This is a genomic window from Pseudomonas sp. C9-3, from assembly GCF_032392015.1.
Taxonomy (GTDB): domain Bacteria; phylum Pseudomonadota; class Gammaproteobacteria; order Pseudomonadales; family Pseudomonadaceae; genus Pseudomonas; species Pseudomonas nitroreducens.
In genome coordinates this window covers 4,205,863-4,429,219 of the sequence record NZ_CP135919.1, presented here as the reverse complement: position 1 = coordinate 4,429,219, position 223,357 = coordinate 4,205,863, and the positions used below count along the sequence as shown (strand labels likewise).

Below are 223,357 nucleotides of genomic sequence, written 5' to 3'. Positions count from 1 at the left end.
CGGCTACAGCGCCGCGGCCAAGACCCGCATCCTGCCGGCGATGTTCGAGCAGAAGCTCGCCAGTACGAAGTACATCGCCAAGTCTGACAATCCGCTGGTCACCCTGGCCGAGTCCAGCGGCTTCAAGGAAACCTCCGACTATCACCAGACCCGCGCCTGGCTGCAGAAGCTGGCGGATGCATCCGGCGGCGCCATCACCCTGAGCGACCTGCCGGAGAACAGCGCCACCGGCGAGCCGATGCTGTTGGTCACGGCCAGCCGCGAGGCGGACAAGTCGGCGGCGGGGCTGAACAAGTCCGGCAAACCGACCATCTTCGTCGAGGCGGAAATCCACCCCGGTGAGGCCAACGGCAAGGACGCGATGTTCATGCTGCTGCGCGACATGACCACCGGCGACAAGCCACTGGCGGGGCTGCTGGACAAGGTCAACATCCTCTTCATACCCACCGTGAACATCGACGGCGACCTGCGCCGCAGCCCCTACGGGCGGATCAACCAGAACGGCCCGGAAGTGACCGGCTGGCGGGTCAACGGCCTGAACTACAACCTTAACCGCGACTTCACCAAGCTCGACAGCGCGGAAATCCGCAACGTCGCCTCGGTGTTCAACCAGTACGACCTGAGCTTCTTCGCCGACACCCACTCCACCGACGGCGCCATGTACCCCTACGACAGCTCCTATTGCCACAACGGCAATGGTTGGTCGCCGGCCTCCAGCGAGTGGATGGACAAGGTCATGCGGCCGCCGGTCTACAAGGAGCTGGAAGGCGACGGCCACGTGGTCCACGAGTGCATCAGCTTCAACGACAACCAGGACCCGACCAAGGGTTACTACCCCTATCGCACCGACCTGGCGCGGTTCTCCAACCAGTACGGCGACATCCGCAACGTGCCGTCGATCCTCATCGAACAGCACGCGCTGCATCCCTACGAAACCCAGGTACTGGGCAACTACGTGATGCTCAAGGCGATGTTCCAGGTGATCGGTGATAACGCCGACTCGCTCAAGCAGGCCATCACCAAGGACCGCGAGCGCCTGGCCGAGCAGAAGGACGTGATCCTCACCTGGAAGCCCGGCAAAGAGCAGCACACGCCGTTCACCGTGGGTGACTACCGCTACGAGGAATCGCCGATCACCGGCAAGAAGACCATCGTCTGGAGCAACAAGCCCAAGCAACTCAGTGTGCCGATCAGCGACAACTCGGTGCCGGACCTGGTGGTGAAACGACCGAAGCAGTTCGTGGTGCCGGTGCAGTGGAGCGAAGTGATTGCGCGCCTGAAGTCCCACGGCATCCAGATGAAGACCCTGGACAAGGCCACGCCCATCGAGGTGACCCTGAACCGTATGGACGATATCAAGCTGGCCGGCGGCTTCGAGCCGGACCGCGCTGCCACCAACGAGATTCCCGGCTACGAGGGGCACCTGCTGGTCAGTGGCGTGGGCAAGCCGTTCCAGCGCCTGCAGACCTATCCGGCAGGCTCGGTGGTGATCGACACCGACCAGCCGTTGGGCGTGCTGGCGATCAACCTGCTGACGGCGGAAAGCCCGGACTCGTTCTGGTCCTGGGGCTTCTTCAACTCGACGCTGGTGGTTGCCGAGGAGCCGGAGGAGTACGTGATGGAACCGATGGCGCGCAAGATGCTCGCCGAGGACCCGAAGCTCAAGGCCGAGTTCGAGAAGAAACTCAAGGACGACAAGGCCTTCGCCAAGGACGCCCAGGCGCGCCTGCAGTGGTTTTACCAGCGCACGCCGTTCTATGACGTGAATGCCTACGTGTATCCGGTGGGGACGGTGTACTGAAGCCAGACCCGCAGAAATGACAACGGCGCCCGCGGGCGCCGTTGTTTTTACCTTTCCAGAACTTACAGGCTGGCGATCTTCTCGCGCTGCTGGATCAGGTTGGTCACCGCCTGTTCCGCTTCAGCCAGTTTGGCGCGTTCCTTCTCGATCACATCCGCCGGGGCCTTGGCGACGAAGCCTTCGTTGGCGAGCTTGCCGCCGACGCGTTTGACTTCGCCTTCCAGACGCTGGATTTCCTTGTCCAGGCGGGCCATTTCGGCGGCCTTGTCGATCAGGCCGGCCATCGGCACCAGCACCTGCAGGTCGCCGACCAGCGCGGTGGCGGACATCGGCGGCTCTTCGCCTTCGTCCAGCACGCGGATGGTCTCGAGCTTGGCCAGCTTCATCAGCAGCGGCTCGTTGTCGGCCAGGCGGCGGTGGTCTTCGGGCGATGCGTTGTTCAGCACCAGGTCGATGCGCTTGGCCATGGAGATGTTCATCTCACCGCGGATCTGGCGGATGCCCAGCATCAGCGCCTTGACCCACTCGATGTCGCCTTCGGCGGCGTCGTCGATCTTTGCCTCGTCGGCAATCGGCCAGGGTTGCAGCATCAGGGTGTCACCGGATTTGCCAGCGGCGGTCTTGATGCGCTGCCAGATTTCCTCGGTGATGAACGGCATGAACGGGTGCGCCAGGCGCAGTGCGGTTTCCAGCACGCGCGCCAGGGTGCGACGGGTACCGCGCTGGCGTTCGATCGGCGCGTTCTCGTCCCACAGCACCGGCTTGACCAGTTCCAGGTACCAGGCACAGTACTCGTCCCAGATGAACTCGTAGAGGGCCTGGGTGGCCAGGTCGAAGCGGAAGGCATCGAGCTGACGGGCGACTTCGATCTCGGTGCGCTGCAGGGCGGAGATGATCCAGCGGTCCACCGAGGACAGCTCGACCGGCTCGCCATTCACGCCAGTGTCCTTGCCATCGGTGTTCTCGATGACGAAGTTGGCGGCGTTCCACAGCTTGTTGCAGAAGTTGCGGTAGCCCTCGACGCGGCCCATGTCGAACTTGATGTCACGACCGGTGGACGCCAGCGAGCAGAAGGTGAAGCGCAGGGCGTCGGTGCCGTAGCTGGCGATACCTTCGGGGAACTCGGCCTTGGTCTGCTTGGCGATCTTCTCGGCAAGCTTGGGCTGCATCATGCCGCTGGTGCGTTTCTCCAGCAGCTCGTCGAGGGTGATGCCGTCGACGATGTCCAGCGGGTCGAGGACGTTGCCCTTGGACTTGGACATCTTCTGGCCCTGGCCATCGCGCACCAGACCGTGGACATAGACAGTCTTGAACGGAATCTGCGCGGTGCTATCGCCATTCTTGATCAGGTGCATGGTCAGCATGATCATGCGCGCCACCCAGAAGAAGATGATGTCGAAGCCGGTCACCAGCACGTCGGTGGGGTGGAAGGTCTTCAGGTATTCGGTCTGTTCCGGCCAGCCGAGGGTGGAGAAGGTCCACAGGCCCGAGCTGAACCAGGTGTCCAGTACGTCTTCGTCCTGGCGCAGGTTGGCGTCGCCCAGGTTGTGCTTGGCGCGGACTTCGGCCTCGTTGCGGCCGACGTAGACGTTGCCAGCATCGTCGTACCAGGCCGGGATGCGGTGGCCCCACCACAGCTGACGGCTGATGCACCAGTCCTGGATGTCGCGCATCCAGCTGAAGTACATGTTTTCGTACTGCTTGGGCACGAACTGGATGCGGCCGTCTTCCACGGCGGCGATGGCGGGTTCGGCCAGCGGCTTGGTGGAGACGTACCACTGGTCGGTCAGCCACGGCTCGATGACGGTGCCGGAGCGGTCGCCCTTGGGCACTTTCAGCGCGTGGTCGTCGATCTTCTCGAGCAGGCCGGCGGCTTCGAAGTCGGCGACGATCTGCTTGCGTGCGACGAAGCGGTCGAGGCCGGCATAGGCGGCGGGCAGGCTGGCATCGAACTCGGCGTTGACGCTGCCGTCGAGCTGGAACACCTGGGCGGTGCCGAGCACGGCGGCGTTCTTGTCGAAGATGTTGATCAGCGGCAGGTTGTGGCGCTTGCCGACTTCATAGTCGTTGAAGTCGTGGGCCGGGGTGATCTTCACGCAGCCGGTGCCGAACTCGCGGTCGACGTAGTCGTCGGCGATGATCGGGATGCGGCGGCCCACCAGCGGCAGGTCGATGAAGGTGCCGATCAGGGCGGCGTAACGCTCGTCTTCCGGGTGCACGGCGACCGCGCTGTCACCCAGCATGGTTTCCGGACGGGTGGTGGCGACGATCAGGTGGTCCTTGCCGTCGGCGGTCTTGTTGCCGTCGGCCAGCGGGTAGCGCAGGTGCCAGAGGTGGCCCTTCTCGTCGTGGTTCTCCACTTCCAGGTCGGAAATGGCGGTGTGGAACTTGGTGTCCCAGTTGACCAGACGCTTGCCGCGGTAGATCAGGCCGTCGTCGTGCAGGCGCACGAAGGCTTCCTTGACTGCTTCGGAGAGGCCGTCGTCCATGGTGAAGCGCTCGCGCGACCAGTCCACGGAGGAGCCCAGGCGACGAATCTGGCGGGTAATGGTGCCGCCGGACTGGTCCTTCCATTCCCAGACCTTCTCCAGGAACTTCTCGCGGCCCAGGTCATGGCGGGCGATGCCCTGCGCGGCAAGCTGGCGCTCCACCACCATCTGGGTGGCGATGCCGGCGTGGTCGGTACCCGGCTGCCATAGGGTGTTGCGGCCCTGCATGCGGCGGTAGCGGATCAGCGCGTCCATGATGGCGTTGTTGAAGCCGTGACCCATGTGCAGGCTGCCGGTGACGTTCGGCGGCGGGATCATGATGGTGTACGGCTCGCCGGAACCTTGCGGGGCGAAGTAGTTCTCTTTCTCCCACAGGGGGTACCAGTGGGATTCGATGGCGTGGGGCTGGTAGGTCTTGTCCATGAGCGCGGCGGGACCCTGATAAGGCTAGACGGAAAACCGCTGAGTATAACGGGAGGCGGGGCGCTCAGGCCACCGGCGCGGATGGCCGTGTGCCCGCAAAGAGGCATGTAGGAGCGAGCTGGCTCGCGAACCGCCCGCACTGCGAGCTTGCAGAAGAGCGTTCGCGAGCAAGGGCCAGGCGCCCCCTCGTTCCTACAGCAAAGGTATAGGGTGCAGCGGTCAAGGCTTGCGCTGGGCCAGCAGGCGCTGCATCCGCGCTTCCAGGCGGCGCTGCAGTTCGGCTTCGATCTGCGGGGCGAAGTCGTCGATGACATCCTGCAGGATCAGTTGAGCGGCGGCGCGCAGCTCCAGGTCCAGGCGATTCAGCTCGCTGGACGGGGGCACGGCGTTCGGCTCGACCGGTTGGATGGCAGGCGGCGCCGGAGCCTGGGGCGCGGGCGTGACGACGTCGGAGAGCAACGGGATGTTGTCCGGCTCGAAGGATTCGGTGAGCAGGGGCGGCTCGGCCCCCGATTCGTCCAGCAGGTCCTGGATCTTCTTCAGGTCTTCCAGCAGGTGGTCGGGGTCGTGCGGGGGCTTGCGGTTGTCCATGGTCTTGGCGGTGACGCTCTCAAGGGCGCGGCAGGCGATGGTCCTGCAAAGGATAGCCCTGCTCGCGGTAGCGACGGAAATTCTCCCGCGCGGCCTGACGAATCGCCGGTTCCTCGATCACCAGTTCGGCGACCCGGTTGAAGCGGTCGACGAAGGCGGGAATGGCCAGGGTCAGGTTGATCAGCAGGTCCCGGTGGCTCTCCGGCGGCTCGCCCAGGGCCAGCACGATGGGCGAGTCGGCGTCTTCTTCCACCGCGTTGTGTGGGATGAAGGTTTCCCCACGGAAGTTCCACAGCCGGGCATCCAGCGCGTCGCGCTGGGCCTCGTCGCTGCACAGCACGAAGATGCGCATGCCTTGCCGCCAGGCCTTTTCGGCCAGGCGGCAGGCGATGGTCAGGCGTGCGTCGGGATCGGCGCTGGGGATGACGTAGAAATCCACACGTGTCATGCGCTCGATCCCATCGGCAGATTGCACTGTGCCATTACTTGGCGCGGTCCAGCAGGTACTGGGTCAGCAGTGGAACCGGGCGGCCAGTGGCGCCCTTGTCCTTGCCGCCGCTGATCCAGGCGGTGCCGGCGATGTCCAGGTGCGCCCAGTGGAACTTCTTGGCGAAGCGCGACAGGAAGCAGCCGGCAGTGATGGTGCCGGCCTTCGGCCCGCCGATGTTGGCGATGTCGGCGAAGGGGCTGTCCAGCTGCTCCTGGTACTCGTCGAACAGCGGCAGTTGCCAGGCGCGGTCGTCGGCGACTTCGCCGGCCTTCAGCAGTTGCTTGATCAGCGCGTCGTTGTTGCCCATCAGGCCCGAAGTGTTGGAGCCCAGGGCGACGATGCAGGCGCCGGTCAGGGTGGCGATGTCCACCACCGATTGCGGCTTGAAGCGCTCGACGTAGGTCAGCGCGTCGCACAGCACCAGGCGGCCTTCGGCGTCGGTGTTGAGGATCTCGACGGTCTGGCCGCTCATGGTGGTGACGATGTCGCCCGGACGGGTGGCGCCGCCGCTGGGCATGTTCTCGGCGCAGGCCATCACGCCGACCAGGTTGATCGGCAGCTGCAGCTCCAGCACGGCGCGGAAGGTGCCGAACACGGAGGCGGCGCCGCACATGTCGAACTTCATCTCGTCCATGCCCAGGCCGGGCTTGAGGCTGATACCGCCGGTGTCGAAGGTGATGCCCTTGCCGACCAGGACGTGCGGGGCTTCGTCCTTCTTCTTCGCGCCGTTGTACTGCAGCACGATCAGGCGCGGCGGCTGGTCGCTGCCCTGGGCGACGGCGAGGAACGAGCCCATGCCCAGCTCGCGGAGTTTCTTCTCGTCGAGGACCTCGACTTTGAGACCCTTGTATTCCTTGCCCAGCGCCTTGGCCTGTTCGCCGAGGAAGGTCGGGTGGCAGAGGTTCGGCGGCAGGTTGCCCAGGTCGCGGGTCAGCGCCATGCCGTTGGCGATGGCCTGGGCTTCCTTGGCGCCCTGTTCGACAGCGGCGGCGTCGGCCTTGTCGGCGAGCAGGGTGATCTTCTTCAGCTTCGGCGCTTCGGCCTTCTGGCTCTTGAAGCGGTCGAAGACGTAGGTGCCGTCGGCCAGGGTTTCCACCTGCAGGCGGGCCTTGCCGTGGGCATTGCGGCCTTTCACGGCCAGGTCGCCCAGGGCCAGCACGGCGTCGGCGCCGCCCAGGTTCTTCAGATTACCGAGGACGGCGGAAACCAGTTTGCGGTAGGCGCGGTCGGAGAGTTCGCGCTCTTTGCCGGCGCCGACTAGCAGCACGCGCTCGGCCTTAAGGTTGGGTAAATCTTGCAACAGTAGAGTCTGGCCCACCTTGCCTGCCAGGTCGCCGCGCTTGAGCAGGTTGGCGATGGCACCGCCGGTGGCTTCGTCGACGGCCTTGGCGCTGGCGCCGAGCTTGCGGCCTTCGCCCACGGCGATGACCAGGGTGGCGGTCTTCAGGGTTTCCGGACGTACGCTTTTTACAAGGAATTCCATGGCTGAGTGTCCCCGGGACAAAGAGCAGAAGGGTCTGCGAATGAAGATGGACTGCGCAGTGACAGGCCTGGCGAATCGCAGGATAATGCCGGCTATTTGCGCTGGGTCGCGTCCGCGCGCACCCGGCAATGCTTCACGGCGGCTAGTTTGAGCGTAGCCGCCTGAGCGTGACAACCCTGGAGTGTCCGGTTTGATTGTCTTCCGTTACCTGTCCCGTGAAGTGCTGATCACCATGAGCGCGGTGAGCGCCGTGCTGCTGGTCATCATCATGAGCGGCCGTTTCATCAAGTACCTGGCGCAGGCGGCCCAAGGCCTGCTCGATCCGGGTTCGCTGTTCATGATCATGGGCGTGCGCCTGCCGGGCTTCCTGCAGCTGATCCTGCCGCTGGGCCTGTTCCTCGGTATCTTGCTGGCCTATGGCCGCCTGTACCTGGACAGCGAGATGACCGTGCTCACCGCCACCGGCATGAGTCAGCAGCGCCTGCTCGCCATCACCCTGGCGCCGGCACTGTTCATCGCCCTGCTGGTGGCCTGGCTGAGCCTGTGGCTGGCGCCCCAGGGCATCACCCAGATGCAGCTGCTGCTGAACAAGCAGGATGCGATGACCGAATTCGACACCCTGGCACCGGGGCGCTTCCAGTCGATGCGCGACGGTACGCGGGTGACCTATACCGAGACCCTGGCCAACGAACGCACCGAGCTGGGCGGGGTGTTCATCTCGGACAAGAACCGCCCGCGCAACGGCAAGGACGGCGGCACTTCGGTGCTGGTCGGCGCCACTGGCGTGCAGGAAATCCATGCCGACGGCAGCCGCTACCTGATCCTCAAGGACGGCTACCGCTACGACGGCACGCCTGGCCAGGCCGATTACCGCGAGATCAAGTACGACACCTACGCCGCTTTGCTACCCAAGCCGGAAGTGAGCAGCGAGATCGACGACCGCGATGCCATTCCCACGTCCGACCTGCTGGGCAGCGATGATCCGCGCATGAAGTCCGAGCTGCAGTGGCGCCTGTCCATCCCGCTGCTGGTGTTCGTGGTGACTGTGCTGGCGGTGCCGCTGTCGCGCGTGAACCCGCGCCAGGGCCGCTTCCTCAAGCTGCTGCCGGCGGTGCTGCTGTACATGGCCTACCTGGCGCTGCTGATTGCCGGGCGCGGCATGCTCGACAAGGGCAAGATCCCCATGGCCCTCGGCCTGTGGTGGATCCACGGGATATTCCTGGCCATCGGCCTGCTGTTGTTGTACTGGGAGCCGCTGCGTCTGAAGCTGGCCGCCAAGCGAGCGAAGTCGGGCGGGGAGCTGAAGCATGCGTAAGCTGGATCGTTACATCGGCACGACTGTCTTCGTTTCCATTCTCGCGGTACTCGGGGTGATCCTCGGCCTGGCCGAACTGTTCGCCTTCGTCGACCAGTTGGGACAGATCGATGACAGCTATACGCTGACCGAGGCCCTCAAGTTCGTATTGCTCACGGGGCCGAGCCGGGCCTACGACATGCTCCCCATGGCGGCGCTGATCGGCTGCCTGGTGGGGCTGGGTACCCTGGCCAGCAACAGCGAACTGACCATCATGCGCGCCGCCGGCGTATCGCTGCAGCGCATCGTCTGGGCGGTCATGAAGCCGATGCTGGTGCTGATGTTCGCCGGCATCCTGGTGGGCGAGTATGTGATTCCTTACACCGAAACCGCCGCCCAGAGCGGACGCGCCCTGGCGCAGAGCGGCAACGGCTCGCAGAGTTCCAAGTCTGGCTTGTGGCACCGCCAGGGGCATGAGTTCATCCACATCAACGTGGTGCGCCCGGATGGCGTGCTGCTGGGGGTGACGCGTTACGACTTCGACGAGAACCGTCGCCTGCAGACCGCGAGTTTCGCCCGCCAGGCGGTCTTCGAGAACAACCAGTGGCAGTTGCAGGACGTGACCACCACGGTGCTGCATGCTGCGGAAAAACGCAGTGAGGTCGTGAGCAAGCCCAGCGAGGCCTGGAATATCCAGCTCAGCCCGCAACTGCTCAATACGGTGGTGATGGAGCCCGAAGCGCTGTCGATCACCGGCCTGTGGAGCTATATCCACTACCTCCAGGACCAGGGCCTGAGCTCCAACCGCTACTGGCTGGCGTTCTGGACCAAGATCCTGCAGCCGCTGGTGACGGCGGCGCTGGTGCTGATGGCGATCTCGTTCATCTTCGGCCCGCTGCGTAGCGTGACCCTCGGCCAGCGCGTGTTCACCGGCGTGCTGGTGGGCTTCACCTTCCGTATTGCCCAGGACCTGCTCGGCCCGTCCAGCCAGGTCTTCAACTTCCCGCCGCTGCTGGCGGTGCTGGTACCGGCGGCGATCTGTGCTTTCCTCGGCACCTTGCTGTTGAAGCGGGCCGGATAAGCCTTGCAGGAGCGAGCTTGCTCGCGAACCTCTCGGCTCCGAGTGGATTTTGTTCGCGAGCAAGCTCGCTCCTAGGCAAAACAAAAAGCCGGCAATCGCCGGCTTTTTTGTGTGTCGAGGTCAGCCTCGGCCTTGTGTTGCCTTGCGCACCGCCTTGGGGATCTGGATCACCACGCTTTCCGAGTAGCGGTCCTGCCAGGTGCGCTTGTCCTTGTCCCAGAGCATCCAGAGGAAGCCCAGGCCGACGCAGCCCCAGGAAGCAATGGCAATGACGAAGCGCAGCAGTGCCTGCATCAGGCTGATGCGCGTCCCGTCCGCGTTCTGCACGCGCACGCCCCAGACCTGCATGCCCAGGGTCTGGCCACTATGGGTCCAGAACTTCGCAAAGAAGGCGAACACGCTGATGAACAGCAGGCTGGACAGCAACGGGTCGCCGGTCAGCGCGCCCTGGTCGGCCAGCATGCGGAGTTTCTCGCTGCCATAGATCAGGCGCAGGAAGCCTTGCTGGTAGATGAGCGTCACCACCATCAGCAAGGCCACGCAGAGCAGGAAGTCGTAGAACATCGCGGCAAAGCGACGGACGAGCGTGGCGGGCGGAAAATCTCCCACGGGCTGGAGCTGCTGCTTGGGCATGAGCGTCTTCTATGGAGGCTGGGATCGATGGGGCCGGGATTATACGGATTCCTTCGCACGGCGCCCTGCGGCGGAGGCTGTTCTAAGCTCAAACCACGTCGCTGCCCATGGGGGAGTGGCAATGCGCCGCAGGTCGCGGTGCCGTCGAGCAAGGATCAAGGATGCCGCTACGCAGCTACACCCGGCGCAGGCTGCTGCCTCGCCTGGTCTTTTCACTTTCCATGGCGCTGCTGCCGCTGCTGTTGGGCAGCGCCATCATCTACTGGCAGGCCTTGCGCAGCCTGACCGTCGAGGCCAGTACTGCTGCGAACGAAGCCGTGCGCCTGTTCGATGTGATGCTCGGCAATGCCAATGGCGCGGCCCGCGTGGCGCTACTGCATGCCGATGAGTCCTGCGACGAGGCGACCCTGGTGCTCAGGGAGCAGGTCGCCGTGGTGCCGTTCGTCCGCTCGGTCAACCTGGCCCGCGACGACGACATCTACTGCACGTCGCTGTTTGGCGAGTTCGACGAGCTGCTGGACCCTTCTCTCTATGCACAGGGGCAGTTGCGGATGATGGCTGGGAACCGGGTCACGCCGGACTCTGCCCTGTTGATCCTGCGTCGACCCCAGGGCAGCTACGCAGCGCTAGCCACCGTGGATGGCCGCTACCTGAGCAATACCCTGCAACTGGTCGATCAGCGCAGTGACCTGCAACTGCAGGTCGGACGGCAGTGGATGGACGAGGAGGGCGCGGTACGCGACGGCGAGCCGTTACCGTTGCCCCTGGGGCACGTCGAGCGGCGCTCGGAGCAGTTTCCGTATGCGGTGATCGGTGGCTTCCCTGCCGGAGCGCAGTGGCGGCATATCCGCGAAGACTCGCTGCCGCTGGTGGCGCTGATGCTCATGCTGGGCGGTGTCTCCGGCCTTGCCTGTTTCTGGCTCTGGGGGCGTTCCGCTACCCCGAGCCTGGAGCTGGAGAGAGCCTTGCTGGCGGGGGAGTTCGTCCCTTACCTGCAGCCGCTGGTGGACGCACAGGACGGCCGTTGGATCGGTGCAGAGGTACTGATGCGCTGGATTCACCCGCGCGAAGGGATGGTCGGGCCGGATCTGTTCATTCCCATGGCCGAACGCTCCGGGCTCATCGTGCCGATGACCCGCGACCTGATGCACCAGGTTGCCGATGGCCTGGCGCCACACGGCGAGTTGCTGGGTGATGGCTTCCACCTGGGCTTCAACATCAGCGCTCGGCACCTTGCCGAACCGGGGTTGTTCGAGGAGTGCCAGGAGTTCCAGGCGCGATTCCTGCCGCATCGTCCTGAGTTGACTCTGGAGCTGACCGAACGTGAGCTGATCGTCTCCAGCGCGGCCATCGATGAGCTGTTCGACAATCTCCATGCCCAGGGGGTCTGCCTGGCGATCGACGACTTCGGCACCGGTAACTCCAGCCTGGCCTATCTGCACCGCTTCAAGGTGGATGCGCTGAAGATCGACCGCAGTTTCGTCGCAATGATCGGAGTGGATGCACTGTCCTCGCACATCCTCGACAGCATCGTCGAACTGTGCGGCAAGCTGAATCTGCGGATCGTTGCCGAAGGCGTGGAGACCGAGGAGCAGTGGCGCTACCTGGCGCAATGCGAGGTGGACGTGCTGCAGGGCTATCTGTTCGGCAAGCCGATGGCGCTGGCGGCCTTCATCGAAGTGCTGAAGGCCAGAAACGAAAAAGCCCGCTGAATGAGCGGGCTTTCAAGTGTTCCCTCCACTGAGGAGAGGGAGGATGGTGCCCCGGGAGAGACTCGAACTCTCACTCTGTCGCCAGAAACGGATTTTGAATCCGCCGCGTCTACCATTCCGCCACCGAGGCAATGGGCGCGCAGTATAGGGAGCCGCTCTGCGCCGGTCAATCGGCTCGAATGGTCAGAATTTGGCATTTCCAGTAAGATACGCGCCCCTTCGAGATAGCTCTTCCCATGCGCGTCGCTGACTTTCATTTCGACCTGCCCGAGGCGTTGATCGCCCGCCATCCGCTTCCCGAGCGCCGCTCCAGCCGTCTGCTGGTGCTGGACGGTCCGAGCGGCGAGCTCAGCCATCGGCAATTCGCTGACGTCCTCGGCTTCCTCCAGCCGGGTGACCTGATGGTGTTCAACAACACCCGGGTGATTCCTGCCCGCCTGTTTGGCCAGAAAGCTTCTGGCGGCAAGCTGGAAATTCTCGTGGAGCGCGTGCTGGACAGCCATCGCGTGCTGGCCCACGTGCGTTCCAGCAAATCCCCCAAGCCGGGCTCGAAGATCCTCATCGACGGCGGTGGCGAGGCTGAAATGCTGCAACGCCATGATGCGCTGTTCGAGCTGGGCTTCAGCGAAGATGTGCTGCCGCTGCTGGAGCGCGTCGGTCACATGCCGTTGCCGCCCTATATCGACCGCCCCGACGAGGACGCCGACCGCGAGCGTTACCAGACCGTCTACGCCGAGCGCGCGGGCGCTGTTGCTGCGCCGACTGCCGGCCTGCACTTCGATGAGGCGCTGCTGGAGTCCATCCGCGCCAAGGGCGTGGAAACTGCGTTCGTGACCCTGCACGTCGGCGCCGGTACCTTCCAGCCGGTGCGCGTGGAGCGCATCGAAGATCACCACATGCACAACGAATGGCTGGAAGTCAGCCAGGACGTGGTCGACGCCGTGGCCGCCTGCAAGGCGCGTGGCGGCCGGGTGGTCGCCGTCGGCACCACCAGCGTGCGCTCGCTGGAAAGCGCCGCCCGTGACGGCGTGCTCAAGCCGTTCAGCGGCGACACCGACATCTTCATCTTCCCGGGCCGGCCGTTCCACGTGGTCGACGCCCTGGTGACCAATTTCCACTTGCCCGAATCCACCCTGCTGATGCTGGTCTCCGCCTTCGCCGGCTATCCCGAGACCATGGCTGCCTATGCGGCGGCAGTGGAGCAGGGCTATCGCTTCTTCAGCTACGGCGATGCCATGTTCATTACCCGCAACCCGGCACCGCGCGGCCCCGAGGACTGATCCATGAGTTTCATGAAATTCGAACTGCTGGCCACTGAGGGCAAGGCCCGTCGCGGTCGCCTGACCTTCCCCCGTGGCGTGGTGGAAACCCCGGCCTTCATGCCGGTGGGCACCTACGGCACCGTGAAGGGCATGCTCCCGCACGACATCGAGGGTATCGGCGCGCAGATCATCCTCGGCAATACCTTCCACCTGTGGCTGCGCCCGGGCACCGAGGTGATCCAGAAGCACGGCGACCTGCATGACTTCATGCAGTGGAAAGGCCCGATTCTCACCGATTCCGGCGGCTTCCAGGTGTTCAGCCTGGGCGCGCTGCGCAAGATCAAGGAAGAGGGCGTGTACTTCGCCTCGCCGGTAGACGGCGCCAAGGTCTTCATGGGCCCGGAAGAGTCCATGGCCGTGCAGCGCGCACTGGGCTCGGACATCGTGATGATCTTCGACGAGTGCACCCCGTACCCGGCCGAGTTCGACGTGGCCAAGCGCTCCATGGAGCTGTCGCTGCGCTGGGCCAAGCGCTCGAAAGCTGCTCACGGCGACAGCCCGTCGGCGCTGTTCGGTATCGTCCAGGGCGGCATGCACGAGGAACTGCGCATGCGCTCGCTCGAGGGCCTGCAGGAAATCGGCTTCGACGGCCTGGCCATCGGCGGCCTGTCGGTGGGCGAGCCCAAGGAAGAGATGATCCGCGTGCTGGACTTCCTGCCCCAGCACATGCCGGCTGACAAACCTCGTTACCTGATGGGTGTGGGCAAACCCGAGGACCTCGTGGAAGGTGTGCGCCGGGGCGTCGACATGTTCGACTGCGTCATGCCCACCCGCAATGCGCGCAATGGCCACCTTTTCGTTGACACCGGGGTGATCAAGATCCGCAACGCGGTGCACAAGCACGACGAATCTCCGCTGGACCCGACCTGCGATTGCTACACCTGCAAGCACTTCTCCCGCGCCTACCTCTACCACCTGGACAAGTGCGGCGAAATGCTCGGCAGCATGCTCAATACCATCCACAACTTGCGGCATTATCAGCGGCTTATGGCTGGTTTGCGCGAGGCAATCCAACAGGGTACATTGGCGAACTTTGTCGACGCCTTCTACGCCAAGCGCGGCCTACCCGTGCCGCCGCTGGCGGACTGACCTTATTCATCGAAAAAGCTTTGAGACAGGAGTTTCCAATGAGTTTTCTGATCCCCGCTGCCTACGCTGACGCCGCAGCCCCGGCCGCTGCAGCTGGCCCGGCCGGTACCGGCTTCGAGTGGATTTTCCTGGTCGGTTTCCTGGTCATCTTCTACCTGATGATCTGGCGTCCCCAGGCCAAGCGCTCCAAGGAGCACAAGAACCTGCTGTCCGGCCTGCAGAAGGGCGATGAAGTCGTCACTTCCGCCGGTATCGCCGGCAAGGTGACCAAAGTGGCCGATGACTTCGTCGTCGTCGAGGTTTCCGACAACGTCGAGCTGAAGTTCCAGAAGGCCGCGATCGCCGCGACCCTGCCGAAAGGCACCCTGAAGGCGATCTGATCCACCTCTTAGAAACCCAACCGACGGGGCGCAAGATGCGCCCCGCGTCATAACGGGCGGTGTCATGCTCAACAAGTATCCCCTGTGGAAGTATCTGCTGATCCTGGCGGTCCTGGCCGTCGGTTTCATCTATTCCGCACCCAACCTCTATCCTGACGATCCGGCCGTCCAGATCAGCGGCGCGAGCACTGCGCTGCAGGTCACCCAGGCCGACGTGGACAAGGCCAGCAAGGCGCTCGCCGACGCCGGTATCGCCGTGAAGGCGGGCTCGCTGGGCAAGAACAGCGGCCTGATCCGCCTGGTCAAGCAGGAAGACCAGTTGCCGGCCAAGGACATCGTCCGCCGTGCGCTGGGTGACGACTACGTAGTCGCCCTGAACCTGGCCCAGACCACGCCGAACTGGCTGCGCAACATCGCCGCCCACCCGATGAAGCTGGGTCTGGACCTGTCCGGTGGTGTGCATTTCCTGCTGGAAGTGGACATGGACAAGGCCGTCGACGCTCGTATGAAGGTCTACGAGAACGAGGTCAAGAGCGCCCTGCGTAAAGAGCGCGTGCGCTACCGGAGCCTGCCGGTACAGGACGGCGGCATCCAGCTGGGCTTCACTGAAGAAGCCGACCTGGACAAGGCCAAGTCGATCATCGCCAAGGATTTCCGCGATTTCGAAACCGCCCAGAGCGAGCGCAATGGCATGCAGGTCCTGCGCCTGGCCATGACCGCCACCAAGCTGGCCGAAATCCGCGAATACTCGATCAAGCAGAACCTCACCACCGTCCGCAACCGTGTGAACGAGCTGGGCGTGTCCGAGCCGCTGGTACAGCGCCAGGGCGCCAACCGCATCGTCGTCGAGCTGCCGGGCGTGCAGGACACTGCCGAAGCCAAGCGTATCCTCGGCAAGACCGCGAACCTTGAGTTCCGCCTGGCCGCCGAGCTGGACGCGATCAAGTCCTCCACTGAAACCTTCGATTTCCGCGAGCCGCGTCGCCCGCCGGCGACCCTGGAGCGTGGCGTGATCATCACCGGTGACCAGGTCACCGACGCCAGCGCCAGCTTCGACGAGAACGGCCGTCCGCAGGTGAACATCCGTCTGGATGGCCACGGCGGCGAGCTGATGAACCGCGCGACCCGCAACAACGTCGGCCGCAGCATGGCGGTGGTATTCATCGAGCAGAAGCCGATCACCCGCTATACCAAGCAGGTCGTCGACGGCGTCGAGCAGGAAGTCGCCGTACAGGCGTTCAAGGAAGAGAAGCAGATCATCAGCCTGGCGACCATCCAGTCGCCGCTGGGTAACCAGTTCCGCATCACTGGCCTGGACGCTCCGGGCGAGTCCTCGGAACTGGCCCTGCTGCTGCGCGCCGGTGGCCTGGCTGCGCCGATGTACTTCGCTGAAGAACGCACCATCGGCCCGAGCCTGGGTGCCGACAACATCGCCAAGGGTATCGACGCCTCCCTGTGGGGCATGGTCTTCGTTTCCCTGTTCATCATCGTCATCTACCGCTTCTTCGGCGTGATCGCCACCGTCGCCCTGGCCTTCAACATGGTCATGCTGGTGGCGCTGATGTCGATCCTCGGTGCGACCCTGACCCTGCCGGGTATCGCGGGTATCGTGCTGACCATGGGCATGGCGGTGGACGCCAACGTGCTGATCTTCTCGCGGATACGCGAGGAGCTGGCGGCGGGCATGTCGACGCAGCGGGCGATCCACGAGGGCTTCAACCGTGCCTTCACCGCGATCATCGACGCCAACCTGACCTCGCTGCTGGTCGGCGGCATCCTCTACGCCATGGGCACCGGCCCGGTGAAGGGCTTCGCCGTCACCATGTCCCTGGGTATTCTCACCTCGATGTTCACTGCCATTCTGGTCACCCGCGCAATGGTGAACCTGATCTACGGCGGCCGCGACGTTAAGAAGCTGTGGATCTAAGGGGCCAGAGATGAATATCAAGATCGGTACTATCAACTTCATGGGCGTGCGCAACATTGCGTTCGCCGCGACCCTGATCCTGACCCTGATCGCCCTCGGCAGCTGGGTCTTCAAAGGCATCAACTTCGGCCTGGACTTCACCGGCGGTACGTCGATCAAGCTGAACTACGAGCAGCCTGCCGACCTGTCCAAGGTGCGTGAGCAACTGGTCGCCGCTGGTTACAGCGAAGCCGTGGTGCAGAGCTTCGGTGACACCCGCGACGTTCTGGTGCGCATGCCCAGCGAAGACCCGGAACTGGGCAAGAAGGTCGCCACTGCGCTGCAGAAGGCCGACGCTTCCAACCCGGCCAAGGTCAACGGCGTCGAGTACGTCGGTCCGCAGGTGGGTGAAGAGCTGCGCGACCAGGGCGGCCTTGGCATGCTCCTGGCGCTGGGCGGCATCCTCCTGTACGTGGGCTTCCGCTTCCAATGGAAGTTCGCCCTGGGGGCGATCCTCTCGCTGATCCACGACGCCATCATCGTGATGGGCGTGCTGTCGTTCTTCCAGATCACCTTCGACCTGACCGTGCTGGCTGCGGTGCTGGCGGTGGTGGGCTACTCGCTGAACGACACCATCGTGATCTTCGACCGGGTGCGCGAGAACTTCCGCGTGCTGCGCAAGGCCAGCCTGATCGAGAACATCAATATCTCGACCAGCCAGACCCTGCTGCGGACCATCGCCACCTCGGTATCGACCCTGCTGGCTATCTCCGCCCTGCTGTTCTTCGGCGGCGACAACCTGTTCGGTTTCTCCATCGCCCTGTTCGTCGGCGTAATGGCGGGTACCTACTCGTCGATCTATATCGCCAACGTGGTACTGATCTGGCTGAACCTGTCCAGCGAGGACCTGATTCCTCCGCCGAGCAAGGAAGTCGACGAGCGCCCGTAATAGAGCGTTCCGCGCCTTCGACAGAACTCCCGCTTCGGCGGGAGTTTTTGTTTGTGGGCAGTGGCTCACGGATTTGTTGGAACTTTCTTACAAAACCGCCGCTCCAAGGCAGGGTAAAGGGCAAGGCCCGAATGAGAAGAAAGACCAGGAGAATCCTATGAACAAGTCGTTGCTAATCGGTACCGTGCTGGGCGCTGTAGGCGTGACTGCCGGTGGCGCCGTGGCTACCTACAGTCTGGTGGACCGTGCGCCGCAATACGCCGAGGTGCTCGCCGTTCAGCCGGTCAAGGAAACCATCAAGAATCCGCGCCAGGTCTGCAAGGACGTGGCAGTGACCCATCAGCGCCCGGTCAAGGACCAGCATCAGATCGCCGGTACCGCCATCGGTGCCATTGCTGGCGGCCTGCTCGGCAACCAGATCGGCGGCGGCAACGGCAAGAAGATCGCTACCGTGGCGGGTGCCATCGGCGGCGGCTACGCGGGTAACAAGGTGCAGGAAGGCATGCAGGAGCGTGATACCTACACCACCACCGAAACCCGCTGCAGCACGGTCAACGACACCAGCGAGAAGGTCGTCGGCTACGACGTGAAGTACCTGCTCGATGGCAAGGCTGGTCAGGTCCGCATGGACCGTGATCCGGGCTCGCAGATTCCGGTCGACAAGAGCGGTCGGCTGGTCCTGGGGCAGCAGTAAATCGTCGCCAGGTTTCAGTGAGAGAGGCGCCCATCGGGCGCCTTTTCTTTTGGCGCTCTTTCTAGGCGCGAGCTTGCTCGCGAACAGCCCGGCATCACGGCGCCAGAATGAAAAGGGCGAAAGCTTCGCGAGCACGCTCGCTCCTGCAATGAAGTGCGTTCTCGCAGGCACAAAAAAGCCCGGCATTGCCGGGCTTTTTCTCGCGTCACCCAGGCTCAGCGCTTGAGCGAGGCCGGCAGGTGCGGCTGGATGCTGGTCAGCAGCGCCTTGAAGCACTTGGTGTTGCCGGCGACGATCTGGCCCTTCTCGAGGAACTCGTGACCGCCGGTGAAATCGCTCACCAGGCCGCCTGCTTCCTGGATCAGCAGGGCGCCGGCTGCCATGTCCCACTCGGACAGGCCGAATTCCCAGAAGGCGTCGTAGCGGCCGGCGGCGACGTAGGCCAGATCCAGGCTGGCGGCGCCGGCGCGGCGGATGCCGGCGGTCTGGCCGACCAGGCTGCGGAACATGCCCAGGTAGGCATCCAGGTTGTCCATCTGGCTGTCGCGGAACGGGAAGCCGGTGCCGAGGAGGGCGCCTTCCAGGCTCTTGCGGTTGCTGACGCGCAGGCGACGGCCGTTCAGCGCGGCGCCACGGCCACGGCTGGCGGTGAACTCTTCCTGGCGGACCGGGTCGAGGACCACGGCGTGCTCAAGGCGACCGCGGTATTTGCAGGCGATGCTGACGGCGTAGTGCGGAACGCCGTGAATGAAGTTGGTGGTGCCGTCCAGTGGGTCGATGATCCACAGATAGTCGGCGCCTTCGCCACTGCCTTCGAGCATGCCGCCTTCTTCGCCCATGATCCCGTGGTTCGGGTAGGCCTTGCGCAGGGCGGTGACGATGGAGAGTTCGGCTGCGCGATCGACTTCGGTCACGTAGTCCTTGGCTTCTTTCTCGTTGACCGACAGGGTATCCAGGCGTTCGATGGAGCGGAAGATCAGTTCACCGGCGCTGCGAGCGGCGCGCAGGGCGATATTCAGCATAGGCTGCATGGAGAGGTCACCTGGGTCGTTAAAGAAAGCCGAACATTCTAGCAGAAAGCGCTGACGTTCATAGAGCGACCTGTCGCCTGCGTGGCGCAAGACCCACTGCTGCGGTAGGATTCCCTCCCTTTTCGCTTTATGTGTGGAGTCGCGCGTTGCTCGACAAAATTCGCGTGGTGCTGGTCAACACCAGCCATCCCGGCAATATCGGCGGTACGGCCCGTGCGATGAAGAACATGGGCCTGTCGCGCCTCGTGCTGGTGGATCCGATGGATTTCCCCAGCGGTGAAGCCCGTGCCCGCGCATCCGGCGCCGATGACATTCTCGACGCGGCCGTGGTCGTTCCTACCCTGGAAGATGCCCTGGCGGGTTGCAGCCTGGTGCTGGGCACCAGCGCGCGCGATCGCCGCATTCCCTGGCCGCTGCTGGATCCCCGTGAGTGCGCCACCACCAGCCTGGAGCACGTCCAGCAGGGTGGTGAGGTCGCGCTGGTGTTCGGTCGCGAATATGCCGGCCTGACCAATGAAGAGCTGCAGCGATGTCAGTTCCATGTGCATATCCCGGCCAATCCCGAGTTCAGCTCGCTGAACCTGGCGACGGCGGTGCAGGTGCTGGTCTACGAGGTGCGTATGGCGTGGCTGGCTGCTGAAGGTCAGCCGACCAAGCACGAGAAGGTCGAGTCCACGGCGATGCTCAACAGCGTCCCGGTGACGTCGGATGAGCTGGAACGCTTCTATGCGCACCTGGAGTCGACCCTGGTGGATATCCAGTTCCTCGACCCGCAGAAGCCGCGCCACCTGATGTCTCGCCTGCGTCGCCTGTACGGCCGCAGCGGCGTCAGCAAGCTGGAGATGAATATCCTGCGGGGTATTCTCACCGAGACACAGAAGGCTGCCCGCGGGGAGCTTTCCAAGCGGAGTGATGAAGATGTTTGAGCGTGTACGCGAGGATATCCAGAGCGTATTTCATCGTGACCCGGCGGCACGCAACGCCTTCGAGGTGCTGACCTGCTATCCGGGGCTGCATGCCGTCTGGCTGCATCGCCTGGCCCATGGCTTGTGGACTTCCGGCTGGAAGTGGCTGGCGCGCATGGTGTCGAACTTCGGTCGCTGGATGACCGGCATCGAGATCCATCCGGGTGCGAAGATCGGTCGCCGGTTCTTCATTGACCACGGCCTGGGCATTGTCATCGGCGAAACCGCCGAAATTGGCGATGACGTGACCATTTATCAGGGGGTGACCCTGGGTGGCACCAGCTGGAACAAGGGCAAGCGCCATCCGACCCTGGCCGATGGCGTTGTGGTGGGAGCGGGTGCCAAGGTGCTCGGTCCTTTCACGGTGGGTGCTGGCGCCAAGGTCGGTTCCAATGCCGTGGTGACCAAGGAGGTACCGCCTGGGGCGACCGTCGTGGGTATTCCGGGTCGCATCATCGTCAAGGATGACGCGGATCAGGCGGCCAAGCGCCAGGCCATGGCAGAAAAGCTCGGGTTTGATGCCTATGGCGTCAGCCAGGACATGCCCGACCCGGTAGCGCGCGCCATCGGTCAGCTGCTTGATCACCTGCAGGCGGTCGATGGGCGCCTGGAGGGCATGTGCAAGGCCCTGACGGCCTTGGGCAGTGACTACTGTGCCAAGGATCTTCCGGTCCTGCGGGAAGAGGACTTTGCCGGGGTCAAGGACCAGGAGAGCAGCCAGTCGGCGCAGTGATGCGCCGACGCCGGTATTGCTGTTAGAATACGGCGCCGTTCGCTGGCTAAATCCGACTAAAGTAATAGGTCTTATAGTTGACTTAAATAGTCGGAAAAGAGCATACTCCCGCCATACCAGCGATTCTTCCGGATTTCCCCATGCGATTGACCACCAAAGGCCGCTATGCCGTCACCGCCATGCTCGACCTGGCGTTGCACGCCCAGCGTGGCCCGGTTTCTCTCGCCGATATCTCCGAACGCCAGGGTATCTCCCTGTCCTACCTGGAACAGCTGTTCGCCAAGTTGCGCCGTGGCAACCTGGTGGTCAGCGTGCGCGGTCCGGGCGGCGGCTACCAGTTGTCCCGCGACATGACCGGCATCCACGTCGCCCAGGTGATCGATGCGGTCAATGAGTCGGTCGACGCCACTCGCTGTCAGGGTCAGGGCGACTGCCACTCCGGCGACACCTGCCTGACCCACCACCTGTGGTGCGACCTCAGTCAGCAGATTCACGAGTTTCTCAGCGGCATCAGCCTGGCCGACCTGGTCGAGCGCCGCGAAGTTCAAGAGGTCGCCCAGCGCCAGGATGAGCGTCGCTGCTCCGGCAGCAAGTCGCTGCGCCTCGACAAGATTGAAGCGTCCGCCATCGATTGAGCGAACGCCCGCCTGTAGGAGTTACCTGATGAAATTGCCGATTTACCTCGACTACTCCGCCACCACCCCGGTGGATCCGCGTGTCGCTCAGAAAATGGCCGACTGCCTGCTGGTTGACGGCAATTTCGGCAACCCGGCCTCGCGCTCCCACGTCTTCGGCTGGAAGGCCGAGGAAGCGGCTGAGAATGCCCGTCGCCAGGTCGCTGAACTGGTCAATGCCGACCCCCGCGAGATCGTCTGGACGTCCGGTGCCACCGAGTCCGACAACCTCGCCATCAAGGGTGTCGCGCACTTCTACGCGACCAAGGGCAAGCACATCATCACCTCGAAGATCGAGCACAAGGCGGTCCTGGATACCTGCCGCCAGCTGGAGCGCGAAGGTTTCGAAGTGACCTACCTGGAGCCGACTCCCGAGGGCATCATCACCCCGGCGATGGTCGAGGCCGCCCTGCGTGACGACACCATCCTGGTTTCGGTCATGCACGTGAACAACGAAGTCGGCAGCATCAACGACATCGCCGCCATCGGCGAGCTGACCCGCGCGCGTGGCATTCTGCTGCACGTCGATGCCGCCCAGTCCGCCGGTAAAGTCGACATCGACCTGGAGAAACTCAAGGTCGACCTGATGTCCTTCTCCGCCCACAAGGTCTACGGTCCCAAAGGCATGGGCGCTCTGTACGTGCGCCGCAAGCCGCGTGTACGTCTGGAAGCCCAGATGCACGGTGGCGGCCACGAGCGTGGCATGCGTTCGGGCACCCTGGCGACCCACCAGATCGTCGGCATGGGCGAAGCCTTCCGCATCGCCAAGGAAGAAATGCACCAGGAAATGGCCCGCATCGAAGGTCTGCGCAAGCGCTTCTTCGATCAGGTGCAGGACCTGGAAGAGCTGTACCTCAATGGCAGCCCGGTTTCCTACGCGCCGAACATCCTCAATGTCAGCTTCAACTACGTCGAAGGCGAGTCGCTGATGATGTCGCTCAAGGACCTGGCCGTTTCGTCCGGTTCCGCCTGCACCTCGGCCTCGCTGGAGCCGTCCTACGTGCTCCGCGCCCTGGGTCGCAACGACGAGCTGGCGCACAGCTCCATCCGTTTCAGCTTCGGCCGCTTCACCACTGAAGAAGAGGTCGATTACGCCGCCAAGAAGGTGGTGGAAGCCGTTTCCAAGCTGCGTGAACTCTCGCCGCTGTGGGATATGTTCAAAGAGGGTGTCGACCTGTCCAAGGTCGAATGGCAGGCCCACTGACCCGCCCCATAGAAGTGAGGATTAGCCATGGCTTACAGTGACAAGGTCATCGACCACTACGAAAACCCGCGCAACGTCGGCAAGCTCAACGCCGAAGATCCGGATGTTGGCACCGGCATGGTCGGTGCTCCCGCTTGCGGCGACGTGATGCGCCTGCAGATCAAGGTCAACGAGCAGGGCGTCATCGAAGACGCCAAGTTCAAGACCTACGGCTGCGGTTCGGCCATTGCCTCCAGCTCCCTCGCCACCGAGTGGATGAAGGGCAAGACCCTGGACGAGGCCGAATCGATCAAGAACACCACCATCGCCGAAGAACTGGCCCTGCCGCCGGTGAAGATCCACTGCTCGGTACTCGCCGAGGACGCCATCAAGGCGGCCGTGCGCGACTACAAGCAGAAGAAAGGTCTGCTCTGAAGCGATTCGTTGAGTAAGGAGTTCCCATGGCCATCAGCATGACCGAAGCCGCCGCCAACCACGTTCGCCGCTCCCTCGAAGGGCGCGGCAAGGGCGAGGGCATTCGTCTTGGCGTGCGTACCACCGGCTGTTCGGGCCTTGCCTACGTGCTGGAGTTCGTCGACGAACTGGCAGCCGAGGACGAGGTGTTCGAGAGCCACGGCGTGAAGGTCATCATCGACCCGAAAAGCCTGGTCTATCTCGACGGCACGGAGTTGGACTTCACCAAGGAAGGCCTCAACGAGGGCTTCAAGTTCAACAACCCGAACGTGCGCGGTGAGTGTGGCTGCGGCGAAAGCTTCAACGTCTGAGGCTGGGTGTGGGTAGTCCCTGTCACTTCGCGCTGTTCGACCTGCAGCCGGGCTTCCGGATCGATCTGGAAGCCCTCGGCAATCGCTATCGGGAGCTGGTGCGAACCGTCCATCCGGACCGTTTCGCCGATGCTTCCGAGCGCGAGCAACGACTGGCGCAGTCCAAGGCCGCCGAGCTCAACGATGCCTACCAGACGCTGAAGAGCGTCCCGCGTCGCGCGCTGTACCTGCTGGCCCTGCGTGGCGATGCGATGCCGCTGGAAGCCACGGTGCAGGATCCGGAGTTTCTGCTGCAGCAGATGCAGCTGCGCGAGGATCTGGAAGATCTGCAGGACAGCGCCGATCTCGATGGCGTGGCGCAGTTCAAGCGTCAGCTGAAATCCGCCCAGCAGCGTCTGGAAGAGGATTTCGCCGATTGCTGGGATGATGCCGCCCGTCGTGAGTTGGCCGAGCGTCTGGTTCGCCGCATGCAGTTCCTCGACAAGCTGGCGCAGGAAGTGCGGCAGCTCGAAGAGCGACTCGACGATTAATCCGCGCGGCCCGCGCCGCGCCCGATAGCCTGATTAGAAACCGCATGGCCCTACTGCAGATCGCCGAGCCCGGACAAAGTCCCCAGCCACACCAGCGTCGCCTGGCGGTAGGGATTGACCTGGGCACCACGAATTCCCTGGTCGCTGCTGTGCGCAGCGGCGTCGCAGCACCCTTGCCCGATGATCGCGGCGAAGTGATCCTGCCGTCTGCGGTGCGCTATCTCGCCGATCGCATCGAGGTGGGTGAGAGCGTTCGCGCCAACGCCTCGCAGGACCCATTGAACTCCATCATCTCGGTCAAGCGCTTCATGGGGCGCGGCCTGGAGGATGTGAAGCAACTGGGCGGTCAACTGCCGTACCGCTTCACCCAGGGCGAATCGCACATGCCCTTCATCGAGACTGTCCAGGGTGCCAAGAGCCCGGTGGAAGTCTCGGCTGAGATCCTCCGCGTCCTGCGTCAACGCGCCGAGTCCACCCTGGGTGGCGAACTGGTCGGCGCGGTGATCACCGTTCCCGCCTATTTCGACGACGCCCAGCGTCAGGCCACCAAGGATGCTGCGCGTCTGGCTGGCCTGCACGTTCTGCGTCTGCTCAATGAGCCGACCGCGGCGGCCGTGGCCTATGGCCTGGACAAGAACGCCGAGGGCGTGGTCGCCATCTATGACCTGGGTGGCGGTACCTTCGATATTTCCATCCTGCGCCTGACCCGTGGCGTCTTCGAGGTCCTGGCCACTGGCGGCGATACCGCCCTGGGCGGCGATGACTTCGACCATGCCATTGCCGGTTGGATCATCGAGCAGGCCGGTCTCTCGGCCGACCTCGATCCGGGTGCCCAGCGCCGCCTGCTGCAGACTGCCTGCGCCGCCAAGGAAGCGCTGACCGACAGCGCCAGCGTGGCCGTTGCTTATGACGGCTGGTCTGGTGAACTGACCCGCGCCCAGCTTGAGGCCCTGATCGATCCGCTGATCCAGCGCAGCCTCAAGTCCTGCCGTCGCGCAGTCCGTGATTCCGGTGTCGAGCTGGAAGAAGTCAGTGCCGTCGTCATGGTGGGCGGCTCGACCCGCGTACCTCGTGTACGCGAACTGGTGGGCGACCTGTTCGCTCGCGACCCGCTGACCGACATCGATCCGGACCAGGTCGTCGCCATCGGCGCAGCCATCCAGGCTGACGCTCTGGCCGGCAACAAGCGCGGCGAAGAGCTGCTGCTGCTTGACGTGATTCCCCTGTCGCTCGGCCTGGAAACCATGGGCGGGCTGATGGAGAAGGTGATTCCGCGCAATACCACCATACCGGTGGCCCGCGCCCAGGAATTCACCACCTACAAGGATGGCCAGACGGCCATGATGATCCACGTGCTGCAAGGCGAGCGCGAGCTGGTCAAGGACTGTCGGTCCCTGGCGCGCTTCGAGCTGCGCGGCATTCCGCCGATGGTGGCTGGCGCGGCGAAGATTCGCGTCAGCTTCCAGGTCGACGCCGACGGGTTGCTGGGCGTTTCCGCCCGCGAATTATCCTCGGGCGTCGAGGCGAGCATTCAGGTCAAGCCTTCCTACGGCCTGACCGATGGCGAAATCGCCCGCATGCTGCAGGACTCCTTCCAGTATGCCGGCGATGACCTTGCTGCCCGCGCCCTGCGTGAACAGCAGGTCGAGGCCCAGCGTCTGCTGGAGGCCGTGCAGTCGGCTCTGGACGCTGACGGCGAGCGCCTGCTGGACGCCGACGAGCGCCTGGTCATCGATGCCGGCATGGACTCGCTGCGCGAGCTGGCCACCGGCAGCGATACCGTCGCCATCGAACAACAGATCAAGCGTCTGTCCCAGCTGACCGACGCCTTTGCCGCGCGCCGTATGGACGCCACCGTCAAAGCCGCACTGGCCGGTCGCCGGCTCAACGAAATCGAGGAATAAGCGAAGATGCCGCAGATTGTCTTTCTGCCCCACGCCGAACACTGCCCTGAAGGCGCGGTGATCGAAGCCCAGCCGGGCGAAACCATCATGAAGGCAGCGCTGCGCAATGGCATCGAGATCGAGCATGCCTGCGAGATGTCCTGCGCCTGCACCACCTGCCACGTGATCGTGCGCGAGGGCTTCAGTTCGATGGAAGCCTCCGACGAACTGGAAGACGACATGCTGGACAAGGCCTGGGGTCTGGAAGCAGATTCGCGCCTGTCCTGCCAGGCGGTGGTCGGCGAGACGGACCTGGTGGTGGAGATTCCGAAGTACACCATCAACCAGGTGTCCGAAGGTCACTGAGGCGGAGCGTTCACATGAGTCTGAAATGGGTTGATGTGCTCGAAATCGCTATCCAGCTGGCCGAGTCCAAGCCGGATGTCGATCCGCGCTACGTGAATTTCGTCGATCTGCACCGCTGGGTGCTGGCATTGCCGGAGTTCAGCGACGATCCGTCCCGCGGCGGGGAAAAAGTCCTGGAGGCCATTCAGGCCGCCTGGATCGACGAAGCCGACTGAGGGGGCGGCTCACCAGAGCCGCGTACCCATTTGTCATGAACCCGCGTATAATTCGCGGGTTTTATCTTTAGGTGAGCTGTTGAAAATTTCCCCAGGGGAATTTTCCAGTCGCCGGCCCTGTCGCAGTCGGGCCGGTTTCGCGGCTGCCGCCCAACGGGCGTGGCGCGCGGCAAACCCTAGAATCGCAGGAGCTCCTGGCCACGCCAGGGGCTTCTTGGCATTACCAACCTTGCTTTTCGGAGTTATTTCCATGGCCCTGCAACGTACCTTCTCCATCATCAAGCCCGACGCCGTTTCCAAGAACGTCATCGGCGAAATCCTGACCCGCTTCGAGAAAGCCGGTCTGCGCGTTGTCGCTTCGAAGATGGTTCAGCTGTCCGAGCGCGAAGCTGGCGGTTTCTACGCCGAGCACAAAGAGCGTCCCTTCTTCAAGGACCTGGTTTCCTTCATGACCTCCGGCCCGGTCGTCGTTCAGGTTCTGGAAGGCGAAGACGCCATCCTGCGCAACCGTGAGCTGATGGGCGCCACCGATCCGAAGAAAGCCGACGCCGGCACCATCCGCGCCGACTTCGCTGTTTCCATCGACGAGAACGCCGTACACGGTTCCGACTCGGAAGCTTCGGCTGCCCGCGAAATCGCTTACTTCTTCTCCAGCACCGAGGTGTGCGAGCGCATTCGCTGATCCGTCAGTGAATGAGCGAGGGTGAATCCATGACTGATACCGCTGTAAAGGCCAACCTGCTGGGCATGACCAAGCCCCAGCTCGAGGAATTCTTCGAGTCCATCGGTGAAAAGCGCTTCCGCGCCGGCCAGGTGATGCAATGGATTCACCACTTTGGCGCCGTCGATTTCGACGCCATGACGAACGTCGGCAAGGCCTTGCGCGAAAAGCTCAAGGCCGTTGCCGAAATTCGTCCGCCGGAAATCGTCAGCCAGGACATTTCCTCTGACGGTACCCGCAAGTGGGTCGTGCGCGTGGCCTCGGGCAGTTGCGTCGAGACCGTGTACATCCCGCAGGGCGGCCGCGGCACTTTGTGCGTGTCGTCCCAGGCCGGTTGCGCGCTGGACTGCAGCTTCTGCTCCACCGGCAAGCAAGGCTTCAACAGCGACCTGACCTCCGCCGAGATCATCGGCCAGGTGTGGATCGCCAACCAATCGTTCGGGACCATCCCGGGCAAGATCGACCGTGCCATCACCAACGTGGTGATGATGGGCATGGGCGAGCCGCTGCTGAACTTCGATAACGTCGTGACTGCCATGAGCATCATGATGGAGGACCTCGGCTACGGCATTTCCAAGCGCAAGGTGACCCTGTCCACCTCCGGCGTGGTACCGATGATCGACAAGCTCGCCGAGGTGACCGACGTGTCCCTGGCCCTGTCGCTGCACGCGCCCAACGACGAACTGCGCAACAAGCTGGTGCCGATCAACAAGAAGTACCCGCTCGAGATGCTGCTCGACTCCTGCTACCGCTACATCACGCGCCTGGGCAAGGAGCGCGTGCTGACAATCGAGTACACCCTGCTGGCCGGCGTCAACGACCAGCCCGAGCATGCCGAGCAGTTGATCGCATTGCTCAAGGATTTCCCTTGCAAGATCAACCTGATTCCGTTTAATCCGTTCCCGCATTCCGGCTACGAGCGGCCGAGCAACAATGCCATCCGCCGTTTTCAGGACATGCTGCACAAAAGCGGCTTCAACGTTACGGTTCGCACCACTCGCGGAGACGACATCGATGCCGCCTGTGGTCAGCTGGTAGGCCAGGTGATGGACCGCACCCGCCGCAGCGAACGCTATATCGCCGTACGACAGTTGGCCGCGGAAGCCGAACAGGCTCCGACCAACGCCAATCGAAACTGAACTAGGGAGGATTCCGATGACCCTGCGCGCCGCGCTGTTCTTACTGTTGGCAACCGTGCTGACGGGTTGCGTGACGACTGGTAAACAGGATCCTCTGAAAACCGACAAGGGCCGGAACGAGGCGCGTGACGCCTACATCCAGCTCGGCATCGGTTACCTGCAGATGGGCAATACCGAGCAGGCCAAGGTGCCGCTGCGCCAGGCCCTCGACCTCGATTCCTCCAGCGCCGACGCCCACGCCGCGTTGGCGGTGGTGTACCAGGTCGAGAAAGAGCCCAAGCTCGCCGAGAGTGAATTCCGCAAGGCGCTGTCCTCGCGCTCGGGTGACGCGCGCATCCTGAACAACTACGCCGGTTTCCTGTTCGACGAGAAGCGCTACCAGGAATCCTACGACACCTACATGAAGGCCACCGAAGACGGCCTTTATTCCGAGCGCTCACGTATCTTCGAGAACCTCGGGCTGGTCAGCCTGAAGCTGAATGAGCGCGCCAAGGCCAAGGAATTCTTCGAGAAAGCCATTCGCCTGAATCGCAACTCGACAGGGGCGCTGCTGGAGCTGGCTGACCTGAATTACCAGGATCGCGAGTACGTGCCGGCTCGCGCCTACTATGAGGAATACCTCAAGCGGGGCCCGCAGACCGCGCGCAGCCTGCTGCTGGGGATTCGACTGGCAAAGATCTACGACGACCGGGATACCGCTGCCAGCTACGGGCTGCAACTCAAGCGCCTGTATCCCGCTTCTCCTGAATACCAGGCATACCAGGCGGATAAATGATGAATACGTCGCAGTCCGATGTCATCGGCACGACCCGCGCCAATCCTGGCGAGACCCTGCGCCAGGCGCGTGAGAACAAGGGCTGGAGTACCGCTCAGGTCGCCGGTCAGCTGAATCTCACCGAGAATGCGCTGCGCCAGCTGGAACAGGGCTCCTTTGACCAGTTGCCGGGCCACACCTTCGCCCGTGGCTATATCCGCGCCTACGCCAAGCTGCTGGGCATGGACCAGGCCCAGATGGTCACTGCCTTCGATCAGTACACCGGCACCGATGCCAGCGGCAGCAACGTCCAGGCGCTCGGCCGCGTGGTCGAGCCGGTGCGCCTGTCGCGCAACTTGTTGCGTCTGTTCAGCCTGGCTCTGTTGGCCGTGCTGATCGGCTTCGGTTACTTCTGGTGGCAGGAACGCTCCGCGCGTCCGGCCGAGACCGGCAGCCTGAATATGGAGCACGTCGAGGTAGAGAGCGCCGACGGCACCACTGAAATTCACACCCTCGACGAGCCGGAAGACCAGGCCGTCGCCGAGGACCAGGCCAATACTCCGCCGGTTCCGTCCGAACCCGCTGGCGACAGCGGCAATGCCGAGGCTCCGGCCGAAGGTATCCCGCCGGCCGCTGCCGCTCCGGGCGTACCCACCGCTCCTGAAGCTGTACCGGCTCCCGCACCGGCAGCTCCAGCCCTGGCACAACCGCCGGCTGCGCAGCAGCCCGCCGTACCGGCGAACCCCGCTGCACCGGCCGAGGCGCCGGCTGCTCCTGTGGTCGCGGCCGCCGGGCAGGGCGTGGTCAAGGTTCAATTCATCGCCGATTGCTGGACCCAGGTGACCGATGCCGACGGCAAGGTCATCCTCGAGGGCCTCAAGCGCAAGGGTGATTCGCTCGAAATCGCCGCCAAGGCGCCGGTCCAACTGCGCCTTGGCTTTGCCCAGGGGGCACAGGTCAGCTACAACGGCCAGCCAGTCGAAGTCACGCCAGCGCGCGGTGGTACCGCTCGCCTGAAGTTGGGTGGACAGTAAGATGCATTGCGAGTCTCCGATCAAACGTCGCCTGTCCCGGAAAATCTGGGTAGGTAACGTGCCGGTAGGTGGGGATGCCCCCATTGCCGTGCAGAGCATGACCAACACCGACACCCTGGATGTGGCGGCCACCGTGGCCCAGATCCGCCGTCTGGAGGACGCCGGCGCAGACATCGTCCGCGTCTCCGTGCCGGACATGGACGCCGCCGAGGCGTTCGGCAAGATCAAGCAGCAGGTGAACGTCCCGCTGGTGGCCGATATCCACTTCGACTACAAGATCGCCCTGCGCGTGGCCGAACTGGGTGTTGACTGCCTGCGCATCAACCCCGGCAACATCGGTCGCGAAGATCGGGTCAAGGCCGTGGTCGATGCCGCCCGCGAGCGCAATATCCCGATCCGCATCGGCGTCAACGCTGGCTCGCTGGAAAAGGATCTGCAGAAGAAATACGGCGAACCGACTCCCGAAGCACTGCTGGAATCGGCCCTGCGCCATGTCGATCACCTCGATCGCCTGGACTTCCAGAACTTCAAGGTCAGCGTGAAGGCCTCCGACGTGTTCATGGCCGTCGCCGCCTACCGCCTGCTGGCGAAAGAGATCGAGCAACCCCTGCACCTGGGCATCACCGAAGCCGGTGGCCTGCGTTCGGGTACCGTGAAGTCGGCCGTGGGCCTGGGCATGCTGCTCGCCGAAGGCATTGGCGACACCATCCGCATTTCCCTCGCTGCCGACCCGGTGGAAGAGATCAAGGTCGGCTTCGACATCCTCAAGTCGCTGCGCCTGCGCTCCCGTGGCATCAACTTCATCGCCTGCCCGAGCTGCTCGCGGCAGAACTTCGATGTGGTGAAGACCATGAATGAGCTGGAAGGCCGCCTGGAGGACCTGCTGGTTCCGCTGGACGTCGCCGTGATCGGCTGCGTGGTCAACGGCCCGGGCGAAGCCAAGGAGGCCCATATCGGCCTTACCGGTGGTACGCCGAACCTGATCTACATCGACGGCAAGCCGGCGCAGAAGCTGCAGAACGATAACCTGGTGGATGAGCTGGAACGGCTGATCCGCGAAAAAGCGGCCGAGAAGGCCGAGGCCGACGCCGCACTCATCGTGCGCGGCTGACCGCAACAAGGATCCTAAGTGAGCAAGTCCCTGCAAGCCATCCGTGGCATGAACGACATCCTGCCGGACCAGACCCCGGCCTGGCGCTATCTGGAGCGCACCTTTGCCGATCTGCTGGACGCCTATGGCTACAGCGAGATCCGCATGCCGATCCTGGAATTCACCGAACTCTTCGCCCGCGGCATCGGCGAAGGCACCGACGTGGTCGACAAGGAGATGTACACCTTCCTCGACCGCAACGGCGAATCCCTGACCATGCGTCCGGAAGGTACTGCCGGTTGCGTGCGCGCCGTGCTGGAGCACGGTCTGTCCGGTGGCGGCCAGGTACAGAAACTCTGGTACACCGGCCCGATGTTCCGCTACGAGAAGCCGCAGAAGGGCCGCTACCGCCAGTTCCACCAGATTGGCGTGGAAGTCTTCAACCTGCCCGGCCCGGACATCGACGCCGAGCTGATCATCCTCACCTGGCGCCTGTGGCAGAAGCTGGGCATGGCCGACGCCGTGACCCTGCAATTGAACACCCTGGGCTCCAGCGAAGCTCGGGCGCGTTTTCGCGAGGACCTGGTGGCCTACCTGCAGGAGCGCTTCGACCAGCTCGACGAAGACAGCCAGCGCCGTATGACCACCAACCCGCTGCGTATCCTCGACAGCAAGGTGGAGGCCACCCAGGCCCTGCTGGTCGGTGCACCGAGCCTGCACGATTACCTGGACGAAGAGTCCATCGCCCACTTCGAGGGCCTGAAGGCCCGCCTGGACGCGGTCGGCCTGCGCTACGAAATCAACCAGAAACTCGTGCGTGGCCTCGACTACTACTGCCGCACCGCTTTCGAGTGGGTTACCGACAAGCTCGGCGCCCAGGGCACCGTTTGCGGCGGGGGCCGCTACGACGGCCTGGTCAGCCAGTTCGGCGGCAAGCCGACGCCGGGTGTGGGCTTCGCCATGGGCGTGGAGCGCCTGGTGCTGCTGCTGGAAACCCTGGGCGTGGTCCCGTCCGAACTCAACCGCCCGGCCGACCTCTACGTCTGCGCCTTCGGCGAGCCGGCAGAGCTGGCTGCGCTGACCCTGGCCGAAAAGCTGCGTGAGGCCATTCCGGGCCTGCGCCTGCTGGTCAACGCCGGTGCCGGCAGTTTCAAGAGCCAGTTCAAGAAGGCCGACAAGAGCGGCGCACAGTTCGCAATGATTCTGGGTGACGACGAACTGGCCAACCGCGTGGTAGGTTTCAAGCCCCTGCGTGGCGAGGGCGAACAACAGAATATCGCCTGGGATGCTCTGCCCGAGCACCTGGCTGCCTGCCTCCAGCAGGCCTGAATCGAGCGGATAGGAGTATTGGGGTGAGTAACCGTACCGAAGAAGAACAGATCGCTGACATCAAGGACTGGTGGCAGCGTAACGGCATGCCCCTGCTGACCGGCGCCGCTCTGGCGTTGATCGTGGTGTTCGGCTGGCAAGCCTGGAAAAAGTACCAGACCAATCAGTCCCAGGGCGCTTCCATCATTTACCAGGCCCTGCTGGAAACCGCGCTGAACCCGGCCGGCAAGCCCGACACCGCCAAGGTCGCCGAGCTGGCCGGTAAGCTGACCACCGAGTACCCCGGCACTCCGTATGCCCAGTACGGCCGCCTGTTCGTCGCCAAGGTCGCGGTGGACAACGGCAAGCTGGACGACGCCGCTCTCGAACTCAAGGCTGTGGTCGACAAGCCGGTCGACGCTACACTCGGCGAGCTGGCGCGTCAGCGCCTGGCTCGTGTCCTGGCTGCCCAGGGCAAGGCCGAAGACGGTCTCAAGCTGCTCGACGGCAACGTCGACAAGGCCTATGTAGCCACTCGCGAAGAACTGCGCGGCGACCTGCTGCTGCAACTCAAGCGCAATGATGACGCCCGTGTCGCCTACGAGAAGGCCAAGGCTGCCCTGCCGGAAGATGCCGCCGTTGGCGCCCTGCAGATGAAACTCGACGACCTGGCCAAGGGAGACGCCTGAGATGTTGCGTTGGAAACACGTTGCACTGCTGGCACTGACCCTGATGGCTGTGGGTTGCAGCAGCAATAGCAAGAAAGAACTGCCGCCGGCCGAACTGACCGATTTCAAGGAAGAGGTTCGCCTGGAGAAGCAGTGGAGCCGTTCGGTCGGTGACGGCCAGGGCGACCTGTACAACCTGCTCGAACCCGCCGTGGATGGCCAGACCATCTATGCCGCGTCTGCCGAAGGTCGTGTCATGGCCATGCAGCGCGAGAGCGGCGAAGTACTGTGGAAGAAAGACCTCGACCTGCCGATTTCCGGCGCCGTTGGCGTGGGTAACGGCATGGTCCTGCTGGGCACCCTGCGCGGTGACGTGATCGCCCTGGATTCCGGTTCGGGCGAGCAGAAGTGGCGCGCCAAGGTCAGCAGCGAAGTACTGGCTGCCCCGGCCACCAACGGTGACGTGGTGGTCGTGCAGACCCAGGACGACAAACTGATCGGCTTCGATGCCGCTACCGGCAACCAGCGCTGGATCTACGAAGGTACCGTGCCGGTGCTGACCCTGCGTGGTACCGGCGCTCCGCTGATCGCTGGTCGCCTGGCCCTGGCCGGCCTGGCCAGCGGCAAGGTCGTCGCTGTGGACGTCGAGCGCGGCCTGCCGGTCTGGGAACAGCGCGTTGCCATTCCGCAAGGTCGTTCCGAGCTGGATCGTGTCGTCGACATCGACGGCGGCCTGCTGCTGGTCGACAACGTTCTCTACGTCGCCAGCTACCAGGGCCGCGCCGCGGCACTGGACGTCGGCACCGGCCGCGTACTCTGGCAGCGTGAAGCTTCCAGCTACGTCGGCGTCGCCGAAGGGACTGGCAGCGTGTTCATCAGCCAGGCCAGCGGCACCGTGGAAAGCCTCGATTCCCGTGGTTCGTCCTCGCTGTGGAGCAACGACGCCCTGGCTCGCCGCCAGCTGTCCGCTCCGGCCGTGCTGTCGAGCAACGTGGTTGTCGGTGACCTGGAAGGTTATGTGCACCTGCTGAGCCAGGTGGACGGTCGTTTCGTTGGCCGCGAGAAGGTCGACGGTGACGGCGTGCGGGTTCGCCCGCTGGTAGTCGGCAGCTGGATGTACGTGTTCGGCAACAGCGGTAAGCTGGCCGCCTACACGATTCGCTAAGCTGAGTGTTACTGCCGGCCGCTGCCGTGAAAAACGGCAGCGGCCGTCGTGTTTTCTGAAAATCAAATTTCCTGGAGAGCCGCATGGTTCCCGTTATAGCCCTGGTGGGCCGCCCGAACGTCGGCAAGTCCACCCTGTTCAACCGCCTGACCCGCACCCGTGACGCCATCGTCGCCGAGTACGCAGGTCTGACCCGAGACCGCCAGTACGGCGAGGCCAAGTGGCAGGGCAAGAAATTCATCGTCATCGATACCGGTGGTATCTCCGGTGACGAAGAGGGTATCGACGCCAAGATGGCCGAGCAGTCGCTGCAGGCCATCGAAGAGGCCGATGCCGTCCTGTTCATGGTCGACTCCCGCGCCGGCCTTACCGCTGCCGACGAGATGATCGGCGAGCACCTGCGCAAGAAGAACAAGCGCACCTATCTGGTGGCCAACAAGGTCGATACCGTCGATCCGGACATCGCCCGCGCCGAGTTCAGCCCGCTGGCTCTGGGGCATGCGATCCCGATCGCCGCCGCCCACGGCCGTGGCATCACCCAGATGCTCCAGGAAGCCCTGGGCGAGATGTTCGCTCCGGAGCCCGAGGCGCCTGAAGACAACGACCTGCCCAGCGAGCTGGAAGAGGTCGCCGAGGGCGAGGAAGCCAAGCGCATCCCCGGCCCGAGCGAGAAGGATGGCATCAAGATCGCCATCATCGGTCGCCCCAACGTCGGCAAGTCCACCCTGGTCAACCGCATGCTCGGTGAAGAGCGGGTGATCGTGTACGACCAGGCCGGCACCACCCGCGACAGCATCTACATCCCCTTCGAGCGCAACGAAGAGAAGTACACCCTGATCGACACCGCTGGCGTGCGTCGCCGCGGCAAGATCTTCGAGGCGGTGGAAAAATTCTCGGTGGTGAAGACCCTGCAGGCGATCCAGGACGCCAACGTGGTCATCTTCGTCATGGACGCCCGCGAAGGTGTGGTCGAGCACGACCTCAACCTGCTCGGCTTCGTGCTGGAGACCGGCCGCGCGCTGGTCATTGCGCTGAACAAGTGGGATGGCATGGAGTCGGCCGAGCGCGACTACGTGAAGACCGAGCTTGAGCGCCGGCTGATGTTCGCCGACTTCGCAGACATCCACTTCATCTCCGCGCTGCACGGCACTGGCGTTGGGCACTTGTACAAGTCGGTACAGGATTCCTTCCGCTCCGCCGTGACCCGCTGGCCCACCAGCAAGCTGACGCAGATCCTCGAGGACGCCATCCAGGTTCACCAGCCGCCGATGGTCAACGGCCGCCGCATCAAGCTGCGCTATGCGCACCTGGGTGGCGCCAACCCGCCGTTGATCGTGATCCACGGCAACCAGGTGGATGCGGTGCCCAAGGCCTACACGCGCTATCTGGAGAAGACCTTCCGCCGCGTGCTGAAGCTGGTCGGTACGCCGATCCGCATCGAGTACAAGGGCGGCGACAACCCGTTCGAGGGCAAGAAGACCCAGCTCACCGATCGCCAGGTCAACAAGAAGCGCCGCCTCATGTCGCACCACAAGAAGGCCGAGAAGAAGAAAAAGGACAAACGTAAATAACGTCTGTCAGGCTTTAGACCGCAAGCCGCAGGCGATAGAGTAGGGGCCTCCCTCTCATCGCCTGCAGCCTGTAGTCACGCCATGCTTACCAGCAAACTGCCGAATGTCGGCACCACCATCTTCACCCGCATGTCCCAGCTCGCCGCCGAAAGCGGGGCGCTGAACCTCTCCCAGGGTTTCCCGGACTTCCCCGGCCCTGCGCCGCTGCTCGAAGCGGTCGCCCGCCATGTCTTGGCCGGAAACAACCAGTACAGCCCGATGACCGGCCTGCCGGCACTGCGCGAACAGGTAGCGATCAAGGTCGCCAGCCTGTATGGGCGTAGCGTCAGCGCCGACACCGAGGTGACCATTGTTCCCGGAGCGACAGAAGGGATCTTCTGCGCGGTGCAGGCGCTGATCCGCGCCGGCGATGAAGCCATCGTCCTGGACCCCTGCTATGACAGCTACGAGCCTTCGGTCGAACTGGCCGGTGGCCGCTGCGTGCACGTCGCGCTGAGCCAGCCGGGCTTCCGCATCGACTGGCAGCGCCTGGCCGAGGCCATCACCCCGCGCACGCGCCTGATCTTCCTCAACAGCCCGCACAATCCCAGCGGCGCGCTGATCGACCGCACCGACCTTGATCGCCTGGCTGATCTGATTCGCGACCGCGAGATCTACATCATCAGCGACGAGGTCTACGAGCACCTGATCTACGACGGCGTGCAGCATGCCAGCGTGCTGGCCCATGACGAACTGTATCCGCGCGCCTTTGTCATCAGCTCCTTCGGCAAGACTTACCACGTCACCGGCTGGAAGACCGGCTATGTCGTAGCGCCGCCGGCGCTGTCGGCGGAGATGCGCAAGATCCACCAGTACGTGAACTTCTGCGGCGTGACCCCGCTGCAATGGGCGCTGGCCGATTTCATGGCCGCGCATCCGGATCACCTGCGCGAGCTGCCGGGTTTCTACCAGGCCAAGCGCGACCTGTTCTGCGACCTGCTGGAGGGCTCGCGCTTCACGTTCCAGCGGGCTGCCGGCACTTACTTCCAGGTGGTGGACTACTCGGCGATCCGCCCGGACCTCGATGACGTCGCCATGTCCGAATGGCTGACGCGCGAGCACGGCGTGGCCGCCATTCCGGTCTCGGTGTTCTACCAGCAGGCCCCGGCGGACATGCGCCTGGTGCGCTTCTGCTTCGCCAAGAAAGAGGAGACGCTGCGTCAGGCAGCGGAACGACTATGCGCGATCTGAGCCAATTGCCCGACCTAAAGCTTGCCCTCGTGCAGACCACCCTGGTCTGGCACGACGCCAAGGCCAATCGCGAGCGTTTCGACGCGCTGCTGGAGGGCGCTCGCGGTGCGGATCTGGTGATCCTTCCGGAAATGTTCACCACGGGCTTCTCCATGGACTCCGAAGCGTTGGCCGAGGCGGAGGAGGGCGAAACCTACGCTTGGCTGCGCGAACAGGCGGCGAAGCTTGAAGCGGTGGTCTGCGGCAGCGTGATCATCCGTGCCGCCGACGGCAGCCATCGCAACCGCCTGCTCTGGGCGCGCCCGGATGGCGAGATGCAGCACTACGACAAGCGCCACCTGTTCCGCATGGCCGGCGAGCACAAGCACTACACGCCGGGCGAGCAGCAGGTGCTGCTGGAATGGAAGGGCTGGCGGATTCGCCCGCTGGTTTGCTACGACCTGCGCTTCCCGGTGTGGAGCCGCGATGCCCAGGACACCGACCTGCTGCTCTATACCGCCAACTGGCCGGCCGCACGCCGCCAGCACTGGAACCGCCTGCTGCCCGCACGGGCCATCGAAAACCTCTGCTATGTCGCCGCGGTCAACCGTGTCGGCGAAGACGGCAAGGGCCACGCCTATTCCGGCGACAGCCAGGTGCTGGATTTCCAGGGTGACAACCTGCTGGCGGCGGGCAGTGCCGACGGGGTGTTCCAGATCGCCCTGAATGCGGCGGAACTGGCGGCCTACCGGGAACGCTTTCCGGCCAATCTCGACGCGGATGAGTTCGACATCCGTCTCTGACGTTGTGGCTCGCTGCAATCGATCGCGGACGAAGTCCGCTCCTACGAAACATGACCCCGCGTAGGAGCGGACTTCGTCCGCGATGTTTCCGCCCTGCTCAATACGCGCTGGCGGTGTTCAAGCGCTGGATCACTTCGTCACTGAGCTTCAGGTCCACCGCCGCGATCAGGTCCGGCAACTGCTCCAGCCTCGACGCACTGGCGATGGGAGCCGTGATGCTCGGGCGGGCCATCAGCCAGGCCAGGGCGACTTGTGCCGGGGTGGCGTTGAGTTCGCTGGCCACGTCTTCAAGTGCATCGAGAATGGCGAAGCCGCGCTCGTTCATGAAGTTCTTCACTTTGTAGCCGCGCACGCTGCTCTTGCCCAGGTCCGCGTCGCTGCGGTACTTGCCGGTGAGGAAGCCCGCCGCCAGCGAATAGAAGCTGATGACGCCAATGCCCAACTGCTGAACCGTGGGCTCCAGGGTGGTCTCGTAGTTGGCGCGATCATAAAGGTTGTAGTTGGGCTGCAGGCTCTGGTAGTTCGGCAGCTTCAGCCGGTCGCAGACTTCGCGGGCTTCGCGCAGGCGCTTGGCGTCCAGGTTGGAGGCTCCGATCACGCGGACCTTGCCTTGTTCCACCGCTTCGGCGAAGGCGCCCATGGTTTCCTCCATGGAGGTATGCGGGTCGTCGCAGTGGGACTGGTAGAGGTCGATGTAGTCGGTCTGCAGGCGCTTCAGCGAGCGCCCCAGCGCCTGCTCGATGTACACGGCCGACAGGCCCTTGTGGCCGTTGCCCATGTCCATGCCGACCTTCGTGGCGATCTGCACCTGGTTGCGCTTGCCGGTCTTCTTCAGCCATTTGCCGATCAGTGCTTCCGACTCGCCACCTTCGTGGCCGGGAGCCCAGCGCGAGTAGACATCTGCGGTGTCGATGCAGTTGAGCCCGGCGTCGAGCAGGGCGTCGAGCAGGCGGAAGGAGGTCGCTTCATCGGCGGACCAGCCGAACACATTGCCGCCGAAGACCAGCGCGGGAATCTTCAGGCCCGATTGTCCGAGTTCGCGTGTACGCATCTGCTTTGCCTCCTCAGGGGTGTGCGAGAACCCTCAGTGTAGACGCCGCCTCTGCCCGCGCCGGGCGGAATAACCGGCAGCCGGCACCCAGCTGGTCTATCATGGCGGCCAGCCCAATTGCCGAGTGCCAAAGATGACCACGACTCCCTACCTGCTGGACCAGCTGGAAACCGCCGATATGCTCTTGATCGACGGCCTGCATGCCTGGCAGTTCGAGCTCAACGAGGCACTGCTGGACCAGGCGGACGCCGCCGCCAACGCCGGGCAACCCTTCGCCAGCGAAGACGTGGTGCTGCAGATCGAATCCATCGACGGTCGTGACCGTCGCGAATGGCGCTTCAGCTACAATCAGGTGATGGAGGCCAGCTACCAGGCCGAGGACGAGAGCTGGTTGCTGCAGGGTGGTGAACAGCAGCATCGTCTGTGTTGCCTGGGCGCTGTGACGGCCAGTGGCGACGACGAATGAATGAAGAAGGCCCCGAAAGGGGCCTTCTGCATTTCTGGGCCTTCAGAATGCCAGCGGATAGCTGGTGATGAAGCGCACCTCGTCGTAGTCGCTGGAATAACTGCTGCGCACGGTGGAGGTGCGCATCAGGAATGACAGCGTCTTCAACGGTCCGCCCTGGATCGTGTAGCCGATATCCGTATCGCGCTCGTACTCATGGCCGTCTTCCTGCCCCGGTCGCGAGATATCGGTGCCCTTGGTGTAGCGCGTCATCAGTGTCAGGCCCGGCAGCCCGAGGCTGGCGAAGTCGTAGTCGTAGCGCAACTGATAGGAGCGCTCCTGTGCCCAGAAGAACCCGCCATTGGTAACCCAGTTGACCAGGTAGGGCTGCGGCGTGTTGCCCAGCAGCATGGGGAACATGTCTTCGCCCAACATGCGCTGGTAGGTGGCCGATAACATGTGTCCGCCGTGCTTCACGCCCAGCCGGGCCCCGTAGGCGCGGTTGTCGATACGACCGGACAACGCCTGTCCGGACTCCTCATTGTGGAAGTAACTCAGGGTGCCGAGCAGCGCGGTGTTCTCGCCAACCGGTTGCTTGAAGTTGGCGCCGACATAGTGCTGGTCGTAGATGTCCTGAAGCTGGGCGAAGTAGTAGCTGGTGGACAGGCCGGGCGCCCACTGCGCATCGACACCGCCCAGGTTCAGCTTGTTGCTGTCCTGACTGGCGGGACGGGTGGCGAGGTAGAACGACTCGCGGTCGCTGGAGGCGCGGGTGCTGGTGTTCCACAACTGGGCCGCGGTGAACTTGAAGCGCTCCGACTCCTTTGACTCCAGCATCACGCCCTGGAACGTCTGCGGCAGTACGCGCACATCGTCCTGGAATATCACCGGCAGGCGCGGTTCCAGCAGGCCGACCTTCAGCGTGGTCTTCGAATAGCGCAGCTTGAGCGTGGCGCCGCCACGGCTGAAGTCATCCACCGGCTCGCCGGTCGAGCGGTCATAGGGCAGGTTGCTGTCGTTGCTGGTGCCAGCGCCGCCGTCGAGCTTCAGGGCGTAGAAACCAGTGAAATCCACACCGACACCGATGGTGCCTTCGGTAAAGCCCGAGCTGAAGCGTGCCAGCACGGCTTGGGACCAGCTACCCGCCTGGGACTGCGGAGCGTTGTCCTGGCGGTAGTCGCGCAACATGTAGAAGTTGCGCAGGGTGGTGTCCAGGCGACTGTCGTCGATCAGGTCAGCCTGGGCGCAGAGGGGCAACAGCGCGCTGGAAAGCAGCGCACTGGCAAAGCGATTACGCAACATCGTCATCTCCTGGGCACGGTTCGCCGGGGCGCGGGGCGACCCACCGGCGAACGGTCCTTTGTCTTGGCGGGCGCGGTCAGTTCGCAGCGGCGGTGGTGCTGTTCAGCGGCGCGGCGGCTCCGGGCCGGGCCCGTTGCTCTTCGCCCAGGCTGCGGCGGAAGTGCTTGCGCCCGCTGCCCAGCAGCCACAGGCAGAGCAGCCCGGCGAGGGTGACAATGATGCCGATGGAGGAGCCGACGGCCTTCGGATCCTTGAAGTAGTGGTCGGTGATCAGTGCAACGAGGGTGGTGCCGACGCCCAGGCCGATCAGGTTGGAGACCAGCAGGAACAGCGCCGACACCTGCGCGCGCAGGCGGTTGGGCGTGAGCACCTGCATGGCGGCCGCCGAGGTGGAGATGCAGAAGGCGCAGAAGAACATCGCCGGGCCCATCAGCAGCACCGACAGCTGCAGGCTGCCGGCTGTCACGGAGCCGATAACGAAGGGAATGGTGCAGGCGGCGCCGAGCATGCCGCTGATCAGCGCGGCGTCGCTGCGCCCACGCTTCTGCAGCACGTCCACCAACCAGCCGGCGCAGAACACCCCCGCGGTGTTGAGCACCAGCAGGATGCCGCCAAGGATGTAGCCCACCTCCAGCGGCGACAGGCCGTACTGGCGGATGTACATGGCCGGTGCCCAGCCCATCAGCGCGTACTGGCACATGGCGAAGAAGGAGAAGCCCAGGTAGTGGCAGGCGAAGGTGGCGCGATGGCGGCGCAGGAAACGCAGCCCGTCACGAACCGTTGCCTTTTGTTCCCGATCGCCCAGCTTGCGCGCCGGATCGCGGATGGTCAGCGCGATCAGCAGCGCCACCAGCACGCCGGGCAGGCCAACGATGAAGAAGGCGATCTGCCAGGAACGCACCTGGCCCAGCCAGCCCAGGTCGATGGCCGGTACGTCGCGCAGCGCCTCGATCACATAGCCACCGACCAGGAAGGCCAGGCCGCCACCGAGGAAGGCACCCATGGAGTACAGCCCCAGCGCGCGGCCGAGTTTTTCCTTGGGGAACAGGTCGCTGAGCATCGAATAGGTCGCCGGAGTCAGCGCGGCCTCGCCGACGCCCACGCTCATGCGCGCCAGGAACATCTGCAGGAAGTTCTTCGACAGCCCGCACGCGGCGGTAGCGATGCTCCAGAAGGCCACGCCAATGGCGATGATCCTGACCCGCGAGGAGCGGTCGGCGAGGTAGGCAATGGGCAGGCCCATGAAGGCATAGAACAGCGAGAAGGCCAGCCCGCTGAGCAGGCTGAACTGGGTGTCGCTGATCTGCAGGTCGGCTTTGATCGGCTCGATCATCAGCGAGAGGATCTGCCGGTCAACGAAGGAGAAGATATAGGCCACCATGCACAGCACGACGACATACCAGGAATAACGGGAAGCACGGACGGATTGCGGGTGGGGAGATTGCGGGTTCACGGTTACTGGCTCCTGAAGCGGGTGAAGGCAGATGGCCAAGCACGTCGAGCTCGTTGTTGTTGTAGGTAACCAGGCGCCTCTGAACGCAAGGCAGGGGCGGCCGAAAGTGTCTGATTGCGTGACACGGTTTTTTGTTTGCCTGCCGCTTTTGCGGCAGTGCACGCAAGACTAGGGAAGGGGGGAGCGGGGAGTAATCGGGGCGAGCCCCAGCATTGCGGAGACTTCCCCCTAGGGGGCTAGGGGGAATCTTTAGGTGATGTGCAGAGGGTGATTCAGATCAGCCCGAACAGAGCCAGGACAAAGGCACCGCCGAAGACTACGGCCATGACGGCGAGCAGGAACAGCAGGCTGACGCCGAAAGCGCGCCAGTTGGAGGCGAACTGGCCACCCTGGGCCGCATGCTGCTCGACAGCGGCACCGGTGTGCTGCTTGGCGTAGTGATACATGCCGAAGACGGCGGCAATGTTGATGGGAGTGGCGGGGACGCTATCCGGTAGGAACATGCCCAGCAGGAAGATCGCGAGGAGGGCTCCAATGCCGGTGATCCAGGCGTTGCGCACTTGGACGTGGCGGCCCAGACGTTTGAGGTTCTGCGCGATGACCCAGGCTCCGGCGACCGGGGTGCCGAAGAAGGTGGCGATGCCCACGGCGCCGAGACGGTAGAGCGCTTCGCCCGTGGCGACGGCGGGGCCGTCCTGAAGTGCGGCGGCGGGCGTCTGGAAGGGGTTGTCCTGCGGTGTATCGGTCATGTTTTCACTCCGTTGAAAACAGCCCCGGACGCACGAGGCGTCCGGGGCAAAGGGGGACTACGGTTGAGCCAGACTTACGCGGCTTTCGCGTGGCCCAGCGTCACCGCACGGTTCAGGGCGCTGAACAGCGCGCGGAAACTGGCGGTGGTGATGTTTTCATCGATGCCGATGCCGTGCAGCGAACGACCACCCTCGACGCGCAGTTCGATGTAGGCGGCCGCGCGGGCGTTGGTGCCGGCGCCGATGGCGTGTTCGTTGTAGTCCATGATCTCGACATCCACCGGCAGCGAGGCGACCAGGGCTTCCAGGGTGCCCTTGCCCTTGCCGTGCCAGCGATGCTGCTCGCCCTTGTGGGTCACGTCGATGTCGATGGCGCAGATACCGTTCTCTTCCTGCAGGCGGTAGTTCTTCAGGCCGAACGGAGAAACGGCCTGCAGGTACTCGGTCTGCAGCAGGGTGTAGATCTGCTCGGCGGTCATTTCCAGGCCGAGGCGGTCGGTCTCGTTCTGCACGACCTGGCTGAACTCGATCTGCATGCGGCGCGGCAGGCTGATGCCGTATTCCTGTTCGAGCAGGAAGGTGATGCCGCCCTTGCCGGACTGGCTGTTCACACGAATCACTGCCTCGTAGCTGCGGCCGATGTCCGCCGGGTCGATCGGCAGGTACGGCACTTCCCACACGGCGTCTTCCTTCTGCTGGGCGAAGCCCTTGCGGATGGCATCCTGGTGGGAGCCGGAGAAGGCGGTGTGGACCAGGTCGCCGACGTACGGGTGACGCGGGTGCACCGGAATCTGGTTGCACTCTTCCACCACCTTGCGCACGGCGTCGATGTCGGAGAAGTCCAGCTCGGGGTCGATGCCCTGGGTGTACATGTTCAGCGCCATGGTCACCAGGCACAGGTTGCCGGTACGCTCGCCGTTGCCGAACAGGCAGCCTTCGACGCGGTCGGCACCGGCCATCAGGGCCAGTTCCGAAGCGGCCACGCCAGTGCCACGGTCGTTGTGGGTGTGCAGGCTGAGCAGCACGCTGTCGCGCTTGTTGATCTGGCGGCCGAACCACTCGATCTGGTCGGCGTAGTTGTTCGGCGTGGCGCACTCGACGGTGGCCGGCAGGTTGAGGATCAGGCGGTTCGCCGGGGTCGGCTGGAACACGTCGATCACCGCGTTGCACACCTCGACGGCGAAATCGGTCTCGGTGGAGCTGAACACTTCCGGCGAGTACTCGAAGCCCCATTGGGTTTCCGGCGCGGCTTCGGCCAGGCGCTTGATAGTCTGGCCAGCGGCCACGGCGATGGCTTTCACACCGGCCTTGTCCTGGTTGAAGACGATCTTGCGGAAGCTCGGTGCGCAGGCGTTGTAGTAGTGGACGATGGCTTTCTTCGCGCCCTTCAGGGACTCGAAGGTGCGCTCGATGAGGTCGTCGCGGGCCTGGGTCAGCACCTGGATGGTGACGTCATCGGGAATGTGGTCGTTCTCGATCAGCTCACGGACGAAGTCGAAGTCGGTCTGCGAGGCGGACGGGAAGCCCACTTCGATTTCCTTCAGGCCGACCTGCACCAGGCACTTGAAGAAACGCATCTTCTTCTCGGCGTCCATCGGCTCGATCAGCGACTGGTTGCCGTCGCGCAGGTCGGTGGACAACCAGATCGGCGCCTTGTCGATGATCTTGTCCGGCCAGGTACGGTCGGGCAGGGTGATCTGGGTGAAGGCGCGGTATTTCTTCGACGGGTCTTTCAACATGCTCATGAGCGGAATCCTTGTTCTCTGCGGCCTGCGGGGCCTGCGCATAAAAATCTGAATGAGGCGAAACCGGGGGAGGGGGGGCTCAGCCACGCAGTCGCGGGCTGACCAGGCGCAGGCAGGCGTGTTGGCGAAGCAGGATGAGGGTGTGTGCGGTTTTCATGAGTGCCAAGCTAAAGGCCTGGAAGACCAATGGCAAGCATTTGAGGAAATTTGGTAGAAATAGTCTCTGGAGAATGTCTTGTGAGATTAAATTGTTTGAATAATTGATTTCTAGCAATTTTTCATAACGCTTAACGCTGTGCTTAACTGATTCTGCGTCTACTTGCCGCAGCGGAGCTTTGTAACTCCGTGCGATCATTGCGCACCCCCGCCGCAGGTGGGGCATACCCTGCTCAAGGACATTTCGTGACCCGTCGTACTCGACAAGGCGTAGGCACCTGGCTGGCGTTGTTCGCCATGCTGATGATCTATGTCGGCCCGCTGGTTTCCCAGTCGATGCCGATGGATCACGCCATGCCCATGGATCACGTCATGCCGATGGAGCATGGCAAGGCCATGGACCATGGTGCGGCGATCGCCGCCATGGACGAAATGGCCTGTTCGGATGGGCACCGGGCTGCTGCACAACACGCGGCACCGACTTCCCACGGCGAGCAACCGCTCACTGCCGACGCCTTCATGGAGAAGTGCGGCTACTGCAGCCTGCTGATCCACAGCCCGCCGCTGACACCACCGCCGGTCCTGCTCGATCACAGCCTGCCTGCCGTCGGCGCGCCGGGCGCCCAGTTCGTCTCCTCCCGTATTCCCGCCTCGCCGGTCTTCCCCGGCGCACGCTCGCGCGCACCTCCTGCCCTGATCGGCTGACCCGCAATCCCGACTCCCCGACCCCGGCGCGGATGCCTGCATTCGCTTGCGCGCCGTGCGAGTACGCGTGGAGCGGGCGTCATCACCGATCATGGAATTAATGGAATGTCCCGCATGCAAATGCGCCGTCGGCAACGTGCCGTCGGCTTGCGCGCCCTGTGCGCGCTGACCGCCCTTGGCGGTTTCACTGCCGCCCCGGCGATGGCCGAAGAGGAAGATCACTCTTCGCATGTCACCGAACTGTCGCCCAGCGTCATCACTGCTGTGGCGCAGAGTTCACCGCTGACCATCGTCACCGACCCCAAGCAGCCGCGCCAACCGATCCCTGCCAGCGACGGTGCCGATTACCTCAAGACCATCCCCGGCTTCTCCGCCATCCGCAACGGCGGCACCAACGGTGACCCGGTGCTGCGCGGCATGTTCGGCTCGCGCCTGAACATCCTCACCAACGGCACCACCATGCTCGGCGCCTGCCCGGCGCGGATGGACGCGCCGACTTCCTATATCTCGCCGGAAACCTACGACAAGCTCACCGTGGTGAAAGGCCCGGAAACCGTAATCTGGGGCCCAGGCGCCTCGGCCGGCACCATCCGCTTCGACCGTGAGCCGGAGCGCTTCGGCGAACTGGGTACGCGGGTCAACGGCAGCATCGTCGCCGGCTCCAATGGCCGCTTCGACCGCGTGCTGGACGCCGCCGCCGGCGGACCGCTGGGTTACGTGCGGGTCACCGGCAACAAGTCGCAGTCCGATGACTACGAGGACGGCAGCGGCAACACCGTGCCCTCGCGCTGGAACAAGTGGAATGGCGACGTGGCCGTGGGCTGGACGCCGGACGCCGACACCCTGGTCGAACTCACCGCCGGCAAGGGCGATGGTGAAGCGCGTTACGCCGGACGCGGCATGGACGGCTCGCAGTTCAAGCGCGAGAGCCTCGGCCTGCGCTTCGAGAAGTCCAACATCGGCGAAGTGCTCGACAAGCTGGAGGCGCAGGTCTACTACAACTACGCCGACCACGTGATGGACAACTACAGCCTGCGCACGCCCTCGGGCATGGGCATGATGGCCGGCCCCATGGCTTCCAACGTCGACCGCCGGACCCTCGGCGGGCGCCTGGCCGCCACCTGGCGCTGGGACGATTTCAAGCTGATCACCGGCGTCGATGCCCAGACCAACGAGCACCGCGAGCGTAGCGGCATGGGCATCGGCACCTACGACGAAGTGCCGTGGGACAAGGACGCGGTCTTCCACAACTATGGCGCCTTCGGTGAGCTGACCTGGTACGCCGCCGACCGTGACCGCGTGATCACCGGTGCGCGCCTGGACCGCGCCTCGGTCAAGGATTATCGGCAGAGTACCGGCTCGGGGATGATGGCGATGCCCAACCCCACCGCCGACGACACCCGCGCCGACACGCTGCCCAGCGGCTTCGCGCGCTACGAGCACGACCTGGCCGACACGCCGACCACGCTCTATGTCGGCCTTGGCCACGTGCAGCGCTTCCCCGACTACTGGGAGCTGTTCTCCCCGGACAAGGGACCGACCGGTTCGGTCAACGCCTTCGACAGCATCAAGCCGGAGAAAACCACCCAGCTGGACTTCGGCGCGCAGTACGAGGACGAGAAGCTCAAGGCCTGGGCGTCCGGCTACGTCGGCGTGATCCGCGACTACATCCTGTTCGACTACATGCCCGGCGGCATGATGGGCCGCACCTCCCAGGCGCGGAACGTCGATGCACGGATCATGGGTGGCGAACTGGGCGCGGCCTACGCGTTGACCAGCAACTGGACCGCCGACGGCACCCTGGCCTACGCCTGGGGCAAGAACACCACCGACGATACTGCGCTGCCGCAGATGCCACCGCTGGAGGCGCGTTTCGGCCTGAGCTACGAGGAAGGCGACTGGAGCGCCGGCGGTCTCTGGCGCGTGGTCGCGCACCAGGGACGCATCGCCGAGAACCAGGGCAACGTGGTCGGCTACGACTTCGACGAAAGCCCCGGCTTCGCGGTGTTCTCGCTCAACGGCGCGTACAAGCTGAGCAAGAACCTCAAGGTCAGCACCGGCGTCGACAACCTGTTCGACAAGGACTACGCCGAGCACCTGAACCTGGCGGGCAACGCCGGCTTCGGCTACCCGGCCAACGACCCCGAATCGATCCACGAGCCGGGACGTACGTTCTGGACCAAAGTGGACTTCTCGTTCTAATGCCCGACCGGCCCCCGCTGGTCGGGGGCCTCCTTGCGTGAGGAGATCAACGAATGCAGAAGAAGACATTCGATTTCTACAACCTGGCCTGGCGCTGGCACTTCTATGCCGGGCTGTTCGTCGCGCCGTTCATGATCCTGCTGTCGCTGACCGGGATCATCTACCTGTTCAAGCCGCAGCTCGACCCGCTGATGTACAGCGACCTGCTGCAGGTGACGCCGGGTGAGGTGCGGCTGTCCGCCGACGAGCAACTGATGCACCTGCATCACCAGAACCCGCAACTGCTGGTCAGCCAGTATTTGCCGGCACCGGCCGCTGACCGTAGCGCACAGTTCGTCGCCCAGCTCGATGGGCGCGAGGTAAATGCCTTCGTCGATCCTTACAGCGGCAAGCTGCTCGGCGTGCAGGACGCGAAGTCCAATCTGCAGGCCATGGCCCGTGCGCTGCACGGCGAGCTGATGATTGGCACTGTTGGCGACCGACTGATCGAGCTGGCCGCCGGCTGGGGCATCGTATTGGTGGTGTCTGGCCTGTACCTGTGGTGGCCGCGCAAGCGCTCTCTGCGCGTGCTGCTCTGGCCGGACCTGTCGCGCCGCGGCCGTGCGCTGTGGCGCGATGTGCACATGGTGGTTGGTTTCTGGGGCTCGCTGCTGATGCTGTTCATGCTGCTCACCGGCATGACCTGGACCGGATTCTGGGGCAAATCCTTCGCCGATGTCTGGAACCGCTTCCCGGTGGCCATGTGGAACGACGTGCCCAAATCGGACCTGGAGGCGCGCACGCTCAACGAGGCGCACCGCCAGACCATCCCCTGGGCGATGGAAAACACCCCGATGCCGATGTCCGGCGGCGCCCACGCCGAACACATGGCCCATGGTTCCGGCGGTATGGCGATGCCGCAGATCAGCCTGCAGCAGGTGGTCGATACTGCCGACAAGGCCGGCGTGGTGCCGGGCTATGCCATTGCGCTACCCAAGGGCGAGCAGGGCGTGTTCACCGTCTCGGTGTTCGCCGACGACTCGCGTAACGACGCCACCCTGCACATCGATCAGTACACCGGCAAGGTGCTCGCCGACGTGCGCTGGAAGGACTACGGGCTGGTGGCCAAGGGTGTCGAATCCGGCGTGATGCTGCACGAAGGCAAGATGTTCGGCCTGTTCAACCAACTGCTGATGCTCGGCGTCTGCCTGATGATCCTGCTCAGCGCCGTCAGCGGCCTGTGGATCTGGTGGAAGCGCCGTCCGCAGGGCCGCCTCGGCGTGCCGCCGATGCCGCACGCGCTGCCGGTATGGAAGGGCGGGGTGGCACTCATGATCATCCTCGGTGTCGCCTTCCCGCTGGTGGGCGCGTCGCTGCTGCTGGTGTGGGCGCTGGACTGGGCGGTGCTGTCGCGCCTCAAGTCGCGCAGCCCTGCGCTGGGTTGATGCGTGCGCTGTTCAACCCTGACGCCTGCCGCGAGGCAGGCTATGCTGCGGCGCGATCGTTTCGTCCGCAGCCCGATGTTTTGCCGCCGATCTGGCGGAACCGATCACAAGCCAACTGGAGTCTCGAACATGCGTAAAACCCTGCTCGCTTTCGCTGTCCTGCTGGGCTTCTCCGGGGCCGCCATGGCCCACGAATACGAGGCTGGCAACCTGCACATCGACCATCCCTGGTCGCTGTTGCTGCCGGCCAACTCGGTGAACGGCGCGGCCTACTTCATCGTGCAGAACCACGGCAAGGACGCGGATCGCCTGCTCGGCGCCGACACCGACCGCGCCGCCAGCGCCGAAATCCACCAGCACGTGGAGAGGGACGGCATGATGAAGATGCAGAAGGTCGAGGGCGTGGATATTCCCGCCGGCGGCAAGGTCATCTTCGCGCCGGGCCAGTACCACCTGATGCTGTTCGGCCTGAAGAAGCCGCTCACCGATGGCGAGCGCTTCCCGCTGACCCTGCACTTCCAGAAGGCCGGTGACGTGAAGGTCGAGATCGCCGTGCAGAAGGACGCGCCGAAAGGCACCGACATGGGCCACGACATGCACGGCATGAAGATGAACTGATGAGCGACCGGCTCCTGCGCCCGCTGGTGTGGGCGCAAGACGGCGAGTGGCTGCTGGGTTTCGACGGCAGCTACTCGAGCGACTCGATCCTGCGTGTCGAGAGCGCCGCCGATGGTTTCATCCTGCGCGAGGAGCGACTGGCCGAGACGCAGACCAAGCGCTATCCCTTCGCTGATCTGAAAGATGACGTCACGGCGGCCGACTGGACCGCCGTGGTCGTCGACGAAGAAGGCGAACGCCTGGGCTTCGCTATCGCCCGCTACGAAATCTGGAATCGCCGCGCGGTACTGGACGACCTGTTCGTCCTCCCCGAGGCCCGCGGGTTGGGCGTAGGCAAGCAACTGCTGGATGGCTGCCTGGACTGGGCGCGCGGCACCGAGGCGCGCCACCTGTGGCTGGAAACCCAGAACCTCAACCTGCCGGCGGTAGGCTTCTACCGCTCCCGCGGCTTCTCCCTCAGCGGGCTTTCCACCGACCTCTACGACCCGGCGCAGGTGCTGCCCGGGGAGATGGCGCTGTTCTTCAGTTACCCGCTGGCCTGAGAGCCAATCGGGTCTGCCGCGCCGCGAGAATCAGCGCGAAGCCGATGCAGTAGGCCAGCACGTCCAGCCAGTCCGGCGTGGCGCCCAGCACGATGCGCAGTGCGCGGTTGCCGATCTGCCAGTGGAAGGTCGCGGCGAGGAACTGGCCGAATTCGATCAGCAGCCCGCAGGCCAGCGCCGTGCCGGCGAGCCAGTGCGCCGGTGCATCCAGCGCGGCGCGGAGCAGGCAGTACAGCCAGATCACCGCCAGCACGTCGCCGCCGAAGCCGCGCAGCCAGCCGAGGTGCGCGCCGGCCGTGGCCAGCCAGACCAGCACGGCGAACCAGAGCAGCGCGAACAGCGCACTGCGTCCATCGAAACGAAGTTGCATCAGGGCTTGAACGCGCCGATGAAGATCGCCGGGTCGACGCGGGCGTCGTTCAGGCTGACGTTCCAGTGCATGTGCGGCCCGGTGGCGCGTCCGGTGGCGCCGACACGGCCGACCACGCCACCGCGCGAGAGCTGATCGCCGAGTTTCACGTCGATCTTCGACATATGGCAGAACATGCTGATGAAGCCCTGGCCGTGGTCGACAAACACGGTGTTGCCGTTGAAGAAGTAGTTGCCGATCAGGATTACCTTGCCGGCGGCCGGTGTCTTGATCGGCGTGCCGGCGGGCACGGCGAAGTCGAGGCCCGAATGCGGGTTGCGCTCCTCGCCATTGAAGAAGCGGCGCAGGCCGAAGGGGCTGGAGAGCGGGCCGTTGACCGGCTTGTCGAGTACCAGGTTGCTCGGTGTGCCGGGGCTGAAGCTGCGGTACGCGGCGGTCTGCTCGGCCAACTCGCGGTTGATGCGCTTGAGGTCTTCGGGCAGCGGGTTCACCTGGCGGGTGTTCTTCAGGGTGATGCGCTGCTCTTTATAGTGCTTGGCGCCAACGGTGAAACCGAGGTTGCGGCTCGCGCCTGCCTGCTTCACGGCGATCTGCTGGTTGCCGGTCTTGGCGGTCAGCGGGATGCCGACGATGGCGATCCAGTCGCGGCCCTCCTCACGCACCACCAGCACCGGCTTGCCCTGGAAGGTGGCGGTGGGCACGGCGGCATCCTGGCCCAGTTGCACCACGGCGACACCGCCGGGCACCGGCTTGTTCAGGGTACGGCTGATGAAGCCTTCGGCGTGGGCGGGCAGGGCGAGGAGGGTGGCGGCGAGCAGGCAGAAGAGTCGGAACATGGCGCAATCCGTGGACGTGTCGGCGGATGAAGCGGGCAGTCTACACGGCGCTCTTCGGCGAGCGGGACGATTTCGTCGAAAGCGGAACGTCGTGGCAGGGCGCTTTATGTAGGAGCGAGCTTGCTCGCGAACCACCCTCGCAGCGAAGCCGTTCGCGAGCAAACTCGCTCCTTCAGGTCCGGGCTCCCCGGCAGAGGAGAAAGCTAGCGGTGCAGGCCCTCGAGCTGCTGGCGCCACAGCTGTTCCAGCGGCAGCACCTGCGCCGGGCCATAGATGGCGTGGGGCTTGCCCAGGTGCGCGGCCCACAGCTGGTCGCCGTAGTCGTAGTGCCACCATTCGCTGGACAGGTTGCTGAACCCCGCAGCGCTCATGGCGTTGAACAGGATCCGGCGGTTGTCGCGGATGCGCCGCTGCTGCTCGTCCGGCGCGGCGATCTCTTCGTAATGGCGGGTATAGGAGCGCGGCGTGGCTTCGTCGAACAGGCTGCCCATGTCCAGCCAGCGGCCTTCGCTGTCGCACAGGGTCAGGTCGATGGCGCCGCCGGTCAGGTGCGGGCTGGGCGATTCGGCGCGGATGCTGGGCGGCGCGACGAATTCGCGGGTGCGCCGGGTCAGCTCGGCTGGGTCGGCGTCTGGCTGGTGCTGGCGGAGGATGTCGTAAAGCGTGTCGTACAGGTGTTGCTGCACGGCGAACGGCCGCCAGGCGTCGAGGATGACCAGACGCAGGCCGTCGGGCAGCAGGCTGGCAGCGTGCAACAGGCGCTCGAATACTCCCGTTCGGGCATAGCACTCCGGTTGCGCGTTGGGCACGCCGAGGCGGTGATAGGCCGGCCATACCGCGAAGCCCGTGGCTATACCCATGGCCTGCAGCGGCTGGTCGCACTCGACGATAGGCACGCGGAAGGCCTCGGCCCAGTCAGGATCGGGTTGCGGCAGGATCGGCGCGAGCAGGTCGGTCATCAGTTCTCAGTCCAGCAGCGACAGGGTGACGGGCGCCTGGTGATTGTCTTCCACGCGCACTTCCAGCTCGCCGTCGCCCAGCTTGGCCTTGAGGCGCTGGCCGTTCTTCGTCTGCGCGGCGCTGCGGATGGCTTGGCCCTTGTCGTCCAGCAGGATGCTGTAGCCGCGCCCCAGAGTGGCCAGCGGGCTGACGATGTGCAGCGTCTGCATCAGGCCGTCCAGGCGCTGGCGCTGTTCGCGCAGGATCGCGTTGGTGGCGCGGGGCAGGCGGGCGCTGAGGTTGTCCAGGCGCTGGCGCAACAGGGCCAGGTTGCGACCAGTGTGTTGGGCGGCGAGGCGAGTATCCAGGCGTGCCACACGCTCCTGGCGGATCTGCAACTGGCGCTCGAAGGCGCGGCGCAGGCGCATGTCCAGATCGTCCAGGCGCTGGGACTGCTGGCGCAGGCGCTCGCCGGGGTGGCGCAGGCGCCGCGCGGTGCCTTCCAGGCGCAGGCGTTCGCGGGTCAGACGGTCCTGAATGCGCAGGATCAGCCGGCGGCGCAGGCTGTCCAGGCGCTGTTGCAGGTCGCCGCTGTGGGGAGCCAGCAGCTCGGCGGCGGCCGAGGGCGTCGGTGCGCGCACGTCGGCGACGAAATCGCTGATGGATACGTCGGTTTCGTGGCCCACGGCGCTGACGATGGGCGTCACGCAAGCGGCGATGGCGCGGGCCACCGGTTCCTCGTTGAAGCACCAGAGGTCTTCCAGCGAGCCGCCGCCACGGGCCAGGATCAGCGCGTCGAAGCTCTGCGCGTCGGCCAGCTTGAGCGCGCGGACGATCTGCCCGATGGCTTCGCGACCCTGTACGGCGGTGGGGACCAGGGTCAGCTCGACCTGCGGCGCGCGGCGGCGGAACACGCTGATGATGTCGCGGATCACCGCGCCGGTGGGCGAGCTGACGATACCGATGCGCCGGGGATGAGCCGGAAGTTCGCGCTTGCGCTCGGCGGCGAACAGGCCTTCGGCGGCAAGTTTCTCTTTCAGCGCCTCGAAGGCCAGTCGTAACGCGCCATCGCCGGCGGGTTCGACGGTGTCGGCGATCAATTGGTAGTCGCCGCGTCCTTCGAACAGCGAAATCTTGCCGCGCACCCGCACGGCCAGGCCGTCGCGCAGGGCCTGGCGCACCCGCAGGGCGTTCTGCCGGAACAGCGCACAACGCACCTGGGCGTTGCTGTCCTTGAGGGTGAAGTACATGTGACCGGACGCGGGCCGCGCGAGGTTGGAGATCTCGCCCTCGACCCAGACCTGCGGGAATACGTCCTCCAGCAGGTGGCGGGCGCGCTGGTTGAGCTGGCTGACGGTCAGAACCTCGCGGTCGAGGCCCAGCCGTTGGAAGGGATCTTTCTGCATGGCGAAGGATGATAAGCGGGCCTGTGGAACGGGGCCAGCGCGCAAGCCGGATAAAGACTGCATCCAGATCGTCTGGTTACGTTGAGCCGCACCCCCCAGCTGGGATATAATGCCGCGCTTCCATTTTTCCCGATCGGGAGCCCCCGCCATGCTGCGCATCAGCCAAGAAGCCCTCACTTTCGACGACGTCCTCCTGATCCCAGGTTATTCGGAAGTCCTGCCCAAGGACGTGAGTCTGAAGACTCGCCTGACCCGTGGCATCGAACTGAACATCCCGCTGGTGTCCGCCGCGATGGATACCGTGACCGAAGCCCGCCTGGCCATCGCCATGGCGCAGGAAGGCGGCATCGGCATCATCCACAAGAACATGAGCATCGAGCAGCAGGCCGCCGAGGTCCGCAAGGTCAAGAAGCACGAGACCGCGATTGTTCGCGACCCGGTCACCGTGACCCCGTCGACCAAGATCATCGAGCTGCTGCAGATCGCCCGCGAGTACGGCTTCTCCGGCTTCCCGGTGGTGGAAGAGGGTGAGCTGGTCGGTATCGTCACCGGCCGCGACCTGCGCGTGAAGCCGAACATCGGCGACAGCGTGGCCGCGATCATGACCCCGAAGGACAAGCTGGTCACTGCCCGCGAGAACACCCCGCTGGAAGAGATCAAGGCCGCGCTCTACGAGAACCGCATCGAGAAGATGCTGATCGTCGACGAGAACTTCTACCTCACTGGCCTGGTGACCTTCCGCGACATCGAGAAGGCCAAGACCTACCCGCTGGCGTCCAAGGATGACCTGGGCCGCCTGCGCGTCGGCGCTGCCGTCGGCACTGGTGCCGATACCGGCGAGCGTGTTTCCGCCCTGGTCGCCGCCGGCGTTGACGTAGTTGTTGTCGACACCGCCCACGGCCACTCCAAAGGCGTGATCGATCGCGTCCGCTGGGTCAAGGAAACCTTCCCGCAAGTCCAGGTCATCGGCGGCAACATCGCCACCGGCGAGGCTGCCAAGGCACTGGCTGACGCTGGCGCCGACGCCGTCAAGGTCGGCATCGGCCCGGGCTCCATCTGCACCACCCGTATCGTCGCTGGCGTCGGCGTGCCGCAGATCTCCGCCATCGCCAACGTCGCCGCTGCCCTGGAAGGCACCGGCGTTCCGCTGATCGCCGACGGCGGCATCCGCTTCTCCGGCGACCTGGCCAAAGCCATGGTGGCTGGCGCCTACTGCGTGATGATGGGTTCGATGTTCGCCGGTACCGAAGAAGCGCCGGGCGAGATCGAGCTGTTCCAGGGTCGTTCCTACAAGTCCTACCGTGGCATGGGCTCCCTGGGCGCCATGGCCGGTTCCACCGGTTCCTCCGACCGCTACTTCCAGGACGCCTCCGCCGGCGCCGAGAAGCTGGTACCCGAAGGCATCGAAGGCCGCGTGCCCTATAAGGGCCAGCTGACCGCCATCGTTCACCAGCTGATGGGCGGCCTGCGCGCTGCCATGGGCTACACCGGCAGCGCCGATATCCAGGACATGCGCACCAAGCCGCAGTTCGTGCGCATCACCGGCGCCGGCATGGCCGAGTCCCACGTCCACGATGTACAGATCACCAAGGAAGCCCCGAACTACCGCGTAGGTTAAGGGTTTCAGGTTAATGAGTCGGACACGGGGCTGCTTGATACAGCCCCGTGTCGTTTAAGAATTTCGCTACGAGAGATGGCCATGGCCCAAGACATTCACGCTCACCGGATCCTGATCCTCGACTTCGGCTCCCAGTACACCCAGCTGATCGCCCGCCGCGTTCGCGAGATCGGCGTGTACTGCGAGATCCACCCGTTCGACATGAGCGACGACGAGGTTCGTGCCTTCGCCCCGCGCGGCGTCATCCTGGCCGGCGGCCCGGAGTCGGTGCACGAAGCCAACAGCCCGCGCGCGCCGCAGGCGGTGTTCGATCTCAAGGTGCCGCTGTTCGGCATCTGCTACGGCATGCAGACCATGGCCGAGCAGATGGGCGGCAAGGTGTTGGGTTCGGACCTGCGCGAGTTCGGCTACGCCCGCGTTGATGTGGTCGGCAAGGCCCGCCTGCTCGACGGCATCGAAGATTGCGTCAGCGAAGACGGCGTGTTCGGTCTCGACGTGTGGATGAGCCACGGCGACAAGGTCACCGAGATTCCTGAAGGCTTCCACATCCTCGCCAGCACCCCGAGCTGCCCGATCGCCGCCATGGCCGACGATGCCCGCGGTTACTACGGCGTGCAGTTCCACCCGGAAGTGACCCACACCAAGCAGGGCGGTCGCATCCTCTCGCGCTTCGTGCTGGACATCTGCGGCTGCGAAGCCCTGTGGACCCCGTCCAACATCGTCAACGACGCCATCGCCACTGTTCGCGCCCAGGTGGGCTCGTCCAAGGTGCTGCTGGGCCTGTCCGGCGGTGTGGATTCCTCGGTGGTCGCGGCCCTGCTGCACAAGGCCATCGGCGACCAGCTGACCTGCGTCTTCGTCGACAACGGCCTGCTGCGCCTGCACGAGGGTGACCAGGTGATGGCCATGTTCGCCGAGAACATGGGCGTCAAGGTGATCCGCGCCAACGCCGAAGAGAAGTTCCTCAGCCGTCTGGCCGGCGTCAGTGACCCGGAGCAGAAGCGCAAGATCATTGGCGGCAGCTTCATCGAAGTCTTCGATGAGGAAGCCACCAAGCTGAAGGACGTGAAGTTCCTCGCCCAGGGCACCATCTACCCCGACGTGATCGAGTCGGCCGGCGCCAAGACCGGCAAGGCCCACGTGATCAAGTCGCACCACAACGTCGGCGGTCTGCCCGACGACATGCAGTTCGAACTGGTCGAGCCGCTGCGCGAGCTGTTCAAGGACGAAGTCCGCAAGATCGGCCTGGAGCTGGGCCTGCCCTACGACATGGTCTACCGTCACCCGTTCCCGGGCCCGGGCCTGGGCGTGCGCATCCTTGGCGAAGTGAAGAAAGAGTACGCCGACCTGCTGCGTCGCGCGGACCACATCTTCATCGAAGAGCTGCGCAACTTCGACTGGTACCACAAGACCAGCCAGGCCTTCGTGGTGTTCCAGCCGGTGAAATCCGTCGGCGTGGTCGGCGATGGCCGCCGTTACGCCTGGGTCGTTGCGCTGCGCGCCGTGGAAACCATCGACTTCATGACCGCTCGCTGGGCGCACCTGCCGTACGAGCTGCTGGAGAAGGTCTCGAACCGCATCATCAACGAGATCGAAGGCATCTCCCGCGTCACCTATGACGTGTCGAGCAAGCCGCCGGCAACCATCGAGTGGGAATGATCGGAGACGTTTAACGTTTCCTTAACGAGGAAAGCGGCAATCTCGCCGCTTTCTTCGACAGGCGAGGACGGGGATACCTGTCCTTGACCTGGCGCATGAGAGGCGTTTGCGCCTTCATGCACAGTTGCCTTCTGCTTCCTATGTGGGAAGCAGAGCAATGCAGCCGGCCGCAAGAGCCTGGCGCCGGGCGCGAACGCGCCAACCTCCGTGAAAGCCGATGGGGTCGCAAGTCCCTTGTTTGAGGAGTCTGGACCCATGTCGTTTACCCGTAGACAAGTACTCGGTGGCCTCGCTGGCCTGGCCGTCGTCGGCCTGGGCGCCGGTGGCGCGCGCATCTGGCTGGCGCGCCCGCAGGTAGCCGCCGAGCACGATTACGAACTGATCGCCGCGCCGCTCGACCTGGAGCTGGTGCCCGGCCACAAGACCCCTGGCCTGGGCTATGGCGGCCAGGCTCCCGGTGTGGAAATCCGCGCGCGCCAGGGCGACTGGCTGCGCGTGCGCTTCACCAACAAGCTGGACGAGCCGACGACCATCCACTGGCACGGTATCCGCCTGCCCATCGAGATGGACGGCGTGCCCTACATCTCGCAGCCGCCGGTGCAGCCGGGCGAGAGCTTCATCTACCAGTTCAAGACGCCGGACGCCGGCAGCTACTGGTACCACCCGCACCTGATGAGCAGCGAGCAACTGGGCCGCGGCCTGGTCGGGCCGCTGATCATCGACGAGCGCGAGCCCACCGAGTTCACCAGCGAAAAGGTCCTCAACCTGAAGACCTGGCACGTGGACGAGGAGGGCAACTTCACGCCCTTCAGCGTGCCGCGCGAGGCCGCGCGCGAAGGGACTCGCGGACGCCTGTCGACCATCAACGGCGAACGCACCCCGGTGATCGAATTACCGGCCGGCGAGATCGTCCGCGTGCGTATCCTCAACGTCGACAACACCGTGACCTACCGCCTCAACCTGCCGGACGCCGAGGCGAAGATCTACGCCATCGATGGCCACCCGGTGGAGCCGCGCGATTTCGGCAAGGGGCCGAATGACCAGTATTGGATCGGCCCGGGCATGCGCCTGGAGCTGGGCATCCGCGGCCCGGCGGAAGGCGCCGAGCTGTCGCTGCGCAATGGCCCGGTGCGTCTGGCGACCATCCGTGGCGTCGCCAACCCGAAAGCGCCCACCGCCAAGTGGCCGGCGCCGCTGCCGCACAATCCGGTAGCCGAGCCGGACCTGAAGAACGCCGAGACCATCAACTTCAAGTTCGAGTGGGTCGGCGCCATGTCCGACTACTCCAAGGGGCAGTCGGCGCCGTCGCTGTGGCAGATCAACGGCGTGGCCTGGCAGGGCGGTGAGGAGCACAAGCACAACGCGCCGCCGCTGGCCAAGCTCAAGGAAGGCAACAGCTATATCTTCGTGCTGCGCAACATGACCCAGTACCAGCATCCGATCCACCTGCACGGCATGGCCTTCAAGGTGCTGGATTCGGATCGCCGCGACATCATCCCGTACTTCACCGACACCTACCTGCTGGGCAAGAATGAGACGGCACGCGTGGCGCTGGTGGCGGATAACCCCGGCCTGTGGATGTTCCACTGCCACGTGATCGATCACATGGAAACCGGGCTGATGGGAACCATCGCGGTGGGCGAGGCATGGTGCGGCTGACCAACAGCAAGGGGCATCCGACGGTGAAGGGGCTGGCGCCGGTCATCGACCGCAGCCAGGACATCCCCTTCATGCGTGAAGCCATGGCCCTTGCCGAGCAGGGCGCGGCGCTGGGCGAAGTGCCCGTGGGCGCCGTGCTGGTGCTGGACGGCCAGGTCATCGGCCGAGGCTTCAACCGCCCGATCACCTCGCACGACCCCAGCGCCCACGCGGAAATGGTCGCCATCCGCGAGGCCGCTGCCGCCGCGCAGAACTACCGCCTGCCCGGCAGCACCCTCTACGTCACCCTCGAGCCCTGCAGCATGTGCGCCGGCCTGCTGGTGCATTCGCGCATCCAGCGCGTGGTGTTCGGCACCACCGAGCCCAAGTCTGGCGTGGTGGTCAGCCGGGGCAACTTCTTTGAACAGGACTTCCTCAACCACCGGGTGCTGGTGGAAGGCGGGGTGCTGGGGGAGGAGTGCAGCGCGATGCTCTCGGCCTTCTTCAAGGCGCGCCGGGTGAAGTCCTGAACGGCAATTCCCTGCGCTCTGATCGCTCGTAACTTATTGAAAAGATTGAGACATGCTTCCTGCGGCTAAAGTCGTAGAAGCCTGGCCGATTAGCCGTTGGTCCTGTGCTACTTTGCACGCCCGCCCCCGTGGCGGAGCTGACAGGCGCGCAAGTCCAAGAACAAAAGCCAGGACGCCTGCGGCACTCCATCGATTCATGCTGCCCATGAACGAGCCGGAGGCGCCCTTGTTCCTCGCTGCAATGCCGTTGTCCAGAAAGGCCATCAGCACGCTGAAGCTGGTCGCTCCGGATCTCGTCATTACACGTAGAGGACTTGTTATGAGCCAATCCGGGAACCCTTCGTTCCAGGACTCCACCGCCAGCGAAGCAGTGGATTCGTCGGGACTCGAGGTCAAACGCCTGAGCTTCCTGGAAGCCGTGGCGATGATCGTCGGCACCAATATCGGCGCCGGTGTACTTTCCATGGCCTATGCCAGCCGCAAGGCCGGCTTCATGCCGTTGTTGCTATGGCTGGCGGTTGCTGGCGTGTTCACCACCATCTCCATGCTCTACGTCTCCGAGACGGCACTGCGTACCCGCACGCACAACCAGTTGAGCGGCCTTGCGCAGCGCTACGTCGGCTCCTTCGGTGCCTGGGCGATCTTCCTCTCGGTGGCGGTCAACAGTATTGGCGCGTTGATCGCCTACATGAGCGGTAGCGGCAAGATCCTCGCAGCCTTCTTCGGCATCAGCCCGGCATTGGGCAGCCTGCTGTTCTTCATTCCGGCAGCTGCTGTGCTCTACATGGGGCTGGGCGCAATCGGCAAGGGTGAGAAGTTCATCAGCATCGGCATGGTCAGCATGATCGTGATCCTCGTCGCCGCGACCTTGCTGAACGAGAACACCGAGTTCGTCCGCCTGCTCGAGGGTGACTGGATCTACATGGTGCCGGTGTTCAACATCGCGGTGTTCTGCTTCTCCGCCCAGTACATCGTGCCGGAGATGGCGCGCGGATTCAGCCATGCGCCCCGGCAGCTGCCCAAGGCAGTGATCACCGGGATGCTGACAACGTTCGTACTGTTGAGCGTGGTGCCGATGTCGGTCATTGCGCTGACCGGACTGGAGAATCAGTCGGAAGTGGCGACCCTGGCCTGGGGCCAGGCTCTGGGGCAGTGGGCTTTCTTCACCGCCAACACCTTCGCCCTGTGCGCCATGCTGACCTCCTACTGGGGGTTGGGTGGCAGCTTCCTGACCAACATCTTCGACAAGTTCCACAAGCTCGGTCCGGAGAACCGCCCCAAGACTCGCCTGATGGTCCTGGCGGTCGTTGCGCTGCCGCCCTTCGTACTGGCGTACAGCGGCCTGGTGGGCTTCGTCAACGCGCTGTATTTCGCCGGTGCCTTCAGTGGCGTGATCCTGTCGATCATGCCGATCCTGATGTTGCGCTCGGCACGCCGCAACGGTGACTTCGAGCCAGCCTGGAAGTGTGGCTGGATCGCCCACCCGGCGATTCAGGTGGTGATCGTGATGATCTACCTGGCCAGCGCCATCTATGCAATCTGCAGTGCGTTCAACCTGCTGCCTTCGGGCTGGTGAGTCGAAGCGGAAGTGAATGTAAAAAGCCCGGATGATTCCGGGCTTTTTCATGTCTGGGTTCGTGTCGTTGGGGCGGTCAGAGCTTCTGATCCCGCCCGTCGTCGTCATCGTCGGGCTTGGTCTTGTTGACGCCCGGCAGGTGCAGGCCGCTCTCGGCGAGCTGGCCGCCTTCCATCTGCGGCTGGGTTACCCAGGTGAGGATGTCGTAGTAGCGGCGCACGTTCTGCACGAAGTGCACCGTCTCGCCGCCGCGCGCGTAGCCGTAGCGGGTCTTGCGGTAGTACTGCTTCTGCGACAGGCGCGGCAGCATCTTCTTCACATCCAGCCACTTGTTCGGGTTGAGGCCCTGCTGCTCGGCCATCTTGCGCGCGTCGTCGAGGTGCGCGCCGCCGATGTTGTAGGCGGCCAGGGCAAACCACATGCGGTCCGGGTCCTTGATGCTGTCGGGCAGCTCGTCCTTGATCTGCACGTAGTACTTGCTGCCACCCTGGATGCTCTGCTTGGGGTCCAGGCGATTGGCCACGCCCATGGCCTGGGCGGTGCGGTTGGTCAGCATCATCAGGCCGCGCACGCCGGTCTTGGAGGTCGCGTCGGGCTGCCACATCGACTCCTGGTAGCCGATGGCCGCCAGCAGGCGCCAGTCGGCTTCGAGCTTGGTACCGCTCTGGCGGAAGTGCTGTTCGTACTTGGGCAGGCGTTGCTGCAGGTGCTGGGCGAAGGTGTAGGCGCCGACATAACCGAGTACGTCCACATGGCCGTAATAGCGGTCTTTCAGGCGCTGCAGCAGGCCATCCTGCTTGGCCTTGTCGAGGAAGGCGTTGACCTTCTCCAGCAGGCTGTTGTCATCACCGGCCGGCAGCGCCCAGGCCAGCCCCTTGGCGTCGCCGAGGTCGAAGGCGACGCGCACATTGGGGAAATACACCTGGTTCATTGCCAGTTCGTTCGAGTCGACCAGGGTCAGGTCGATCTCGCCGACGTCCACCATGCGCAGCAGGTCGACCATTTCGTCGGCATCGGATTCGCGGTACTCCAGCTTGGGGTACTGCTTCTTCAGTTCGGCCAGTTGGGCTGCGTGGCTGCTGCCTTTCAGGACGACGATGCGCTTGCCTACCAGATCGTCCGGGCGGGTAGGGCGCTGGGCGCCGTTGCGGTAGACAACCTGCGGGGTGACGTCGAGGTAGGAGTGCGAGTAGCGCACCTGGCTATCGCGTTCGCCGCCCGGCGTCAGGCCGGCGGCAGCCAGGTTCGGCCCGCCGTCGCGGCCGATGCGATCATAGAGGTCGTCGATGTTGTCGGCGGTTTCGATCTGCAGTTGTACGCCCAGGCTGTCGGCAAAGCGCTTGGCCAGCTCGTACTCGAAGCCGGTGTCGCCGTTGCGGTCCTGGAAGTAGGTGGCCGGACTGTTGCGGGTGATCACGCGCAGCACGCCGTCCTTCTGCACGCGCTCGAGGGCCGTCGGGGCTTTCGCCTCGCTACAGCCGGAAAGCAGCAGAAAGATACAGGTCGCCAAGATCCAGGCGGTGCAGCGCACACGGGACACAGTCAGGGCAAGCATCAGGGCAGTATACGCAAAGGCAGTTGTGCGCCATATCTCGACAGCCGACGGCTTCTCTGCTAGCTGGCGCGCCGTTCGTCGGCCTGTCGGACACGGAGGGCCGGACGCAAGCGCTCGCGCGGCCGTCGCTCGAAGGCATTCGAAGATGAATGGCGATTTTCGCGGGAGCAACGGCAAGGAAGGCGCTTGAGAGCTGCCGCCACGCAGCGCTTTACGGTAGAATGCACGGCCTCTGTGGGCCGGCCCGTCCGGCCCCACACACTTCCCCGTCTCCAGAGGCTGTTCCGACAATGCTGATCCTGCGCGGTGCTCCCGCCCTTTCCGCTTTCCGCCACGGCAAACTGCTCGACCTGCTGACCCAGCATGTGCCCGCCGTCACCGGGCTGTATGCCGAGTTTGCGCACTTCGCCGAGGTCACCGGAGCCCTCAACGCCGAGGAAGAACAAGTCCTGGCGCGCCTGCTGAAATACGGCCCGAGCGTCCCGGTGCAGGAGCCCGCCGGCCGTCTGTTCCTGGTGGTGCCGCGCTTCGGCACCATCTCGCCCTGGTCGAGCAAGGCCTCGGACATCGCCCGCAACTGCGGCCTGGCCAAGATCGAGCGCATCGAGCGCGGCATCGCCTACTACGTCAGCGGTGAGCTGAGCGAGGCCGACGTACAAGCCGTTGCCGCCCGCCTGCACGACCGCATGACCCAACTCGTGCTCAACGAGCTGGAGCAGGCTTCCGCCCTGTTCAGCCACGCCCAGCCGAAGCCGCTGACCGTGGTGGACATCCTCGCCGGTGGTCGCGCCGCGCTGGAGAAGGCCAACCTCGAGCTGGGCCTGGCCCTGGCCGATGACGAGATCGATTACCTGGTGAAAAGCTTCGTCGAGATGGGCCGCAACCCGCACGACGTCGAGCTGATGATGTTCGCCCAGGCCAACTCCGAGCACTGCCGCCACAAGATCTTCAACGCCAGTTGGGACATCGATGGCCAGTCGCAGGACAAGAGCCTGTTCGGCATGATCAAGAACACCTATGAAATGCACCGCGAAGGCGTGCTGTCCGCGTACAAGGACAACGCTGCGGTCATGAAAGGCTACGTCGCCGGCCGCTTCTACCCGAACGCGGAAACCCGCGAGTACGCGGCGAGCGAAGAGCCCGTGCACATCCTGATGAAGGTGGAGACCCACAACCACCCGACCGCCATCGCCCCGTTCCCCGGCGCCTCCACCGGCTCCGGCGGCGAGATCCGCGACGAAGGCGCAACCGGCCGCGGCGCCAAGCCGAAGGCCGGCCTGGTCGGCTTCACCGTCTCCAACCTGAACATTCCCGGCTTCGAGCAGCCTTGGGAAGTGCCCTACGGCAAGCCCGAGCGCATCGTCACTCCGCTGGACATCATGATCGAAGGCCCGCTGGGCGGCGCCGCGTTCAACAACGAATTCGGCCGTCCGAACCTGGCCGGCTATTTCCGTACCTTCGAGCAGGCCATCGCCACTCCGCGTGGCGAGGAAGTCCGTGGTTACCACAAGCCGATCATGATCGCCGGCGGTCTGGGCAACATCCGCGAAGACCACGTGCAGAAGGGCGAGATTTCGGTCGGTGCCAAGCTGATCGTGCTCGGCGGCCCGGCCATGCTGATCGGCCTGGGCGGCGGTGCCGCGTCCTCCATGGCCACCGGCGCTTCCGCCGCTGACCTGGACTTCGCCTCGGTACAGCGCGAGAACCCGGAAATGGAGCGCCGTTGCCAGGAGGTCATCGACCGCTGCTGGCAGATGGGCGAGAACAACCCGATCAAGTTCATCCACGACGTGGGCGCAGGCGGCATCTCCAACGCCCTGCCGGAACTGATCAACGACGGTGGCCGTGGCGGCCGCTTCGAGCTGCGCGCCGTGCCCAACGACGAGCCGGGCATGAGCCCGCTGGAAATCTGGTGCAACGAGTCGCAGGAACGCTATGTGATGTCGGTCGACGCCGCCGACTTCGAGACCTTCAAAGCCATCTGCGAGCGCGAGCGCTGCCCGTTTGCCGTGGTCGGTGAAGCCACCGAAGAGAAGCAGCTGACCGTCGCCGACAGTCACTTCGGCAACAACCCGGTGGACATGCCGCTGGAAGTGCTGCTGGGCAAGCCGCCGCGCATGCACCGTTCGGTCACCCGCGAAGCCGAACTGGGCGATGACTTCGCCACTGTCGGCCTGGACCTGACCGAGTCCACCCAGCGTGTGCTGCGTCACCCTGCCGTGGCCAGCAAGAACTTCCTGATCACCATCGGCGACCGCACCATCACCGGCCTCGTGGCGCGCGACCAGCTGGTCGGCCCGTGGCAGGTGCCGGTGGCTGACTGCGCCGTTACCGCCACCAGCTTCGACGTCTACACCGGTGAAGCCATGGCCATGGGCGAGCGCACTCCGCTGGCCCTGATCGACGCCCCGGCCTCCGGCCGCATGGCGATCGGTGAGACCATCACCAACCTGGCTGCCGCGAGCATCGACAAGATCTCCGAGATCAAGCTCTCCGCGAACTGGATGGCCGCTGCCGGCCACCCGGGCGAAGACGCGCGCCTGTACGACACCGTCAAGGCTGTCGGTATGGAACTGTGCCCGGCGCTGGGCATCACCATCCCGGTGGGCAAGGACTCCATGTCCATGAAGACCCGCTGGCAGGATGGCGACGCCGAAAAGAGCGTTACCTCGCCGATGTCGCTGATCATCTCCGGCTTTGCCCCGGTCAACGACGTACGCAAGACCCTGACCCCGCAACTGCGCCTGGACAAGGGCGAGACCGACCTGATCGCCATCGACCTCGGCCGCGGCAAGAACCGCATGGGCGGCTCCATCCTGGCCCAGGTCAACGGCCAGATCGGCCGCGCCGCTCCGGACGTCGACGATGCCGAAGACCTGAAAGCTTTCTTCGCGGTCATCCAGGGCCTAAACGCCGACGGCCACCTGCTGGCCTACCACGACCGTTCCGACGGTGGCCTGATGGCCACCGTGGTGGAAATGGCCTTCGCCGGCAAATGTGGCCTCGACCTGAGCCTCGACGCACTGGCCGACAGCCGTGACGAGCTCACCGCTGCCCTGTTCAACGAAGAGCTTGGTGCGGTCATCCAGGTTCGCAGCGGCGCCACGCCGGAAGTGCTGGCCCAGTTCAGCGCCGCCGGTCTGGAAGACTGTGTCGCCGTCATCGGCCAGCCGGTCAACGGCGCCGAGATCAACCTGGACTTCAATGGCGAGCGCGTCTTCAACGACCAGCGCCGCAACCTGCAGCGTATCTGGAGCGAAACCAGCTACCGCATCCAGCGCATGCGCGACAACGCCGACTGCGCCGACCAGGAATTCGACGGCCTGCTGGACGAGGACAACCCCGGCCTGTCGGTGAAGCTGAGCTTCGACGTCAACGACAACATCGCCGCGCCCTATATCAAGAAAGGCGTGCGCCCGCAGATTGCCATCCTGCGCGAGCAGGGCGTCAATGGCCAGGTCGAGATGGCGGCTGCCTTCGACCGCGCCGGCTTCGCCGCAGTCGACGTGCACATGAGCGATATCCTCTCCGGCCGCATCAGCCTGGAGCAGTTCAAGGGCCTGGTGGCCTGCGGCGGCTTCTCCTACGGCGACGTGCTGGGCGCCGGCGAAGGCTGGGCCAAGTCGATCCTGTTCAACGCCCGTGCCCGCGATGGCTTCCAGGCCTTCTTCGAGCGTAAGGACAGCTTCGCACTGGGCGTGTGCAACGGTTGCCAGATGATGTCCAACCTGCACGAGCTGATCCCCGGCACCGAGTTCTGGCCGCACTTCGTGCGCAACCGCTCCGAGCAGTTCGAGGCGCGCGTGGCGATGGTCCAGGTCCAGGAGTCGCAGTCGATCTTCCTGCAGGGCATGGCCGGTTCGCGCCTGCCGATCGCCATCGCCCACGGTGAAGGCCATGCGGAGTTCGAAAGCGAGGAAGCCCTGCTCGAAGCCGACCTGTCCGGTACCGTGGCCATGCGCTTCGTCGACAACCTGGGCAAGGTCACTGAGACCTACCCGGCCAACCCGAACGGCTCGCCCCGTGGTATCACCGGCCTGACCAGTCGCGACGGCCGCGTCACCATCATGATGCCGCACCCGGAGCGCGTGTTCCGCGCCGTGCAGAACTCCTGGCGTCCGGACGAGTGGGAAGAGGACGGCGGCTGGATGCGCATGTTCCGCAATGCCCGCGTTTGGGTCGGCTGAGTTCGGCCTTCATGCGTGACGAAAAAGGGGAAAGCTTCGGCTTTCCCCTTTTTCTTTGCCTGGTCATTGATGGAGGCTGCCTTGGCTGACGACCCCGTCCTTCCCGAAGTTCGCCCGGTAACGTCGGGACAGGTGCTGCGCCTGTGTCGCTGCGGACATTGCGCGAGTCTGCCGGATGCTAACGAGCAATGCCCGGATGCGCTGGAACTCACGGTGAAGCGCGAGCGCTACCTGCTGCTCTGCCGCTGCGGCCGGTCTGCCGAACTACCCTACTGCGATGGCCAGCATTCAAGGCGCCGGGAGCTTCGCTAGCGGCGCAGAATGGCTGAAGATCGGTGGCGAGTGGCCTGTGCCAACGGATCAACTCATCAGGTCCGCAGTGGTGGTCTGGCTGTTCCTGGCTTCAATCACTTTGCTCAGGTCGGGGAAGTGACGGGGCATCTTGTGCACCGCGTCGGCGCCGAGCTTGTCGTAGACCAGCATGGCGTGATCCCGGTAGTTGGCCAGGAATACCGCATAAGGGTTGAAGCGCCGCAAGAACGGCTGGGCCGCGCGGAAGACCGCTTGTACTTCGTCCCTATTCATACCGCTGACCGTTTCATGGTGCCAGCGCCCGCCCAGGGGCGTGGGACGGGCCATCCAGGCGCGGGTAACGCCGAAGCGTTCCTGCTCTTTATGGATGGGGGAGCCAGGCTCCAGCGAGAAGGTGCCGCGGTGAATCGAGTAGATGTAGTCGCGGTTGCGGTCCAGGAAGCGCAGCGTGTTGTGGAATTCTTCCTCGGTTTCGGTTGGGAAACCGCAGATCATGTAGACGTGGTTGGCAATCCCCGCGGCGTGGGCATTGCGCAACACCTGTTCGACATCTTCGATTTTCGTGCCCTTGTCCATCAGGTCGAGAATGCGTTGTGTGCCGCTTTCCAGGCCCCAGAGCAGGTACTTGCAGCCGGAGCGCGCCATCTTGGCGAGAATCTCGGGGGTGAAGGTGCGGTTGGGCTTGCTCAGGGCGTAGTAGGAAATATCCAGGCCAGACTCGATGATGGCATCCGCCAACTTGGCAAAATGGCCGGGAGCGATCATTTCATCGACGAACGAGAAGTGCCGGATGCCCTTTTCGACAAAGCCTCGGAGCATGTCGATGACCATTTCCAGGCCATGCAGGCGATAAGTCAGCCCGGCGGACATGTAATGCACGCAGAAAGTACAGCGGCGCCAGTAGCAGCCGCGTGACAGCAGCAAAGGGATGACGGGAGTGGGGGAGTAATAGCGGTCAAGCGTCAGGTCGCCGAAGTCCGGCTTGCCGTAGGCGTCGATATCGCGACGGTACTCTGAGGTATTGCGCTTGACCTCGCCGTTTTCGAAGAATACTGCGCCAGGGACGTTTTCCGCCGAGCCACTTTGCAGGAGGAGTTGCTTGAGTGGCTCTTCGCCGTCGCCGTCGATGATGACGTCTGCCGAATGGGGGTACCAGCGGAGGAAGTCTTCGGCGCCCGCGGTGAAACAGCTGCCGCCAAAGAAGACCTTGCGCCCGGTGACTTGCCGCACCAGGCGTCCGAACGCCGCACCGATGGGCAGTTGCTGGCTGAAGATCATGGAGAAGCCATAGCAGTCAGCCTGCTCCTTGATAATGAGGTCGAAGGCTTCTGAGAGCAGCGGAGTGAGGTGGGCGCCCTGGTGCAGGTCATCGGCCTCGCGCCCGAGTATTTCGCTCATCATGTGCGTGAGGGTGAGCAGCAATTCACCGTATTGATCGTAGGCGGCCGGGTCGCCGTAGAAGTCCTTCATCGATTTGCCACGGAAGAAGTCTGGCGTTTCCAGCAGTGCAGCGAGGCTGCTGGGGCTTGTCCCGGGTATCTGCAGGAATCCGCTGCGCAACATCTCGAACAATCGTTCGTAGCACCACAGGTTCAGGTCCAGCACCTTCACGTCCCAATTGGGCAGCTCCCGCTCGATGTAGCCCTTGAGCATCGGAGCACCCAGCGGCGGCGAGGTGGGGGTGGTCATCGGTGGGTAGATCAGTAGAAGTTTCTGGCGGCGTGTGGAGCCGTCGGGGTTGGAGCGGGCGATGAGGTCGTTCATGGCGCAGTACCGTGCGAGTGGGAAGAACCCTGCAGTTATCGCCTCATCCCACGGCGGATGCTGTGACCAGAGCACCCAAAAAATCTCTTAGAGATTTGCCTTACGCAGTAAGAAGAATTTTCGCTCGATAAACCTCATCAAATGCTCAGCGATCCGGGTCGGTTGTGTGGAATCGTCTGACGGCTCGTGCTTTCGGATTCGGCAGCGCGGAGCTCGAAGTCGGTCACAGATTTCATACAAAGGGCTTCCCCGACGAACCAGCAGGGAACCGGACGGTCGAACTTGGACGACGACTTGTCGGTCGCAAGAGGCAAAGTGCCACTATTTGTGGCAGCATTTGTCACCCGTGGCGCGCCTTGCCACGGTCGTGTCCCCGTTTCGGTCGGAGTCTCCGATGTACAAACTGTGTTTCTACGTTCCGGAAAGCCATCTGGAATCGGTCAAGAAAGCGGTGTTCGCCGCCGGTGCAGGACGCATCGGTGCCTATGACAGCTGTAGCTGGCAGGCACTCGGACAGGGACAGTTCCGCCCCTTGCAGGGCAGCAATCCGTTCATCGGTCAGGCCGGCAGCATCGAGCAGGTCGCCGAATGGAAGGTGGAGATGGTGGTCGCCGACGAGTTGATCCATGACTCGGTCAAGGCCCTCAAGCAGGCCCATCCTTATGAGACGCCGGCCTTCGAGGTCTGGCGGCTGTCGGACATGGTGTTCTGAGCCATACGAAAAAGGCGCCCGCGGGCGCCTTTTTCATGCTGCTGCCCTTACGGGCGAATCTCGATCAGCGTGCCGTCCTTGACCAGGCTCCAGACCTCGCGCATGTCGGCATTGGTCATGGCGATGCAGCCGTTGGTCCAGTCCAGGGTCGAGAAGTACCACTCGGGGTATTCGTCATCCATCGGGGTGCCGTGGATCATGATCATGCCGCCCGGCTGCAGGCTCTTCTCCCGCGCCTTGGCCACGTCGCGCGCGTTGGGGTAGGAGATGTGCATGGAGAGGTTGTACTTGTCGCTGGTCTTGCGCCAGTCGACCCAGTAGAAACCCTCCGGCGTGCGGTTGTCGCCCTCGGCCAGCTTCGGCCCCTGCGGGCGCTTGCCCAGGGACACGCGGTAGCTCTTGAGCACCTTGCCGTTGCTCATGAGGTGCAGTTTGCGCTCGGACTTGAGCACGAGAATCTTGTCGATGTGACCGTCGAGCGTGGGCGTCGCGTTGGCATGCGAGAACGCTGCGAAGGTCAGACAAAGTACGGCAATCAACCAGCGCATCGAGTGGTGTTCCCCGGTAGTTCCTAAAGCCTTAGAGGCGGTAAATGAGCTTATAAGTTCTTTTTCTGTGCAAGCATTGGGAGAATCCCTTCATTGCGTATCGGGAAGTTCTGAATGATCCGATCCGCCAGGAAATATTCTAAGGTACGGCCCACGGTGGGGAAAGCCAGCTCACCCCACGGAATGTCGGATTCTTCGAAGAGCTGCACTTCCAGGCTTTCGTCGCCGGCACAGAAGTCGAGGTCGGTGAGTTCGGCGCGGAAGAAGATATAAACCTGGCTGATATGCGGCAGATCAAAGACCGTATAAAGCTGCAGGTCGTGGACGCGGGCGTTGGCTTCTTCGAGCGTTTCGCGGGCGGCGGCCTGCTCCAGGGTTTCGCCGTTCTCCATGAAGCCCGCCGGTAGCGTCCAGTACCCTCTGCGCGGCTCGATGGCGCGGCGACAGAGAAGCATTTTCCCCTCCCAGACCGGCAGGCAGCCGGCAACGATGCGCGGGTTCTGGTAATGCACGGTCTGGCACTGGTCGCAGATGAAGCGCGGGCGGTTGTCGCCGCTGGGGATGCGCAGGCTCACGCTGGCGCCGCACTGGCTGCAGAATTTCATGCCGCTTCCTTGTTATTGAATGGGGCAATCTTGCGCGCTGCGCGGTGCACCCAGCAAGGGGCGGGGGTTGGGCAGGGGCGTCTTTCGTGCCATGATCCTTCAATTAGAAGAATCGGCCCCCGCAGGATGTTCGGCATGCTGGACCAGCTGCGCCAACGCATACAGACGCACACCCCAAGCGACCTTGAAACGGACCACAGCTTTCCCGAGGCGGCGGTCCTGCTCCCCATCACTCCCCAGGAAGAGCTCGTGCTCACCCTGCGCGCGACCGGGCTTTCGACCCATAGCGGCGAGGTGGCCTTCCCCGGCGGACGCCGTGATCCGGAGGACGTCGACCTGATCCATACCGCCCTGCGCGAGGCGCAGGAGGAAATCGCCCTGCCGCCGGGGCTGGTGGAGGTCGTTGGTCCGTTGAGCACCCTGGTCTCGCGGCACGGTATCCTGGTCAAGCCATTCGTCGGCTTCGTCCCCGATTTCGTGGAGTACCGTCCCAACGACGGCGAGATCGACGCGGTGTTCAAGGTGCCGCTGGAATTCTTCCGTGGCGACCCGCGGGAAACCACCCATCGTATCGATTACTTCGGCCGCAGCTGGTACGTCCCGAGCTACCTGTTCGAGGGCTACAAGATCTGGGGCCTGTCCGCGATCATGCTGGTCGAACTGCTGAACCTGCTGTATGACGCCCGTATCGACCTGCACCAGCCGCCATCGAAGTTCATCAAGCTGAGCTGAGACCCGATAATAAAGAGCGGCCACCGCCTGAGGAGAAACCATGAAGTACCGCCTGGGCTCGTCCCGAGTCGAAACCCATCCGGAAAGCTGGATCGCCCCCAACGCCACGGTGGTCGGCAAGGTGCGCCTCGACGCCGGCGCCAGCGTCTGGTTCAACGCCGTGCTGCGCGGCGACAACGAACTGATCCACATCGGAGAGCACAGCAACGTGCAGGACGGCACCGTCATGCACACCGACATGGGCTTCCCGCTGACCCTGGGCAAAGGTGTGACCATCGGCCACAACGCCATGCTGCATGGCTGCCAGGTGGGCGACTACAGCCTCGTCGGTATCAACGCGGTGATCCTCAACGGCGCGAAGATCGGCAAGTACTGCATCATCGGCGCCAACGCGCTGATCCCCGAGGGCAAGGAAATCCCCGACGGCTCCCTGGTCATGGGCTCCCCCGGCAAGGTGGTGCGCGAGCTGACAGAGCCGCAGAAGAAGATGCTCGAAGCCAGCGCCGCCCACTACGTGCACAACGCCCAGCGCTACGCCCGCGATTTGGCCGAGCAGGAAGATGACTGAAGAACGCCCCGTCGCCTCGCCCTGCGTGCACGTCTGCGCGTTGGACGATGCTGACATCTGCCTGGGTTGCCAGCGCAGCGCCGCCGAAATCACCCGCTGGGGCCTGATGGACAATGCCGAGCGCCGCGAGGTGCTCCAGCGTTGCGAACAGCGTGCCCGCGAGCTGGGCGTGCTGGCCTAGCGCATCGAGCGCTAGCCGCTTACGAGCAATTTCGTTTCGAATTTTCCCTTCCCGAGGTTTCCCGCAATGCCCCGTATTGGAACTCCCCTGTCGCCAAGCGCGACCCGCGTACTGCTCTGTGGCTCCGGCGAGCTGGGTAAGGAAGTGGCGATCGAGCTGCAGCGCCTGGGCTGCGAAGTCATCGCCGTCGACCGCTACGCGAACGCGCCGGCCATGCAGGTCGCGCATCGCAGCCATGTGATCAGCATGCTCGACGGCGTCGCCCTGCGCGCGGTGATCGAGCAGGAGAAGCCGCACTACATCGTGCCGGAAATCGAAGCCATCGCCACTGCGACCCTGGTCGAGTTGGAGAGCGAAGGCTACACGGTCATCCCTACCGCCCGTGCCGCGCAGCTGACCATGAACCGCGAGGGTATCCGCCGACTGGCCGCCGAAGAGCTGGGCCTGCCGACCTCGCCCTACCACTTCGCCGACACCTACGAGGACTACGCCGCTGGCGTTGCCGCCGTGGGCTACCCGTGCGTCGTGAAGCCGATCATGAGTTCCTCCGGCAAGGGCCAGAGCGTGCTCAAGTCCGACGCCGACCTGAAGACTGCCTGGGACTACGCCCAGGAAGGCGGCCGCGCCGGCAAGGGCCGGGTGATCGTCGAGGGCTTCATCGACTTCGACTACGAGATCACCCTGCTCACCGTGCGCCACATCGGCGGCACTACCTTCTGCGCGCCCATCGGCCACCGCCAGGTGAAGGGCGACTACCACGAGTCCTGGCAGCCGCAGGCGATGAGCCCGAAGGCGCTGGCCGAGTCCGAGCGCGTGGCCAAGGCGGTCACCGAAGCGCTGGGCGGCCGCGGTCTGTTCGGTGTGGAGCTGTTCGTCAAAGGTGACGAGGTGTGGTTCAGCGAAGTTTCGCCACGCCCGCACGACACCGGCCTGGTCACGCTGATTTCCCAGGACCTCTCCGAGTTCGCCCTGCATGCCCGCGCCATCCTCGGCCTGCCGATTCCGGTGATCCGCCAGTTGGGCGATTCCGCTTCGGCGGTGATCCTGGTGGAAGGCAAGTCGCAGCAGGTTTCCTTCGGTAACCTCGGCGCCGCGCTGAGCGAGCCGGACACCGCGCTGCGCCTGTTCGGCAAGCCGGAGGTGGATGGCCAGCGCCGCATGGGCGTTGCCCTGGCGCGCGACGAGTCGATCGATGCTGCCCGCGCCAAGGCCACCCGTTCGGCCCAGGCGGTCAAAGTCGAGCTGTGAGCCGTTGGGCGGGGCTGATGTGGTGGGCGGCGGCATTGCCGCTGTTGCCGTTGGCCCTGCCCATGGCCGTGCGTACCAGGCGCACGGCCTTGCGCCTGGCTCCCGCCGCGGGTGTCTGCGAAGGCGTTGCGGGCGCAGAGTTTCCTGGCGAACCTTTTCGTCTTCTCCTGCTGGGTGAATCCACGGTCGCCGGCGTTGGTGCGTCCTGCCTGGACTTTGCGCTGGCCGGACGGCTGGCGTTGGCGCTATCGAGCCACTTGGAGCGTCCTGTTGCCTGGCGTGCGGTCGGGGAGAACGGCATTACTGCCGCAGAGGCCTGCGAGCGCCTGCTGCCGGTGGCGACTGATCAGGATTACGAGCTGGTGGCGCTGGTCTTCGGCGTCAACGACACCACGCATTTCAGCTCCGGCCAGCGTTGGCTGGGGGCTCTTGAGCAGCTGATCGCGCATTTCCGTGGTCGCGGCGCACGGGTCGTCTGCACGGCGGTACCGCCATTGCAGCATTTCACGGCGTTACCCTGGTTGTTGCGCCGGCTGCTCGGCTGGCGCGCAGCGCTGCTGGATCGTCAGCTCAGCAGCCTGGTGCTGGCGCAGGGGGCGGGGTATTGCGGCGTCAGCCTGGAGATGCAGCCGAAGTTCCTCGCCATCGATGGCTATCACCCGTCGGCGCTGGGTTATCAGGTCTGGGGTGAACACCTGGCCCAATGGCTGGTTTCCCAGGATCGAACCCTTCTGTAGGAGCGAGCAAGCTCGCTCCTACAGGCAAGTCTCAGCGGATATCGTTCAGGTCGTCCCCGCGCGTCTCGCGCAGGCACAGCACCGCCAGCAGGCTGAGTGCCGCCGCAACCGACACATAGCCGCCCACCCAGCTCAGGCCACCCATGCCCACCAGCTTCTGCGCGATGTACGGCGCCACTGAGGCACCAAGGATGCCACCCAGGTTGTAGGCCGCCGAGGCGCCGGTGTAGCGCACGTGGGTGGGGAACAGCTCCGGCAGCAGCGCGCCCATGGGGGCGAAGGTTACGCCCATGAGGAACAGTTCCAGGGACAGGAAGACCGCCACTTCCACCGACGAGCCTTGGCTCAGCAGCGGTTCCATGGCGAAGCCCGAGGCGATGGCGGCGATGCAGCCGACGATCAGCACCGGCTTGCGCCCGAAGCGGTCGCTCAGCCAGGCGGACACCGGTGTTGCTGCCGCCATGAAGAGCACCGCGATGCACAGTAGGCCGAGGAAGTCTTCACGACTGTAGCCCAGGGTGCTGACGCCATAGCTCAGCGAGAACACCGTGGAGATATAGAAGAGGGCGTAGCACACCACCATCGCCAGGGCGCCCAGCAGGGTGGGCCGCCAGTGCTTGGCGAACAGCTCGGCGATCGGCAGGCTGGAACGCTCGTGGCGCTCCATGGCCTTGGCGAACACCGGGGTTTCGACCAGTTTGAGGCGGACGTAGAGGCCGACGATGACCAGCACCGCGCTGAGCACGAACGGGATGCGCCAGCCCCAGGCGCGGAACTGCTCTTCGCTCAGCAGCATGGCGAGGCAGAGGAACAGGCCGTTGGCAGCGAGGAAGCCGATGGATGGGCCCATCTGCGGGAACATGCCGAACCAGGCGCGGCGGCCCTTGGGCGCGTTCTCCGTGGCCAGCAGTGCGGCGCCGCCCCATTCGCCACCCAGCCCAAGGCCTTGGCCGAAGCGCAGCACGCAGAGCAGGATCGGCGCCCACGCGCCAATGCTGTCGTAGCCTGGCAGCAGGCCGATCAGGGTGGTGGAGATGCCCATCAGCAGCAGGGAGGCCACCAGGGTCGACTTGCGCCCGATGCGGTCGCCGAAGTGGCCGAACAGTGCTGAGCCCAGCGGGCGAGCGAGGAAGGCGATGCCGAAGGTAATGAAGGCGCTGAGCGCCTGGGCGGTACCGGAGGTCTGCGGGAAGAACACCGGGCCGATCACCAGCGCGGCGGCGGTGGCGTAGACGTAGAAGTCGTAGAACTCGATGGCGGTGCCGATGAAGCTGGCGACCGCGACGCGGGTGGTGGAGTTGGTCTGTGCGGCCGGTTGTGCGGCTTCGAGGGTGGCGCTGGTCATACGGGGAATATCCCTGGCAGTCAGGCGCGGCGACGACTCTGGTGGTCGTGTCCGACGTTTCTTGAGGCATCGCCATGGCGCGAGTGCGAGCGCGGCCCGGTGTCGGGGCAGGGTGGGCGCGGCTCGCGGCGGGTCGGGGCGAGGCCGGCTGCTTCGCAAGGCAACGACGCAGGGTCGAGGCTCGGCGGGGCGTGCGATTGACTGGCCGGCGCTGCGTCGCGGGTAACGGCGGGCGTCGGCGGGAGGCTGGGTAAGCCGTCCGGATTATAGGGGCGGGCGGGGCGGCTCAGGCAAGCTCGTCGGCGTAAGGCTCTCTTGGCGGAGCGCCAGGCAGCCACGCGCGCACACTTTTCACCCGGTTTTCGCCCGACTGGAGGATTTCCAGGCGATAGCGGCCGATCTTCAGGCACACGGCGCAGTCGGGAATCTGCTCCAGCGCTTCGGTGACCAGGCCGTTGAGGGTCTTGGGCCCGTCACTGGGCAGTTGCCAGCCGAGCGCGCGGTTGACGTCCCGCAGGTTGGCCGAGCCGTCGATGACATAGGTGCCGTCGGCCTGGGGGTGAATATCCGGGTTGCGCAGGGTGTTCTGGTTGCTGAACTCACCGACGATCTCTTCCAGGATGTCTTCCAGGGTGATGATGCCGATCACCTCGCCGTATTCGTCGACGACGATGCCGATGCGGCGCTTCTGCTTCTGGAAGTTCACCAGCTGGGTCGACAGCGGCGTGCTCTCGGGCACGAAGTAGGGCTCCAGGCAGGCGGCCTTGAGGCTGTCCTTGGTCAACTGGTTATGGGTCAGCAGACGGGCGATCTGGCGCATGTGCACCACGCCCTCGACCTGGTTGATGTCGTTGCGGAACACCGGCAGCCGGGTATGGGTGGTGTTGCGCAGCTGGCCGATGATGGTTTCCAGCTCGTCGTCCAGGTCGATGCCCTGGACTTCGTTGCGCGGCACCATCAGGTCGTTCACCGTGATCTTTTCCAGGTCGAGGATGCTCAGCAGCATGTCCTGGCGGTTATGGGTGAGCTTTTCGCTGGAGTCGGTGACCACGCTGCGCAGTTCGTCGTTGCTCAGCGGCTTGCCGCCTCGCTGGGTCGGGTCGAGGCCGCCCAGGCGCAGCAGGAGATTGCTGATGCCGGTCATCAGCCAGAGCAGCGGGCTGAACAGCTTCTGCATCCAGATCAGCGGAAGGCTGGCGGGGAAGGCCACGCGCTCGGGGCGCAGGGCGGCGTAGGTCTTGGGCGTGATCTCGCCGAAGATCAGCAGGATCAGCGTCAGCGCCACGGTGGCGATGGCCACGCCCGCTTCGCCCCAGAGACGCAGGGCCAGCAGGGTCGCCAGGGACGAGGCGATGATGTTGACGAAGTTGTTGCCGATCAGGATGGTGCCCAGCAGCCGGTCGGTGCGCAGCAGCAGCCAACTGGTGCGGCGCGCCCCGCGGTTGCCCTGCTTGGACAGGTGGCGCAGACGGTAGCGGTCGAGGCTGAGCATGCCGGTCTCGACGCTGGAGAAGAACGCCGAGCAGAGGATCAGGAAGACCAGCAGGCCGATCAGGTAGCCGGGGTGGATCTCTTCCATGCGCGCATATCCTTCAGCGGCGCTCAGGCGCCGCCGTTAGCCTCAGATGTGCAGGATGAATTCCTTGACCAGCTTGCTGCCGAAGTAGGCCAGCATCAGCAGGCAGAAACCCGCGAGGGTCCAGCGGATCGCCTTGTGGCCGCGCCAGCCGAGCTGGTGGCGGCCCCACAGCAGCACGCCGAACACCACCCAGGCGAAGCACGACAGGATGGTCTTGTGCGCCAGGTGCTGGGCGAACAGGTTGTCGACGAACAGCCAGCCGGAGATCAGCGACAGCGAGAGCAGCGACCAGCCGCCCCAGAGGAAGCCGAACAGCAGGCTTTCCATGGTCTGCAGCGGCGGGAAGTTGCGGATCAGGCCCGACGGGTGCTTGTGCTTGAGCTGATGGTCCTGGACCAGTAGCAGCAGCGCCTGGACCACGGCGATGGTCAGCAGGCCATAGGCCAGGATCGACAGCAGGATATGGGCGAGGATGCCGGGTTGCTCGTTGATCGGCTCGATGGTGCCGTGGGGCATCAGCACGGCCAGCAGGGTGGTCAGCGCGCCGAGCGGGTAAAGGAAGAGCAGCAGGTTCTGCACCGGGATGCGCAGGCAGGCCAGCAGGGTCAGGGCGGTGACCGCGGCGGAGATCAGGCTGGCGGCGTTGAAGAAGTCCAGCGCCAGGCCCGCAGGCGTCAGCAGCTCCTGGCTCAGGCTGTAGGCCTGGCAGAGCAGGGCGATGAGGCCCAGCAGGAGGAGCAGCGGTTTCTGCGGCGGGGTGCGGCGGGCCAGGCTTGCGCCCTGGTAGACGGTTGTGCCGATATAAAGGACGGCGGCGATCAGGCTGGGCAGCAGAGGTTGCATAAGTCCTTGGAACAGTCCTTCGACGGGGGACCCGAAAGGTGCTGAGTTTGGCACAGATCGCCCGCGCCTAGAAGCCGCTGAGAACAGTTCGCTTCTGGCCTGCGAAGCGCTCCGTCACATCGGGATCATCGGCGGTGTTGGCGCTGGCCGCACTTCGCTATAATCGGCGGCTTGCTGACAAGCCAAACCCAGGCCCGACCGGGCTGATTAGGAACGCGCATGTTCGAAAACCTTACAGATCGCCTCTCGCAAACGCTGCGCCACGTCACTGGCAAGGCCAAGCTGACCGAGGACAACATCAAGGACACGCTCCGCGAAGTGCGGATGGCCCTGCTGGAGGCCGACGTGGCCCTGCCGGTGGTCAAGGACTTCGTCGCCAAGATCAAGGATCGCGCGGTCGGCACCGAAGTTTCCAAGAGCCTGACCCCGGGCCAGGCCTTCGTGAAGATCGTCCAGGCCGAACTGGTCGAGCTGATGGGCGCGGCCAACGAGGACCTCGACCTCAACGCCGCTCCGCCGGCGGTCATCCTGATGGCCGGCCTGCAGGGCGCGGGCAAGACCACTACCGCCGGCAAGCTGGCGCGCTTCCTCAAGGAGCGCAAGAAGAAGTCGGTACTGGTGGTGTCCGCCGACGTCTACCGCCCGGCAGCGATCAAACAGCTGGAAACCCTGGCCAGCGACATCGGCGTGACCTTCTTCCCGTCCGATACCAGCCAGAAGCCGGTAGCGATCGCCGAAGCGGCGATCCGCGAAGCCAAGCTGAAGTTCATTGACGTGGTCATCGTCGACACCGCCGGCCGTCTGCACATCGACGCCGACATGATGGACGAGATCAAGCAGGTCCATGCGGCGATCAAGCCAGTGGAAACCCTGTTCGTGGTCGACGCCATGACCGGCCAGGACGCCGCCAACACCGCCAAGGCCTTCAATGATGCGCTGCCGCTGACCGGCGTGGTGCTGACCAAGGTCGACGGTGACGCCCGTGGCGGTGCCGCGCTGTCCGTGCGCGCCATCACCGGCAAGCCGATCAAGTTCCTCGGCATGGGCGAGAAGAGCGAAGCGCTCGATCCGTTCCACCCCGACCGTGTCGCCTCGCGCATCCTCGGCATGGGCGACGTGCTCAGCCTGATCGAGCAGGCCGAGCAGAGCATGGACCGCGAGAAGGCCGAGAAGCTCGCGAAGAAGATCAAGAAGGGCAAGGGCTTCGACCTGGAAGACTTCCGCGATCAGCTGCAACAGATGAAGAACATGGGCGGCCTGGGCAGCCTGATGGACAAGCTGCCGATGCTCGGCGGCGTCAACCTGTCGCAGATGGGCAACGCGCAGAACGCGGCGGAGAAGCAGTTCAAGCAGATGGAGGCGATCATCAACTCCATGACCCCCGCCGAGCGCCGTGATCCGGAAGTGATCAGTGGCTCGCGCAAGCGCCGCATCGCCATGGGTTCGGGTACCCAGGTGCAGGACGTTGGTCGCCTCATCAAGCAGCACAAGCAGATGCAGAAGATGATGAAGAAGGTCACCGCCAAGGGCGGCATGGCCAAGATGATGCGCGGCATGGGGAGCATGTTCCCCGGCGGCATGCCCAAGATGTAAGCCCAGACGGCTCGCCGCCCGGCGGGCCGGACGCGCTGCGGCTTGCGGCGCGGGGTTTTAGCTCATAGAATATGCGGCCTTTCGGGCTATGTGCCCGAGGGCTGCATTTCTTTTTTGCAAGCAAACCATAGGAACAACGTACGCATGGTAACCATTCGTCTGGCTCGTGGCGGCTCCAAGAAGCGCCCGTTCTATCACCTGACCGTGACCAACAGCCGCAACGCTCGTGACGGCCGTTTCGTCGAGCGCGTCGGCTTCTTCAACCCTGTCGCCACTGGTGCTGAGCTCAAGCTCTCGGTCAACCAGGAGCGTCTGAACTACTGGCTGAGCCAAGGCGCTCAACCGTCTGAGCGTGTTGCTCAGCTGATCAAGGAAGCCGCCAAGGCTGCCTGAGATCTATGAACACGAATCCTGCTCCCGCCGAGGAGATGGTAGTTCTCGGCAAGATCGTATCGGTGCACGGTATTCGTGGTGAGGTGAAGGTGTATTCCTTTACCGATCCGTTGGACAACCTGCTGGACTACCGTCGCTGGACGCTCAAGCGTGGCAACGAGGTTCGACAGGCTGAACTGGTCCAAGGTCGCGTGCAGGGCAATGTCCTGGTCGCGAAGCTGAAGGGACTGGATGATCGCGAGATCGCCCGCACCTTCGCCGAATTCGAAATCCTGGTTCCGCGCAGCGAGCTGCCGGTGCTGGACGATGGCGAGTTCTACTGGAGCCAGTTGGAAGGTCTCAAGGTGATTGACCAGAACGGGCAACTGTTCGGGATTCTCGACCACTTGCTGGAGACCGGCGCCAACGATGTGATGGTAGTCAAGCCCTGCGCAGGCAGCCTGGACGACCGCGAACGCCTGCTTCCGTATACGGATCAGTGCGTACAGGCGGTGGACCTGGAAGCCGGTGAGATTCGGGTGGACTGGGACGCGGACTTCTAACCCATGTGGATGAGAGCCCTCAGCCGATGTGGATAGGAGTAATCAGCATCTTTCCGGAGATGTTTCGCGCCATCAGCGACTATGGCATCACGAGTCGCGCGGTCAAGCAGGAGCTGATTCAGCTTCAGTGCTTCAACCCGCGAAGCAACACCGAGGACCGTCACCAGACGGTGGACGACCGGCCTTTCGGCGGTGGTCCCGGCATGGTGATGAAAATCAAGCCGCTCGAAGGCGCACTGGGCGATGCCCGGCAAGCCGCAGGCGGACCGGTGAAGGTGATCTACCTCTCGCCGCAAGGTCGCAAGCTGACGCAGGCGGCCGTGAAAGAACTGGCGAACGAGGAACGTCTGATCCTGATCGCCGGGCGTTACGAAGGCATCGACGAGCGCTTCATTGAAGAGCATGTCGATGAGGAATGGTCAGTCGGCGATTATGTCCTGTCCGGGGGTGAGCTTCCGGCCATGGTGCTGATTGACGCGGTCACGCGATTGTTGCCCGGTGCATTGGGCCACGTGGACTCCGCCGAGGAGGACTCCTTCACAGATGGCCTGCTCGACTGTCCGCACTACACCCGACCCGAGGTGTACGCAGACAAACGTGTTCCGGAGGTGCTGCTCAGCGGCAACCACGAACACATCCGGCGCTGGCGTTTACAGCAGTCCTTAGGCAGGACCTGGGAACGACGTGCCGATCTTCTGGATTGCCGCTCGCTTTCTGGAGAAGAGAAAAAGCTGCTGGAGGAATACATCCGCCAGCGGAACGATAGTTAACGTATCGATGGCGAGCGCCGAGCGCTTGTCTTAGGAGCACGAAATGACCAACAAGATCATTCAGCAGATCGAAGCTGAACAGATGAGCAAAGAGATTCCGGCGTTCGCCCCCGGCGACACCGTAATCGTCCAGGTTAAAGTGAAGGAAGGCGACCGTCAGCGTCTGCAGGCCTTCGAAGGCGTTGTCATCGGCAAGCGTAACCGCGGCCTGAACAGTGCTTTCACCGTTCGCAAGATCTCCAACGGCGTTGGCGTAGAGCGTACCTTCCAGACCTACAGCCCGCTGGTTGACAGCATCTCCGTCAAGCGTCGCGGCGACGTGCGCAAGGCCAAGCTGTACTACCTCCGCGAACTGTCCGGCAAGGCAGCACGCATCAAGGAAAAACTGGCCTAATTCGCCGGTTGTTCCCGAAAAAAGCAGCCCACGGGCTGCTTTTTTCTTGCCTGTAGTTTTTCGCCGTTCAATCCGGCGTCCCATCTGCCCCCGGCAGCGCATTAGAAGTACAAGACCCCGCAGCACCGGCAGCCACCCTCATTGCATCAGGTAGCAGTGGCATGAGCCCCAGAGAGCAAGAAATCCTCCGTCGTACCGAGTTGTCCGAAACCCGCGTGACCAAGGCGGTTTTCCCGCCCACCACCAACCACCACAACACCCTGTTCGGCGGTACCGCGCTGGCCTGGATGGATGAGGTCTCGTTCATCGCCGCGACCCGCTTCTGCCGCCTGCCGCTGGTGACCGTGTCCACCGATCGCATCGACTTCAAGCACCCGATCGCCGCCGGCTCCATCGTCGAATTGATCGGCCGGGTGGTGAAGGTCGGCAATACCAGCCTCAAGGTCGAGGTCGAGGTCTTCGTCGAGAGCATGTCCGCCGATGGCCGCGAGAAGGCTATCCACGGGCTGTTCAGCTTCGTCGCCATCGACGATGAGAAGCGCCCGGTGCCGGTCCTGCCCGGCTTCGAGGCCTGAAATGAAAGAAGGCGCCCTTGGGCGCCTTCTTGCTTCATGCCTGTCCGCTTTCTGTCGAAGCGAGCTTGCGCGCGAAGCTTTTCGCCGGCCAATTCGGCGCTGGACTGTTCGCGAGCAGGCTCGTTCCTACAAGGAGAGCGCGTCAGTGGCGCAGGCTGATCTTCAGCGAGGCCTGGGACAGGTCGATGTTCTGCAGGCTCAGGCTGCCCATGCTCTGAGTCTTCGGCGCACCGGCGACGCGGATGTTGTCGAAGCGCACCTCGCCGATGGAGCTGGGCAGACGCACGTTGATCGAGCCATCGGCATTCAGGCTGGAGGAGGCGTGCAGCGTGTCGTACTGGACGTCGTGCAGGGAGGTTTCGGCGTCGAGGCTGTCCACGACGGGCATTACCAGGCGCGACAGTTGCTTGATGGCGCCGACGCCATCGCCGCTTTCGGCGCTGACCAGCAGGCTCTGCAGGGTGTCATCGAAACCCTGGGCACTGACGTCGCTCATCTCGCGGTCGCTCAGTGGCTTCAAGCCCTTGGGCGCCTCGTGGCGGGTGATGCTTGTCGGTGCCTGGCGCTGCACATCGGCGCTGGCCAGTTGGAACGGGCTGAGCAGCGCGGCGACCAGCGTCGCGGCCAGGCGCAGATTGTTCTGCTTCTTCAGCGCACGGCCGAGCTGGCGTTCGCTGATCCAGCCCTGCTGGATCAGGGTCTCGCCCAGGCGCAGGCCGTTGGTGAGCTGGAGCTGGATGGCCTTGTCCAGCTGTTGGGAGGTAATCAGGCCCTTGCTGACAAGGATCTGGCCGAGACGAGAGTTCTGTTGACTGGGCATGGCGTGGGCTTCGTGGGGCGCAATGATGGCGTGGTGCAATCATTGTCTGTCAGACATATTCTGTCACCAACCGTAAGATAGGGTGACGTAGCCAGTCGTCAGGTTCTTGCGACTTGTGCCGTTTCATTCCTACTCGACGACCCTTCAGCTACTTCCTCGATCAGCGAAATCACCGTCCACCCCGTGTCGGGCGTCAGCGGACGCTCGGGGCTGGCAATGTGCAGGCGGCCATTCGGGTCCTTGGCGAACAGCAGAAGCGCACGGCCTTCGTGCAGCGCCTGATAGTCCTCCCAGCCAAAGTTCTCGCTCAGTAGCGTCGAGCGGATTTCCGCGCCGCGAGCGATAAGGCCTGCCATCTGTGGATAAGTGATCGTCGATTGCCCCAGCGGCCGGCCGCGATGGCGGTCGCTGACCCGATGCTTCTCGCTGCGCCTGCTGTCCTGGCTGCTGGGCAGGATGAAGCGCTGGCGCGGGTTGAACTCGTGGCGGAAGCTCATGCACATCAGCGCATTGAGTTCGGCATTGGGCGACAAGGCCAGCAGGTGCCCCAGGCCGATCAGGTCCAGGTGCGCCTCGGCGTGCTGCGAGGCCGGGTTGCCGAAGTAGGTGGGCAGGTTGTCCATGCGCGCGGCGCGGGTGTTCTCCCAGCTCGAGTCGGTGAGCAGTACCTCCACGCCGGCGTTCTGCAGGCCGGTGCCGATGGCGCGGGCCACCGGGTTGGCGCCGATGATGAGGAAGCCGGTGGGCACCGGCTCGGCAACTTTCAGCAGACGGGCCAGCGGTCGTGCGGTGGCGCTTTGCAGGATCACCGTGCCGATGATCACCAGGAAGGTCAGTGGCACCAGCACGCCGGCCTGGGCATGGCCGGCTTCCTGCAGGCGGATGGCGAAGATCGCCGAGACCGCCGCGGCGACGATTCCCCTTGGTGCAATCCAACTCAGCAGCGCCCGTTCCCGCCAGTTCAGTGTTGACCCGGCCGTGGCGATCAGCACGTTCAGCGGCCGTGCGACGAACTGGATCAGCACCAGCACCAGCAGCGCGATCGGCCCGAGGCCGAGCAGGGCGGGCAGGTCCAGCCGCGCGGCAAGCAGCACGAACAGGCCGGAAATCAGCAGGACACTGAGGTTCTCCTTGAAGTGCAGGATGTGCCGCACGTCGACGCCCTGCATGTTGGCCATGCGCAGGCCCATCACGGTGACGGCGAGCAATCCTGACTCGGACATCACGGTGTTGGACAGGACGAACACGCCAAGGACGACCGACAGCGATGCCAGGTTGTGCAGGTAGTCCGGCAGCCAGTGGCGACGCAGCGCTACGCCCAGCGCCTGGCCGCCGAGCAGGCCGAAGAGGATGCCGCAACCGATCACGCTGATGAAGGTCAGCAGGCTGTCCGTCCACCCGGAGCCTGCGTCGCTCGCGGCGATGAAGGTGTAGACCACCACGGCGAGGATGGCGCCGATGGGGTCGATGACGATGCCCTCCCAGCGCAGGATGTTGGCGATGGTGGCGTTGGGGCGGACCACACGCAGCATCGGCACGATCACGGTGGGGCCGGTCACCAGGGTGAGTGTGCCGAACAGCAGCGCCATCTCCCAGGTGAAGTCCAGCAGGTAGTGGGTGGCCAGGGCGATCACGCCCCAGGTGACCAGGGCGCCGATGGTCACCATGCGGCGTACCACGGTGCCGATTTCCTTCCACTCGTCCAGGTGCAGCGTCAGGCTGCCCTCGAACAGCACCAGGGCTACCGCGAGGGAGACCACGGGGAACAACAGCGGGCCGAACAACGCTTCGGGCGACAGCACGTGCAGGATCGGGCCAACCAGTATGCCGCTCAACAGCAGGAAGAGAATCGCCGGCAGACGCAGGCGCCAGGCCAGCCATTGGCTGAGGAGGGCGGCGATACCGATACCGGCGAAGGCGTAATAGGTGCTGTGTTCGTCCATGGACCGTCCGAGGCTGTGCAGCAGTGGTGAGGGGGATGGTGTCTATGAAAGACTACCGGCGCCGCTTTTTCCTTTGTACTGGCTTGAAATGACTCCGATTGCTCATCCCCTGATCGACCGCTTTCTCGATGCCCTCTGGCTGGAGAAGGGGCTCTCCGACAACACCCGCAGTGCGTATGGGAGCGATCTCGCCCTGTTCAACGGCTGGCTGGACCAGCGCGGCGTGGTGCTGGAGGCGGCTGGTCGCGACGTGATCCTCGATCATCTGGCCTGGCGCCTGGGCGAGGGCTACAAGGCGCGCTCCACGGCACGCTTCCTGTCGGGCCTGCGTGGCTTCTACCGCTACTACCTGCGCGAGGGCCTGATCGCCGAAGACCCGACGCTGCTGGTGGACCTGCCGCAACTGGGCAAGCCGCTGCCCAAATCGCTGTCGGAGGCGGATGTGGAGGCATTGCTGGCGGCGCCGGAGACCGATGATCCGCTCGGGCTGCGTGATCGCACCATGCTCGAGGTGCTGTATGCCTGCGGCCTGCGGGTCAGTGAGCTGGTTGGCCTGACCCTGGAGCAGGTGAACTTGCGCCAGGGGGTGGTGCGTGTGCTCGGCAAAGGCAGCAAGGAGCGCCTGGTGCCGCTGGGTGAAGAGGCGATCCGCTGGATTGAGCGCTATGTCCGCGAGGCCCGCGGTGATCTGCTGGCCGGACGGCCCAGCGACGTGCTGTTCCCCAGCCTGCGTGGCGAGCAGATGACCCGGCAGACCTTCTGGCACCGTATCAAGCTGCACGCGAGGGTGGCCGGCATCGGCAAGAGCCTGTCGCCGCACACCTTGCGCCACGCGTTTGCCACCCATCTGCTCAATCACGGCGCTGACCTGCGCGTGGTACAGATGCTGCTGGGGCATAGCGATCTGTCGACCACGCAGATCTACACGCACATTGCCCGTGCACGTCTGCAGGACCTGCACGCCCAGCATCACCCCCGTGGATGAGCTTCTCCAGCGCTGCTAGACATCCTTCGAACTGTGCGGCCTCACGCCAGTGTCCAGGGTGATCTTGTAGGAGCGAGCTTGCTCGCGAACAGCCGGAAGCGGTACGGGCCAGTAAGGTTCGCGAGCAAGCTCGCTCCTACAGAAAAGCCACGGAAGCCGATAAGACCGCCGAAGCTTCCCGCTACAGCCTTTGGCTCGGTCTTGCCGGCCCGGTGTGATAGTCTTCGCCGACTGACATCAGGAGTTTTCCATGCGTTTGTCTCGACTTCTGGCTGGTATGGCTATCGGCCTCGCCAGCACTCTCGCCCTGGCCGCCGAACCGGACCAGGCGATCCGCACCACCCTGCAATCCCTGCAGCCTGACCTGCCCATCGAGAATATCTCCAAGGGTCCCCTGGATGGCATCTACCAGGTGCAACTCAAGGGCGGCCGTATTCTTTACGCCAGCGCCGACGGCCAGTTCGTCGTCCAGGGCAATATTTACCAGGTGAAGGACGGCAAGCCGACCAATCTGACCGAGAAGGCCGAGAGCGCCGGCGTGGCCAAGACCATCAACGCCATCGCCGCCAAGGACATGGTCGTGTTCCCGGCCAAGGGCGAGACCAAGGCGCACATCACCGTCTTCACCGACACCACCTGCCCCTACTGCCAGAAGCTGCACGCCGAAGTGCCGGAACTGCAGAAGCGCGGTATCGAGGTGCGTTACCTGGCCTTCCCGCGCCAGGGGCCGAACTCGCCAGGCGATGCGCAGCTGCAGGCCGTGTGGTGTTCGAAGGACCGCCAGTCCGCCATGAGCGACATGTTCCACGAGAAGGAAGTGAAGGCCGCCAAGTGCGATAACCCGGTGGATGCGCAGTTCGCCCTGGGCCAGATGGTCGGTGTGCAGGGCACCCCGGCGATCATCCTCGCTGATGGCACCATGCTGCCGGGCTACCAGCCGGCTGGCCAGATCGCCAAGCTGGCGCTGGAAGCCAAGTAAGCCGCGGCTTGCGCTCTGATTGACTAATGCGGAACCGCTTCGTAATGTTCGGTTCCTTTTGACTAGGGAACAGGCGCCTCGCCTGTTTTGACTTGGTGCCTGCTGCCGTGCCCGCCTCGTTGCGGGCATCGGCGTCTCAGGTACCCCGATGCTGTAATCATGGGGAGTTTCAGCGTGAAACCGGTGAAAGTGGGAATCTGTGGGTTGGGGACCGTCGGTGGCGGTACCTTCAATGTACTCAAACGCAACGCCGAGGAGATTGCCCGCCGTGCCGGGCGTGGTATCGAGGTTGCGCAGATTGCCGCCCGTCGCCCCAATCCGAAGTGTGAAACCGGCAGTACCCCCATTACCGCCGATATCTTCGACGTGGCAAACAACCCGGAAATCGACGTCGTCATCGAGCTGATCGGTGGCTACACCCTGGCCCATGAGCTGGTGCTCAAGGCCATCGAGAACGGCAAGCACGTGGTCACCGCCAACAAGGCGCTGATCGCCGTGCACGGCAACGAGATCTTTGCCAAGGCCCGCGAGAAGGGCGTCATCGTCGCCTTCGAAGCCGCCGTGGCCGGTGGCATCCCGGTGATCAAGGCGATCCGCGAGGGCCTGGCCGCCAACCGCATCAACTGGCTGGCCGGCATCATCAACGGCACCGGCAACTTCATCCTCACCGAGATGCGCGAGAAAGGCCGTGCCTTCGCCGACGTGCTGAAGGAAGCCCAGGCGCTGGGTTATGCCGAAGCCGATCCGACCTTCGACGTCGAAGGCATCGACGCCGCGCACAAGCTGACCATCCTGGCGTCCATCGCCTTCGGCATCCCGCTGCAGTTCGACAAGGCCTACACCGAAGGCATCACCCAACTCACCACCGCCGACGTGAACTACGCCGAGGCGCTGGGCTACCGCATCAAGCACCTGGGCGTCGCCCGCCGTACCGACAAGGGTATCGAGCTGCGCGTCCACCCGACCCTGATCCCGGCCGACCGCCTGATCGCCAATGTGAATGGCGTGATGAACGCGGTCATGGTCAACGGCGATGCCGCCGGTTCCACGCTGTTCTACGGCGCCGGCGCCGGCATGGAGCCCACCGCTTCCTCGGTGGTCGCCGACCTGGTGGACGTGGTTCGCGCCATGACCGCCGACCCGGAGAACCGCGTGCCGCACCTGGCCTTCCAGCCGGACTCGCTCTCCGACCACCCGATCCTGCCGATCGACGCCTGCGAAAGCGCCTACTACCTGCGCATCCAGGCCAAGGACCATCCGGGCGTACTGGCCCAGGTGGCGACCATCCTCTCCGAGCGCGGCATCAACATCGAATCGATCATGCAGATGGAAGTCGAAGAGCATGACGGTCTGGTGCCGATGATCCTGGTTACCCACCGCGTGCTCGAGTCCCGCATCATCGAAGCCATCGCCGCGCTGGAAGCGCTGGATGACGTCGTCGGCAATGTCGTACGCATCCGCGTCGAACAACTGAACTGAATCGACTGCGGCGGCGCCTGCGCGCCGCCGCCAACCCGAAGGTTTCACACCATGCGTTACATCAGTACCCGCGGCCAGGCGCCTGCGCTGAACTTCGAAGACGTGCTGCTGGCTGGCCTGGCCAGCGACGGCGGCCTCTACGTGCCGGAAAACCTGCCGCGCTTCACCGTCGAGGAGATTGCCTCCTGGGCCGGCCTGCCTTACCACGAGCTGGCCTTCCGCGTGATGCGCCCGTTTGTTGCCGGCAGCATTTCCGATGCCGACTTCAAGAAGATCCTCGAGGAGACCTACGGCGTCTTCGCCCACAACGCCGTGGCGCCGCTGCGCCAGCTCAACGGCAACGAGTGGGTGCTGGAGCTGTTCCACGGCCCGACCCTGGCCTTCAAGGACTTCGCCCTGCAACTGCTCGGCCGCCTGCTCGACCACGTGCTGACCAAGCGCGGCGAGCGTGTGGTGATCATGGGCGCCACCTCCGGCGACACCGGCTCGGCCGCCATCGAGGGCTGCAAGGCCTGCGAGAACGTCGATATCTTCATCATGCACCCGCACAACCGTGTGTCCGAGGTGCAGCGCCGGCAGATGACCACCATCCTCGGCGAGAACATCCACAACATCGCCATCGAAGGCAACTTCGACGACTGCCAGGAAATGGTCAAGGCCAGCTTCGCCGACCAGGGCTTCCTGAAAGGCACTCGCCTGGTGGCGGTGAACTCGATCAACTGGGCGCGGATCATGGCCCAGATCGTCTACTACTTCCACGCCGCCCTGCAGCTCGGTGCGCCGGCACGTTCCGTGGCCTTCTCGGTGCCCACCGGCAACTTCGGCGACATCTTCGCCGGCTACCTGGCGCGCAACATGGGCCTGCCGGTCAGTCAGCTGATCGTCGCGACCAACCGCAACGACATCCTGCACCGCTTCATGTCCGGCAACCGCTACGACAAGGACACCCTGCACGCGTCGCTGTCGCCGTCCATGGACATCATGGTCTCGTCCAACTTCGAGCGCCTGCTGTTCGACCTGCACGGCCGCAACGGCAAGGCTGTCGCCGAGCTGATGGACAACTTCAAGGCCACCGGCAAGCTGGCGGTCGAGGATGACCGCTGGACCGAAGCCCGCCGCCTGTTCGATTCGCTGGCGGTGAGCGACGAGGAAACCTGCGAGACCATCGCCCAGGTCTACGCCGAGTCCGGCGAGTTGCTGGACCCGCACACCGCCATCGGCGTGCGCGCCGCTCGCGAGTGCCGTCGTAGCTTGGCGGTGCCCATGGTCACCCTGGGCACCGCGCATCCGGTCAAGTTCCCGGAAGCGGTGGAGAAGGCCGGCATCGAGGCCGTCCCGGCGCTGCCGGCGCACCTGACCGACCTGTTCCAGCGCGAAGAGCGTTGCACCGTTCTGCCGAACGAGCTGGCCAAGGTTCAGGCCTTCGTCAGCGCCCACGGCAACCGCGGCAAGCCGCTCTAAAACGCGGCTCGCTGTCCGGAAAAGCCCGCCAATCGGCGGGCTTTTTCTTGCCCGCATGAACGGGCTGTGAAACATGCCGTCATGACCAACGGTACTGAAACTCGCGAACTTTATCGCCGAACGTGCGGTCTTCTTCCTGTGTTTTTTCATTTCGCAACAAGGAGATACGACATGGACCGGCTAAGCGCCCTGCTGACCGAGACCTTCGCTCCCTACGCTCCCTCCCTGGGCCCGGCACGCCCCGACGGCGGCCGAATTCTGACCCTCACCAACGACGAAGGAGACGTGGTACTGCGGCGAGTCATCGAGGGTCAGCATCTGGCCGACCATGACCAGAGTGCAGAAGCGGTGCAGACCATCCGCCGCGACCTGCTGATCTCCGAGGGCCGGATGGAGGACGACGTGGTCTCCCAATTGCGCCAGCGCGCACAGGTGCTGAGCTACGGCACCTGATCGCCAGTCAACGAAAACGCCGCCCACTGGGCGGCGTTTTCGTTTCTGCAGCTCGGCTCGTCCAGGTTAGTGAGGCGAGGGTGGCTGAATCGGCAGGGGAGTGGCAGGAGCGAGCTTGCTCGCGAATGGATTCCCCTTCAGCGCCGTTGTTGGGGGTGATTCGCGAGCAAACTCGCTACGACAGGCTCCATTCAGGCCGCCATAAAAAAACGGCCCCGAAGGGCCGTTTTCCTGGCAGCGCGAGGATCAGCCGCCGAGGTACGCGTCGCGCACCTTGGGGTTCACCAGCAGGTTGGCGCCGGTGTCCTGCATGACGATGCGACCATTCTCCAGCACGTAGCCGCGGTCGGCGAGCTTGAGCGCCTGGTTGGCGTTCTGCTCGACGAGGAAGACGGTCACGCCTTCCTGGCGCAGCTGTTCGACGATGTCGAAGATCTGCTGGATGATGATCGGCGCCAGGCCCAGCGACGGCTCGTCGAGCAGCAGCAGCTTGGGCTTGCTCATCAGCGCACGGCCGATGGCGAGCATCTGCTGTTCGCCGCCGGACATGGTGCCGCCGCGCTGGTTGAAGCGTTCCTTCAGGCGCGGGAACAGGGCCAGGACCTTGTCCATCTGCTCCTGGTAATCACCCTTGCTGGTGAAGAAACCGCCCATGGCGAGGTTCTCTTCCACGGTCAGGCGGGCGAACACGCGGCGGCCTTCCGGCACGACGGCGATGCTCTTGCGCATGATCACGGAGGATTCCTTGCCGACCAGCTCCTCGCCCATGTAGGTGATGCTGCCTGAGGAGGCGCGCGGCGAGCCGCACAGGGTCATCAGCAGGGTCGACTTGCCGGCGCCGTTGGCGCCGATCAGGGTGACGATCTCGCCCTGCTGGACTTCCATGCTGACGTCGTGCAGCGCCTGGATCTTGCCGTAGAAGGTGGAAACCTTGTCGAACTTCAGCATGACTCAGGACTCCCCCAGATAGGCTTTGATCACATCCGGGTTGCCGCGGATTTCCTCCGGGGTGCCGTCCGCCAGGGGAGTGCCCTGGTTGATCACGTAGATATGGTCGGAAATGCTCATCACCAGCTTCATGTCGTGCTCGATGAGCAGGACGGTGACGCCGTGCTCGGAGCGCAACATGGCGATCAGCGCCTTGAGGTCCTCGGTTTCCCGCGGGTTCAGGCCGGCCGCCGGCTCGTCCAGCATCAACAGCTGCGGGCGGGTCATCATGCAGCGGGCGATCTCCAGGCGGCGCTGCTGGCCGTAGGCGAGGGTGCCCGCCGGGCGGTTGGCGATGTCCTTGAGATTGACGATTTCCAGCCAGTGCGAGGCGTAGTCCAGGGCCTCGGCTTCCGCGCGACGGAAGGCCGGGGTCTTGAGCAGGCCGGCGAGGAAGTTGGTGTTGATGTGCCGGTGTTGCGCCACCAGCAGGTTCTCCACCGCGGTCATTTCCTTGAACAGGCGTACGTTCTGGAAGGTCCGCACCACGCCCTTGTGGGCGATCTTGTGGCCCGGCAGGCCCTGGATGGGCTCGCCGTGCAGCAGGATCTCGCCACCGGTGGGGGCGTAGAAGCCGGTCAGGCAGTTGAACACGGTGGTCTTGCCGGCGCCGTTGGGGCCGATCATCGAGATCACCTGTTTTTCCTGGACCTTCAGGGCCACGTTGTTGACGGCCAGCAGCCCGCCGAAGCGCATGGTGAGGCCGGATACTTCAAGAATCGGTCGGCTCATTTGCGCAACTCCAGGTGCGGGCGCTGCATGGGCAGAAGCCCCTGCGGACGCCAGATCATCATCAGCACCATGAGGGCGCCGAACATCAGCATGCGGTACTCGCTGAACTCACGCATCAGTTCGGGCAGCAGGATCATCACTACGGCGGCCAGGATGACGCCGAGCTGGGAACCCATGCCACCCAGCACCACGATGGCGAGGATGATGGCCGATTCGATGAAGGTGAACGACTCCGGGGTGACCAGGCCCTGGCGCGCGGCGAAGAAGCTGCCGGCAAAACCGGCGAAGCAGGCGCCGAGGGTGAAGGCGGAGAGCTTGATCAGCGTCGGGTTGAGGCCCAGCGCACGGCAAGCGATCTCGTCTTCGCGCAAGGCTTCCCAGGCACGGCCCAGGGGCATGCGCAGCAGGCGGTTGATGACGAACAGCACCAGCAGCACCAGCAGCAACGCGACCAGGTAGAGGAACACGACCTTGTAGTTCGAGTTGTAGGCGATGCCGAAGAACTCGTGGAAGGTCTGCATGCCCTCGGGGGCGCGGCGCTCGAAGGTCAGGCCGAACAGGGTCGGCTTGTCGATGTTGCTGATGCCGTTGGGGCCGCCGGTCAACTCGGTCATGTTGCGCAGCAGGATGCGGATGATCTCGCCGAAGCCCAGGGTCACGATCGCCAGGTAGTCCCCGCGCAATCTCAACACCGGGAAGCCGAGGATGAAGCCGAAGAACGCAGCCATCAGGCCGGCAATCGGCAGGCACACCCAGAAGCCCAGGCCGTAGTAGTGCGACAGCAGCGCGTAGCTGTAGGCGCCCACGGCATAGAAGCCGACGTAGCCGAGGTCGAGCAGGCCAGCCAGGCCCACCACGATGTTCAGGCCCAGGCCCAGCAGCACGTAGATCAGGATCAGGGTGGCGATGTCCACCGCGCCGCGCGAGCCGAAGAACGGCCAGGCGAGGGCGACGACGATCAGGCCCATGATGATCTTGCGTTGCACGGAGGCGTGGGTCAGGCGTTCGGCCAGACGGGTATGCGGATGCGACAGGGCTTGCTTGACGCTGCCGCCGAAGGCGAAGCGGTCACGCACCAGCTGCCAGACGAACATCAGCACGGCACAGGCGGCGATGGTCCACAACCGGGTGGGGCTGACGTTCTCCAGTTGCAGGCCGATGCCGATCACGCTGAGCTTCAGGCCCAGCACCGGGTAGGCCACGGCCATCACCAGCAGGGCGCTGAAGAAGGCGGTCTTGAGTTTCCGAGTCATACCTTTTCCACCTCCGGGCGACCGAGCAGGCCAGTGGGGCGGAAGAGCAGCACGAGCACCAGCAGGGTGAAGGCCACCACGTCCTTGTACTGGTCACCGAACACGTCGGCGCCAAAGGCTTCGGCCACGCCCAGCACCAGGCCGCCGAGCATGGCGCCCGGGATGCTGCCGATGCCGCCCAGCACCGCGGCAGTGAATGCCTTGATGCCGGCGAGGAAGCCGATGTGCGGGTTGATCACGCCGTATTGCAGGCCCAGCAGCACCGCGGCCACGGCGGCCAGGGTGGCGCCGATGACGAAGGTCAGGGCGATGATGTTGTTGGTGTTGATGCCCAGCAGGTTGGCCATCTTCAGGTCCTCGGCGCAGGCGCGGCAGGCGCGGCCCAGGCGGGAGCGGGAGATGAACATGGACAGGCCGTACATGGTCAGCAGGGTGACGATGAAGATCAGCACCTGCATGTACGAGATGGTCACGCCGGTCATTTCGTCGGCGCCGATCACGAAGTTGCCCGGCAGCAGGTTGGGGATTGCCTTGTCCTTGGAATCCTGGGCGAGCAGCACTTCGTTCTGCAGGAAGATCGACATGCCGATCGCGGAGATCAGCGGAATCAGCCGGTTACTTCCGCGCAGGGGCCGATAGGCGATCCGCTCGATGCTGTAGCCGTAGGCGCTGGTGACGATGATCGCCGCGGCGAAGGTGCAGATGATGACGACAGGAAGACTCACGATTCCCATCATCGCCAGCCCCGTGATCACGATGAAGGCCACGTACGAGCCAATCATGTACACCTCGCCATGGGCGAAGTTGATCATGCCGATGATGCCGTAGACCATGGTGTAGCCGATGGCAATCAGGGCATAGGTGCTGCCGACGGTGAGGCCGTTGATCAGCTGTTGCAGGTAGTGATAGAGCTCAGGCATTACCTAACTCCTCGGGCGTCGCGTGAAGCGGCGCTTGTGGCGCGACGGACCCCCGGAATACTCGGATAAACAAAGCCCACTGCGTGGGCAGTGGGCTTTGTGTGGCGGCGGGTGGCTTACTTGGCTTCGGTCTTGGTGCCGTCCTTGTGCCACTGGTAGACCACGAAGTTGAAGTTCTTCAGGTCGCCCTTCTCGTCGAAGGCCAGGTCACCGGTCGGGGTCGCGAAGGTATTGGCGCGCAGAGCGGCGGCTACCTTGTCGGTGTCCTCGCTGCCGGCTTTCTTGATGCCTTCGGCGATGACCTGGACCGCGGCGTAGGCCGGGAACACGAACGGACCGCTCGGGTCTTCGTTCTTGGCCTTGAAGGCGTCAACCAGGGCCTGGTTCTTCGGATCCTGGTCGAAGGACTTCGGCAGGGTCACGTACAGGCCTTCGGAAGCCGGACCGGCGATGGCGGAGATTTCCTTGTTACCCACGCCTTCCGGGCCCATGAAGCCGACTTTCAGGCCTTTCTCGGCAGCCTGGCGCAGGATCAGGCCCAGCTCCGGGTGGTAGCCGCCGTAGTAGACGAAGTCGACCTTGGCCTGCTTGAGCTTGGCGATCATCGCGGAGAAGTCCTTGTCGCCGGCGTTGATGCCTTCGAACAGGGCGACCTTGATGCCGGCGCCTTCCAGGGTCTTCTTCACGGCAGTGGCGATGCCTTCGCCGTACTGCTGCTTGTCGTGGATCACGGCCACGGTCTTGGGCTTGATGTGCTCGGCGATGAACTTGCCGGCGGTCGGGCCCTGCAGGCTGTCCAGACCGATGGTGCGGAAGATCAGCTTGTAGCCGCGGGAAGTGATGTCCGGGCTGGTGGACGCGGCGGTGATCATCAGCACGCCTTCGTCTTCGTAGATGTCCGAAGCCGGTTGAGTGGAGCTGGAGCACAGGTGGCCAACGACGAACTTGACGCCATCGTTGACGATCTTGTTGGCAACGGCCACGGCTTGTTTCGGGTCGCAAGCGTCGTCGTAGACCACGCCTTCGAGTTGCTTGCCGTCGACGCCGCCGGCCTTGTTGATCTGCTCAATGGCCATTTTCGCGCCAATGAACTGCATCTCCCCATACTGGGCGACTGCGCCGGTCACCGGGCCGGCCAGAGCGATCTTGATGGTGTCGGCGGCCATGGAGAAGCTGGCAACGCCGGCCAGAGCCATGGCGGTGAACAGCTGGGAAAGACGCTGAGTACCCTTTTTCATAGTGCTCCACTCTTCTTGTGTTTTCGTTTTTGTAGTCCTGGTGGCCGAAGGGCTACCGGACCGGGATTGCCCCGGACAGGCCCACCGGCAACTGTACCGGTACAGTGTAGAGTGCCGCCGGACCGCTTGAAAAGCGGGGGGCGGACAGCCGATTGTGGGCATGTCGCAAGATTGAAACAAACGTACAGAAAAACGGCGCCTTCCGACTTATCCCCATGGGTTTTCCGTCACCATGGAAAACGCCGTCCGAACCTTGCCTGGCGCGGTCTCGGCGCTATCATGGCGCCGTTCGTTTACCAGGTGAGATCCATGACAGAAGAAGCTAGCACCCTCTATGCCAAGTTGCTTGGCGAAACCGCGAAGATTTCCTGGCAGGAGCTCGCGCCCTTCTTTGCCCGCGGCAACCTGCTCAAGGTCGCGGGTTCTGCCGATCTGGTGGAGGTCGCGATGGGCGTGGCCGAGGACGACAGGGCGAAGGTGTCGGCCTGGCTGGCCAGTGGTGAGCTGAGCAAGGTCGACGAAAAACTGGCGCAGGATTTTCTCGACCGTGACCCGGAGCTCTGGGCGGTAGTGATCGCCCCCTGGGTGCTGGTACAAGAAAGAGTTCGAAAAGAGTCCGTGCACTGACACAGGGCGATTTCCAATTCGCAAAGGCCGGCTAGACTGTCGGGATTCCATAGAAGGAGATTCGCCATGTTCGAACCGGGCCATCTGCATCTCCAGTCCCTGCCGGGGCTGGGGCAGCAGGAGATCGACGCTCACATCAACTATGAAGTCCGCAAGGATGTGGAAAAAGGCACCATCGTTCACTTCGTCATGAAGGGCGAAATCGACGGCAATGCCTTCACCGAAGAATGGGACATGCCCAAGGAACAGGCCTTCAATTTCGCCAGCGATGCCACCCGCATCGCGCAGAAGCATGGCCTGCACCCGCGATTCGGCTCGATGGTGCGCAACCACAAGGAATACGACGCGATGTTCGAGGACATCCGTCAGAAGCTCGGCACCCAGCCCGGCGACCCGATCGACCTGGACAAGGTGATCCACGGCGACTCGTAACCCACGTACGCAATAAAAAGCCCGGCCTGTGTGCCGGGCTTTTTATTGCGTGCAGTTCAGTCCCGCCAGGCGCCGGCGGTTTACCGGTAGGAGCGAGCTTGCTCGCGAACGGATTCACCGGTGACTTGGTCGTGAGGCGGTTCGCGAGCAAGAACCGGGCGTCCCACTCGCTTCTACCAGCGCTAATGGCTCACCCAGTGCTGCCGCGCCCAGGCGCTGAGCGAATCCACACACAGCACCAGAAGCAGCATGGCGAGGATCACGGTCGCCGCCTGGGCCTGCTGGAACAGGCTGAGGCTGAAATACAGCATCTGCCCCAGCCCGCCCGCGCCGACGAAGCCAAGCACGCTGGCCATGCGGATGTTGTTCTCCCAGCGGTAGAGCATGTACGCCACCAGTTGCGGCCAGACGGCCGGCAGGGTGCCGTAGGCGAATGCAGCGACGCGTCCGCCACCGCCCAGGCGCACGGCCTCTGCCGGGGCGCTCGGGGTATTCTCCAGCGCCTCGGCGAACAGCCGACCGAGCACGCCGCCGGTGTGCAGGGCCAGTGCGAGCGTGCCAGCGTTCGGGCCCAGGCCGGCGGCCAGCACCATCAGCGCACCCCAGACCAGCTCTGGCACCGCGCGCAGGGCGTTGAGCAGCAGCCGCGAGAGGCTCTGCGCAATACGCCCGAAGCGCCCGGCCGCGGGCAGCGCCAGCAGCATGCCCAGCAGCGCTGCGAGCAGGGTGCCGATGGCCGACATGGCCAGGGTCTCCAGGGCGCCGCGCCCGACTGCCGCGAGGTGCGTTGCGCTCAGGTCCGGCGAGAGGAAATCGCGCCCGTAATCGAGCATCTGGCCCAGGCCGCGCGCGTCGAACAGGCCGCCGCTGTCCATCTCCAGGTAGGCGAAGGACGCGCCGATGGCGAGCAGGATCAGCAGCAGCCAGCCCAGGCTGCGCAGCAGGCCGGTCATTCGAGCCTCCCGCGCAGGAAGCGGCTGAGCAGGTCGGCACCCAGCACCAGGACCAGGAAGGTCAGCAGGATGCTCGCCACTTCGCCGCCGGCGAACATGCGCAGCGACAGGTCGATCTGCTGGCCGAGGCCGCCGGCGCCGACGAAGCCCATCACCACCGAGGCGCGGATCGCGCACTCCCAGCGGTAGACGGTGTAGGAAATCAGTTCCGCCGCCGCCGAGGGCAGTACGCCGTAGGCGAAGGCCTGCAACCGCGAGCCGCCGCCCAGCAGCACGGCGCGCGTCGGTCGCGGGTCCACCGATTCGAAGATTTCCGCGTAGACCTTGCCGAGCATGCCGCCGTAGGTGATGGCGATGGCCAGCACGCCAGCGGTGGGGCCCAGGCCCACGGCGCGGACGAACAGCAGCGCCCAGACGATCTCCGGCACGCTGCGCAGCACGATCAGCAGGCCGCGCACCGGCCAGCGCAGCGCGCGCGCCCACCAGGCCGGCAGTCCGCCGCGGGGCAGGGCGGAGATCGACAGCGCGCGGGTTGCCAGCAACGCGGCGGGGAAGGCGATCAACCAGGCCAGGGCCATGCCGGCGGTGGCGATGGCCAGGGTTTCCAGGGTGGCTCGGCCGAGCAGGGCGAGGAATTCCTCGTCATGGGCCGGCGGCCAGAAGCCTGCGAGGAAGTTCGCCATGGTCCGCGCGTTGTCGCCGCTGAACAGGCCGGCGATATCCAGTTCGGACAGGCGCACTCCAGGCCACAGCAGGGCGAGGGCGAGCAGGGTGAGCAGCAGGCGCGGCAGCGCCGCCGGATCGCGGGGCGAAGTCTTCGACAGAGCAGGGTTCAGCATCGCGGGATCTGCACCACCACAGGCCTGCCTTCCGGCGAGGAAACGCCCTGCTGGCCGAGCTGCTCGTTGGCGTAGAGGGTGCGCAGGTCATCGGGAGTGATGTGCTGTGCTGCCTTGTCGAAGGCGATGCGACCGTCGCGTATTCCGACTATGCGCGGGAAGTGCTGCAGGGCGAGCTCGACCGCATGGAGGCTGGCCAGCAGGGTTACGCCACGGTCCTGCGCTTCGCGGGTAAGCACGCCGAGGGTGTGGCCGGCGAGCACGGGGTCCATGGCCGAGACGGGTTCATCCGCCAGCAGCACTTCAGCCTGCTGGTACAGCGCACGGGCGATGCCGACGCGTTGCAACTGGCCGCCGGAAAGCTTGTCGCAACGTTCGAAGAGCTTGTCGCCCAGGTCCAGGCGCTGCAATTCGCTGCGGGCGCCGGCGCTGTCGATGGGGTAGAGCAGGCTGGCCAGGCTCTTCCACAACGGCCACTGGCCGAGACGGCCAGCGAGCACGGCGGTGACCACGCGCTGGCGCGGCGGCAGCGGCGGGGCCTGGTGAATCAGCGCGATGCGGGCACGCAGGCGCTGGCGCGCGCCGGCACCCAGCGTCCAGGGCTGGGCGTCGAGCAGCTCGTAGCGCCCCGCCGAGGGATGCAGGGCGGTAGCCAGGATGCGCAGCAGGGTGGTCTTGCCGGCGCCCGAAGGGCCGATGATCGCCACCCGTTCACCGGTATCGACACTGAGGTCGATACCGGCGAGCGAGCGCTGGCCATTGGCGTGGATGTGCTCCACGCCGGTCAGTTTCAGGGTCACTTCAGCAGGCCGGCGGCGCGCGCCGATTCCTCGATGCCCTTGTAGTTGTCAGGCTGGGTCTCGATGAAGCGGCTGGCCGCCTGCAGGTCGAGGATTTCCTTGTCGCGCGGCTTGCTCGGGTCGAGGGCGAGGAAGGCTTTCTTGATCTTCTCGGCCAGGGCCGGATCGAGGTTGCCGCGCACGGTCCAGTTGTAGTCGTAGTAGGTCGGTGTAGTGGCGAAGACCTTCACCTTGCTGGTGTCGACCTTGCCGCTGTCCACCAGCTTCTGCCAGACCGAAGCGTTGAGCACGCCAGCGTCGACCTTGCCGGCCTGGACCCAGGCAACGGTGGCGTCGTGGGCGCCGGAATAGGCGACGCGGGAGAAGAACTGCTCGGGCACCACGCCGTCCTTCTGCATGAAGTAGCGCGGCATCAGGCTGCCGGAGGTGGACGATACCGAGCCGAAGGCGAAGGTCTTGCCCTTGAGGTCCTGGATCGATTTCACATTCGGGTCGGCGGTGATGAATTTGCTGGTGAACTGCTGGTCCTGCTCGCGCTGCACCAGCGGGATGGCGTTGCCGGTCTTCAGGCGCGCCTGGACGAAGGTGAAGCCGCCCAGCCAGGCCATGTCCAGGCGATCCGAAGCCAGGGCTTCGACCACGCCGGCGTAGTCGGACACCGGGATGAACTTCACCGGCATGCCCAGTTGCTCTTCAAGGTAGGCGCCCAGCGGCTTGAACTTGCGCAGCAGCTCGGTCGGGGCTTCGTCGGGGATGGCGGAGACCTTGAGTTCCTTCGGTGTATCGGCGTGGGCGAGAACAGCGGACAGGGACAGAGCGAAACCGGCGGCGAGCGCCAGGGTGCGTTTGAGCATGGGGAGAGTTCTCCGGGTCAATGGCGGAAAAAACTCCGGGAGTATAGTGGCGGCGCGACTGTTTGGCTGCCCTGCGGTTTCGTCGCGGCGCCTTCGGCCGGCAGTGACCGGCGCCTGTTAGAATGCCGATCCCCGTACTTTTCCCGCCTCTGTACTGGAGATTGTCCATGTCGTCCGCCATTCCCTCCCTTGCCTTCGCCGGCCTCGGCCTGATGGGCGTGCCCATGTCGCGACGCCTGCTCGCTGCCGGCTATCCGTTGACCGTGTGGAATCGCTCCGCTGGCAAGCGTGAGCTGCTTGCGGCAGAGGGCGCCAGGGCCGTGGAAAGGCCTGCGGACCTGTGCGCGGATGCCGAGGTGGTGATGCTCTGCCTGGCCGATACTGCCGCCGTGCGCGAAGTGGTGTTCGGTGCTGGCGGCATCGTCGAAGGCGCTCGTGCAGGCCAGGTGCTGGTGGACTTCTCCAGCCTGGAACCGGCCGCCACCCGCGAGATGGCCGCCGAGCTGGAAGCGCACACCGGCATGCGCTGGGTCGACGCGCCGGTCTCCGGCGGTACGCCGGGCGCCGAAGCCGGTACGCTGGCAATCATGGCGGGCGGGCGCGTCGAGGACATCGAGCGCGTGCGGCCGATCCTGGCCCATCTCGGCCAGCGCCTGACGCGCATGGGCGATGTCGGCGCCGGGCAGGTGACCAAGGTGTGCAACCAGATGATCGTCGCCTGTAATGCGCTGGTGATCGCCGAAGTGGTGGCGCTGGCGGAGAAGTCTGGCGTCGATGCCAGCCTGATCGCGCCCGCCCTGGCCGGCGGTTTCGCCGATTCCAAACCCTTGCAGATCCTGGCTCCGCAGATGGCGCAGAGCCAGTTCGAGCCGGTGAAGTGGCACGTGCGCACGCTGCTCAAGGACCTAGACACTGCCGTGAAGCTTTCCCGCGAGGAAGGCTCGGCCACGCCCATGAGCGGCCTCGCCGCGCAACTGATGCGCCTGCACGGCAGCCAGGGCAATCTTGAACGCGACCCGGCTACCCTGGTCGAGCAATACCGTCTTTCGAAGGAATTTCCCGCATGAAACTCTGCGCCAACCTGTCCCTGCTGTTTACCGAAGTCCCGCTGCTGCAGCGTATCGACGCCGCCGCCAAGGCCGGTTTCGAGGGCGTGGAGATCCAGTTCCCGTACGACGTCCCCGCGCAGGACCTGAAAGCCGCGCTGGACGACGCCGGCCTGCCGCTGATCCTCATCAACCTGCCGGCCGGCGACCTGATGCAGGGCGGCCCGGGCATTGCCGCTGTGCCGGAGCGCGCGGCGGAGTTCGAGGCGGCGCTGGCCAAGGCGCTGGACTACGCGCGCATCGTCAAGCCGCAGCACGTCAACGTGCTGGCCGGCCGGCTGGTCGAGGGGCAGGAGCGCGAGGTTGCTCTGCAGACCCTGGCCGAGCGCCTGCGCAGCACCTGCGATGCCTTCGCCGGCACGGGCACCGACGTGCTGATGGAAGCCATCAACTGCCATGACATGAAGGATTTCCTGCTCAATACCCCGGAGCACCTGCAGGACATGCTCGAGCGCGTGGCGCGGGAAAACCTGCGTGCGCAGCTGGACCTCTACCACATGGCGCGCATGGGCCTGGAGCTGGTGGATTGCATCTACGCGCTGATGGGCCAGATCGGCCACGTGCAGTTCGCCGACTACCCCGAGCGCGGCGAACCGGGCTCGGGCGAGATGGAATTCGAAGTACCGCTGCAGGTGCTCGACGACGTCGGCTACGACGGCTGGCTGGGCGCGGAGTACCGCCCCACCGGCACCACCGCCGACTCCCTGCGCTGGCTGCCGCGCTGGCGTGCGGGGAAATTCGACTTCTGAGTAACCCCGCAGTTAGGCCTGATTGCGCAGCAAGGCTGTGTCGCTGTCTTCGCGGTAGGCCTCGAGGAATTCCACCAGCGCGGAGAGGGGCAGCGGGCGGCTGAACAGGTAACCCTGGGCCAGCTCGCAATGGTTGTCGCGCAGGAACGCCAGTTGCTGCGCGTGCTCTACGCCCTCGGCGATCACCTTCAGGTGCAGCTTCTGCGCCATGGCGATGATCGCCTGGGCGATCTCGCTATCGCGGCGCGACTGCGGCACGTCGCGGATGAAGGAGCGGTCCACCTTCAGCGCATCCAGCGGCAGCTGGCGCAGGTAGGACAGCGATGAGTAACCGGTGCCGAAATCGTCGATGGAAAGGCTCACACCCAGCTCGCGCAGGCGGTTGAGCAAGGGAACGGCCTGGCTGATATTGGACATCACGGCGTTTTCGGTGACCTCCATCTCCAGGTAGCGCGCGGCAAGGCCGGTGTCTTCGAGCGTCTGCTGGACTTCATCGACCAACCCTTCGCGGCCGAGGTTGCTGGCGCAGCAGTTCACCGCTACCCGCAGGTCCTTGTAGCCCAGGTCGTGCAGGCGTCGCAGGTCCTCGCAGGCGCGGCGCAGTACCCAGGCGTCGAGCGCACCGATCAGGCCATTGGCGGTCGCCAGGCCGATGAAGCGGTCCGGCGCCAGCAGGCCGTGGGTAGGGTGCTTCCAGCGCACCAGCGCTTCGAGCTGTTCCACTTCGCCATGATCGATACGCAGGATCGGCTGGTAGTAAAGCACCAGCTCGTCGTCCCACAACGCCTTGCGCAGTTCTTCCTCCAGCTGCAGTTCCTGGGTCGCCTTGGTCTTCAGGTGCGGGCTGAAGAAGTGCGTGGCGTTGCGGCCGTTGCCCTTGGACTGATAGAGCGCCAGGTCCGCGTGCTTGAGCAGTTCTTCGGGTTGATCGCCGTCGTTGGGGAACAGGCTGATGCCCACGCTCATGGTCATCACCAGGTTGCGCCCGGCCGTGCTGATCGGCTCCTTCATGCGCTGCATCAGGCGTTGGGCGAGGATGCGCGCCTCGTGGTCCTCCCCCAGGTCGGCGAGGATGCAGAACTCGTCGCCGCCAAAGCGCGCCAGCAGGTCGGTGCTGCGCAGCGCACTGCGCAGGCGCTCGGAAACGATGCACAGCAACTCGTCCCCGGCGGCATGGCCAAGGGAATCGTTGACCCGCTTGAAGTGATCGACGTCCAGCAGGATGACCGCCATGCCCTGGCCCTTCTGCCGATTGCGCTGCAAGCGGGCGGTGAATTCCTCGTTGAGCGCGTTGCGGTTATGCAGGCCGGTGAGGCCGTCGAAGCGAGCCAATTGCTGCAGCGAGGCATTGGCGTGGTCCAGTTGGCTGAGCAGGGCGTTGACCCGGCTCAACTCGCTTTCCTTGCTTTCCAGGCTGTCTTCGATCCAGGCCGCCCAGAGCCCGGCGAGCACCACGGCGAGGGCCAGCAGGCCGACCATCAGGCCGAGCTGGATGGCGTTGTTGCGCCCCAGGTCCGCCACCGGCGCTACCCAGGTGGGCAGGGTCAGGGTCAGGGCGGCCATGCCGGTGAAGTGCATGCTGGCGATGGCGCCACCCAGCAGCAGGCTGGCGAAAACCTGGTAGAGCCACTGGCGGCCCGCCGGCTGGCGATTGAGCACCGGTGCCAGCACCAGCGCGACGAAAGCTACCAGTACGGCCATCAGCACCGACAGGGTGACCAGCAGCGGGTCGTAGTGTTGCATCGGCGGCGACTCGATGGCAGCCATGCCGGTGTAGTGCATGCCGGCGATGCTCGCGCCGATGCAGCAGGCGGCCAGCAGGTATTGCAGGGGGCTCAGGCCTGCATGGGCGAGCAGGCGCATGGCGATTACGCAGATGGCGATGGCGATGAGCAGGGAGATCAGTGTCAGGCCGCCGGTGAAGTGCAGCGGCACGGAGGAGTGGAAGGCCAGCATGGCGACGAAGTGCATCGACCAGATGCCACTGCCCAGGCAGATGCCGCCGACCCACTGCCAACGGTGCGCGTGTTGCGGCGCGCGGACCATCCGCGCGGCGATGCTCAGCGCGACGAAGCTGGCGACGCAGGCAATGAGGATGGCCAGCAGGACCAGGCCGGAATTGTGAGAGCACTCCAACAGCACAGCATCGGGTAAGGCGTCCTTCTGCCAGTCCATGGGCGGGATGCTCCAGATGTCGAGGGAGGTAGTTGGCGAATTGATATCACTTTGATGTGAGTCTAGGAAGCTGTCTGCGGCTCGCAAGGTCTGACGGTCTTTTCCGACAAACTGGTTAATACGAAACGACGTACGGTAGTGCCAGGTTCTGCTTTGATATTGTCCAGATTCTGAAGGACGGGCAGTGTTTCGAAATTGACACTTTTTTGACTAATTGCCCGCTAGAGTTGCGCCGCCGGCCGGCAGCGTCGGCCATCCCATTTTCTATCCGACTATCGATGTAAGGAGTGCGCTCGATGTCCGAGGGCAAGCGCCGCCTCTTCCCCCAGGTCAGCTCTGCAAGGCTGGTCCTGCTGTTCTCGCTGGCACTGGTGTTGTTCTACAACTTCGCCACCTGGCGGGCCCTGAACAGCCTGGTGCCCATGGAGGGCCTGTGGGGCGTGGCGTTCTTCGCCTCGTTCGCCTTGTTCCTCTGGGCCGCCTTCACGCTGTTGCTGACCCTGGTGTCCTTCCGCCCCTTGCTCAAGCCTGCGTTGACCCTGGTGGCGCTGGTTTCGGCGGCGGCGGCGTACTTCATGAACTCCTACGGTGTCGTGATCGATACCGTGATGGTGCAGAACGTCATCGAGACCAACCCCGGCGAGGCTGCCGCGCTGTTCAGTGCGCGCATGGTCGGCTACCTGCTTCTGCTGGGCGTGCTGCCGGCGGTGATCATCTGGTTGACGCCGGTACGCTACAGCTCATTCTTCCGCGGGCTGCTGAACAAGGTGCTGGTCATCTTCGGTTGCCTGGTGGTGGTCGCCGTGTGCGTCGGTTCGTTCTATTCCACCTACGCCCCGGTATTCCGCCAGGAAGAGAAGCTGACGCACTTCATCAACCCGACCAACTACATCTATGCGGTGAGCAAGTTCACCAAGCAGCGCCTGGGCATCAAGGAAAACCTGGTGGTGCAGCCCATCGGCGAGGACGCGGTGATGCCGCGCAAGGTGAATGCCGACGGCAAGAAATCGCTGATGATCTTCGTGGTCGGCGAAACCGCCCGTGCGGACCATTTCTCACTCAACGGCTATGAGCGCGAGACCAACCCGGAGTTGAAGAAGCTCGATATCCTCAACTTCACCAACGTCAGCTCCTGCGGTACGTCGACGGCGGTTTCCGTGCCCTGCATGTTCTCGAAGTTCCCTCGCGAGGACTACAGCGACAAGAAAGGCAAGACCAACCAGGGGCTGCTGGACATCCTCCAGCGAGTCGGCGTGTCGGTGCTCTGGCTGGACAACAACAGCGATTGCAAGGGCACCTGCCTGCGCGTGCCCAGCCGCGATATCTCGAAGAATCAGCCGGGCCCGTTCTGCGACGGCAATCGCTGCCTTGACGAAGCCATGCTGCAGGACCTGCAGGCCTACATAGATGGCCTGAAGGACAACGCGATCATCGTCCTGCACGCCGACGGCAGCCATGGCCCGGAGTACTACGACCGCTATCCGAAGACCATGGAGCGCTTCACCCCGGTCTGCCATACCAACCAGTTGGGCAGCTGCAGCAAGGAAGAGCTGGTGAACGTCTACGACAACACCATCCTCTACACCGACTACTTCCTGTCCAAGGTCGTGGAGCTGCTCAAGCACAACGAGGGACGCTTCGATACCTCGATGCTCTACGTCTCCGACCACGGTGAGTCGCTGGGCGAGAACGGCGTATATCTGCACGCCGCGCCCTATGCCATCGCGCCGAAAGCACAGACCCACGTGCCGATGGTGATGTGGTTCGGCAACGGAGCGCTGGGTGGAATGGGCGTCGATCGCGGCTGCCTGGAGAAGAAAGCCGGCGGCGACGAGCTGAGCCATGACAACCTGTTCCATTCGGTGCTCGGGCTTTACGGTGTGCAGACCAGCCTGTACCAGCCGGACCTGGACATCTTCCACACCTGCAAACGCGCCATGACCGCTTCGCAATGACTGAAGCGCCGACCTGAACGGCGGCCATGAAAAAGGCCCTGCGGCAAAAGCCGCAGGGCCTTTTGTTTGCCGGGGCTGTTACTTCTCGCGAACCAGCAGCACCGGGCGGTTGCTGACGCGCAGCAGGCCTTCGGCCACGCTGCCCAGCATCAGGCGGCGTACGCCACGACGGCCGTGGGTGCCCATGACGATGACATCGGCCTTGGAGGCTTCGGCCTCGATCTCGATGCGCTCGGCGATTTCCTCGCTGGCGCGCTCCTGGCAGACCCGCTCGAAGCTGGTTTTCACCGGGAACTCAGCGATCTTCTCCTTCGCCTTGCCGAGGATGTCATCGGCGGCCTTCAGCGCGGCTTCGCGCAGCGGCTCCGGGTTGTAGTACACCGCGTAGTCGGGCAGATGGCGCAGCGGGCTGTCGACGATGGTGATAACGCGCAGCTCGCCGCCGCTCAGTTGGGCCAGCTTGGCCGCTTCGACCAGGGCTCGGTCGGAAACCGGGCTGCCGTCCACCGCTACCAGAATGCGCTCGTACATGATGTGTTCCCTCAATGAGTGGCTTGGTAGGGAAACTCTATCCCCCCATGGGCGAGAATCCCTTGCGCAGCGTCAATGGTAGTCGGTGTGCCCGAATGTGCCGGGAATAGAGCGGCGTAACGCGGTGTTTCGGTGGTGCGGGGCGTGGGAGCAGACTCTGTCCGCGATCGTGTCGTCCATGCGCCTGTCTTGCCCACGGAGCCGCCGATTCGACATCGCGGACGGAGCCCGCTCTGACACAGGCCAGCATGGACAGGTGCCCATGAAAAAAGCCGCCACCGGTTGTCCGGTGGCGGCTTCTTCATTTCAGCGTTGCCGCGATCAGCCGGCGACCAGCACGCGGATCGCCTCCAGGCGCAGCGAGGCCTTGTCCAGCATCGCCAGGCTGTCGTCACGCTGCTTGCGCAGGGCATCCAGCTCGCTGTCACGCACGCTGGGGTTGACGGCCTTGAGCGCGGTCAGGCGCGCCAGCTCTTCGTCCAGGGTCGCTTTCAACTGCTGGCGAGCCAGCTCCACGCGCTCGGCATGGCGCGGGGTGATCTTGGTCTCGGCCACGGAGAATTGCTTCGCCAGCACGTCGCGCTGGGCCTGCACGAACTTGTTGGCGCTGGCGCGCGGCACGCTTTCCAGCTGGTCGTTCAGGGTGTCGAAGGACACGCGCGAGGACAGGTCGTTGCCGTTGGCGTCCATCAGGCAGCGCAGCGCCACTGGCGGCAGGAAGCGGCCGAGCTGCAGCTTGCGCGGTGCCACGGCCTCGCTGACGAACAGCAGTTCCAGCAGCACGGTACCGGGCTTGAGTGCCTTGTTCTTGATCAGCGCCACCGAGGTATTGCCCAGCGAGCCGGACAGCACCAGGTCCATGCCGCCCTGCACCATGGGGTGTTCCCAGGTGAGGAACTGCATGTCTTCGCGGGCCAGGGCCTGGCCGCGGTCGTAGGTGACGGTCACGCCTTCGTCGTCGCCCAGCGGGAAGCTGGCGTCGAGCATCTTCTCGCTCGGACGCAGGATCAGGGCGTTCTCGGAATGGTCCTCGCTGTCGATGCCATAGGTGTCGAACAGGCGCTCCATGTAGATCGGCAGGGCGAACTGGTCGTCCTGTTCCTCGATCTCCGCCACCAGCGCCTCGCCTTCGCCGGCGCCACCGGAGTTGAGCTCCAGCAGGCGGTCGCGGCCGTTGTGCATCTCGGCTTCCAGCGCCTCGCGAGCAGCGGTGCCTTCGGTCAGCAGGGCCTCGAAGGCGTCATCGTCGCCGCCGTCCAGCAGTTCCACCAGGCGCGGGCCGAAGCGGTGCTGCAGGGCGTTGCCGGTGGGGCAGGTGTTGAGGAAGGCGTTCAGCGCCTGGTGGTACCACTGGAACAGACGTTCCTGCGGGCTGTTTTCCAGGTGCGGGACGTGGATCTGGATGGTGTGCTTCTGGCCGATCCGGTCCAGGCGGCCGATGCGCTGTTCCAGCTGGTCCGGGTGGGCCGGCAGGTCGAACAGCACCAGGTGATGGGCGAACTGGAAGTTGCGGCCTTCGCTGCCGATTTCCGAGCAGACCAGCACCTGGGCGCCGAACTCTTCATCGGCGAAGTAGGCGGCGGCGCGGTCGCGTTCGAGGATGCTCATGCCTTCGTGGAACACGGTGGCCGGGATGCCGGACTTCAGGCGCAGGGCGTCGCCCAGGTCCATGGCGGTCTCGGCGTGGGCGCAGATCACCAGCACCTTGTACTGCTTGAGCATCTTCAGGGTGTCGATCAGCCACTCGACGCGCGGGTCGAAGCGCCACCAGCGGTTGTTCTCGTCGCCGTCGTCGGCCTGGGCCTGGAAGCTGACTTCCGGGTAGAGGTCCGGGTGCTCGCCCAGCGGCAGTTCCATGTACTCGATCGGGTTGGTCAGTACGTAAGGATGCAGTTGGCGCTCCGGGAAACCCTGCACGGCGGCACGGGTGTTGCGGAACAGCACGCGGCCGGTGCCGTGGCGGTCGAGCAGCTCGCGCACCAGGCGGGCGCGGGATTCTTCGTTGCCGCCCTCGACGCTGGCCAGCAGTTCGTCACCCTCGCTGCCGAGGAAGCCGTGGATGGCCTGGCGCGCGGCAGGGGAGAGGGTGCCCTGGTCGACCAGCTCCTGCACCGCTTCGGCCACCGGGCGGTACTGGCTGCTTTCGCTGCGGAAGGCTTCCAGGTCGTGGAAACGGTCCGGGTCGAGCAGGCGCAGGCGGGCGAAGTGGCTGTCCAGGCCGAGCTGTTCCGGGGTCGCGGTGAGCAGCAGCACGCCGGGGATGACCTGAGAGAGTTGCTCGACCAACTGGTATTCCGGGCTGGCCTGTTCCGGGTGCCACACGAGGTGGTGGGCCTCGTCGACCACCAGCAGGTCCCATTCGGCGGCGAACAGCGCGTCCTGGGCCTTCTCGTCCTCGCGCAGCCATTCCAGCGCCACCAGCGCCAACTGGGTGTCCTCGAAGGGATTGCTGGCATCGCTCTCGACGAAACGCTCGCGGTCGAACAGCGCGACTTCCAGGTTGAAGCGCCGGCGCATTTCCACCAGCCACTGGTGCTGCAGGTTCTCCGGCACCAGGATCAGCACGCGGCTGGCGCGGCCGGAGAGCAGTTGGCGGTGAATCACCAGGCCCGCTTCGATGGTCTTGCCCAGGCCCACTTCGTCGGCCAGCAGAACGCGCGGCGCCATGCGGTCGGCGACTTCGCGGGCGATGTGCAACTGGTGGGCGATGGGTTGCGCGCGGGCGCCGCCCAGGCCCCAGAGCGAGGATTGCAGCAGGCGGGTGCGGTGTTCCAGGGTGTGATAGCGCAGGCCGAACCAGGACATCGGGTCGATCTGCCCGGCGAACAGGCGGTCGCTGGCCAGGCGGAACTGGATGAAGTTCGACAGCTGGGTTTCCGGGACGGTGTGCTGCTCGTTCTGCGCGGTCAGGCCGTGGTAGATCAGCAGGCCGTCGATCTCGTCCACTTCGCGGACGGTCATCTTCCAGCCTTCGAAATGGGTGATCTCATCGCCCGGTGCGAAGCGCACGCGGGTCAGCGGCGCATTGCGCTCGGCGTACTGGCGGGTATCACCGGTAGCCGGATAGAGCACCGTGAGCATGCGGCCGTCCAGAGCGAGGATGGTCCCCAGCCCAAGTTCCGCTTCACTGTCACTGATCCAGCGTTGACCGGGTTGATACTGCGCCATGGACACCTCCCAAAAAAAGCCGGCTATGGTACCGGAACGCGCAGCGTTCAGCGATGGCGATCGACGCCTCCGGTCGTCCGAAATGTCGCTGGTGCCGCCGGCAGGTGCCGGGTTTCACGGCAGATTCATCGCGAATCGAAGAAAGTGTAGCGAGGCGGGCTCAAGTCTCTAGCGCTTGCGCCGATAGCCTGACCAGAGGACTTCCCACCGAGCTTCGGCGCAGGAGCATCCCGATGCTGCCACTTGTACCGACCCATTTTGCCCCCGTCACTGCCCAGCAGGACGTGCCCAGGCCGCGACCGGATGTCACCCCGGTGACCCCACCTGCGCCCAGTGCCGGCAACGCTGGCGTGGAGCTGGAGCGCCGGCCGGACGAGCAGGCGCTCAAGGACGAGTACCAGCGCCGACGCAAGCGTCGCGAACAGGCCGACGGCACGCCCGAGGGCGAGGCGCTGGAGGAGCTGGAAGAAGTCGAAGAGTTGGGTGAAGGCGTGCAGGCCGCGCCGCGCAAGGGACTGTGGATCGATGTCGAGGTCTGACTTCCCGGGGGAGTAGACTCTGCCCATTGCTGAATCCCCGAGCCTTCCATGCTGTTCGACGACGCCCCCATCCTGCTGCCCGATGCAGAGCTGCGCCTGACCCCCGACTGGTGCCCGCCGCCGCGTGCTGCCCGCTGGCTGGCGCAGTTGCTGGCCGAGACGCCCTGGGAGCAACCGCTCGTCCATCTGCACGGCCGCGACTACCCGGTGCCGCGCCTGGTCAATTGGTACGGCGATCCCGATGCCTTCTATACCTACTCCGGCCTGACTCATGCGCCGCTTCCCTGGACGCCGCTACTGGCGGAGATTCGTGCCGCGGTGGAGGCGGCGGCCGGGCAGCGCTTCAATGGTGTGCTGCTCAACTACTACCGCGACGGCCAGGATTCCATGGGCTGGCACAGCGACGACGAGCCCGAACTCGGGCGTAATCCAGTGGTGGCCTCGTTGAACCTGGGAGGCACGCGGCGCTTCGACCTGCGGCGCAAGGGACGAAACACAATCGAACATTCCATCGCACTGTCCGACGGTTCGCTGCTGGTCATGTCCGGCGCGACACAGCATTATTGGCAACATCAGGTCGCCAAGACGCGCCGTCCGGTCGCGCCGCGCCTGAATCTGACTTTCCGCCTGGTGCATGCCCTGCCATGAGCAACGACGACAAGCTGATCGATTTCACCGCCGAGCGCGACAAGCGCATTCACGACGTGCACGAAAAGCGCCTGCAGGATGTACGCAAGGCCTTCGAGCAGGCGCTGCCGCTGGGCAAGTCGCGCAAAAAGGGCAAGAGCAAGCCGAAGAAGCGCTGAGTTTCGTCGCCACCAATCCCCCGCTTTACCCGCAAACCCCCGCCCTGCGCGGCTTCCCGCCGCACCCTGTCCCCTCCGAATCTTGACCTGCGTCAGTGCTCCGGGCCTCCCCGGAAAGCGCCTTGTCGACCATTGATCCAGGTCAATTGGCCCCGCCCGGCCGCCGGTAATCTGCACACATCCCCAGACGATGTGAGGCAACAGGAGGCCAGCATCATGTTCATCGACGAAGTGGTTCTAGCAGGCATCCTTACCGTCGGACTGATGGTTGTTTTCTTCGGTGGGGTCGGAATTTTCATCTGGAAGGACAGCCACAAGAAGAGCTGATCCTTACAGATACACAGAGCACGCAAGGCACTTCGGGCGACTTAGGTCGCCCGTTTTTTTGCCTCGACGAAAGTCGGGATGATATATTGTTAGCTTGCTAATAATATGATCAGCAACGATTCCGTCATCCTCTTTGCCGGCTATCTTTAAGCGATAGACCCGGACCCTTTCGAGAGACCGCGTGCGACCTACGCTGCAGGCATTCCTCGCGCCGGATACGCTGGCGCTGAAATTCGCGATCAAGACCCTCCTGGCCGGTGGCCTGGCGCTCTGGTGCGCCTTCCGCTTCGACCTTGAACAGCCGCAGTGGGCGCTGATGACCGTGTTCATCGTCTCCCAGCCGCTGTCGGGCATGGTGGTGGCCAAAGGGTTGTTCCGCCTGATCGGTACCCTGGTCGGCACCGCCATGTCGGTGGTGATGATGGCATTGTTCGCGCAGACGCCCTGGCTGTTCCTGCTGGCCATCTCGCTCTGGCTCGGGCTCTGCACTGCCGCCTCCACCAGCCTGCGCAACCATGTGTCCTATGCCTTCGTGCTGTCGGGCTACACCGTGGCGATCATCTGCCTGCCGGCGATCAGCCATCCCCTGGAAGTGTTCGACCAGGCGGTGGCGCGCAGCACGGAAATCTGCCTGGGGATCCTCTGCGCCTCGGCGATCAGCGCCATCCTCTGGCCGCGCCGCGTCGAGGCCAACCTGGACAAGCAGGCCCACGCTACCTGGCTCACCGGCATGCAGGCCGCGCGTAGCGAGATCGATGCGGACGCGCGGCAGATCAAGGGCCTGCTGCAGGCACTGGGCAAGATCGTCGAGGTCGATGTGCAACGCGACCATGCCTGGTTCGAAGGCTACCGCGGGCGGATGCGTTCGCGTGCGCTGCGGATTCTTTCCCGCGACCTGCTCAGCCTGCTGCGCACCGCACGGGGCGTGGCCCGGCAGCGCAGCGTGCTGGACGCCGAGGACCGTGCGCGGCTGCAACCCTGGTTCGAGGAGTTGCGTGCCACCCTGGAAAACCCGCAGGTCGACACCATGCGCTCGCTGCAGGAACGCCTGCAGGAGGCCGGGCTGGATGAAAACTACTCCAACGACCTGCGTTACTGCCTGACTCGCTGCTCCTTGCTGCTGCTCAAGGCGCTGAACTCGGAAATGACCATGCGTGCGGTGGCCGACGGTCGGGTCGACGACGTTGCAACCGGCACCCTGTCCTGGCACCGCGACGGGCTGATGGCGCTGTTCTACGGCTTGCGCAGTGCGCTGGCGCTGCTGGGCATGTCGGCATTCTGGATGGCCACGGCCTGGCCGGCGGCGACCGGTGGCATGCTGCTGGCGGCGGTGATCTGCAGCCTGTTCGCCAACCGCGACAACGCCGTCACCATCGGCCTGGGCTTCCTGCGCGGCATCCTTTACGCGATCCCCGCGGCGGCCGTCGTCAGCCAGTGGCTGTTGCCGCAGTGGAACGGCTTTCCGCTGCTCTGCCTGGCACTGGGCGTGCCGCTGTTCTTCGCTTTGCTGGGCATGGCCACGCCGGCGCTGGCGGGCACGGCGACATCCTTTTCGATCCACTTCATCACCCTGGTGGCGCCGAGCAACGTGATGAAGTACGACCTGGCCAACCTGCTCAATTCCGCCCAGGGCATCGTCATCGGCGTGGGCTTTGCGGTGCTGGTGTTCCGCCTGCTGACCTTGCCGGCGGACTGGCTCAATCGCCGCTTGATCCAGGCCACCTGCGAGGACCTCGGGCGCCTGACCCGGCGGCCGCTGGCGGAAGCCGAGAACTGGTTCGGCGGGCGCATGGCCGACCGTCTGATCCGCCTGGCGCGGCACTACACCCTGTTGCCCAGGGAAGAGCAGAAGCGCTGGCAGGATGGCTTGCTGGCGCTGGACCTGGGCAATGAGCTGATCCACATGCGCGCTTGTCTCAACGGTGCCCAGGGGCAATTGCGCAAGCGTCGCGATCAGTTCTTCGGCGCCCTGGGCAGTGTGCTGGAAAAGGGCCCGGGTGCGGGGCGCGAGCAGCGCCTGGAAAGCCTTTGCCCGCCGCTGGAGGAGGCCCTGGCTCACGATCTTGAAGGCGACAACGAACCCAACCGCCTGGCCCGTGCGGCGCTCGCCCAATTGCGTCATACCTGGCGCCAGTGGTGCCGTCTGGAGGACGCCAATGGGACTGCATGAGATCGGCTGGGGCGGCGTCTACATCAGCCCGCTGTTCATCTATGCACTGATGGCCCTGGGCCTGACTGCGCTGTTGCGCCTGCTGTTGCAGGCCACCCCCTTCGGGCGTTGGATCTGGCACGAGGCGCTGTTCGACTGCGCGTTGTTCGTGCTGATTCTTTGTGCCATTACCTGGGTGCTGAGTACGGCGCCTTGAGAGGAGAAGCTGTATGCGCGGATACCTTCGCGTAGCTGTCACCATCGTCCTGGTCATTGGCGCCGTCATGGCCGGCACCTGGCTATGGCGCTACTACATGCTCTCGCCCTGGACCCGCGATGCGCGGGTGCGCGCGGATGTAGTGGTGATCGCCCCGGACGTTTCCGGCTGGGTCACCGACCTCGCCGTGCAGGACAACCAGCAGGTCAAGGCCGGCGACCTGATCATGCGCATCGACCACGAGCGCTACGCCGCCAATCTGGAGCAGGCCAAGGCCGTGGCCGAGACGCGCCAGCAGCAATATCGCCTGCGCCTGAGCGAAGCCTCGCGGCGCAACAAGCTGGGCATCGCTGCCATCAGTGCCGAGGACAAGGAAACCGCGCAGATCAACGCCGCCATCGCCAAGAGCGAGTTCGACGAGGCCCAGGCCCAGGTGCGGCTGGCGCAGCTCAACCTGACCCGCAGCGAGATGCGCGCCCCGCGTGATGACCAGGTCACCAACCTGCGCCTGGCCCAGGGCAACTACGCCCAGGCCGGCCAGCCGGTGATGGCGCTGGTGGATCAGAAATCCTTCTACGTCACCGCCTACTTCGAAGAAACCAAGCTGCCCGGCATCGGTGTCGGCCAGCCGGCGCAGGTGGTGCTGATGAGCGGCGACATCGCCATCGACGGCACCGTGGAAAGCATCAGCAGTGGCATCACCGACCGCAACGCGATTCCCGACAGCCAATTGCTGGCCAACGTCGAGCCGACCTTCAACTGGGTGCGCCTGGCCCAGCGCATCCCGGTGCGCATCCGCCTGGACAAGGTGCCCGAAGGCGTACACCTGAGTGCCGGGATGACCGCCAGCGTCACCGTGAAGGAGCGCTGAGCCCCAGCGCCTGCGGTTCGCGCCCGAACCAGCAGGAAAGCGTCGCGCACAGCACCGACGCGGCCACCAGGCTGACGCCGACCCAGGGCGTCCAGGCGATGCCGGCCAGGCTGATCACCGCGCCGCCCAGCGCCGCGCCGAGGGCAACGCCCAGGTGCATGGCCGAGGTATTCAGCGCCACGCCGGCGCTGCCGCTGGCCGGGTCGCTGGCCAGCAGGTAGCTCTGCACCGCTGGCGAAATCATCCAGCTGATAGTGCTCCAGACCATCAGTGCCCCGAGCAACAGCCACGGATGCCCGAGGCTTAGCGGGATTGCCGTCATCGCCAGGGCGAACAGCACCGGCACCACGATCAGCGCGCGGCGCTGGCCGAGCCGGTCGCTCAGCCAGCCACCCAGATAACCGCCACCGATGGCCGCAAGGCCGATCAGTAACAGGGTCAGCGCAATGCTCTGGCTGTCAGTGATCCCGGCGACCTGCTGGAACCACGGCGTAATGTAGGCGAACAGGGTGAAGTGACCGCCCAACAGAAGAATCGACACCAGTTGCGCGAGGTTCAGCGCCGGCCTGCCCAGCTGGCGCCTGTATGCCGTGCCATTGGCCGGGCTCTCCAGCGTGCGGCGGGGCAGGGCGAGCAGCAGCAGGGCGGCCAGCGGCAGCGAGTAAAGGGCGATGGCGGCGAAGATCCAGCGCCAGCCGAACCAGTCGTTGACCAGTACGCCGGCTGGTACGCCGAACACCAGCGAGCCGCTGATGCCCATGAAGATCAGGCCAATGGCGCGCCCGCGCTGGCCCGGCGGCGCCAGCTCCACCGCCAGCAGGCTGGCCTGCATGATCAGCAACCCACAGCACGCGGCCATGCCGATGCGCATCAGCAGCAGCGAGACGTAGCCGGGACTCAGCGCGGCGCCAGCATTGAACGCGGCAAATACCAGCAGGGTGATGAACAACAGCCGCCGGCAATCGGCGCCACGGGTCAGCCAGCCGAGCAAGGGGGCGGCGATGGCGAAACTCAGGGAAAACAGGCTGGTGAGCTGGCCGGCGAGGCTGAGGGAGACGTGCAGGTCGTCGGCGAGAGAGGGCAGGATGCCGGTGAGGATGGCCTCGGCGAGGCCCGCGGCGAAGGTGCAAAGGGACAGCAATAGCAGTCGAAGGTCCATGGCGGCTCCGATTCCCGGTGAGGGGTTTCGGGCACGAAGCCTTCGGTTATCCCGGATGGATGTGAGGTGACGGGGGCAGGGTAGTCGAGGGGGAAACTGTATACAAGTTTCCGGGGCCGGATGGCCGGCCCCGGAATTTGCATCAGCCGATGGTGATCGGCGGCAGGGCGGGCAGTTCGATGTCGAGTTTCTCGGTCGGCGCCATCACTTCGGCCTCGCCTTTCACCACGGCCTTGCCGTCCTGGTTGAGTACCACGGTGCCGATGCGCACGCGGTTCTTCGGCAGCTTTTCCAGCACTTCCAGTTCCACCGTCAGTTCGTCACCGAGCTTCACCGGGCGGGTGAAGGTCAGGTTCTGGCCGAGGTAGATGGTGCCCGGGCCGGGCAGGGTGGTGGCGATCGCCGCGCTGATCAGCGCGCCGGTGAGCATGCCGTGGGCGATGCGCTCCTTGAACTGGGTGGTGGCGGCGTATTCGGCGTCCAGGTGCACCGGGTTGCGGTCGCCGGAGACCTCGGCGAACAGCTGGATGTCGCGCTCGCCGACGCTGCGCTTGAAGTTGGCCTTCTGGCCGACTTCGAGTTCTTCATAGGGGACGTTCTGCACGGAAGTCATAGGGGCTCCTCGGATTTCTCGACCTGCGGGACCGGGCACTGCACGCCCAGCCAGTCGATCAGGTTGTGGATGACCTCGTCGCGGTTGCTCTCGTTGAACAACTCGTGGCGAGCGTCGGGATAAATCTTCAGTTGGACGTCGCGAACCCCGGCGTGGGTCATCGCCTGGGCGAGATCGCGCAGGCGCTTGCCCTGGCTGACCGGGTCGCGTTCGCCGCCGATCACCAGCACGGGCAGGTCGTTGCGGATGCGCGACAGATGCTCCACGGGTGTTATATCCGCCAGGCCGCCGAGCAGATCCACCCACAGCTGGTTGCTGCAGCGGAAGCCGCAGAGCGGGTCGGCGACATACTTGTCGACTTCGACGGGGTCGCGGCTGAGCCAGTCGAAGGCCGTACGGTTTGGCTTGAAGGCCTTGTTGAACGAGCCGAAGGACAGGAAGTCGATCAGCGCGCTTTGCCCCAGCGGGCCCTGGCGCCAGCGCTCGAAGCGGGCGATGGCGCGAGCGCTTTTGTACAGTGCGACCGGCTGGTAATTGGAGCCGGACAGCACCGCCGCATTCACGCTGGCACTGTGCTGCAGCAGGTAGGCGCTGCCAATGTAGCTGCCCATGCTGTGGCCTAGCAGGATGATCGGCAGGTCCGGGTGTTCCTCGCGCACATGCTGGTTGAGCGTGTGCAGGTCGCCGATCACCTTGCCCCAGCCGCCGCGGTCGGCGTAATGGCCCAGCTCGCCGTTCTCGGCGGTGCGGCCGTGGCCGCGCTGGTCGATGGCATAGAGGTGATAGCCGGCGGCGTTCAGCGCCAGGGCCAGGCGCTCGTAGCGGCCGGCATGCTCGGCCATGCCGTGGGACAGCATCAGGGCCCCGCGGGACGGGCCTTCCGGCGCCCAGTGGCGGGTGTAGAGCGGTGTCTCGTCGCTGGCGGCGAGCCAGTAGGCGGCGTAGGGCATGGGGTCCATCCTGCTTCTTGTTCGTCGATTCTTATTGGAATGGGGCCATGGAGCGGGCCAGACGGGGCGATTCTGCCACGCCGGGACATCTTCTGTATGGATTGCCGATAGCTCCCGGCCATTGTCGTGCAAGTCCCGTCCCAGGCGGCCGCCGGCTCTATCCCGCGCCGTGCCGGGATGGTGGAGCAAGATTCACGCAGTCTATGACGCCGCCTGGAGTCTTTGCGATGACCAAAGGAACTGCTAGCTTCCGTCGAATGACCGCAATGACGGTTCGGTTTCGTTCAGGTACGAGGACAAGAATAAATGCAACCTGATTTCTGGAACGACAAACGCCCGGCCGGCGTGCCCAGCGACATTGACCTGACCGCCTACAAGTCGGTGGTGGAAGTCTTCGAACGCTCCTGCAAGAAGTTCGCCGACCGCCCGGCCTTCAGCAACATGGGCGTGACCCTGACCTACGCCGAGCTGGATCGCCTGTCCGCCGCCTTCGGCGCGTACCTGCAGAAGCACACAGACCTCAAGCCCGGCGACCGTATCGCCGTGCAGATGCCGAACATCCTGCAATACCCCATCGCCGTGTTCGGCGCCCTGCGCGCCGGCCTCATCGTGGTCAACACCAACCCGCTCTACACCGCCCGCGAGATGCGCCACCAGTTCAAGGATTCCGGCGCCCGCGCGCTGGTCTACGTGAACCTGTTCGGCAAGCTGGTGCAGGAAGTGCTGCCCGACACGGGCATCGAGTACCTGATCGAAGCGCAGATGGGCGACCTGCAGCCGACGCTCAAGGGCCTGCTGGTCAACACCGTGGTCAAGCACGTGAAGAAGATGGTGCCGGAGTACAACCTGCCCCAGGCCGTCTCCTTCAAATCGGCCTTGCGCCAGGGCCGCGGCCATGGCCTGCAACCGGTCAAGGTCGGCCTGGAAGACATCGCGGTGCTGCAGTACACCGGCGGTACCACCGGCGTGGCCAAGGGCGCCATGCTCACCCACGGCAACCTGGTGGCGAACATGCAGCAGGTGCATGCCTGTCTGCAGCAGCACGGGCCGGACGGCAAGCCGCTGATGCAGGTCGGCAACGAGGTGATGATCGCGCCGCTGCCGCTGTACCACATCTACGCCTTCACCGCGAACTGCATGTGCATGATGGTCAACGGCAACCACAACGTGCTGATCAGCAACCCGCGCGACATCCCCGGCTTCATCAAGGAACTGAAGAAGTGGCGCTTCTCCGCGCTGCTGGGCCTGAACACCCTGTTCGTCGCCCTGATGGACCGCCCCGAATTCAAGGAGCTGGACTTCTCCAACCTGAAGGTCACCAACTCCGGCGGCACTGCGCTGGTTACCGCCACCGCCGAGCGCTGGAAGGCCATGACCGGTTGCACCGTGGTCGAAGGCTACGGCCTCACCGAGACCTCCCCGGTGGTCAGCACCAACCCCTATGGCGACCAGGCCCGCCTGGGCACCGTCGGCATCCCGGTGCCGGGCACCGCGCTGAAGGTGATCGACGACGACGGCAACGACCTCGGCCTGGGCCAGCGTGGCGAGCTGTGCGTGAAGGGCCCGCAGGTGATGAAAGGCTACTGGCAGCGCGAAGAGGCCACCGCCGAGGTGCTGGACGCCGACGGCTGGCTGCGCACTGGCGACATCGCCGTGATCGACCCGGACGGCTTCACCCGCATCGTCGACCGCAAGAAGGACCTGATCATCGTCTCCGGCTTCAACGTCTACCCCAACGAGATCGAGGACGTGGTCATGGCCCACCCGAAAGTCGCCAATTGCGCGGCGGTCGGCGTGCCGGACGAGAAATCCGGCGAGGCGGTGAAGCTGTTCGTCGTCGCCCGCGAAGGCGGTGTGACCGTCGAGGAGCTCAAGGCCTACTGCAAGGAAAACTTCACCGGCTACAAGGTGCCCAAGCACATCGTGCTCAAGGACGCCCTGCCGATGACCCCGGTGGGCAAGATCCTGCGCCGCGAGCTGCGCGAAACCGCCTGAGACGGGCGTGAATGAAAAAGGGGGCTGATCCAGGATCAGCCCCCTTTTTTATGGCTGGTTGTCGGCCAGTGCTAGTCAACCACCACAGCCGCCACAGCAGCCGTCCTTCTTGCGCAGAATCTCGTAGAGATCGTCCTTGAGCTGCAGCTTCTGCTTCTTCAGCGACTCGATGGTGTCGTGCGATGCAGGGGTGATGCCGGCTTCCATGTTCTTGATCTCCTGGTCGAGATCGTTGTGGCTATGGAAGAGCTTTGCAAAGTGCGGGTCTTCGGCCTTGAGGCGGGTAATTTTTTCGCGGTATTCGGGAAACATGAGGGTTCTCCAGGAGAGTGCAAAAGCACTTTGCGGGAACCGCAAGGGGCCGGTGTTGAGGTAGATCACTGAAGACTGCGCAGCAAGGGCGCCCCGAGTGAGACCTAGTTCACAGCAGCAGGTGGCCGCAAATCACTTCCGGCGTACGAATTCGCGAAAAACCATCCGATCCGCAACGGCTGTTCCAGCCTTCCAGGCATAGGGTGGCTGAGCTCTCGTCACCGTTCTTTTTTCCGGTTTCATTTCCCTGAAATCTACTTTGTCAGACAATCCAACAAGGCTGCGAGCCTTCTGGGACGGGCTTTTCCGACGAAAGGGTGGTTGGTGACCGGAAAGCCTGTCTTCGGTCATTTTTCTTACGGACAAGGCTGTGTTTGGTGCTGGTCGCTGTTTCCCAAAGCTGATAATCTCGGCCCGCTTTTCGCTCCCCGAGCCGGGGGAAAGCGACATAAACACAACAAAGAACCGCGCACGCGGTAAAGATGAGCTGTTGCTTAGGAGTGGGCTTCCATGACCGACAATTTCTGGAAGGACAAATACCCAGTGGGGATCGCTGCCGAGATCAACGCTGACCAGTACCCGAACATCCTCGCGGTACTCAAAGAATCCTGCCAACGTTTTGCAGACAAGCCTGCCTTCAGCAACCTGGGCAAGACCCTGACCTACGGCGAGATGTACAAGCTCTCCGGGGACTTCGCCGCCTACCTGCAACAGAACACCGATCTCAAGCCCGGCGACCGCATCGCCGTGCAACTGCCCAACGTGCTCCAGTATCCGGTCGTGGTCTTCGGCGCCATGCGCGCGGGCCTGGTCGTGGTCAACACCAACCCGCTGTACACCGCGCGGGAAATGGAGCACCAGTTCAACGACTCCGGCGCCAAGGCGCTGGTGTGCCTGGCGAACATGGCCCATCTGGCCGAGGAAGTGCTGCCCAAGACCGGCATCCGCAATGTCATCGTCACCGAAGTGGGTGACATGCTGCCGCCGCTCAAGCGCTTCATCGTCAATTTCGTGGTTCGCAACATCAAGAAGATGGTGCCGGCCTACAACATCCCCAACGCGCAGAAGCTCACCGACGTCCTGGCCAAGGGCCGTGGCAAGGCGGTGAAGGAAGTCTCGCCGCACAACGACGACGTTGCCGTGCTGCAGTACACCGGTGGCACCACCGGCGTGGCCAAGGGCGCGATGCTGACCCACCGCAACCTGGTCGCCAACATGCTGCAGTGCAAGGCACTGATGGGCGCCAACCTCAATGAAGGTTGCGAGATCCTCATCACCCCGCTGCCGCTGTACCACATCTACGCCTTCACCTTCCATTGCATGGCGATGATGCTTACCGGCAACCACAACATCCTGGTGACCAACCCGCGCGACCTGGCCAGCATGGTCAAGGAGCTGTCGCAGTGGAAGTTCACCGGCTTCGTCGGCCTGAACACCCTGTTCGTCGGCCTGTGCAACAACGAAGGCTTCCGCAAGCTGGACTTCTCCGCGCTGAAGCTGACCCTCTCCGGCGGCATGGCCCTGCAACAGGCCGCTGCCGAGCGCTGGAAGGACGTCACCGGCTGCGCCATCTGCGAAGGCTACGGTATGACCGAGACCAGCCCGGTGGTGTCGGTGAACCCGTTCCAGAACATCCAGATCGGCACCATCGGCATCCCGGTTCCGTCGACCCAGTGCAAGGTCATCAGCGATGATGGCCAGGACCTGCCGCTGGGCGAGCGTGGCGAACTGTGCGTCAAGGGCCCGCAGGTGATGAAGGGCTACTGGCAGCGCCAGGAAGCCACCGACGAGATCCTCGACAAGGATGGCTGGCTGCGTACCGGCGACATCGCGATCATCCAGGAAGACGGCTACATGCGTATCGTCGACCGCAAGAAGGACATGATCCTGGTGTCGGGTTTCAACGTGTACCCCAACGAGCTGGAAGACGTGCTCGCCACCCTGCCGGGCGTGCTGCAGTGCGCCGCCATCGGTATCCCGGACGAGAAATCCGGCGAGGCGATCAAGGTCTTCGTGGTGTCCAAGCCGGGCGTCACGCTGACCAAGGAGCAGGTCATGCAGCACATGCACGACAACCTCACCGGCTACAAGCGTCCCAAGTCCGTGGAATTCCGCGACAGCCTGCCGACCACCAACGTCGGCAAGATCCTGCGTCGCGAATTGCGCGACGAAGAGCTCAAGAAACTCAAGGCTTGAGCCGATAAACAAGAAACCCGCCGCAAGGCGGGTTTTTTGATGGGGCAAGGAAGCCATGTCCCTTATCCGCCTGAGGTGAACGCCTTGAATACTGCCCTCCGTTTGCGCGCCAAGGTCCTGCTCCTGGCCATCGTGCCGATCCTGATCCTCACTCTGCTGTTGTGCGCCATCGCCACCGTCGCACTGAAGCAGTTGGCGACGCAGCAGGAAGCGCAGATTCGCGAGAACCTCACCCAGGACCGCGAAGCGCAGCTGAAGAACTTCGTCGACGTCGCCCTGGCGGCCGTCGGCCCGGTTTACCAGGCCGCCGCTGACGGCGATGCCCAGGCGCGCGCGCAGGGAATTGCGATCCTCAAGCGCCTCGAATACGGCAAGGGCGGCTACTTCTGGGGTTACGACACCCGCTCCATCCGCGTCTTCCAGGGCACCAGCGACGAGCGCCTGGGCGAAGACTTCAGCGGTTACCGCGACCCCAATGGCGTCTACGCCATCCGCGAACTGGTAGCGGCGGGGCAGAGCGGCCAGCACTACGTGCGCTACAGCTTCACCCTGCCGGGCGGCAATACCATCGTGCCGAAGATCGGCTACGCGCATTACCTGCCCAAGTGGAACCTGGTGTTCGGTACTTCGCTCAACCTCGACGACGTCGAGCGCGAAGTGAAGCAGGCCGGTGCCACCTTCGACGCCAAGATCGACAACCTGCTGCTGCTCATGGGCGGCGCCGCGCTGGCGCTGCTGGTGGTGATCGGCCTGCTCGCCGGGCTGTTCAGCCGCACCATCGTCCAGCCCATCGTCCAGGTGCGCGATAACCTCGACGACATGGCCGCCGGCGACGGCAACCTGACTCATCGCCTGAACCTTGGCCGCCATGACGAACTGGGCGAACTGGCCGGCTCGTTCAATCGTTTCGTCGAGAAGATCCATGTACTGGTGCAACAGGTCGCTGGCACCACGAACCAGCTGTCGGGTCTGGTGGGTGATGTGGCCCAGCAGGCGCAGCGCTCCGAGCGCGCGATGGACGGCCAGCGTCACGAGACCGACCAGGTTGCCACCGCCATCAACGAGATGACCGCGGCTGCCCAGGAAGTTGCGCGCAGCGCACAGCAGGCCGCCGATGCGGCGCAGCAGACCGACCGCGAGGGCCAGGCCGCCAAGCGCGAGGTGGACCTCTGCGTGGCGCAGATCAACGACCTGGCCGGCGAGGTGCGCAGCAGCAGCGACTCCCTCGACACCTTGCGCCAGGACGTGCAGGGCATCGTTGGTGTGCTCGAAGTGATCCGCTCCATCGCCGAACAGACCAACTTGCTGGCGCTCAACGCCGCCATCGAAGCGGCCCGCGCCGGTGAGGCCGGGCGTGGCTTTGCCGTGGTCGCCGACGAAGTTCGCGCCCTGGCCAGCCGCACCCAGCAGAGCACCGGGGAAATCCAGCAGATGATCGACCGCCTGCGCGGCACCACGGAGGGCTCGGTGAGCGCCATGCAGCGCGCCAGCGACATGGCCGAGCGCACCCGTGGCCAGGCCAACCAGGCTGGCCAGTCGCTGGATGCCATCGCCCAACTGATCGGCACCATCAACTCGATGAACGCGCAGATCGCCAGCGCCGCCGAGGAGCAGACCGCGGTGGCCGAGGAGATCAACCGCAGCGTGCACCAGATCGCCGGCGGCGTGGAAAGCGTGGCGGACGACGCAGCCAAGGGCGCGCGTACGGCGACTGAGCTGAACGGCCTGGGCGAGCGCCTGCGCCAGCTCGTGGGGCAGTTCCGCATCTGAGCGGAGCCGCGCGTTGGCGGCGTCGCAGTGGTTGCGAATCGGAAGCGCCCATGGAAGGGAGCTTGCGTTCCGCTGAGCGTGCCAAGCCGGTAGCGCATTCAGTGGCAGCCCGAACAACCGGCTGCCCGGCCGATCGCAAGCCTGTCCCCCTCAAGGACCCTCCACCGGCGCCTCCGCGTTGGAGAGAGTCAACATTCCCCGCGGTACTTTCGGAAATCACCGATATCTCCATGGCACTGCCGCTCGTAGCCTCGGCCGGCGTTTCCACTGTCACGGAGTTCTAGCGCCATGCACCTCATCTGGACAATCTGTATCGGCTTCGTTGCGGGGCTTGTAGCGCGGTGGTTGGCGCCTGGGAGCAATTCCCTGGGGCTCTTCATCACCGCCGCCCTGGGTATTGCTGGCGCGCTGCTGGCGACCTTCGCGGGGCAGGCCTTGCACTTCTACCAACCCGGCGAGTCCACGGGCTTCATTGGCGCGGTCATCGGCGCCGTTGCCCTGCTCGTCCTCTACCACTTGCTGTTCGCCAAAAAGAGCTGAGGAAATTCGCCATGAGTTTGATGGATTCGTTGTTGCAGCAAGTGGTTGGTGCCGTCGGTGGCAATCTGGACGAGCACCTTGAAAATGCGCCCGCCGGTGCACTGGGGCAGAGCCTCACCGCCATGTTCCATTCCGATCAGACGCCGCCTTTCGCCAACACGGTGAGCCAGTTGTTCGGCCAGTCCAGCGATGTGCAGCGTGCGGGCATGCTGAATCAGTTGCTGGCTGCCGCTGGCCCGGCACTGCTCGCCCAGATGATGAGCGGCGGCCTGGGCAAGGTGCTGCAGCCAGGCGCGACGCAGCTGACGCCGGACCAGGCCGGACAGTTGAGCGCGTCGGAGGTGGAGGTGATGGCTGCCCAGGCGGAAAAGGCCAACCCCGGCGTAGTCGAAAGCATCGGCAACTTCTATGCCCAGCATCCCACGCTGATCAAGACCCTCGGCGGCGCGGCACTGGCCATCGCCCTGGCCAAACTGCGCGAGCACCAGCAGGCCTGACTTCCGGCGGGGCGCGACGCCCCGCCAATACGGGCCGCAACGCATTCGGCGTGGCGGCCCTTGCCGGTCCTCTGCGACAATCCACGGATTGTCGCCATGACAGCCCACTTTCCGGGACCGGCCTCGCTCGTTTGCGCTGCGCCGCTTCCCGCGCATACGCCAGCGAAGCCGATGACCCCAGAAACCACGCCGACTCCCGAACAGCTCCTGCAGCGCATGGACCATGCGCTGATCCGCGACCGCCATCGCCTGCGCCGGCAGCTCCACGAACTGCGCAAGCACCCGGACGACGCCAAGCTCGCCCAGTGGGCCGAGCGTTTCCAGGCCTCCTGCGCCAAGGTCGAGGCGCGCCGTGCGAGCATTCCGAAGATTCGCTACGACGACAGCCTGCCCATCGCCGCCAAGCGCGACGAGATCAAGGCCGCGCTGGAAAAGAGCCAGGTGGTGGTGATCGCCGGCGAAACTGGTTCGGGCAAGACTACCCAGCTGCCGAAAATCTGCCTGGAGCTGGGCCGCGGCACCCACGGCCTGATCGGCCACACCCAGCCGCGCCGGCTGGCCGCGCGCAGCGTGGCGACCCGCGTCGCCGAGGAAATCGGCACGCCACTGGGCTCGCTGGTCGGCTACCAGGTGCGCTTCGAGGACCAGAGCGACGAAAGCACGCTGATCAAGCTGATGACCGACGGCATCCTGCTGGCCGAGACCCAGCACGACCGCTACCTGGAACGCTACGACACGATTATCGTCGACGAAGCCCACGAACGCAGCCTGAACATCGACTTCCTGCTCGGCTTCCTGAAGACGCTGCTGCCGCGCCGTCCCGACCTGAAGCTGATCATCACCTCGGCGACCATCGACCTCGAACGCTTCTCCAAGCATTTCGGCGATGCACCCATCGTCGAGGTCTCGGGCCGCACTTACCCGGTGGACACCTGGTACCGACCGCTCGCCGCGGAAGTGGACGAGGACGGCGAGGCACTGTTCGACGACCTGTCCGTGGACCAGGGCATCCTTCGTGCGCTGGACGAGATCGCCGCCCACGAACGCGAGATCGGCAAGCGCCCCGGCGATGTGCTGGTGTTCCTCCCCGGCGAGCGCGAGATCCGCGACGCCGCCGACATGCTGCGCAAGGCCAACCTGCGCCATACCGAGGTGTTACCGCTGTATGCGCGCCTGACGCCGGCCGAGCAGCAGAAGATTTTCGCGCCCATGCCGGGGCGCAAGATCGTGCTCGCCACCAACGTCGCCGAGACCTCGCTGACCGTGCCGGGCATCCGCTACGTGATCGACAGCGGCACCGCGCGCATCAGCCGCTACAGCTACCGCGCCAAGGTCCAGCGCTTGCCCATCGAAGCCGTCTCGCAGGCCAGCGCCAACCAGCGCAAGGGCCGTTGCGGCCGGGTCGAGCCGGGCATCTGCGTGCGCCTGTACAGCGAGGAAGACTTCAACGGCCGCCCGGCCTTCACCGATCCGGAAATCCTGCGCACCAACCTCGCGGCGGTGATCCTGCAGATGCTCCATCTGCGCTTGGGCGACATCGAGGCCTTCCCCTTCATCGAGCCGCCGGATGGCAAGGCGATCAACGACGGCTTCACTCTGCTGCAGGAGCTCTCGGCAGTGAACCGCGAGGGCCAGCTCACGCCGCTGGGCCGCCAGCTCGCGCGCCTGCCCATCGATCCGCGCCTGGGCCGCATGCTGCTGGAGGCCGCACAACTGGGCAGCCTGCCGGAAGTCCTCACCGTGGCCAGCGCGCTGTCGGTGCAGGACCCGCGCGAGCGGCCGATGGATCGCCAGCAGGCCGCCGACCAGGCCCACGCACAGTGGAAGGACCCGGACTCGGACTTCGCCGCCCTGATCAACCTCTGGCGCGGCTTCGAGGAGCAGCGCCAGGCGCTGGGCTCCAACCCGTTGCGCAACTGGTGCCGGAAGAATTTCCTGAACTACCTGCGCCTGCGCGAGTGGCGCGATGCGCACCGCCAGCTGACGCTGATCTGCCGCGAATTGCAGCTGCCTTTCGGCTCGAAGTCTGACGGTGCCCCGCGCAAGAGCGAACCCGTCCGCGAGCAGGCCAAGCCGCACGACAACCGTGGCCGCCAGCCGGTCGCCAAGGCGGATGAGCCGAAGGCCCGCGACATCGACTATGCCGCCGTGCACAAGGCGATCCTCTCCGGCCTGCTCAGCCAGATCGGCCAGAAGGCGGAGGAGGGCGATTACCTCGGCGCGCGCCAGCGGCGCTTCTGGATTCATCCCTCCAGCGTCATCGGCCGCAAGAAGCCGCAGTGGATCATGGCCGCCGAGCTGGTGGAGACCACCAAGCTGTTCGCCCGCATGGTCGCGAAAATCGAGCCGGACTGGCTGGAACCGCTGGCCGGGCACCTGGTGAAGAAGAACTACCTGGAACCGCACTGGGAGAAGCGCCGCGGCCAGGTGGTGGCCTACGAGCAGGTCACCCTGTACGGCCTGATCATCATCGGCCGCCGCGCCGTGCACTACGGCCCGATCGATGCGCCGGTGTCCCGCGAGATGTTCATCCGCGAGGCGCTGGTGCGCGGCGAGATCAACAGCCGCGCCAAGTGCCTGTCGGCCAACCGCCAGTTGCTGGAGAAGCTCGACGAGCTGGAAGCCAAGGCGCGCCGGCGCGACATCCTCGCCGACGAGGAAACCCTGTTCGCCTACTACGACGAACGACTGCCGGCGGATATCTACCAGTCTGCCAGCTTCGAGAAATGGTACGAGCGCGAGCACAAGGCAAAACCGGACCTGCTGATCATGCGCGAGGAAGATGTCCTCGCCCGCGATGCCAGTGAAGTCACTGCCGGTCTTTACCCGGATCGCCTGCAGCTGGGTGAGTTGCAGTTGCCGCTCACCTACCATTTCGAACCGGGCCACGTGCGTGACGGCGTGACCCTGCGCGTGCCGGCGCCACTGTTGCCGCAACTGCCTGCCGAACGCCTCGAATGGCTGGTGCCGGGCCTGCTGGAAGCCAAGTGCATCGAGCTGGTGCGCAGCCTGCCCAAGGCCATCCGCAAGAACTTCGTGCCGGTGCCGGACTTCGTCCGGGCGGCGCTGGGCAAGATGGTCTTCGCCGAGGGCGCTCTGTCCGAATCCCTCGGCCGCGAGCTGCAGCGCATGACCGGCAGCCGCGTGCCGGAAGAGGCCTGGGCGGAAGCCGAGACCCAGGTGGAAAGCCACCTGCGCATGAACATCGAAGTGGTCGACGCCCGTGGCAAGTTCCTTGGCGAAGGTCGCGATCTGGCGGAGCTCACCGCGCGTTTCGCCGAGGCCAGCCAGGCTGCGTTGGCGATTCCGCAGGCCGACAAGCCGCAGAAACCGGTGGAAGCCAAGGGCTTCGCCGGGGTGGCGGAAAAGGTCCAGCAGAAGGTCGCCGGGCTGTCGATGACGGTCTATCCGGCGCTGGTGGAAGAGGCCGGCGTGGTCAAGGAAAACCGCTTCCCGACCCAGGCCGAGGCCGACTACCAGCACCGCCGCGCCCTGCAGCGGCTGCTCCTGCAACAGCTCGCCGAGCCGGCCAAGTTCCTGCGCAGCAAGCTGCCGGGGCAGACCGACATGGGCCTGCTCTACCGCGAGCTGGGCCGCGTCGAGTCGCTGGTGGAAGACATCCTGCTGGCCAGCCTGGACAGCGCCATTCTCGACGGTGAAGCCAACCTGCCGCGCGATGGCGCCGGGCTCGCGTCACTGGCCGAGAAGAAGCGCGGCGCCTGGACCGAACACGCCGAGCGCATCGCTCGCCTGACCCTGGAAATCCTCAAGCTCTGGCATGGCTTGCAGAAGCGCTTCAAGGGTAAGGTCGATCTGGCCATGACGGTGCCGCTCAACGATGTGAAGGGGCAACTGGCCAGGCTGGTCTACCCCGGCTTCGTGCGTGACACGCCGCTGGAATGGCTGAAGGAAATCCCGCGCTATCTGAAGGCTGTGGAACAGCGTCTGGACAAGGTCGCCGGTCAGGTCCAGCGCGACCGCGTGTGGAGCGGTGAGATGGCCGGCTACTGGGAGCAGTACTCGGCGCGCCTGGCCAAGCACGCCCAGGAAGGCAAGCGCGACCCGGAGCTGGTGCTCTATCGCTGGATGCTGGAGGAATACCGCGTCTCGCTGTTCGCCCAGCAGCTGGGAACGAAGATTCCGGTGTCGGACAAGCGCTTGTCGAAGCAGTGGAGCCAGGTCGAGCCCTGACGCTCAGGCTTTTTGTAGGAGCGAACTTGCTCGCGAACCCGCCCAGCTTTAGAAGTGTCGGGAAATGGTTCGCGAGCAAGCTCGCTCCTACAGGAAGTGAACCGTTAATCCCGTTTCGGAATGTTCAGCCCGCGCTGCACCGCAGGCCGCGCCAGGAAACGCTCCAGCACGCGCTTCACGTTCTGGAAGTTCTCGAAACCGACCAGATCACCCGCCTCGTAGAAACCGACCAGGTTGCGGATCCACGGGAAGGTGGCGATGTCGGCGATGGTGTAGCGCTCGCCCATGATCCAGTCGCGGCCTTCCAGGCGCTGGTCGAGCACGGCCAGCAGGCGCTTGGCTTCGTCGACGTAGCGCTGCAGCGGGCGCTTGTCCTCGTAGTCCTTGCCGGCGAATTTGTTGAAGAAGCCGATCTGGCCGAACATCGGGCCAATCCCGCCCATCTGGAACATCAGCCACTGCAGCGTCTCGTAGCGACCGCTGGCACCGGGGGCGATCAGCGAGTCGGTCTTGTCGGCGAGGTAGACCAGGATCGCGCCGGACTCGAACAGCGCCAGCGGTTGGCCGTCCGGCCCGTTGGGGTCGAGGATCGCCGGAATCTTGTTGTTCGGGTTCAGCGAAAGGAATTCCGGGCTCATCTGGTCGTTGCGCTCGAAGCTGACCAGGTGCGGCTCGTAGGGCAGGCCGAGCTCTTCCAGCATGATCGACACCTTTACGCCATTGGGCGTGGGCAGCGAGTACAGCTGCAGGCGGTCAGGGTGTTCGGCGGGCCATTTGCGGGTGATGGGGAACGCGGAAAGGTCTGACATGCATACTCCGGTCAGGTCACTGGGAAAAGCAGCGGAAGGCCTGAGGATAGACCTCCGGAAGCAGCCGGTCATGACCCGTGCGCGACAAAAAGGTAAGGTGCGGCCCCATAGTCAACGGAGAAGGAACCCACCATGAGCCTGCACGGCACCTACGACCCGCAGAACATCTTCGCCCAGATCATTCGCGGCGAAGCCCCCTGCTACAAGCTGTACGAGGACGACGACGTGCTCGCCTTCCTCGACCTGTTCCCGCAGTCCTACGGCCATGCGCTGGTGATTCCGAAGAATTCGCCGGCGCGCAACATCCTCGAAGTCGACCCTGACGCCTTGGCCAAGGTGATGCGGGTGGTGCAGCGCCTGACCGGCGTGATCGTCGAAGAGCTCAATCCCGATGGTGTGCAGGTCGCCCAGTTCAACGGCGCGCCCGCCGGGCAGACGGTGTTCCACATCCACGTGCACATCGTCCCGCGCTATGCCGGCGAGGGCCTGGGCATCCACGCGGCGAACAAGGCCGAGGCGGCTGAACTGGAGAAGCTGCAGGCGCGCCTCGTTGCCCGTCTGAACGGCTGAGGCGCGCCAGGCGGTTATTCGACGGCGGGCTTGATGTCGAAACCGGTGCGGTTGTCGCTGACGATGCGGAAGGCGTTGTTGCCGCCCGGCTCGAGCGGCACCAGCAGTTCGCGGCGCAGCATGGCCTTGCTGCACAGGCCTTCGCCATCCTTGTCGCCGATGATGCCGACCACGTGCTTGCCCGCCGGCACGTGGAAGCTGGCCGACTCGCCCTTGCCGATGCGCGCGGCTATTTCGTGGTCGATGGTGATGGCAACGTAGCAGCCTCCACCGAGATAGCCGACGTCGCGGGTGACGTCGACCTTGACGCTGTCCTTGCCGGGTTGCTGGTAGGCCAGCAGGCGGTCGGTGGGGACGGGATGGACCTCGTCGTTCTGGTACGAGGCACAACCGGAAAGCGCGAGCACGGACAGGACGGCAAGAATCGAACGCATAGATTTCCTCCATGGACAATGCAGCCTAGGCTAGCCCATCCGGCTGGTTTCCGTCGGCTTGGCAACGCGCTGTAGGAATTTGGAGTAGTCTTCAGCAAACGTGAGCCGGGCTGGAGCGCTCGGCCGCCGCCATCGAGGCCGACCCGCCGGGCGGTTGAGCCAAGGAGCAGGGCGATGCACCGCAACAGCGATCCTGACCATCTGTTCGAGTCCAGCGCCGGACCGACCGGCCTGGAGGAGGCAGACCATCGTCTGCTGATGCGGTTGATCTTTACCTGTACCGGCGCGACGCTGGGATTGTTCTCGATTCTCCAGTTCTTCGCCGGCAACTACTGGCTGGCCGGTGCCGAACTGGCCACCTGCGGCCTGCTGCTGTGGGCCACGCAGCGGCTCAAGCGGGTAACGCGCCTGGTGCCCTGGATCATCGCCTACCTGCTGCCGACCTTCTGCTTCATCCTCTACATCATCGTCATGCCCAACGCTTCGGCATCGGCCTTTGTCTGGGTCTACCTGATGCCCGTGATGGCTTACCTGCTGCTGGGCAAGTGGCGCGGCTTCCTGCTTGCCGTGCCGTTCATGCTGATCGCCACGGTCATGTACCTGCACGCCAATCACCTGCGCCTGGATGCCCCGGGGTTGATCGACATCGGCAATGGCATCTTTTGTGGCGTCCTAGTGATCGCCTTCATGCACGTGTACGAGGAGCGGCGTGCGGCCGCCTACAAGCAGCTGCGGAACCTGGCGCTGACCGACGCGCTGACTGGGGTGGCCAGCCGCGAGAGTTTTCAGCGCACGTTGCGCCGTTGCATCCAGGAGGCTGCGCGCTACGAGACGCGGCTTGTGTTGGTGGTGCTGGACGTCGACCATTTCAAGAACATCAACGACCAGTGGGGCCACGATGCCGGCGACAAGGCCCTGCAGCACCTGTGCAATCGCCTGCGCCACCGCCTGCGCCACCGCCTGCGCCACCGCCTGCGCGCCACCGACCTGATCGGCCGGCTGGGCGGCGAGGAATTCGGCCTGTTGCTGCCCTTCACCGACCGCTTCGACGCCAAGCCGCTGGTGGAGTCCCTGCGCCGGGATATCGACGAGGCGCCGCTGATGTACCACGGCCAGCGTATCCCGATCTCCGCCACCTTCGGCCTCGCCGAATGGCCGGGCGACGGGCTGGATGCGGACGAACTGTACCGCTGCACCGACCGTCGCCTGTATCGCGGCAAGGCCGAGGGGCGCAACCGCCTGGTCTACAGCGATCCGGTCTGAGTGCGCCTGGCGGCCAGCGGCTCGGCCAGGCGCGCATAGGCCGTGCGCACCTGGCGGGCCATCTTCCGCTCAACCCATTCGTAGCTCAGCCAGGACAGCAACAGGATGGCTGGCACGCTGATGCCCAGCGTCTGGTAGGGCGTCAGGCCCAGCCGTTCATGCAGCCAGTACGCGGCCAGCCAGAGCACGATCACGTGCAGCAGGTAGACCGAATAGGACCAGTCGCCCAGCGCATGCAGCACCCGGTTGCGCTCGAACAGCGGTTCCAGCGCCACGCAGGCGGCGAGCAGCGCGGCGGCGGGCAGGCCCCAGGTCAGCAGGCGCCAGGGATGGTCGGCAGGGAACAGCGCGATGGTCGCCACTGCCATCGCGGCTGTCGCCAGCGCCAGCGGTCGCGGCCAGTCCAGCCAGCCGCGCCGGTACAGCGCCGCGAGGCCCAGGCCGAGGAGGAACTCGAAGATGATCGGGTTGCGGTAGAAGTTGCTGACCCATGGCTCGCGCGCCAGTACCTGCGCCACCAGCAGCACCAGTGCGGTCACCAGCCAGGGACGCCAGCGTTCGGCAACCAGGAAGGAGAGGGCGAACAGGCCGTAGAAGAGCATCTCGAAGTTCAACGTCCAGCCCACCGGTAGCACCGGATACTTGCCGAAGCCGCCGGGGTTCTCGCTGGGGATGAACAGCATGGACAGCAGCAGCGACTTGCCGCCGACGCCGTAGACCGGCATCACGTCGGCGAAGGCATAGATGATCAACGCGGTGATCGCCGTGTATAGCCAGTAGGCCGGGGCGACGCGGGCCAGGCGCTGGACCAGGAAGGTCACCGGCGACATCGGTCGGCCGGCGCTGGAAAGGTGGATCACGAAGCCGCTGAGGACGAAGAAGATGTCGACGCCGACCTGGCCACGGGTGGAGAGCAATCTGCCGCCGAGGCTGTCGGCGCGGAAATCGAAGAACACCTGCATGAAGTGATGGAACACCACCAGCCAGGCGGCCAGTGCCCGCAGTGCCTGAAGCGAAACCAGCATGGGTGGGCGAGCCCTCCGTCTGTGGGAAAAAAAAAGGGGCGCGACAGTGCGCGCCCCTTTCCTCGACAGTGCGGATTCGCCGATCGTTCACCGGGCCTGCTGGACGGTGCCCGCCGGCAACGCCGGTTCGCGCTCCAGGCGCAGGCAGATCAGCGCCGTGGCGATGGCTGCGAGCGGCAGCAGGGCGCCGACCCAGGGCAGTGCGGCGAGGCCTGGGCCGTGGTCGATGGTCATGCCGCCGAGCCAGGCACCCAGGGCATTGCCCAGGTTGAACGCGGCGATGTTGAAGCTGGCTGCCACGCTCTGGCCGGCGCCATGGGCTTTCTCCAGCACCCACATCTGCAGCGGTGGCACGGTGGCGAAGCCGGCGGCGCCGAGCAGGGCAATGAAGACGACCACGGCGATCTGGTTCTGCAGCGCAAAACTCATCAACCCCATGACCACCGCCAGCGCCACCAGGCTGCCAAGCAGGGCGGGCACCAGCTTGCGGTCGGCCAGCTTGCCGCCGAGCAGGTTGCCCAGCACCAGCCCGCCGCCGAATACCAGCAGCACTGGCGACACGGCGCTTTCGGAGAAGCCGGCGAGTCGGGTCAGCAGCGGCGACACGTAGCTGAACACGGTGAACACGCCGCCGAAGCCGAGCACGGTGGTCAGCAGGCCAAGCAGCACGGCCGGGCGCTTCAGCACGCGGAAGTCGTCGCGCAGGTTGCCGGCCGCCGGCGGAGCGCCGTTGCGCGGCAGGTAGATCGCCAGGATCGCCAGGGCCAGCACACCGATGCCGGTCACCACCCAGAAGGCCGCACGCCAGCCATACAGTTGGCCGAGCCAGGTGCCCAGCGGGACGCCGAGGATGGTGGCGACGGTCAGGCCGGTGAACATCAGGGCGATGGCCGAGGCGCGGCGTTCGGCCGGCACCAGGCTGGTGGCGACCACCGAGCCGACGCCGAAGAAGGTGCCGTGGGCGAAGGAGGTCAGCACCCGCGCGGCCATCAGCGTGGCGTAGTCCGGTGCCAGGGCACAGGCGAGGTTGCCGAGGGTGAAGATCACCATCAGCCCCAGCAGCGTGCGGCGCTGCGGCCAGCGCGCGGTAAGGGCGGTGAGCAACGGCGCGCCGAGCACCACGCCGAGGGCGTAGCCGGAGATCAGCAGGCCCGCAGCGGAGATCGACACGCCGAAGTCCTGGCCGACCTCCAGCAGCAATCCCATGATCACGAATTCGGTAACGCCGATGCCAAAGGCACCGGCGGTCAAGGCATACAAGGCAATGGGCACGATGGCTCTCCCTAGTGATTCGTAGAATGGGCGCCACCTTATCTCCGCGCGTATTGCTGATATAGACTGCCTTTGAGCAAATCACCTGTGAATTGAATTCAACATGGCGCGCCCTGACGTCAACCGCTTCGGCGAAATGGAAGTCTTCATCCGCGTGGTGGAAACCGGCGGTTTCACCGCCGCCGCGCAGCAGTGCGGGATGACACCCTCGGCAGTGAGCAAGCTGGTGGCGCGCCTGGAGGATCGCCTCGGCGCGCGGCTGTTCAACCGTTCAACCCGACGCCAGCAGCTCACGGCCGAGGGCGCGGCCTTCTACCAGCGCAGCCTGCGCATCCTCGCCGACCTGGACGAAGCTGAGCGCGAAGCCTCGGCCAGCGCCGAGCCCCAGGGCCGGGTACGCATCAGTTGCAACCTGCCAGTGGGGCGGCAATTCCTCATTCCGGCGCTCCCGCTGTTCTTCGAGCGCTACCCCGGCGTCAGCCTGGACCTGCAACTGACCGATGAAGTGGTGGACCTGCTGGAAGTGCGTGCAGACGTCGCCGTACGCAGCGGACCGCTGCGGGATTCGCGGCTGGTGGCGCGTTCACTGGGGGAGTCCGGGCACAAGATTGTCGCCGCACCCGAGTACCTGGCGCGACACGGTACGCCACAGCATCCGCGTGAGTTGCGCGCATACAACTGCCTGGGCTTCAGCTACCGGCGCGTCGAGCCGGACTGGCCATTCCTCGGCAAGCAGGCGGACGATCCCGAGCCCAATGGCAACCTTTTGGCCAGTGACGGCGACAGCGTGCGCCACCTGGCTTTGGCGGGACTAGGGCTGGCGCGACTGGCGGAGTTCCAGGTGCGCGGGGATCTTGCTGCCGGACGGCTGGTGGAGGTGCTGGCGGACTTCAACCCCGGCGATCGCAAGCCCATGCATGCGCTCTATCTGGGCAAGCCGGGGCACTTGCCCGCACGGGTACGCGCGGTGCTCGACTTCCTCGCCGAGCACGTGCGCATCGACTGACTCAGGCGGCTTCGAGCAGCGCCAGGGTGTCGGTTGCACCCATCATTCTTGCCGCGGCCAGCGGAGTCAGGCCGCTGGCGTCGCGAGCATCGCGGTTCGCGCCGTGCTCCAGCAGGCAGCGGACGATTTCCGGGCGGTTGAACATCGCGGCCATCATCAGCGCGGTCTTGCCGTCGGGCGAGGCGCCTTCCACCTGGGCGCCGCGGCCGAGCAGCAGGCGGACCATCTCCAGGTCGCCCTTGAAGGCGGCGCCGGCCAGCGGTGTCTGGCCTGCATTGTTGCGCAGGTCCGGGTCGGCGCCGTGCTCCAGCAGCACGGCCACGGTGTCGTGGTGGCCGTAGTAGCTGGCCAGCATCAGCAGGCTGTCGCCCTTGTGGTTGCGCAGGTTGGCCGGCAGGCCCTGGCCCAGCAGGCTGGCCAGGCGCTCGGTGTCGCCCTGGCGGGCGAGGTCGATCACCTGATTGGCGAATTCCAGGGTCTGTTCGTCCATTTCCGGGCGATTCGCAGCATTCATCCTGAAGTCTCCTTGGCAATGTCGGGAATGGTTCGCAGGATAAGGATTCGCGCGCTCTGGCGCGCTAACGCCGTGCCTATGGTGCCGGTGGAAAAAATCAATCCCTTGCTTCAGGGCAGGCATGGCGTGATTTGCGTCTGTAATCTTGCGTAAATGCCGTCCTCGCACGGCGGCTTTTCGGCGAATTTTGCAGCATAATCAGCGACCAGCGGTCGCACCTGAGGTGAAACCGCAAACCGCCGGGCGGGCAAAGGTGCCGCCCCGGCAAGGGAGTGGCACACTGCCCGGTTGCAGGGATTGCCATCCCAGAGGCTTCGCGCAGGGCGCGCAAGCCCATGAATATTCGGTGCCGGCCAATGCGCGGGCACCTTGCTGCCTAACCCAGCCGCCCGGCCCGGCGGCTTTGAGAATTGAAGAGGATTGACCGTGCATAAAGTCGTGATCAGCGGAACCGGCCTGTATACCCCGCCGTTCAGCATCTCCAACGATGAACTGGTGGAATCCTTCAACAGCTACGTCCGCAGTTACAACGACCAGCACGCCGACGCCATTGCCAAGGGCGAAGTGGAAGCCCTCTCCGAGTCCAGCTCGGCGTTCATCGAGAAGGCTTCGGGCATCAAGAGCCGCTTCGTGGTGAACAAGGAAGGCATCCTCGACCCGCAGCGCATGGCACCGCGCATCCCGGAGCGCTCCAACGACGACTGGGGCATCCTCTGCGAGATGGCCGCTGCCGCTGCCAAACAGGCGCTGGAACGCGCCGGCCGCAAGCCCGAGGACATCGACGGCGTGATCGTCGCCTGCTCCAACCTGCAGCGCGCCTACCCGGCTGTGGCCATCGAAGTGCAGGCTGCCCTGGGCATCCAGGGCTTCGGCTACGACATGAATGTCGCCTGCTCCTCGGCCACCTTCGGCATCCAGGCCGCGGTGAACAGCGTGCAGCTGGGCCAGGCCCGCGCGATTCTGATGGTCAACCCGGAAATCTGCACCGGCCACCTGAATTTCCGCGACCGCGACAGCCACTTCATTTTCGGTGACGCCGCTACCGCCGTGATCATCGAGCGCGCCGACCAGGCGACTTCCAAGCACCAGTTCGACGTAGTCAGCACCAAGCTGCTGACCCAGTTCTCCAACAACATCCGCAACAACTTCGGCTTCCTCAACCGCGCGGCGGAAGAGGGCATCGGCACTCGCGACAAGCTGTTCGTGCAGGAAGGCCGCAAGGTGTTCAAGGACGTCTGCCCGATGGTTGCCGAGCTGATTGGCGAGCACCTGGCGCAGAACGACATCCCGGTCAGCGACGTGAAGCGCTTCTGGCTGCACCAGGCCAACCTGAACATGAACCTGCTGATCACCCGCAAGCTGATCGGCCGCGACGCCGAGCCGCACGAGGCGCCGGTGATCCTCGACACCTACGCCAATACCAGCTCGGCTGGCTCGGTGATCGCCCTGCACAAGTACCAGGACGACCTGCCCGCCGGTTCCATCGGCGTGCTGAGCTCTTTCGGCGCCGGTTACTCCATCGGCAGCGTGATCCTGCGCAAGCGCTGATCGTGCCCGCCGACGACAACGAGCTGTTGTCGCGCCTGCTGGCCGGTGACCAGCAGGCCTTCCGCACCCTGGTCGCGACCTACCAGGGTGCGATGCGCGCCGTCGCCATCGCCATTCTCGGCAGCGCCCATGCCGACGAGGTGGTGCAGGACGCCTGGCTTGCCGCTGTGCGCAACCTCGATGGTTTCCAGGGCCGCTCCAGCCTCAAGACCTGGCTGCTAACCATCACTGCCAACACCGCCAAATCCCGCCTGCGCAAGGTTCGTCGCGACGTTTCGCTGGACGAGCTGCCTGCGCCTCACGGCAGCATCGACGATTCCCGCTTCGCCGCCGACGGCCACTGGAGCCCGGCGCCGTTGGCGTGGCACGAGGACTCGCCCGAGGCCCTGCTGGCCGAGGACGAGCTGCGCCAATGCCTGGAAAAGACCCTGCTCAGCCTCTCCGAATTGCAGCGCAGCGTGTTGCTGCTGCGTGAGCGCCAGGGCCTGGAATTGGAGGAGATCTGTAATCTGCTGGAGGTTTCGCTCTCCAATGCCAGGGTGCTGCTGCACCGTGCGCGGCTGAAGGTGTTCGCCACCGTGGAGCACTTCGAGGAGACCGGGGAATGCTGACCTGCAAGGAACTGGTGGCGCGCTCCAGCGACCTGCTGGACGAACAGTTGGGCTGGCGCGAGAAGATCGCGTTGCGCCGGCACCTGCTGCTGTGCCGCCACTGCCGGCGCTACCTGCGGCAGATGCGCCTGACCCAGGCGACCCTGCGCCTGCTGCCAGAACCGCCTCGCCCGGACTCGGAGCGTCTGGCTGACCATCTCGCCGAGCTTCGCCGGGACAGCGCACGGCGCTAAGAGCTTTCTGTAGGAGCGCGCTTGCTCGCGAACTGGCGTTCCCAGCAGCGCCGTAGGATGGCGTTTGCCGGAGACGTCCGGGTGATGCCGATGCCTGCGGTCGTGCGCATGGCGCGCTCCTGCAGGCGACTCCTCAGCTCAGGCTTTGCGCCCGCCACGCATCCAATCCCCCCGACAGGGCCCAGGTACGCGGATGCCCAAAAGCCTGCAGCCGCTCCGCCAGCATCGCTGCGGAAAGCTCGTGGGGGCAGGCGCAGTAGATCACCACGTCCTTGTCCTCCAGGCTGTCGCGCAGCTCGTCCAGCTTCCCGTCCAGGCTGAAGGCGATGGAGCCGGGAATGGCCTCGTCATCGAATTGCGCGCGCACATCGAGGATCAGCGGTGGCTGGCCTGCGTCCAGGCGTGCGCGCAGCTCATCGACGCTGATGCGTGGAATCCGCGCGGTGCGCTTGAGCAGGCTGAAGCGCTGCCAGAGCTTCCAGGCGATGAACAGCGCGAAGGCGCCCAGCAGCACCGCTATACCAAGGCTCGCGTACTCGGTGAGCCAACCCAGGACACGGTCCACGGCATCGCTGAAGATGCTCCCGAGCATCAGCGCCGAGCCCGCCCAGAGCGCGGCGCCGGCACAGTCGTACGCAAGGAAGCGTGGCAGCGGCGTGCGGGTCATGCCGGCCATGGTGGTGGTCAGCGCGCTGGCACCGGGGAGGAATCGCGAGATCAGCAGCGCCCGCGGCCCGATGCGCAGGTACAGGCTCTGGCTCTGGCGGATGCAACTGTCAGGCGACAGCGAAACCTTGCACACGCTGCGCAGCATGAAGCCGCCATAGCGTCGCCCGGCGCTGAACCAGATCAAATCGGCAATCAGGCAGGCGCACACGGCCACGGCCAGCGCCTGCCCCAATGGAACGCCGCTTCCCTGCAGGGCAAGTGCTCCGGCGACGATCAATGCCGGATAGGCGGGAATCGGCAAGCCGAGTTGTTCCAGCAGGACGTTGAAGAACAGCAGCGTCAGGCCGTGCTGCTGGATCAAGGGTTGCAGTTCATGCATGGGTAAGCCTGAAGGCGCTGTCTTTCAGATGTGAGGTCGGAGCATACCGCCAAAGAGGCCGACAGAAACGGCTGAAAGCCTAGTCGGGCGTGGTCCTGAGCCTTTATGCCATAAGGAAATCAAAAGTTCCTTTGTAATAAAAGTTTTATCTACGAGCAACCGATCTGAAATAACCCCTCGCCAAGATTCCCAGCAACACAAACGGGGGCCGCCAGAACGGCCTGTGCGAGTCCTTGGGGGGCGCGCAGCAGCCAGGCACTCGGCGTGTTCAACGCAAATACCATTAAGGGGAATCTTCGATGATCCGTAAGCACTTCGCCGGTTACGCCGCCACTGCCCTGGCACTGGCCGTTTCCGCCCAGGCTTTCGCAGGCACAGTCACCACCGATGGCGCCGATATCGTGATCAAGACCAAGGGCGGTCTTGAAGTTGGCACCACCGACAAGGAATTCAGCTTCAAGCTCGGTGGCCGTCTGCAAGCGGATTACAGCCGCTTCGATGGTTTCTACACCAAGAACGGCAACAACGGTGACGGCGCCTACTTCCGCCGCGCCTACCTGGAACTGGGCGGCACTGTCTACAAAGACTGGAAATACCAGATCAACTACGACATGTCCCACAACTCCGGTAACGCTGACAACGGTTACTTCGACGAGGCTTCCTTCAGCTACACCGGCTTCAGCCCGGTAACCCTGAAGTTCGGCCGCTTCGACCCGGACTTCGGTCTGGAAAAAGCCACCAGCTCCAAGTGGGTCACCGCCACCGAGCGTACCACTGCCTACGAACTGGCTGACTGGATCAACACCCACCAGGACGGCATGGGTGCCCAGGTTGGCGGCGTCGTCGCCAACATGGCTTACCTGGACGCCGGCGTATACGCCAAGGATGCCGACGACACCGACGGCGACAGCGTCAAGCAGTTCAACTTCCGTGGCGTGTTCGCTCCGCTGAACACCGACGGCAACGTCCTGCACATTGGTGTGGACTACGCCTACCGTGACCTGGACGACGTAGCCTTCGACTCCCGCATCCGTCCGCGTCTGGGCATGCGTGGTATCGCCACCAACGGCGGTAACGATGCTGGCGACAACGGCAACCGCGCTACCTTCGGCGGCGCCACCCTGAGCCCGGCCGGTTCCTACAAGGACGACTCCACCTGGGGTGCTGAATTCGCCTACGCCTTCGGCCCGTTCTCCGCTCAGGCCGAATACCTGAAGCGCAAGCTGAAGGCTGATGCCGACGCTTACGAAGACATCAAGGCTGACGGCTACTACGGCCAACTGGCTTACACCATCACCGGTGAATCCCGCGTGTACAAGCTCGATGGCGCCAAGTTCGACACCATCAAGCCGTCCAACAAGGAAATCGGTGCCTGGGAAGTCTTCTACCGTTACGACCACATCAAGGTCGATGACCCGAACGTGGTTGTGGCTACCGCTACCCGCGACGTGGGCGACACCAAGGCCAGCACCAACACCATCGGTGTGAACTGGTACGCCAACGAAGCCGTGAAGGTCTCCCTGGACTACGTCCACGTCAGCACCGACGGCATCCGCAATGCCAACGGCGACGACGACGGCAACGGTGTCGTGACCCGTCTGCAGTACGTGTTCTAAGAACTACAGCAATACCGTTTGACTCCTTTGTGTGAACCCCCGCCTCGGCGGGGGTTTTTTTATGGGAGTCGGAAAGCTTTTCTGTAGGATCGAGGGGGACGCCATCGTTATTGCTCGCGAACCTGCTGCATGCCGGAGCAGTCTGAAGCCTCGTTCGCGAGCAAGCTCGCTCCTGCACGGTTTGCCTCAGCGAAAGCCGGGCCTCGCCGGGCGCTGGCGGAATTCGAATTCGAGCAGTTCATCGAACGGATTGCCCATTTCCAGCCGCGTCCAGCCCAGCTTGATGAGGAAGGCCAGCGCCCCCTGGTTGTCGGGCCTCACGCTGGCGCGCCACAAGGGGCTGCTCTGCAGTTCCGCTCGGCTCATCACCAGCGCCATCACTGCGCGCCCTACGCCTGAGCCGCGCAACTCCGGGCGCACGGCGAGATCAGTGACGAAATAGTACGGATGCTCGGGGTTGGGCAGGCAAATACCCACTACCGCCACCAGCAGATCGCCACGCAGGATGCTGTACAGGACTCTGTCCGGAGAGGTCAGCAGCTGTTCCAGCCAGTCACGGTCCATCGGGCCAAGCTGCGCAAAGAGCACGGGGTCGGCGAACCAGCTTTCGTACGGCGGGAAGTCTTCCGCCTGGAAAGGGCGAATCTGCATGCGGGCGCTCTCCGGTGCAGCTTTGGGAAGTTTCACACTCGCATCTGCTGGGCGATTGCGTCAATCGACCCTGAGCGCTCGCGTCATTGAGGCCGCGCGCGGCCAGCACCTACCCTGCGGGCACTCAACCCACCGGGAGTCGATCATGCTGCGCAATCACTTCGAGACCGAACACAACCTGTTCCGCGATGCATTCCGTTCCTTCCTCGACAAGGAAGTGGTGCCCCACCAGGACGAATGGGAAGAAGCCGGCGTGGTGGACCGCAGCGTCTGGCGCAAGGCGGGGGAGATGGGCTTCCTGTTGCCCTGGGCAGAAGAGGAGTACGGCGGAACCGCTCTGAAGGATTTCCGCTACGAACAGATCATGTGCGAGGAACTGGCCGCCATCAACGAGCCGGGTTTCATGATCCCGCTACATTCGGCGCTGTGCGGCCCCTACATCGCCGAGTATGGCAACGCTGAGCAGAAAGCCCGCTGGCTGCCCGGGATCATCCGTGGCGAGAGCATCCTGGCGGTGGCGATGACCGAGCCTTCCGCCGGGTCTGACCTGGCTGGCATGCGCACCACGGCGGTGGACAAGGGCGATCACTACGTCCTAAACGGCTCCAAGGTGTTCATCTCCAACGGCCTGCTGGCGGACCTGGTGATAGTCGCGGCCAAGACCGACCCGGCGAACAAGCACGCCATGGGCCTGTTCGTGGTCGAGCGCGGCATGCAGGGCTTCGAGCGCGGGCGCAATCTGAAGAAGCTGGGCATGAAGAGCCAGGATACCGCCGAGCTGTTCTTCAACGACGTGAAGGTGCCCAAGGAAAACCTGCTGGGCGACGCCAAGGGCGGCTTCCTCTACCTGATGAACATGCTGGCGCAGGAGCGACTGACCAACGCCTGTGGCGCGGTGGCTGGCGCCGAGGCCGCGCTGAACGCGACCGTCGACTACGTGAAGGAGCGCAAGGCGTTCGACCGTCCGATTGCGCATTTCCAGAACACCCGCTTCAAGCTCGCCGAGATGCGTACGCAGATCGACGTGGCGCAGGTCTTCACCGACCGCTGCGTGATGGACCACAACCAGAAGAAGCTCACCCCCGAAGTGGCCGCCGAAGCCAAGCTGTTCACCACCGAGCTGCTCTGCAAGGTGGTCGATGAAGGCGTGCAACTGCACGGCGGCTGGGGTTACATGTGGGAGTATCCGATCTGCAAGATGTACGCGAATGCGCGCATCCAGCGCATCTTCGCCGGTACTTCGGAGATCATGAAAGAGATCATCAGCCGCGGCATGAAGCTCTGAGGCGCGGCGCCCACGCATCGATTGAGCGAAACAGGAGTGCCCATGAACGGCCCGCTCGCTTCCCTGAAGATCCTCGACTTCTCCACCCTGCTGCCGGGGCCGTTCGCCTCGTTGCTGCTGGCCGACATGGGTGCCCAGGTGTTGCGCGTGGAATCGCCCACGCGCATGGATCTGGTGCGTGTGCTGCCGCCGCACGTGGACGGCACCTCCGCCAGCCACGCCTACCTCAACCGCAACAAACGCTGCATTGCTCTGGATCTCAAGCAAGCCGAGGCGGTGGAGGTGGTGAAGCAACTGGTGCAGGAATACGACATCGTGCTGGAGCAGTTCCGCCCCGGCGTGATGGACAAGCTCGGCGTCGGTTACGAGGCGCTCAAGGCGATCAACCCGAAGCTGATCTACGTATCGATCACCGGCTACGGCCAGACCGGGCCGCTGCGCGACCGCGCCGGGCATGACATCAACTACTTGGCCCTGGCCGGCGTGGCCAGCTATACCGGCCGCCGCGAGACCGGCCCATTGCCGCTGGGCGTGCAACTGGCGGACATTGGCGGTGGTTCGCTGCATGGTGTGATGGGCCTGCTGGCGGCAGTCATCCATCGGCTACAGACGGGTGAGGGGCAGCAGGTCGACGTGAGCATGACCGACTGTGCCTTCAGCCTGCACGGCATGGCTGGCGCCGGCTATCTCGCGGCGGGAGTGGAGCCGGAGATGGAAGGCCTCGCGCTCAACGGTGGCAGCTTCTACGACTACTACCGCACCCGCGATGGCCGCTGGTTCTCGGTAGGCAGCCTGGAACCGCAGTTCATGCAACAGTTCTGCGCCGCCATCGGCCGCCCGGAGCTGGCCGCGCGCGGGCTGTCGCCCAAGCCGGAAGAGCAGCAGGCGCTCAAGCGTGAAATCGCCATCGAGTTCGAGAAGCAGGACTTCGCTCACTGGCAGGAGCGCTTTGCCGCGCTGGACGCCTGTGTCGAGCCGATGTTGTCCCTGGCCGAGGCGGTGGAACATCCGCAGTTACGTGAGCGGGGTGTGGTCACGCAGGTGCCCAACGGCAAAGGCGGGGCGCAACGGCAGGTGGCCTGCCCGATCCGTTTCTCCGCCGGCCTGCCCGAGCCACGCCATATCGGCGCTGCGCTGGGAGCACACACGGCGCAGGTGATGGCGGAACTGGGTTACACCGACGAACAGGTTGCAGCGCTGAAGGCGGCCAAGGTCATCGCCTGAGCAGCATCACTCGCGGCGGGTTTCGCCGGTGAATACCAGGGTGGCGCGGCACCGCCGGCAATAGTAGCGGCGGCCCTGGGTGACCAGGTTGTGACGCTGGGAGGAGAAGGGGAATTCGTTTCCCTCTCCACAGTGGCAGCGATACAGGTAGCGGGTGGAGCGGCGACGCTTGATCTCGTAGGTGTGGCAGCGGTCCGGCGGCAAGCCGTAGATGCCACGCATGATCAGTTGCCACTCCTCGCCGTGGGGGCGAATGCGCGGACCGAACATCTGGTGGGCGATCAGGTGCGCCACTTCATGGGCCACGGTTTGCTGCAGGAAGTGTTCGTGGTTTTCCCGGTACAACTGCGGGTTGAAACGCAGCAGGTTTTCATCCAGGTGGGCGACGCCGGCCTTCTGGCCGCGTAGCCGGAAGCTCACTTCCGGGCGGGGAAAGCGCCGCTGGAAGAAGGCTTCGGCCTGCTGGTAGCAGGCTTCGACGCGAGCGTTGAGCTGTTCAGGCATACAGTGGTTCTCCGACGGGGCAAGATTATGCCGCAGTCGGCGCGCCGGTGGAGGATTTCTCGCGGCCGCTCGTCCGGGGTGCAGCTTCAGGCAAGCCGCACGAGTTTCAGGCAAGTGCCGCTCGCTCCTGCGAGGAGCCCAAAAGAAACCGGGCCACAAGGGCCCGGTTTCTTTTGCAGAAAGTGAAATCAGGTGTATTCCGGGCCGACGCCGCTGCCCCAGAGGATGACCGACAGGGCCATCATCGCCACCAGCACCACCAGTCCTACCGCCAGCACGGAGCTGGAGAACAGGAAACCTTCATCCTTGGGAATGTTCATGAAGGTCGGGATGCCGACATAGAGCAGGTAGACCGTGTAGCAGATCGCGGCGGTGCCGATGATCATGCCCAGCCACAGGTGCGGATAGAGCGCCGCCAGGCCGCCGATGAACAGCGGAGTCGCGGTGTACGCAGCGAAGACGATGCATTGGGTCAGCGATGGCGACGCGTCGTACGTACGAGCCATCCAGTGGATGAAGGCGCCCATCACGGCGACGCCGGCGAGCATGGCGATGTAAGTCATGATGGTCAGCTGGATCGCGCTGGCGGCCGTCAGCTTGACCGGTCCCGCATTACCCAATACCCAGCCGACCTGCGTGGTGCCGATGTAGGCGGAAATGACCGGGATGGCAGCGAGGATCAGGACGTGGGTCAGGTACATGTGGCTGATGGATTCTTCCTCGCCACGGATGTCTTGCCATTCCTGATCGGGATGGGTGAAGAGCCCCCACACATGATGGATCATGTCAGCATTCTCCTCTTCTTATAGAAGGTCGCCCCCCAGCGAGGCGCCAGGTACGCGTAGCCAGCGTCATCCGGTGCCCGGCCGACCTATGCGACCTTAAGTCGCAGTATAGGAATGGCTGCAAGCCACGTCGTCCGCGGGTTTAGAGCAAATGGAAGTTTCACGGGCGGCTGTAATAGCGCTCCAGAATTTCCATCGCCTTGTTGATCGACTGCAACCGAGTGGTGCTGCCGCCGCGATCAGGGTGGTGCTGGCTCACCAGTTGGCGGTAGCGCAGCTTGATCAGCGCGTAATCCACCGGGCCGTCTTCCAGCTCGAAGAGTGCCAATGCCGCGGCTTTTTCCTCGTTGCCCTGCATGCGCGTCCAGAAGCTTTCCAGCAACTTCTCCACATCGCGCTCGGTGGTTTCCTTCAAGTGTTTTTCATCGAGGTAATAGGCGCGTAGCGCGTCCTGTTCGCCGAGAGCCTGCACACCCTGCATATAAGGAGAGAGGCGAATCTGCAGCGGACCGATCTCCAGATGCGCGGCGCCTTCTCCCCAGAGTTGGTCACGCAGTCGATACAGCGCGTTGAACACCATGAAATGGGTGCGGAACAACACCAGCTTGTCGGTCAGCGGCAGGTTGGGCACGCGGGTGGAGTGCCGAGCCTTCAATTGCTGGATCAGCTGGAATTCGGAGATTCCTTCAGGCGCTTCCCGTAGCAACTGCAGGAGCTGGTCCGTCAGTTCGAGGGAAGGATCGAGATCGTGCGTCATGCTGTCAGATTAGCAGCAGCCCGATAGAGGGGCTGGGGTACGCGTCGCTTTGCGCGTAAAATGACCGGCTTTTCGTCTTGCCCTTTGGATTCCAGAGCACCATGGCCAGCACCCTTTCGGTCAATCAGAACAAACTGCAGAAACGCCTGCGCCGCCAGGTTGGCGAAGCGGTCACCGACTTCAACATGATCGAGGACGGCGACAAGGTGATGGTCTGCCTGTCCGGCGGCAAGGACAGCTACACCCTGCTGGACATCCTGCTGTACCTGCAGAAGGTCGCCCCGATCCAGTTCGAGATCGTCGCGGTGAACATGGACCAGAAGCAGCCCGGCTTCCCCGAGCACGTGTTACCGGCGTACCTGGAGTCCGTCGGGGTGCAGTACCACATCATCGAGAAGGACACCTACTCGGTGGTGAAGGAGAAGATCCCGGAGGGCAAGACTACCTGCTCGCTGTGCTCGCGCCTGCGCCGTGGCACCCTCTACACCTACGCCGATGAGATCGGTGCAACAAAGATGGCGCTGGGGCATCACCGCGACGACATCCTGGAAACTTTCTTCCTTAATATGTTCTACGGCGGCACCCTCAAGGCCATGCCGCCCAAGCTGCTCTCCGACGACGGCCGCAACGTGGTGATCCGCCCGCTGGCGTACTGCAACGAGAAGGACATCGAAGCCTACTCGGTGCTCAAGGAATTCCCCATCATTCCGTGCAACCTGTGTGGTTCGCAGGAGAACCTGCAGCGCCAGGTGGTCAAGGAGATGCTGCTGGATTGGGAGCGCAAGTCGCCGGGCCGCACCGAGATCATGTTCCGCGCCCTGCAGAACGTGGTGCCGTCGCAACTGGCGGACCGCAACCTGTTCGACTTCAACAGCCTGCGCATCGACGAGAGTGCCACTCCGCGCTTCCTCGACGTGATGAACCTCTGATCTCCGTAAAGAACGAAAGCCCGCAAGGACGCCCGATGCGCGACTACCAGTGGTTGTACGAATACTGTCTGAACCGCTTTGGCTCGGTCGAGGCGCTGGAAGCACGCTTGCCCCAGGCCAGGTCGCCGGCGGAACTGGTGGAGGTCGGTGATGATCGCTACCTGTCGCTGATCAGCCTGCGCATCTTCCGCGCCGGGCTCAAGCACAGCCTGGTGGACGCCAAGTGGCCGGCCTTCGAGGAGGTCTTCTTTGGTTTCGACCCGGAGAAGGTCGTGCTGATGGGCGGCGAGCGCTTGGAAAACCTGATGCAGGACGCCCGGCTGATTCGTCACCTGGGCAAGCTCAAGAGCGTGCCGCGCAACGCCCAGTTCGTCCTGGACATTGCTCGTGAATACGGCAGTTTCGGCAAACTCCTGGCCAGTTGGCCGTCCAGTGACATCGTCGGTCTCTGGAAGCTGCTGGCCAAGCGTGGTAGTCAGTTGGGCGGCATGTCTGCGCCGCGTTTCCTGCGCATGGCCGGCAAGGATACGTTCGTCCTCGGCGACGATGTGGTTGCCGCGCTCAAGGCTCAGGAGATAGTCGACAAGGCGCCCACCAGCCAGAAGGATCTGGCGTTGGTGCAGGCTGCCTTTAATCAATGGCAGGAACAAAGCGGCCGTCCGCTGTGCCAGATTTCCATGATGCTGGCTTTCACGGTCAACCACTGATACGCGGTCCCGCCGCGGAGGAGGGCGCATGGACTCGGCGATCGAACGTACTGGCGCGGCGCTGGCTCGCGCAGAACGCATCCTGGTGATTACCGGTGCCGGGCTCTCCGCCGACTCCGGGATGCCTACCTATCGCGGCCTGGGCGGCCTGTACAACGGCCGGACGGCAGAAGGTGTGCCCATCGAAGTGGCGATCTCCGGGCCGATGCTGCAGAAGGACCCGGCGCTGTGCTGGAAGTACCTGGCGGAACTGGGCAAGGCCTGCCTGGGCGCGCAGCCCAACGCTGGTCATGAGGCCATTGCTGAATTGCAGAGGCTCAAGCCGGAATGCTGGGTGCTCACCCAGAACATCGATGGTTTCCACCGGCGCGCTGGGTCGCCGGCCGAGCGACTGATCGAGATCCATGGCGAACTGGCGCCGCTGTACTGCCAGTCGTGTGGGTTGGAAAGCGCCGAGCTGGCAGGGCACCTGGATGGCCCGCTACCACCGAAGTGCGCGCGCTGTGCAGGTGTGCTGCGCCCGCCGGTAGTGCTGTTCGAGGAGATGTTGCCGGAAGAGGCCATCGATACGCTCTATGCGCAACTGCGCAAGGGTTTCGATGCTGTTCTGCTGGTCGGGACCACCGCGAGCTTCCCGTACATCATCGAGCCCGTGCTGCGAACTCGGGATGCTGGAGGCTTCACCGCCGAGGTGAATCCGGGGCTGACCGACCTGAGTTCGGTGGTCGAAGAAAGAATGGTGGGTCGAGCCTTAGACATTATGCCGCGCCTGCTGAGTCACATTCCGCGATAAAAAACTTGCATTGGTCCCATTGAGCGGGCAAATTAGCCCGCTAATAAATGGAGCTAATGAGACACGGTCGTGCCCATGCTTAAACGCTTAGCACCCCTCGTGCCCATGAGTTTCGTTCTGCTGCTGGCAGCTTGCGCCAGCCATTCGCCGGAATCGCAGCCGAACCAGGTCGCTTCAGCACCTGCCACTCGAGCCGCCTTCCAGGTCAATCAGCACAAGATAGTGCTGGAGAATGAGTCGCAGGACGAGGGGGCCAAAAACGATAACGGCAGTTCGACTGCCCATGTATCCGACATTCTGGACCGCGCTTTCTCGCTGATCGGTACGCCGTACCGCTTTGGTGGAAAGTCGGAGCGGACCGGCTTCGATTGCAGCGGCTTCGTGGGCTATCTGTTCCGCGAAGAAGCGGGCATCAGCCTGCCGCGTTCCACGCGTGAGATGATCAACATGGATGTCCCGCTGGTCTCGAAAGAAGACCTGCAGCCGGGCGACCTGATCTTCTTCAACAACCGTGGTCGCGGTCGGGTCAGCCATGCCGGCATCTATATCGGTGACGGACAGTTCATCCACTCTGCCAGCCGCCGTGGCGGCGGTGTGCGCGTGGACAGCCTGGACGAGAGCTACTGGCGCCTGAGCTACATGGAAGCCAAGCGCGTGCTCGAACCGGGTTACGAGCCGAAGACGGTGACGCGCTAAACTTAAAGTTTTACTTTAAGTATTGCGCTCAAGTCACTGTTGGTACAAAGTGATGGCACTCCTTGACGGGATGCCATCACATGCTCGTTCCTCAGCGCATCATTCTCCTCGCTATTCTTGCCTCGCTGGCTGCCTGCGCCAGTCGCACTCCGCCTGCACCCCCTCCCGTAGTGCGCGCTAACGCTGCTCCCGTCTACAACACCCAGGCTGCCGACGATGTTCTGATCCGTGCCATTGCCCTGGTCGGCACGCCATATCGCTGGGGCGGTAATACGCCGGATAGCGGATTCGATTGCAGCGGCCTGATCGGCTACGTCTATCGCGATGCCACCGGCCTGATGCTGCCGCGTTCCACTCGCGAGATGATTTCCATGCGCGCGCCGACCGTTGGCCGCGAATCCTTGCAGAGTGGTGACCTGGTGTTCTTCGCTACCAGCGGTGGACGTGGCGTCAGTCATGCGGGTATCTATGTCGGGGAAGGGCGCTTCGTTCACGCGCCCAGAACGGGCGGGACCGTGCGCCTGGACAGCCTTGACAGTGCCTATTGGCAGAAAGCCTTCCTGGAAGCCAAGCGCGTCCTCGCCGTGCAGAGTCTCGCCCTCCATCCCTGACACTCAGGAGGGCCCATGACCACCCGCACGCTGAACCTCGACGACTCGCTTTATCAGTACCTGCTCGACGTTTCCCTGCGCGATACGCCAGTGAAGGCACGATTGCGCGCCGAGACGGCCAGGTTACCGATGTTTCGCTGGCAGGTCGCTCCGGAGCAGGGGCAGTTCCTCGCGCTGCTGGTCGGGCTGACCGGCGCGAAACGAATCCTCGAGATCGGCACCTTCACTGGCTATAGCGCCCTGTGCATGGCCGAGGCGCTGCCCGAAGGCGGCCATATCCTCTGCTGCGACCTGCCGGGTGAGTACAACGACATTGCACGCAGCTACTGGCACGACGCTGGCGTCGACTCGCGCATCGAGCTGCGGCTCGGACCTGCACTGGCCACCTTGGAAGCCCTGGTTGCAGGCGATCAGCACGGTGCTTTCGACCTGGTCTTCATCGACGCCGACAAGGCGAATTACCTCACCTACCTGGAGCACGCGCTGGCTCTGCTGCGTGTGGGCGGGCTGGCGGTCTTCGACAACGTACTGTGGAGTGGACGAGTGTTGGAGGCCAACCCGGAGAGTGCGGATACCCGCGCGATCCAGCAACTCAACCTGGCCTTGAAGTTGGATGAGCGAGTGGACTATTCGCTGGTGCCGATTGGCGATGGCATGAGCCTTTGTCGCAAGCGTTGAAAAACCTTGGGCCAAAAAAGGCACGCCGTGAGGCGTGCCTTTTTTCGTTACTGCGGCCTGGGTCAGGCAACATCCACCAGAATCACTTCGCTGTCTTCGAGTGCGGTGACCTTCACCACGGCCTCATCGGCGATTGCGGCGCCGTCACGGGCCAGTAGCTCGATACCGTTGACCTCGACCTTGCCCACCGCCGGAACCAGGTAGCCCCGGCGATTGCCGCCAAGCTCGTACTTGGCAGTCTGGCCTGCCTTCAGGGTGGCGGCGACCAGGCGGCCTTCGGCGCGGATGCGCAGGGCGTCGGCGTCGTTTTCATAGCCGCTGGCCAGGGTTACGAAGCGCCCGGCGCGATCGCCCTTCGGGAAGGGCTTGGCGCCCCAGGACGGTGTGCCGCCGCGTACCGAAGGGATGATCCAGATCTGGAAGATCTTGGTGACATCCTTCTCCAGGTTGTACTCGGAGTGCACGATGCCCGAGCCCGCGCTCATCACCTGTACGTCACCCGCTTCGGTGCGGCCCTTGTTGCCCAGGCTGTCCTGGTGGGTGATCGCGCCCTGGCGGACGTAGGTGATGATTTCCATCTCGCGGTGCGGGTGCGGTGGGAAGCCGGTGCCCGCGGCGATTTCGTCATCGTTCCAGACGCGGAGGTTGCCCCAGTCCATACGCTCGGCGTCGTAGTACTCGGCGAAGGAGAAGTGGTGCTTGGCGTTGAGCCAGCCGTGGTTGGCACCGCCGAGTTGCTGGAAGGGTCTGCGTTCGATCATGACTTAGTCCTCGTGGGGCGCGGCTGGCCGGTGGGCCAGTCCGCGCGGTTCATGGGACTATCTTCTCTCGCAGATGATCGATAAAAAAGCGCAAATATCGGCAGATATAGATCGATTAATTCGATTCTATTCGGCAGCGCGCTTGTCGCCCTGATCGAGGAATTTGCTGAGGAACTGGCGGGTGCGCTCTTCCTTCGGGTGGGCGAACAGCGCTTTGGCATCGCCCTGTTCGACGATCACGCCTTTGTCGATGAAGATCGCCCGGTTGGCGACGTCGCGGGCGAAGCTCATCTCATGGGTGACGATGACCATGGTGCGCTTTTCCTGGGCCAGGCCGCGGATGGTCGCCAGGACCTCTCCGACCAGCTCCGGGTCCAGTGCCGAAGTCGGTTCGTCGAAGAGGATCACGTCCGGCTGCATGGCCAGGGCGCGGGCGATGGCGACGCGCTGCTGCTGCCCGCCGGAGAGGCGCTTGGGATAGGAATCTTCCTTGCCGGCCAGCCCGACTTTCGCCAGTAACTGGCGAGCGCGCTCAATGGCCTGGGCGCGCGGCTCCTTCTTCACGATGATCGGGCCTTCCACCACGTTTTCCAGCGCGGTGCGGTGGGGGAACAGATTGAAGTTTTGGAAGACGAAGCCCACGTGCTGTCGCAGCTTGCGGATCAGCCCCTGCTGGCCGCTGAGCGGCCGCGAGGCGTCAATGAGGATGTCGCCGACCTGGATGGTCCCGCCGTTGGGCACCTCCAGCAGGTTCAGGCAGCGCAGCAGGGTGGTCTTGCCCGAGCCACTGGGGCCGATGATCGCGACCACTTCGCCGGGCTGGACGGTCAGGTCGATGCCCTTGAGCACCTCCTGGCCGCGGAACTGCTTGGTCAGCTGGCGGACTTCGATCATGCGTCTTGCTCCCGGTCGTGGCGGTTGACCCGGTCTTCCAGGCGGTTCTGCAGGTGCGACAGGATGCTCGCGAGGATCCAGTAGATCAGCGCCGCGGCGAGGTACATGGTGAAGACCTCGAAGGTGCGCGCGGTGATCAACTGGGCCTGGCGGAACAGTTCCGGGACCTGGATGGTGGCGGCCAGGGCGGTGTCCTTGACCAGCGAGATGAAGCTGTTACCGAGCGGCGGCAGGGCGGTGCGGGCAGCCTGCGGCAGGATGACCCGGCGTAGAGTCTCGGCGCGGGTCATGCCGATGCTGGCGGCGGCTTCCCACTGGCCCTTGTCGATGGAGCCGATGGCGGCACGGAGGATTTCGCAGACATAGGCGGCCATGTTCAGCGAGAAGCCGATCAGCGCCGCCGGCAGCGGATCGAGTTCGATGCCGGCCTGGGGCAGGCCGTAATAGATCATGAATAACTGGACCAGCAACGGCGTGCCGCGGAAGAACGACACGTAGATGCGCGCCAGCCAGCGCACGGCAGTGAATCCGTACAGGCGCATCAGCGCCAGTACGAATCCGAGCAGTAGTCCGAAAAACATGCCGCCTACGCTGAGGACTACCGTGAAGATCGCGCCCTTGAGTAGGAAGGGCGCGGAATCCAGCGCAAGCTGCAGGCTTTCTTCGATCATTGGGTGACGTCAGCCTGGAACCATTTCTCCGAGAGTTTCTTCAGCGTGCCGTCGGCGCGAAATTTCTCGATGGCCTTGTTCAGCGCTGCGAGCAATTCCGGGTTGCCCTTGCGCAGGGCGATGCCGGCCTCCTGGCGGGCGAAGGGCGCGCCAGTGAGGGCCATGGCGCCCTTGGTCTTGTTGACCATGTCGAAGGCGGCCAGACGGTCCACCAGGATCACGTCGATGCGGCCGCTGCGTAGGTCCTGGAATTTGGTCGGGTCGTCCTCGTAAGTACGCACGTCGGCTTGGGGCACATGCTCGCGCAGCCATTGCTCGTAATTGGTGCCCAGGCCCACGCCGACTTTCACGCCGGCGAGTTTTTCCGGCGCGTCGTATTTGCCTTCGTCACCCTTGCGCACCAGCGCCTGGATGCCGGAAACGGTGTACGCCTCGGAGAAGTCGTACTTCTTCTTGCGCTCTTCCGAGATGGTCACCTGGTTGATCACCAGGTCAAGGCGCTTGGATTCCAGCGCGGCGAGGATGCCGTCCCACTTGGTCGGCTGCAGCTTGGCGGTGACGCCCAGTTCCTTGGCGATCAGCTCGGAGAAGTCGACTTCGAAACCGGCGAGCTTGCCGTTTTCGTCCTGGAAGCTGAAGGGTGGGTAGGTGCCTTCCAGGCCCACGCGCACCTGGCCTTTTTCCTTGATCTGGGCGAGCAGGTCGTCGGCGGCCTGGGCTTGGCCGAAGAGGCCGGCGCCGAGGGTGAGGGTCAGGCTGGCAAGCAGGAAATGGCGTCGCAGTGCGGAGAAGGTCATGGTGGTCCCCGTTTTTGGTGTTTTAAGCAGGTTAGTCAACGCGTGGCGACTATAGGGTCGGAATCGTTATGCAATAAAATAATAAAAAATTACATGCCTAGTTCTGGTTGGCATGTAGGTCAAGTCGCCGAATGATAGGCGAACAATGCCGGCGAACCGCCGGTGTGCAGGAAGAGGAGAGGTCCGGGTTTTACGAAGCGATCCCGGCGGATGCCGTCGAGCAATCCCGCCATCGCCTTGCCGGTGTACACGGGGTCCAGCAACAGGCCTTCCTGGCTCGCCAGCAGGCGGATCGCATCGAGCGTCCCGGCATTGGCTTCGCCGTAGCGCGGGCCAAAGTACTGGTCCCACAAGTGCACGGTCGGCACCGCCTGCACTTCGTGGCCGAGCAGTTGCAGCGTGCGCTCAACCAGTCCTTCCACCTTTGGCCTTTGTGCCGCATCGGTGCGCGAAACGGTCACGCCGATCACGTCCAGCTGCGGCAGCACATCGGCCAGTGCGATCGCAAGGCCTGCATGGGTACCGGCGCTTCCCGAGGCGAGTACCACGGCGGAGAACTCCTGGCCGCTGGCCTGAACCTGCTCGGCCAGCTCCAGCCCGGCGCGTACGTAGCCCAGGGCGCCCAGCGCGTTGGAGCCGCCAATGGGTACGATGTAAGGCTTGCGACCCTCGCTGAGCAGGCGTTCACCGGTGTGTGCCAGCAGCTCGTCCGCGCTATCGAGGTTGGGCACGAGTTCGATGTCGGTGCCGAACAGGTCCAGCAGCAGGCGGTTGCCGTTGCTCAGGTAATTGCGATCCTCGGTGCCGATGGGGTTTTCCAGCAACGCCACGCAGCGCAGACCGAGCTTCGCCGCAACGGCGGCGGTCTGGCGCACATGGTTGGACTGGATCGCGCCAGCGGTGACCAGCGTATCGGCGCCGGCCTTCAGTGCATCGGCGGCGAGGAATTCCAGCTTGCGCACCTTGTTGCCGCCCAGGGCGAAGGGTGTGGTGTCGTCACGCTTCACATACAGTTCGCGGCCCAGGGATGTGGACAGGCGTTCAAGCTTTTCCAGCGGCGTCGGGCTGCCGGCCAGGTCGAGGCGGGGAAAACGGGCGAGGGCTTCGCGAAGGGCGCTCATGAAGGATTCTCGATATGGCAGCGGAGTCGTCACGATAGAGCGCGGAAACTCCTCTCGCAATCTGCTGAGCGGCCGCTTGACGCCGGGCTGCATGGGAATGTCGCGTGACGACCCGCCATCTCGCCCTGGGAATCTCCGGAGGCTGTGAATCAATGTGCGGACAGCGGCTCGGCGAACCGCTACGCTCCACGCTCAGATCCGGAGTCTTCAACCGGGCGATAACGAAAGCAGGAAAACCAGGGCGGGAAATCCGATGACTTCAGCAGTACCTTCACGCGCTTCGATGCAACGCTGGACTTTCCGGTTGCTCGGCGCACTGGCCCTGATGCTGGGGCTGAGCAGCCCGGCGCTGGCCGACCGGGTGATTCCCTCGGGGATGATGGTGGGCTTCGTCGACAGTGCGGTGTATCCGGTGATCACCCTGAAGCGACCGAAACCGAGCCTGCTGCGCCGGGTCATCACCATCGGCCTGTATGAGAAGACCATCAGCTATCCGCTGTCGGTGTCCATCCGTATCCGCGACGAGACCAATCGCTTCATGGTTTACGGCATGCTGCCGAATATCACCGGGAAGTTCGTCGGCATCAAGATGGGCCTGGATAGCCGGATCAGCCAGATCTGGGTGATGACCGAGGCGGAAGCGACCGAGTACGTGACCCGCCCGGACACGCTCTTCCCACCGAGCTGATGGCATCTCCTGCCGAACTGAACACTCTGCCTGCACCACTCGTGCGGGCAGGCAGCCGGAAGAGGGCGACATCGGCTATCATGTGCGCCGTTTCGACACTTTCAGAACCGGTCTACCCATGACGTCCTCCCAGCAACCACCCCGCGACGACAGCGCCGATAACGCGCAGGAACAACCCAAACTTTCCCTGGCCGAGCTGGCCAAGGCTGCGCTTGCTGCACAGAAGCAGGCTGCGTCCGCCTATCAGCACCGCAAGGCTCACGACAAGGCCGAGTTCCGCCCGCCGCACCCGCGCGGTTCGCGTCGCTCGATGGGCAAGCGCTGAGGCAGCCTCTCATCTGAAACTCCGTCAACCAGCGCTCTTGCGGGGAGCGCTGGCTGAACTGCGACGACCGTTTCAGGTCGTATTCGCATCTGCCGGGCCAGGTCGGCTGGCAATTTCCCGCTCTCGCGAACACGTCAAGGATCGACAGCTGCGCACCCCCTATGCCATGGCTGGAGAGGCGCCTCGCGTCAAAGGAGAATCAATGAAAGTCCTCGTTCCCATTTTCTCGCTGCTGGCGCTCGCCGGCTGCATCACCATGACCGGCAACTACGAGGTCACCGCTCACGATGAGTCGGGCAAGGAGCTGAGCAAGGGCAAGTTCCTCGCCCACGGCAGCGGCATCTACACCGTGCGCAACTCACTGTGCTCGGTCTACCCGAAGGCTATCGTCACCATCAGGGACGTGGAGTCGGACCAGGAACTGGAAGGTGAAAGTCCCTATCACTGCCATTGAATCAAGAGCCCGGCGGATGCCGGGCTCTTGTCGATTGCAGTGCGGCTAGTCGCCGGTCAGAGCGGCGATTGCTCCGCCTTCCGGGGCGAGGCGGCATGTCCTTCACCGGCAAGACGCTCCGCGAAGATCGGCTGGAACATCGGCACTAGCAGGCGATTGCCGAATTCGCTCAGGTGATCGTCGTCGTAGTACAGCGGGCGGCCATCGCGGCTGGCCGAGCACTGCTGGCCATCGCACAGGTAAGGTATCGGGTCCAGAAGATGGGCGCCGCACTGCTTGCCCGCAAGATCCTGTACCTGACTGACGAAGGCGTTGCGCTGCCGGTAGGTCTGCTGGCTCACGGACAGCTTGCGCTCACGCTTGAGCAGCATGGCTCGGCCCATGGCCTCCGGCACCCGCACGCCCATTTCCGGGGTCGGACGCACCAGGTACAGCGGATGATTCGCCGCCAGCGCGCAGGCGGTGGCCACGTAGTGCTCGCGGTATTCGGCCAACAGCGCCTTACTGGCGGTGTCCTCGGGTTCGTCGAAATACAGCTTGGGTTTGTTCGGTGTCTCGTCCGCCTCACCTACCAGGCCACCGAAGAGGTAATAGGACGCCCGGTTGATCACGATCACCGGGGTGCCCGGCAGGAGACCGGCCTGGCGTTGTTGCAGGCGGCCGAGAATCTTCTGGCAGATTTCCTGTTTGGGCGTGTCCAGTTGGGCGCCGAAGATGATCGGGCAGCCGCTGGTGCCGATGAACAGTACGCCGTCGTTGGGGGATGGCAGGCTGGCGACGATGGCGTTCACGATGGCCTGGGCGTGGCTGTCGCCCAGTACGATGGCACGGGTGTTCGGGCCGCCGTACTGGCATTCGGTCTTGGCGTCGCATTCGTCCAGGCGCGGGTTGCGGTTATCGCGCTCGTCGTCCACGCGTTGCACGGCTTCGGGCAGGCGATTCACAAAGTCCGCCTTGCGCACCACCTTTGCCGGCCCTATCACCACCAGCATGGCGCCGACCACAGCGGCAGTTGCTGCCATTGGCCGCAGGTTGCCGAGGCGGCGGCCGCTGGGCTGCTCCACCCAGTGATAGGACAGGTGCCCCAGTATCAGCGTCAGCGCCAGGCCGGCGGCGATTGCCATTGGCTGTCGGGACAGCTCCAGGTAGGCCAGGGCCACTACTACCGGCCAATGCCAGAGATAGATCGAGTAAGAGCGGATTCCCAGCCATTGCGCTATGCCATTGGCGGTCAGCCTGGCATCGTCACGCCGTGCCAGCAGCACCAGCGCGGCGCCGCTGACCGGGATCAGGCTCAGCAGGCCAGGCCAGCTCATCTCCGGTGTGATGAGCAGCAGCGAGCCGATGATCAATCCCATGCCGGCACGCTCTATCCATACGCTTTGGCGTGCGCTGAGTTGCCAGCGTGCCTGGATCAGGAAGATGACACCGCCGGCCAGCAGCTCCCAGGCACGGGAGGGGAAGAAGTAGAACGCCTGTGAAGGGTTCTTGTCGGCCAGCAGGACGCAGTAGCCCAGAGAGGCCAACGCCACCGAACCGAGCAGCGCCAGCAACCAGCGGTGCCCGCCGAGCCATCGCCACGCGGCCACCAGCAGCAGTGGGAATAGCAGGTAGAACTGCCACTCCACGGACAGTGACCAGGTGTGCAGCAGCCACTTGTCATGGGAGGCCACATCGAAATAGCCGGCCTCCTTCATGAACATGCGGTTGGAGGTGAACAGCACGCTGCCCCACACATGCTTGCCCAGTCGCTGGTAATCCGAGGGCAACAGGAAGAACCAGCCCAGGGCCAACAGCACCGCACAGAGTGCCAGTAGCGCCGGCAGGATGCGGCGCGCACGGGCGAGGTAGAAGTTCCAGAAGGAGAAACCGGCTGGGGCAGCCAGCGCACCAAGGATGATGCCGGTCATCAGGTAGCCGGAGATGACGAAGAAGACATCCACGCCGACGAAGCCGCCGGTAAAGCCGCTGATACCAAAGTGATACAAGACCACCGCGACAACCGCCCAGGCCCGCAGGCCGTTGATGTCGTGGCGGAAACTGCCTGGACTGCGCAACGAAGATTCCTCGAACTGCAAATCGGGCGCTGCAAGTCGGACAGCACCACGCGAGAAAATTGGACACCGCCGCCGGCTGGCCCGGCGGGGCGCGGAAATGTATCTTGCCTGATACGTAAATGCTATCCGCGGGGCACTGATGCTCCGACAGATGTTGTGCAGATTTTGTACAAAATATGAGCGGATTTCGTAAAGGAAGGTTCCGCCGGATTCGGCTATCCCTGGGGGCCATCAAAAAGGCCGACTTTCGCCGGCCTTTTTGATCAGGGAGTGGAGGGTGATGTGGTGTGTTGCCGCTGCCCTTGTTGCAGTGTCCACTCCACTACCTGCGCGGAAAGCTGATCGGCGGCCTTGCCGAAGGCGCTGACCACTTCGGGCACCTGCTTGCCATCCACCGGCTGGCTGACCTCGAAGCTGCGCGAGGCGACGATGCGCTGGCCGAGCGTGCGCACCAGGCGGGCGTCGTAGCGGATGTGGATCACCGGTTTACCGCTCTGGTACTCGCTCTGGAAGGCGCGTAGCTCGCCCGTCAGGTCGAGGTCGGCTTGCAGGCTGGTTTCGTCGCTACTCAGGGCGCGGATGCTGCCGTTGGCGGTGAAGGCGTCGAGCAGGCGGTCACGCAACAGGCCCGGCGCACGGTTGCTCCAGCGTGCCCCCTGGTAGCTGCTCAGCTGGTTGCCCTGCGGGACCACGGCGATGCGGTTGCTGTCCAGCGCCAGGCTGGCGGTAGGCGCGCTGACCCGCAGCGACCAGTTCACCGCCGCGCTGCCGCGCGCGGGTTGCTGGGTGGCCGGCAGCAGGTAGAAGTCCGGGCTTTCCGCTTTCGGCAGGATCGAGCAGGCGCCCAGCAGACCAACCAGAGTGGCGACGCCGAGCAGGCGGGGAAGGGCGGTCATGGCTGGAACTCCTTGTTGCGCTCGCGGCCGAGCAGGTAGCCGGTGGGGTTCTCCTGCAGGCGACGGGTGACGCCGCGCAGGTCTTCCAGGGTGGAGCGCAGTTCACGGATCGCCGGGCCGATCTCGCCCAGGCCATTGAGGCCGCCGTTCACCGAGTCGTAGTTGCTGTTCAGCAATTGCTCTACCCGTTCGCTGCTGGCGCGCAGGGACGCAAGGGTCTTCTGGGTGTCGTCGAGAATCGTCTGGCCCTTGCCGCCCAGGGTCTGGTTCGCGCGGTCGAGCAACTGGCTGGCATTGGCCAGGGTGACGCGCGCCTGCTCGCTGGCGGCGGCCAGTTCCTTGAAGGTCCGACGGATGTCGTCGCGCTGTTCGGCGACCACGCCGGTGGCCTGGTCGATGTGGTCCAGGGTGCGGCTGATGCGGTCGACGTTCTCCTGGGAGAACATGCGGTTCACGTTGTTGATCAGGTTGTTGATGTTGGTGGCGATGTCCTCGCCGTTGGCCAGAAGCTTGGCGAAGGGCGACGGGATGGTCTTGATCACCGGGATTTCGCCATCCTTGGCCTCCAGTGGCGGGCTGTCCTGGCCGGCGCTGGAGAGCTGGATGATGGCCTGGCCGGTGACGCCGGTAAGGGCCAGCTTGGCGCGCGTGTCCTCGCGGATCGGCGTGCTGTCGTAGACGCGGATGCGCGCGCGGACCTTGCGCGGGTCATTCGGGTCCAGGCGCAGCGAGACCACGTCGCCGACGCGGATGCCGCTGTACTGGACGGTGCCGCCTTCGGACAGGCCGGTCACCGCCTCGCTGAAGATCACGTCGTAGATCTTGTAGCGCTGGTCGTTGCTCGATTGCGCCAGCCAGAGCGCGAAGAGCAGCGCACCGATAGATACCACGAGCGTGAACAGGCCGATCAGCACGTGATGGGCACGGGTTTCCATTCAGCTTTCCTCCCGCAGGTGTTCGGTGGCCTGCAGCGCGGCACGGCCGCGTGGGCCGTGGAAATAATCCTGTACCCAGGCGTCGTCGGTCTGGGCGACCTGGTCCAGCGGGCCGACCACCAGCACCCGCTTCTGCGAGAGCACGGCGACGCGGTCGCAGATGGTGTAGAGGGTGTCCAGGTCGTGGGTGACCAGGAACACGGTGAGACCGAAGGCGTCGCGCAGGGTCAGGATGAGTTGGTCGAAGGCCGCCGCGCCGATGGGGTCGAGGCCGGCGGTGGGTTCGTCGAGGAACAGGATGTCCGGGTCCAGCGCCAGGGCGCGGGCCAGGGCGGCGCGCTTGACCATCCCGCCGGACAGTTCGGCGGGATACTTGGCCCCTGCGTCCGGCGGCAGGCCGGCAAGGGAAATCTTCACCTTGGCCATGAACTCGGCGTCGCTGCGCGACAGGCCGGCGTGCTCGATCAGTGGCAGGCAGATGTTCTCGCTCACGGTCAGCGAGGAGAACAGCGCGCCGTTCTGGAACAGCACGCCAAAGCGTCGTTCGAGCTTCGAGCGCTCCAGCGGCGGCAGCGCCGGCAGGTTCTGCCCGAACACGTGGACGCTGCCTTCGCTGGGCTGGCGCAGGCCGATGATACTGCGTAGCAGTACTGACTTGCCGGTGCCCGAGCCGCCGACCACGCCGAGTATCTCGCCCTTCATCACATCGAGGTCGAGATGCTCGTGCACGGCGTGGGTGCCGAAGCGGTTGGCCAGGTCGCGGACGACAATGATCGGTTCGCTCACCAGCCCATCTCCATGAAGAACAGCGCGAACATCGCATCCAGCAGGATTACCACGAAGATCGACTGGACCACGCTGGAAGTCGTGTGCTCGCCCACCGACTGGGCGCTGCCGCTGACGCGGAAGCCTTCCAGGCAGCCAATCACGGCGATGATGAAGGCAAATACCGGGGCTTTGACGATACCGACCAGGAAGTGCTGTACGGCGATGTCGTTCTGCAGCATGTAGAGGAACATGCGTGGCGAGATGTCCAGGCTCAGCGCGCAGACCACGCCGCCGCCGAAGATGCCGGAAATCATCGCCAGGAAGGTCAGCATCGGCAGGGTCAGCAGCAGCGCCAGCACGCGCGGCAGCACCAGCAGCTCCACGGGGTCGAGGCCCAGGGCCTGGATGGCGTCGATCTCCTGGTTGGCCTTCATCGAGCCGATCTGCGCGGTGAAGGCGCTGGCGGTGCGGCCAGCGAGCAGGATCGCGGTGAGCAGCACGCCGAATTCACGCAGGAAGGAGAAGCCCACCAGGTCGACGGTATAGATCTGCGCGCCGAATTTCTGCAGCACCGTGGCGCCGAGGAAGGCCACCACCGCGCCGACCATGAAGGTGAGCAGGGCGACGATGGGCACGGCGTCCAGGCCGGTTTCTTCCATATGCGCGGCCAGTGCGGTCAGTCGCCAGCGACGCGGCCGGAACAGGTTGCGCACCAGGGTTTGCAGGGTCAGGCCGATGAAGCCGAGTACGCCGATCAGGTGGTCCTTGAACGTCAGGGTGGCGACGCCGATGCGCTCCAGCACGTCGACTAGCGCGTTGCCCGGTGCCGGGCCCTTCTCGTCCAGCCGGCACTGGGTAATGGCGCTGCCCACCGTGCGCAGCAGCGCCTGGCGCTCGGCGGGGAGGTTGCGGGCAATCTGATCGAGCTGGCTCATGCGCGCGCCGCCGATGATCTCGGCGAGCAGTGCGGCGCCGGCGGTATCCAGCGCGCCAAGGCCGGCGAAATCCAGCTCGGCGGGGGACTCGGCGTTGCGCTGGGCGGCGACCTGGGCTTGCAGCGTGGTGAAGTGCGCGAGTGTCCAGTCGCCGCTGATGTGCATCAGGGACGGGGTCGCGGAGGTGTCGAGCTGAAGCTGGCCGGGTTGGGCAGTCGTCGTCATGATTCGCATTCTAGCGAAGTTGAGCGGCCTGACCACTTGACTTGTGTGACCCTTTTTAGAGCCCTGGCGGTTCTACGGGTGGGCCCCGGCGACAGTCTGTTCAATTGACGCCCCAGCCCGCCAGCCACTAAGCTGCGCGCCTGCTTCAGGTGCCCGCGGCGCAAGTCGAGGGTGAAACAGGGAAGCCGGTGAATTCGATGATCAATCGAGCATTCCGGCGCTGCCCCCGCAACGGTAAGCGAGCTTCGAACCGCATCCGCCACTGTGCCACTGGCATGGGAAGGCGCGGTTCTTTCGGAAACGCCAGGCGCTTCCACTCGCAAGCCCGGAGACCGGCCTGCTGCATCGCATGGCATCGCGGGAGGCGCTGCCGATCGTCGTGGCGCTCCCTGGCGCCGCGCGTTCGATGTCCTCCGCCTGCCCCGACTGGTCAGTGCCGCGCGGGTGAGAGCGGCGGAGAATCCTTCAGGTGAATTCCCTGTTTCCCAAGCCGACGGCTTTCGCGCCGAGCGGCTTTTACCGCATGGCGCCGACGCATGCCGGCGGTTCGTTCCTGCCCATCCCATTCTCCGCTCGCTGCCGCCCGGCCAGCGAGCTGGCGCCTGCGCGCTCCCTTTCTAGAGGCAAACCCCATGACTGAATCCCCTGAAAAGGACGAACGCCACCGTTCGCGCATGCAGCGCAAGAAATCGGTGATCGACGAGAAGATCGCCCAGGCCCAGGGCGAACGCGGTGTGTTCCTGGTCAACAGCGGCAACGGCAAGGGCAAGAGCAGCTCGGCCTTCGGCATGGTCGCCCGCGCGCTGGGCCACGGCATGAAGGTCGGGGTGGTGCAGTTCATCAAGGGGGCTGCGACCACCGGCGAGGAGGCGTTCTTCCGCCGCTTCCCCGAGGAAGTCAGCTTCCATGTCATGGGCGAAGGCTTTACCTGGGAAACCCAGGATCGCCAGCGCGACATCGCCAAGGCACAGGCTGCCTGGGATGTGGCACGCCAACTGCTGAGCGACCCGCAAGTCGGCCTGGTGGTGCTGGACGAGGTGAACATCGCCCTCAAGCACGGCTATCTGGAGCTGGACACCGTGCTCGCCGACATTGCCGCCCGCCCGCCGATGCAGCATGTGGTCGCCACCGGCCGTGGCGTGCAACCGGCCATGGTCGAGGCCGCCGATACCGTGACCGAGATGGGCCTGGTGAAACATGCCTTCAAGGCTGGCATCAAGGCGCAGAAAGGGGTGGAGTTCTGATGCATCCCGTTGTGGCGGAGCGCGCCCGATGACCTCTCGCCAATGCCCTGCACTGCTGATCGCCGCTCCCGCCTCCGGGCAGGGCAAGACCACCGTGACCGCTGCCCTGGCGCGCCTGCACACGCGCCTCGGGCGCAAGGTGCGGGTGTTCAAGTGCGGCCCGGACTTCCTCGACCCGATGATCCTCGCCCGCGCCAGCGGCGCGCCGGTCTATCAGTTGGACCTGTGGATGGTCGGCGAGGGCGAAAGCCGCCGGTTGCTCTGGGAGGCGGCCGGTGAGGCCGACCTGATTCTCATCGAAGGCGTGATGGGCCTGTTCGATGGCTCGCCCTCGGCCGCCGATCTTGCGCGGCGCTTCAACGTGCCGGTGATGGCGGTGATCAATGGCCAGTCCATGGCCCAGACCTTCGGCGCGATGGCCGTCGGCATGGCCACCTACCAGAGCGACCTGCCGTTCTCCGGCGTGCTCGCCAACCGCATCGGCAGCCAGCGCCACCGCGACCTGGTGCGTGACAGCCTGCCGGAATGGATTCGCTGGTATGGCGCGCTGCCGCGCGACACCGAGGTCGAGTTGCCCAGCCGTCATCTCGGGCTGGTGCAGGCCGACGAACTGGCCGACCTCGACGCACGCCTGGACGCCGCCGCCGATGCCCTGGCCGCCAGTGCCAGCACCGAGTTGCCGGCGCCGGTGAGCTTCGCCGCGCCCGAACCTCGTAGCGAGTCTTCCCGCCTCGACGGCGTGCGCATTGGCGTGGCGCGAGACAACGCCTTTGCCTTCCTCTATCAGGCCAACCTCGATCTGTTGCGCGAGCTGGGCGCCGAACTGGTGTTCTTTTCGCCGCTGCGTGACGAATTACTGCCGGAGGTGGACAGCCTCTATCTGCCCGGCGGCTACCCGGAGCTGCACTTGCAAGCGCTGGCCGACAACCGCGCCATGGCCCAGGCGATTCACGCCCACCACGAGATGGGCAAGCCGATCCTCGCCGAGTGCGGCGGCATGCTCTATCTGCTCGATGCCCTGACCGACGTAGCTGGCGAGCGTGCGGAGCTGCTGGGCCTGCTGCCGGGTGAGGCGCGCATGCAGAAGCGATTGGCCGCGCTGGCGTTGCAGGCCGTGACGCTGCTCGAAGGTACCCTGCACGGACACACCTTCCACCATTCGTTGCTCGACAGCACTGAAGTACCGCTGGCCCGTGGCGTCTGCCCCAACGACAAGCCGGTGGCCGAAGCCGTGTTCCGACGTGGCCGTCTCACGGCGTCCTATATCCACTTCTACCTGCCATCCGACCCGGACGCCGCAGCGGCACTCTTCAGACCATGACCGACCACGCCTACAGCCCCGAGGAACGCGCCGCGCTCTACCGCGCCATCGCCGAGCGCCGCGACATGCGTCATTTCAGCGGTGGCGAGGTGGCGCCCGAATTGCTCGCGCGCCTGCTGGAAGCTGCCCACCAGGCGCCGAGCGTCGGCCTGATGCAGCCTTGGCGCTTCATCCGCGTGACGTCCAGAGACGTGCGCCAGTCGATCCACCAATTGGTGGAAGAGGAACGCATTCGTACCGCCGAAGCGCTGGGTGAGCGCTCCGATGAGTTCATGAAGCTGAAGGTCGAGGGCGTGCTCGACTGTGCCGAGGTGCTGGTGGCCGCGCTGATGGATGGCCGCGAGGCGCATGTCTTCGGTCGCCGCACGTTGCCGAACATGGACCTTGCATCGCTGTCCTGCGCCATCCAGAACCTCTGGCTGGCTTCCCGTGCGGAAGGGCTGGGCATGGGCTGGGTGTCGCTGTTCGACCCTGCCGCGCTCGGTGACCTGCTTGGCCTGCCAGACGGTGCCGAGGCGGTGGCAGTGATCTGTCTGGGGCCGGTCAGCGAGTTCTATCCCGCCCCGATGCTGGCCCTGGAGGGCTGGCGCCAGCCGCGCTCGCTGGACGAGTTGGTGTTCGAAAACCGCTGGGGAGAGAAGGCATGAGCCTGGCCTTGCTGAGCGTCCTTGGCGTGGCGCTGGACGCCCTGCTGGGCGAGCCGAAACGCTGGCATCCGCTAGTGGCCTTCGGGCGGTTGGCGGATCGGCTGGAACGAAGGTTCAATCGTTCTCGAGTGGCCGACAGCGCCGAAAAGCTCCCTTTCCCTAACCCTGGCTGCGCGCCCCGCTCCGAAGGGAGAGGGGATCGATCGGAGCAGGCGGACACGGTGGTGTCAGCCGGCACATTCAACTCCCTGTCCCTTCAGGGAGAGGGAGTATCAGCGAGCACCATTACGCCCAAGAGCGACACCCCCGGCCTCGGCTGGCGCAGCCATGGTGTCACCGCGTGGATCATCGCAGTCATTCCGCTGACTCTCATCGCGCTGTTGCTGAGTCTTTTGCCCTACGTCGGCTGGATCGTCCAGGTGCTGGCGCTCTACGCCGCGCTGGGCCTGCGCAGTCTGGGCGAACACGCCGATCCGGTGGTGCTGGCGCTGCGTAGTGGCGACCTCAACGAGGCGCGCCTGCGCGTGGGTTACGTGGTCAGCCGCGAAACTGCCGAGCTGGACGAAACCGCGGTGGCCCGCGCGGCCACCGAGTCGGTGCTGGAGAATGGCAGCGACGCGGTCTTCGCGGCGCTGTTCTGGTTCGCCGTGGCGGGTGCTCCGGGCGTGGTGCTCTACCGCCTGAGCAACACCCTCGATGCCATGTGGGGCTACCGCAATGCGCGCTTCGAACGGTTCGGCTGGGCCGCGGCGAAGATCGACGATGTGCTCAACTACATTCCCGCCCGGCTGGTGGCGCTGACTTACGCACTGCTGGGCCACACCCGGCTGGCCCTGCGCTGCTGGCGCACGCAGGCGCCAAAATGGGACAGCCCCAACGCCGGCCCGGTGATGGCGGCCGGCGCGGGGGCTCTGGGCGTTTCGCTCGGCGGCTCCGCCCGCTACCACGGCGAACTCCACGAACGCCCGCAGCTGGGCGAAGGCCCGGCGCCGACTGCCGTGGATATCTGGCGCGCGCTTGCCCTGGTGCGTCAGGGCGTGTTGTTGTGGTTGCTGATCATCCTGATTCTGGGAGTGCTCTGATGCTCGAACATGGCGGCCGGTTGCGCAAAGCGGCGCAGCAGTACGGAATTCCGCTCTCCGAGTGGCTCGACCTGTCCACCGGCATTTCGCCCTGGCCGTGGGCGTTGCCCAGCGTGCCGACGGCAGCCTGGATGCGCCTGCCCGAAGACAGCGACGGCCTCGAAGCCGCGGCGCGGCGCTACTACGGTGCCGAGAAGCTGCTGGCGCTACCCGGCAGCCAGGCGGCGATCCAGCTGCTGCCGCGCTTGCGCCGGCCGGGCAAGGTCGGCGTGGTCTCGCCCTGTTACGCCGAGCACGCCGAATCCTGGCGTGCCGCCGGGCACATCCTGCGCGAAGTCAGCGACCAGGAAGTTCCTCATCACCTGGAGCGATTCGACGTGCTGGTGGTGGTCAATCCGAACAACCCCACGGGGAAGCGCATCGAGGTTGGCGTACTGCTGGAATGGCACGCGCGCCTTCAGGAGCGCGGCGGCTGGCTGGTGGTGGACGAAGCATTCATGGACTGCACGCCCGAGCACAGCCTGACGCCCAGTTGCGCCAGCCGTCCGGGGCTGATCGTGCTGCGCTCCTTCGGCAAATTCTTCGGCCTAGCTGGCGCAAGGCTCGGCTTCGCCTTCGCCGAGCCGCGCCTGCTGGAAAGCCTGGCGAAACTGCTCGGCCCCTGGGCGGTGAACGGCCCTACGCGCTGGGTTGCCCAGGCGGTGCTGGGCGAGTTTCAGGAGCAGATCCAGCGGCGCCGCGATCTCAATGAAGCGAGTCGGCGCCTGGCTGGCCTCCTGGGCGAGCACGGCTTCGCGCCCCAGGGCGGCACGGCGCTGTTCCAGTGGGTGGTGTCCATGCGTGCTCACGCGCTGCGCGACCATCTGGCGCGCCAGGGCATTCTCGTGCGCCTGTTCGAGACGCCCGGCAGCCTGCGCTTCGGCCTGCCGCCGGACGAGAAGGGCTGGGAGCGCCTGGAACATGGCCTGCGTACCTTCAACCAGATGGAGAGCCTGCGGTGACGTCGCCCAGCGCACACAGCGCGACCTTGATGGTGCAGGGCACCACTTCGGATGCCGGCAAGAGCACGCTGGTGACGGCGCTGTGCCGCTGGCTGCGCCGCCAGGGCGTGGCGGTGGTGCCGTTCAAGCCGCAGAACATGGCGCTCAACAGTGCGGTGACCGCCGACGGCGGCGAAATCGGCCGTGCCCAGGCGGTGCAGGCGCAGGCCTGCCACCTGGCACCGCACACCGACATGAACCCGGTGCTGCTCAAGCCCAACAGCGACACCGGCGCCCAGGTGATCATCCATGGCCGCGCGGTCACCAGCATGAACGCGGTGGCCTATCACGACTACAAGCGCGTGGCGATGCAGGCGGTGCTCGAGTCCCATCAGCGCCTGAGCGCGCAGTACCCGGTGGTGATGGTGGAAGGCGCGGGCTCGCCGGCGGAGATCAACCTGCGCGCCAACGACATCGCCAACATGGGCTTCGCCGAGGCAGTGGACTGCCCGGTGATCCTGATCGCCGATATCGATCGTGGCGGCGTGTTCGCCCACCTCGTGGGCACCCTGGAGCTGCTCTCCGAGAGCGAGCGGGCGCGGGTGAAGGGCTTCGTCATCAACCGTTTCCGTGGCGATATCGCGTTGCTGCAGAACGGCCTCGACTGGCTGGAAGAGCGCACCGGCGTGCCCGTACTGGGCGTGCTCCCGTACCTGATGGACTTCCATCTGGAAGCCGAGGATGCCATCGACACCCGCCAGGCCGCCAAGACCGGCGAGCGACTGCGTGTCGTCGTGCCGGTGCTGCCGCGCATCAGCAACCACACCGATTTTGATCCGCTGCGCCTGCACCCGCAGGTGGAGCTGACTTTCGTCGGCCCCGGCCAGCCGATCCCACCGGCGGACCTGATCATCCTGCCTGGCTCCAAGAGCGTGCGGCCGGACCTGGCCTTTCTCCGTGAGCACGGCTGGGGCGTGGCGATCCAGCGCCACCTGCGCTACGGCGGCAAGGTGCTGGGTATCTGCGGTGGCCTGCAGATGCTCGGCCGTACCCTGGCCGATCCGCATGGGCTGGAAGGTGCGGCGGGGGAGAGCGAGGGGCTCGGCCTGCTGGACCTGCGCACCGTGCTGGAACCGGAGAAGCAACTGCGCAACGTCAACGGCCGGCTGGCGCTGGAAGACGCGCCGGTGAGCGGCTACGAGATTCACGCCGGCGTCACCGAAGGCCCGGCGCTGGCCAATCCCGCCGTGCGCCTGAGCGATGGCCGTGCCGACGGTGCGTTGAGCGACGATGGCCAGGTGATGGGCACCTATCTGCACGGGCTGTTCGAGTCCTCCGCCTCCAGTGCCGCGCTGCTGCGCTGGGCGGGGCTGCGCGAGGTGCAGCAGATCGATTACCACGCCCTGCGCGAACGCGACATCGAGCGCCTGGCCGACCAGGTCGAGGCGCATCTGGATACCGAAAAACTGAGGGCGTTATGCGGACTGCAGGGCGCATGACCGTTCGCGGTTATCCCCCATCCCGCCTAGCCGTGAAGTCGACGAATAACGCCGGAGACACGCTTTCTTGTAGGAGCGAGCTTGCTCGCGAACCGCATGACTCCGGCGTGACCGGAAACCTCTGTTCGCGAGCAAGCTCGCTCCCACAGGGGCTGACCTACTGGAAGAACCCATGCTTGAACTGATCCTCGGCGGCGCCCGCTCGGGCAAGAGCCGCCTGGCCGAGCGCCTGGCGCAGGACAGCGGCCTGCCGGTCACCTACGTCGCCACGGCCCAGGCCGGCGACGGCGAGATGTCCGCGCGCATCCTCCAGCACCGCGAGCGCCGCCCGGAACACTGGGGCCTGGTGGAAGAACCGCTGGCCCTGGCCGACGCACTGGAGCGCCTGGCCGCCCCCGGCCACTGCGTGCTGGTGGATTGCCTGACCCTGTGGGTTACCAACCTGCTGATCCATGAAGACGGCTGGCGCCTGCGCGGCGAGATCGACGCGCTGCTGGAAACGCTGCCGCAACTGCCGGGGCGCATCCTCCTGGTCAGCAACGAAACCGGGCTGGGCGTGGTGCCGATGGGCGAGCTCAGCCGCCGATATGTCGACGAGGCCGGCTGGTTGCACCAGTCCCTGGCCGAGGTCAGCGAGCGCGTGGTGTTCACCGTCGCCGGCCTGCCCATGGTGTTGAAGGGGGAAGCGTTATGAGTCTGCAATGGTGGCTGCAAGGCACCCAACCGATCGACCGCGTGGCGCAGGACAAAGCCGCCGCGCGTCAGGACCAACTGACCAAGCCGCGTGGCGCACTGGGCCGGCTGGAAGAGGAAACCATCCGCCTGGCCGGCCTGCAAGGCCGCGAGCGGCCGGGCCTGGAGCATGTCTGGATCGCCCTGTTCGCCGGTGACCACGGGGTGGTGGCGGAGGGCGTATCGGCCTATCCGCAGGCGGTGACCGTCGAGATGCTGCGCAACTTCGTGCGCGGCGGCGCGGCAATCAGCGTGCTGGCGCGCGACCTCGATGCGCGCCTGGAGGTCATCGACCTCGGCACGGCAACGCCGCTGGAGCCGCTGCCGGGTGTGCTGCACGTGATGGTCGGCGCCGGTACGGCGAACTTCACCAAGGAGCCGGCGATGACCGCCGCGCAATGCCTGATCGCCCTGGAAGCCGGCCGCGAGTCCGTGCGCCGCGCGCAACAGGCCGGCGCCGAGCTGTTCATCGGCGGCGAGATGGGCATCGGCAACACCAGTGCCGCCGCTGCGCTGGCCTGCGCGCTGCTCGACGAACCGGCCCGCGCGCTGGTCGGCCCCGGCACGGGGCTGGACTCGCAGGGGGTCGCCCGCAAGGTCGAGGTGATCGACCGCGCGCTGGCGCTGCACCGCGCCCACTGCGACGAGCCATTCGAAGCGCTGTGCCGCCTGGGCGGCTTCGAGATTGCCGCACTGGTCGGCGCCTACCTGGCATGTGCGCAGAAGGGCATTGCCGTGCTGGTGGACGGCTTCATCTGCAGCACTGCCGCGCTGTGCGCGATTCATCTGAATCCGGCCTGTCGCGACTGGCTGCTGTTCGCCCATGCCGGTGCCGAGCCGGGGCACAACCGTGTGCTGGCCGCGCTCAACGCGCAGCCGTTGCTGGACCTTGGCCTGCGCCTGGGCGAGGGCAGTGGCGCGGCGCTGGCAGTGCCGCTGCTGCGCCAGGCCTGCCGGCTGCACAGCGAGATGGCGACCTTCGCCGAGGCGGCGGTATCGGATCGCCCGGCATGACGCTGCGGCTGGAATTGCTGCGCCACGGCGAGACCGAGCGCGGCGGTGGCTTTCGCGGACGGCTGGACGACGCGCTGACCGAGAGCGGTTGGGCGCAGATGCGCGCGGCGGTGGGCGGCGAGTGCCGCTGGGCGGCGCTGGTCAGCTCGCCGTTGCAGCGTTGCGCGGCCTTCGCCCAGGAACTTGCGGCGCGCCACGGCCTGCCGCTGGGCTTCGAGGCGGGCTTGCAGGAGCTGGACTTCGGCCAGTGGGAAGGCATTTCGCCAGCTAAGCTGATGGAGACGGATGCGCAGGCGCTCGGACGCTTCTGGGACGATCCCTACGCTTTCCCTCCACCTGGCGGCGAGGCCATGGGCGACTTCGAATCCCGCGTCTTTGCAGCGCTGGAGCGGCTCTACCAGGCCCATGCCGGATCTTCCGTACTGGTTGTCACCCATGGCGGTGTGATGCGCCTGTTCGGCGCCCTGGCCAGCGGCCTGCCGGCGAAGCGTCTGCTGGAAGTGGTGGTGGCCCACGGCGAATGCATGGTGCTGGACGTGACCCGCGAGGGCGACGGCTGGCACATCCAGAAAGCGCAATCACAAGTCGAGCCCTGATGAGCAACCTGCACCCGGAACGCGACCAGGAAGCCCCCGAGCCGCCCGCTGAAGCGAGTGGCGAAGACGCGCGCGCCGCCCAGCTCAGTGACTGGTCCCTGCCGCTGGTGGCGATGCAGTTCCTGACCCGCCTGCCGGTGCGCCTGGGGCACATGCCGACGCCGCAGCAGTTCGGTCGCGCGACGCTGTATTACCCGCTGGTGGGGCTGCTGATCGGGGCGGTGCTGTTCGCCATGGGCGAGTTGCTCAGCGGCGTGCACCTGCTGTTGCAGGCGGCACTCATCCTTCTGGTGTGGGTGGCCTTCACCGGCGCGCTGCACCTCGACGGCCTGGCCGACACGGCGGATGCCTGGATCGGCGGGCTGGGCGATCGCGAACGTACGCTGGCGATCATGAAGGACCCACGCTGCGGCCCGGCCGCGGTGGTCGCCCTGGTGCTGTTGCTGCTGCTGAAGTTCGCGGCGATCACCGCCATTCTCGGCAACCACCAGCACTGGGGTTTGCTGCTGGCGCCCTGGCTGGGTCGCTGCGCGTTGCCGCTGCTGTTCTACACCACCGATTACGCGCGCAAGGGCGGCCTGGGCCAGGCGCTGGCCGATCACCTGCCGCGCCGCGCGATGCCCTGGATGCTGGCGGCCAACGCCGCGCTGATGGTGCTGGTGGGCCTGACCGGCATGCTGGCGTTGGCGGTCGCGCTGGTGATGTTCGTCTGGCTGCGCAGCCGCTTCATCGCCCGCCTGGGCGGCACCACCGGGGATACCGCCGGGGCGATGCTGGAGATGATCGAGTGCGCGGTGCTGGTGGCGTTGGCACTCTAAAAGGCACGCCGGCATTACGCGGGAATTTCGTCGCGGCGCTTGAGTTCTTTCCCTCTCCCTAACCCTGGCTACGCGTCCCGCTCCGAAGGGAGAGGGGACTGTACGGCGTCAAGCGAAACACCTTGGCAGCCGACAACTCCGAATGGCGCCCCCAAAGCTGTAAGGCATCGAGCGAAGCACCTTCCTCGCCGGCAACTCCGAACGGCTCCCTCTCCCTTCAGGGAGAGGGTTGGGGAGAGGGCGAGGGCAAAGCCCCGTGCTGAACCCTCAATCGAACGCAAAATGCTCCGTCTTCAACCCCATGATCGACCGCACCGGCTTGGCCATCGCTGACGCGTGCCCCTTGGCGCGGGGTAGCAGGCGGGCGAAGTAGAAGTCACTGGTGGCGAGCTTGGCCTTGTAGAAGTCGCTCGATTCGCTGCCGCCCTGGCGCAGGCGCTTGCGTGCGGCGGCTTCCTGCAGTGCCCAGGAGTACGCCAGCGCGGCATAGCCGGAAAACATCAGGTAATCGTGGCTGGCGGTGCTCACCAGGTCGCGCTGTTTGCGCGCGGTGAGGGCGATGCGCAGCGTGAGGATGTTCCACTGCGCGCAGAGCTTGAGCAGCGTGAGGGCGCGGCCACGCATGGCCGGTTCCTGCTTGAGCAGGTCGACGGCGAACTTCGCCACCTGGCGGGTGAAGTCGCGCACGGCCTTGCCCTGGGTCATCAGCAGCACCTTGCGGCCGAGCAGGTCCAGCGCCTGGATGCCGGTGGTGCCCTCGTAGAGCGTGGCGATCCGCGCGTCGCGGACGATCTGCTCCATGCCGTGTTCCTTGATGTAGCCGTGGCCGCCGAACACCTGCATGCCGAGGTTGGCGCTCTCCAGGCCCAGTTCAGTCAAGCAGCCCTTGAGGATCGGGGTGAGGAAGCCGAGCTTGTCGTCCCAGCGGTCGTACTCGGCATTATCGTTGGTCAGTAGGCCCTGGATCATCTTGTCGGCGTACTGGGTGGCCAGGTAGATCAGCGCGCGGCCGCCCTCGGCCACGGCCTTCTGGGTCAGCAGCATGCGGCGCACATCGCCGTGGTGCATCAGGCTATCGGCGATCTCCCCCGGCTCCTTGGTGCCGGAAAGGGCACGCATGGAGCGGCGTTCGCGGGCATAGGCCAGCGCGCCCTGGTAGGCCAGCTCGGCGGTGGCCACGCCCTGGATGGCGGTGCCGATGCGCGCGCTGTTCATGAAGGTGAACATGCACTCCAGGCCCTTGTTCGGCTCGCCGATCAGGTAGCCGGTGGCGCCGTCGAAGTTCATCACGCAGGTGGCCGAGGCCTTGATGCCCATCTTCTTTTCCAGCGCGCCGCAGGTCACGCCGTTGCGCGGGCCGAGGCTGCCCCCGTCGCCCGGCAGAAACTTCGGCACGATGAACAGCGAGATGCCGCGCGTGCCCTTGGGCGCGTCAGGCAGGCGGGCGAGGACGATGTGCACGATGTTCTCGGTGAGGTCATGTTCGCCCGAGGAGATGAAGATCTTGGTGCCGGTGATGGCGTAGCTGCCGTCGGCGTTGGTTTCCGCGCGGGTCTTCACCTGGCCCAGGTCGGTGCCGCACTGCGGCTCGGTGAGGCACATGGTGCCGCCCCAGCGGCCTTCAGTGAGCGGGGTGAGGTAGGTGTGTTTCTGCTCCTCGGTGCCGTGCTGCATCACGGTGTTCATCGCGCCCAGCGACAGGCCCGGGTACATGGAGAACGGCCAGTTGGCGGTGCCCAGCATTTCCTGCTTGAGCGCGCCCAGGCTCATCGGCAGGCCCTGGCCGCCATATTCCACCGGGTGCGACAGGCCCTGCCAGCCGCCGGCCACGTAGGCGTCGTAGGCTTCCTTGAAACCCTTGGGCGTGCGGACTTCGCCGTTCTCCAGTTGGCAGCCTTCCTCGTCGCCGCTGTGGTAGAGCGGGGCGATCACCTCTTCGCAGAGCTTGGCGCATTCGCCGAGGATGGCATCGACCATGTCCGGCGTGGCTTCGCCGCCATTCACCAGGTTCTGGTAGTGGCCGGGGAAATCGAAGACTTCGTTGAGCAGGAAGCGGGTGTCGCGCAGCGGAGCTTTGTAGACGGGCATCGGGGACCTCGGACCGTGATGCGCCCCGCCGAAAGCGCGGGACTGGATGGCCGCAGTTATACGGCTGGTGCGATGCGGTGCCCTTGGCTGCGTCAACGCCGGGCGCTGGCAGATGGGACAATCGGTCGCATCGGCCATTGCGCTTGAACGATTGCGGGTATATACACGTATCCCATGCTGACCACCCAATGTCTCTGTACCAAACTGCGCCGCTCGGCCCGTGCCGTGACCCGCGTCTACGACGATGCCTTGAAAGGCGTCGGGCTGACGACTGCGCAGTTTTCCCTGTTGCGGCATCTGTCGCGGCTGGAGCAGCCGAGCATCTCCGACCTGGCCGAGGCCATGGGTCTGGACCGCAGTACGCTGGGGCGCAACCTCAAGCCGCTGGAAGCCGACGGCCTGGTGAAGCTGGAAGAGGGGGAGGACCTGCGCAACCGCATCGTCGCGCTGACTCCCGCAGGGTTGGAACGCATTGTCCGCGGCGGTGAAGCGTGGGACGCGGCGCAGGACGATGTAGCGGCCCACCTGGGCGATGAAAAGCGTCGGCAACTGGAAGCCCTGCTGGATGAACTGGCCGCGTTGGAGAGCTAGCGCGGGCCTGCGTGCACTGGATACGAACGATTAGAAGCGGGTATATACCCGTGTAGGAGCAAGTGATGTCGAAGCTGTCGCGTACGGGGTTCTGGATACTGCTATCCGGCGCCCTGATCCTCGCCCTGTCCCTGGGCACCCGCCACGGCTTCGGCCTGTTCCTGGCGCCGATGAGCGCCGAATTCGGCTGGGGGCGCGAGACCTTCGCCTTCGCCATCGCCCTGCAGAACCTGATCTGGGGCATCGCCCAGCCGTTCACCGGCGCCATTGCCGACCGCTTCGGCGCGATGCGTGCGGTGGTGGTGGGTGGCATCCTCTATGCCATCGGCCTGGTGCTGATGGGCTATTCCGATTCGGCCTTCAGCCTGTCCATGAGCGCCGGCCTGCTGATCGGCATCGGCCTGTCTGGCACCTCGTTCTCGGTGATTCTCGGTGCGGTCGGCCGCGCGGTGCCGCTGGAGCAGCGCAGCATGGCGATGGGTATCTCGGCGGCGGCGGGCTCGTTCGGCCAGTTCGCCATGCTGCCCGGCACGCTCGGGCTGATCAGTTGGCTCGGCTGGTCTGCCGCGCTGCTCGCCCTCGGCCTGATGGTGGCGCTGATCGTGCCGCTGGCCGCGTTGATGAAGGACAAGCCGCTGCCGATGCAGGGGCATGAACAGACACTGGGCGAGGCGCTGCGCGAAGCCGTCGGGCATTCCGGCTTCTGGTTGCTGTCCCTGGGCTTCTTCGTCTGTGGCTTCCAGGTGGTATTCATCGGTGTGCACCTGCCGGCTTATCTGGTGGACCGCCACCTGCCGGCCACCGTCGGTACCACGGTGCTGGCGCTGGTGGGGTTGTTCAACGTGTTCGGCACCTATATCGCCGGCTGGCTCGGCGGGCGAATGAGCAAGCCCAAGTTGCTCACCGGCCTGTACCTGCTGCGCGGTGTGGTGATCATCGCCTTCCTTTGGGCGCCGTTGACGGTCTGGACTGCTTACCTGTTCGGCATCGCCATGGGCCTGCTGTGGCTGTCCACGGTGCCGCTCACCAACGGCACGGTGGCCACGCTGTTCGGCGTACGCAACCTGTCGATGCTCGGCGGCATCACCTTCCTGTTCCACCAGATCGGCGCCTTCCTCGGCGGTTGGCTGGGCGGCTACGTGTATGACCACACCGGCAACTACGACCTGGTCTGGCAGATTTCCATCCTCCTCAGCCTGCTGGCCGGCCTGCTCAACTGGCCGGTGCGCGAGCGTCCTGTCGAGCGCGCCGCGCTGGGGACAGCGTGAAGCGCCCAGTGGTGATCGGGCTGGTGCTGGGCCTCGGCCTGGCGCTGGCGGGCCTGGCGTGGTGGGGCTGGCAACGTGGTGGCCTCGCGTTGATGCAACTGGGCATGGGCAGTTGCTGATGCCCGTCGTGCGGGGTAGCGTGACGGGATAATTCGAGGATCACTGCCATGCGTCTCTCCCTGCTCGCCCTTTCTCTCATCTTGCCGCTGGCGGCCCAGGCCGCCGATTGTCCGGCGCTGCTCAAGACCCAGGGCGAACTGCCCAAACTGCGTTCCAAGGATGTGCTCGACCTGTGCGAGCTGTACGCCGGCAAGCCGCTGGTGATTGTGAATACCGCCAGCCACTGCGGCTTCACCCCGCAATTCAAAGGGCTCGAAGCCGTCTACCAGAAGTACAAGGGCCAGGGCCTGGAAGTACTCGGCGTGCCATCCGACGATTTCAAGCAGGAAGACGCGGACGCCGCCGAGACCGCGAAGATCTGCTACGGCAACTACGGTGTGACCTTCAACATGACCTCGGTGCAGCACGTCAGCGGCGACGAGGCGATCCCGCTGTTCAAGGACCTCGCCCAGCAGGCCGACCAGGTGCCGCGCTGGAATTTCTTCAAGTACGTAGTGGACCGCCAGGGCAAGGTGGTGGCGGAGTTTTCCAGCCTGACCAAGCCGGATGATCCGGAGCTGCAAGCGGCAATCGAAAAGGCCATCGCCAGCCAGCCGTGAGCGTGCGAATGAGCTCTTTGTAGGAGCGAGCTTGCTCGCGAACCTTTTGGCACAGGCCCTGCCGGCTGATTTGTTCGCGAGCAAGCTCGCTCCTGCGGGTGAATACTGGCTCCGTGCCCGAATGCAGAAATTTCCTGTTACAGACCGACTGGGTCAGTGAGACAATCCGCGCCCGGCGCCACCACCGGTGGCCGCCGATGTCATGGATTCGATTCAGGAGATTCACCCCTATGGATGGCAAAGCCCTCTTCCTCGTTGCCTTGCTCGCCCAGGCCGTGGCCGCCCCGGCGTTCGCTGCACCCGCTACCTCCAACCAGAGCGAAGCCCCCGCGGCTGCCGCTGCTCCCGCCGCCGAGTCGGACGAGGAGATGTCGCCCGAGACCTTCGTCGCCAGCCTGCACTTCCAGAAGGGCAAGGTGGTAGTGGGCGACAACCTCGCCACCTTCGATCTGCCGGACAACTTCGTCTTCCTCGACAGCAAGGATGCCGAGCGCGTACTGGAAGCCTGGGGCAACCCGCCCAGCTCCGAGCCGCCGCTGGGCATGTTGATGCCGGCCGGTGTCTCGCCCTTCGAAGCTGCCTCCTGGGCAGTGACCGTTCAATACGAAGAGAGTGGCTACGTGTCCGACGAGGACGCGGCGAAGATCGATTACGCCGAGATGCTCAAGGACATGCAGGACGACCTCAAGCAGGCCAATCCGCAGCGCGAGCAGCAGGGTTTCGAGGCCATCCAGCTGATTGGCTGGGCCGCGCCGCCGCGTTACGACGCCGCCGAGAAGAAGCTCTACTGGGCCAAGGAGTTGCAGTTCGGCGACGCCAAGGAGCACACGCTGAACTACAACATCCGCGCGCTGGGCCGCAAAGGCGTGCTGGTGCTGAATTTTGTCGCGGGCATGGAGCAGCTGCCGGAAATCGAGAAGAACGTCGGCAAGGTATTGGCGATGACCGAGTTCAACCCGGGCAACCGCTACGTCGACTTCAACCCCAGCGTCGACAAGGTCGCAGCCTACGGCTTGGGCGCGCTGATCGCCGGCAAGGTTGCCGCCAAGGTCGGCCTGTTCGCCACCCTGCTGGTCCTGCTGAAGAAGCTGTGGATCGTCCCGGCCCTGGCTATCGGCTGGATCGCCCGGCGATTCAAGCGCAAGCCGTCGAACGAAGGCTGATACGCAGCCGATGAACAGCCGGGCAGATGCCCGGGTTTTTGGGCTCTTCGTAGGACCGAGGGGGACGCCCAGTCCTTGCTCGCGAACCACTTGATGCCGGAGCCGCCTGGAACTCTGTTCGCGAGCAAGCTCGCTCCTACAGGGTCATGGCAACAGCGCAAGCGGACAAGAAAAAGCCGGGCAGATGCCCGGCTTTTTCTTGGTGCGGAAGGATCAGCCTTTCTCGCCCTGAACCGCCTTGCCGTTCACGGTGCCTTCCTTGAGCATGATCTGGTACTCCTTGCCGTCGGACTCCTGCTGGTACAGGCGCACGAGGAGGAAGTCCCAATCCTTGGCGAACCAGAGGATGGTCTTGCGGTTGCTCTTGGTGGGGTCACGCACGCGCTCTACCTTGATCGCGGTGATCAGGCCGGCCTGGGTACGCACCTTCTCTTCGCCGAGAACACGGAAGTCGTAGGTATCGACGTCGGTCCCCTCGATGACCTGGTAGCTCATGGCTTTCTTGCCAACGGCCACGTCATGCTGCAGCGCGAGCTGGTAGGTGGACTTGTCCAGCTGGCCCTTGTTCAGCGGCTGGCGTACCTGGTCGCCACGGTCGCTGCCCAGCACCTGCTTCTCGGCCCAGTCGAAATCGAGCTCGGTCTGCTTGTTCTTGCCCAGGCCTTCGCGGGCCCAGCGGTAGGTCAGCGGCAGGTAGGTGTCGTTCTCGACCTTGAACGTGCTGTTCTCGGTCAGGCTGGCCAGCAGCATGGAGGCCTTGAAATTCAGCTCCCAGCGGCCGCCGTCGCCTTGCTTGAGGCTGCGGGAGGCGGTGCCGCTGATGGGCATCTGCTTCCAGTCGGCGGTGTAGCTGGCGTCGAACGGTTCCAGCTCATAAGCCTGGGCCGGCAGGGTCAGCACGGCCATCAGGAATAACAGAGCTCTACGCATCGCGAATCTCCTAGGTTCGGTACGAATGGCCGGATGCGGGCAGAAGCTCCCCATCCAGCATGGCGCCATGTTCGCCCAGCCTGACTCGGCCTTCGGCGAACCAGCGCATGGCCAGCGGATAAATCACATGTTCCTGCACGTGCACGCGCTGGGCCAGCGTTTCCGGCGTGTCGTCAGACTCTACCGGGATTGCCGCCTGTACGACCAGAGGCCCGCCATCAAGTTCCTCGGTAACGAAGTGTACGCTACAGCCGTGCTCGGCATCGCCAGCCTCCAGCGCCCGCTGGTGCGTGTGCAGGCCCTTGTACTTGGGCAACAGGGACGGATGGATGTTCAGCAGGCGGCCCTGGTAGTGACGCACGAAGTCGGCGCTGAGGATGCGCATGAAGCCGGCGAGCAACACCAGGTCGGCGTCAAAGCCATCGATTGCCTGGATCAGCGCGGCATCGAAGCTTTCGCGGTCGGCGTAGGCCTTGTGGTCGAGGAAACGGGTCTCGATGTGGGCCTGGCGCGCGCGCTCCAGGCCGTAAGCGTCGGCGCGGTTGGAGATCACCGCGCGGATCACTGCCGGCGTGTCGGCGCCGGCGAGACTGTCGATCAGGGCTTGCAGGTTGCTGCCGGAGCCGGAAATCAGCACCACGACATTGCAAGGTGTGGACATCAGTGGCCTTTCAGGTTGTTCAGGACCACGCGCTCGGCGTCGGCGGCGCAAGCCTCGATGCGGCCGATGACCCAAGGCTGCTCGCCGGCGTCACGCAGGGCCTTCAGGGAAGCCTCGACCTGATCCTGGGCGACGCAGATGACCATGCCGACGCCGCAGTTCAGCACGCGGTGCATCTCGGTCTCGTCGACGTTGCCTTTTTCCTGCAGCCAGTCGAAGACCGCCGGGCGCTGCCAGCTGGCTACATCGACCACGGCCTGGGCGTTGTCCGGCAGTACGCGCGGGATGTTGTCCAGCAGGCCGCCGCCGGTGATGTGGGCCATGGCCTTGACCGCGCCGGTCTGCTTGATCAGTTGCAGCAGCGGCTTGACGTAGATGCGGGTCGGGGCCATCAGCAGGTCGGCCAGGGGCTTGCCGTTCAGCTGGGTGGATTCGATGTCGGCACCGGAGACTTCGATGATCTTGCGGATCAGCGAGTAGCCATTGGAGTGCGGGCCGGAGGAGGGCAGGGCGATCAGGGCGTCGCCGGCAACCACTTTCGAGCCGTCGATGATTTCCGATTTTTCCACCACGCCGACGCAGAAGCCGGCCAGGTCGTAGTCTTCGCCTTCGTACATGCCCGGCATTTCGGCGGTTTCACCACCGACCAGGGAGCAGCCGGCCAGCTCGCAGCCGGCGCCGATGCCGGTGACCACGGTGGCGGCCACGTCGACATTGAGTTTGCCGGTGGCGTAGTAGTCGAGGAAGAACAGCGGTTCGGCGCCGCAGACGACCAGGTCGTTCACGCACATGGCGACCAGGTCCTGGCCGATGCTGTCGTGCTTGTTCAGGTTCAGCGCCAGGCGCAGCTTGGTGCCGACGCCATCGGTGCCGGAGACCAGCACGGGTTGCTTGTAGCCAGCCGGGATTTCGCACAGAGCGCCAAAGCCACCCAGGCCTCCCATCACTTCAGGACGTGCGGTGCGCTTGGCGACGCCTTTGATGCGTTCGACCAGGGCTTCGCCGGCGTCGATGTCCACACCGGCGTCCTTGTAGCTCAACGAGGGTTGCTTGCTGCTCATAAATCCAGGCCTATAGAAGGGATGATTCGTCTTGCCGCCGGGTGCGCCGTTTGCGCTTCCCGGCCTGCGCGGGAGGCGCGGGATTTTATCAGGCTTGCCCGGCAGCGGCCATCTCGCGCTGTTGCCGCTGGCCGGACGGCTGTTTAAGGTATAGGCCTTCATTGCCAGCTCGTTGCGTGCTGGCATCTTCGTTTTCGCCGCGAGAGCCCGCCATGCGCCTGACCGCCCGCCTGTTGATCCTCTGCCTGACGCTGTTCAGCCTGCCGTCCTTCGCTGAAACGCTGGGCAACCTGTACCAGGTGCACGAACCGGTCGCCTCCCAGCAACCGGATGAGCGCAACGCCGGCCTGACCCGCGCCCTGCAGACCCTGGTGCTGCGCCTGACCGGTAACGCCGGCGCCGCGCAGAACCCGGCGCTGGCCGGTTACTTCAAGGATCCGCAGCAGCTGATCAGCCAGTACGGCTTCGAGAACGGCCCGCCCATGGCGCTGGTGGTGGACTTCGACCCGACTGCCACCGACAACGCCTTGCGCCAGGCCGGCCTGCCGGTCTGGGGCGCCAGCCGCCCGAGCGTGCTGGCCTGGTGGCTGAACGAAAGCGCCAACGGCAGCAGCCTGGTCGGCGACAGCCAGGAAGCCTCCGCCCCGCTGAACCGCGCCGCCCAGCGCCGCGGCCTGCCGCTGCGCCTGCCGATAGCCGATCTCAGCGAACAGCAGGTCGGTACTGCCGAAAACCTCAACGCTGCGCAGCCCGACGCGCTGAAATCCGCTTCCGAGCGCTACGGCGCCGACGCCCTGCTGGCGGTGGACGCCAAGGAAGCCGATGGCAAATGGACTGCCACCTGGCGCGTGTGGATGGGTGACAGCCACGAGCAGGGACAGGCCCAGGGCGATACCCCGGATGCGCTGGCCGATGCAGTGATGCTGGGCGTGTCCCAGCGCCTGTCGCAGCGTTTCGTCGGTTCCGCCGGCTCGGCTTCGGCCCAGGTCCTGCAGATCGAGGGCGCCGACCTGGCCCGTTACGCCGAAGTCTCGCGCCTTCTGGAGCCCATGGGCGCCAAGTTGGTGGAGGTACAGGGCAACCGTCTCGTCTACCGCGTCACCGCCAGCCCCGAACAACTGCGTGCACAACTGGCCCTGGCACGTCTGCAGGAAGCCCCGGCCGAGCCGGCGCAACCGGCGGTCGACGCCAATGGCCAAGCGGTGCCGAACGCGGCCGTGCCGGCGCAGAACACCCTGCGCTTCCACTGGTAATGAGCCCTGCGGAGGCGGGCAAAGTCCCGCTTCCCGGCGCCGGTGGCTCTGAGTCGCACGTGGTAGCTGCGTTATCCTTCTGATTTGGATAAACTTTCAGTCACCAAGGCCCACCCCAAGCGATTGAAGAAACGCCCGGCCCGGCATGACTCCTATGCAGCTCCCACTCAGCGTACGTCTGCGCGATGACGCAACGTTCGCCAACTACTACCCCGGTGCCAATGCCGCGGCGCTCGGCTATGTCGAGCGTCTGTGCGAGCCCGAGGCGGGGTGGACGGAAAGCCTGATCTATCTCTGGGGCGCCGAAGGCGTGGGCCGCAGCCACCTGCTGCAGGCCGCCTGCATTCGCTCCGAGCAACTGGGCGAGCCGTCTGTCTACCTGCCGATGGCCGATCTGGTGGCCTACGGTCCGGAAATCTTCGACAACCTCGAACAGCGCGAGCTGGTGTGCCTGGACGATCTCGACGCCCTGGCCGGCAAGCGCGAATGGGAAGAGGCGCTGTTCCACCTGTTCAACCGCCTGCGCGATTCCGGCCGCAAGCTGCTGTTGTCGGCCTCGGTGTCGCCGCGCGAGTTGGGGGTGAAGTTGCCGGACCTGAAATCCCGCCTGACGCTTTCGCTGATCTTCCAGCTGCACCCGCTGACCGACGACGAGAAGCTGCGCGCCCTTCAGCTGCGCGCCTCGCGCCGTGGCCTGCACCTGACCGACGAAGTGGGGCGCTTCATCCTCACCCGCGGCGCGCGCAGCATGCAGTTCCTCTTCGACCTGCTGGACGAACTGGACAAGGCCTCGCTGCAGGCGCAGCGCAAGCTGACCATTCCCTTCCTCAAGGAAACCATGGGCTGGTAAGCCCCGGTTTCCCTGACTCCCTTATCAGGCGCTCGTCGCTTCCTGCTGCGGTTCCTGGCCTTCACCAGCCAGCTTGCGGTCGTACTGGAAGCGCCAGCGCGTGTACATCAGCGCCGAGCAGAACAGCGACACGCTGAGGATGATCTCCGCCCAGCCGAAGATGGCGTGGTTGGGATCGAAGGCATTCAGCACGCCGAGGATGAAGTACAGGTTGATCACGTAGCACGCCCAGGCATGGCCGCGAGCGCTGCCGATCAGGATGCCTGGCGCTACCACCAGCAGCGGCAGCAGCTTGAAGCCGAGGAACACCCAGGGGACCCAGCGCGCGCCGCCGTGGGCGTCGGCGAACAGCAGGTCCCAGATGACGATGAGCAGGATCAGCCCGATGAAGCTGCCGAGGGCGACCGCGCGGCTGGCGGCCAGCCGGGGTTTGAGCCAGTCCATGGACGGCAGCGGTTTGTTCTTGCGGGCCATTCAACTCTCCAGTTTGCGGGCAACTTCGGCCAGACGCTTTCCGAGCGCGCGGCACAGGGTGATCTCGTGTTCGTCCAGGCTGCGCTTGCCATCGGCGCCGGCGAAATGGCTGGCGCCGTAGGGCGTGCCGCCGCCGCGGGTTTCCAGCAGGGCGGGCTCGCTGTAGGGAATGCCGGTGACGATCATGCCGTGGTGCAGCAGTGGCAGCAGCATCGACAGCTGGGTGGTTTCCTGGCCGCCATGCAGGCTGGCGGTCGAGGTGAAGACTGCCGCCGGCTTGCCTACCAGGCCACCGGTCAGCCACAGGCTACTGGTGCCGTCGAGGAAGTACTTGAGCGGCGCGGCCATGTTGCCGAAGCGGGTCGGACTGCCGAGGACCAGGCCGGAGCAACACTTCAGGTCATCCAGGGTGGCGTAGAGCGCGCCTTCTGCCGGAATGTCCGGGGCGACGGCTTCGCACTCGGTGGACACCGCCGGCACCGTGCGCACGCGCGCTTCCAGGCCGCCGGCCTCGACGCCGCGGGCAATCTGCCGGGCCATTTCGGCGGTGGCGCCGTGGCGGCTGTAGTAGAGGACCAGGACGTAAGGCGTGCTCAAGGCAGGATCTCCAGTACCTTCTCCGGCGGACGGCCGATCACCGCCTTGTCGCCGACGATGAGGATCGGCCGCTCGATCAGCTTGGGATGGCTGGCCATCGCCTCGATCAGTTGGTCGTCGCCCAGTGCTGGGTTGGCCAGGTTCAGCTCCTTGTATTCGTCCTCGCCGGTGCGCAGCAGTTGGTGCGCGCCGATGCCCAGCTTGCCGAGCAGTGCCTTGAGTTCGGCCGCGCTGGGCGGAGTTTCCAGGTAGCGGATGATCTCGGGCTGGATGCCGCGTTCCTCGAGCAGTTCGAGGGCGCCGCGGGATTTGGAGCAGCGCGGATTATGAAAAAGTGAAATCTGGCTCATGTGCCGGGACTCGCAAGGCCGATGAAGTGGCGGCTATTCTAACCGCCTCCTCGGACTGGACTGAACCGCTGTCGTTCGCCGCGATCTACGAGGACGGTTTTTTCAGTGCAGCCAAAGGACACTTCATGCACGAACGCTTGCAGGGCCTGGTCGAATTCGGCCGTTATCTGGTCCAGCGCTTCCTGGCCGACAAGGCGCCCAACAGCGCCGCGGCCCTGACCTACACCACGCTGTTCGCGGTCGTCCCGATGATGACGGTGACCTTCGCCATGCTCTCGGCCGTACCGGCCTTCGAGGGTATGGGGGAGCGCATCCAGCTGTTCGTGTTCCGCAACTTCGTGCCCTCTACCGGCGAGGCGGTGGAGGCCTACCTGCGTAACTTCACCGTGCAGGCGCGCCATCTGACCTGGCTGGGCGTGGCCTTCCTGGCGGTGACTGCGTTCACCATGCTGGTGACCATCGAGAAGGCCTTCAACGCCATCTGGCGTGTACGTCAGCCGCGCCGGGGCGTAACGCGCTTCCTGCTGTACTGGGCGATCCTCAGCCTGGGCCCGTTGCTGCTGGGGACCGGTTTCGCCGTGTCCACCTACATCACCTCGCTGTCGCTGCTCTCCGGCCCCCACGCGCTGCCGGGCGCGGCGATGCTGCTGAAGTTCATGCCGCTGCTGGCCAGCGTGGCGGCCTTCACCCTGATCTATGCGGCGGTACCCAACGCTCGGGTGCCGTTCCTGCACGCACTGGCCGGCGGGGTGTTCACCTCGATCCTGTTCGAAGCGGCGAAGTCGCTGTTCGGCTTCTATGTGAGTTTCTTCCCCGGCTACAAGCTGATCTACGGCGCCTTCGCCACGGTGCCGCTGTTCCTGCTGTGGATCTACCTGTCGTGGCTGATCGTGCTATTCGGTGCGGAACTGGTCTGCAACCTGTCGTCGACCCGTCTCTGGCGTCGACGCGCCATGCCGCGTCTGCTGGTGATCCTCGGCGTACTGCGGGTGTTCTTCGACCGCCAGCGCCATGGCTTGCCGACGCGTCTGGCGCATTTGCATCGGGCGGGCTGGTTGTTGCCGGAAGACGAGTGGGAAGAGGTGCTGGATTTCCTGGAGGGCGAGCAACTGGTCTGCCGTGCCGGTTCGACCACCGCGGCCTGGGTGCTGTGCCGCGACCTGGGCAGCTACAGCCTGCACCACCTGCTCAACCGCAGCCCCTGGCCATTGCCGTGCCTGGAGGCCTTGCCGGCGACTCTGGATGAGCCGTGGTACCCGCACTTGCGGGAAACGCTGGCGCGCTATCAGGCCGACCGGCAGGAGCTGTTCGGCGATAGCCTGGCGAAATGGTTGAAGCCGTCACATTCCGAGTGACGCAAAACGTCAGTTTGCGGCGAATCTGATTCTGTCGCGGCTTTGTACCACTTCAGAAATGCGCCAATTCTCGCTATTTCAGAATTGGCACAGTTCTGGCTATGGAGGTTTCAGGACATAGGAGTCCTTCAGAAGTTCCTCCAAGGCCAGCGAATCCATGAAAAAAGACCAGAACAACGTAGTGCACCTGCATCAGCGCGATCTGACGAGCGCCCTGGAGCGGTTGAATCGAATCACTGGTCTGCAATTCAGCAGCTGGCCTGAGTCGCTCCTGCCGTCCGTCCCGCACGACAGCGCCGAGACCGTTGCGGCCGAGCCGTCGGATGAAACCCTGGTGCGGCAGCTGGGCTGATTCTTCAGAGGCTGGTGGCTACTGGACGCGCGGCGCCTGCCTGCTGCTCCACCGCCTGCATGAAGACTTCCTCGGCAATCACCCGCGACAAGGGAATGGCCGCGCGAAGCTTGATCTGCGCATCCTCGATCCGCAGGGAAAACGGCAGTCGAGCCACACCCGAGAGCAGGATGCGACTCTGTTTATTGACCGTGCCATGGTCGATCACCACTTCCCGGCTGCGCTCCCCATCGCGGTAGCTGAGCAACAGCGTCACCGGCAGGTCCGCCACGCCGGGCAGATGTAGCCAGACCGCGACATTGAAGTCGGCCAGCCGTCCTCCATTCGCCGCATTGGCCGGCCGGGCGCTGGCGACAATATGGCTGGGAACCTTGCTGACAAGCTGGTCTGTAGGCTGCATCTGGCTGTCCTGTCGCTGGAGGCTGGCGTGCATGGCGCCAGTCGCATTCTGAAGGCCGCTGAGTTATCGGCGAGCGAGAATCGTCCCGAGAGTCAGAACGAACGTTCGAATTATAAGGAGGCAGATGCCTGGCATATCGGGCCTACTGCCGATCTTGCCTGTGACATCTCTCCCAAAATCGACAATCAGGCCAGGCGCAGCGGGTGCCGAGCTACCAGTGGCGTGCTGAGGTTGGCTGCCGGCAGGGGCAGGATGGTCTGGTTGTCGAAGCTGGCCAGTTGCAGCCAGAGGTTCTCGCCTTCGACGAATTGCCCCTGGGCGACCCAAAGCCCGTGATACCAGCCGTTGCCCGGTTCCGGAGTGCTCTGCAGCACGCCGGGGTGACGCTGCGCGTCAGGTGCACGGCGCAGCCAGACCGGGCGGGGAAGCCCTTTGAGATAACGCAGGCCCAGGTGCAGCCCGTCACTGTTGAGGTGTCGCCAGCGCACCACGGCCAGGGTAGGAGTGCCGCCATTGCTGGGGATCAGGAGGAGTTGGCCCACCGGAAGCTGCCCGGCCTGCTGGCCGGAACAGAGAATGCGCGCGCCGCCCGCGCTGGCGTCCATCAGAGTGGCTTCCCGGCAAGGGCTGGCTGAGCTGTCCAGCAGGTGCTGCTGGATGGCCGGGAGGCCGACCACCACGCGGCAGTTGCCGGTTTGTTCTGCACGTTCATGGCGGCGGGTCTGGTGGCCCAGCCAGTGGTGGCGGACGCGGTCCAGCAGTGCGCCTTGCTCCAGTCGACGCAGCGGCGCGGGATCGTGCAGGGCGATCAGCAGGGCGCCCAGTTCCAGGCGGCGCAGTTGCTCCTTCGGGGCATCGCTTGCCTGCTCTGCAGCCAGGCAAGGTTGATCGGAGCCCTGGTCGACCACGAAGCCTTCCTGTTCCTCATCGTCCCAGGGCAGCAGTCGACCCAGCGCGGCCAGTGGTGCCAGCGCGCTGAACAGTTGCGGGGCTTCCCCTTCGGTCAGGTGGAAGGGATTGCTCAGGGCCAGCAGCAGGATCTGCTGGTACAGCCCGCGCAAGGTGCCTGCGGGCACCGGGTCGAAAGCGGCGGCAACCGGCTCGTCCAGGCACTCCTGATGCTCGCCGATCCAGTAGAGCAGGTGGCTGTCACGCCAGAGGCTGCCGGGCGGCTGCTGGTATTGCTGGTAATGGCGCAGCAGGGCCTGGGCGAGGAAATGCTGGGCCATGTACAAGCACCAGGCCATGTGCGGCCGCGAAGGCTTGTGGCCGTGCAGGATCTGCAGCAACAGGCGCTTGAAGCCGGCGGCCAGCTCGCTGCAGAAGTGCACGAACAATGCCGGCGGCGTCTTTTCCTGGCGGATCAGCCGTTCGTAATGCCGGTATTCTTCGCTGAGGCTTTGCAGGGCGCGCTGCCTTTCCAGTAAGGTCAGCGCGCATCGGTTGAGGCGGAACAGCGTGCCCAGGGCCTTCTGCAAACCTTCCTGCAGGGGCTGCTGCCGCGATTCCTGGAGCCCGGCCGCCAGGTTGCTCATTGCCTCGGTGTCTTCTTCGAGGATGTCCGGCACCTCCAGGCGCAGGGCATTGAGCATCATGACCACCCCGCATACACGAGGATTGAAGGCATGGGAGTGCGGCTCCGTATTGTGATGGGCTTGATGGCCGGCCTGATCCTGGCCGGCTGCTCGGCGGACTATGGCACCGATCAGCATGGACAGAAAGTACCCGCTGCCGGCGTGGATGGCCAGTGGCTAGTTATCAATTACTGGGCCGAGTGGTGTGCGCCCTGTCGCAAGGAGATTCCCGAGCTGAATCACCTGGCGGAGGAGGGCAAGGCCAAGAGCTTCCGGGTGCTGGGGGTGAACTTCGATGGGCTGCGCGATGCGGACCTGGCAAAGGCTTCACAGGCGCTGGGTGTGCAATACACCGTGCTGGCTGATGACCCTGCGCCGCGGTTCAGCCTGCCGCGCAGTGAAGCCTTGCCTGTAACCTACATCGTCGACCCTGAGGGCAAGCTGCGCGAGCAGTTGCTCGGCGAGCAGACCGCCGCCGGCGTGCTGGCGCGCCTTGGCGCGTTGCGTGAGGAGAAGCAGTAATGGCCAGGATCTGTCTGCACGGCTACATCAGTGGCAAGGTACAGGGTGTTTATTACCGCCAGAGCACCCAGGAACAGGCCGAGCGCCTGGAACTCGACGGCTGGGTACGCAACCTCGACGACGGGCGCGTCGAGCTGTTGGTCGAAGGCGAGGAGGATGCGGTGCGCGAGCTGGAGAAATGGTTGGCCCGCGGACCGGTGAAGGCGAAGGTGGCGGCGGTGGAGCTGCAGCCGATGACACCCCAGGGCATCACCGGCTTCATCGTTCGCCGCTAGGCGTCAGTTGCTGACGCCGGGGTCCGCTGCCAGGCGACCGGCGTCGGTCATCAGGCTGTGGAGGAACTCCTTCTGCAGCTCCGGATCGTTGCGGGTCAGCTCGATCAGGCTCTGTTCCAGTTCGCTGGCTTCCTCTTCCAGGCCCAGGTCGGAGAGGCGTTTCACCCGGTGTACCCAGTGGTGCACATCGTCACCTTCCAGGTCATCGTAAATCAGCGCGTGGGCTTCCTGCAGCTTGCCGCGCAGAGAGCGGCTGACCAGCAGGCTGGCATCGGCGCGGGTATCGTCCGAAGGGTCCTGGGCGCTGAACTGCAGGCGGCCGATGCGGCTGACCTCGTCGTCGCTGAACGGGCCTTCCAGCAGGTTCAGGCGCAGCACGCCGTGACGGTCGGTCAGCAGCTCCTGGGAGTTCTTGCCGGCGGTGACGGTCACCGGGCGCTCCGACCAGGGCAGGCTGGAGTACTCGGTGCGCTTGTCGCGCTGCTTCTCGTCGATCGAGGCCAGGTTCTGCTCGGCACGGCCGTTGGATTCGACGTTCATGAACGGATTCATGCCGTCGATGCCGTAGCGGATCCAGCCACGGGTGACGCTCTCGGGCAGGTTGCCCAGGGCGAACACGTTGACCACGTTGGCGCCGATACCGCCAACGAAGGCCACGACGCCCAACGGCATTTCGTAGACCTTGCGCCAGCCCTGGTACGGCGTGTAGCGGTCGTAGCGGCGGGTGACCTCGAACTCGGTGACTTCGAAGGTCTTCTGTTCCTGCACGCGAATACGGCGCTGCGGCAGTTCCAGCGTGCCCGGGGTGCCCACGTCGATCTGCAGGCTGTGGTCGAGCAATTTGCGCTCGACACGCTCTTCATGCTCGCTGCGTTGCGGCAGCTGGTTGGCGCAGCCGCTCAGCAGAAGGCTGCCGCACAGGGCGGCAGCCACGAGGCTTGAGGTACTTCGGGTGGACATCGCTCTGCTCAGTTGCCGATCTTGGCCGTGATGAAAGCTTGCAGGTCGGACAGGGCGACAGGCTGCGACTCGGCGTCACGGCGACCCTTGTACTCCAGGGTGCCTTCGTCCAGGCCGCGCTCGCTGACCACGATGCGGTGCGGGATGCCGATCAGCTCCATGTCAGCGAACTTCACGCCGGGGCTGGTCTTCTTGTCGCGGTCGTCCAGCAGCACTTCGAAGCCAGCGGCGGTGAGGTTCGCGTAGAGCTTGTCAGTGGCGGCGCGCACGGCCTCGTTCTCGTACTTCATCGGCACGATGGCGATCTGGAAGGGCGCCAGGGCGGCCGGCCAGAGGATGCCGCGGTCGTCGTAGTTCTGCTCGATGGCGGCGGCGACCACACGGGATACACCGATGCCGTAGCAGCCCATGATCAGGGTGACCGGCTTGCCGTTCTCGCCCAGTACGGAAAGCTTCATGGCTTCGCTGTACTTGGTGCCGAGCTGGAAGATGTGGCCGACTTCGATGCCGCGGCGGATGATCAGGGTGCCCTTGCCGTCCGGGCTCGGGTCGCCTTCCACGACGTTACGCAGGTCGGCGACTTCCGGTACCGGCAGGTCGCGTTCCCAGTTCACGCCGAAGTAGTGCTTGTCGTCGACGTTGGCGCCGGCGGCGAAGTCGCTCATCAGTGCCACGGAGCGGTCGATGATGCAGGGCAGCGGCAGGTTCAGCGGGCCGAGGGAGCCGGGCGCGGCGCCGATGGCGGCCTTGATGTCCGCTTCACTGGCCATCTGCAGGGGGCTGGCCACCAGCGGGTGGTTGCCGGCCTTGATTTCGTTGAGCTCGTGGTCGCCACGGACGATCAGGGCGATCAGCTTGCCTTCCTCGGCGGCGTGCACCACCAGGGTCTTGATGGTTTTCTCGATCGGCAGGCCGAACTTCTCCACCAGGGCGGCGATGGTCTTGGTCTCGGGAGTATCGACCAGGCGCAGTTCTTCGCTGGCAGCGCCACGAGCGGTCTCGCGGGGCAGGGCCTCGGCTTTCTCGATGTTGGCGGCGTAGTCGGTGGACTCGCCGAAGACGATATCGTCTTCACCGGAGCCGGCCAGTACGTGGAATTCGTGGGAACCACTGCCGCCGATGGAGCCGTTGTCCGCCTGCACGGCACGGAAATCCAGGCCGAGGCGGGTGAATATCTTGCTGTACGCGCCGTACATGACGTCGTAGGTCGCCTGCAGCGAGTCCTGGCTGGCGTGGAAGGAGTAGGCATCCTTCATGATGAACTCGCGGCCACGCATCAGGCCGAAGCGCGGACGGATCTCGTCACGGAACTTGGTCTGGATCTGGTACATGTTGATCGGCAGCTGCTTGTAGCTGTTCAGCTCGTTGCGCGCCAGATCGGTGATCACTTCCTCGTGCGTCGGGCCGACACAGAAGTCGCGGTCATGGCGATCCTTCAGGCGCAGCAACTCGGGGCCGTACTGCTGCCAGCGACCGGATTCCTGCCACAGTTCGGCGGGCTGGATGGCCGGCATCAGCACTTCCAGGGCACCGGCGGCGTTCATCTCTTCGCGAACGATGGTCTCCACCTTGCGCAGCACCCGCAGACCCATTGGCAGCCAGGTGTACAGACCGGACGCCAGCTTGCGGATCATGCCGGCGCGCAGCATCAGCTGATGGCTGATCACGACCGCATCGGAAGGGGTTTCTTTCAGGGTGGACAGCAGGTACTGACTGGTACGCATCTTTGGCCGTTTTGTCGGTTGCGAAGGGGAATATAGGCTGGGCATTGTACGGTGCAGGTCTGGCTGCGTACAGGGCGCGGCGGACGGAGAGGGAGGAGTGGCGTGAGTCGTTTAACTGCGGCGCAGGTACAGGCGTTCATTCGCGCGGGATTGCCCATGGCGGACGACATGGATCTGCGCATCGATGCACTGGAAGGACGCAGCGCCTTCGTACGGGTTCCGTTCCACGGGCGGATGGTGCGTCCGGGGGGCACGGTCTCCGGGCCGACCATCATGTCACTGGCGGATGCGGCGATGTACGCAGTGATTCTGGCGCAGCTGGATAACGTCGAGATGGCTGTTACTTCCAACCTCAATATCAACTTCTTGAGCAAACCCAAGCCGGAAGACTTGTTGGCGGAAGCCAAGATATTGAAGCTGGGGCGTCGGCAGGTGGTTTGCGAGGTATCTGTCTATTCGGTCAGCAATCCCGAGGAGTTGGTTGCCCATGTGACCGGGACCTATGTTTTACCGATGTAACAGATACGTTCGAAGTTGTAGGTAAGTTGCAATAAAAAAGCCCGGCAGAAGCCGGGCTTTTTAATACCAGCGCGTCGTCGTGAATTACATCACGGACAGCGGGTAGTCGACGATCAGACGGAACTCGTCCACATCGCCTTCGCCCTGGTCGGAGTTGCCGCGGTGCCAGGCTTGGCGAATGCGGAAGGACAGGTCCTTCGCGGCGCCTTCCTGAATCACGTACTTGGCTTCCAGGTTGGTTTCGTGGTGTTTGCCGTCTTCGCCGTACAGGCCATCGTAAGCGGTGCCAACAGCCTTGGTGCCGTCGATGTCCTTACCGTTGATGTAGCGGCCCATGAAGGTCAGGCCAGGCACACCGTACTCTTTCATGTTCAGGTCGTAACGAGCCTGCCAGGATTTTTCGCCCGGGCCGTTGAAGTCGGAGTACTGAACGGAGTTGGCGAGGAAGATCGAGTCGCCGCCCTTGTTGTTGTCGCCGATACCGATGTAGTCGAACGGGGTATCGCCATTCACTTTCTGGAAGGCCAGGGTGAAGGTATGCGCGCTCAGGGTGTAGGCGGCTGCCAGCGAGAAGGCATTGTTGCTGATGTCGCCAGCTTTGGCCGAACCGGTATCGCTGGTGCGGTAGTAGTTGAAGTCGAAGCCCAGGGACTGGTCGTCGGCGATCGGCAGGGTGTAGTTCAGGTTGGTGTAGTACTGGTTCCAGACGTCTTCCAGCTTGGCGCCGTACAGCGATGCGCTGAAGTTGTCGGAGAAGGCGTACTTGCCGCCAACGAAGTCTGCGGTCTTGCCGGTTACGCCAGCGTAGTTGGCCCAGATTTCACCGTCGTGGCTGGTGTCGTTCTGGCTGGTGCCGGAGTAGTAGTGGCCGCCCTCGACGTCCAGGCCGTCGATTTCGCTGCTCATGATGGCCAGGCCGCTAGCGGTCTGGGGCAGCAGGCGGGTGCCGCCTACGGCGAATACCGGTGCGGTCGGCTGCATGTCACCGGCTTTCAGCTCGGTCTTGGAAACGCGAACCTTGATAGCGCCGCCAGCTTTGCCGAAGGAATCCTGCGGGGTGCCGTCGTCGCTGATTGCCAGGTTCTCGGTGCCGGTACGACCACGGCCGGAATCCAGCTTCAGGCCGAGGTAGCCGAAGGCGTCAACGCCGAAGCCTACAGTGCCCTGGGTGAAGCCAGAGTTGTAGTTGGCCCAGAAGCCCTGGGTCCATTCTTCGCGGTAGCCGTTCTTGTAGCCACTGGCTTTGGAGGCGTCGGCAACGTTACCGCCGCCATTGCGCTGATCGCGATTGAAGTAGTAGTTGCGAACCAGGAAGTTCAGGCTGCTGTCTTCGACAAAGCCTTTAGCGTCAGCCTGATTACCTACGAAGGGTTCGGCCATTGCCAGTTGTGTGCTGCCTGCAGAAACCGCCAGGGCGATGGCGCTCCACTTCATCACTTTCATTGTGATTGCTCCTTTGGTTTTGAAATTATCTGCCATCACAGTGCCGCGGTGACGGCTCATTCTTTTTGTCGGCGCTAACTTATAGCACGCGTGTTCAGTTGGCGATAGTTGCCCAAATAAACACACGGAAACGTTACGGGACTGTCGCAAAGCTGCATGAAGCATGTCGCATTCAAGCAGTTTCGATGTTGCAAAAAGAGGTTGTCCCCCCATTGCTCCAATGTTGCTTCAGTCTTGTGGTTTTATTCTCCCTCAACCACTTCATGCTTTCTCACGCTTTCGCGTCCACTTTCTGAAAGGGGTGGCCGTCGGAGCGATGTCCTTGCCTCTAGCAACAACCGTGCACAAATGCCCGGAGCCGCTTTCACAGTGCGCGTCTTGCGACGTGTTGGCGCATTTCACGGCTTCTGTTGGGGATTTGCAACATGGAAGCGCGCCGATGTCGTTTTCCGACATCCCGCAGATCCCGCTGTTTAAACGATTTTTCAGCGCTGATGGGCGGGATTGCCGTGTGGTTTCCTGCACGCGCCTGTTGTCGGGATATGCCAATTCGCGTCATGCCCGATCCTGGGGCAAGGCCCTGGCCAGCTTGCTCCGGGATGGGGCTGCGCCTGAGCATGTTCGCCGCAACGGCTCTCTAGTATTCTTCGCGCCCTTCGGCTCCTTCGCGGAGCTAGGCTAAAACAAGGCTCGTCGAGCAGGAGAAGTCTTATGTTCGCCCTGGATTCCCGTCTCCAGCAGGACACCGTTGCACTGGGGGATTTCCCACTGAGCAGCCTGCTGCTGATGAATGACTCACAGTACCCCTGGTTCATCCTGGTGCCGCGCCGCGAGGATGTCAGCGAAATATTCCAGCTGGACGTCGCTGACCAGCAGCAGCTTTGGCGCGAGGCGACCCAACTGGCCGAAGTGCTCAAGGACACTTTCGATGCGGACAAGATGAACGTCGCCAACCTGGGCAACGTCGTTAGTCAACTGCACGTGCACGTCATTGTGCGCAAGACGAGCGATGCCGCCTGGCCGGGCCCGGTTTGGGGCAAGCACCCGGCTGTGCCTTATAAAGAAGAAGAGCTGGCTCGCATACGCGAGAGGTTGCGCATGGTGCTGGGCGATGGTTTTCGCTTCAGCCAGGAGTAAGTGATGGATCTGGAAAAACGAATGGCCGATCTGGAGAGCCGACTGGCCTTCCAGGATGACGCGCTACAGACAATGAGTGATGTGGTCTATGAGCAGGAGCGGGTGATCGAGCGCCTGCGCCTGCAGATGCAAGCATTGCTCAAGCGCTTGGAAGACTTGCAGGGGCAGGTTGGCGTCTCGGAAGACGAGGCACCTCCTCCCCATTATTGAGCAGCAAGCGCCCGGTATTAAAAGGGCATCCTGGTGTGCGCGAATCCTTCTCCCGGCAATTGCTGCTCGTGCCGAAACCGTGACAATCGGACGCACAGGTAAATGCTACTTGTGCGGAATGTCTCCCGGAAAATGGGAAACAACCTACATTTCATCGGGATAATGGCCTAAGGGCATCATGTATCAAATATGATCCAATCCGTCTTTTGGGATGGACTGGCCGTGTGGCCAGAAGACAGGGATCGTAAGGATGCGTGTTCTCTACCGTGGCTGGATGCCGGCCCTGGCATTCTGCTGTGCTTCGGCAAGCTTTGCTGCACCACTGCCCACACCGGGTGACAACGACCTCCAGCGTCAACGCCAGGAGCAACTCCTGCGTGAGCAGCAGAAGCGCCTGGAGGAGCTCCAGCAGCTCCCTGGCAAGGCGCCCAGCGAGGCGCCGCCGACCACGGCGCCGGACACTCGTTTGTCCTGTCCAAGTGTCCAAACTGATTTCCCCGCCAGTTGGCGGGGTAGTTTTCGTGGATGAGCCGTCGAAATGCTCCTCCGTTACCTCCTGCCTGTCAGTTTTTCGGCTGACTGTCCCGCTGTAAACCTCCCAATTTCCTGTGTTTCTCGCTGTTGGCTCAGGCGAATCCTCCTGCTCCGTGGACAGGTGCTTTCCCAGGCGCGAATGCACAGTCGCCGCTACCCGCTCAGATAGAAACCATTTAGCAAACCGTTCCAGGCTTCAAACCATTCCACCCGCTTCGGCACGTGCTGATACGGATCGATGCCAGTCCAGGCCTCCAGCGGCGTTCGTCCGTCCAGGTTCTGGTGCGGCCGAACCGCGTTGTACCAGAAGGTGAAAGTTTTCAGGGCGGACTGAAGTTGTTCTCCATCCAGCACTCGCCATTGGTCGAGATTGCGTTTCAGCGTGCCGAACAAGCGTTCAATCCGCCCGTTCTGCCAGGGGCAACCCACCTCGCTGCGTTGATGGCGAATGCCGGCCCACTGCAATATTTTGGGAAATACCCAACCCGTGAATATCCGCTCGTTATCGGTCCGCAAGGCTCGTGGTTTTCCATAACGTCCAATTGCCAGAAACAGATAGCCCAGCAGCGTCCAGGCGGATTTGTTCGGCACGGCTTTCAGTTCGAGCAAGTATCGTGTGCCGTGATCGATCACGCCGAGCAGGGTGTGCTGTTGTCCGTGGATATCCTGCTTGCCGGTCAGGTCCATCGCCCACACAGCATTTTTATTTGGTGAGTGAGGCTTACGTCTGCGCAGTTTTCGCCGCTTGCATACCACCGCGTAGCGTTCTCGACGCAAGGTGTAAGCCACGAACGACTTGCTCACCGTCATCTGTCGCCGCTGGGCATGCAAGCGATTGAAGCTATCGGCGATGCGCCGATAGCCCGCCTTTGGCATCAAAGCCTTGAGGCGAACCAGTTCATCCACGACCCACTCAGGTTTACGCGGCGAGCGTGCTGGTGTGCCGCGTCGGGTTCGCTGCCAACCTGATTTCGGTGCGGAGAATTGCCGAGGAAAAAGACTTGCCAACCACCGCCAAATTGCGTGCCACCATCTGAGTGAAACCATTGCGCGTTCCTGGCAAAAAGGACGCTTGATACCGGCCAGGCGGAAGAGATGACATCGACCTGCGCGGATTGGATCTGGATAGTTCAGGTGCTGTGCGTTCTTTAACAACTCAAGTCAAAACACATGCAGGTAGAGCGGAGCCGACATCCCTGTCGCCACTCCGTCGCTCTCCTGCACCCCCGGCCCCGCCATCCCTGGCGGGTCGCTCGCCGGGGCAACGCATGCGTTGCCAATTCCCGGCTCGCCCTACAAGGACAGCCTGCAGCTCTCCGTCGGCGTCGGCCTTTCCGCAGAACAGGTCGCGGCCCTGACCCACGACATTGTCTGGCTCGAAGAAGCCGAGGTGAACGGCGAGAAGGTCCTCGTCCCGGTGCTCTACCTCGCCCAGGCGGAAAACCGCCTCGGCCCCACCGGTGCGCTGATCATGGGCCAGGACGTCAGCCTCATCAGCGGCGGCGAGCTCAACAACGCCGGCACCCTGCGTGCCAGCAACAACCTCAGCGCCAGTGCCGGCAACCTGAGCAACAGCGGGTTGATCCAGGCCGGCAACCGCCTCGACCTGCTCGCCGACGACAGCATCCGCAACGCCGCCGGCGGCATCATCGCCGGGCGCGACGTCAGCCTCACCGCGCTCACCGGCGATGTGATCAACGAACGCAGCGTCACCCGCATCGACAGCGCCCAGAGCGCCAACCGCACCTGGACCACCAGCTTCGCCGACAGCGCCGCGCGCATCGAGGCCGCCAACAGCCTCGACATCAGCGCCGGCCGCGACGTCAGCAACCTCGGTGGCGTGCTGCAGAGCCGGGGCGACCTGTTCATCGGCGCCGACCGCGACGTCAACATTGCCTCGGTGGAAGTCACCAACGGCCAGCTCAACGGCCGCCGCTACTACAGCGAAACCACCACCCAGCTGGGCGCCGAAGCCAGCGCCGGGCGTGACCTCGACATCAGCGCCGGGCGCGACCTCAACGCCGTTGCCAGCCGCCTCGACGCCGCGCGCGACGCGGCGCTGAGCGCCGGCCGCGATGTCACCCTCGCCTCGGCGGCGGATGAGAGCCATAGCTATAGCAACACCCGCAAGATCAGCAGCCAGAAGGATCACGTCGAACAGCAGGGCACCGCGCTGACCGCCGGCGGTGACGTCAGCATCGCCGCCGGGCAGGACCTGGCCCTCAAGGCCAGCAGCGTCAGCGCCTCCGGCGAGGCCTACCTGTACGCCGGGCGCGACGTCAGCCTGGTCTCCGAGCAGGACAGCGACTACAGCTACTACCGCAAGACCAAGACCAGCAGCTCCGGGCTCTCCAGCACCACCAAGACCCGCGTCGACAGCAGCAGTAGCACCACCCAGGTCGGCTCTCTGGTCAGCGCCGACAAGATCGCCATCCGCGCCGGCCAGGACATTGCCGTACAAGGCAGCGACGTTGCCTCCACCAACGGCACCAGCCTGTTGGCCGGGCGCAACGTGCTGATCGATGGCGCGACCGAAAGCTTCGAGACCAGCCACGCAGAGTCCAAGAAGAAATCCGGTCTCATGAGCAGCGGCGGGATCGGCGTGACCCTCGGCTCCAGCAGCCTGAAGACCACCCAGGACGACCACACCGAACAGACCCGCGGCAGCACCATTGGCAGCGTGCTCGGCAACGTCGACATCCAGGCCGGCAAGGACCTCACCATCCGTGGTTCCGATCTCGTCGCCGGCAAGGACATCAACCTCATCGGGCAGAACGTAAGCATCCTCGAGGCGCAGAACCGCAACCGCAGCGAGGAAACCCGCGAGCAGAAGAAAAGCGGCCTGACCCTGGCCCTGTCCGGCAGTGTCGGCAGCGCGGTGAACACCGCCTATGAATCTTCGAAGGAGGCGCGCCACGAAGACGACAGCCGCCTGGCCGCCCTCAAGGGCATCCAGGCCGGCCTGACCGGCTACCAGGCCTGGCAGGCCTCTCAGCAAGGCGGCGGTATGAGTGCTGATACCGCCGGGCAATTCGTCGGTATCGCCATCTCCTTGGGTTCGCAGCAATCCAAGTCGAAAACCGTTCAGGAGCAGAGCATTGCCCAGGGCAGCACCCTGACCGCCGGCAACAACCTGAACATCCTCGCCACTGGCGCGGGCAAGGTCGGTGAAGACGGCGACATCCGCATCCAGGGCAGCCAGCTCAAGGCTGGCCAGGACGTCATGCTCGCGGCCAACCGCGACCTCCTCCTCGAAGCCGCTTCCAACACCCAGAAGCTCGACGGCAAGAACAGCAGCAGTGGCGGCAATATCGGCGCGAGCATTGGTTTCGGGTCCGGCGGTGCTGGCATCAGCATCTTCGCCAACGGCAACAAGGGCACCGGCTTCGAGCACGGCAACGGCACCACCTGGACCGAATCCACCGTCGATGCCGGCCGCCAGGTCACCTTGATCAGTGGCCGCGACACCAGCCTCATCGGTGCCCAGGTCAACGGTGAGCAGATCACTGCAAAGGTCGGCCGCGACCTCACCCTGCGCAGCCTGCAGGACACCGACGAGTACAGGTCCGAGCAGAAGAACGTCAGCGGCGGCGCCAGCTTCACCTTCGGCACCATGACCGGCAGCGGCTACGTCTCGGTCGACAAGAGCAAGATCCACTCCAACTACGACAGTGTGCAGGAGCAGACCGGGCTCTACGCCGGCAAGGGCGGCTATGACATCGAAGTGGGCAAGCACACCCAGCTCGACGGCGCCGTCATCTCCAGCACCGCCAACGCCGACAAGAACCGCCTGAGCACCGACACCCTCGGCTGGCGCGACATCCGCAACGAGGCCGACTACAAGACTCAGCAACAAGGCATCAGCGCGAGCACCGGCGGCAACGAAGGCAGCGCCTTCTTCGGCAACATGCCCAACGGCATGGTCACCGCCTACACCCACGGCGACAGCGACAGCGGCACCACCCACTCCGCCATCAGCGCCGGCACCATCGACATCCGCAATGGCGAAGCCCAGCAGCAGGACGTCGCCAGCCTGAGCCGCGACGTCGAACACGCCAACGGCAGCATCAGCCCCATCTTCGACAAGGAGAAGGAACAGCGCCGCCTGCAGGAAGTGCAACTGATCGCCCAGATCGGCAGCCAGTCGATGGACATCATCCGCACCAATGGCGAGATGAAGGCGAACGAAGAAGGGCGCAAGGCGCTGGAGAAAGACGGCAAGTACCCGCCGGGGGAAGGCGCCTCGGCCGAGGAGATCAAGAAGTACAACGAGGCCCTGGTCAACTCCAAGGCCTATCAGGATGTGATGCGAGAGTACGGCACGGGCAGCAATTACCAGCAGGCTGCCCAGGCTGTCACCGCAGCGCTACAGTACCTTGCCGGTGGTGATATCGGTGGGGCCGTGGCCGGAGCCTCAGCGCCTTATGTGGCTAACATCATCAAGCAGCAGGCCGGCGACAACGACACCGCCCGCATCATGGCCCAGGCGGTACTCGGGGCCGTTGTGGCCAACGCTCAGGGCAACTCCGGCGTGGCCGGTGCAGCGGGGGCGGCCACGGGTGAGCTGATTGCGGCGAGTCTGTATCCCAATAAGAGCGCTAAAGACTTGACGGAGAGTGAGCGGCAGATCGTCTCTGCGCTTTCCACTCTCGCAGCGGGGATGGCGGGTGGATTGGCGACGGGGGATAGCGCTGGGGTTGTGGCAGCGGCCGGGGCGGGTAAGACGGCGGTTGAGAACAACTTCCTGAGCGGAAACCAGGTCAAAGCGTTTGATCAAGAAATGCAGGAGTGCACGAAGGCCGGCGACTGTGGAAAAGTAATCGATAAGTACGTTGCATTGAATGAGGAAAATCGCCAGAAGTTGCGGTCGACCTGTGCTGAGAAGCCCTGGGTTTGTGCAGACCACATGAAAGACTTGATTATGACTGGCCTGTACACCGCTGATCCTTCGAGGCCAGTGTTCTTCGGTGGCATAGAGAACGAGAACGTCAGGATGATGGTTCAGTATGAAAATGGGTTGGACCTGAACTATATAAATACCAATACAGATACCCTATCAAAGACTTTGGTCTTCGCGTCTCAGACTGAAAATGTCATGCTTTTCTTCGGGGGAGTGGCAAATTTGACCAGCGCGTCGAGTAAATCTATAGCCACTGGCGCCGGGTTGGGAATGACTGCAAATGGTAGCATTCAGCTTGCGACTGGGAACACGGGAGATAAATTTGATTGGGTAGGATTTATGACTTCCGGTGTGACTGGTGGAATGTCGGCAGGCCAAAGACTTCTTCCCAATGTTCAGACTAATATTGGTGGAGCATATATCGCCAGCCAGATTAGTGGGCAGAACTCCGTTGATGCGATGATGGGGGCGATGGCAGGTTCCATGCTTGGCTATGGCATAGGTGCGTCGATTACAGGGCAAATGGAGAAGAGCTTTGTTAATAGGGTAATCGGCCTGTCTACTAGCAGTACTAATGCCCTAAAATATACCGAAATCCCGTTCTATCCAGGGGCATACCTGCTTAGAGAAACGCCGATGAGTGCAGTTCCTGGGATAGCAGGCGGTGCGGTTGGCGGGATGGGGTCTGAGATTTCTAATAGCTTGCTATTAAAGGAAATGAATAAGTGAAAAGGGTGCTTTGGCTATTTAAGCTTTGGTTGTGGATGTTTGTTAAGTTTTTTTCGGGAATGTTGCTCTTGGTCGGTTTTCTTCAGGTCGTTCATAAGCTGTCTTCCAATGGGGTTTTTGAGTACTCAGGTGAAGATCTTGCATATTTACTGAAGGTGAGCCTTGTTGGGGGGGGGTCATTAGGGATATGGGCGTTTGTGGTCTCTGAAATTAAGAATGGAATTGATTAGCAGTATGGCGCAATGATCTGAAATGCGAAAAAATTGAGGCCAAAAAGGGGATAGGTTTATTTTTCTACTCTAAAACTATGCGCGGAGTCAGGATTAGAGTACGTAAAATAAATCTGTCCCCTTTTTCTCTGTCCCCCTTTTCTGCTATTGGGATATTCCCGAAAACGGATAGTGTCTCTGACTTAATTGGGGGTAATTCAAAGTACTCGGAAGACTCCATTTCACGCACAATTGGAGCGATTTTGAGCTTTGGCTCCCTGTTTGGGGCGAGTAGTCCGCACTCGAATTATTTGTGCCAGACGCCGGCTTGTCGGGATGGTGGCGGCTCGGAGTCTCAAAAGCAATTTGTGGATAGTCGTAAGTACATAGTGCCGACCTTTATTGATGATAAAGGTGTTGGTAATAACGGGGCTGAGCAGTGAGCTACAAAAGATGGATTGTTGCTTTTCTTACTGTTTCTCTTACAGGGTGCTTCTCCTCTGGAAAAAAAGTCTATGAAACCGAGCGGCAGCGTTCATTGATGCTGTGTGATGTTGGTAAAAATAGAATAACCATGATGCGGCGCTTTTCGTTCGATATTCCAACGATATTTCAGCAGGCTCCTTGTGGCGTAGTATCCAGTGGATTTACCTACGATAAATTAGCAGATGCAGTTTATATTGGATCTGCTGGTGGATATTCTTATGGGGGGGGCTCTGTTGATGCTGCTCAGTACTCTATGTCATTTAGAGGTTTCAATGGTCGAGCTGTTGAGCTGTTTATGCCGATGGAAGATTTTTCTGAGTATATGTTAGCTAAGGAGAAGTTTTCTCCTGTTAGTGGTTATCCAGACAAAGTAAGCTCTGTGCGTGTTGGGGCTAACGAATGCAAAAGGTATTACTATCTGCGCAACCAATCTCATATCAGTATGTGGAATGAAGAAATACATTATTGGTGCTGGGAGAAGCAGAGTGGTTTGAGTATCCCATTTCATATAACCACTTTTCAGCGACAGAGACAGGGGGTGCCGGGTGTTGACATGGAAAAGGAGTTTATTAAACCGTTCTTCGATAGCTTGGCAATCAATCATTTGGCCAGCGCTGAGATTGAATTGATTCAGAGGAATAGATTAGAAGTATGCGAAAATCAGAAAGAACGCTTCGATGAAAATAAAATATACGGATCTGACTATCCAGATAGACGTTTCTTCAAAGCTCGTCTGCATTATTGTGGCTACGACATTCCTTTGCCAAATTTGGAAACGGGGTTGTGAGTATTGTGTTATTGAAAATCGGCAGGTTAATGAGGTGTAAAATAGTTCTTGCTGTGCCGCTGTTGAGTGCCTTGGCGGGTTGCGCAAACACACCGCGCGATGATGTGCGTGATTCTGGAATAAAAGTCGAGCAGTCCATTGGGGATGTTTTAAAGTCTCTTGGTTCATTGGGCTATCAATGCGGTTCAGCCTCATCTCCGTTGATAAATGGTTCCGAGCGAGAGCATTATGGCGTGTACGATAATAATTCCGAAAAATACACTTGCAATAAGCAGAGGTCAGGAGTCTTTTGTGTCGATAATTTATTCGTTGATTTAATATTCGTCGATGGAAGGCTTAAAAATGCAGGTGTGCAAACTGTACCTGTCTGTATCTGGACTCAATGAATTGATGTGCGATTGGGCACCGGAAAGGGGCGGCACCGGAAAGGCGGAAAGGGGACAGATTTATTTTTCTACCCTATAGCCGTCCTGCGGGGCGGATGAGAGTAAGGAAAATAAATCTGTCCTCTTTTTCTTGCTAGATCTGGATGAGAGTTTATAGATAAATATATGTTGAGGTTGAATGGGTGATGCTTACGAAGAGACTGTGCTTGCTTGGTGTTGGTTCGGCGCTGTTTGCAGGTTGCATGACACTGTCTGGTTACTATCAGTTAACGGCCTACAACGCAAATGGTGACGTGGTGATGGGGAATAGGAAGAATATTGCCGAAGGTTCGGGTATATATACTGTCCGAAATGCCTTGTGCGGAATTCCTTCTGTAGCGGTTGTCGTTATCCGAGATAACAAAACTGGTGAAGAGTTGAAAAGCGAAAGTCCTTATCAGTGTCGCTGAGGTGAAGAGAAAAAGAGAAAAGGGGACAGATTTATTTTTCTACTCTAAAACTAGGCTCGGAGTCAGGATTAGAGTATGGAAAATAAATCTGTCCCCTTTTTCTAATACCTATGAATATGGTCCCGGGTATGGCTCCAAGGGGAAGGAGACGAGGGTGAACAATGATTAAAATTTTTGAATTGAATAAGTTGCTTGTTGCTCACAGCTGCTTGCGTGCCATGAGCATTAGCTTGAGTGATGATGGGTCGGCCTATGATTTATATTTGTCAATATCTGATTCTGAAAAGGCTGGGGCTGATGTCTTGTGTGTAAAATTTAGTGATGTCAGCCATTTTGCAACTCGTGATTTTGGCGGTGGATTGACTCAATTGATGCATATGAACGTGAGTAAGCTGGAGTCTGGCTTTGACAGAATGCGTTATCAATTGAGCGATCTTGAGGATGAAAAGTTGTCATTTTTCTTTTCATCATTTTCGGTTGATTAGACGTTCCCCCGGAGACTGCCCCCAATCTGAATCTGACAAGACTGTAGATGTAGATGTAGATGGTGGGGAAAAAAGGGGACAGATTTATTTTTCTACTCTAAACGATCTGGCGGGTCAGGATTGGAGTGAAGAAAATAAATCTGTCCCCTTTTTCTCTTGTCCCCTTTTTTCTCTTGTCCCCTTTTTTCTCTTAATGAGCTTCCATGTACTTCAGTGGGGCGAGAAATGAATCGAGAGGTTGTGAAGAGTTGGATCGCTGCTGGAATAGTCTTGGCTAAAGATTCCAACGAAGATGTTGATTGCCCTGTGTGTGGAATGGCAAAGCTGTTAGTGAGGGATATCAGGAGAAGTGCGGGCTCTTCCGAGTTTGAGCGCCTGTTGAAATGCCCGTCTTGTGGAGCCAGAAACGCGCTCAGGATGAGTGACGAAGCACCCTGGTAATCGCAAAACAGGGCTTAGGGGCAGAGAATGTCTTAGGTGGACAGTCAGAGCCCGCGCGCTCCGGAATAAAAAAGCCCGCCATTCGGCGGGCTTTTTCATGGGCGTAACGCTCAGCGCCGATTAGGCAGCGCAGCAATCACATCCTCTGCCTGCAATCCTTTGTCACGCTGGACAACGGAGAACTCCACCCGCTGACCTTCGATCAGGATGCGGTGGCCTTCGCCGCGGATGGCGCGGAAGTGGACGAAGATATCCTCGCCCGAGTCGCGGGAGATGAAACCGAAGCCCTTGGAGGTGTTGAACCACTTCACGGTGCCGGTTTCGCGGTCGACGCCGGCGAAGGTTTCGATGGCAACGCTGGCGCTGGGTTTGTTGAGGCTGGCGATCCATTGCAGGACGACGGCGCCGGCCAGGCTCAGCAGCGGCAGCACGATGGCCGGCTGGTCGCCGATGAAGGGCAGCGGGGCGAGCAGGATCAGGATCTGCAGGACCACGGCCAGCACGACCAGGGCGGTGGCGAGGCTCTGCAGGGCGGAGGGGTGTTTCAGGTTGCTGCTCGGGGCGAGCAGGAGGCTGGTCAGACCGAGCAGTGCCAGGTAGATGGCATCGCTCTGTTGCAGGTAGGGCAGGGCATCACTACGCAGACTCGGGATCAAGGACAGCAAGAGTGCGGCGACGCCCGTCACGAGATGGACGATCTTCAACATGGCTACGGATTCACCTTGAGCGGGTAACGAAATAAAGAAGCAGCCAGCCTCGGGTGCGACGCCAGAAAGGAAAAATGAAAGCGTGCCGGGCGGCCTATGCGAGAAACGCACGGCGGGTATTTAACCGCAATCCAGTTGCCTTCTCAAATCAACCGCTTAGGCCATTCGTAGGGGGAGGCAGCCGGCTTTCGGGCCGGCTGCTTATATAAGGACGGAGTTACTCGGCGAGCAGGCTGCGCAGCATCCAGGCAGTCTTTTCGTGGACCTGCATGCGCTGGGTCAGCAGGTCGGCGGTCGGCTCATCCGCCACCTTGTCGGCCAGCGGGAAGATGCTGCGGGCGGTGCGCACCACGGCTTCCTGGCCCTGAACCAGCAGGCGGATCATTTCCTGGGCATCCGGTACGCCTTCTTCTTCCTTGATGGAGGACAGACGGGCGTAGGCGGCGTAGGTGCCGGGCGCCGGGAAGCCCAGGGCGCGGATGCGTTCGGCGATGCTGTCCACGGCCAGCGCCAGTTCGTTGTACTGCCCTTCGAACATCAGGTGCAGGGTGTTGAACATCGGCCCGGTGACGTTCCAGTGGAAGTTGTGGGTCTTCAGGTACAGCGTGTAGGTGTCGGCCAGCAGGCGGGACAGGCCGTCGGCGATGGCGGCGCGATCTTCTTTGGCGATTCCGATATCGATGTCCATGGCGATCTCCTCATCGTGCATGAATGATTTAAAACGCTGGATTCGAGGCTATCACCGGGACAGGTGCGAAGCTCTTGGTCTATATCAAGGCAATCGATTGAGGTTTTCTATTAAAAGGCTGTGCGCCCGGCAGGCTTTTCCGCCACCGGAGCCCGGCTGCAACCTGCGGATTTTTCAGGCTATAATCGGCCTCTTTGCCGCGGGACGCGGACCCGTGGCGTTACACAGCCAAGGTGTTCCATGCCGATTTACGAGTACCAGTGCCAGTCCTGCGCGCATCAGCTGGAATCGCTGCAGAAGATCAGCGATGCGCCGTTGGTCGATTGTCCGGCCTGCAAGGCTCCCGAATTGAAGAAGATGTTGTCGGCTCCGGGCTTCCGCCTGGGCGGCAGCGGTTGGTACGAGACCGACTTCAAGACCGGAGCGAAGAAGAACCTGGCCTCCGGCGATGCCCCAGCGGCCTGTCCGGCCACCGGTTGCGGTGCCGGCGCCTGCTCCGCCAGCGAATGAGCGGTTCCCTAGAATTCAAGACTTTCGAGAAGCGAAACACACCATGATGCGCAGCCACTATTGCGGCCAGTTGAACGAGAGCCTGGACGGCCAGGTAGTCACTCTTTGCGGTTGGGTACACCGTCGCCGCGACCACGGCGGGGTGATCTTCCTCGACGTGCGTGATCGTGAAGGTCTGGCCCAGGTGGTGTTCGACCCGGATCGCGTCGAGACCTTCGCCAAGGCCGACCGCGTGCGCAGCGAGTACGTAGTGAAGATCACCGGCAAGGTGCGCCTGCGCCCCGAAGGCGCTCGCAACTCGAACATGGCTTCGGGCGCCATCGAAGTGCTGGGTCACGAACTCGAAGTGCTGAACCAGGCTGAAACCCCGCCGTTCCCGCTGGACGAATACTCCGACGTGGGCGAGGAAACCCGCCTGCGCTACCGCTTCATCGACCTGCGTCGCCCGGAAATGGCCGCCAAGCTGAAGCTGCGCGCGCGCATCACCAGCAGCATCCGCCGCTACCTGGATGAGAACGGCTTCCTGGACGTGGAAACCCCGATCCTCGGTCGCCCGACGCCGGAAGGCGCGCGTGACTACCTGGTGCCGAGCCGCACCTATCCGGGCCACTTCTTCGCCCTGCCGCAGTCGCCCCAGCTGTTCAAGCAACTGCTGATGGTGGCCGGCTTCGACCGTTACTACCAGATCGCCAAGTGCTTCCGCGACGAAGACCTGCGTGCCGACCGCCAGCCGGAATTCACCCAGATCGACATCGAGACCAGCTTCCTGGAAGAAAGCGACATCATCGAGATCACCGAGAAGATGGTGCGCCAGCTGTTCAAGGAAGTGCTGAACGTCGAGTTCGACGAGTTCCCGCACATGCCGTTCGAAGAGGCCATGCGCCGCTACGGTTCGGACAAGCCTGACCTGCGTATCCCGCTGGAACTGGTCGACGTCGCCGATCAACTGAAGGACGTCGAGTTCAAGGTCTTCTCCGGCCCGGCCAACGATCCGAAGGGCCGCGTTGCCGCCCTGCGCGTTCCCGGCGGTGCGAGCATGCCGCGCAAGCAGATCGACGACTACACCAAGTTCGTCGGCATCTACGGCGCCAAGGGCCTGGCCTATATCAAGGTCAACGAGCGCGCCAAGGGCGTGGAAGGCCTGCAGTCGCCGATCGTGAAGAACATCGCCGAGCCGAACCTGAACGAGATCCTCGATCGCGTCGGTGCGGTCGATGGCGACATCGTGTTCTTCGGCGCGGACAAGGCCAAGATCGTCTGCGACGCCCTGGGTGCGCTGCGCATCAAGGTCGGCCATGACCTCAACCTGCTCACCAAGGAGTGGGCGCCGATGTGGGTCGTGGACTTCCCGATGTTCGAAGAGAACGACGACGGCAGCCTGACCTCGCTGCACCACCCGTTCACCGCGCCCAAGTGCACCCCGGAAGAGCTGGAGGCCAACCCGGCCGGCAAGCTGTCCCGTGCCTACGACATGGTGCTCAACGGCACCGAGCTGGGCGGTGGTTCCATCCGTATCCACGACAAGGCCATGCAGCAGGCGGTCTTCCGCGTGCTGGGCATCGACGATGCGGAGCAGGAAGAGAAGTTCGGCTTCCTGCTGGACGCCCTGAAGTACGGCGCACCGCCGCACGGTGGCCTGGCCTTCGGCCTGGACCGTCTGGTGATGCTGATGACCGGCGCGGCCTCGATCCGCGAAGTCATCGCCTTCCCGAAAACCCAGAGCGCCGGCGACGTCATGACCCAGGCTCCGGGCACTGTGGATGCCAAGGCTCTGCGTGAGCTGAACATCCGCCTGCGCGAGCAGCAGAAGGCCGCCGAGTAAGTCGATTCGGATCACAGTGGCGCCCGCAAACCGGGCGCCGCGTGCGAAGCAAACAAGCGATACGGAGTGAGTTATGGCTGGTCATTCCAAATGGGCCAACATCAAGCACCGCAAGGAACGTCAGGACGCCAAGAAGGGCAAGATCTTCACCAAGCTCATTCGTGAGCTGACCGTTGCTGCCAAGCAGGGCGGCGGGGTGCCGGCGGACAATCCGCGCCTGCGCCTGGCCGTGGACAAGGCGCTGACTGCCAACATGACCCGCGACACCATCGACCGTGCCATCCAGCGCGGCGTGGGTTCCAGCGAAGCGGACAACATGGCTGAGCTGACCTACGAAGGTTACGCGCCCAGCGGCGTGGCGATCATCGTCGAGGCCATGACCGACAACCGCAACCGCACCGCGGCCGAAGTGCGCCATGCCTTCAGCAAGTGTGGCGGCAACCTGGGTACCGATGGTTCGGTGGCCTACATGTTCGAGCGCAAGGGGCAGATCAGCTATGCGCCGGGCGTGAACGAAGAGGCCCTGATGGATGCCGCGCTGGAAGCCGGCGCCGACGATGTAGTGGTCAACGACGACGGTTCCATCGACGTCTTCACCACCTTCGCCGATTTCATCTCGGTCAACGAAGCACTGACCGAAGCGGGCTTCAAGGGCGAGGACGCGGAGATCACCATGATCCCGTCGACCGTGGCGACCCTGGACCTGGACACCGCGCAGAAGGTCCTCAAGCTGATCGACATGCTGGAAGACCTGGACGACGTGCAGAACGTCTACTCGAATGCGGACATCCCGGACGAGGTGATGGCCCAGCTGGGCTGATCCCACCACCGGCGATGTGCTGAAGCCGGAAGCGGGAGTGGTCGTCAGCGGCGCCTCCCGCTTCCGGTTTTTGTTATCTGAAATGCGCGTTGCAGACTAGGTGTGATCGAACAGACATGACCCTGATTCTCGGCATCGACCCAGGTTCACGAATTACCGGCTTCGGCGTGGTGCGTGACACCGGCCGTGGTTGTGAATACGTGGCCTCGGGCTGCATCCGCACCGGCAATGGCGAGCTGTTCGAGCGCCTGCAGATCGTCTTCCGTGGTGTGCGCGAGGTCATCCAGACCTACCAGCCGACCATGATGGGCATCGAGCAGGTGTTCATGGCGCGTAACGCCGACTCGGCGCTGAAGCTGGGGCAGGCGCGCGGCGCGGCCATAGTCGCGGCGGCGGAAGAGGGATTGCAGATCGCCGAGTACACCGCCAGCCAGGTCAAGCAGGCGATTGCCGGCACCGGTGGTGCGGACAAGCAGCAGGTGCAGATGATGGTCATGCACCTGCTCAAACTGGTGCAGAAGCCGCAGATCGACGCCTCCGACGCCCTGGCCATCGCCCTGTGCCACGCGCACACCCGGCAAAGCCTGGTGCCGCATGGTCTGATGGGCGCCCGCCGTCGCGGCGGACGTCTGCGCCTGTGATATCCGGAAAAACTTTGAGCAAGGACAAACACCCGTGATTGGACGCCTGCGTGGCACCCTGGCGGAAAAGCAGCCGCCGCACCTGATCGTCGATGTGAACGGCGTGGGCTACGAGCTGGAAGTGCCGATGACCACCCTGTACCGCCTGCCGAGCCTGGGCGAGCCGGTGACCCTGCACACCCATCTGGTGGTGCGCGAGGATGCCCACCTGCTCTACGGCTTCGCCGAGAAGCGCGAGCGCGAGCTGTTCCGCGAGCTGATCCGCCTCAACGGCGTGGGGCCGAAGCTGGCGCTGGCGCTGATGTCGGGGCTGGAGGTCGATGAACTGGTGCGCTGCGTGCAGGCGCAGGATACTTCGACCCTGGTGAAGATTCCCGGCGTCGGCAAGAAAACTGCCGAGCGCTTGCTGGTGGAGCTGAAGGATCGCTTCAAGGCGTGGGAGAATATTCCTTCCATCGCGCCGCTGGTGGTGGAACCCATGCGGGTTGCCGCAGTCTCAAGCGCCGAGTCCGATGCGGTCAGCGCGCTGATCGCCCTGGGTTTCAAACCTCAGGAGGCGAGCCGCGCCGTGGCCGCCGTGCAGGAGGAAGGCTTGTCCAGCGAAGAACTCATCCGCCGTTCCCTCAAGGGCATGGTCTAGGTAGATATTGATGATCGAAGCCGATCGCCTGATTTCCTCAGCCTCCAGTCGCGACCGCGAAGAGCAGTTCGACCGCGCCATCCGCCCGCTCAAGCTGGCGGACTATGTCGGTCAGCCTGTGGTGCGCGAGCAGATGGAGCTGTTCATCCAGGCGGCCCGTGGGCGTCAGGAAGCGCTGGATCACACGCTGATCTTCGGCCCGCCCGGCCTGGGCAAGACCACCCTGGCGAACATCATCGCCCAGGAGATGGGGGTTTCGATCAAGAGCACCTCCGGGCCGGTGCTGGAACGCCCTGGCGACCTGGCGGCGATCCTGACCAACCTCGAGCCCAACGACGTGCTGTTCGTGGACGAGATCCATCGCCTGTCGCCCATCGTCGAGGAAGTGCTGTACCCGGCCATGGAAGACTTCCAGCTGGACATCATGATCGGCGAGGGCCCGGCCGCGCGCTCGATCAAGCTCGACCTGCCGCCCTTCACCCTGGTCGGCGCGACGACTCGCGCCGGCATGCTGACCAATCCGCTGCGTGACCGCTTCGGTATCGTGCAGCGTCTTGAGTTCTACGGTGTGGACGACCTGTCCAGCATCGTCGCCCGCTCAGCGGGGATCCTCGGCCTGGAGATCGAGCCGGCGGGTGCCTTCGAGATCGCCCGACGCGCCCGTGGCACGCCGCGGATCGCCAACCGGCTGCTGCGCCGTGTGCGGGATTTCGCCGAGGTGCGTGGCACCGGGCACATCAGCCGCGACATCGCCGACAAAGCGCTGAACCTGCTGGACGTGGACGAAAGGGGCTTCGATCACCAGGATCGCCGCCTGTTGCTGACCATGATCGACAAGTTCGACGGTGGGCCGGTGGGTGTCGACAACCTGGCAGCAGCCATCAGTGAAGAAAGACACACGATTGAAGATGTGCTGGAGCCCTATCTGATCCAGCAAGGCTATATCATGCGCACACCGCGCGGCCGTGTAGTGACCCGGCATGCGTACCTGCATTTCGGCCTGAATGTGCCGAAGCGGATGGGGGAGGGGGCGACGCCGGATCTGTTCGCCCCTGAAGATGGTAATTAATTGCATTTGTAGGCGATTGCCGATTGGCAAAGCCAGGACTTGGTTTTAGAGTATGCGCGCGCAACACGGGGGTCAGCCGTTCCAGCAGCGGTATCGGGTCTATTACGAGGACACCGATGCCGGCGGCATCGTCTACTACGTCAACTACCTCAAGTTCATGGAGCGGGCTCGTACCGAGCGGCTGCGTGATCTGGGCTTTGCCCAGTCGCAGCTGGCGGGGGAGAACCTGCTTTTCGTCGTTCATTCGGCCGAGGCGCGCTATCACGCGCCTGCCCGTCTGGACGACGAGCTGCTCGTCAGCGCCGAAGTGGAGGAGTTGAACCGTGCGAGCCTGAAGTTTCGTCAACAGGTTCGACGGGCGTCGGATTCGACCTTGCTCTGCGAGGGGCGATTCCTGGTGGCGTGCGTGCGGGCGGACACCCTGAAACCCCGCGCTATCCCAGATGTGTTGCGTGCGGCATTTGCCGGCAGTCCGGACACCCTTTCAGCAGGAGATTAACGTGGAACCGAACGTCGTCGACCATACTTCCATGTGGAGCTTGATCAGTAACGCCAGCGTCGTGGTACAGCTGGTGATGCTGACCCTGGTGGCCGCATCGGTCACTTCCTGGATCATGATTTTCCAGCGCAGCAACATGATGCGCTCGGCGAAGAAGGCCCTGGATACTTTCGAAGAGCGCTTCTGGTCGGGCATCGACCTGTCCAAGCTCTATCGTCAGGCGGGCAGCAACCCCGATCCGGATTCGGGGGTCGAGCAGATCTTCCGTGCCGGCTTCAAGGAATTCTCCCGTCTGCGCCAGCAGGCCGGCGTTGACCCGGATGCAGTGATGGAAGGCGTTTCCCGCGCCATGCGCGTCGCCATTTCCCGTGAGGAAGAGAAGCTGGAAACCAGCCTGCCGTTCCTTGCTACCGTCGGTTCCACCAGCCCGTACATCGGTCTGTTCGGCACCGTGTGGGGCATCATGAACTCCTTCCGTGGCCTGGCCACCGTGCAGCAGGCCACCCTCGCCACCGTGGCGCCGGGTATCGCCGAAGCGCTTATCGCCACCGCCATCGGCCTGTTCGCGGCCATCCCCGCGGTCATCGCCTACAACCGTTTCGCCGCTCGCTCGGAAATGCTCATCGGCCGCTACTACACCTTCGCCGACGAGTTCCAGGCCATCCTGCACCGCAAAGTGCACACCAGCGACGATTGAAGACGACCAAGAGGTAAGCCGTCATGGCAAGAGTTCGTCACAAGCGCAAGCCGGTCGCGGAAATGAACGTGGTGCCTTACATCGACGTGATGTTGGTACTGCTGGTCATTTTCATGGTGACCGCGCCCATGCTCAACCAGGGGGTCAAGGTCGACTTGCCCAAGGTTTCCAGCGAAGCGCTGCCGCAGGATAACGATTCCCGCGTGCTCACCATCTCCATCAAGGCCGACAAGACCTACTACTGGAACATGGGCTCGGAAGTGGACCCGGATCAGGGCAAGGGCAGCCAGACTGCCGTGGACCTCGATCAGCTGGTCAACGCTGCCACCGGCATCATGGCCGAGAACAGCCGCCAGGGTAAGAAAGTCCAGGTCTTCGTCCGTGGGGACAAGGCAGTCGACTATGGCTCGGTCATGGCCGTCATGGGCGGTCTGCAGAAAGCCGGAGTCGGCAACGTCGGTCTGATTACCGAGGCACCAGGTAGTTGATGCACCAGCTCGAGCGCTCTCAATCGGAAGGCTACTTCTGGCCAACGGTCCTGGCCGTGGCCCTGCATGTGCTGATTTTTGCCATGTTGTTCGTCAGCTGGGCCAGTACGCCTGAACTGCCGCCTTCGCGGCCGATCGTCCAGGCTACGCTGTACCAGCTGAAGTCCAAGAGCCAGGCGACCCAGCAGACCAACCAGAAGATTGCCGGCGAGGCGAAGAAAACCTCGGCCAAGCAATACGAGCAGGAGCAGCTCGAGCAGAAGAAGGCTGAGCAGCAGGCATTGGCTGCTGCGAAAGCCGAGGAACAAAAGAAGGCCGACGCGGCTCAAAAGGCTGCAGATGCAGCTCAGAAAGCCGCCGATGCCAAGAAGGCCGACGACGCCAAGAAGGTTGCCGATGCTGCCGCCGCCGCGAAGAAAGCGGCTGAAGCCAAGGCTGCCGAGCAGAAACAGCAGGCGGATATAGCCAAGAAGAAAGCCGAGGAAGAGGCCAAGAAAGAGGCCGCTGACGAGGCGAAGAAGAAAGCTGCCGAGGAGGCCAAGAAGAAGGCCGCCGAGGACGCGAAGAAAAAAGCCGCCGCGGATGAAGCCAAGAAGAAGGCTGCCGCGGTCGAGGCTGCGAAGAAGAAGGCTGCTGCCGCAGCCGCTGCCGCAGCTCGCAAGGCGACGGAAGACAAGAAGGCCCAGGCTCTGGCCGAACTGCTGTCGGATGACACGCAGCGGCAGCAGGCCCTGGCCGACGAGCAAGGTAATGAGGTGGCGGGCAACTTTGACGATCTGATCGTCAGCCTGGTGAGCCAGCAGTGGAGCCGTCCTCCTTCAGCTCGTAACGGAATGAGCGTAGAAGTGCTGATTCAGATGCTGCCGAGCGGTGCCATTACCAATGTGAGTGTGACTCGCTCCAGTGGTGACAAGCCGTTCGACGATTCGGCGGTGGCGGCGGTCAAAAACGTTGGCCGTATTCCCGAACTGCAAAATCTGGATCGCGCCACTTTCGATAGCCTGTATCGTCAGCGCCGAATGGTCTTCAAACCGGAGGATTTAGATCTGTGAGTACCCTGATTCGCTTCGCGCTCTTCGCCCTGGCCCTGGTGGCAGGCGCAGCGCAGGCCGCCGACCCGCTGGTGATCTCCAGCGGTCGTGACTCGGCTGTCCCGATCGCCGTGGTTCCGTTCGGCTGGCAGGGCGGCAATGTGCTGCCCGAAGACATGTCGAACATTATCGGCAACGACCTGCGCAATTCCGGTTACTTCGAGCCGATCCCGCGCCAGAACATGATCAGCCAGCCGGCCCAGGCCAGCGAAGTGATCTACCGTGACTGGCAGGCCCTCGGCGCGCAGTACGTGCTGGTCGGCAGCATCGTGCCCAACGGTGGCCGCCTGCAGATCCAGTACGCCCTGCTCAACGTGGCGACCCAGCAGCAGGTCCTGACCGGCAGCGTGGGCGGCACTACCGACCAGTTGCGCGACATGTCGCACTACATCGCCGACCAGTCGTTCGAGAAGCTCACCGGCATCAAGGGTGCGTTCTCCACCCGGCTGCTCTACGTGACTGCCGAGCGCTTCTCGGTGGACAACACCCGCTACACCCTGCAGCGCTCCGACTATGACGGCGCTCGCCCGGTGACCCTGCTGCAATCGCGCGAGCCGATCCTTTCGCCGCGCTTCTCGCCCGATGGTCGTCGTATCGCCTACGTGTCCTTCGAGCAGAAGCGTCCGCGCATCTTCATGCAGTACGTCGATACTGGCCGCCGCGAGCAGATCTCCAACTTCGAAGGCCTCAACGGCGCCCCGGCCTTCTCGCCGGACGGCAACCGCCTGGCCTTCGTGCTGTCGCGCGACGGCAACCCGGAGATCTACGTGATGGACCTGGGCAGCCGCCAGCTGCGTCGCCTGACCAACAACTCGGCGATCGACACCGAACCCTTCTGGGGCGCAGACGGCTCGACCCTGTACTTCACCTCGGACCGTGGCGGCAAGCCGCAGATCTACAAGATGAACGTGAACTCGGGCGCTACCGACCGCGTGACCTTCATCGGCAACTACAACGCCAACCCGAAACTCTCGGCGGATGAGAAGACCCTGGTGATGGTTCACCGCCAGGACGGTTTCACCAACTTCCAGATCGCAGCGCAGGACCTTCAGCGCGGTAATCTCCGGGTACTTTCCAACACCAATCTGGACGATTCGCCCACTGTTGCGCCAAATGGCACGATGCTAATATACGCCACCCGCCAGCAGGACCGGGGCGTGTTGATGCTCGTGAGCATCAACGGACGTGTTCGGTTACCGCTACCCACCGCTCAAGGCGACGTGCGCGAGCCTTCCTGGTCCCCTTACCTGAACTGACGGTTGCCAACTGTTTCAAACTTATACACTGGGGTTCATTAGGAGTTACATGATGGAAATGCTGAAATTCGGCAAATTTGCCGTTATCGCCCTCGCCATGGCCGTAGCCGTTGGTTGCTCGTCCAAGAAAGGCGATGCAACTGGTGAAGGCGCCAATGGCGGCGTTGACCCGAACGCTGGCTACGGCGCCAACAGCGGTGCCGTTGACGGCTCCCTGAGCGACGAAGCCGCTCTGCGCGCTATCACCACCTTCTACTTCGAGTACGACAGCTCCGACCTGAAGCCGGAAGCCATGCGTGCCCTGGACGTACACGCCAAGGACCTGAAAGGTTCCGGCCAGCGCGTAGTCCTGGAAGGTCACACTGACGAGCGCGGCACCCGCGAGTACAACATGGCTCTGGGCGAGCGTCGCGCCAAGGCCGTTCAGCGCTACCTGGTACTGCAGGGCGTTTCCCCGGCTCAGCTGGAACTGGTTTCCTACGGCAAAGAGCGTCCGGTTGCCACTGGCCACGACGAGCAGTCCTGGGCCCAGAACCGTCGCGTTGAGCTGAAGAAGTAAGACGTGATGCCGATGCGCCTGCGTTTTCTGACCTTGATCGTATGCGGACTGCCCCTCATGGCGGCAGCCGCGGTTCCGGTACAGGACGGCAATGGTGGCTATGCCAGCACGCCGCCCTCGGGTTATGGCACCGCAGGCGCTGATGGCGCCTACGCCGGAGGCGGGATGACAACTCCCGTCTCCGGTCAGGCTCAGCTGTTCATGCAGCTGCAGCAGATGCAGGACGAAATGTCCCGCCTGCGCGGCATGCTCGAAGAGCAGCAGAACCAGATCCAGCAAATGAAGCAGGAGAACCAGGAGCGCTTCCAGGACATCGACAGCCGCCTTTCCAGCGGTGCAGGTGCAGGAGCGGCCGGTGCTGCTGTTCAACAGAATTCCCCCGCTGCCGGCGCCAGTGCCGGAGCTGCCGCCGGAGCAGGTGTTGCCGCCGCCCAGCAACAGCAGCCCGCCGCCAGCAGCGAGCCGGGTGACCCGGCAAAAGAGAAGCTCTACTACGACGCTGCCTTCGACTTGATCAAGGCCAAGGACTTCGACAAGGCCAGCCAGGCCTTTGGTGCCTTCCTGCGCAAATACCCGAACAGCCAGTACGCGGGTAACGCGCAATATTGGCTGGGTGAAGTGAACCTCGCGAAAGGCGACCTGCAGGGCGCCGGCCAGGCTTTCGCCCGCGTCAGCCAGGCCTACCCGAGCAGCGCCAAGGTGCCGGACTCGCTGTATAAGCTTGCCGATGTCGAGCGCCGCCTGGGTAACAATGACAAGGCTCGCGGTATCCTGCAGCAGGTGGTCGCGCAGTATCCGGGCACTTCCGCTGCCCAGTTGTCCCAGCGTGATCTGAAGAACCTGAAGTAGGCTTCCTATCTCGCAGTCTGAAAACCCGCGCCCGTCGCGGGTTTTTTCGTTAGAATTCCCGCCCCCGGAAAAGCCAGTGGTTTCAGCTGCGCTGATGTCTGCTGTGTTCCGGGATTGCCGGGCGCCTCTCCAGTGCGCCCACGACTCCAACGCAACGGAGGCGGATGGCCTGTATAGCCGTCACGCCCGTGGCTGATATGCAACAGACCCTGCGCATTACCGAGATTTTCTACTCGTTGCAGGGGGAAACGCGCACCGCCGGCTTGCCGACCGTGTTCGTACGCCTGACCGGCTGTCCCCTGCGCTGCAACTACTGCGATACCGCCTATGCCTTCAGTGGCGGCGAAATCCAGAGCCTCGACGCCATCCTCGACCAGGTTGCCCGGTATCGCCCGCGCTACGTCTGTGTGACCGGCGGCGAGCCGCTGGCGCAGCCCAACTGTATCCCGCTGCTCGAACGGTTGTGCCATGCCGGCTATGAAGTATCGCTGGAAACCAGCGGCGCGCTGGACATCTCGGCCACCGACCGCCGCGTCAGCCGTATCCTTGATCTGAAGACCCCCGGTTCCGGCGAAGTGGCGCGCAATCGTTACGAGAACATCGGCGAGTTGACGCTCAACGATCAGGTCAAGTTCGTCATCTGTTCCCGCGAGGACTATGACTGGGCGGTGTCCAAGCTGATCGAGTACCGCCTGGAGGAGCGCGCCGGCGAGGTTCTGTTCTCGCCCAGCCACCGCCAGGTGGACGCGCGCGCGCTGGCCGACTGGATCGTCAGCGACAACCTGCCGGTCCGCCTGCAGCTGCAATTGCACAAGATTCTCTGGAACGATGAGCCGGGCCACTGAGCGCGGAGGAGCCCCTGTTTATGTCCGACAAGAACGCTACGAACGACAAGAAAGCCGTGATCCTGCTCTCCGGTGGCCTGGATTCCGCGACGGTGGTTGCCATGGCCAAGGCCGAGGGCTACGCCTGCTACAGCATGAGCTTCGACTACGGCCAGCGTCACCGCGCCGAGTTGCAGGCAGCCGAGCGCGTCGCCCGCCAATTGGGCGTGGTCGAGCACAAGGTGATCGGCCTCGACCTGAATGGTATCGGCGGCTCCGCGCTGACCGACAGCAGCATCGATGTTCCCCAAGCCCCCAGTGAAGGCATTCCGGTGACCTATGTGCCGGCGCGCAATACCGTGTTCCTTTCTCTGGCGCTGGGCTGGGCGGAAGTGCTGGGCGCACGGGACATTTTCATCGGCGTGAACGCCGTGGATTATTCCGGCTACCCGGATTGTCGCCCGGAGTTCGTCGAGGCCTTCGAGCGTATGGCGAACCTGGCGACCAAGGCAGGAGTGGAGGGCGACGGCTTCCGTATCCAGGCGCCGCTGCAGTTCCTTTCCAAGGCGCAGATCATCGAGGCAGGCGTCGCTCGGGGCGTCGATTACGGCCTCACCGTTTCCTGCTATCAGGCTGATGATGAGGGGCGTGCTTGCCGCAAATGTGACAGCTGCCGACTGCGCTCCGAGGGCTTTTCCGCCGCTGGAATTTCCGACCCTACGCGATATTTCTGAAAAAAGTTTTCTCGGGGTGTTGTTTTTACGTTAGAAATCAGTATTATACGCACCACGTCGGGTCGTTAGCTCAGTCGGTAGAGCAGTTGGCTTTTAACCAATTGGTCGTAGGTTCGAATCCTACACGACCCACCATCAAATCCTGTGAAAGCCCCGTGATCGAAAGGTCACGGGGCTTTTGCCATGTGCCGGAAAAAGTCCGCCGCGCGGCACTCCTCGGCCCGCCGCGACGAGGGGTGGTGGTGATAAAATCGCCGGCATAATCAGACCGTGCCTGTTGAGGTTTCCACACGATGTCCCAGATTTCCGAACGCCTTCTGGTCCAGGCCCATCTGGCGGCGAAACAGCCGCGGGTGCTGAGCGCAGAGGAAGAGGCCGACTACCGTGCGGCCATCGCTGCCGAATTGAAGGCGCAGAATGCTGTGCTCGTCGCGCACTATTACTGCGATCCGGTGATCCAGGCGCTGGCTGAAGAGACCGGCGGTTGCGTTTCCGATTCGCTGGAAATGGCCCGCTTCGGCAACCAGCACTCGGCGCAGACCGTGGTGGTGGCTGGTGTTCGCTTCATGGGCGAGACCGCGAAGATCCTCAACCCGGAAAAGCGTGTGTTGATGCCCACGCTGGAGGCGACCTGCTCGCTGGACCTGGGGTGCCCGGTGGAAGAGTTCTCGGCGTTCTGCGACAAGCATCCGGAGCGCACCGTGGTTGTCTACGCGAACACCTCGGCGGCGGTGAAGGCTCGTGCGGACTGGGTGGTGACCTCCAGCTGCGCCGTGGAGATCGTCGAGCACCTGATGGACAACGGCGAGCCGATCCTCTGGGCGCCGGACCAGCACCTGGGGCGCTACATCCAGCGCGAAACTGGTGCGGACATGCTGCTCTGGGACGGTGCCTGCATCGTTCACGAGGAGTTCAAGGCCAAGCAGCTGGAAGACCTCAAAGCGGTCTATCCGGACGCCGCGATCCTGGTGCACCCGGAGTCACCGGAAGCGGTGGTTGAGCTGGCCGATGCGGTGGGCTCCACCAGCCAATTGATCAAGGCCGCGCAGACGATGCCGAACAAGCGCTTCATCGTCGCCACCGACCGCGGCATCTTCTACAAGATGCAGCAGCTGTGTCCGGATAAGGAGTTCATCGAGGCGCCCACCGCCGGCAACGGCGCGGCCTGCCGCAGCTGTGCACACTGCCCGTGGATGGCCATGAACACCCTGGAGCGCACCCTGGCATGCCTGAAGGAAGGCTCGGGCGAAATCTTCGTCGACCCGGCGCTGATTCCCAAGGCGATCAAGCCGCTCAAGCGCATGCTCGACTTCACCCAGGCGGCGAAGCTGAAACTGGCGGGCAACGCCTGACTCTCTCGGCACCATGAAAAAGCCCGGCAGATGCCGGGCTTTTTCTTTGAGGCTTTTGTCGGAGCGAGCTTGCTCGCGAACCCACCACGGGAATCAGTGGCATCAGGCTGTTCGCGAGCACAGGTAAGGGCTGCGTGGTTGCTCAGCGCCCCATCATCTCCTTGAGGATGCGTTCCTGGTCGCGGAACTCCTGCTGGCGTGCATCCAGGCGCGCAGCCAGGGTGAAGTTGCCGCCGGCGCGACGCTTGGCAAAGTCCAGTTGCTCGATCGCCTGCTTGTAGTCGCCGGTGAGCGCGTAGTACTCCGCGCGGGCCTGGTATACGCCGATGGCGTTGCCGCTCAGGGTGCAGGCATCGGCCAGGCGGTTCCACACGTCCGGGTCCAGCGGGCGGCGCTGGGACAGCTTGAACAGCGTCTTCTCGGCGTCGGCGGCGCGGTTGGTCTTCATCATCAGGTCGGCGTTGGCCTGGATCAGCGGATAGCTGTCCGGGTACTGGGTGAGCATCTTCTGCACGCGGGCCTGGGCATCGGGTAGCTTGTTGGCGGTGATGTCCAGGTCGGACATCGCCAGGTTGTAGCTGATGTCGTTGGGTGCCTTGGCCAGCAGTTGCTGGAGGTTGCTGCGGGCGTCGTTGAGCTGGCCGATCTTGGTCTGCGACAGCGCCAGGCCATAGCGGGCAGCATCGTTCTTCGGGTCTTCATCGAGCTGCGCGCGGAACTGTTTGCTGGCCATGCCCGGGGTGTCCTCGAACATCTGCTGGACGCGGGCGCGCATCAGTTCGTAGCGCAGCGAGTCTTCCTTGCCGCCCTTGGGGTATTGCTCGGCGCGGTTGCGGGTGTCGGCGATACGCGATTCGGTCACCGGGTGAGTCAGCAGGAACTCCGGCGGCTTGCCCTCGTAGCGGTACTGGCGCGCCAGGCGCTCGAACATGTTGGGCATGGAGCGCGGGTCGTAGCCGGCGCGGACCATGGTGGCGACGCCGACGCGGTCGGCCTCCTGCTCGTTCTGCCGGGAGAAGCGCAACTGGTTCTGGATCGCTGCGGCCTGGGTGCCGGCGATGGCAGCGATACCGGCGTCACCGGCACCCGCTGCGGCGGCAATAATGCCGGCCAGCATGGCGGCCATCACCGGTACCTGCATGCGCTGTTGCGCCTCGATGCCACGGGCGAAGTGGCGTTGGCTCAGGTGGCCGAGTTCGTGCGCCAGTACTGCGATGTATTCGCCTTCGGTCTGGGCATAGATGAACAGGCCGCCATTGACGCCGACCACGCCGCCAGGGGCGGCAAAGGCGTTGATCTGTTTGTCGCGGATCAGGATGAAGGCCAGGCGGTGGTCTTGCAGTTCACTGGACTCCGCCAGGCGGTAAACGCTGGACTCGACGTAATCCTTGAGTTGCGGGTCGTTGAGCGTATCGACCTGGTTGCGCAGCATGCTCAGCCAGGCGCGGCCAAGCTGGAACTCCTGCTCCGGAGAGACGATGGACGAGCTGGCATCGCCCAGGGACGGCAAGTCGTCCGCCAGGGCCGGCGTGGCGAGGGCGACAGCGAGCGACAGCAGGGCAGGGCGGAGTACTTTCATGTACACGAGGCTCGTTCCGAGAAAGGCTCTACTTTAGCCGCACGCTAACGCCTATGCCTAGTTTGCAGGGCGGAAGTGCGGCGCAATTCGAAATGGGTATTTTCGCTTGGTCTTCCTTTTAGGCCCTGATGCTGACGGCTTGATTAATGAACACCGTCTTGCCTGGGCCTGGTTACTTTTCCAAAGCTTTCGGTATTCTTGGGCGCCCTGACCGGAGTTCGTTTCGATGTCCGATTCCATGCCGTCCGTCCCCGCCTGTGACGCGGAGCTGGACGCCAGCGGTCTCAATTGTCCGTTGCCGCTGCTCAAGGCCAAGCTCGAGCTGAACAAGCTGCCCAGCGGAGCGGTGCTCAAGGTGATAGCCACCGACGCTGGCTCCCAGCGCGACTTCCGCGTTTTTGCCGATCTTGCCGGGCACTCGCTGGTGCATGAAGAGGTCGAAGGCGGCGTCTATCGCTACTGGCTTCGCAAGAAGTAGCTCTGAAGTTTCCGGGTAACCGGGACGTTACCCTTTGTCGTTTCGTAGGTCCTTACATGCTCAAGGTTTTGCAGGACTGGATGCAGCGCTATTTCTCCGACGAGGAGGCGATAGTGCTGGCGGTCATTCTCGGGCTCGGATTTACCGTCATCCTGGCTTTCGGCGGGATGCTCGCTCCGGTGCTGGCGGCGATGGTCATCGCCTTCCTGATCCAGGGCATGGTCGGTGTACTGGAGCGCCTGCGCGTGCCGCACCTGTTCGCGGTGTGGCTGGTGTATTCGCTGTTCCTCGGCCTGCTCGCGGTGTTCCTGCTGGTGCTGGTGCCGCTGCTGTGGAAGCAGCTCTTCACCCTGTTCAACGAGCTGCCCGGCATGCTCGGCGAGTGGCAGGCGACGCTGCTGATGCTGCCTGAGCGCTACCCGGACATGGTGACCGAGGAACAGGTGCTGCGCACCGTCGAGGCGGCGCGCAACGAGCTGGGGCAGCTTGGCCAGTGGGCGCTGACCTTCTCCCTGTCGGGCCTGCCGGTGGTGGTCAACATCATGATCTACCTGGTGCTGGTACCGATCCTGGTGTTCTTCTTCCTCAAGGATCGCCGGCGCTTCTACCACTGGTTCCGTCGCTACCTGCCGCGCGAGCGCGGGCTGATGAAGCAGGTGTGGAACGAGATGAACCAGCAGATTGCGAACTACATTCGCGGCAAGGTCATCGAGATCTTCATTACCGGCGTGGTGACCTACATCGCCTTCGCCGTGCTCGGCCTGAACTACGCGGCGCTCCTCGCCCTGCTGGTTGGTCTGTCGGTGGTAGTGCCCTACATCGGCGCAGTCGTGGTCACGGTGCCGGTCGCGATGATCGCGCTGTTCCAGTGGGGCTGGAGCGACCAGTTCATCTACCTGATGGCAGCCCACGCGATCATCCAGGCGCTGGATGGCAACGTGCTGGTGCCACTGCTGTTCTCCGAGGCAGTCAACCTGCATCCGGTGGCGATCATCTGTGCGGTGCTGTTGTTCGGCGGGCTGTGGGGCTTCTGGGGAGTGTTCTTCGCCATTCCGCTGGCGACTCTGGTGAAGGCTGTCCTGGATGCCTGGCCGCGCCAATCGGCGGTGCAGCCGCAGGTCAGCCCGATGATGTGACGCCGGGAAAGGAAAAAGGCCGCTGATCAGCGGCCTTTTTCATGGAGCTGGCTGAGTGGCTTACTGGTTCAGCGCCTGGGCGGCGGCGAGCACGGCATCCACGTGACCGGGCACTTTCACACCGCGCCACTCATGACGCAGCACGCCCTTGGCGTCGATCAGGAAGGTGCTGCGGTCAACACCCATGTACTCCTTGCCGTAGAGCTTCTTCAGCTTGATCACGTCGAACAGCTGGCAGACGGCTTCGTCCTTGTCGCTGATCAGCTCGAAGGGGAAGCACTGCTTGGCCTTGAAGTTCTCGTGGGACTTGATGCCATCGCGGGAAACGCCGAACACGAGGGTGTTGGCCTTGGCGAAGTCCTCGATCTTGTCGCGGAAGCCCTGGCCCTCGGTGGTGCAGCCAGGCGTGCTGTCCTTGGGGTAGAAGTACAGGACGACCTGCTTGCCCTTGAGCTCGGACAGGCGAAATTCGACACTGCTGGTGGCCGGGGCGTGGAAATCGGCGACGGGTTTGTTCAGTTCGACTGCCATTGGGCTCTCTCCTTACGGATGCTGCGGACGCCAGGGTTCGATCAGCGCGTCCAGGTTCAGCGCATCGGCGAAGTCTAGGAACTGATCGCGCAGCCAGCTGATCTGGGTGCCGGCCGGCAGCGTCACGGTGAGGGTGGCGTTGAGCATGCTGGTGTTGGTGTGCGGCGCCTGGTAGGTGTCACAGGTGAGGTTCTCCAGCTCGATATTGTGATCGATGAAGAACTGGCACAGCTCGTTGAGGATGTCCGGGCGATAGACGGCGCTGACATAGGCCACGTAGGGCAGGGCCTGGGCGCGGGTAACGTGGACATTGCTGCGGGTGACGCTGAGGGTGAAGCCATGGCGCTTGGCCAGCGGCGGCAGGCCGCCCTCCAGGCGGGCCAGGGCGTCCCAGCTGCCAGAGATCTGCAGGATGAGCGCGCTGAACTCGCCATGACGGGTCAGGCGGCTGCTGACCACCGAGCAACGGTTGTCGACGCAGGTGCGGCACAGCACGCTGGTCAACTCCATCGGGTTCGGGCCCAGAGCGCTGATCAGGAGGAATTGTTCACGAGGGTGAGAGGCGGACATGCAGCTTTCCTGGAGTGGCGGCCA

Annotated in this window: 221 protein-coding genes, 2 tRNA genes, 3 pseudogenes and 1 riboswitch (1 of these 227 cut by a window edge); of the genes and pseudogenes, 146 read left to right on the top strand and 80 right to left on the bottom strand. The window is 64.0% G+C overall.

Features of this window, described 5'->3' with window-relative positions:
- A protein-coding gene (locus RS899_RS20325) for a M14 family metallopeptidase (RefSeq protein WP_315807928.1) crosses the window boundary here: on the top strand, positions 1–1,801 show its 3' portion. Its footprint begins 104 nt before the window's first position; only the last 1,801 of its 1,905 coding nucleotides appear in the window; its start codon lies beyond the left edge, outside the window; the stop codon is at positions 1,799–1,801.
- Between the two features lie 62 nt (positions 1,802–1,863).
- Here the strand turns inward: RS899_RS20325 and RS899_RS20320 are convergent, their stop codons facing one another.
- From RS899_RS20320 to RS899_RS20305, 4 genes are all read right to left on the bottom strand, one after another.
- Entirely contained in the window at positions 1,864–4,713 is a 2,850-nt protein-coding gene (locus RS899_RS20320; RefSeq protein ID WP_315807927.1) for a valine--tRNA ligase, read from the bottom strand.
- A gap of 219 nt (positions 4,714–4,932) precedes the next feature.
- Positions 4,933–5,304: a DNA polymerase III subunit chi gene (locus tag RS899_RS20315; RefSeq protein ID WP_315807926.1), complete on the bottom strand. Its 372-nt coding sequence runs from the start codon at positions 5,302–5,304 to the stop codon at positions 4,933–4,935.
- A gap of 19 nt (positions 5,305–5,323) precedes the next feature.
- Complete coding sequence (locus tag RS899_RS20310) at positions 5,324–5,752, bottom strand: DNA polymerase III subunit chi (protein ID WP_024762886.1); 429 nt, start codon at positions 5,750–5,752, stop codon at positions 5,324–5,326.
- 34 nt (positions 5,753–5,786) lie between these two features.
- Entirely contained in the window at positions 5,787–7,277 is a 1,491-nt protein-coding gene (locus RS899_RS20305; RefSeq protein ID WP_024762887.1) for a leucyl aminopeptidase, read from the bottom strand.
- 190 nt (positions 7,278–7,467) lie between these two features.
- On the opposite strand from RS899_RS20305, the gene lptF reads away from it, so the two are divergent.
- Together lptF and lptG are read left to right on the top strand one after the other, a co-directional pair.
- Positions 7,468–8,592 (top strand): LPS export ABC transporter permease LptF, encoded by a 1,125-nt coding sequence (lptF, locus tag RS899_RS20300; protein WP_024762888.1) that lies wholly within the window; start codon positions 7,468–7,470, stop codon positions 8,590–8,592.
- Entirely contained in the window at positions 8,585–9,652 is a 1,068-nt protein-coding gene (gene lptG / locus RS899_RS20295; protein ID WP_315807925.1) for an LPS export ABC transporter permease LptG, read from the top strand. The genes lptF and lptG overlap by 8 nt, the downstream gene beginning before the upstream one ends.
- 120 nt (positions 9,653–9,772) lie before the next feature.
- Here lptG and RS899_RS20290 read toward each other — a convergent pair whose 3' ends face one another.
- Entirely contained in the window at positions 9,773–10,285 is a 513-nt protein-coding gene (locus RS899_RS20290) for an RDD family protein (RefSeq protein ID WP_315807924.1), read from the bottom strand.
- Positions 10,286–10,446: 161 nt separating this feature from the next.
- Here RS899_RS20290 and RS899_RS20285 point away from each other — a divergent pair, with 161 nt between their 5' ends.
- Positions 10,447–11,997 carry a cyclic diguanylate phosphodiesterase gene (locus RS899_RS20285; RefSeq protein WP_315807923.1) on the top strand — a complete coding sequence of 517 codons (1,551 nt, stop codon included), beginning with the start codon at positions 10,447–10,449 and terminating at the stop codon, positions 11,995–11,997.
- A 44-nt stretch (positions 11,998–12,041) separates the two neighbouring features.
- Here RS899_RS20285 and RS899_RS20280 read toward each other — a convergent pair.
- Positions 12,042–12,127: transfer RNA gene (locus RS899_RS20280), tRNA-Leu, on the bottom strand.
- Positions 12,128–12,233: 106 nt separating this feature from the next.
- Between RS899_RS20280 and queA the strand changes: the two genes are divergently transcribed.
- The 6 genes from queA (at position 12,234) to RS899_RS20250 (ending at position 18,337) form a co-directional block, all read left to right on the top strand.
- The gene (gene queA / locus RS899_RS20275) at positions 12,234–13,277 is read left to right on the top strand and encodes a tRNA preQ1(34) S-adenosylmethionine ribosyltransferase-isomerase QueA (protein ID WP_169937040.1); all 1,044 of its coding nucleotides are present in this window, start codon (positions 12,234–12,236) and stop codon (positions 13,275–13,277) included.
- A 12-nt stretch (positions 13,278–13,289) separates the two neighbouring features.
- Positions 13,290–14,408, top strand: coding sequence for a tRNA guanosine(34) transglycosylase Tgt (gene tgt, locus RS899_RS20270; protein ID WP_139092989.1), 1,119 nt, complete (start codon positions 13,290–13,292; stop codon positions 14,406–14,408).
- Between the two features lie 38 nt (positions 14,409–14,446).
- On the top strand, positions 14,447–14,788 hold the full coding sequence (gene yajC, locus RS899_RS20265) for a preprotein translocase subunit YajC (RefSeq protein ID WP_024762947.1): 342 nt from the start codon (positions 14,447–14,449) through the stop codon (positions 14,786–14,788).
- A gap of 64 nt (positions 14,789–14,852) precedes the next feature.
- Positions 14,853–16,715 carry a protein translocase subunit SecD gene (gene secD, locus RS899_RS20260; RefSeq protein ID WP_315807922.1) on the top strand — a complete coding sequence of 621 codons (1,863 nt, stop codon included), beginning with the start codon at positions 14,853–14,855 and terminating at the stop codon, positions 16,713–16,715.
- Between the two features lie 10 nt (positions 16,716–16,725).
- On the top strand, positions 16,726–17,643 hold the full coding sequence (secF, locus tag RS899_RS20255) for a protein translocase subunit SecF (protein WP_054907346.1): 918 nt from the start codon (positions 16,726–16,728) through the stop codon (positions 17,641–17,643).
- 157 nt (positions 17,644–17,800) lie between these two features.
- On the top strand, positions 17,801–18,337 hold the full coding sequence (locus tag RS899_RS20250; RefSeq protein WP_037010115.1) for a glycine zipper 2TM domain-containing protein: 537 nt from the start codon (positions 17,801–17,803) through the stop codon (positions 18,335–18,337).
- A gap of 215 nt (positions 18,338–18,552) precedes the next feature.
- On the opposite strand, the gene suhB is transcribed toward RS899_RS20250, so the two are convergent.
- Positions 18,553–19,368, bottom strand: a complete 816-nt coding sequence (suhB, locus tag RS899_RS20245; protein ID WP_024762950.1) for an inositol-phosphate phosphatase — start codon at positions 19,366–19,368, stop codon at positions 18,553–18,555.
- 146 nt (positions 19,369–19,514) lie between these two features.
- Between suhB and trmJ the strand changes: the two genes are divergently transcribed.
- The 21 genes from trmJ (at position 19,515) to RS899_RS20140 (ending at position 38,164) form a co-directional block, all read left to right on the top strand.
- A complete protein-coding gene (gene trmJ / locus RS899_RS20240) occupies positions 19,515–20,294 on the top strand; it encodes a tRNA (cytosine(32)/uridine(32)-2'-O)-methyltransferase TrmJ (RefSeq protein ID WP_045210545.1) in 780 nt (259 codons plus the stop codon).
- Positions 20,287–21,066, top strand: a complete 780-nt coding sequence (cysE, locus tag RS899_RS20235) for a serine O-acetyltransferase (protein WP_054907347.1) — start codon at positions 20,287–20,289, stop codon at positions 21,064–21,066. Before trmJ ends, cysE begins: the two co-directional genes overlap by 8 nt.
- Before the next feature lie 140 nt (positions 21,067–21,206).
- Positions 21,207–21,701 (top strand): Fe-S cluster assembly transcriptional regulator IscR, encoded by a 495-nt coding sequence (iscR, locus tag RS899_RS20230; RefSeq protein WP_024762953.1) that lies wholly within the window; start codon positions 21,207–21,209, stop codon positions 21,699–21,701.
- A 28-nt stretch (positions 21,702–21,729) separates the two neighbouring features.
- A complete protein-coding gene (locus tag RS899_RS20225; protein WP_054907348.1) occupies positions 21,730–22,944 on the top strand; it encodes an IscS subfamily cysteine desulfurase in 1,215 nt (404 codons plus the stop codon).
- A gap of 27 nt (positions 22,945–22,971) precedes the next feature.
- Positions 22,972–23,358 carry a Fe-S cluster assembly scaffold IscU gene (gene iscU / locus RS899_RS20220; protein WP_015478505.1) on the top strand — a complete coding sequence of 129 codons (387 nt, stop codon included), beginning with the start codon at positions 22,972–22,974 and terminating at the stop codon, positions 23,356–23,358.
- A gap of 26 nt (positions 23,359–23,384) precedes the next feature.
- Positions 23,385–23,708 (top strand): iron-sulfur cluster assembly protein IscA, encoded by a 324-nt coding sequence (gene iscA / locus RS899_RS20215; RefSeq protein ID WP_024762955.1) that lies wholly within the window; start codon positions 23,385–23,387, stop codon positions 23,706–23,708.
- Positions 23,709–23,716: 8 nt separating this feature from the next.
- A complete protein-coding gene (gene hscB / locus RS899_RS20210; RefSeq protein ID WP_315807921.1) occupies positions 23,717–24,238 on the top strand; it encodes a co-chaperone HscB in 522 nt (173 codons plus the stop codon).
- Between the two features lie 44 nt (positions 24,239–24,282).
- Entirely contained in the window at positions 24,283–26,142 is a 1,860-nt protein-coding gene (gene hscA / locus RS899_RS20205) for a Fe-S protein assembly chaperone HscA (RefSeq protein WP_315807920.1), read from the top strand.
- Between the two features lie 6 nt (positions 26,143–26,148).
- Positions 26,149–26,487 (top strand): ISC system 2Fe-2S type ferredoxin, encoded by a 339-nt coding sequence (fdx, locus tag RS899_RS20200; RefSeq protein WP_315807919.1) that lies wholly within the window; start codon positions 26,149–26,151, stop codon positions 26,485–26,487.
- Positions 26,488–26,501: 14 nt separating this feature from the next.
- Positions 26,502–26,702, top strand: a complete 201-nt coding sequence (gene iscX, locus RS899_RS20195; RefSeq protein WP_024762959.1) for a Fe-S cluster assembly protein IscX — start codon at positions 26,502–26,504, stop codon at positions 26,700–26,702.
- 250 nt (positions 26,703–26,952) lie between these two features.
- Positions 26,953–27,384 carry a nucleoside-diphosphate kinase gene (gene ndk / locus RS899_RS20190; protein ID WP_024762960.1) on the top strand — a complete coding sequence of 144 codons (432 nt, stop codon included), beginning with the start codon at positions 26,953–26,955 and terminating at the stop codon, positions 27,382–27,384.
- 29 nt (positions 27,385–27,413) lie between these two features.
- On the top strand, positions 27,414–28,562 hold the full coding sequence (rlmN, locus tag RS899_RS20185) for a 23S rRNA (adenine(2503)-C(2))-methyltransferase RlmN (RefSeq protein ID WP_054907486.1): 1,149 nt from the start codon (positions 27,414–27,416) through the stop codon (positions 28,560–28,562).
- Positions 28,563–28,578: 16 nt separating this feature from the next.
- Positions 28,579–29,337 carry a type IV pilus biogenesis/stability protein PilW gene (gene pilW / locus RS899_RS20180; protein WP_233299070.1) on the top strand — a complete coding sequence of 253 codons (759 nt, stop codon included), beginning with the start codon at positions 28,579–28,581 and terminating at the stop codon, positions 29,335–29,337.
- Positions 29,334–30,350: a RodZ family helix-turn-helix domain-containing protein gene (locus RS899_RS20175; protein ID WP_315807918.1), complete on the top strand. Its 1,017-nt coding sequence runs from the start codon at positions 29,334–29,336 to the stop codon at positions 30,348–30,350. Before pilW ends, RS899_RS20175 begins: the two co-directional genes overlap by 4 nt.
- Position 30,351: 1 nt before the next feature.
- On the top strand, positions 30,352–31,461 hold the full coding sequence (ispG, locus tag RS899_RS20170; protein ID WP_313463174.1) for a flavodoxin-dependent (E)-4-hydroxy-3-methylbut-2-enyl-diphosphate synthase: 1,110 nt from the start codon (positions 30,352–30,354) through the stop codon (positions 31,459–31,461).
- An 18-nt stretch (positions 31,462–31,479) separates the two neighbouring features.
- Positions 31,480–32,769, top strand: a complete 1,290-nt coding sequence (hisS, locus tag RS899_RS20165) for a histidine--tRNA ligase (protein ID WP_054907354.1) — start codon at positions 31,480–31,482, stop codon at positions 32,767–32,769.
- 23 nt (positions 32,770–32,792) lie between these two features.
- Complete coding sequence (locus RS899_RS20160; protein ID WP_082450529.1) at positions 32,793–33,437, top strand: YfgM family protein; 645 nt, start codon at positions 32,793–32,795, stop codon at positions 33,435–33,437.
- A gap of 1 nt (position 33,438) precedes the next feature.
- Positions 33,439–34,581: an outer membrane protein assembly factor BamB gene (gene bamB / locus RS899_RS20155; RefSeq protein ID WP_313463176.1), complete on the top strand. Its 1,143-nt coding sequence runs from the start codon at positions 33,439–33,441 to the stop codon at positions 34,579–34,581.
- A gap of 83 nt (positions 34,582–34,664) precedes the next feature.
- Positions 34,665–36,152, top strand: a complete 1,488-nt coding sequence (gene der, locus RS899_RS20150; RefSeq protein WP_045210518.1) for a ribosome biogenesis GTPase Der — start codon at positions 34,665–34,667, stop codon at positions 36,150–36,152.
- 81 nt (positions 36,153–36,233) lie between these two features.
- Positions 36,234–37,382, top strand: a complete 1,149-nt coding sequence (locus RS899_RS20145; protein ID WP_315807917.1) for a pyridoxal phosphate-dependent aminotransferase — start codon at positions 36,234–36,236, stop codon at positions 37,380–37,382.
- Positions 37,370–38,164, top strand: a complete 795-nt coding sequence (locus RS899_RS20140; protein ID WP_054907357.1) for an amidohydrolase — start codon at positions 37,370–37,372, stop codon at positions 38,162–38,164. The genes RS899_RS20145 and RS899_RS20140 overlap by 13 nt, the downstream gene beginning before the upstream one ends.
- Positions 38,165–38,261: 97 nt before the next feature.
- Here RS899_RS20140 and RS899_RS20135 read toward each other — a convergent pair whose 3' ends face one another.
- Entirely contained in the window at positions 38,262–39,215 is a 954-nt protein-coding gene (locus tag RS899_RS20135) for an aldo/keto reductase (RefSeq protein WP_054907358.1), read from the bottom strand.
- Between the two features lie 133 nt (positions 39,216–39,348).
- On the opposite strand from RS899_RS20135, the gene RS899_RS20130 reads away from it, so the two are divergent.
- Positions 39,349–39,681: a DUF5629 family protein gene (locus RS899_RS20130; RefSeq protein WP_037006648.1), complete on the top strand. Its 333-nt coding sequence runs from the start codon at positions 39,349–39,351 to the stop codon at positions 39,679–39,681.
- Between the two features lie 42 nt (positions 39,682–39,723).
- On the opposite strand, the gene RS899_RS20125 is transcribed toward RS899_RS20130, so the two are convergent.
- From RS899_RS20125 to leuA, 4 genes are all read right to left on the bottom strand, one after another.
- Positions 39,724–40,962, bottom strand: coding sequence for an OprD family porin (locus RS899_RS20125; protein WP_315807916.1), 1,239 nt, complete (start codon positions 40,960–40,962; stop codon positions 39,724–39,726).
- 76 nt (positions 40,963–41,038) lie between these two features.
- Entirely contained in the window at positions 41,039–42,415 is a 1,377-nt protein-coding gene (locus RS899_RS20120) for an MFS transporter (RefSeq protein WP_315807915.1), read from the bottom strand.
- A 272-nt stretch (positions 42,416–42,687) separates the two neighbouring features.
- Positions 42,688–43,164: a hypothetical protein gene (locus RS899_RS20115; RefSeq protein ID WP_315807914.1), complete on the bottom strand. Its 477-nt coding sequence runs from the start codon at positions 43,162–43,164 to the stop codon at positions 42,688–42,690.
- Between the two features lie 74 nt (positions 43,165–43,238).
- A complete protein-coding gene (gene leuA, locus RS899_RS20110) occupies positions 43,239–44,909 on the bottom strand; it encodes a 2-isopropylmalate synthase (RefSeq protein ID WP_054907363.1) in 1,671 nt (556 codons plus the stop codon).
- A 402-nt stretch (positions 44,910–45,311) separates the two neighbouring features.
- Between leuA and RS899_RS20105 the strand changes: the two genes are divergently transcribed.
- From RS899_RS20105 to RS899_RS20085, 5 genes are all read left to right on the top strand, one after another.
- Positions 45,312–45,770 carry a DUF2946 domain-containing protein gene (locus RS899_RS20105; RefSeq protein ID WP_409978029.1) on the top strand — a complete coding sequence of 153 codons (459 nt, stop codon included), beginning with the start codon at positions 45,312–45,314 and terminating at the stop codon, positions 45,768–45,770.
- A gap of 105 nt (positions 45,771–45,875) precedes the next feature.
- Positions 45,876–47,972: a TonB-dependent copper receptor gene (locus RS899_RS20100; RefSeq protein ID WP_315807913.1), complete on the top strand. Its 2,097-nt coding sequence runs from the start codon at positions 45,876–45,878 to the stop codon at positions 47,970–47,972.
- Positions 47,973–48,025: 53 nt separating this feature from the next.
- A complete protein-coding gene (locus RS899_RS20095; RefSeq protein WP_315807912.1) occupies positions 48,026–49,396 on the top strand; it encodes a PepSY domain-containing protein in 1,371 nt (456 codons plus the stop codon).
- A 129-nt stretch (positions 49,397–49,525) separates the two neighbouring features.
- Positions 49,526–50,014 (top strand): copper chaperone PCu(A)C, encoded by a 489-nt coding sequence (locus RS899_RS20090; protein WP_315807911.1) that lies wholly within the window; start codon positions 49,526–49,528, stop codon positions 50,012–50,014.
- Positions 50,014–50,556: a GNAT family N-acetyltransferase gene (locus RS899_RS20085; RefSeq protein WP_315807910.1), complete on the top strand. Its 543-nt coding sequence runs from the start codon at positions 50,014–50,016 to the stop codon at positions 50,554–50,556. Before RS899_RS20090 ends, RS899_RS20085 begins: the two co-directional genes overlap by 1 nt.
- On the opposite strand, the gene RS899_RS20080 is transcribed toward RS899_RS20085, so the two are convergent.
- The 4 genes from RS899_RS20080 to xseA all read right to left on the bottom strand — a co-directional run bounded on the left by RS899_RS20080 (position 50,537) and on the right by xseA (position 54,107).
- Positions 50,537–50,926 carry a DUF2809 domain-containing protein gene (locus RS899_RS20080; protein ID WP_315807909.1) on the bottom strand — a complete coding sequence of 130 codons (390 nt, stop codon included), beginning with the start codon at positions 50,924–50,926 and terminating at the stop codon, positions 50,537–50,539. The genes RS899_RS20085 and RS899_RS20080 overlap by 20 nt on opposite strands.
- The gene (locus RS899_RS20075; protein ID WP_315807908.1) at positions 50,926–51,762 is read right to left on the bottom strand and encodes a peptidoglycan DD-metalloendopeptidase family protein; all 837 of its coding nucleotides are present in this window, start codon (positions 51,760–51,762) and stop codon (positions 50,926–50,928) included. Before RS899_RS20075 ends, RS899_RS20080 begins: the two co-directional genes overlap by 1 nt.
- A 203-nt stretch (positions 51,763–51,965) precedes the next feature.
- On the bottom strand, positions 51,966–52,721 hold the full coding sequence (locus RS899_RS20070; RefSeq protein WP_315807907.1) for a M15 family metallopeptidase: 756 nt from the start codon (positions 52,719–52,721) through the stop codon (positions 51,966–51,968).
- Positions 52,722–52,727: 6 nt separating this feature from the next.
- The gene (gene xseA, locus RS899_RS20065) at positions 52,728–54,107 is read right to left on the bottom strand and encodes an exodeoxyribonuclease VII large subunit (RefSeq protein ID WP_315807906.1); all 1,380 of its coding nucleotides are present in this window, start codon (positions 54,105–54,107) and stop codon (positions 52,728–52,730) included.
- A gap of 148 nt (positions 54,108–54,255) precedes the next feature.
- On the opposite strand from xseA, the gene guaB reads away from it, so the two are divergent.
- The 5 genes from guaB (at position 54,256) to RS899_RS20040 (ending at position 61,128) form a co-directional block, all read left to right on the top strand.
- Positions 54,256–55,725 carry an IMP dehydrogenase gene (guaB, locus tag RS899_RS20060; protein ID WP_024762983.1) on the top strand — a complete coding sequence of 490 codons (1,470 nt, stop codon included), beginning with the start codon at positions 54,256–54,258 and terminating at the stop codon, positions 55,723–55,725.
- 81 nt (positions 55,726–55,806) lie between these two features.
- Positions 55,807–57,384 (top strand): glutamine-hydrolyzing GMP synthase, encoded by a 1,578-nt coding sequence (gene guaA / locus RS899_RS20055; RefSeq protein WP_054907488.1) that lies wholly within the window; start codon positions 55,807–55,809, stop codon positions 57,382–57,384.
- A 255-nt stretch (positions 57,385–57,639) separates the two neighbouring features.
- Positions 57,640–59,043 (top strand): multicopper oxidase family protein, encoded by a 1,404-nt coding sequence (locus RS899_RS20050; RefSeq protein WP_315807905.1) that lies wholly within the window; start codon positions 57,640–57,642, stop codon positions 59,041–59,043.
- Positions 59,031–59,552, top strand: a complete 522-nt coding sequence (gene tadA / locus RS899_RS20045) for a tRNA adenosine(34) deaminase TadA (protein WP_409978028.1) — start codon at positions 59,031–59,033, stop codon at positions 59,550–59,552. Before RS899_RS20050 ends, tadA begins: the two co-directional genes overlap by 13 nt.
- A 319-nt stretch (positions 59,553–59,871) precedes the next feature.
- Complete coding sequence (locus tag RS899_RS20040) at positions 59,872–61,128, top strand: aromatic amino acid transport family protein (protein ID WP_054907379.1); 1,257 nt, start codon at positions 59,872–59,874, stop codon at positions 61,126–61,128.
- 76 nt (positions 61,129–61,204) lie between these two features.
- On the opposite strand, the gene mltF is transcribed toward RS899_RS20040, so the two are convergent.
- A complete protein-coding gene (gene mltF / locus RS899_RS20035) occupies positions 61,205–62,683 on the bottom strand; it encodes a membrane-bound lytic murein transglycosylase MltF (protein WP_054907380.1) in 1,479 nt (492 codons plus the stop codon).
- 290 nt (positions 62,684–62,973) lie between these two features.
- Between mltF and purL the strand changes: the two genes are divergently transcribed.
- Together purL and RS899_RS20025 are read left to right on the top strand one after the other, a co-directional pair.
- Positions 62,974–66,870: a phosphoribosylformylglycinamidine synthase gene (purL, locus tag RS899_RS20030; protein ID WP_233299085.1), complete on the top strand. Its 3,897-nt coding sequence runs from the start codon at positions 62,974–62,976 to the stop codon at positions 66,868–66,870.
- 69 nt (positions 66,871–66,939) lie between these two features.
- Positions 66,940–67,182: a CDGSH iron-sulfur domain-containing protein gene (locus RS899_RS20025; RefSeq protein WP_315810458.1), complete on the top strand. Its 243-nt coding sequence runs from the start codon at positions 66,940–66,942 to the stop codon at positions 67,180–67,182.
- 48 nt (positions 67,183–67,230) lie between these two features.
- Here RS899_RS20025 and RS899_RS20020 read toward each other — a convergent pair whose 3' ends face one another.
- Entirely contained in the window at positions 67,231–68,946 is a 1,716-nt protein-coding gene (locus tag RS899_RS20020) for a B12-binding domain-containing radical SAM protein (protein WP_313465751.1), read from the bottom strand.
- Between the two features lie 394 nt (positions 68,947–69,340).
- Between RS899_RS20020 and RS899_RS20015 the strand changes: the two genes are divergently transcribed.
- Positions 69,341–69,658, top strand: a complete 318-nt coding sequence (locus tag RS899_RS20015; protein ID WP_024762990.1) for a YqfO family protein — start codon at positions 69,341–69,343, stop codon at positions 69,656–69,658.
- Between the two features lie 47 nt (positions 69,659–69,705).
- Here RS899_RS20015 and RS899_RS20010 read toward each other — a convergent pair whose 3' ends face one another.
- Positions 69,706–70,206: a L,D-transpeptidase family protein gene (locus RS899_RS20010; RefSeq protein ID WP_024762991.1), complete on the bottom strand. Its 501-nt coding sequence runs from the start codon at positions 70,204–70,206 to the stop codon at positions 69,706–69,708.
- Positions 70,207–70,256: 50 nt separating this feature from the next.
- A complete protein-coding gene (locus RS899_RS20005) occupies positions 70,257–70,811 on the bottom strand; it encodes an NUDIX hydrolase (RefSeq protein ID WP_054907383.1) in 555 nt (184 codons plus the stop codon).
- Between the two features lie 135 nt (positions 70,812–70,946).
- Here RS899_RS20005 and RS899_RS20000 point away from each other — a divergent pair, with 135 nt between their 5' ends.
- From RS899_RS20000 to RS899_RS19980, 5 genes are all read left to right on the top strand, one after another.
- On the top strand, positions 70,947–71,543 hold the full coding sequence (locus tag RS899_RS20000) for a CoA pyrophosphatase (protein ID WP_017522246.1): 597 nt from the start codon (positions 70,947–70,949) through the stop codon (positions 71,541–71,543).
- A 40-nt stretch (positions 71,544–71,583) separates the two neighbouring features.
- Positions 71,584–72,111, top strand: coding sequence for a gamma carbonic anhydrase family protein (locus RS899_RS19995; RefSeq protein ID WP_054907384.1), 528 nt, complete (start codon positions 71,584–71,586; stop codon positions 72,109–72,111).
- A complete protein-coding gene (locus RS899_RS19990; RefSeq protein ID WP_233299087.1) occupies positions 72,104–72,292 on the top strand; it encodes a DUF1289 domain-containing protein in 189 nt (62 codons plus the stop codon). The genes RS899_RS19995 and RS899_RS19990 overlap by 8 nt, the downstream gene beginning before the upstream one ends.
- Positions 72,293–72,358: 66 nt before the next feature.
- Complete coding sequence (gene purT, locus RS899_RS19985; protein WP_054907386.1) at positions 72,359–73,540, top strand: formate-dependent phosphoribosylglycinamide formyltransferase; 1,182 nt, start codon at positions 72,359–72,361, stop codon at positions 73,538–73,540.
- Complete coding sequence (locus RS899_RS19980) at positions 73,537–74,277, top strand: SGNH/GDSL hydrolase family protein (protein ID WP_315807904.1); 741 nt, start codon at positions 73,537–73,539, stop codon at positions 74,275–74,277. The genes purT and RS899_RS19980 overlap by 4 nt, the downstream gene beginning before the upstream one ends.
- Positions 74,278–74,308: 31 nt before the next feature.
- On the opposite strand, the gene RS899_RS19975 is transcribed toward RS899_RS19980, so the two are convergent.
- The 3 genes from RS899_RS19975 to RS899_RS19965 all read right to left on the bottom strand — a co-directional run bounded on the left by RS899_RS19975 (position 74,309) and on the right by RS899_RS19965 (position 78,044).
- A complete protein-coding gene (locus RS899_RS19975; protein WP_315807903.1) occupies positions 74,309–75,622 on the bottom strand; it encodes an MFS transporter in 1,314 nt (437 codons plus the stop codon).
- A gap of 286 nt (positions 75,623–75,908) precedes the next feature.
- Complete coding sequence (locus RS899_RS19970) at positions 75,909–77,201, bottom strand: HlyC/CorC family transporter (protein ID WP_024766879.1); 1,293 nt, start codon at positions 77,199–77,201, stop codon at positions 75,909–75,911.
- A gap of 42 nt (positions 77,202–77,243) precedes the next feature.
- Positions 77,244–78,044, bottom strand: a complete 801-nt coding sequence (locus RS899_RS19965; protein WP_233299091.1) for a cytochrome C assembly family protein — start codon at positions 78,042–78,044, stop codon at positions 77,244–77,246.
- Positions 78,045–78,263: 219 nt separating this feature from the next.
- Between RS899_RS19965 and ffh the strand changes: the two genes are divergently transcribed.
- From ffh to RS899_RS19935, 6 genes are all read left to right on the top strand, one after another.
- Entirely contained in the window at positions 78,264–79,637 is a 1,374-nt protein-coding gene (ffh, locus tag RS899_RS19960; protein ID WP_054907390.1) for a signal recognition particle protein, read from the top strand.
- A gap of 144 nt (positions 79,638–79,781) precedes the next feature.
- Positions 79,782–80,030: a 30S ribosomal protein S16 gene (rpsP, locus tag RS899_RS19955; RefSeq protein WP_054907391.1), complete on the top strand. Its 249-nt coding sequence runs from the start codon at positions 79,782–79,784 to the stop codon at positions 80,028–80,030.
- Between the two features lie 5 nt (positions 80,031–80,035).
- Positions 80,036–80,572: a ribosome maturation factor RimM gene (rimM, locus tag RS899_RS19950; RefSeq protein ID WP_054907392.1), complete on the top strand. Its 537-nt coding sequence runs from the start codon at positions 80,036–80,038 to the stop codon at positions 80,570–80,572.
- A 26-nt stretch (positions 80,573–80,598) separates the two neighbouring features.
- Positions 80,599–81,342: a tRNA (guanosine(37)-N1)-methyltransferase TrmD gene (gene trmD, locus RS899_RS19945; RefSeq protein WP_024766884.1), complete on the top strand. Its 744-nt coding sequence runs from the start codon at positions 80,599–80,601 to the stop codon at positions 81,340–81,342.
- A 43-nt stretch (positions 81,343–81,385) separates the two neighbouring features.
- Entirely contained in the window at positions 81,386–81,736 is a 351-nt protein-coding gene (gene rplS, locus RS899_RS19940; RefSeq protein WP_017522234.1) for a 50S ribosomal protein L19, read from the top strand.
- Positions 81,737–81,897: 161 nt separating this feature from the next.
- Positions 81,898–82,311 (top strand): acyl-CoA thioesterase, encoded by a 414-nt coding sequence (locus tag RS899_RS19935; protein ID WP_065084994.1) that lies wholly within the window; start codon positions 81,898–81,900, stop codon positions 82,309–82,311.
- A gap of 142 nt (positions 82,312–82,453) precedes the next feature.
- Here the strand turns inward: RS899_RS19935 and RS899_RS19930 are convergent, their stop codons facing one another.
- Both RS899_RS19930 and RS899_RS19925 read right to left on the bottom strand, forming a co-directional pair.
- Positions 82,454–83,131, bottom strand: coding sequence for a hypothetical protein (locus tag RS899_RS19930; RefSeq protein WP_233299093.1), 678 nt, complete (start codon positions 83,129–83,131; stop codon positions 82,454–82,456).
- Positions 83,132–83,229: 98 nt separating this feature from the next.
- Positions 83,230–85,074: a cation:proton antiporter gene (locus tag RS899_RS19925; protein ID WP_054907396.1), complete on the bottom strand. Its 1,845-nt coding sequence runs from the start codon at positions 85,072–85,074 to the stop codon at positions 83,230–83,232.
- An 88-nt stretch (positions 85,075–85,162) separates the two neighbouring features.
- Between RS899_RS19925 and xerD the strand changes: the two genes are divergently transcribed.
- The 5 genes from xerD to RS899_RS19900 all read left to right on the top strand — a co-directional run bounded on the left by xerD (position 85,163) and on the right by RS899_RS19900 (position 90,431).
- Positions 85,163–86,059 carry a site-specific tyrosine recombinase XerD gene (xerD, locus tag RS899_RS19920; RefSeq protein ID WP_054907397.1) on the top strand — a complete coding sequence of 299 codons (897 nt, stop codon included), beginning with the start codon at positions 85,163–85,165 and terminating at the stop codon, positions 86,057–86,059.
- A 250-nt stretch (positions 86,060–86,309) separates the two neighbouring features.
- Positions 86,310–87,038, top strand: coding sequence for a thioredoxin fold domain-containing protein (locus RS899_RS19915; RefSeq protein ID WP_024766889.1), 729 nt, complete (start codon positions 86,310–86,312; stop codon positions 87,036–87,038).
- A gap of 174 nt (positions 87,039–87,212) precedes the next feature.
- On the top strand, positions 87,213–88,517 hold the full coding sequence (locus RS899_RS19910) for a homoserine dehydrogenase (RefSeq protein WP_024766890.1): 1,305 nt from the start codon (positions 87,213–87,215) through the stop codon (positions 88,515–88,517).
- 51 nt (positions 88,518–88,568) lie between these two features.
- Positions 88,569–89,978 (top strand): threonine synthase, encoded by a 1,410-nt coding sequence (thrC, locus tag RS899_RS19905; protein ID WP_038803287.1) that lies wholly within the window; start codon positions 88,569–88,571, stop codon positions 89,976–89,978.
- 171 nt (positions 89,979–90,149) lie between these two features.
- On the top strand, positions 90,150–90,431 hold the full coding sequence (locus RS899_RS19900; protein ID WP_045210456.1) for a DUF3509 domain-containing protein: 282 nt from the start codon (positions 90,150–90,152) through the stop codon (positions 90,429–90,431).
- A gap of 246 nt (positions 90,432–90,677) precedes the next feature.
- Here RS899_RS19900 and RS899_RS19895 read toward each other — a convergent pair whose 3' ends face one another.
- The 5 genes from RS899_RS19895 to RS899_RS19875 form a co-directional block, all read right to left on the bottom strand.
- On the bottom strand, positions 90,678–91,379 hold the full coding sequence (locus RS899_RS19895; RefSeq protein WP_024766892.1) for an ABC transporter ATP-binding protein: 702 nt from the start codon (positions 91,377–91,379) through the stop codon (positions 90,678–90,680).
- Positions 91,380–91,382: 3 nt separating this feature from the next.
- Positions 91,383–92,150 (bottom strand): high-affinity branched-chain amino acid ABC transporter ATP-binding protein LivG, encoded by a 768-nt coding sequence (gene livG / locus RS899_RS19890; protein WP_315807902.1) that lies wholly within the window; start codon positions 92,148–92,150, stop codon positions 91,383–91,385.
- A complete protein-coding gene (locus RS899_RS19885; protein WP_054907400.1) occupies positions 92,147–93,403 on the bottom strand; it encodes a high-affinity branched-chain amino acid ABC transporter permease LivM in 1,257 nt (418 codons plus the stop codon). Before RS899_RS19885 ends, livG begins: the two co-directional genes overlap by 4 nt.
- Positions 93,400–94,323, bottom strand: coding sequence for a high-affinity branched-chain amino acid ABC transporter permease LivH (gene livH / locus RS899_RS19880; RefSeq protein WP_024766895.1), 924 nt, complete (start codon positions 94,321–94,323; stop codon positions 93,400–93,402). The genes RS899_RS19885 and livH overlap by 4 nt, the downstream gene beginning before the upstream one ends.
- Before the next feature lie 116 nt (positions 94,324–94,439).
- Positions 94,440–95,561 (bottom strand): branched-chain amino acid ABC transporter substrate-binding protein, encoded by a 1,122-nt coding sequence (locus RS899_RS19875; RefSeq protein ID WP_024766896.1) that lies wholly within the window; start codon positions 95,559–95,561, stop codon positions 94,440–94,442.
- 309 nt (positions 95,562–95,870) lie between these two features.
- Here RS899_RS19875 and RS899_RS19870 point away from each other — a divergent pair, with 309 nt between their 5' ends.
- Together RS899_RS19870 and RS899_RS19865 are read left to right on the top strand one after the other, a co-directional pair.
- Positions 95,871–96,188 (top strand): DUF2288 domain-containing protein, encoded by a 318-nt coding sequence (locus tag RS899_RS19870; protein WP_054907401.1) that lies wholly within the window; start codon positions 95,871–95,873, stop codon positions 96,186–96,188.
- 66 nt (positions 96,189–96,254) lie between these two features.
- Entirely contained in the window at positions 96,255–96,620 is a 366-nt protein-coding gene (locus RS899_RS19865; RefSeq protein ID WP_024766898.1) for a DUF5064 family protein, read from the top strand.
- A gap of 182 nt (positions 96,621–96,802) precedes the next feature.
- Here the strand turns inward: RS899_RS19865 and phnE are convergent, their stop codons facing one another.
- The 4 genes from phnE to RS899_RS19845 are packed head-to-tail and all read right to left on the bottom strand — an operon-like array spanning position 96,803 to position 100,066.
- The gene (gene phnE, locus RS899_RS19860) at positions 96,803–97,573 is read right to left on the bottom strand and encodes a phosphonate ABC transporter, permease protein PhnE (RefSeq protein WP_315807901.1); all 771 of its coding nucleotides are present in this window, start codon (positions 97,571–97,573) and stop codon (positions 96,803–96,805) included.
- Positions 97,570–98,412 carry a PhnE/PtxC family ABC transporter permease gene (locus tag RS899_RS19855; RefSeq protein ID WP_054907402.1) on the bottom strand — a complete coding sequence of 281 codons (843 nt, stop codon included), beginning with the start codon at positions 98,410–98,412 and terminating at the stop codon, positions 97,570–97,572. The genes phnE and RS899_RS19855 overlap by 4 nt, the downstream gene beginning before the upstream one ends.
- On the bottom strand, positions 98,406–99,212 hold the full coding sequence (locus tag RS899_RS19850) for a phosphonate ABC transporter ATP-binding protein (protein ID WP_315807900.1): 807 nt from the start codon (positions 99,210–99,212) through the stop codon (positions 98,406–98,408). The genes RS899_RS19855 and RS899_RS19850 overlap by 7 nt, the downstream gene beginning before the upstream one ends.
- On the bottom strand, positions 99,209–100,066 hold the full coding sequence (locus RS899_RS19845; RefSeq protein ID WP_315807899.1) for a putative selenate ABC transporter substrate-binding protein: 858 nt from the start codon (positions 100,064–100,066) through the stop codon (positions 99,209–99,211). The genes RS899_RS19850 and RS899_RS19845 overlap by 4 nt, the downstream gene beginning before the upstream one ends.
- A 167-nt stretch (positions 100,067–100,233) precedes the next feature.
- On the opposite strand from RS899_RS19845, the gene RS899_RS19840 reads away from it, so the two are divergent.
- Entirely contained in the window at positions 100,234–101,133 is a 900-nt protein-coding gene (locus tag RS899_RS19840) for an NAD(P)-dependent oxidoreductase (RefSeq protein ID WP_315807898.1), read from the top strand.
- Entirely contained in the window at positions 101,130–101,921 is a 792-nt protein-coding gene (locus tag RS899_RS19835) for a hydroxypyruvate isomerase family protein (protein WP_054907406.1), read from the top strand. The genes RS899_RS19840 and RS899_RS19835 overlap by 4 nt, the downstream gene beginning before the upstream one ends.
- A 12-nt stretch (positions 101,922–101,933) precedes the next feature.
- On the opposite strand, the gene RS899_RS19830 is transcribed toward RS899_RS19835, so the two are convergent.
- Positions 101,934–104,096 (bottom strand): putative bifunctional diguanylate cyclase/phosphodiesterase, encoded by a 2,163-nt coding sequence (locus RS899_RS19830; protein ID WP_315807897.1) that lies wholly within the window; start codon positions 104,094–104,096, stop codon positions 101,934–101,936.
- 296 nt (positions 104,097–104,392) lie between these two features.
- Here RS899_RS19830 and RS899_RS19825 point away from each other — a divergent pair, with 296 nt between their 5' ends.
- Positions 104,393–106,051: a phosphoethanolamine transferase gene (locus RS899_RS19825; RefSeq protein ID WP_054907408.1), complete on the top strand. Its 1,659-nt coding sequence runs from the start codon at positions 104,393–104,395 to the stop codon at positions 106,049–106,051.
- 78 nt (positions 106,052–106,129) lie between these two features.
- On the opposite strand, the gene RS899_RS19820 is transcribed toward RS899_RS19825, so the two are convergent.
- Positions 106,130–106,582 (bottom strand): universal stress protein, encoded by a 453-nt coding sequence (locus tag RS899_RS19820; protein WP_024764627.1) that lies wholly within the window; start codon positions 106,580–106,582, stop codon positions 106,130–106,132.
- A 321-nt stretch (positions 106,583–106,903) separates the two neighbouring features.
- Entirely contained in the window at positions 106,904–109,756 is a 2,853-nt protein-coding gene (gene rapA / locus RS899_RS19815) for an RNA polymerase-associated protein RapA (RefSeq protein ID WP_313464710.1), read from the bottom strand.
- 227 nt (positions 109,757–109,983) lie between these two features.
- Between rapA and RS899_RS19810 the strand changes: the two genes are divergently transcribed.
- The 7 genes from RS899_RS19810 to RS899_RS19780 all read left to right on the top strand — a co-directional run bounded on the left by RS899_RS19810 (position 109,984) and on the right by RS899_RS19780 (position 114,659).
- A complete protein-coding gene (locus RS899_RS19810; RefSeq protein ID WP_054907410.1) occupies positions 109,984–110,289 on the top strand; it encodes a hypothetical protein in 306 nt (101 codons plus the stop codon).
- Positions 110,290–110,337: 48 nt separating this feature from the next.
- Positions 110,338–110,937, top strand: coding sequence for an alpha-ketoglutarate-dependent dioxygenase AlkB family protein (locus tag RS899_RS19805; protein ID WP_054907411.1), 600 nt, complete (start codon positions 110,338–110,340; stop codon positions 110,935–110,937).
- A complete protein-coding gene (locus RS899_RS19800; RefSeq protein ID WP_089285726.1) occupies positions 110,934–111,095 on the top strand; it encodes a hypothetical protein in 162 nt (53 codons plus the stop codon). The genes RS899_RS19805 and RS899_RS19800 overlap by 4 nt, the downstream gene beginning before the upstream one ends.
- Before the next feature lie 216 nt (positions 111,096–111,311).
- Entirely contained in the window at positions 111,312–111,422 is a 111-nt protein-coding gene (gene ccoM, locus RS899_RS19795) for a cytochrome c oxidase subunit CcoM (RefSeq protein ID WP_024764625.1), read from the top strand.
- Positions 111,423–111,603: 181 nt separating this feature from the next.
- The gene (locus RS899_RS19790) at positions 111,604–113,592 is read left to right on the top strand and encodes an FUSC family protein (RefSeq protein WP_315807896.1); all 1,989 of its coding nucleotides are present in this window, start codon (positions 111,604–111,606) and stop codon (positions 113,590–113,592) included.
- Positions 113,579–113,788: a DUF1656 domain-containing protein gene (locus RS899_RS19785; protein ID WP_054907413.1), complete on the top strand. Its 210-nt coding sequence runs from the start codon at positions 113,579–113,581 to the stop codon at positions 113,786–113,788. The genes RS899_RS19790 and RS899_RS19785 overlap by 14 nt, the downstream gene beginning before the upstream one ends.
- Before the next feature lie 13 nt (positions 113,789–113,801).
- The gene (locus tag RS899_RS19780; RefSeq protein WP_315807895.1) at positions 113,802–114,659 is read left to right on the top strand and encodes an HlyD family secretion protein; all 858 of its coding nucleotides are present in this window, start codon (positions 113,802–113,804) and stop codon (positions 114,657–114,659) included.
- On the opposite strand, the gene RS899_RS19775 is transcribed toward RS899_RS19780, so the two are convergent.
- From RS899_RS19775 to RS899_RS19765, 3 genes are all read right to left on the bottom strand, one after another.
- Entirely contained in the window at positions 114,640–115,818 is a 1,179-nt protein-coding gene (locus RS899_RS19775) for an MFS transporter (protein ID WP_315807894.1), read from the bottom strand. The genes RS899_RS19780 and RS899_RS19775 overlap by 20 nt on opposite strands.
- Positions 115,819–115,960: 142 nt before the next feature.
- A complete protein-coding gene (locus tag RS899_RS19770) occupies positions 115,961–116,431 on the bottom strand; it encodes a MaoC family dehydratase (RefSeq protein WP_054907416.1) in 471 nt (156 codons plus the stop codon).
- Entirely contained in the window at positions 116,428–117,381 is a 954-nt protein-coding gene (locus RS899_RS19765) for an alpha/beta hydrolase (RefSeq protein WP_315807893.1), read from the bottom strand. The genes RS899_RS19770 and RS899_RS19765 overlap by 4 nt, the downstream gene beginning before the upstream one ends.
- A gap of 306 nt (positions 117,382–117,687) precedes the next feature.
- On the opposite strand from RS899_RS19765, the gene fadD2 reads away from it, so the two are divergent.
- Entirely contained in the window at positions 117,688–119,376 is a 1,689-nt protein-coding gene (gene fadD2 / locus RS899_RS19760) for a long-chain-fatty-acid--CoA ligase FadD2 (RefSeq protein ID WP_233299108.1), read from the top strand.
- A 75-nt stretch (positions 119,377–119,451) separates the two neighbouring features.
- On the opposite strand, the gene RS899_RS19755 is transcribed toward fadD2, so the two are convergent.
- Positions 119,452–119,688, bottom strand: a complete 237-nt coding sequence (locus RS899_RS19755) for a YdcH family protein (protein ID WP_054907419.1) — start codon at positions 119,686–119,688, stop codon at positions 119,452–119,454.
- A gap of 510 nt (positions 119,689–120,198) precedes the next feature.
- Between RS899_RS19755 and fadD1 the strand changes: the two genes are divergently transcribed.
- From fadD1 to hrpA, 6 genes and pseudogenes are all read left to right on the top strand, one after another.
- Positions 120,199–121,884, top strand: coding sequence for a long-chain-fatty-acid--CoA ligase FadD1 (gene fadD1, locus RS899_RS19750; protein ID WP_054907420.1), 1,686 nt, complete (start codon positions 120,199–120,201; stop codon positions 121,882–121,884).
- 39 nt (positions 121,885–121,923) lie between these two features.
- Positions 121,924–122,748 (top strand): annotated as a pseudogene (locus RS899_RS30890) (cache domain-containing protein); the annotation flags it as partial.
- 150 nt (positions 122,749–122,898) lie between these two features.
- Positions 122,899–123,654: a methyl-accepting chemotaxis protein gene (locus RS899_RS30885; RefSeq protein ID WP_409978089.1), complete on the top strand. Its 756-nt coding sequence runs from the start codon at positions 122,899–122,901 to the stop codon at positions 123,652–123,654.
- 288 nt (positions 123,655–123,942) lie between these two features.
- On the top strand, positions 123,943–124,194 hold the full coding sequence (locus tag RS899_RS19740) for a GlsB/YeaQ/YmgE family stress response membrane protein (RefSeq protein ID WP_054907421.1): 252 nt from the start codon (positions 123,943–123,945) through the stop codon (positions 124,192–124,194).
- 11 nt (positions 124,195–124,205) lie between these two features.
- Positions 124,206–124,691 (top strand): hypothetical protein, encoded by a 486-nt coding sequence (locus RS899_RS19735; protein ID WP_315807891.1) that lies wholly within the window; start codon positions 124,206–124,208, stop codon positions 124,689–124,691.
- Between the two features lie 171 nt (positions 124,692–124,862).
- Entirely contained in the window at positions 124,863–128,882 is a 4,020-nt protein-coding gene (gene hrpA, locus RS899_RS19730) for an ATP-dependent RNA helicase HrpA (RefSeq protein ID WP_315807890.1), read from the top strand.
- Positions 128,883–128,986: 104 nt separating this feature from the next.
- Here hrpA and RS899_RS19725 read toward each other — a convergent pair whose 3' ends face one another.
- Positions 128,987–129,691, bottom strand: coding sequence for a glutathione binding-like protein (locus RS899_RS19725; RefSeq protein WP_315807889.1), 705 nt, complete (start codon positions 129,689–129,691; stop codon positions 128,987–128,989).
- A gap of 132 nt (positions 129,692–129,823) precedes the next feature.
- On the opposite strand from RS899_RS19725, the gene RS899_RS19720 reads away from it, so the two are divergent.
- Positions 129,824–130,261, top strand: a complete 438-nt coding sequence (locus tag RS899_RS19720; protein ID WP_065085771.1) for an HIT family protein — start codon at positions 129,824–129,826, stop codon at positions 130,259–130,261.
- A gap of 14 nt (positions 130,262–130,275) precedes the next feature.
- On the opposite strand, the gene RS899_RS19715 is transcribed toward RS899_RS19720, so the two are convergent.
- Positions 130,276–130,695 carry a hypothetical protein gene (locus tag RS899_RS19715; protein WP_054907426.1) on the bottom strand — a complete coding sequence of 140 codons (420 nt, stop codon included), beginning with the start codon at positions 130,693–130,695 and terminating at the stop codon, positions 130,276–130,278.
- Between the two features lie 174 nt (positions 130,696–130,869).
- Here RS899_RS19715 and RS899_RS19710 point away from each other — a divergent pair, with 174 nt between their 5' ends.
- On the top strand, positions 130,870–131,958 hold the full coding sequence (locus RS899_RS19710) for a diguanylate cyclase (protein WP_315807888.1): 1,089 nt from the start codon (positions 130,870–130,872) through the stop codon (positions 131,956–131,958).
- On the opposite strand, the gene RS899_RS19705 is transcribed toward RS899_RS19710, so the two are convergent.
- Both RS899_RS19705 and RS899_RS19700 read right to left on the bottom strand, forming a co-directional pair.
- On the bottom strand, positions 131,940–132,983 hold the full coding sequence (locus RS899_RS19705) for an acyltransferase family protein (RefSeq protein WP_054907428.1): 1,044 nt from the start codon (positions 132,981–132,983) through the stop codon (positions 131,940–131,942). The two genes, RS899_RS19710 and RS899_RS19705, sit on opposite strands and share 19 nt — an antisense overlap.
- Positions 132,984–133,070: 87 nt before the next feature.
- Positions 133,071–134,255 carry an MFS transporter gene (locus RS899_RS19700; RefSeq protein WP_315807887.1) on the bottom strand — a complete coding sequence of 395 codons (1,185 nt, stop codon included), beginning with the start codon at positions 134,253–134,255 and terminating at the stop codon, positions 133,071–133,073.
- A 103-nt stretch (positions 134,256–134,358) separates the two neighbouring features.
- Here RS899_RS19700 and RS899_RS19695 point away from each other — a divergent pair, with 103 nt between their 5' ends.
- Positions 134,359–135,261 carry a LysR family transcriptional regulator gene (locus RS899_RS19695; RefSeq protein ID WP_315807886.1) on the top strand — a complete coding sequence of 301 codons (903 nt, stop codon included), beginning with the start codon at positions 134,359–134,361 and terminating at the stop codon, positions 135,259–135,261.
- Between the two features lies 1 nt (position 135,262).
- Here the strand turns inward: RS899_RS19695 and RS899_RS19690 are convergent, their stop codons facing one another.
- Entirely contained in the window at positions 135,263–135,775 is a 513-nt protein-coding gene (locus RS899_RS19690; protein WP_315807885.1) for an ankyrin repeat domain-containing protein, read from the bottom strand.
- A 426-nt stretch (positions 135,776–136,201) separates the two neighbouring features.
- Between RS899_RS19690 and RS899_RS19685 the strand changes: the two genes are divergently transcribed.
- From RS899_RS19685 to RS899_RS19675, 3 genes are read left to right on the top strand one after another with little or no spacing between them, the layout of a single operon-like run.
- Positions 136,202–137,323: a beta-ketoacyl-ACP synthase III gene (locus RS899_RS19685; protein WP_233299113.1), complete on the top strand. Its 1,122-nt coding sequence runs from the start codon at positions 136,202–136,204 to the stop codon at positions 137,321–137,323.
- 2 nt (positions 137,324–137,325) lie between these two features.
- On the top strand, positions 137,326–137,934 hold the full coding sequence (locus RS899_RS19680) for an RNA polymerase sigma factor (RefSeq protein WP_054907432.1): 609 nt from the start codon (positions 137,326–137,328) through the stop codon (positions 137,932–137,934).
- Positions 137,928–138,167 (top strand): anti-sigma factor family protein, encoded by a 240-nt coding sequence (locus tag RS899_RS19675; protein ID WP_054907433.1) that lies wholly within the window; start codon positions 137,928–137,930, stop codon positions 138,165–138,167. Before RS899_RS19680 ends, RS899_RS19675 begins: the two co-directional genes overlap by 7 nt.
- 133 nt (positions 138,168–138,300) lie before the next feature.
- Here RS899_RS19675 and RS899_RS19670 read toward each other — a convergent pair whose 3' ends face one another.
- Entirely contained in the window at positions 138,301–139,215 is a 915-nt protein-coding gene (locus RS899_RS19670; protein WP_233299114.1) for a DedA family protein/thiosulfate sulfurtransferase GlpE, read from the bottom strand.
- A 299-nt stretch (positions 139,216–139,514) separates the two neighbouring features.
- Between RS899_RS19670 and RS899_RS19665 the strand changes: the two genes are divergently transcribed.
- On the top strand, positions 139,515–140,831 hold the full coding sequence (locus RS899_RS19665) for an OprO/OprP family phosphate-selective porin (protein ID WP_054907436.1): 1,317 nt from the start codon (positions 139,515–139,517) through the stop codon (positions 140,829–140,831).
- 186 nt (positions 140,832–141,017) lie between these two features.
- On the opposite strand, the gene RS899_RS19660 is transcribed toward RS899_RS19665, so the two are convergent.
- Complete coding sequence (locus RS899_RS19660) at positions 141,018–141,482, bottom strand: GNAT family N-acetyltransferase (RefSeq protein WP_315807884.1); 465 nt, start codon at positions 141,480–141,482, stop codon at positions 141,018–141,020.
- 145 nt (positions 141,483–141,627) lie between these two features.
- On the opposite strand from RS899_RS19660, the gene RS899_RS19655 reads away from it, so the two are divergent.
- Both RS899_RS19655 and RS899_RS19650 read left to right on the top strand, forming a co-directional pair.
- Positions 141,628–142,767, top strand: coding sequence for an acyl-CoA dehydrogenase family protein (locus RS899_RS19655; RefSeq protein WP_315807883.1), 1,140 nt, complete (start codon positions 141,628–141,630; stop codon positions 142,765–142,767).
- Positions 142,768–142,809: 42 nt separating this feature from the next.
- On the top strand, positions 142,810–143,991 hold the full coding sequence (locus tag RS899_RS19650) for a CaiB/BaiF CoA transferase family protein (protein WP_313464566.1): 1,182 nt from the start codon (positions 142,810–142,812) through the stop codon (positions 143,989–143,991).
- A gap of 6 nt (positions 143,992–143,997) precedes the next feature.
- Here RS899_RS19650 and RS899_RS19645 read toward each other — a convergent pair whose 3' ends face one another.
- From RS899_RS19645 to RS899_RS19635, 3 genes are all read right to left on the bottom strand, one after another.
- Positions 143,998–144,495, bottom strand: coding sequence for a SprT family zinc-dependent metalloprotease (locus tag RS899_RS19645; protein ID WP_315807882.1), 498 nt, complete (start codon positions 144,493–144,495; stop codon positions 143,998–144,000).
- A 188-nt stretch (positions 144,496–144,683) separates the two neighbouring features.
- Entirely contained in the window at positions 144,684–145,280 is a 597-nt protein-coding gene (locus RS899_RS19640; RefSeq protein ID WP_024764594.1) for a Yip1 family protein, read from the bottom strand.
- A gap of 160 nt (positions 145,281–145,440) precedes the next feature.
- On the bottom strand, positions 145,441–146,037 hold the full coding sequence (locus RS899_RS19635; RefSeq protein ID WP_054907440.1) for a DNA-J related domain-containing protein: 597 nt from the start codon (positions 146,035–146,037) through the stop codon (positions 145,441–145,443).
- Positions 146,038–146,138: 101 nt separating this feature from the next.
- Here RS899_RS19635 and ttcA point away from each other — a divergent pair, with 101 nt between their 5' ends.
- From ttcA to RS899_RS19605, 6 genes are all read left to right on the top strand, one after another.
- Positions 146,139–146,966, top strand: a complete 828-nt coding sequence (gene ttcA / locus RS899_RS19630; protein WP_054907441.1) for a tRNA 2-thiocytidine(32) synthetase TtcA — start codon at positions 146,139–146,141, stop codon at positions 146,964–146,966.
- 35 nt (positions 146,967–147,001) lie between these two features.
- Positions 147,002–147,673, top strand: coding sequence for a DNA-3-methyladenine glycosylase I (locus RS899_RS19625; protein WP_054907442.1), 672 nt, complete (start codon positions 147,002–147,004; stop codon positions 147,671–147,673).
- Positions 147,674–147,701: 28 nt separating this feature from the next.
- Entirely contained in the window at positions 147,702–148,466 is a 765-nt protein-coding gene (locus tag RS899_RS19620) for an NAD-dependent deacylase (protein ID WP_315807881.1), read from the top strand.
- A 69-nt stretch (positions 148,467–148,535) separates the two neighbouring features.
- Positions 148,536–149,162: a C40 family peptidase gene (locus tag RS899_RS19615; protein WP_139092981.1), complete on the top strand. Its 627-nt coding sequence runs from the start codon at positions 148,536–148,538 to the stop codon at positions 149,160–149,162.
- An 80-nt stretch (positions 149,163–149,242) separates the two neighbouring features.
- Complete coding sequence (locus RS899_RS19610; RefSeq protein ID WP_315807880.1) at positions 149,243–149,773, top strand: C40 family peptidase; 531 nt, start codon at positions 149,243–149,245, stop codon at positions 149,771–149,773.
- Positions 149,774–149,788: 15 nt separating this feature from the next.
- A complete protein-coding gene (locus RS899_RS19605) occupies positions 149,789–150,451 on the top strand; it encodes a class I SAM-dependent methyltransferase (protein ID WP_315807879.1) in 663 nt (220 codons plus the stop codon).
- A 62-nt stretch (positions 150,452–150,513) separates the two neighbouring features.
- On the opposite strand, the gene RS899_RS19600 is transcribed toward RS899_RS19605, so the two are convergent.
- The 5 genes from RS899_RS19600 to RS899_RS19580 all read right to left on the bottom strand — a co-directional run bounded on the left by RS899_RS19600 (position 150,514) and on the right by RS899_RS19580 (position 154,695).
- Complete coding sequence (locus tag RS899_RS19600; protein WP_315807878.1) at positions 150,514–151,212, bottom strand: pirin family protein; 699 nt, start codon at positions 151,210–151,212, stop codon at positions 150,514–150,516.
- Between the two features lie 126 nt (positions 151,213–151,338).
- Complete coding sequence (gene tcyN / locus RS899_RS19595) at positions 151,339–152,106, bottom strand: L-cystine ABC transporter ATP-binding protein TcyN (protein ID WP_226045476.1); 768 nt, start codon at positions 152,104–152,106, stop codon at positions 151,339–151,341.
- Positions 152,103–152,774, bottom strand: a complete 672-nt coding sequence (tcyL, locus tag RS899_RS19590) for a cystine ABC transporter permease (protein ID WP_024764585.1) — start codon at positions 152,772–152,774, stop codon at positions 152,103–152,105. Before tcyL ends, tcyN begins: the two co-directional genes overlap by 4 nt.
- Complete coding sequence (tcyJ, locus tag RS899_RS19585) at positions 152,774–153,574, bottom strand: cystine ABC transporter substrate-binding protein (protein WP_024764584.1); 801 nt, start codon at positions 153,572–153,574, stop codon at positions 152,774–152,776. The genes tcyL and tcyJ overlap by 1 nt, the downstream gene beginning before the upstream one ends.
- Before the next feature lie 119 nt (positions 153,575–153,693).
- Positions 153,694–154,695, bottom strand: a complete 1,002-nt coding sequence (locus RS899_RS19580) for a D-cysteine desulfhydrase (protein ID WP_315807877.1) — start codon at positions 154,693–154,695, stop codon at positions 153,694–153,696.
- 283 nt (positions 154,696–154,978) lie between these two features.
- On the opposite strand from RS899_RS19580, the gene RS899_RS19575 reads away from it, so the two are divergent.
- From RS899_RS19575 to RS899_RS19565, 3 genes are all read left to right on the top strand, one after another.
- The gene (locus RS899_RS19575) at positions 154,979–155,383 is read left to right on the top strand and encodes a hypothetical protein (RefSeq protein ID WP_315807876.1); all 405 of its coding nucleotides are present in this window, start codon (positions 154,979–154,981) and stop codon (positions 155,381–155,383) included.
- Between the two features lie 118 nt (positions 155,384–155,501).
- Positions 155,502–155,708: a hypothetical protein gene (locus RS899_RS19570; protein WP_054907451.1), complete on the top strand. Its 207-nt coding sequence runs from the start codon at positions 155,502–155,504 to the stop codon at positions 155,706–155,708.
- Between the two features lie 202 nt (positions 155,709–155,910).
- Complete coding sequence (locus RS899_RS19565) at positions 155,911–156,162, top strand: hypothetical protein (protein ID WP_233299126.1); 252 nt, start codon at positions 155,911–155,913, stop codon at positions 156,160–156,162.
- A 56-nt stretch (positions 156,163–156,218) separates the two neighbouring features.
- Here RS899_RS19565 and RS899_RS19560 read toward each other — a convergent pair whose 3' ends face one another.
- The 5 genes from RS899_RS19560 to RS899_RS19540 form a co-directional block, all read right to left on the bottom strand.
- Positions 156,219–158,219, bottom strand: a complete 2,001-nt coding sequence (locus RS899_RS19560) for an acyltransferase family protein (protein ID WP_315807875.1) — start codon at positions 158,217–158,219, stop codon at positions 156,219–156,221.
- A 263-nt stretch (positions 158,220–158,482) separates the two neighbouring features.
- Positions 158,483–159,115, bottom strand: a complete 633-nt coding sequence (locus RS899_RS19555; protein ID WP_315807874.1) for an ABC-type transport auxiliary lipoprotein family protein — start codon at positions 159,113–159,115, stop codon at positions 158,483–158,485.
- Positions 159,112–160,050, bottom strand: coding sequence for an MlaD family protein (locus RS899_RS19550; protein ID WP_054907455.1), 939 nt, complete (start codon positions 160,048–160,050; stop codon positions 159,112–159,114). The genes RS899_RS19555 and RS899_RS19550 overlap by 4 nt, the downstream gene beginning before the upstream one ends.
- On the bottom strand, positions 160,051–160,836 hold the full coding sequence (locus RS899_RS19545) for an ABC transporter ATP-binding protein (protein ID WP_024764577.1): 786 nt from the start codon (positions 160,834–160,836) through the stop codon (positions 160,051–160,053).
- The gene (locus RS899_RS19540) at positions 160,833–161,978 is read right to left on the bottom strand and encodes an MlaE family lipid ABC transporter permease subunit (RefSeq protein ID WP_315807873.1); all 1,146 of its coding nucleotides are present in this window, start codon (positions 161,976–161,978) and stop codon (positions 160,833–160,835) included. The genes RS899_RS19545 and RS899_RS19540 overlap by 4 nt, the downstream gene beginning before the upstream one ends.
- Before the next feature lie 130 nt (positions 161,979–162,108).
- Positions 162,109–162,333, top strand: a riboswitch (cobalamin riboswitch).
- A 277-nt stretch (positions 162,334–162,610) separates the two neighbouring features.
- Between RS899_RS19540 and cobO the strand changes: the two genes are divergently transcribed.
- The 10 genes from cobO (at position 162,611) to RS899_RS19490 (ending at position 171,911) form a co-directional block, all read left to right on the top strand.
- On the top strand, positions 162,611–163,222 hold the full coding sequence (gene cobO, locus RS899_RS19535) for a cob(I)yrinic acid a,c-diamide adenosyltransferase (protein ID WP_313464535.1): 612 nt from the start codon (positions 162,611–162,613) through the stop codon (positions 163,220–163,222).
- A 28-nt stretch (positions 163,223–163,250) separates the two neighbouring features.
- Positions 163,251–164,543: a cobyrinate a,c-diamide synthase gene (locus tag RS899_RS19530; RefSeq protein WP_315807872.1), complete on the top strand. Its 1,293-nt coding sequence runs from the start codon at positions 163,251–163,253 to the stop codon at positions 164,541–164,543.
- Positions 164,540–165,190 carry a 5,6-dimethylbenzimidazole synthase gene (bluB, locus tag RS899_RS19525; RefSeq protein ID WP_315807871.1) on the top strand — a complete coding sequence of 217 codons (651 nt, stop codon included), beginning with the start codon at positions 164,540–164,542 and terminating at the stop codon, positions 165,188–165,190. Before RS899_RS19530 ends, bluB begins: the two co-directional genes overlap by 4 nt.
- A complete protein-coding gene (gene cbiB, locus RS899_RS19520) occupies positions 165,187–166,272 on the top strand; it encodes an adenosylcobinamide-phosphate synthase CbiB (RefSeq protein ID WP_233299134.1) in 1,086 nt (361 codons plus the stop codon). The genes bluB and cbiB overlap by 4 nt, the downstream gene beginning before the upstream one ends.
- Positions 166,272–167,273, top strand: coding sequence for a threonine-phosphate decarboxylase CobD (gene cobD, locus RS899_RS19515; protein WP_315807870.1), 1,002 nt, complete (start codon positions 166,272–166,274; stop codon positions 167,271–167,273). The genes cbiB and cobD overlap by 1 nt, the downstream gene beginning before the upstream one ends.
- 29 nt (positions 167,274–167,302) lie before the next feature.
- On the top strand, positions 167,303–168,751 hold the full coding sequence (locus RS899_RS19510) for a cobyric acid synthase (RefSeq protein ID WP_315810457.1): 1,449 nt from the start codon (positions 167,303–167,305) through the stop codon (positions 168,749–168,751).
- Between the two features lie 172 nt (positions 168,752–168,923).
- Positions 168,924–169,445: a bifunctional adenosylcobinamide kinase/adenosylcobinamide-phosphate guanylyltransferase gene (gene cobU / locus RS899_RS19505; protein ID WP_054907463.1), complete on the top strand. Its 522-nt coding sequence runs from the start codon at positions 168,924–168,926 to the stop codon at positions 169,443–169,445.
- Complete coding sequence (cobT, locus tag RS899_RS19500) at positions 169,442–170,497, top strand: nicotinate-nucleotide--dimethylbenzimidazole phosphoribosyltransferase (RefSeq protein WP_038803293.1); 1,056 nt, start codon at positions 169,442–169,444, stop codon at positions 170,495–170,497. Before cobU ends, cobT begins: the two co-directional genes overlap by 4 nt.
- Positions 170,494–171,093: an alpha-ribazole phosphatase family protein gene (gene cobC, locus RS899_RS19495; protein ID WP_315807869.1), complete on the top strand. Its 600-nt coding sequence runs from the start codon at positions 170,494–170,496 to the stop codon at positions 171,091–171,093. The genes cobT and cobC overlap by 4 nt, the downstream gene beginning before the upstream one ends.
- 113 nt (positions 171,094–171,206) lie before the next feature.
- The gene (locus tag RS899_RS19490; RefSeq protein WP_315810456.1) at positions 171,207–171,911 is read left to right on the top strand and encodes an adenosylcobinamide-GDP ribazoletransferase; all 705 of its coding nucleotides are present in this window, start codon (positions 171,207–171,209) and stop codon (positions 171,909–171,911) included.
- A gap of 267 nt (positions 171,912–172,178) precedes the next feature.
- On the opposite strand, the gene RS899_RS19485 is transcribed toward RS899_RS19490, so the two are convergent.
- Positions 172,179–173,999 carry an acyl-CoA dehydrogenase C-terminal domain-containing protein gene (locus RS899_RS19485; protein WP_315807868.1) on the bottom strand — a complete coding sequence of 607 codons (1,821 nt, stop codon included), beginning with the start codon at positions 173,997–173,999 and terminating at the stop codon, positions 172,179–172,181.
- Positions 174,000–174,173: 174 nt separating this feature from the next.
- Between RS899_RS19485 and RS899_RS19480 the strand changes: the two genes are divergently transcribed.
- From RS899_RS19480 to RS899_RS19460, 5 genes are all read left to right on the top strand, one after another.
- Positions 174,174–174,590 (top strand): MarR family winged helix-turn-helix transcriptional regulator, encoded by a 417-nt coding sequence (locus tag RS899_RS19480; protein ID WP_233299138.1) that lies wholly within the window; start codon positions 174,174–174,176, stop codon positions 174,588–174,590.
- Positions 174,591–174,664: 74 nt separating this feature from the next.
- A complete protein-coding gene (locus RS899_RS19475) occupies positions 174,665–175,858 on the top strand; it encodes an MFS transporter (RefSeq protein ID WP_233299161.1) in 1,194 nt (397 codons plus the stop codon).
- On the top strand, positions 175,855–175,977 hold the full coding sequence (locus RS899_RS19470) for a hypothetical protein (RefSeq protein WP_256233654.1): 123 nt from the start codon (positions 175,855–175,857) through the stop codon (positions 175,975–175,977). Before RS899_RS19475 ends, RS899_RS19470 begins: the two co-directional genes overlap by 4 nt.
- A 48-nt stretch (positions 175,978–176,025) precedes the next feature.
- A complete protein-coding gene (locus RS899_RS19465; RefSeq protein ID WP_233299139.1) occupies positions 176,026–176,577 on the top strand; it encodes a glutathione peroxidase in 552 nt (183 codons plus the stop codon).
- A 230-nt stretch (positions 176,578–176,807) separates the two neighbouring features.
- Positions 176,808–177,740 carry a DUF2167 domain-containing protein gene (locus RS899_RS19460; RefSeq protein WP_038803295.1) on the top strand — a complete coding sequence of 311 codons (933 nt, stop codon included), beginning with the start codon at positions 176,808–176,810 and terminating at the stop codon, positions 177,738–177,740.
- 213 nt (positions 177,741–177,953) lie between these two features.
- Here RS899_RS19460 and RS899_RS19455 read toward each other — a convergent pair whose 3' ends face one another.
- Genes RS899_RS19455 through purM form a run of 3 tightly spaced genes read right to left on the bottom strand, consistent with a single transcriptional unit; the run spans position 177,954 to position 180,392 of the window.
- Positions 177,954–178,670, bottom strand: coding sequence for a DUF3108 domain-containing protein (locus RS899_RS19455; RefSeq protein ID WP_024764562.1), 717 nt, complete (start codon positions 178,668–178,670; stop codon positions 177,954–177,956).
- 10 nt (positions 178,671–178,680) lie between these two features.
- The gene (gene purN / locus RS899_RS19450) at positions 178,681–179,331 is read right to left on the bottom strand and encodes a phosphoribosylglycinamide formyltransferase (RefSeq protein WP_313464821.1); all 651 of its coding nucleotides are present in this window, start codon (positions 179,329–179,331) and stop codon (positions 178,681–178,683) included.
- Entirely contained in the window at positions 179,331–180,392 is a 1,062-nt protein-coding gene (purM, locus tag RS899_RS19445; RefSeq protein WP_054907470.1) for a phosphoribosylformylglycinamidine cyclo-ligase, read from the bottom strand. Before purM ends, purN begins: the two co-directional genes overlap by 1 nt.
- A gap of 212 nt (positions 180,393–180,604) precedes the next feature.
- On the opposite strand from purM, the gene RS899_RS19440 reads away from it, so the two are divergent.
- Together RS899_RS19440 and hda are read left to right on the top strand one after the other, a co-directional pair.
- A complete protein-coding gene (locus RS899_RS19440) occupies positions 180,605–181,645 on the top strand; it encodes a DUF2066 domain-containing protein (protein ID WP_315807867.1) in 1,041 nt (346 codons plus the stop codon).
- Between the two features lie 145 nt (positions 181,646–181,790).
- The gene (hda, locus tag RS899_RS19435) at positions 181,791–182,495 is read left to right on the top strand and encodes a DnaA regulatory inactivator Hda (RefSeq protein ID WP_024764559.1); all 705 of its coding nucleotides are present in this window, start codon (positions 181,791–181,793) and stop codon (positions 182,493–182,495) included.
- Positions 182,496–182,519: 24 nt separating this feature from the next.
- Here the strand turns inward: hda and RS899_RS19430 are convergent, their stop codons facing one another.
- Genes RS899_RS19430 through arsC form a run of 3 tightly spaced genes read right to left on the bottom strand, consistent with a single transcriptional unit; the run spans position 182,520 to position 183,916 of the window.
- Positions 182,520–182,969 (bottom strand): DUF2069 domain-containing protein, encoded by a 450-nt coding sequence (locus RS899_RS19430; protein WP_054907472.1) that lies wholly within the window; start codon positions 182,967–182,969, stop codon positions 182,520–182,522.
- Positions 182,970–183,566, bottom strand: coding sequence for an NAD(P)H:quinone oxidoreductase (wrbA, locus tag RS899_RS19425; RefSeq protein WP_315807866.1), 597 nt, complete (start codon positions 183,564–183,566; stop codon positions 182,970–182,972).
- Positions 183,563–183,916 (bottom strand): arsenate reductase (glutaredoxin), encoded by a 354-nt coding sequence (gene arsC / locus RS899_RS19420; RefSeq protein ID WP_315807865.1) that lies wholly within the window; start codon positions 183,914–183,916, stop codon positions 183,563–183,565. The genes wrbA and arsC overlap by 4 nt, the downstream gene beginning before the upstream one ends.
- A gap of 125 nt (positions 183,917–184,041) precedes the next feature.
- Here arsC and RS899_RS19415 point away from each other — a divergent pair, with 125 nt between their 5' ends.
- Together RS899_RS19415 and RS899_RS19410 are read left to right on the top strand one after the other, a co-directional pair.
- On the top strand, positions 184,042–185,271 hold the full coding sequence (locus tag RS899_RS19415; RefSeq protein WP_054907475.1) for a YihY family inner membrane protein: 1,230 nt from the start codon (positions 184,042–184,044) through the stop codon (positions 185,269–185,271).
- 157 nt (positions 185,272–185,428) lie between these two features.
- On the top strand, positions 185,429–185,623 hold the full coding sequence (locus RS899_RS19410) for a hypothetical protein (RefSeq protein ID WP_315807864.1): 195 nt from the start codon (positions 185,429–185,431) through the stop codon (positions 185,621–185,623).
- 4 nt (positions 185,624–185,627) lie between these two features.
- Here the strand turns inward: RS899_RS19410 and RS899_RS19405 are convergent, their stop codons facing one another.
- Positions 185,628–186,023, bottom strand: a complete 396-nt coding sequence (locus tag RS899_RS19405) for a hypothetical protein (RefSeq protein ID WP_054907494.1) — start codon at positions 186,021–186,023, stop codon at positions 185,628–185,630.
- Positions 186,024–186,208: 185 nt separating this feature from the next.
- Positions 186,209–187,618 (bottom strand): PilZ domain-containing protein, encoded by a 1,410-nt coding sequence (locus RS899_RS19400; protein WP_315807863.1) that lies wholly within the window; start codon positions 187,616–187,618, stop codon positions 186,209–186,211.
- Between the two features lie 30 nt (positions 187,619–187,648).
- Here RS899_RS19400 and RS899_RS19395 point away from each other — a divergent pair, with 30 nt between their 5' ends.
- Positions 187,649–188,119, top strand: a complete 471-nt coding sequence (locus RS899_RS19395; RefSeq protein WP_054907478.1) for a TlpA disulfide reductase family protein — start codon at positions 187,649–187,651, stop codon at positions 188,117–188,119.
- On the top strand, positions 188,119–188,394 hold the full coding sequence (locus RS899_RS19390; RefSeq protein WP_315807862.1) for an acylphosphatase: 276 nt from the start codon (positions 188,119–188,121) through the stop codon (positions 188,392–188,394). Before RS899_RS19395 ends, RS899_RS19390 begins: the two co-directional genes overlap by 1 nt.
- Before the next feature lie 3 nt (positions 188,395–188,397).
- On the opposite strand, the gene RS899_RS19385 is transcribed toward RS899_RS19390, so the two are convergent.
- Complete coding sequence (locus RS899_RS19385; RefSeq protein ID WP_315807861.1) at positions 188,398–189,354, bottom strand: hypothetical protein; 957 nt, start codon at positions 189,352–189,354, stop codon at positions 188,398–188,400.
- Between the two features lie 8 nt (positions 189,355–189,362).
- Positions 189,363–191,078 (bottom strand): proline--tRNA ligase, encoded by a 1,716-nt coding sequence (locus RS899_RS19380; protein ID WP_315807860.1) that lies wholly within the window; start codon positions 191,076–191,078, stop codon positions 189,363–189,365.
- Between the two features lie 156 nt (positions 191,079–191,234).
- On the opposite strand from RS899_RS19380, the gene RS899_RS19375 reads away from it, so the two are divergent.
- A complete protein-coding gene (locus tag RS899_RS19375) occupies positions 191,235–191,597 on the top strand; it encodes a PaaI family thioesterase (RefSeq protein WP_139092991.1) in 363 nt (120 codons plus the stop codon).
- A gap of 84 nt (positions 191,598–191,681) precedes the next feature.
- Here the strand turns inward: RS899_RS19375 and RS899_RS19370 are convergent, their stop codons facing one another.
- A complete protein-coding gene (locus RS899_RS19370) occupies positions 191,682–193,040 on the bottom strand; it encodes an OprD family porin (RefSeq protein ID WP_054907481.1) in 1,359 nt (452 codons plus the stop codon).
- Between the two features lie 439 nt (positions 193,041–193,479).
- On the opposite strand from RS899_RS19370, the gene RS899_RS19365 reads away from it, so the two are divergent.
- From RS899_RS19365 to RS899_RS19355, 3 genes are read left to right on the top strand one after another with little or no spacing between them, the layout of a single operon-like run.
- Positions 193,480–193,722, top strand: coding sequence for a hypothetical protein (locus tag RS899_RS19365; RefSeq protein ID WP_054907482.1), 243 nt, complete (start codon positions 193,480–193,482; stop codon positions 193,720–193,722).
- Between the two features lie 29 nt (positions 193,723–193,751).
- On the top strand, positions 193,752–194,177 hold the full coding sequence (locus tag RS899_RS19360) for an HIT domain-containing protein (RefSeq protein WP_315807859.1): 426 nt from the start codon (positions 193,752–193,754) through the stop codon (positions 194,175–194,177).
- A 3-nt stretch (positions 194,178–194,180) separates the two neighbouring features.
- On the top strand, positions 194,181–194,387 hold the full coding sequence (locus tag RS899_RS19355; protein WP_169937314.1) for a SlyX family protein: 207 nt from the start codon (positions 194,181–194,183) through the stop codon (positions 194,385–194,387).
- A gap of 687 nt (positions 194,388–195,074) precedes the next feature.
- Here the strand turns inward: RS899_RS19355 and RS899_RS19350 are convergent.
- The gene (locus tag RS899_RS19350) at positions 195,075–195,827 is read right to left on the bottom strand and encodes an integrase core domain-containing protein (RefSeq protein WP_315807858.1); all 753 of its coding nucleotides are present in this window, start codon (positions 195,825–195,827) and stop codon (positions 195,075–195,077) included.
- 388 nt (positions 195,828–196,215) lie between these two features.
- On the opposite strand from RS899_RS19350, the pseudogene RS899_RS19345 reads away from it, so the two are divergent.
- The 4 genes and pseudogenes from RS899_RS19345 to RS899_RS19330 all read left to right on the top strand — a co-directional run.
- Positions 196,216–200,550, top strand: a pseudogene (locus RS899_RS19345) (hemagglutinin repeat-containing protein); the annotation flags it as partial.
- Positions 200,551–201,198: 648 nt separating this feature from the next.
- Positions 201,199–202,032 (top strand): hypothetical protein, encoded by an 834-nt coding sequence (locus RS899_RS19340; RefSeq protein WP_315807856.1) that lies wholly within the window; start codon positions 201,199–201,201, stop codon positions 202,030–202,032.
- Entirely contained in the window at positions 202,029–202,418 is a 390-nt protein-coding gene (locus tag RS899_RS19335) for a hypothetical protein (RefSeq protein ID WP_315807855.1), read from the top strand. The genes RS899_RS19340 and RS899_RS19335 overlap by 4 nt, the downstream gene beginning before the upstream one ends.
- Before the next feature lie 610 nt (positions 202,419–203,028).
- Positions 203,029–203,352: a hypothetical protein gene (locus RS899_RS19330; protein ID WP_315807854.1), complete on the top strand. Its 324-nt coding sequence runs from the start codon at positions 203,029–203,031 to the stop codon at positions 203,350–203,352.
- Between the two features lie 551 nt (positions 203,353–203,903).
- Here RS899_RS19330 and RS899_RS19325 read toward each other — a convergent pair.
- From RS899_RS19325 to RS899_RS19315, 3 genes and pseudogenes are all read right to left on the bottom strand, one after another.
- A complete protein-coding gene (locus RS899_RS19325; RefSeq protein WP_192430913.1) occupies positions 203,904–204,143 on the bottom strand; it encodes a cold-shock protein in 240 nt (79 codons plus the stop codon).
- A 93-nt stretch (positions 204,144–204,236) separates the two neighbouring features.
- A pseudogene (locus RS899_RS19320) lies at positions 204,237–204,500 on the bottom strand (cold shock domain-containing protein membrane protein); the annotation flags it as partial.
- Positions 204,501–204,717: 217 nt separating this feature from the next.
- Positions 204,718–205,188 carry a Dps family protein gene (locus RS899_RS19315; RefSeq protein ID WP_024763362.1) on the bottom strand — a complete coding sequence of 157 codons (471 nt, stop codon included), beginning with the start codon at positions 205,186–205,188 and terminating at the stop codon, positions 204,718–204,720.
- 240 nt (positions 205,189–205,428) lie between these two features.
- Here RS899_RS19315 and RS899_RS19310 point away from each other — a divergent pair, with 240 nt between their 5' ends.
- The 17 genes from RS899_RS19310 (at position 205,429) to nadA (ending at position 219,039) form a co-directional block, all read left to right on the top strand.
- Positions 205,429–205,698: an FmdB family zinc ribbon protein gene (locus RS899_RS19310; protein WP_017522110.1), complete on the top strand. Its 270-nt coding sequence runs from the start codon at positions 205,429–205,431 to the stop codon at positions 205,696–205,698.
- 43 nt (positions 205,699–205,741) lie between these two features.
- The gene (gene aspS / locus RS899_RS19305) at positions 205,742–207,520 is read left to right on the top strand and encodes an aspartate--tRNA ligase (RefSeq protein WP_024763363.1); all 1,779 of its coding nucleotides are present in this window, start codon (positions 205,742–205,744) and stop codon (positions 207,518–207,520) included.
- 73 nt (positions 207,521–207,593) lie between these two features.
- Positions 207,594–208,340, top strand: a complete 747-nt coding sequence (locus RS899_RS19300; protein ID WP_024763364.1) for a YebC/PmpR family DNA-binding transcriptional regulator — start codon at positions 207,594–207,596, stop codon at positions 208,338–208,340.
- 116 nt (positions 208,341–208,456) lie between these two features.
- Complete coding sequence (gene ruvC / locus RS899_RS19295; protein ID WP_024763365.1) at positions 208,457–208,981, top strand: crossover junction endodeoxyribonuclease RuvC; 525 nt, start codon at positions 208,457–208,459, stop codon at positions 208,979–208,981.
- Positions 208,982–209,015: 34 nt separating this feature from the next.
- Positions 209,016–209,621 carry a Holliday junction branch migration protein RuvA gene (ruvA, locus tag RS899_RS19290; protein WP_024763366.1) on the top strand — a complete coding sequence of 202 codons (606 nt, stop codon included), beginning with the start codon at positions 209,016–209,018 and terminating at the stop codon, positions 209,619–209,621.
- 10 nt (positions 209,622–209,631) lie between these two features.
- Positions 209,632–210,690, top strand: coding sequence for a Holliday junction branch migration DNA helicase RuvB (ruvB, locus tag RS899_RS19285; RefSeq protein ID WP_017522105.1), 1,059 nt, complete (start codon positions 209,632–209,634; stop codon positions 210,688–210,690).
- Between the two features lie 52 nt (positions 210,691–210,742).
- Positions 210,743–211,189: a tol-pal system-associated acyl-CoA thioesterase gene (gene ybgC / locus RS899_RS19280; RefSeq protein ID WP_015478279.1), complete on the top strand. Its 447-nt coding sequence runs from the start codon at positions 210,743–210,745 to the stop codon at positions 211,187–211,189.
- A 1-nt stretch (position 211,190) separates the two neighbouring features.
- Complete coding sequence (gene tolQ / locus RS899_RS19275) at positions 211,191–211,886, top strand: protein TolQ (protein ID WP_024763367.1); 696 nt, start codon at positions 211,191–211,193, stop codon at positions 211,884–211,886.
- Between the two features lie 23 nt (positions 211,887–211,909).
- The gene (gene tolR, locus RS899_RS19270) at positions 211,910–212,374 is read left to right on the top strand and encodes a protein TolR (RefSeq protein ID WP_024763368.1); all 465 of its coding nucleotides are present in this window, start codon (positions 211,910–211,912) and stop codon (positions 212,372–212,374) included.
- Positions 212,371–213,426: a cell envelope integrity protein TolA gene (gene tolA, locus RS899_RS19265; protein WP_139092984.1), complete on the top strand. Its 1,056-nt coding sequence runs from the start codon at positions 212,371–212,373 to the stop codon at positions 213,424–213,426. The genes tolR and tolA overlap by 4 nt, the downstream gene beginning before the upstream one ends.
- A complete protein-coding gene (tolB, locus tag RS899_RS19260; RefSeq protein WP_054911001.1) occupies positions 213,423–214,721 on the top strand; it encodes a Tol-Pal system beta propeller repeat protein TolB in 1,299 nt (432 codons plus the stop codon). The genes tolA and tolB overlap by 4 nt, the downstream gene beginning before the upstream one ends.
- A 52-nt stretch (positions 214,722–214,773) precedes the next feature.
- Entirely contained in the window at positions 214,774–215,280 is a 507-nt protein-coding gene (gene pal / locus RS899_RS19255; RefSeq protein WP_017522099.1) for a peptidoglycan-associated lipoprotein Pal, read from the top strand.
- A 6-nt stretch (positions 215,281–215,286) separates the two neighbouring features.
- Positions 215,287–216,129, top strand: a complete 843-nt coding sequence (gene ybgF / locus RS899_RS19250; protein ID WP_315810455.1) for a tol-pal system protein YbgF — start codon at positions 215,287–215,289, stop codon at positions 216,127–216,129.
- 197 nt (positions 216,130–216,326) lie between these two features.
- Positions 216,327–216,974, top strand: a complete 648-nt coding sequence (queE, locus tag RS899_RS19245) for a 7-carboxy-7-deazaguanine synthase QueE (RefSeq protein WP_054910999.1) — start codon at positions 216,327–216,329, stop codon at positions 216,972–216,974.
- Positions 216,975–216,994: 20 nt separating this feature from the next.
- Complete coding sequence (gene queC / locus RS899_RS19240; RefSeq protein ID WP_315807853.1) at positions 216,995–217,687, top strand: 7-cyano-7-deazaguanine synthase QueC; 693 nt, start codon at positions 216,995–216,997, stop codon at positions 217,685–217,687.
- A 59-nt stretch (positions 217,688–217,746) separates the two neighbouring features.
- Positions 217,747–217,822 (top strand) — tRNA-Lys (locus RS899_RS19235).
- A gap of 158 nt (positions 217,823–217,980) precedes the next feature.
- Complete coding sequence (gene nadA, locus RS899_RS19230) at positions 217,981–219,039, top strand: quinolinate synthase NadA (RefSeq protein WP_024763373.1); 1,059 nt, start codon at positions 217,981–217,983, stop codon at positions 219,037–219,039.
- A gap of 142 nt (positions 219,040–219,181) precedes the next feature.
- Here nadA and RS899_RS19225 read toward each other — a convergent pair whose 3' ends face one another.
- Positions 219,182–220,618, bottom strand: a complete 1,437-nt coding sequence (locus RS899_RS19225) for a M48 family metalloprotease (protein ID WP_024763374.1) — start codon at positions 220,616–220,618, stop codon at positions 219,182–219,184.
- 226 nt (positions 220,619–220,844) lie between these two features.
- On the opposite strand from RS899_RS19225, the gene RS899_RS19220 reads away from it, so the two are divergent.
- Positions 220,845–221,096: a sulfurtransferase TusA family protein gene (locus RS899_RS19220; protein WP_315807852.1), complete on the top strand. Its 252-nt coding sequence runs from the start codon at positions 220,845–220,847 to the stop codon at positions 221,094–221,096.
- A 56-nt stretch (positions 221,097–221,152) separates the two neighbouring features.
- Positions 221,153–222,232 (top strand): AI-2E family transporter, encoded by a 1,080-nt coding sequence (locus RS899_RS19215; RefSeq protein WP_065086041.1) that lies wholly within the window; start codon positions 221,153–221,155, stop codon positions 222,230–222,232.
- Positions 222,233–222,292: 60 nt separating this feature from the next.
- Here the strand turns inward: RS899_RS19215 and RS899_RS19210 are convergent, their stop codons facing one another.
- Both RS899_RS19210 and RS899_RS19205 read right to left on the bottom strand, forming a co-directional pair.
- The gene (locus tag RS899_RS19210) at positions 222,293–222,763 is read right to left on the bottom strand and encodes a peroxiredoxin (protein ID WP_315807851.1); all 471 of its coding nucleotides are present in this window, start codon (positions 222,761–222,763) and stop codon (positions 222,293–222,295) included.
- Between the two features lie 12 nt (positions 222,764–222,775).
- A complete protein-coding gene (locus tag RS899_RS19205) occupies positions 222,776–223,333 on the bottom strand; it encodes a glycine cleavage system protein R (RefSeq protein ID WP_024763378.1) in 558 nt (185 codons plus the stop codon).
- Between the last annotated feature and the right edge of the window lie 24 nt (positions 223,334–223,357).

Excerpts from the sequence above, each read along its gene's own strand:
- RS899_RS20320 (WP_315807927.1), bottom strand. The coding sequence starts at position 4,713 with ATGGACAAGACCTACCAGCCCCACGCCATCGAATCCCACTGGTACCCC.
- RS899_RS20315 (WP_315807926.1), bottom strand. The coding sequence starts at position 5,304 with ATGGACAACCGCAAGCCCCCGCACGACCCCGACCACCTGCTGGAAGAC.
- RS899_RS20310 (WP_024762886.1), bottom strand. The coding sequence starts at position 5,752 with ATGACACGTGTGGATTTCTACGTCATCCCCAGCGCCGATCCCGACGCA.
- RS899_RS20305 (WP_024762887.1), bottom strand. The coding sequence starts at position 7,277 with ATGGAATTCCTTGTAAAAAGCGTACGTCCGGAAACCCTGAAGACCGCC.
- lptG (WP_315807925.1), top strand. The coding sequence starts at position 8,585 with ATGCGTAAGCTGGATCGTTACATCGGCACGACTGTCTTCGTTTCCATT.
- RS899_RS20290 (WP_315807924.1), bottom strand. The coding sequence starts at position 10,285 with ATGCCCAAGCAGCAGCTCCAGCCCGTGGGAGATTTTCCGCCCGCCACG.
- RS899_RS20285 (WP_315807923.1), top strand. The coding sequence starts at position 10,447 with ATGCCGCTACGCAGCTACACCCGGCGCAGGCTGCTGCCTCGCCTGGTC.
- queA (WP_169937040.1), top strand. The coding sequence starts at position 12,234 with ATGCGCGTCGCTGACTTTCATTTCGACCTGCCCGAGGCGTTGATCGCC.
- tgt (WP_139092989.1), top strand. The coding sequence starts at position 13,290 with ATGAAATTCGAACTGCTGGCCACTGAGGGCAAGGCCCGTCGCGGTCGC.
- yajC (WP_024762947.1), top strand. The coding sequence starts at position 14,447 with ATGAGTTTTCTGATCCCCGCTGCCTACGCTGACGCCGCAGCCCCGGCC.
- secD (WP_315807922.1), top strand. The coding sequence starts at position 14,853 with ATGCTCAACAAGTATCCCCTGTGGAAGTATCTGCTGATCCTGGCGGTC.
- secF (WP_054907346.1), top strand. The coding sequence starts at position 16,726 with ATGAATATCAAGATCGGTACTATCAACTTCATGGGCGTGCGCAACATT.
- RS899_RS20250 (WP_037010115.1), top strand. The coding sequence starts at position 17,801 with ATGAACAAGTCGTTGCTAATCGGTACCGTGCTGGGCGCTGTAGGCGTG.
- suhB (WP_024762950.1), bottom strand. The coding sequence starts at position 19,368 with ATGCAGCCTATGCTGAATATCGCCCTGCGCGCCGCTCGCAGCGCCGGT.
- cysE (WP_054907347.1), top strand. The coding sequence starts at position 20,287 with ATGTTTGAGCGTGTACGCGAGGATATCCAGAGCGTATTTCATCGTGAC.
- iscR (WP_024762953.1), top strand. The coding sequence starts at position 21,207 with ATGCGATTGACCACCAAAGGCCGCTATGCCGTCACCGCCATGCTCGAC.
- RS899_RS20225 (WP_054907348.1), top strand. The coding sequence starts at position 21,730 with ATGAAATTGCCGATTTACCTCGACTACTCCGCCACCACCCCGGTGGAT.
- iscU (WP_015478505.1), top strand. The coding sequence starts at position 22,972 with ATGGCTTACAGTGACAAGGTCATCGACCACTACGAAAACCCGCGCAAC.
- iscA (WP_024762955.1), top strand. The coding sequence starts at position 23,385 with ATGGCCATCAGCATGACCGAAGCCGCCGCCAACCACGTTCGCCGCTCC.
- hscA (WP_315807920.1), top strand. The coding sequence starts at position 24,283 with ATGGCCCTACTGCAGATCGCCGAGCCCGGACAAAGTCCCCAGCCACAC.
- fdx (WP_315807919.1), top strand. The coding sequence starts at position 26,149 with ATGCCGCAGATTGTCTTTCTGCCCCACGCCGAACACTGCCCTGAAGGC.
- iscX (WP_024762959.1), top strand. The coding sequence starts at position 26,502 with ATGAGTCTGAAATGGGTTGATGTGCTCGAAATCGCTATCCAGCTGGCC.
- ndk (WP_024762960.1), top strand. The coding sequence starts at position 26,953 with ATGGCCCTGCAACGTACCTTCTCCATCATCAAGCCCGACGCCGTTTCC.
- rlmN (WP_054907486.1), top strand. The coding sequence starts at position 27,414 with ATGACTGATACCGCTGTAAAGGCCAACCTGCTGGGCATGACCAAGCCC.
- pilW (WP_233299070.1), top strand. The coding sequence starts at position 28,579 with ATGACCCTGCGCGCCGCGCTGTTCTTACTGTTGGCAACCGTGCTGACG.
- RS899_RS20175 (WP_315807918.1), top strand. The coding sequence starts at position 29,334 with ATGATGAATACGTCGCAGTCCGATGTCATCGGCACGACCCGCGCCAAT.
- ispG (WP_313463174.1), top strand. The coding sequence starts at position 30,352 with ATGCATTGCGAGTCTCCGATCAAACGTCGCCTGTCCCGGAAAATCTGG.
- bamB (WP_313463176.1), top strand. The coding sequence starts at position 33,439 with ATGTTGCGTTGGAAACACGTTGCACTGCTGGCACTGACCCTGATGGCT.
- der (WP_045210518.1), top strand. The coding sequence starts at position 34,665 with ATGGTTCCCGTTATAGCCCTGGTGGGCCGCCCGAACGTCGGCAAGTCC.
- RS899_RS20145 (WP_315807917.1), top strand. The coding sequence starts at position 36,234 with ATGCTTACCAGCAAACTGCCGAATGTCGGCACCACCATCTTCACCCGC.
- RS899_RS20140 (WP_054907357.1), top strand. The coding sequence starts at position 37,370 with ATGCGCGATCTGAGCCAATTGCCCGACCTAAAGCTTGCCCTCGTGCAG.
- RS899_RS20135 (WP_054907358.1), bottom strand. The coding sequence starts at position 39,215 with ATGCGTACACGCGAACTCGGACAATCGGGCCTGAAGATTCCCGCGCTG.
- RS899_RS20130 (WP_037006648.1), top strand. The coding sequence starts at position 39,349 with ATGACCACGACTCCCTACCTGCTGGACCAGCTGGAAACCGCCGATATG.
- RS899_RS20125 (WP_315807916.1), bottom strand. The coding sequence starts at position 40,962 with ATGTTGCGTAATCGCTTTGCCAGTGCGCTGCTTTCCAGCGCGCTGTTG.
- RS899_RS20115 (WP_315807914.1), bottom strand. The coding sequence starts at position 43,164 with ATGACCGATACACCGCAGGACAACCCCTTCCAGACGCCCGCCGCCGCA.
- leuA (WP_054907363.1), bottom strand. The coding sequence starts at position 44,909 with ATGAGCATGTTGAAAGACCCGTCGAAGAAATACCGCGCCTTCACCCAG.
- RS899_RS20100 (WP_315807913.1), top strand. The coding sequence starts at position 45,876 with ATGTCCCGCATGCAAATGCGCCGTCGGCAACGTGCCGTCGGCTTGCGC.
- RS899_RS20095 (WP_315807912.1), top strand. The coding sequence starts at position 48,026 with ATGCAGAAGAAGACATTCGATTTCTACAACCTGGCCTGGCGCTGGCAC.
- RS899_RS20090 (WP_315807911.1), top strand. The coding sequence starts at position 49,526 with ATGCGTAAAACCCTGCTCGCTTTCGCTGTCCTGCTGGGCTTCTCCGGG.
- RS899_RS20085 (WP_315807910.1), top strand. The coding sequence starts at position 50,014 with ATGAGCGACCGGCTCCTGCGCCCGCTGGTGTGGGCGCAAGACGGCGAG.
- RS899_RS20080 (WP_315807909.1), bottom strand. The coding sequence starts at position 50,926 with ATGCAACTTCGTTTCGATGGACGCAGTGCGCTGTTCGCGCTGCTCTGG.
- RS899_RS20075 (WP_315807908.1), bottom strand. The coding sequence starts at position 51,762 with ATGTTCCGACTCTTCTGCCTGCTCGCCGCCACCCTCCTCGCCCTGCCC.
- RS899_RS20070 (WP_315807907.1), bottom strand. The coding sequence starts at position 52,721 with ATGACCGACCTGCTCGCGCCGATCCTGCCGCAACCCGATCCTGACTGG.
- xseA (WP_315807906.1), bottom strand. The coding sequence starts at position 54,107 with ATGCAGAAAGATCCCTTCCAACGGCTGGGCCTCGACCGCGAGGTTCTG.
- guaB (WP_024762983.1), top strand. The coding sequence starts at position 54,256 with ATGCTGCGCATCAGCCAAGAAGCCCTCACTTTCGACGACGTCCTCCTG.
- guaA (WP_054907488.1), top strand. The coding sequence starts at position 55,807 with ATGGCCCAAGACATTCACGCTCACCGGATCCTGATCCTCGACTTCGGC.
- RS899_RS20050 (WP_315807905.1), top strand. The coding sequence starts at position 57,640 with ATGTCGTTTACCCGTAGACAAGTACTCGGTGGCCTCGCTGGCCTGGCC.
- tadA (WP_409978028.1), top strand. The coding sequence starts at position 59,031 with ATGGTGCGGCTGACCAACAGCAAGGGGCATCCGACGGTGAAGGGGCTG.
- RS899_RS20040 (WP_054907379.1), top strand. The coding sequence starts at position 59,872 with ATGAGCCAATCCGGGAACCCTTCGTTCCAGGACTCCACCGCCAGCGAA.
- mltF (WP_054907380.1), bottom strand. The coding sequence starts at position 62,683 with ATGCTTGCCCTGACTGTGTCCCGTGTGCGCTGCACCGCCTGGATCTTG.
- purL (WP_233299085.1), top strand. The coding sequence starts at position 62,974 with ATGCTGATCCTGCGCGGTGCTCCCGCCCTTTCCGCTTTCCGCCACGGC.
- RS899_RS20025 (WP_315810458.1), top strand. The coding sequence starts at position 66,940 with ATGGAGGCTGCCTTGGCTGACGACCCCGTCCTTCCCGAAGTTCGCCCG.
- RS899_RS20020 (WP_313465751.1), bottom strand. The coding sequence starts at position 68,946 with ATGAACGACCTCATCGCCCGCTCCAACCCCGACGGCTCCACACGCCGC.
- RS899_RS20015 (WP_024762990.1), top strand. The coding sequence starts at position 69,341 with ATGTACAAACTGTGTTTCTACGTTCCGGAAAGCCATCTGGAATCGGTC.
- RS899_RS20010 (WP_024762991.1), bottom strand. The coding sequence starts at position 70,206 with ATGCGCTGGTTGATTGCCGTACTTTGTCTGACCTTCGCAGCGTTCTCG.
- RS899_RS20005 (WP_054907383.1), bottom strand. The coding sequence starts at position 70,811 with ATGAAATTCTGCAGCCAGTGCGGCGCCAGCGTGAGCCTGCGCATCCCC.
- RS899_RS20000 (WP_017522246.1), top strand. The coding sequence starts at position 70,947 with ATGCTGGACCAGCTGCGCCAACGCATACAGACGCACACCCCAAGCGAC.
- RS899_RS19995 (WP_054907384.1), top strand. The coding sequence starts at position 71,584 with ATGAAGTACCGCCTGGGCTCGTCCCGAGTCGAAACCCATCCGGAAAGC.
- RS899_RS19990 (WP_233299087.1), top strand. The coding sequence starts at position 72,104 with ATGACTGAAGAACGCCCCGTCGCCTCGCCCTGCGTGCACGTCTGCGCG.
- purT (WP_054907386.1), top strand. The coding sequence starts at position 72,359 with ATGCCCCGTATTGGAACTCCCCTGTCGCCAAGCGCGACCCGCGTACTG.
- RS899_RS19975 (WP_315807903.1), bottom strand. The coding sequence starts at position 75,622 with ATGACCAGCGCCACCCTCGAAGCCGCACAACCGGCCGCACAGACCAAC.
- RS899_RS19970 (WP_024766879.1), bottom strand. The coding sequence starts at position 77,201 with ATGGAAGAGATCCACCCCGGCTACCTGATCGGCCTGCTGGTCTTCCTG.
- RS899_RS19965 (WP_233299091.1), bottom strand. The coding sequence starts at position 78,044 with ATGCAACCTCTGCTGCCCAGCCTGATCGCCGCCGTCCTTTATATCGGC.
- ffh (WP_054907390.1), top strand. The coding sequence starts at position 78,264 with ATGTTCGAAAACCTTACAGATCGCCTCTCGCAAACGCTGCGCCACGTC.
- rpsP (WP_054907391.1), top strand. The coding sequence starts at position 79,782 with ATGGTAACCATTCGTCTGGCTCGTGGCGGCTCCAAGAAGCGCCCGTTC.
- rimM (WP_054907392.1), top strand. The coding sequence starts at position 80,036 with ATGAACACGAATCCTGCTCCCGCCGAGGAGATGGTAGTTCTCGGCAAG.
- trmD (WP_024766884.1), top strand. The coding sequence starts at position 80,599 with ATGTGGATAGGAGTAATCAGCATCTTTCCGGAGATGTTTCGCGCCATC.
- rplS (WP_017522234.1), top strand. The coding sequence starts at position 81,386 with ATGACCAACAAGATCATTCAGCAGATCGAAGCTGAACAGATGAGCAAA.
- RS899_RS19935 (WP_065084994.1), top strand. The coding sequence starts at position 81,898 with ATGAGCCCCAGAGAGCAAGAAATCCTCCGTCGTACCGAGTTGTCCGAA.
- RS899_RS19930 (WP_233299093.1), bottom strand. The coding sequence starts at position 83,131 with ATGCCCAGTCAACAGAACTCTCGTCTCGGCCAGATCCTTGTCAGCAAG.
- RS899_RS19925 (WP_054907396.1), bottom strand. The coding sequence starts at position 85,074 with ATGGACGAACACAGCACCTATTACGCCTTCGCCGGTATCGGTATCGCC.
- xerD (WP_054907397.1), top strand. The coding sequence starts at position 85,163 with ATGACTCCGATTGCTCATCCCCTGATCGACCGCTTTCTCGATGCCCTC.
- RS899_RS19915 (WP_024766889.1), top strand. The coding sequence starts at position 86,310 with ATGCGTTTGTCTCGACTTCTGGCTGGTATGGCTATCGGCCTCGCCAGC.
- thrC (WP_038803287.1), top strand. The coding sequence starts at position 88,569 with ATGCGTTACATCAGTACCCGCGGCCAGGCGCCTGCGCTGAACTTCGAA.
- RS899_RS19900 (WP_045210456.1), top strand. The coding sequence starts at position 90,150 with ATGGACCGGCTAAGCGCCCTGCTGACCGAGACCTTCGCTCCCTACGCT.
- RS899_RS19895 (WP_024766892.1), bottom strand. The coding sequence starts at position 91,379 with ATGCTGAAGTTCGACAAGGTTTCCACCTTCTACGGCAAGATCCAGGCG.
- livG (WP_315807902.1), bottom strand. The coding sequence starts at position 92,150 with ATGAGCCGACCGATTCTTGAAGTATCCGGCCTCACCATGCGCTTCGGC.
- RS899_RS19885 (WP_054907400.1), bottom strand. The coding sequence starts at position 93,403 with ATGACTCGGAAACTCAAGACCGCCTTCTTCAGCGCCCTGCTGGTGATG.
- livH (WP_024766895.1), bottom strand. The coding sequence starts at position 94,323 with ATGCCTGAGCTCTATCACTACCTGCAACAGCTGATCAACGGCCTCACC.
- RS899_RS19875 (WP_024766896.1), bottom strand. The coding sequence starts at position 95,561 with ATGAAAAAGGGTACTCAGCGTCTTTCCCAGCTGTTCACCGCCATGGCT.
- RS899_RS19870 (WP_054907401.1), top strand. The coding sequence starts at position 95,871 with ATGACAGAAGAAGCTAGCACCCTCTATGCCAAGTTGCTTGGCGAAACC.
- RS899_RS19865 (WP_024766898.1), top strand. The coding sequence starts at position 96,255 with ATGTTCGAACCGGGCCATCTGCATCTCCAGTCCCTGCCGGGGCTGGGG.
- phnE (WP_315807901.1), bottom strand. The coding sequence starts at position 97,573 with ATGACCGGCCTGCTGCGCAGCCTGGGCTGGCTGCTGCTGATCCTGCTC.
- RS899_RS19855 (WP_054907402.1), bottom strand. The coding sequence starts at position 98,412 with ATGCTGAACCCTGCTCTGTCGAAGACTTCGCCCCGCGATCCGGCGGCG.
- RS899_RS19845 (WP_315807899.1), bottom strand. The coding sequence starts at position 100,066 with ATGCTCAAACGCACCCTGGCGCTCGCCGCCGGTTTCGCTCTGTCCCTG.
- RS899_RS19840 (WP_315807898.1), top strand. The coding sequence starts at position 100,234 with ATGTCGTCCGCCATTCCCTCCCTTGCCTTCGCCGGCCTCGGCCTGATG.
- RS899_RS19835 (WP_054907406.1), top strand. The coding sequence starts at position 101,130 with ATGAAACTCTGCGCCAACCTGTCCCTGCTGTTTACCGAAGTCCCGCTG.
- RS899_RS19830 (WP_315807897.1), bottom strand. The coding sequence starts at position 104,096 with ATGGACTGGCAGAAGGACGCCTTACCCGATGCTGTGCTGTTGGAGTGC.
- RS899_RS19825 (WP_054907408.1), top strand. The coding sequence starts at position 104,393 with ATGTCCGAGGGCAAGCGCCGCCTCTTCCCCCAGGTCAGCTCTGCAAGG.
- RS899_RS19820 (WP_024764627.1), bottom strand. The coding sequence starts at position 106,582 with ATGTACGAGCGCATTCTGGTAGCGGTGGACGGCAGCCCGGTTTCCGAC.
- RS899_RS19810 (WP_054907410.1), top strand. The coding sequence starts at position 109,984 with ATGCTGCCACTTGTACCGACCCATTTTGCCCCCGTCACTGCCCAGCAG.
- RS899_RS19805 (WP_054907411.1), top strand. The coding sequence starts at position 110,338 with ATGCTGTTCGACGACGCCCCCATCCTGCTGCCCGATGCAGAGCTGCGC.
- RS899_RS19800 (WP_089285726.1), top strand. The coding sequence starts at position 110,934 with ATGAGCAACGACGACAAGCTGATCGATTTCACCGCCGAGCGCGACAAG.
- ccoM (WP_024764625.1), top strand. The coding sequence starts at position 111,312 with ATGTTCATCGACGAAGTGGTTCTAGCAGGCATCCTTACCGTCGGACTG.
- RS899_RS19785 (WP_054907413.1), top strand. The coding sequence starts at position 113,579 with ATGGGACTGCATGAGATCGGCTGGGGCGGCGTCTACATCAGCCCGCTG.
- RS899_RS19780 (WP_315807895.1), top strand. The coding sequence starts at position 113,802 with ATGCGCGGATACCTTCGCGTAGCTGTCACCATCGTCCTGGTCATTGGC.
- RS899_RS19775 (WP_315807894.1), bottom strand. The coding sequence starts at position 115,818 with ATGGACCTTCGACTGCTATTGCTGTCCCTTTGCACCTTCGCCGCGGGC.
- RS899_RS19770 (WP_054907416.1), bottom strand. The coding sequence starts at position 116,431 with ATGACTTCCGTGCAGAACGTCCCCTATGAAGAACTCGAAGTCGGCCAG.
- RS899_RS19765 (WP_315807893.1), bottom strand. The coding sequence starts at position 117,381 with ATGCCCTACGCCGCCTACTGGCTCGCCGCCAGCGACGAGACACCGCTC.
- fadD2 (WP_233299108.1), top strand. The coding sequence starts at position 117,688 with ATGCAACCTGATTTCTGGAACGACAAACGCCCGGCCGGCGTGCCCAGC.
- RS899_RS19755 (WP_054907419.1), bottom strand. The coding sequence starts at position 119,688 with ATGTTTCCCGAATACCGCGAAAAAATTACCCGCCTCAAGGCCGAAGAC.
- fadD1 (WP_054907420.1), top strand. The coding sequence starts at position 120,199 with ATGACCGACAATTTCTGGAAGGACAAATACCCAGTGGGGATCGCTGCC.
- RS899_RS30885 (WP_409978089.1), top strand. The coding sequence starts at position 122,899 with ATGGACGGCCAGCGTCACGAGACCGACCAGGTTGCCACCGCCATCAAC.
- RS899_RS19740 (WP_054907421.1), top strand. The coding sequence starts at position 123,943 with ATGCACCTCATCTGGACAATCTGTATCGGCTTCGTTGCGGGGCTTGTA.
- RS899_RS19735 (WP_315807891.1), top strand. The coding sequence starts at position 124,206 with ATGAGTTTGATGGATTCGTTGTTGCAGCAAGTGGTTGGTGCCGTCGGT.
- hrpA (WP_315807890.1), top strand. The coding sequence starts at position 124,863 with ATGACCCCAGAAACCACGCCGACTCCCGAACAGCTCCTGCAGCGCATG.
- RS899_RS19725 (WP_315807889.1), bottom strand. The coding sequence starts at position 129,691 with ATGTCAGACCTTTCCGCGTTCCCCATCACCCGCAAATGGCCCGCCGAA.
- RS899_RS19720 (WP_065085771.1), top strand. The coding sequence starts at position 129,824 with ATGAGCCTGCACGGCACCTACGACCCGCAGAACATCTTCGCCCAGATC.
- RS899_RS19715 (WP_054907426.1), bottom strand. The coding sequence starts at position 130,695 with ATGCGTTCGATTCTTGCCGTCCTGTCCGTGCTCGCGCTTTCCGGTTGT.
- RS899_RS19710 (WP_315807888.1), top strand. The coding sequence starts at position 130,870 with ATGCACCGCAACAGCGATCCTGACCATCTGTTCGAGTCCAGCGCCGGA.
- RS899_RS19705 (WP_054907428.1), bottom strand. The coding sequence starts at position 132,983 with ATGCTGGTTTCGCTTCAGGCACTGCGGGCACTGGCCGCCTGGCTGGTG.
- RS899_RS19695 (WP_315807886.1), top strand. The coding sequence starts at position 134,359 with ATGGCGCGCCCTGACGTCAACCGCTTCGGCGAAATGGAAGTCTTCATC.
- RS899_RS19690 (WP_315807885.1), bottom strand. The coding sequence starts at position 135,775 with ATGAATGCTGCGAATCGCCCGGAAATGGACGAACAGACCCTGGAATTC.
- RS899_RS19675 (WP_054907433.1), top strand. The coding sequence starts at position 137,928 with ATGCTGACCTGCAAGGAACTGGTGGCGCGCTCCAGCGACCTGCTGGAC.
- RS899_RS19670 (WP_233299114.1), bottom strand. The coding sequence starts at position 139,215 with ATGCATGAACTGCAACCCTTGATCCAGCAGCACGGCCTGACGCTGCTG.
- RS899_RS19665 (WP_054907436.1), top strand. The coding sequence starts at position 139,515 with ATGATCCGTAAGCACTTCGCCGGTTACGCCGCCACTGCCCTGGCACTG.
- RS899_RS19660 (WP_315807884.1), bottom strand. The coding sequence starts at position 141,482 with ATGCAGATTCGCCCTTTCCAGGCGGAAGACTTCCCGCCGTACGAAAGC.
- RS899_RS19655 (WP_315807883.1), top strand. The coding sequence starts at position 141,628 with ATGCTGCGCAATCACTTCGAGACCGAACACAACCTGTTCCGCGATGCA.
- RS899_RS19650 (WP_313464566.1), top strand. The coding sequence starts at position 142,810 with ATGAACGGCCCGCTCGCTTCCCTGAAGATCCTCGACTTCTCCACCCTG.
- RS899_RS19645 (WP_315807882.1), bottom strand. The coding sequence starts at position 144,495 with ATGCCTGAACAGCTCAACGCTCGCGTCGAAGCCTGCTACCAGCAGGCC.
- RS899_RS19640 (WP_024764594.1), bottom strand. The coding sequence starts at position 145,280 with ATGATCCATCATGTGTGGGGGCTCTTCACCCATCCCGATCAGGAATGG.
- RS899_RS19635 (WP_054907440.1), bottom strand. The coding sequence starts at position 146,037 with ATGACGCACGATCTCGATCCTTCCCTCGAACTGACGGACCAGCTCCTG.
- ttcA (WP_054907441.1), top strand. The coding sequence starts at position 146,139 with ATGGCCAGCACCCTTTCGGTCAATCAGAACAAACTGCAGAAACGCCTG.
- RS899_RS19625 (WP_054907442.1), top strand. The coding sequence starts at position 147,002 with ATGCGCGACTACCAGTGGTTGTACGAATACTGTCTGAACCGCTTTGGC.
- RS899_RS19620 (WP_315807881.1), top strand. The coding sequence starts at position 147,702 with ATGGACTCGGCGATCGAACGTACTGGCGCGGCGCTGGCTCGCGCAGAA.
- RS899_RS19610 (WP_315807880.1), top strand. The coding sequence starts at position 149,243 with ATGCTCGTTCCTCAGCGCATCATTCTCCTCGCTATTCTTGCCTCGCTG.
- RS899_RS19605 (WP_315807879.1), top strand. The coding sequence starts at position 149,789 with ATGACCACCCGCACGCTGAACCTCGACGACTCGCTTTATCAGTACCTG.
- RS899_RS19600 (WP_315807878.1), bottom strand. The coding sequence starts at position 151,212 with ATGATCGAACGCAGACCCTTCCAGCAACTCGGCGGTGCCAACCACGGC.
- tcyN (WP_226045476.1), bottom strand. The coding sequence starts at position 152,106 with ATGATCGAAGTCCGCCAGCTGACCAAGCAGTTCCGCGGCCAGGAGGTG.
- tcyJ (WP_024764584.1), bottom strand. The coding sequence starts at position 153,574 with ATGACCTTCTCCGCACTGCGACGCCATTTCCTGCTTGCCAGCCTGACC.
- RS899_RS19580 (WP_315807877.1), bottom strand. The coding sequence starts at position 154,695 with ATGAGCGCCCTTCGCGAAGCCCTCGCCCGTTTTCCCCGCCTCGACCTG.
- RS899_RS19575 (WP_315807876.1), top strand. The coding sequence starts at position 154,979 with ATGCAACGCTGGACTTTCCGGTTGCTCGGCGCACTGGCCCTGATGCTG.
- RS899_RS19570 (WP_054907451.1), top strand. The coding sequence starts at position 155,502 with ATGACGTCCTCCCAGCAACCACCCCGCGACGACAGCGCCGATAACGCG.
- RS899_RS19565 (WP_233299126.1), top strand. The coding sequence starts at position 155,911 with ATGAAAGTCCTCGTTCCCATTTTCTCGCTGCTGGCGCTCGCCGGCTGC.
- RS899_RS19555 (WP_315807874.1), bottom strand. The coding sequence starts at position 159,115 with ATGACCGCCCTTCCCCGCCTGCTCGGCGTCGCCACTCTGGTTGGTCTG.
- RS899_RS19550 (WP_054907455.1), bottom strand. The coding sequence starts at position 160,050 with ATGGAAACCCGTGCCCATCACGTGCTGATCGGCCTGTTCACGCTCGTG.
- RS899_RS19540 (WP_315807873.1), bottom strand. The coding sequence starts at position 161,978 with ATGACGACGACTGCCCAACCCGGCCAGCTTCAGCTCGACACCTCCGCG.
- cobO (WP_313464535.1), top strand. The coding sequence starts at position 162,611 with ATGACTGAATCCCCTGAAAAGGACGAACGCCACCGTTCGCGCATGCAG.
- RS899_RS19530 (WP_315807872.1), top strand. The coding sequence starts at position 163,251 with ATGACCTCTCGCCAATGCCCTGCACTGCTGATCGCCGCTCCCGCCTCC.
- bluB (WP_315807871.1), top strand. The coding sequence starts at position 164,540 with ATGACCGACCACGCCTACAGCCCCGAGGAACGCGCCGCGCTCTACCGC.
- cbiB (WP_233299134.1), top strand. The coding sequence starts at position 165,187 with ATGAGCCTGGCCTTGCTGAGCGTCCTTGGCGTGGCGCTGGACGCCCTG.
- cobD (WP_315807870.1), top strand. The coding sequence starts at position 166,272 with ATGCTCGAACATGGCGGCCGGTTGCGCAAAGCGGCGCAGCAGTACGGA.
- RS899_RS19510 (WP_315810457.1), top strand. The coding sequence starts at position 167,303 with ATGGTGCAGGGCACCACTTCGGATGCCGGCAAGAGCACGCTGGTGACG.
- cobU (WP_054907463.1), top strand. The coding sequence starts at position 168,924 with ATGCTTGAACTGATCCTCGGCGGCGCCCGCTCGGGCAAGAGCCGCCTG.
- cobT (WP_038803293.1), top strand. The coding sequence starts at position 169,442 with ATGAGTCTGCAATGGTGGCTGCAAGGCACCCAACCGATCGACCGCGTG.
- cobC (WP_315807869.1), top strand. The coding sequence starts at position 170,494 with ATGACGCTGCGGCTGGAATTGCTGCGCCACGGCGAGACCGAGCGCGGC.
- RS899_RS19490 (WP_315810456.1), top strand. The coding sequence starts at position 171,207 with ATGCAGTTCCTGACCCGCCTGCCGGTGCGCCTGGGGCACATGCCGACG.
- RS899_RS19485 (WP_315807868.1), bottom strand. The coding sequence starts at position 173,999 with ATGCCCGTCTACAAAGCTCCGCTGCGCGACACCCGCTTCCTGCTCAAC.
- RS899_RS19480 (WP_233299138.1), top strand. The coding sequence starts at position 174,174 with ATGCTGACCACCCAATGTCTCTGTACCAAACTGCGCCGCTCGGCCCGT.
- RS899_RS19465 (WP_233299139.1), top strand. The coding sequence starts at position 176,026 with ATGCGTCTCTCCCTGCTCGCCCTTTCTCTCATCTTGCCGCTGGCGGCC.
- RS899_RS19460 (WP_038803295.1), top strand. The coding sequence starts at position 176,808 with ATGGATGGCAAAGCCCTCTTCCTCGTTGCCTTGCTCGCCCAGGCCGTG.
- RS899_RS19455 (WP_024764562.1), bottom strand. The coding sequence starts at position 178,670 with ATGCGTAGAGCTCTGTTATTCCTGATGGCCGTGCTGACCCTGCCGGCC.
- purN (WP_313464821.1), bottom strand. The coding sequence starts at position 179,331 with ATGTCCACACCTTGCAATGTCGTGGTGCTGATTTCCGGCTCCGGCAGC.
- purM (WP_054907470.1), bottom strand. The coding sequence starts at position 180,392 with ATGAGCAGCAAGCAACCCTCGTTGAGCTACAAGGACGCCGGTGTGGAC.
- RS899_RS19440 (WP_315807867.1), top strand. The coding sequence starts at position 180,605 with ATGCGCCTGACCGCCCGCCTGTTGATCCTCTGCCTGACGCTGTTCAGC.
- hda (WP_024764559.1), top strand. The coding sequence starts at position 181,791 with ATGACTCCTATGCAGCTCCCACTCAGCGTACGTCTGCGCGATGACGCA.
- RS899_RS19430 (WP_054907472.1), bottom strand. The coding sequence starts at position 182,969 with ATGGCCCGCAAGAACAAACCGCTGCCGTCCATGGACTGGCTCAAACCC.
- arsC (WP_315807865.1), bottom strand. The coding sequence starts at position 183,916 with ATGAGCCAGATTTCACTTTTTCATAATCCGCGCTGCTCCAAATCCCGC.
- RS899_RS19415 (WP_054907475.1), top strand. The coding sequence starts at position 184,042 with ATGCACGAACGCTTGCAGGGCCTGGTCGAATTCGGCCGTTATCTGGTC.
- RS899_RS19410 (WP_315807864.1), top strand. The coding sequence starts at position 185,429 with ATGAAAAAAGACCAGAACAACGTAGTGCACCTGCATCAGCGCGATCTG.
- RS899_RS19405 (WP_054907494.1), bottom strand. The coding sequence starts at position 186,023 with ATGCAGCCTACAGACCAGCTTGTCAGCAAGGTTCCCAGCCATATTGTC.
- RS899_RS19400 (WP_315807863.1), bottom strand. The coding sequence starts at position 187,618 with ATGATGCTCAATGCCCTGCGCCTGGAGGTGCCGGACATCCTCGAAGAA.
- RS899_RS19395 (WP_054907478.1), top strand. The coding sequence starts at position 187,649 with ATGGGAGTGCGGCTCCGTATTGTGATGGGCTTGATGGCCGGCCTGATC.
- RS899_RS19390 (WP_315807862.1), top strand. The coding sequence starts at position 188,119 with ATGGCCAGGATCTGTCTGCACGGCTACATCAGTGGCAAGGTACAGGGT.
- RS899_RS19385 (WP_315807861.1), bottom strand. The coding sequence starts at position 189,354 with ATGTCCACCCGAAGTACCTCAAGCCTCGTGGCTGCCGCCCTGTGCGGC.
- RS899_RS19380 (WP_315807860.1), bottom strand. The coding sequence starts at position 191,078 with ATGCGTACCAGTCAGTACCTGCTGTCCACCCTGAAAGAAACCCCTTCC.
- RS899_RS19375 (WP_139092991.1), top strand. The coding sequence starts at position 191,235 with ATGGCGGACGACATGGATCTGCGCATCGATGCACTGGAAGGACGCAGC.
- RS899_RS19370 (WP_054907481.1), bottom strand. The coding sequence starts at position 193,040 with ATGAAAGTGATGAAGTGGAGCGCCATCGCCCTGGCGGTTTCTGCAGGC.
- RS899_RS19365 (WP_054907482.1), top strand. The coding sequence starts at position 193,480 with ATGTCGTTTTCCGACATCCCGCAGATCCCGCTGTTTAAACGATTTTTC.
- RS899_RS19360 (WP_315807859.1), top strand. The coding sequence starts at position 193,752 with ATGTTCGCCCTGGATTCCCGTCTCCAGCAGGACACCGTTGCACTGGGG.
- RS899_RS19355 (WP_169937314.1), top strand. The coding sequence starts at position 194,181 with ATGGATCTGGAAAAACGAATGGCCGATCTGGAGAGCCGACTGGCCTTC.
- RS899_RS19330 (WP_315807854.1), top strand. The coding sequence starts at position 203,029 with ATGATTAAAATTTTTGAATTGAATAAGTTGCTTGTTGCTCACAGCTGC.
- RS899_RS19315 (WP_024763362.1), bottom strand. The coding sequence starts at position 205,188 with ATGGACATCGATATCGGAATCGCCAAAGAAGATCGCGCCGCCATCGCC.
- RS899_RS19310 (WP_017522110.1), top strand. The coding sequence starts at position 205,429 with ATGCCGATTTACGAGTACCAGTGCCAGTCCTGCGCGCATCAGCTGGAA.
- aspS (WP_024763363.1), top strand. The coding sequence starts at position 205,742 with ATGATGCGCAGCCACTATTGCGGCCAGTTGAACGAGAGCCTGGACGGC.
- RS899_RS19300 (WP_024763364.1), top strand. The coding sequence starts at position 207,594 with ATGGCTGGTCATTCCAAATGGGCCAACATCAAGCACCGCAAGGAACGT.
- ruvC (WP_024763365.1), top strand. The coding sequence starts at position 208,457 with ATGACCCTGATTCTCGGCATCGACCCAGGTTCACGAATTACCGGCTTC.
- ruvB (WP_017522105.1), top strand. The coding sequence starts at position 209,632 with ATGATCGAAGCCGATCGCCTGATTTCCTCAGCCTCCAGTCGCGACCGC.
- ybgC (WP_015478279.1), top strand. The coding sequence starts at position 210,743 with ATGCGCGCGCAACACGGGGGTCAGCCGTTCCAGCAGCGGTATCGGGTC.
- tolR (WP_024763368.1), top strand. The coding sequence starts at position 211,910 with ATGGCAAGAGTTCGTCACAAGCGCAAGCCGGTCGCGGAAATGAACGTG.
- pal (WP_017522099.1), top strand. The coding sequence starts at position 214,774 with ATGGAAATGCTGAAATTCGGCAAATTTGCCGTTATCGCCCTCGCCATG.
- ybgF (WP_315810455.1), top strand. The coding sequence starts at position 215,287 with ATGCCGATGCGCCTGCGTTTTCTGACCTTGATCGTATGCGGACTGCCC.
- queE (WP_054910999.1), top strand. The coding sequence starts at position 216,327 with ATGCAACAGACCCTGCGCATTACCGAGATTTTCTACTCGTTGCAGGGG.
- queC (WP_315807853.1), top strand. The coding sequence starts at position 216,995 with ATGTCCGACAAGAACGCTACGAACGACAAGAAAGCCGTGATCCTGCTC.
- nadA (WP_024763373.1), top strand. The coding sequence starts at position 217,981 with ATGTCCCAGATTTCCGAACGCCTTCTGGTCCAGGCCCATCTGGCGGCG.
- RS899_RS19225 (WP_024763374.1), bottom strand. The coding sequence starts at position 220,618 with ATGAAAGTACTCCGCCCTGCCCTGCTGTCGCTCGCTGTCGCCCTCGCC.
- RS899_RS19220 (WP_315807852.1), top strand. The coding sequence starts at position 220,845 with ATGTCCGATTCCATGCCGTCCGTCCCCGCCTGTGACGCGGAGCTGGAC.
- RS899_RS19215 (WP_065086041.1), top strand. The coding sequence starts at position 221,153 with ATGCTCAAGGTTTTGCAGGACTGGATGCAGCGCTATTTCTCCGACGAG.
- RS899_RS19210 (WP_315807851.1), bottom strand. The coding sequence starts at position 222,763 with ATGGCAGTCGAACTGAACAAACCCGTCGCCGATTTCCACGCCCCGGCC.
- RS899_RS19205 (WP_024763378.1), bottom strand. The coding sequence starts at position 223,333 with ATGTCCGCCTCTCACCCTCGTGAACAATTCCTCCTGATCAGCGCTCTG.